The sequence below is a fragment of the Nocardia jiangxiensis NBRC 101359 genome (assembly GCF_000308615.1).
Lineage (GTDB): Bacteria > Actinomycetota > Actinomycetes > Mycobacteriales > Mycobacteriaceae > Nocardia > Nocardia jiangxiensis.
The window spans coordinates 1-229,492 of sequence record NZ_BAGB01000047.1 but is presented as its reverse complement, the minus strand read 5'-3'; the positions used below and the strand labels follow the sequence as shown (position 1 = coordinate 229,492).

Sequence of the window (229,492 nt, the reverse complement as noted above, 5' to 3'; positions counted from 1 at the left end):
CATGATCGACGAACTGGCCGGAAAGGTCGCCGTCGTCACCGGCGGAGCCTCCGGAATCGGCCGCGCGACGGTGACGAAACTGGTTGCCGAGGGCGCGAAGGTGGTCATGGGCGACCTGGACCCCGAGCGCGGTGCGGCCTCGGTCGCCGAACACGGTGACTCGGCGGTCTTCCTGCAGACCGACGTCTCCGATCCGGCGCAGGTCGAACGGCTGGTCGAGCATGCGGTGCAGACTTTCGGCGGACTGCACGTCATGTGCAACAACGCGGGCATTCCCGGCACGATGCATCCGAGCCTGCTGCTGGACGATCTCGCCGATTTCCACCGGGTGCTCGGGGTGAATCTGCTCGGCGTGATGGCGGGCACCAAGTTCGCCGCGCGGCATATGGCCGAGCACGGCGGTGGGTCGGTCATCAACGTCTCCTCGGTCGGTGGCCTGCAGGCGGGCGGGGGAGTGCAGACCTATCGCGCGTCCAAGGCCGCGGTCATCCACTTCACCAAATCGGCCGCGATCGAGTTGGCGCAGTACGACATTCGGGTGAACTGCCTCGCACCCGGCAATATCCCGACCGCGCTGCTGACCACCTCGGCCGCCGGCATGCCGCCGGACAAGGTGGAGCGGTTCGCCAAGGCGGTGCGCGCGTCGATGAACAACGACCGGCCGCTGCCGCGGGAGGGTGAGCCCGAACATGTCGCGGATGCGGTGGTTTATCTGGCTGGTGACCGGTCGCTGTACGTCACCGGCACGGTCCTGCCGATCGACGGTGGCACGACCGCGGGTAAGCCGCTCGAGCCCCGGAGGAAGCCCGAGGAACGCACGCCTGCCGAACCGAATTCGGCCGCTCGGCCGGTCGCGTCGAAAAACTGAGCCGCCGCGGATCTCTCATTTCTAAGTCAATCAGTTGACTTAAGACTCTTCGAGGCGTTGACTGGAGGTAATCCCATGATCGGATATGAGAACAGTATTCTCCGCTGTCCGATCGACCACGGTCGGCGTTCGGGCCGGACCGCATATCCGAAGGGGCACATGATGGGATCCGTTCGTTCCCAGCGCGTGGACAGCACGCGCGAAGCCATCCTCACCGCCGCGGAACGCCTGTTCGCCGAGCGGGGGATCGCGGCGGTGTCGAACCGTCAGGTGAGCGAGGCCGCGGGCCAGGGCAACAACACCGCGGTCGGCTACCACTTCGGCGGGAAGGCCGATCTGGTGCGCGCGATCGTGCGCAAACATCACGCGTCCACCGAACAGCTGTGCCGGGAGATGGTCTCGCGGCTGGACGCCGACGCCGGACTGCGGGACTTGGTGGGCTGTCTGGTCCGCCCGATCACCGAACATCTGGCGGCACTGGGCAATCCGACGTGGTACGCGCGCTTCAGCGCGCAGATCATGCCCGATCCGGTATTCCGTGATCTCATCTCGGACGAGTCGCTGGCCTCCCCGTCGGTGGTGCGCATCGTGGACGGTCTGCAGCGCTGTCTGCCGGAGTTGTCGCCGCAGCTGCACCGGGAGCGAAACGCTATGGCGCGCTTGCTGATCGTGCACAGCTGCGCCGAACGCGAGCGCGCGCTCGCGGACGACACCCTGGTTTACCGCACGAGCTGGGAACAGGCCGCGGTCGGCCTGATCGATGCGATCACCGGGCTGTATCTGGCCCCGGTCACTCGGTGAGCTGCATCGAACCCGGCACGCGCAGAGAGGAATTCGTGATATGACCACATCCACCCGGACTCGCCGCACGGGGGTGCTCGTCGTCGGCGCCTCGGTTTCGGGGCTGAACACGGTGGAAGCGTTGCGTCGCCGGGGTTTTCGCGATCGCATCACGGTTGTCGGCGACGAGCCGCATCTGCCCTACGATCGTCCGCCGCTGTCCAAGCAGATCCTCTCCGGCGCTTGGCGTCCGGAGCGCACGCTGCTGCGTGCGCCGCGCATGCTGGCCGATCTGGATATGGAGCTGCTGCTGGGGCATCGTGCACTGGCACTGGATCTGCCGACGCGCACGGTGCAGACCACCGCGGGTCCGATCACCGCCGACGCCATCGTGATCGCCACCGGCGCAACGCCTCGCACACTACCGGTGCCCGAGGGGGTGCGCGGGGTACACGTGCTGCGCACCCTGGACGACGCCCTCGCGCTGCGCGACGAATTCGCCGCGGGCCCGCGCGTGGTCGTCGTCGGCGAGGGTGTGCTGGGTGCCGAAATCTCGGCCACGGCACGACAATCCGGCCTGGACGTCACCATGACCGGACCGCTGCACGCACCGATGGCCGCGCAACTCGGCGATCTGGTCGCCGGACAGCTGGCGGACCTGCACACCCGGCACGGGGTCGCACTGCGGCTCGGAGTCGGGGTGCAGAGCATCCTCGGCGAGCACGGCCGGGTATCCGGTGTGCGCCTGGCGGATTCCCGAACGCTGCCCGCCGATCTGGTGGTCGTGGCCATCGGTGCGGTCCCCGCGACGGACTGGCTCGTCGGCAGCGGACTGACTCTCGATCGTGGCGTGGTTTGCGATGCGCGCTGCCGCGCGGCCGAGGGCGTCCACGCGGTCGGCGACGTCGCCCGCTGGCACGACCGTGGCACGAATACCGCTGTGCGCCTGGAGAATCGCACGCACGCGGCGGAACAGGCCGCGGTGGTCGCGGCCAACATCCTCGGCGCGGAGGATGTCTACCAGCCGATTCCGTACTTCTGGACCGATCAGTACGAGGTCAAGATCCAGGTGCACGGCACCGTCCCACCCGATGCGCGCGCCACCGTCGTGGAGGGTGATCCCGCACAGGGCCGCTTCCTGGTGCGGTACGAACGCGACGCCGTCCCGACCGCGGTGCTCGGCTGGAATATGCCCAAACAAGCCCGCATGCAACGCCAGATCCTGCTGGACGCGCAGTCCGCATCCGGTCCGGCGCTGACATCCGCGCACTCATCCTAGGAAGTAGGTCCCGATGAAAGTGACTGTCGATCAAGTCAAATGCATCGCGGCCGGGCACTGCGTCATGCACGCGGGCGCGGTGTTCGATCAGCGCGACGAGGACGGCATCGTCATCCTGCTCGACGAGAACCCGCCCGCCGAGTTCGCCGACGACGTTCGGCACGCGGCGGCGATGTGTCCCGCGATGGCCATCCAGATCGAGGAATGAACCGACATCCTGCGGTTCGTCCCGCAGCCAATCATCAGGAGTGAGAAGTGTCCGAAGCGTTGACCGACGAGACCACCGCGACGACGGAGGTTCCCGAGTACCCGATGTTGCGGTCGTCCGGATGCCCGTTCGCGCCCCCGCCCGAGGCGACCCGGCTGGGCCGGGACAAACCGCTGAACCGGGTGCGGATCTGGGACGGCAGCACGCCCTGGCTGGTGACCGGGCTTGCCGAATTCAAGGCACTGATGTCCGATCCGCGGGTCAGCGTGGACGACCACGTCGCCGGATTCCCGCACTGGAACGAGGGTATGGCCGCGATGGTCGAGACCCGGCCGAAATCCCTGTTCACCACCGACGGCGAGGAGCACAGCCGGTACCGCCGGATGCTCACCAAACCGTTCACCTTCAAGCGGGTCGAGGCGCTGCGCCCGGCGATCCAGCAGATCACCGACGATCACATCGATAAGCTGCTGGCCGGTCCGCAGCCCGCGGATCTGGTTGCGGGACTGGCGCTTCCGGTGCCGACGCTGATGATCAGCGAGATGCTCGGCGTGCCGTACGAGGATCACGAGTTCTTCCAGCAGCAAGCCGTCACCAGCGTCGACCGCTTCGCCACCAAGGAACAGGCCGAGAAGAGCCGAATGGGCCTGGCGCGCTACCTGATCGATCTGGTCAAGAAGAAGCTGGACGAGCCCGCCGAGGATCTGGTCTCCGATATCGCCGAGCGCGTGCGCGCCGGGGAGATCGATATGAAGGAGGCCTCGCAGCTGGGCACCGGCGTGCTCATCGCCGGACATGAGACCAGCTCGAACATGATCTCGCTGGGAGCCCTTGCGCTGCTGCAGAATCCGGACCAGTTCGCGCTGCTGCGCGATACCGACGATCCCAAGGTGGTCGCCAACGCGGTCGAGGAGCTGATGCGCTATCTGAGCGTCATCCAGAACGGTCAGCGGCGAGTTGCGTTGGCGGACATCGAGATCGCGGGGGAGACCGTGTACGCGGGTGACGGGTTGATCCTGGATCTGGCCCCGGCGAACTGGGACGAGAAAGCCTGGGAGCAGCCGGACAAGCTGGATCTGACCCGTCCCGCGGCGCAGCACGTGGGCTTCGGCTTCGGCCCGCACCAGTGCGTCGGGCAGCAGCTCGCGCGCGCGGAGTTGCAGATCGTCTTCCAGACGCTGGTGCGCCGGATTCCCACACTGCGCCTGGCGGTTCCGTTCGACCAGGTCGAATTCAAGCACGATCGGCTCGCCTACGGGATCTATGAGTTGCCCGTGGCCTGGTAGCGCCCGGTTCTCGGACCGTTCTACCGCTCATCCCGCCCCCGCCCTCGGTGCCAGCCCGGGGCGGGGGCGGGCTGAGTTCTGCCCGGATATCGCGGAGAATGAGACTCTCGAGATGTGAGAAGATCAGTTGCAACAATGTACTGTCACATTTACACTGAGTAGTACTTTTTCCGAAGACTCGGTCCCGGTGAAGCCCGCCCGCACCGAGCACGATGACTTTTCTGCGAGAGGTGAACCTCTGTGACCACCAGCGCGGCCAGTGACGTCTACTACGACCCCTACGATGTGCGGCTCAACGCGGACCCCTATCCGATGTTCAAGCGGCTGCGCGAGGAAGAGCCGCTCTACTACAACGAGCAGCACGACTTCTACGCGCTGAGCCGGTTCGAGGACGTCAACGCGGCGTTGCTGGACCACGGCACCTACAGCTCGGCCAAGGGTGCGATCATCGAGCTGATCAAGGCCGACATCCCGATCCCGCCGGGCGTGCTGATCTTCGAGGATCCGCCGATCCACGACATCCACCGGAAGTTGTTGTCGCGCATGTTCACTCCGCGCAAGATCCGGGAGCTCGAGGACATGATCCGCGAATTCTGCACGCACAGCCTGGATCCGCACGTGGGCACCGGCAAGCTGGATTTCATCGCCGATATCGGCGCGCAGATGCCGATGCGCGTGATCGGCATGCTGCTGGGCATTCCGGAGCAGGACCAGGAGGCCATCCGCGACTTCGCGAACGAGCAGATGCGCACCGAGGAGGGCAAGCCGATGAAGGCCGCCTCCGAGGGGATGGACGGCGGCGACATCTTCGGCGCGTACATCGACTGGCGGGTCGAGCACCCCTCCGACGACATCATGACCGAGCTGCTGAACGTCGAATTCGCCGACGAGACCGGCACCGTGCGACGGTTGACCCGCGAAGAGTTGCTGACCTACGTCAATGTCGTGTCCGGCGCGGGCAACGAGACCACCACGCGGCTGATCGGTTGGGCCGGAAAGGTTCTCGCCGAACATCCCGATCAGCGCCGGCAGTTGGTCCAGGATCCGAAACTGATTCCGAACGCCGTGGAGGAACTGCTGCGTTTCGAGACGCCCGCACCGCATGTCGCGCGGCACGTCACCCGCGACGTCGAGCTGTACGGTCGCACGGTCCCGCAGGGCAGCGCGATGATGCTGCTGATCGGTGCGGCCAACCGCGACCACCGCCACTTCGCCCCCGACGGCGACGTCTTCGACATCCACCGCGACACCCGCCAACATCTCACCTTCAGCGTCGGCACCCACTACTGCCTCGGCTCGGCCCTGGCCCGCCTCGAGGGCCGAATCGCGTTGGAGGAGATCCTGAAGCGCTTCCCGGAGTGGGAGGTCGATCTGTCCTCGGCCAAACTCTCGCCCACCTCGACCGTGCGCGGTTGGGAGACGTTGCCCGCGATCACGCGCTGAGCCGATCAGCCGCGGCGAGCGAACCGTTCGCCTCGCCGCGCAGCGCGCCACCATCGATGTCCGGTGTCGACGGCACGGCGGATCCGGCGCACCGCGGGTACCTGTGTGAGCAGGTGTCGCTGGTACTGCCACGGCATCTGCAACCCGTGCCGAACCGCCATCGCATAGGCGAACCGCACGGCGCTGCGGTCGAGATAACGATCGGCGTTCTCGTACCAGATCATGCTGGTGCGGGCGGCGGCCTGGATCGGACGCAGTGCTGCGCGCCGCTGCGCGTCGTAGTTCTCCAGCGCGTCGGCGACCTTGTCGTGCTGGTACAGGTTCTGCGCGAGCGCGACGGCGTCGATGATCGCCAACCGGGTGCCCGATCCGATCGTGAAGTGCGTCGTGTGCGCCGCATCGCCGAGCAGCACGACGTTGTCGTGATACCAGCTCTTGTTGGTTACCTCGGGAAAGCGGCTCCACCTTGCGAATTCGTCTCGCGTGTTGCTGATCAGCGAGTGACCGTCCAGACGGCGCGCGAAGATGTTCTCCAGAGCACGCAGGTTTTCCAGGTTGTCCAGCGAATCGAAACCCAGTCCCTGCCAGGTCCGTGGTTGACACTCGACGATGCAGGTGCTGATCTTCCCGGCGATCGACGGGTAGGCGTGGAACCAGATCCAGCCGGCCGAGGTGTGTTCGAAGGCGAAGGTGAACCGGGTGAAAACCTTGTTCGTACCGAGCCAGATGTATCGATTCTCGCCGAGCCTGACGGACGTGCCGAATCGGTGGTCACCGAGCTGTCGCACCCGGCTGTTCGCACCGTCGGCGGCGACGACGAGATCGAAGTCCTCGAAGCCGGACAGATCGTGGATCTCGCGGCCGTGCTGGACATCGACGCCCAGATCGCCCGCCCGCCGGGAAAGGACGTCCAGCAGCGCCGCGCGTCCCATGCTGAATCCGTAGCCCCCGAAATGCGCAATCTCGTTGTCGTGCACATGGATTTCCTGGTCACGCCACAGGACGGACCCGGCCCGCACCGCCTCGGCGCTGTCGGGGTCGTTCCGAAACAGAATGTCGAGCAGGTCGTCCCAGTACACGACGCCCCAGCCGTAGGTGGATCCGAGGGGATTGCGGTCGATCACCGTGATGTCATGAGCCGGGTCGCGCCGCTTCATCGAAATGGCGAAGTACAACCCGGCCGGCCCGCCACCGATACACACGATCTTCATCTCGCCACCAGTTGGTCGAATCTGGCTGCACAGGAACGGTATTCGATGCGACCGAGCCCGGCACGCGGTGCGTGCCGGGCTCGATCACCGGCGCTAGAAGCTGCCCCAGCCACCCCATCCGGGTAGGTTCCACCAGCCGGGATTCCATCCCCAGCCGCCGCCGTTACCCCAGCCACCCCCGTGACCCCAGCCGCCGCCACCCCAGCCGCCGCCGTGGCCCCAACCACCACCACCCCAACCCCCGCCGTGACCCCCGCCACCACCACCCCAGCCCCCGCCGTGCCCCCAACCGCCGCCGTGACCCCCGCCAACGTCGCCGGCGAGTTGGGTCGTGGACGTCGGTGTCGCCGCCTGCGCGCTGGACGCCTGCGCCGCGGTTGCGACGACCGGAACAGCGGCAAGTGCGGCAATACCGGCGGCGGCCGCGAACCTGATGAACTTCCTGTGCGAATTCTTTCTCTCGATCATGATGGGCTCCAGATACAGTCCCGACCTGCCCGAATTCTACGCGACTCCGCCGAACTGCAGGAATTTTCGCGTTAACCCCGCTATAATGCGCGCCGCCTCAGATGGGCTGCGGACGGCGGCGGCTCCGTCCCCGGCCACCGGCGCTCACGGGCGCGCCGGGGTCGATGCGCTGCCGGGTGCGCGGGCCGAATGCGGCGAGCACGATGGCGCCGACCATCCAGGTGGCGGCGATGAAGAAGAACACCGATCGGTAACCGCTCCAGGTGTAGAGGTGGGCGATGATCAGCGGACCGGCGGCGTTGGACAATCGGCCCAATCCGTAGGAGACGCCGGTGCCCAGCGAGCGGGTGCGCGTGTCGAACAGTTCCGGGGAGTAGGCGTAACCGAGTGCGGTGTAACCACGTTCGAACAGGTTCACCAGGAAGCCGAAGGTGACGATCATCAACGGGGTGAAGGTGAGCCCGTACAGCAGGCCGCAGACGGCGATGACGGTGCCGAAGGCCACCAGGCACCACTTGCGTTCGAACCGGTCGGTGACCAGCGCGGCCAGATACGACCCCAGCGGCGCGCCGACCGTGGACAGCGCCACGTACAACGTCGAACTCTGCACGCTGAACCCCTCCTTCGCCAGCAGCGAAGGCGCCCAGGTGGAATAGCCGAAGAAGCCGATCGACTGGGTCACCCACAGCATGGTCAGCAGCAGCGTGGGTAGCAGATACTTGCGCTGCAGCAGCAGCGAGAGCGGTGCCCGCGTCGCAGGCTCCGCATCGACGGGCGGCGCGGGTTCGGGGAGCGGGCCGCGTTCTGCGCTCACGCGGGCCTCGATCTCGCGCAGCACCGCGTCCGCGGCGGCGTGGTCGCCCCGATTCTCCTGCCACACCGGCGATTCGGTGAGATACCGGGCGAGGAACAGCACGACCAGTCCGAGCGCGCCCCACAAATACACCAGCCGCCACGACCAGGGCGCGAGGCCGACCACCCCGCTGGCGATGAAATTGGTGACCGGTGTGCCGCAGATGCCGATCACGATGGCGTACGCCTGGTACTTGCCGCGCACGGCCGCCGGGAAGATCTCGCTGACATAGATGACGGCGACCACCGTCATCGCCGAGAGTCCCGCCGAGGTCAGGACTCGAAATACCCCGAGCGACACGATATCCCACGAGAATACGGCGGCCAGGGAGAACACCGAGAACGCGAGCGTCGTCCACAGCAGCGCCTTCTTGCGGCCCCAGCGGTCGGCGATCCATCCGGCGGCCAGCGAACCGATGAACATGCCCACGAAGGACAGCGAGGTGACGTACGCGATCTCGTTGACGCTCACCTTCCACAGCTTGATCAGCCGCGGTGCGGTGATGGCGAAGCTGTTGATGTCCGCGAATTCGAAGAAGTAGGCGATCGCAACCGCGGCCAGGGTGAGGTAATGGAACCGGGAGATCGGAAGCCGGTCCAGCCGGTTGGACGCATTGCAGCGCTGCATTGGGCGATCCTTGTCGAGCAGGGAAGTGGAAATCGGTTGTGGTTCAGGACTTCTCGTCGGGCCAGTACAACCGCATCGGATTGCCGACGAGCAGCTTGCGCTGCAGTTCCGCCGTCGTGGCGATATGCGGGATGTGATCGACCAGCAGCCCGTCGTCGGGCATGTGATCGGTGAGGTTCGGGTGTGGCCAGTCGGTGCCCCACAGCACCTGGTCCGGGAATTCCTCGACGACCCGGCGCGCGAAGGGCACCACGTCGGTGTACGCGTTGCGCTCGCCGTCCAGGGCGACCGGGCCGGTCACCGAAAGTCGTTCGGGGCAGCTGACTTTCACCCACGCTCCGGTGCGCTCGGTGAAGCGCAGGAAGCGCGAGAACTCCGGCCCGTCCACCGGTCGGCCGACATCCGGGCGGCCCATGTGATCGACCACCAGCGTGGTGGGCAGAGTGGCGAAGAAGTCTTCCAGCTCGGGCAGATCCGCAGCCTCGAAGTAGATCACGATGTGCCAGCCGAGCGGGGCGATCTTCGCGGCGATCGCGGCCAGGTCGTCCTTCGGGGCCGCGTCGGCGAGGCGTTTGAGGAAGTTGAACCGCACCCCGCGCACACCGGCCTCGTCCAGCGCTCGCAGTTCGGTGTCGGTCACGTCGGGGCGCACGGTGGCGATGCCCCGCGCCCGGCCGCCGGCGGCCCGCACCGCATGGACCATGGCCCGGTTGTCGGCGCCGTGGCAGGTCGCCTGGACGATGACGTTGCGAGCCAGGCCGAGATGGTCGCGCAGCGCGAACAGCTGTTCCTCGGACGCGTCACACGGGGTGTATTTGCGTTCCGGGGCGTACGGGAACCGGTCGCCGGGCCCGAAGACGTGGCAGTGCGCGTCGACCGCGCCGGCGGGCAGCTGGAAGGCCGGTGTCGTGGGGTCCGCATACCAGTCCAGCCAGCCCGCGGACTTGGTGAATCGGGTGTGAGCGTCAGCGGTCATGAAGCAAACATAATCGTTGACAAGATTGTTGACAATAATTCCGGAAATCTTTGTTCCAGCCGTCGAGCATCAGCGGGCGCTGTCAGGCGGCTCGGGCTGCGACAATGTGGGTGGTGTGTCGAGTTTCCAGACGGTGCCGGTGTTCGCCGCGGTGGGGCGGTAGCTGACAGCGGTCAGAGCCGGTGCGAGGGCGGTGGATCACCCACGCCTGCTGTTCCTGTAACTGTCACAAGCCGACAACGGAGGTGGGAAACGATGGGTACGGTGGTGCATCACAGGTACGCGACGGTCCGCGGGCATCGGCTCTTCTACCGCGAAGCGGGGTCGGCGGACCTGCCGACAATCGTTCTGCTGCACGGCTTTCCGACCAGTTCTTTCATGTTCCGCAATCTGATTCCGCAACTCGCGGGCTACCGGGTCATCGCGCCGGACCATCTGGGGTTCGGGCTCTCGGATGCACCCACGGTCGAGGAGTTCGACTACAGTTTCGACGCGCTGGCGGAGCTGACCCACGGGCTGCTCGAACAGCTGGATGTGCAGCGATACGCCATGGTCGTGCACGATTACGGCGCGCCGATCGGCTGGCGGCTGGCGATCGCGAACCCCGAATCGGTGGTCGCGGTGATCAGTCAGAACGGGAACGGTTACGACGAAGGCTTCGTCCCGAGCGGCTGGGCGCCCATCTGGGCCTACCAACGCGATCCGAGCAGCGAGAACGAGGCGACGTTGCGCGGGGTGTTCACGCTGGCGGCGATTCGCGGTCAGTACGTGACCGGCGTCGCGGATGAGAGCGTCCTGAGCCCGGACACCTGGACACTGGACCACGCCTATCTGTCGCGTCCCGGCAACGCCGAGGTCCAGCTGAAGCTGTTCGCGGACTACGTCACGAACCCGCCGCTGTATCCCGCACTGCACCAATGGCTTCGAGACAATCAGGTGCCGGTGTTGGCGACGTGGGGCAAAGGCGACCCGTTCTTCGGCCCCGAGGGCGCTCGGGCCTTCGCCCGCGACACCGACAAGGCCGAAATCCACGTGATGGAGGGCGGCCACTTCCTCCTGGAGAGCGCGTGCGACGAGGTCGCGGCGCTGATCCGGGAATTCCTTGTGAAGTATCTGCCCGCGGCCTGAGCCGCGACTCATCGACCATCGGATCGGCGTCGTCGGGGGCACCCTCCACCTCGCCCGGACCGTGAGTTCTCGCGCGTCGACGGTGATCTCGGCGCGGACTGCCGACGTGGTGACCACGGCGGCAGGTCCGCGGTCGGATTTCGCGGGTGTCGTCCGACCGTGCCGCCACACCGGCCTACTTGGCCGCCAGCTCCCCGGCTCGTGCCGCCTGCTCCTGGGCCTGCGCCCGATACAGTCGGCGCAACCGCAAGACGCCCAGGTCGTGCTGATAGAGGTTCTCGGCCTGGTCGGCATCGGAAGCCATGTGCTCGAGCATGACGCGATCCTGTTCGAGCACATGCCAATGCCGCTCCTCGAGCTTGGTGCGATACAGGAACTGCCACACGTCCCGCTCCCAGCCGGTGACCCTGCGGTAGCGCCAGAAGAAGACCGCGGTACGCCGCTCGTCGATCGGCGTACCGATGCCGACGATGCCGAACTGACCACCCGGCCCCGCGGTCGGCGGGTAGGGGATCTCGAGGTCGACCCAGTCGATTCCGGTGCGGCAGAACTCGACCCAGTCGAAGTTGACGCCGCGCTGGTCCGTCTTCTCGAAGAAGAAGCCGCGGTCGGTCTCGCGGATGCGGAAACGTGCGGTGGTCCCGCCCGCGAACATGGTGTGCGAGTCGCGGTGCAGGAACGCGCCGTGCATCGGGTCGAGCAGATTCTCCATGGCCCAGCGCCACGGCGACTCCCATTCGGCGTAGCACAGGAACGCGGCGGTGTCCTCGTCCACGAGCGGGCCGGGCAGCTCGAGCGGGCCGGGTTCGGCGGCCGGGTCGATGCCGACCCAGGCCAGGATCGCGCCCGCGACCTCACGCACGGGCAGGCTGCGGACGAGCTGCTTACCCTCGAGGTTGCAGCCGGGCATACCGGGCACCGACACCACGGTTCCATCGCCGTCGACCTCGATGCCGTGGTAGCGGCAGGCGATCCGGTCGCCGAGGTGCTGGCCCAGCGACAGCGGCGCGCCGCGGTGCGGGCACCGGTCGGCGAGCATGCGCACGGTGCCGTCGGACTGCCGGTACAGCAGCCAGTTCTCGCCGAGGCGGGTGATGCGCTTCATGCCGCCGCGCTCGACGAAGTCCGACGGGCAGATGGCGTGCCACTGGTCGCGCATGCCGGTGGTGAAGATCCGGTCGGCGGTCAGTGTGGTGGTGGGGGATTCGTTCATCAGCGGGCTCCCAGCCGTGCGATTTCGGTGGTGAAGGATTCGGCGGTCCACGCCTGGCCGTCGGGCGCGTAGATGCTGCGGCCGTTGAGGCCGGCCACCAGGGCGTCGAGGGTGTGGCTGCCGCCGCCGAAGACTTCTTCGATGGCCCCGGCCAGCTTCATTTCGTACGGTGTGGGTTCGCCGGTGCGAGCCTGGTGGATGAGCAGGTACTGGTCGTTCATTCGATTCTCCTAGAGGTCGAGCACGAGCTCGTCGGTGAGCGCCCGGGAGACGCAGATCATCATGGTTTTCCCGGCCGCCTGTTCGGCGCTGGACAACACATCGTCGCGATGGTCCGGAATGCCTTGCAGCACAGTGGTTTCGCAGCTGCCGCAGATGCCCTCGCGGCAGGAACTGGGCACCTCGACACCGGCATCTTCGAGGGTGTCGAGGATGCTGCACCCCGGGGCGGCGGTGGCGGTGACGCCGGAACGTCGGCACACCACCCGCACCGGCTGCTCGCCCGCGGCGTCGTCCGGGGTGGACCGAGTAGTGGGTGCGAAACGCTCCAGGCGGACCGTACCCTCGGGCCAGGCCGAGCCGAACTGCTCGACGGCGGTCAGCATACCCTCCGGTCCGCAACTGTAAACCAGTGTGCTGGAACGTGATTCGCCGAGCAGCCCGGGTAGGTCGAGTCTGCCCTCGCGGTCCTCGCTGAGGATGTGCACGCGCTCGCCGTGCGGCCGGAGCTCGTCGAGGAAGGCGAGCGCGGCGCGGGTGCGTCCGCCGTAGTGCAGTTCCCAGTCCGCGCCGCGCCGCTGTGCCTCGCCGATCATGCCGAGCAGCGGCGTGATGCCGATACCGCCGGCGAGGAACAGGTAGTTCGGCGCGTCGAGCATCTCGAAGTTGTTGCGCGGCAAGCTGATTGTTATCGGCTGGCCGGGCCGCAGGTTCTCGTGCACATAGCGGGAGCCGCCTCGGGAGGCGGGGGCGAGATGTACGGCGATGCGGTATCCGGTTTTGTCGGCGGGGTCGCCGCAGAGGGAGTACTGCCTGATCAGACCGTTGGCCAGGTGCAGATCGATGTGTGCGCCCGGGGTCCAGCCGGGGAGGGTCTCGCCGTCGGCGTCTTCCAGCCGGACGGATACGACATCGCGCGCCTCCCAGCGCAGCTGGCGCACTACCAGCTCGAGGGTTTCGAGTCCCATACCGGTGACCTCTTCCCGCGTCCCCATCAGGACTCCGTCGGCACCGACACCGGCGGCGTGAACGCCGTCCGCATCGGCCCGTACGCCACCAGATCGACCTCGACGATCACGGGCGCTTGCAGGCTCGCGCCCTCCGCCAGCACTGCGACCGCCTGATCCGCGCTCTCGATGCGGCGGTACGGAACCCCGATCGACTCCGCGAGCAGCGCGAAGTCCGGATTCACCAGATCCACCGCGTACGTATGAGTCCCATTGGCCCGCTGCATATTTCGCAGCACCCCGTAACCGCCGTCGTTGCACACGAGCAGTACCAGCCACGGCTTCTCCTGCGCCATGGTCAGGATCTCGCCGAAGTGCACCGCCAGCCCGCCGTCGCCGCACAACGCCAATGTCGGGCGGGTCTCGTCGGCCAGCGCCGCGCCGAGCGCCATGCCCAGGCCCTGCCCGATACCGCCACCGCGCGGGAACACATTGGCGCGCGGGTCGTAGATCGGCAGCAGCCGGTTGCCCCACGAACTGGACGCGATGGTGACGTCCCGGGCGATCACCGCGTCCCGAGGGAGCGCGGCGCGCACGGCGTCGGACAGTAGGGCGTGGTCGCCGAGTCCGTGCCGCTGCGCTGCCCGTACTCGTTCGCGGGTCGTGCGAGCGCGTTCGGTCCATTCGGCGTCGGCGGGCGTGAGGCGGCCGGATTCGATGACAGCGTGCAGGAATTCGCCGATGTCGCCGGTCACCGGCACGGTCGCCGGGTACACCCGGCCGTTGGCCGCCGGATCGAGATCCACCTGCACGTGCACGGCGGGCACCGGCATGCTGTAGTCGCCGGTCTCGTTGGAACGGAAATGCGTTCCGAGGGAGAGCAACAGGTCGGCCTCGCCGAGCAACTCCCTGCCCGCGGGCGAGGTGCCGTAGTTGCCGATGCACAACGGGTGATCCTCGGGAACCGCGCCGCGGCCCGAGTTGCTGGTCAGCAGCGGCACGCCCCAGTGTTCGACCAGCGCAAGCAGTTCCGCGCCCGCGCGGGCGACACCGCCGCCGGCCCAGACCACCGGTCGTCGCGCGGCCGCCAGCGCCGCGAGCGCGGCCTCGAGGTGTCCGGCGTCCGGACCGGGGGCTTGCGGGACAACCAGTTCCTCGGCGGTGATCTCCTGCTCGGCGTATTGCAGGTCGATCGGCCATTCGACACTGACCGGACCGCCCGGCCGCGACAGCGCCCGCACGACCCCGTCCCGCAGCGTCTTACCTGCCGTTGCGGAGTCGAGAATCGTTGCGGCATAGGCCGACACGGCCTGCAACATGCCGAGCTGATCCTTGGTCTCGTGGATGAATCCCCGGCCCGATCCCAGGTATCGGCTCTCCACCTGACCGGTCACATGCAGCACCGATGTTCCCGCGGAAAGGGATTCGACCAGCGCCCCCGCCGCATTGCCCGCACCGGTGCCGGTGCTGGTGAGCGCGCAGCCCAATCCACCGCTCGCACGGGCGTATCCGTCCGCGGCGTTGACCGCCGTGGCCTCGTGGCGCACCGGCACGAACCGCAGTTCCCGCGCGACCGCCTCCACCAGCGGCTGATTGTGTACGGACACGATGCCGAAGACGGTGTCCACACCGGCCTCTCGCAACACCTGCACCAGCAGGTCTCCACCATTTCGGCGCACTGTTCGGGCTCCTCTCACATGTACCGGGCGACGCCGCCACAGACGTCGAGAACAGCGCCGGTCACATAGGACGAGCGCGGGGACAACAGGGTGACGATCATGGCCGCGACCTCCTCGGCGTGGCCGAACCGGCCCAGGCCGATGCCGCGGTCGGCGGCGATCTCCGCCTCCCATTCGGCGAAAGTCGCAGTGCCACCGGACTCTTCGTAACGTCGGCGCCACTGGCCGGTGTCCACCAACCCGAGCGCGACCGTGTTCACCCGGATACCTTCGGGCGCGAATTCGATCGACATCGATTTGGTGAGATTCAGCAGTCCGGCGCGGGCGGCGCCGGTGGTCACCAGCCGGGGTTCGGGCTGCCGGGCCAGAACGGCGTTGATGTTGACGATGGCGGGCACGGGGGAGCGGCGCAGCAGCGGCAGTGCGGCCTCCACGGTGTTGAGCACACTGGCGAACTTGAGGTCGAGTTCGTCGCGCCAATCATCGAGTCCCGCTCGGGCTCTCGGGACCATCCGCGATTTCCCGGCATTGTTGACCACACCGTCCAGCCCACCGAAACGTTCGGCTCCGGCCTCGACCAGGGCGTCGACCGCGGCGGTGTCCCGCACGTCGCAGGCGGCGGCGTACACGCGCTCGGCGCCGGGCAGCGCACCGACGACCGCACGCAGCCGCTCGACGTCACGGGCGCAGGTGACGACGTTCGCACCCTCCTCCAGCAGCAGCGCGACCGTGGCCGCGCCCACCCCGGAACTACCGCCGGTCACCAGATAGGTGCGGCCACCGATGTTCAGATCCATTGTGTCCGTATTCCTTCCGTGCCGTCAGTGCAGGACGAATCCGCCGTCGACGACCAGTTCCTGGCCGGTGATGTACCCGGCCTCCGGGCCGAGCAGGAAGGCGACCGCGCCGACCAGATCGGCGGGTTGCTGTGGCCGGTCCAACGCCCGGTTCAGCCGGTACAGTTCGTGCCGGTCCGCGGGCACGAACGCGGCGGACTCGCTCTCGGTCAGCCCCGGCGACACCGTGTTGACGGTGATGCCGTGTGGTCCGAGGTCGCGGGCCGCGGTGCGGGTCAGCGCGGCCACCCCGCCCTTGGCGGCGATGTAGTGGGTCAGGCGCGGCGATCCGTACCGGGCCGCATCCGAGCCGATCGATACGATCCGCCCGCCCGCACCGGCGGCGATGAGCGCCCGTGCCGCGCCACGCGTCACCAGGAAGGTGCCGCGCAGGTTGACCCCGACCACCCGGTCCCAGTCGGCGGCCGAGAGTTCGTGAATTGCCTTGCCGCCCACGCCATCCGCGAGCGCGGCGTTGTTGACCACGCCGTACAGCGGTCCGGCGGCGGCGATGGTCGCGAACATCGCGTCCACCGATTCCTCGTCGAGCAGATCGACCGGGACGAACCGCGCGTCCGCGCCCGCGGCGCGCAGTTCGGCGGCGGCATCCTCGCCCCAGTCCGTGCGCACATCCGCCAGCCACAGGGTGGCGTGGTCGGCGGAGAGCCGGGTCGCGATCGCCCGGCCCAGGCCGCGACCGGCCCCGGTGATCAGAATCGTCCTGCCCGCCAACATCAGTCGCGCGTGATTCCGTGCATCGCCGAGGTCTCCGGGTAGGTGGGGACCTGGGGCTTGCGGGTGCCGATGATGACGCAGAACAGCGCGGTGGCCTCGCCGTTGTTCTTCAGGCTGCGCGGCACGCCGGCGGGTACCACGATCATGTCGCGGTAACCGAGGGTGCGCGTCTCGACCTTGCCGTCGCGGTGCACGCCGACCTCGATCTCACCCTCGAGCACGAAGAACGCCTCCTCGGCGTCGTGATGGGTGTGCTCGGGACCTTCGGCGCCCGGGGGCAGCATCATATTGGAGAAGGTGAAGCCCTCCGAGGCGATGATGCGCTGGTCGTCGTCGTGGTTACCGGTCGCGCCGGAGCCGACGTAGCGGATCTGGGCGCGACGGAACCGGTCTCCGGCCTTGGCCTGGAAGCCCAGGGCGTCCCAGTCCTCGTGCCGGCTGGCGCGGGTCAGCACCAGCGAATCGGTGAACTCGGCCAGGTCCGATGTCGTGTAATCCATGATGAATCTCCTTGTTGTTCTAGCGGTTCCGCAACCGCTCGGTGATGTGGACGAAGGATTCGACCCAGGCGTCGAACGCCTCGGACCGCTCCTGATTGGCCAGATGTCCGGCCCCGCGCAGGGTGACGAACACCGCGTCCGGGATCCCGCCCGCCAGTACCTGACCGGCCGCGATCCCGGTGACGCCGTCCTGGTCGCCGCTCAGCACGAGGGTGGGCACATCGACGTCCGGCAGGTCGGCGGTGTGGTCGGTGGCGGCCATGGATTCGGCCGCGGCGCGATACCCGTCCGGGCGGACGGCGGCGGCCATGGCGGCGGCGACGGCGGCGACATCCTGCGGATCCGCCTGCGGTGACAGTAGTTTCGGTGCGCGCGCGGCGGCGAACCGCGTGGCGCCGACGGCATCGAGTTCGTCGGCTCGGGCGCGCATCGCCGTCGCGGCCGAGGGGTCGGCGCCCGAGCCGACGGTGGAGCTGCCCAGGATCAAGCTGCGCAGCAGTTCGGGGTGTCGCAACGCCAGGCGGGTCGCGATGACCCCGCCCCAGGACATGCCGAGCACATGGGCGGTGCCGCAGCGGTCGGCGATCAGCTCGGCCACGCGGTCGGCGTAATCGTCCAGGGTGCACGGTGTTTCGGGCGTGGCGCTGCGCGCGTAGCCTGGTGCGTCCCAGGCCAGGACGTGCAGGCGGTCGGCCCAGTCGGCGAACTGTGCGGCGAAAGTGTCGGCGCTGCCGCCGATTCCGTGCAGCAGCACGATGGGCGGGGCGTCGAGCGGCCCCAGTTCGGTGACATGCAGATCGGCCATGGCTCAGTACTTTCCGGCGGCGGCGACGCGGACGTCCGTGCCGATCTCGGTGGCCTCGACCGCGCCGGGAATCTGCTCGCGCAGTTCCGGAAAGCGTTCGAACGCACCGGGATCCGCGATCCCCGCCATGTGGGTGCGGGTCTGCTGCGAGGGCGGCCCGGCGGTTCCCCAGGTGTCGGAGAGTTCCGGAATGCGCCGCCACACCCGGCACAGCCAGCGGTCCTCGTCGACCTGCGCGATACCGCTGGTGTATTCACAGACCAGCCCGGCCGGATCGGCGAAGTAGGAGAAGGTGTTGTCGCCGGGACCGTGCCGCCCCGGACCCCACAGCGGGGTGATGCCGCTGTGCCGCAGCCGCCCGATGCCGCGCATGAAGTGGTCGACGCTGGGCATCTCGTAGGCGACATGGTTGACCGAGGTCCAGCCGGCCTGGTTGAAGGCGATGCTGTGGTGGTCGGAATTGCAACGCAGGAAAGCCATCTGGTGTTCGGACCAGTCCGAGACCCGCATGCCGAGCACCGAGGTGTAGAAGGCGACGGCGGCATCGATGTCGACGGTGTTGAGCACCACGTGGGTGACGCCGACCGGGACCGCGTCGTGGCGGCCGAGTTCGGCGACGGCGTAGGTGCCGGTGAGCAGTTCGATGACCCGGCCCTCGATATCGGCGAACCGGAGGCCGTAGCCGCCGCCGGCGTCCGCCACGGGGCCGGGGCCCTCGAGTATCGGGATGCCGAGCTGTTCGAGGCGGCGCGCGGCGGCGTCGACGTCGGCAGGGGTGGACACGGCGAAACTTATGCGGCCCAACCCGTTTCGCTCGGCCGCGGTGAGCTGCAGGACGTGATGCTGCGGGCCGCTGCCGCGCAGCCAGGCGACGTCGTTGCCCTGCTCGACAGTTCGCAGGCCCCAGATCTCGGTGTAGAAGTCCACGGATTCGGGGCAGGCGACGGTCCGCAGTTCCACCGAGCGTAGTGCCCGCAGCCGGGCGATCGGCTCGTTCATGGGAATGCCTCCAGATTGTTTTGGCGGTAAATAACTTAGCGCTAAGTTATATGGGCGGCAAGCCCCCGAAGCGAATTGGTTCCGGTTCGGCCGGACCCGGCTCGCGACGGGGAGGTCAGCTCTCCGCCCAGGCGATCGGCGCCTCGTCCATGCCCAGATAGATACTCTTCTGCCGGGAATAGGCGCGAATTCCCGTGCGGCCCTTCTCCACCGACAATCCGCTCTCCTTGACTCCGCCGAACGGCGTGGAAATGCTGAACTGCTTGTAGGTGTTGATCCACACCGTGCCGGTGTGCAGCGCGCGCGCCAGCCGCCAGGCCCGCCGGTAGTCCCGGGTCCAGATGCCCGCGGCCAGACCGTAGACGGTGTCGTTCGCCTGCGCGATGAGGTCCGCCTCGCCGTGAAACGGCAACGCCACCAGCACCGGGCCGAAGATCTCCTCCTGGCACACCCGCGCGTCGTTGGCCAGACCGTCGATGACGGTCGGCAGATAGTACGCACCCTCGGCCAGCCGGGGGTCGTCGGGAACCGATCCGCCGCAACGGATTCGGCCACCTTCGGCACGGGCCAGCTCGACGTGCCGGGCAACCGCGTCTCGATGCCGGTGATGCACCAGCGGGCCGACCTGCACGCCGGGCTCGCGGCCGGGGCCAACTCGAAGCGCCTGTGTCCTCGCGACCAACCGGTCCAGGAACTCCTCGTAGATTCCGGCGTCCACGAACAGCCGCGATCCGGCGATGCAACTCTGTCCCGACGAGGAGAAGATGCCGTACAGCACCCCGTTCACGGCCGCCTCGACATCCGCGTCGGCGAGCACGATGGTCGGCGACTTGCCGCCCAGCTCCAGCGATACCGGCATCAGCTTCTCGGCCGCCGCGTGCGCGAGCGTGCGACCGGTGGTGGTGCCGCCGGTGAAGCTCACCTTCCCGACCCCGGGATGTCTGACGATCGCATCGCCGACCACCGATCCTCGGCCGGGCAACACCGACAGCAGTCCCGGTGGTAGCCCGGTCTCGTCGATGATCCGGGCCAGGGCCAGCGACACCAGCGGCGTCCATTCGGCCGGTTTCAGCACCACGGCGTTACCGGCGGCGAGCGCCGGCGCCATCTTCTGCGCGTCACTGGCGATGGGGGAGTTCCACGGCGTGATCGCGCCGACCACGCCGATCGGCTCGTGCACGCTCATCGTCAGGTACGGGCCGCGCGGCGTGGTCAGATCCTCGTCGGAGGTCTCCAGCACGGCCGCGAAATAGCGAAAAGTGTTGGCGGCGCTGGTAACCAGGGCGCTGGTCTCGGTGAGCGTCTTGCCGGTGTTGTAGCTCTGCAACAGTGCCAGGCGCGGGGCCGCCCCCTCAATGGCGGCTCCGATCCGGTGCAGGTAGGTGGCCCGCTGGTGCGGCAGCAGCCCGCGCCAGGCCGGGTCGGCGGCCGCCGCAGCACCGGCGCGCACCGCCGCGTCGACGTCCTCGACGCCTGCGTGCCCGACCCGCTGCAACTCGGATCCGGTCGCCGGATCGATCACGCTGGTCGCGGGGCCCGCGCCGTGCTTCCAGTTGCCCGCGAGCAGGAATTCGTCGGGCACGGGCTCGAATGTCATGTCGGGCAACGTCTTCGGCACGCCGGTCATGCGGTGATCTCCTCCAATGTCTTCTCCTTCGTTTCCGTGGCGAACAGGCCGAAGATCAGGGCGCCGACCAGCGCGATCGCGCCGAAGATGGCGAACAGCGTGTGCAGCGCGCCGTGGTCCAGCAGCCAGCCCACGAGCAGCGGACCCAGTACCATGCCGAGCCGGCCGCAGGCGCCGCCGAACGAGACGCCCAGGGCGCGCATCGAGGTGGGGAAGACCTCGGTGGTGTACAGGTACAGCGCCAGGGTCACCGAGAACACGAAAAGCGATGAGCCCGAACACCACAGCATGACCTTGAAGGCGCTGCCCGTGGCGGTGGCGGCGGTGAGGAACAGCAGCGCGGACGCCAGACCCAGCGCGAAGGCGATGGACAGTCGGCGACCGAGTCCGTCGATGAGCAGCGCGACCAGCACGCAACCGATCACCCCGGCGAAGGTGGTGATGACGCTGTAGTGCAGGCCGGTGGCCAGTGAGACGTGGAATCGCCCGGTGTACAGGGTCGGCAGCCACGAGGTCAGGCCGTAGTTGACGAAAAACGTGGTGAGCCAAGTCGATCCGATGACGGTGGTGCGTCGCAGATACGGACCGCGGAACAGGTCGAGCATGCGCGCGGCCTGCGGTTGGGCGCCGGTCGGCATCGGCACGGGGGCGGGCAGGGTCTTTCCCGACGCCGTGATCTCCTGCTCGATGCGGGTCATGGCGGCATCGGCGTCGGCGATCCGGCCACGCGCGGTGAGCCAGCGCGGCGATTCGGGAAGCTTCAGCAGAATCGGCAGCAGCACGATCGGGAGCAGGCCGGTGACGAACAGCCAGCGGTATCCGGCGTGCGGCACCACCCACGAGGACGCGATCGAGGACAACAGCAGTCCGATCGGGAAGATCGTCTCGTAGAGCAGCACGAACCGGCCGCGGTGCCGGGCCTTGGAGATCTCGCCGATGTAGCAGGTGGCGACGGGAACTTCGGCGCCCAGGCCCAGACCCTGCACGAAGCGGAAGACGACGAACAGCGCGAGCGTACTGCTCAGTGCCATACCCAAGCTCATCAGGGAGTAGAGCAGCATCGCGCCGATGACGACGGGCAGGCGCCCGACCCGGTCGGCGAGCCGTCCGCCCAGGAGGGATCCGATGAGCATGCCGATTCCGCCCGCGGCGATGACCCATCCGCTCGCGGTGGTGGTCAGGTGCCATTGTTTGGCGATCTTCGGCATCGCGTAGGCGATCATGAGCTGGTCGAAGCCGTCGAAGAAGGTGACCGCGCCGACGGCGACGCGGGCCTTGATATGCCATCGACTGATCGGTAGCCGCTCCAGCCGGGCGGCGATGGCAGCGGCGTCTGTTGCGGTTGCGGTTGATGCCATGGAGGTATCTCTCCGATCCTCAGCGAGTCAATCGCTGAGCACTAAATCATTTGGCACAAAGATATAGCCGTACGTCACATCTGGGGTCAACCCTTGACTTTTGCCGAAACATGCTGTTTTTGCGGGGTTACCGTGTTGCAACACGTCCGGGGTGGGGCTTGACCGGCGCGGCATCGCAAATTAACTTAGCGCTAAAGGTTCTTGTCAGCCGGCTCTGCGACCGAGGAGATCACCCGATGTCAACTGCGGTTTCCGCCCAGCACCCCTACCGCCCGGCCGTGCGTGCGGGGCAGTTCGTATTCGTTTCCGGCGCACTGTCGGTGGACGGCGACTACGTGCCCGTACCCGGTCGCACCGAGGCTCTCGACGCGGCGGCGGACCGCATGCTGGAGCGGCTCGCCACCGCCGGCGGCAGCCTGGACGATGTCGTGAAGCTGACCTACTTCGTCACCGACCTGTCGTTGCGCGAGGAGGCCAACCGCCAGTTCGAGCGCCTGTTCGCCACCGCTCGACCGGCCCGCACCTTCGTGGAGGTCAGCGCGCTCCCGTACGGCGCGACGGTCGAGATCGACGCTATCGCGTGTGTGTCGGCCGAACCCGGTTCGCTCGCCGAGTAGCCTGGCCGATACCGTCATCCGAAATTCGTTCGAGCCCAACGGGAGGAAGCGTGGCGCGGTCGAACCCCGATCGGGATGCGGTCGACGACATCGTCGCGCAATGGCACCAGCAGCGACCCGAGCTGGATGTCTCGCCGCTGGAGGTGTTCGGCCGGCTGCACCGCAATTACGTCTACTACCAGTCCTCGCTGACCGCGCTGTTCGACCGGCACGGCATCAATATGGCTGCCTTCGATGTCCTTGCCGCGCTTCGTCGTTCGGGCCCGCCCTACCGGATGACGGCGGGGCAGCTGGCCGAGATGGCCCTGGTCACCACGGGCGGTATGACCCTGCGGGTGGATCGCCTCGAGAAGGCGGGCCTGGTGGAACGCGAACGCGACCCCGATGATCGGCGCATCGTCTACTCCCGCCTGACCGAGGCGGGACTGCGCGTACTCGAGGTGACGGCCACCGATCACTTCGCGAACGAATCCCGCATGCTCGCGGGGCTCACCCCCGCCGAACAGGCCGGGCTCGCCCATCTGTTGCGCAAACTCGAACGGTCCATCCTCGCCGCGGAATCCACCGAACCGGAACAGCCCCACGCGGATTCGGCCTGACGCGTCGAGTGGTACCCCGCCGAGAGCGGCGTGCGCCGCTGGTGGGAATCCCTACCCCTCGCAGGCGCGGGCGTCGAAGGACGCCTTGCGTTCGCGCTGCCCGGAAACCTCCAATGAGCCTTCCAGGCGCTCCAACAGCGCCGCGAGTCGTCGGCGTTCGGCTGGTACGAGCCCGGCGAGCATGTCGAGTTCGTTGGCGAAGTGGTCCTCGATGAGCCGATCCGTCAGCGCCAGTCCGGTATCGGTCAGGCGCAGGTAGACGATGCGTCGGTCGTCCTCGTCGCGTTCGCGCAGGATCAGTCCGGCCTCTTCCAGTTTGTCGGCCCGCAGCGTGATGCCGCCGGTGCTGACCAGGCTGGACGTGGCCAGGTCTCCGGCGGTGCGCCGGTAGGGCGCGCCGGCTCGGCGCAGGGCCGTGAGTACGTCGAGTGCGGCGAAACTGATGCCGTGCTGCTCTATGATCCGGCTGATCTGGGTCTGGTAGCGCAGGAAGCATCGGTGTAGCCGGCCGAAGACCGCCAGCGCCGAGACGTCGGTGTCGGGCAACTCGGCCTGCCACTCGGTCAGGATGCGCGCCACGGCGTTGGCGCCGCTGTCCTGTGCTTCGTCGGGGGTATCGGCGGGAGTCGGCATGTCCTGCAACGCGACCGCCAGCACGGCCGCGAGTGCGGGTTCGAGCTTCTCGGTCGGGACGGAGTGGGCGGGCTCGTGCGCGAACAGGTAGCGCTCCATGATCACGCCGAACAGGATGCTGCGCACCAGCCCCGCGCTCGCGTCGGCGGTGGCGGAACCGTCGAGCAGACGCGTCAGAGGGCCGCTGACCTGCTTCTCCAGCACCTCGCGGAGCATGGCCGCGCTCGGTGGATGGGTGAGTGCGGAGCGGATCAGGGCGGGCCAGGGATCGTCGGGCGTCAGCTGATCCCAGCGTTCCAGATAGGCGTGGGCCAGGGCTTGGGCGAGTCGCTCCGGTCCGCTGCCGGCGTGCGCGACGACGTCGGTGCCGATGCCCGCGCCACCGCCGACCACCTCGCGGAAGAGCGCGTCCTTGGTGCCGAAATACGACATCACCAGTCCCGCGGTCACCCCGGCCTCCGCGGCGATGGCCCGGATACTCACCGCGTCGTACCCCTGCGCGGCGAAGAGTCGTCGCGCCGCGGCCAGCACGGCTCGGCGGTTGCGCTCCGGATCGTATGCGCGGCGGCGGGCTGTCGACCGCTGCCCACTCGGGGAGGTCATGGCACTACTTTAACGAGCGTTCAAAACTGAGTGGAGGTATTGAACGGACGTTCAAAAGTCGGGCCGCTCAGCGGCATTTTACGGGCATGTTGGCTCCCGGATCGCCTCGAACTTCCTCTTGCTAAAGAGGAAAACCTCGGCTAATAATCTTAATAGCAAGATATTTCCCTGGTGTGTGGGACTCGACGCCGGCGCTGCCCAGCCCGGTATGCCGACCGGCCGCACCTCACCGGGATCACTCGAACATCACCCCGGAAGACGCGATTCGATGAGCGACAGCACCTACGACCGATGAGGAGCCACAGTGCTCAAAACCGCTGACAACGCCCAGATCTCCCAGGTCGGGCCCGGCACGCCGATGGGAACGTATCTACGGAAATTCTGGATGCCGGTGGCGCGCAGCGCCGCGGTCCGGCCGGGCGCGGATCCGGTGCGCGCGAAAGCGCTGGGCGTGCCGATGGTCATCTACCGGCTCGCCGACGGCTCACTCGGCTGCCTCGACGAGCAGTGCCCGCATCGCCGTGCCTCGCTGGCCCTGGGATTCAACTCCGGTTCCAGCCTGACCTGCATCTACCACGGCTGGGAGTTCGGCAGCGGCGGTCGCTGCCTCGCGGTGCCCACCGAGCCGGAACAGCGGCGGGACCGGTTCCGGCAGATCCTGCCGGTCAATGCGCATCCGGTGCGGGAGGCGGCCGGGATGATCTGGGTGTATCTGGGCGACGGCGATGAGCCGCCGTTCCCGGATATGGATTTCATGGGTCTGGACGAGGGACAGTGTCAGGCCGTGGTCGGGGTGACCCGGTGCGGCTGGATCCAGTGCCTGGAAGGTCTGGTCGACACCGCGCACCTGGGCCAGTTGCACAAGACCCAGTTCCCCGGACAGCATCAGGTGGCCTACGAAGCCGCGCCGTCGATCATCGTCCGGGACCGTCCCTACGGTATGCGGATCTACGCGGATCGCCCGCGGCCGGACGGCGGGCACTACTATCGCGTCACCGAATACATCGCGCCGTTCTGGTGTTTCGTGCCGCAGAACGACGAGCGTGCGGCATTCTGCATCGTGCCGATCGACGATACGCACTGCCTGCAGTGGGTCGTCTGGTACGACAAGAACGATCGGCTCGACCCGGCCAAGCCGCTGGGACGGCATGTCGCACCGCTGACCCTGCACCCCGACGACTTCACCGCCGGCATGCGCGGAAAGCAGCGTTGGGGGCAGGACCGCGACACCCTCGGCCGCGACCACTTCTCGGGCCTGGACAACCTCTTCTTCGAGGATCTCGCGGTTCAGGAGAGCCAGGGCGCGATCATGGACCGGGAGAACGAGCACCTCGGTTCCAGTGATGTCGGGGTCGTGCGGCTGCGCAAGATTCTGCGCGACGCGGCGACCCGGGCCGTTGCGGAGGTGCCGGTCATCTTCAATCGGCCCGGCGAGAACGACCTGAAGTCGGTGCGCGGCGCCGCATTCGAAAGTGAAGGCGACGATGCGGAAGAGGCGCTCGCGGTGGCCGGGGGCGGGGTGTGAGAGCCGCGATGGATTCCGAAAGCATCAGTGCGGCAGGCAGTTACGCCGCAGACGTCGCGATCGCGGAATACGACTCGATTCGGTTCTCCGATGTCGGCTGGATCGGAATTCGGCAGTTCCGCCGAGATCCGGAGGGGTCGTTCTTCGTCTCGGGATTCGATGTCGAGGGCACCTGGGTGGAGAATGTCCCACTGCCACACGGGATTCGGTTCCGCGTGCGGTGAGCGAACGCGCAGGCCGCTTCAGTCGGACTGCGCGGGTGTGCGGATGACGGCCGGGGAGCCGCCGATGATGCCGTCGGCCTCGAGTTCGCCGATCTCTGTTTCGGTGAGCCCGAGTGCCGCGAGCACTTCGGTGGTGTGTTCGCCCAGCAGCGGTGCGGGGGAGCGGTGGAACTGCTCGGGGCCGGCGGAGAAGCGGACGGGGACGGTGCTGTGCCGCGCGGTGCGGGCCACGGGGTGGGAGACCGGTTCGAAGAACTCGCGCGCGTCGAGTTGCGGGATCTCGAACTGGCGGTGTGGCTGCATCGCCTTGGCGACGGGAATGCCTGCGTCCCAGAGGATTCGGACTATCTCGTCGCTGTCGCGGGTCGCGCACCACTCGGCGAGGTGTGCGTCGATCGCATCGTGTTCGCGTCGTCGTCCGGCGGCCGAGGACAGGTCGGGGGATTGGGCCCAGGCCGGATCTCCGAGAGTCTTGGACAGGGCGCGCCACTGGTCGTCGGTGCCGACGGCGATGGCGACCCAGCAGTCCTGGCGGCCGAATTCGTCTGTGCCCGATGCTTTGTAGAGGTTCTGCGGGGCTGCTGCGGGGCCGCGGTTGCCGTCGCGTTCCAGGAGGGCGCCGTAGGCGGAGTGTTCGATGACCTGTTCGGCGGCCACGTTGAGGGCGGCGTCGACCATGGCTGCCTCGACGAGCATGCCGTTTCCCGTGCGGCGGCGGTGTTCCAGCGCCAGCAGTAGGGCGTTGAGGGCGTGCAGCCCGGCGTTGGGATCGCCGATCGAGTAGGGCTCCAGCGGATTTCGGTCCGGGTGGCCGGTGAGCCAGGTCAGGCCGGAGGTGTCCTCGATGACGTACGCGAAGGCGGGATTGTCGCGCCACGGCCCGTCCAGGCCGAAGCCGGGCATGCGGACCATGATCGTGTCCGGTCGAAGTTGTTGTACCGCAGCATAATCCAGTCCGATCTGGTCCAGCACGCGCGGTGTGTAGTTCTCCACGATGACATCGCAGGTGGCGGCCAGACGGGAGAGCAGCGCACGCCCGCGGTCGGAGCGGAAATCCAGGGTGATGCTCTTCTTGTTGGTGTTCAGCCCGGAGAAGATCGGCGAGTACTCCCACCATTGCTCCTGCGTCGCGGGCACTCCCGCGATGAGGCGGGTGCCGTCGGGGCGGGTGGCGGATTCGACGTGGATGACCTCCGCGCCGAGCATGGCCAGATAGTGGGTGCAGGACGGGCCCGCCCAGTAGGTGGTCAGGTCCAGTACTCGAAGTTCCTGGAAGGGAAGGGGATTCAGGGTCGCGGCGGGACGCGCGTCGTGACGTTCCGGGCGCGCCGCGCGATATCGGGCGGTGTGCTCACCCAGTCGCGGCGCGGGCAGCGGGTCGCCCAACCAGGTCGGCTGCGGGCGATACGGCGGACGCGGCTGAACGAATCCGTCGCGCGGATTCACCGTGAAACTCTCACGAGAAATGTGATGACCCATCGCGGTGGCATTGGCCCCGTTGACCACCGGCCCGTTCGGAATTCGGAACGCGGAGGCCAGATCTCGGATCACCTCGGTCGGCTGCTCGGCCAGCCAGGCGAAGATCTCCGGTGCGTTCTTCCCGGCCCGTTCGGTGATCGACAGGTCGGTGTCCTCGTCGATCCACTCCGGATGTCCGACCATCGCACACAGATCGAACCACTGCTGCGAGGTGCCGCATCCGAGGGCGACCATCCCGTCGGCGGCGGTCGCCACACCGGGCACGCTCAACCGTCGCTGCGTGCGGAACGGCCGGTTCAGGGCTTCGTAGAACGACACCGGGAAATAGGTGAGCCCGAGGATCTGCGTCTCCAGGACGGACAGATCGACCAGCTCACCCGTCCCGGATCCCAGTGTGCGCAGCCGTGAGGTCATGGTGGCCGCCGAGGCGTATGCCCCGGCGAACCATTCGCCCACCCGGCCGCCGATGTGCACCGGAGCCTGTTCGGGTGCGCCGCGTCCCAGCCCGACGATGCCTCCGGACCACGCCTGCAACGTGAATTCCGTTGCCGCACGGTCACTCCAGGGTCCCTCGAGCCCGAACGGGGTGATCGCGGTGACCACCAGATGCCGGTGCGCGCGACGTATCGCGGAGATGCTCAGCCGGGGATGCTCGGTCAGCCGCGAATCCCGCGACCAGACCACGACGTCGGCCGAATCCAGCAGCGTGTCGACCAGATCCAGATCCTCGGTACGATCCGGATCCGCGCGCACACTCTCCTTACCACCGGCCAGGAAACTGAACAGCGCTCCATCACAACCGTTTTCGATCGCCGCACCGGACGCCGACCAGGATCGCAGCGAATCACCCTCGGGCGCTTCGACCTTGATCACCTGCGCGCCGCCGTCGCGCAGCATTCTCGTGCAGTACCCGCCCGCGATACCGCTGGACAGATCGATCACGACACAGCCGCGCAGCGGCGGGGAGACCGACCGTTCCGAGGTGCGGGTGGTTTGCCTGGATGACATTCTCGCTCACCGACTTTCGCCGCACGCCGCAGTGCGGCTACACCTTCTTGTTCCGGCCCGACCTGCTGAGCCGGAAATCCGGCGGGAACTGCGCGTCGTTGTCCTTGACCGAGTTGTTCAGCCCGTTGTCGAACGCGTTGTCCAGCATGAGTTCGTCGTCGTCGGCGCGGATGTGCCCGCCCATCGATTCGAAGAACCCGCTCAGCAGACTGCCCATGTATTCGCCCTGATGCTGCTTCATCACCTCGAAGAACACCTTCTGCATGAAGACGGTGTCGGTGGGGCGATTACGCGAGCAGGCCAGCGCGTACTTCGCGGTCTCGGCCTCGAGCTCGTCGCGGGGGACCACCTTGTTCAGGAAATTGCACTCGTACATCTCCTGCGCGGTGAAGGCGCGTCCGGTGAACACCATCTCCTGAAAACGCCGCAGCCCCATGGTCTGCGCCCAGGTCCACATCCGCGGTCCCCAACCGTAGTAGCGGAACGAGGGATGCCCGAACAGCGTGTCGTCCGACGAGATCACCAGATCTGCGTCCGCGGCCTGGTAGAAGTGCCAGCCGTAGCAGTAGCCCTTGGTCTCCACGATACTGATCTTCTTGAATTCCTGCAGGCTGCGGCAGCCGGCCGAGGCGTTGGCGTACCACTGGCTGATGGTCGCGCCGTGCCGGAAGGAATCCTTCGGCGGATACTGCACCTCGTCCTCGCCGATCCGGTACTCGGCCAGTCGCCGCTTCTGGGACGGGTCGTTCTGGATATCCATGAACTCCGGCAGATCCGCACCGGTGCCGAAATCGTTGCCCGCGCCGCGGACGACGAGCACCTTGACCTCGTCGTCCACGCTGGCCCGGTGCAGCAGATCCGCATAGCGCAGCCGCGCGGCGACGGTGGGCGCGTTGAGCTGATCGGGCCGGTCGAAGGTGATCGTCGCGATCCTGGTCTTCGGATCCTTCTCGTAGCGGACGATCTCCTCGGCCGAGGGCTGATCCGGCTCTGTCGAGGACTGGTTGTTCGAGGGCTGCTCGGATTCGGACATGCTCGCCTCCTTTACTGAAAGTGGTTGGGGGACAAGAGATCCGAAGCTCGGAGCACTATGCGCCGAGCTTCGGACCGCTCAGTGCTCCCAGTGGGGCGCGGAGGTGAGCACCTCGAAGCCGTCGTCGGTGATCAGCACCGCGTCGCGGCCGAATACCGCGCCGACTCCGGACTCCCAGACGTATCCCGTCACCGCCAGTACCATGCCCGGCTCTAGCCGTTCGGCCTCGGCCGTGGCGCGTAGCTGCGGTGAGACGACGGGCGAATCGAAACCCATGCCCAGACCGCGTGCGACCGGCATCGCGGGCAAGGGTTCACCCGCGAGTTCATACGCGGTGAGCAGTCCCGCTGCCGTCTCGCCCGGACGGCAAGCCTCGAAAAGCCTGGCCTGCAACGCGTCCCAGCGCTGATACAGCTTGCGAGTGTCCTCGCTCGCCGAGCCGACCGGATACGTCCGGCCGACCTCGCCGATGTACCCGTCGCCGAGAACTCCGGCCGAGAACGCCACCAGATCACCCTCGCGCGCCCGCCGGTCCGTGCCCGCGCGCCGCCACGGATGTTCCTTGGAGGTCACCCACACCGAATCCTGCGAGGCCGGGGTGCTGATCCCGGCCGCGGTCATCGCCTCGAGCATCGCACCGATCAGCACCTGTTCACTACTGCCGGAAGCGAGTTCGGCCACGGTCGCGGCCAGGCCCGCCTCGGCGACCCGCAGGGTGCCGCGCAATACCTCGATCTCCTCGGCAGTCTTGATCCGCCGCGCCGTCCGCATCGCGAGTTCGCCGTCGACCAGTTCGGCATTCGGAAAGGCCAGCGGCAGCAGCTTCGCGAAATTCGGTGAGAGCGCGTCGGTGCCGACGCGTACCGCCGTCGACGCGCCCTGGATGTCGCGAAGTGCCGCAATGGTATTCATCGGATTCCACATCATCCCGTACAGGTGATCGTGCGGAATGTCCTCGGGAACGCCCTCGTCCCATGTGCTGAGCAGATGGACCGCACCGGTCTCGCGCACCACCGTGGCCACCGGCCCGAAGGGACGGGTTCCGGCGACCCACAGCTGGGGTGCGCCCGCGACGTAGCGGGCGTTGGCCTGCCTGCCGAGCACGAGGACGTCCAGGTCATGGGCTTTCATCTGTGCCAGTGCGCGATCGCGCCGCCCATGCCGCAGGGCGCGATCGTCCGGCATCACCTCAGTGCCCATAGGGCGCATACGGGTAGTCGGTCAGGGCGATCGAGCCCTCTTCGGTGATCACGATGATTTCCTCGCTTCGGTAGCCGCCGGTGCCGTCCTCCCAGACGACCGGCTCCAGGACCAGCACCATGTTCGGTTCGAAGATGAAGTTCTCGTCGAACTCCGCGCCGAGATCCGTTCCGATCATGGGTGTTTCGGCCGCGCTGACCCCGATCCCGTGACCGAGGTAGAAATGCGGCAGCCAGGGCTTGACCCCGTCGTTGGCGGCCGTGGCCGCGCGCGCGAGATCCGCGGCGCTCGCCCCGGCCCCGGTCACTTCCAGGACCGCGGACAGGATCTCGTGCCAGCGCTCGAACTGCTTGTGCTGCCGGGCATTCGGCTCCGCGCCCACGGTCCAGGTGCGGCCGAAATCGGAGCAGTACCCGCCGTAGGTGATGCTGACGTCGGTCCACAGCACGTCACCGGCGGCGAGTTCGCGTTCGGTGGTGAGCAGCGGCAGCGCCAGATCGCCGTGCGTGGTCCACACGCCCTCGGCCTTGGTGTCCGGCATGACCTGCCAGATCGCGTCCAGCATGGTGGCGGTAGCGCCCAGTTCGAAGGCCCGGCGCACGAAACGCGCGGACAGATCGATCTGGCGGCGTCCGGGGGCGAGCGCGGCCTGCACGTCGACCATGGCCTGATCGGTGATCCGGGCCGCGGTGCGGATGCAGGCGATCTCGTCGGGAGTCTTGATCAGCTTGGCCGGGCCGACGACCAGTGCGGCGTCGGTCGGCGCTGCGCCGGGGAACAGATCCGAGCGCGCCCGCAGCATCGCGCCGGTGCACTCGTCGACCGCGACGGCCGAGCCGGACGGGATCAGATCCGCGAGCACTTTCGCGAATTCGGTGACGCCCTCGTCGAATTCGAGATAGACGGGGCCGTGCAGGTGGTCCGCGGGCAGATCGGTCTCCGCCGAGGTGCCCTCGCGGAACGGCAGGAACAGATGCGGCCACGGATCACCCGCGACCACGACCGCGACCGGTCGTTCGACATGCGACAGACCCGCATCGCCGAGCGGCCAGTTGGCCCCGGTGGCGTAGACGACATTGCTGTTGTTCAGCAGGACCAGCGCGTCGACTCCCTGAGCGGCCATGGCCGAGCGCAGCCGCGCGCCGGTCTCGCGGCGCATGCGCGCACGGTCGGGTACCTCGGGAATGACGAGTGCCGGTGTGCCGGTGGTGGAGGAGGCCATCGCTACAGACTCAGGAAGTCGGTGATGTTGCCGCTGACGATCTTGGCGGCGTCCTGCGGCCCGACCGCCTCGACCACACCGGCCAGCGACTTTTCCGAATAGCCCCAGGTGCTCTCGTTGTGCGGGTAGTCCGAGGACCACATCACCCGGTCGCGCCCGATGCGATCGATCAGCGACAGGCCGAGCGGATCCACCATGAACGACGCGCGCATGTGGTTGTCCCAGTAGTACCGCACGTCGTGCTCGATCGGCCGGTTGTACATGTGCTTGTAGGAGGCGTTCATGTGCTCGGCGTCCTGGATGGCCGAGGGGACCCAGTTGATCCCGCCCTCGAACCAGCCGATGTTCAGGCCCGGATGCCGGTCGATGATGCCGCTGAACACATACTTGGAGAACAACTCCCGGAACGGCGCGACATTGTGCATCATGCCGACCACCACGCTGTTGACCTCGCACGGCGCGGACAGCGGGGATTCGCCGATGTGATGGGAGACCGGCACGCCGGATTCCTCGATCGCGTCCCACACCGGGATCATCGCGGTGCTGCCGTAATCGATGACCTTGCCGTCGTCGTCCTTACCGGCCGAGAGCGGCAGCAAAAATGTCTTGAGCCCCAACGATTTCAGTTCGTCCAGGGTGCGGCGGGCGCCGGCCGGGTCCCACCAGTTGATCAGCCCGACGCCGTAGAAGCTGCCGCCCGAGCGTTCCTGCAGATCCGCGATGTACTCGTTGTACACCCGGAACGCGAGCTCCCGGACCTCCTTGTCCGGGTAGAACAGCAAGGCCAGCAACGCATTCGGGAATGCGAGCTCCTTGGCGATGCCGTCCGCGCGCAGATCGGCGGCGCGCGCGTCGAAATTGGCGCTGCCCGACCCGTCCAGCGGGTCGTACTGCATCAGCACGCTGCTGAAATCACCGGGCAGGAAGGACTTGCCCTTGCGGCCGATCTGGAATGCGCCGTCCTCGTACCAGATCCGCGGCGCGCGGTCCTTCATGTTCTCCGGGAACCGCTCGTAGAAGATGTCGTCGGCCAGGGAGATGTGATTGTCGGCAGAGAAGACCTCGGTGCCCGCGGGCAGGCCCACCGAGCCCTGCGCGTGACCGCGACGATCCTTCGGTGGCCCGAATCCGCCGGGCGGGTACAACGAAGCGCTGCTGGTGGGAACCGACATCTTGACCCTCCAAGGGAGTTTTCCGTTTCGCGGGATCGGTGCCTGGTCGATGGGCGGCGGAGGCTGATCCGGGTGGAGTCCGGTGGGCCCGGCGTGGCCCCGTGGCGCCCGCGCGGCTCCCCGGCGCTGCGCCCGGAGACCGTGAATCCCGATGGGAATGAAGTTATCACATTAGGAGAGGGTGATACACCGGAGTTAGCCGAACAGACTCCTATTATGCCAGTTCAGCCTGCGAGAATGATGTTATCGTCTACATCTGCTGCCGGTCGTCCCTAGAGAGAATCGACGGAGTCGCGGTGGTAAGTCGGCAGGTCGCGGCGGGTGCGCACGAATCATTGGCCTGAGACCCTTGTCACAACACCCCCAACCAACCTACTGTGTGTTCACTAGGTTTGATCGAGGAGAGCTTCTCGTGACAGATCCACGTCCGTATGCCTCGCTACGCGCCAAGGGTGAAGACCGCAGGCAGCGCATCCTGGCAGTCGCTCAGCGGCTGCTCACCCGGAATGGCTGGCGCAGTACGACTTTGGCGCAGATCGCCGGTGAAGCCGGCGTGAGTCCGGCCGGGCTGCTGCACCACTTCCAGTCCAAGGACCAACTTCTGCACGCGGTTCTGGACGCCCGGGACGCCGACGACGCCGCGGATACCGACCTGAGCGGGGATCTGGTCGTGGAGATCCGCAAGGTCGCCGACCGCATGCAACGCTCGCCCGATCTCGTGGGCACCTTCGTGGTGCTGCTCGTGGAGAACCTGGTGCCCGAGGCTCCATTGCACGACCGCATGCTCGACCGATGGAAAGTGGCGGTCGGCATCGTTGCCGACATCATCCGTCGCAATCAGGAGACCGGACGGTATCGGGCCGACGTCGATCCCGACATCCGAGCTATGGAAATCGTCGCTTTCATCAATGGAATGGAGATGTCATGGCTGCTCGATCACTCGATCCCGCTGCCCGAGGTGTTCGCCGAGTACACGAAGTCACTGGCTCGCGATCTGGCTCCGGACGATCCGGTGAACTGACCGACGCCGATCGGTCCGGCGATCAGCGGGGCACGATGCGGTACCGGCTCGACGTCGTCGCGACCAGTGTCGCAGACGTCGTCGAACATGCCGGGGGCTGGCTGTTCGATCGCTCGATCGCGGGTTGGGAGGTCACCGTTCTGGTGGCCGATCCATCGGACCCGCGGCCGCTGCGCATACTCGGCGCGGACGCGATAGCCCTCGAGGAGGTGCTCGCCTCGCGCGGGCAGGGGCGTCGGCCGCATGCGCTGGCGGTGGCTTGTGATGTGTGCCAAGGGGATCCGCGTGCGCGACGCGGTCTGCTCAAGGCTCTGGGTGACGGCGGAATCGAGGTCGTGGTCTGGGGTGAGGGCTGGCCCACGCCGCCGGAGCACCGGGTCGATCCGGTACTGCACCGGTTGAGTGTCGCCGCGCAGGCGTTCAAGGCTCAGGCGCTGACCGCGGCCGCGCGCCCGGTGACCTCGGTCGGGACCACCGAGGTCTTCCGCAGCGGGCTGTCGGACATCCCGCCGGTCGGCGCGGATCTCAGTCCGGTCGGCTGAGCGAGGGCTCGTCGCATGTCGTGCCGCGTCCCCGGTCGGGACGCGGCGGTTCGACATGGACGCTGGTCAGTCCCACAGGCCCGCGCAGGGCAGGGAGGGTAGATCCGGCCGGACGTCGTCGTCCACCGTGACGGTGATACCGGCACTCGCGCGTAATTCCGCGACGATGTCCGCGATCTGTTCGGCACATGCCTGGTAGTCCGCCGAGACCGCACCGGCCTCGATCCGGATGTGCCTGATGCGGCGGGGCGGCAGCTGCACCGCCGTGCCGCCGAGGGGCCCTTGGTGCGTGACGCCATCGTCACGTGACAACACTTTCTTCCTCCGGGATTATGCGGCCTCAACCGGCCGAGCGATCCGATCGTCTGCGTCGCAACAGCGCGAATAGCAGTCCGGCGACCACCAGCAGAGCGATTCCGCCGTATCGTGCCATCGAACTCGCGCCCGCGGTGGCGAGTAGATCGATCGGCTCGGCGGGGGTGCGGGGCGGCGGGGTGGCCGCCGCGGCGGGTGCGGGCGCGGGAGTGTGCTCCGGTGCGTCCGGCGAGGTTGCCGCGGCGGACGGGGATAGGGCGTCCGCCGCGGGGGCCGGTGCCGCCGCGGTGATCTCCGCGGCGAGATTGGTGGCGAACTGGCCGATCAGGGTGCCCGCGACATCGGCGAGCGCGCCTCGCCCGAATTGGGCCGGCTTCCCGGTGATCGACAGCTCGGTGTCGACGAAAACATCTGTGGCGCCCTCGGATTCGACCAGGCGGCAGGTGATCGTCGCCTTGGCCGTGCCGTTGCCGCGCACCTCTCGCCCGCGGCCCTGCAACACGGCGATTCCGGCGGCCTCGTCCTGGGAGACCACGGTGATGATGCCGCTGTAGCTCAGTCCCACCGGGCCCAGCTTGACCTTGATCCGGCCGTGGAAGTCCTCGCCCTCACGCGAGGTGATGTCCGCGCCCGGAACACAGGGGGCGATCCGTTCCAGATCGAGCAGCACGTGCCAGGCCTGCGCGGCCGGAACCGGGATGCGGAAGGTGTTGTCGAGTTTCATCGCCAGATCCTTTGCGTGCTCACGCCTGCTGCGCGGTGGGCGCGGCGGCGGTGTGGTTCGAGTCGGCGGCGGCGCGGACCGCGCGGATGATGCCCTGATATCCCGTGCAGCGGCACAGGTTTCCGGATATCGCCTCGCGGATCTCGGCGTCGGTCGGGTGCGGGTTCTCGGCCAGGAAGGCGGTGACGGTGACGATGAATCCGGGAGTGCAGAATCCGCACTGCAGACCGTGTTCGTCCCGGAAGGCCGCCTGTACCGGGGACAGTTCGCCGTCCGGTTCGGCGATGCCCTCGACGGTGGTGACCTCCGAACCATCGGCCTGCACGGCGAACATCAGGCACGAGCGCACGGCCGCGCCGTCGACCAGGACCGTGCACGCACCACAGACGCCGTGTTCACAGCCCAGATGGGTGCCGGTCAGACCACACCGTTCGCGCAGGTAGTCGGCCAGGGTCAGTCGCGGCGGCACCCGATCCCGGTGTCGCGCACCGTTGATCCGGACCTCGATGTCCAGGTCAGTCATCAGGATTCCCCCTTGGGTATTTCGCCGTTCGTGGCGAAGAGGAAAGGCTGGACGTGTCGGATTACTCGCATGACAACATCTTTCGATAGTATGTTCGAATGGATGAGGTGGTGCGGTACACGTACCGGCTTCAGCCTGGGCGCACCGCCGAAAGGGCGCTGCTGGCAGAGTGGGGCCGCTGCCGCTGGCTCTGGAACGAAGCCGTGCACCAGCAGAGATCCGGGCAGAAGCCAACGTTCGCGCGGCTTGGGAAGCTGCTCACCGAAGCGCGAGCGAGATTGCTGTGGTTGCGTGAGGGGTCTCAGGTCGCGCAACAGCAGACGCTCCGCGACTACGCCCAAGCGCTGGACCACTCGTTCAAGGTGACCAGGCGGGGTCGCCCGAAGGTGAAGTCCCGCAAGATTTCCTTGCCGTCGTTGGAGTACACGACGCGCGGGTTCTCGATCCGTGACGGCCGCTTGGTGTTGCCGAAGGGCGTCATGGTCCCGGTGGTGTGGTCGCGAGAACTGCCGTCGCCGCCCAAGTCGGTTCGCGTTCACCGCGACAGCCTCGGCTACTGGTACGCCTCGTTCGTCGTGCGCCGAGAAGTCGAGTCCCGTCCGCGCGGTCGGGGTGGTATCGGCATCGACTGGGGTGTTTCCACCACGGCGACGACTACCGATCCTTCCTTCGATCTGCCGTATCTCGGGCACCGGAAACGATGCGCAGCCGAGCCGGCGAAGACACAGCGTACGATGGCCCGGCGTCATCGCAAGGGCCGACCGCAGTCCAGGGGCTACGGCGAGGCCAAGCGGCAGGCTGCCCGGTTGGCGAAGAAAGCCGCGCGCCAAACCATCCACGACTCCCGCGTCTGGGCGGCGCGGGTGGTCGACCGCTACAACGTGATCGCTGTCGAGGATTTCACACCGATGTTCCTGGCGAAATCTACGATGGCTCGCAAAGCGGCCGATGCTGCGATCGGTGCGGCCAAGCGTGAACTCGTCGAGCGTGCCGTGCGGGCTGGGCGGAGGGTGGTGATGGTCCGGCCCGCGTACACGACCATGACGTGCAGTCGGTGTTTCGCGAGAATCAAGCGACTCGAACTGCACGAGAGAGGCTTTCGGTGCGAGGGTTGCGGATTCGCGGACAGTCGCGATCGGAACGCTGCCAGAGTGGTTCTGGCCGTGGCAGAACGGGGCCACGTCAGTGTCGAGGATGTCGGACAATCGGATCACCTCCTCCGGGTGGGTGGTTCGGTTGCGGTCTGAGCTGGAAATCTCCCGCCTTCAGGCGGGAGAACCGTTAATGCATGCCTCCTGTACGGCGCGTCGCCACGCCCGCGCCACCATGGCCGTTCCGAGTCGACGGCGATACTCGGCCGAGCCGTGCGCATCGGCCGGAATCGCGTGCAGTCCCGCCGTCGCGCTCGCGCCGATATCCTCGGCCACGACCTCGGCGACCGGACGGCCGAGCAGTTCGGCCTCGGTCTCGCGCGCCCGGACCGGGGTCGGCGCCAGGCCGAACAATCCGATGGCGCAGTGCGAGATTCGGGAATCCGCGTCGAGCTGGACCGCCAGGGTGGCACCCGCCATCGCGAAATCGCCGGTACGGCGCGCGAATTCCTCGATGGCGAAGCCGGATCGACCGTGCCGCACCGGAAATCGGATCGCGGTCACGATCTCGTCCGGTTCCAGCGCCGTGCTCCACATACCGGTGAAGAACTCCGCGGCCGCGATCGTGCGCCGCCCGCGCGGGGACAGGGTCTGGATTTCGGCGTCGAGAGTCGCCGCGACAGCGGGATATTCGCCCGCGGCGTCGGCGTGTGCGATCGCCCCGCCGATCGTGCCGCGATTGCGGATCTGGAAATGCCCGATCAACGGGGTGGCCCGCGACAGCAGCGGCACCGCCCGGCGGATCTCGGGGGATGCGCCGACCGTCGCGTGCGTCGTGCCCGCGCCGATCCGCACCGAATCCGGGCCGACCTCGATCCCGCGGAGTTCGGCCGGACGCCGCAGATCCACGAGATGATCGAACACCGCCAGGCGCAGCGCCAGCATCGGCACCAGGCTCTGCCCGCCCGCGATGATCTTGGCCTCCTCGCCGAGTTCGGCCAGCAGGGTGACGGCTTCTTCGGCGGTGGTCGGCGAATGGTATTCGAAGGCAGCGGGTTTCATCGATCCCCCTCCTCACCGGGGCGCGCCCGATCGAGCAGTTCGACGATCCGGCTGGGGGACAGCGGCAGATCGCGGATCTCCACGCCGAACGGGGACAGCGCATCGGCGACCGCGTTGAGCACCGCCGGGGCCGAACCGATGGCGCCGCCCTCGCCGACCCCCTTGAAACTGCCGGGCCCCGGACTCGGCGTCTGCACATGTCCTATCTCGATCGCGGGCACCTCGGTCGCGGTCGGCAGCAGATAGTCCAGGAAGGTCGTGGCGACCGGGTTGCCGTCCTCGTCGTAGGGCAGATGTTCGTACAGCGCGCCGCCGATGCCCTGCACCGTTCCGCCGTAGATCTGCCCCTCCACGACATTGGGATTGATCATCGGGCCGCAGTCCTCGCTGACGATGTACCGCAGCAGCGTCACCTCGCCGGTCTCGATATCGACCTCGCAGGTGCACACGTGAGTCGCGTTGGCCCAGATCGCGATCTGCGGAGTCTTGTGCCGCCCGCTGGCCTCGAGTCCGGGCGTTGTGCCCGGCGGCAGGGTGTCCGGCTGGAAGTAGGCGATATTCGCGATCTCGCCCAGGCTCAGGCCGGTGTCGGGAGTTCCCCGCACGGTGGCGCGGCTGTCGGCGAGGTCGATCTCCTCGGTTGTGGCGTTCAGCCGATGCGCTGCGATCGCCCGGATCTTCTCCCGCAGTACGGCGGCGGTCTGTTCGATCGCGCCCGCGGTCATCGATCCCGAACGGCTGCCGCCGGTGCCGCCGCCGAAGGGGGTGATCGCGGTGTCGCCCTGGATGGTTCGCACATCGGCCAGCTTCGCGCCCAGGGCGTCGGCGGCGAGTTGGACCACGGTGGTCTCCAGGCTGTTGCCCGCCGAACCGCCCGCCACGTAGACGTTGACCTTGCCGGTGGGTTCGATCCGGATGGTCGCGCCCTCGGTGGCCAGGAACGGGGTGGCGCCGGTGGTCGGCTCCACATAGGTGCAGGTGCCGACGCCGAGGTACCGGCCCTGGGCGCGGGCGTTGCGCTGGTCGCGGCGGAAGCGGTCGTAGTCCAGCATCTCGATCGCCTGCTCGAGCGTTTCGAGTGGGGAGATGTTGTCGTAGGTCATCCCGTTCGGGTTCGCCCACGGTAATTCGTCGCGGCGCAACATGTTCCGGCGCCGCAGGTCGATCGGATCGATGCCGATCCGCCGCGCCGCGTGGTCGAGCAGCACCTCGCGCGCGACCGATTCGAACTGCCACGGACCGCGATAGGCCACCCGGCCGACGGTATTGGAGTACCGGAACTTCGCGCTGAAGGAGGTGTCGGTGATCCGATACGGTCCGGGAAACAGGATGCCGACGGGTATGCCGCCGGTGATCGGCGAGGGCGTCGGATACGCCCCGACGTTCTGCACGTGCGCGATGGACGCGGCCAGAATTCTGCCCTCGGCATCGAAAGCCATTGCGGCCTCGGCATGTTCGTGCCGGGCCATTCCGGAGGCCATCAGATTCTCCTGACGGTCCTCGATCCACTTCACCGCACAGCCCAGGGCACGTGCGGCCAGCAGCACACAGGTCTCCTCGCGCAGCGGCAGCTGTTTGAGTCCGAAGCCGCCGCCGGTGTCGCGGGCGATCACCCGGACCTGATGTTCGTCGACGCCGACCAGTCGCGCGCAGAAGGCGCGGACCTCATGCGGGGACTGGGTGGAGATCCACACCGTCATCTCCGCCATCGGCGCGGACCACTCCGCGACCAGACCGCGGGTCTCCATCGGCACCGGCAGATACGCCTGTTGGAAGATGTTCTGGCGCACCACATGTGCGGCCGAGTCGAAGATCGGCTCCAGGTCGGCGGCGGGCCGCCCGCCCATCTCCCCGGCGGAGTTGCCCGCGAATCCGGCGTGCACCAGATTCGGGGAGTCCTGCGCGGTGACGTAGTCGACCACCGGATCCAGCGGTTCGTAGTCGATGATCACCAGTTCGGCGGCGTCCTCGGCGATGTACCGGTCCGCGGCGATCACCAGGGCGACCGGGTCCCCGACGAACCGCACCTCCTCCTCGGCCAGCGGCGGGCGCGGCACCGGCGGCATACCGGCCATGTCCAGGTCGTAGGAGATCTCGTGGGCGGTGGGATTGAGGTCCGCGGCGGTGTAGACGGCCAGGACGCCGTCGAGTTCCAGTGCGCCGGTCAGGTCGATCTCGCCGATGCGCGCGCGGGCGAGCGGGCTGCGGACGAAGCAGGCGTGCACCAGACCGGGGCGGGTGACGTCGTCGACGAAGGTGCCTGCGCCGGTGACCAGACGCGCGTCCTCGATGCGCGGCACGCGTGCACCGACGGCCCCGGTGGTGCCGGTGGCGGTCCGCGCGCCGGTCATCGCGGGACTCGATCCGGGGTGTCAACCATCGCAGTTACCGTCTCTCCGATATCGTATATGCCAATTATGAGTATGACATTATAGTGCTACGAGAATCGCAGTCTCGTCTACTTGTGAAGCGCCACCGGTTCGGTGGCGGGGCGGCGGGTCGGTCCGGCCCGCGGCCGACGATCGCCGGAGGTCATCGTGCGCGAACTCGGCACGCAGCTACTGCGATGGCACGCCGCGGACACCGTCTATGCCCTCGCGACCGTGGTCGGCGTGCGGGGCAGCGCACCGTTCCCGGCGGGGACGAGCATGGCGGTGGACGAATCGGGCGCCGTGTGGGGAAGTGTGTCGGGCGGTTGCGTCGAGGGTGCGGTCTACGACCTGTGCCGGGAGGTGATCGCATCGGGCGCGCCGGTGCGCCGCCGCTTCGGCTTCAGCGATTCCGACGCCTTCGCGATCGGCCTGACCTGCGGCGGCGAACTGGACGTCTTCGTACAGCGGATCACCGCGGCCGAGCGTGTGGCGGTCGAGGCCGGGCTGGATTCGCGGGCGGCGGTCGCGGTGGTGCGGGATCTGGAATCGGGCGCGATCGCGACCGTCGGCCCGGAGGGGGCGGTGGGGGAGGATTTCGATCCGGCGATCGTGCGCCTGGCGCGGGCGATGCTCGATATCGGGGCCGGCGGTGTGCGCGTGGTCGGCTGCGCCGATCGCGAGCGGACGGTGTTCGTGACCTGTTTCGCCGCGCCGCCACGCATGATCATTTGCGGCGCAACGGATTTCGCCGTCGCGCTGGCACGGGTCGGCCGACTGCTGGGTTATCGGGTGACCGTCTGCGAGGCGCGTCCGGCGTTCGCGGATCCGGCCCGGATTCCGGACGCGCAGGAGGTGGTGCGGCAGTGGCCGGATCAGTACCTGCGCTCGACTCCGGTCGACGCTCGCACGGTGATCTGCGTGCTGACCCACGATCCGAAGTTCGATATCCCGGTGCTGGTGGCGGCGTTGCGGCTGCCGGTGGCCTATGTGGGCGCGATGGGTTCGCGGCGCGCGGACCGCGATCGGCGTCGCCGGTTGCGGGAGGCCGGCATCACCGATGACGAAATGCGTTGTCTGCGTTCGCCGATCGGCCTGGAACTGGGCGGGCAGACCCCGGAGGAGACGGCGGTGGCCATCGGTGCGGAGATCGTGGCCGTCCGGCGCGGCGGCTCCGCGCTCGCGCTCTCGGCGACCGACCGGCCGATCCACCCCGTCGCGACCGATCGGCGCGCCGCGGGGTGAGTCGCGCGGCCTGTGAATCTACCTGCCGCGGAACGTTATTCATCCCGGCCGACGAATCCGCGGGCACAGAAGTCCCACGCCTCGTCGGCGCTGATCGGCTGCTGGCCCTCGTCCCCGGAGGTCGCGGCGGCCTGCGCGATGAACATCAGGGTCTGCATGAGCATGGCCGCGGTCCGCCGCGAGGCGACCTCCGAACGCAGCTGCCCGGACTTCTGGGCCTGATCCATCAGTTCGGTGAACAGCGTGAGCATCGGTTCGTGTGCGGTTTTCACGTGACCGGGATGCGAGATCAGCAGCTGCGGCGCGAAATCGGTGAACAGCGGTCGCGCGGTGTCCGGATCGGGTCGGCACAGTTCGAACAGCAGCACCGCGGCGGTGCGCAACTTGTCCAGCGGCTGGGTGCGGCCGTCGGCGGCGGCGCGCAACTGATCGGCGGTGCGGGCCAGCGCATCCTCGAACAGCGCGAGCAGCAGTTCGTGCTTTCCGTCGAACTGCATGTAGAAGCTGCGCAGCGACTGACGGGAGCGGTCGACGACCTCCTGAACGGTGAAGTCCGTCGTGCCCTTCTCGGTGATGATCACTTGGGCGGCGTCCAGGAACCGCTGCACCCGTTGTTCGGCACGCAGTTTGGCGGTGTGCAGCGACCGTTCGACGGCTCGCTGCTTCCAGGCTGGTTTCTCGCTCGGGCTGGTCACCGGCGCCTCGTTCCCCGGTCATCTGATGAGAACATGGATGTACTATATAGGAGAATGGGATATTATTCTGACGATGACGGCATTCTCCTTTCATCTGACGAGGAATCGTCTCGCCGGTTGGGAGAATCTCATTCTCTGATCTGTCATGCGCAGCCCGCGAAGCTGAGCGACATCGGCCCGGTGTGAGCGCTCGGGGGCTGCCCCGCCCGGCGTTCCTGGGCTCGGAGGCGGGCGGGTAGACGCCCTGTTTCCCGATGATTCTGCCGGTTCACCGGACGTGGCGAGTCGGGTTCGACCTCTTGGAGAACCACATTCGCAAATATGAGTAACTGTGTTACCATCCGTATGTTGCCCAGCTCACTCAGGAGTTCTCCGGATGGTTGATTTCGATTCGGTCGATTACTTCACCGACCCGTCGCTAGTGCCCGACCCGCACCCGTACTTCGATCACATGCGGGCCAAATGCCCGGTGTCGCAGGAGTCGCACCACGGTGTGTACGCGGTCACCGGATATGAGGAAGCGGCCGAGGTGTTCAAGGATCCCGACCTGTTCTCGTCGGTGATCTCGGTGGGCGGTCCGTTCCCGCCGCTGCCGTTCGAGATCGAAGGCGATGACATCGGCGCGCTGATCGAACAGCACCGCACCCAGATGCCCATGTACGAGCATATGGTCACGATGGATCCGCCGGGGCACACCTACGCGCGATCCCTGCTGAACCGCCTGCTCACCCCGGCGCGGTTGAAGGAGAACGAGGACTTCATGTGGCGGCTGGCCGACCGCCAGCTGGACGAGTTCGTGAGTCAGGGCAGTTGCGAGTTCCTGGCCGAGTACTCCAAACCCTTTGCGCTGCTGGTGGTTGCCGACGTATTGGGTGTTCCGGAGGAGGATCACCAGCAGTTCCGCATCGTCCTGGGCGCCGAGCGTCCGGGCACCCGGGTCGGCGCGCTGGACGACGACATCGTCTCCAGCAACCCGCTGGAATGGTTGGACGAGAAGTTCAGCGCCTACATCAGCGATCGTCGCGAGAATCCGCGCGATGATGTGCTGACCCAGCTGGCGCAGGCGAAATATCCGGACGGGTCCACCCCCGAGGTGATCGACGTCGTCCGGTCGGCGACCTTCCTGTTCGGCGCGGGACAGGAGACCACGGCCAAAATGCTCGGATCCGCACTGCGGATTCTGGGCGATCGCCCCGACATCCAGGACGCGCTGCGCGCGGACCGCAGTCTGATCCCGGTCTTCATCGAGGAGTCGCTGCGGATGGACGCGCCGGTCAAGAGCGGATTCCGGCTCGCGAAGCGGGCCACCACCGTGGGCGGGGTCGAACTGCCGGTCGGATCCAAGGTCATGGTCTGCCCGGGTGCGGCGAACCGGGATCCGCGCCGATTCGACAATCCGCACGAATTCCGGTTGGACCGCAAGAACTTCCGCGAGCACATGGCGTTCGGGCGCGGTAATCACACCTGCCCCGGCTCTCCGTTGGCGCGGGCCGAGGGCCGCATCTCCATCGAGCGGATCCTGGACCGGATGCTCGACATCCGCATCGACTCCGAACACCACGGCCCCGAGGGCGATCGGCGCTTCGACTACGAGCCGACCTACATCCTGCGCGGGCTGTCCAACCTGCACATCACCTTCACTCCGAATCCCTGAAGCTCCGCATCCCGGAGCACGGATTCCCTTGCACATCAGGCCCTTCCACGAGACGGGCCACGTCGACAGCACAACGAATCGAGGAAGAAATGACCGGACGGGTCGAAGGCAAGGTCGCCTTCATCACGGGTGCGGCACGCGGTCAGGGCCGCAGCCATGCGGTGCGGCTGGCGCAGGAAGGCGCGGACATCATCGCGGTCGATGTCTGCAAGCCGGTGAGCGGCAGTGATGCCATCGCGGCGTCCACGCCGGCGGATCTGGCCGAGACCGCCGACCTGGTCAAGGGGTTGGGCCGCCGGGTCGTCACCGCCGAGGTCGACGTGCGTGACTTCGACGCGCTGAAGGCCGCGGTGGACAGCGGCGTCGAGCAGCTGGGCCGGTTGGACATCATCGTCGCCAACGCCGGTATCGGCAACGGCGGCGACACGCTGGACAAGACCAGCGAGCAGGACTGGGACACCATGATCGGGATCAACCTCTCGGGTGTCTGGAAGACGGCGAAAGCCGGTATCCCGCACGTACTCTCGGGTGGACGCGGTGGTTCGATCATCCTGACCAGCTCGGTGGGCGGGCTCAAGGCGTACCCGAACACCGGCCACTACATCGCGGCCAAGCACGGCGTGGTCGGTCTGATGCGGGCCTTCGCGGTGGAGCTGGGGCAGCATTCGATCCGCGTCAACTCGGTGCACCCGACGAACGTGAACACCCCGATGTTCATGAACGACGCCACCATGAAGTTGTTCCGTCCGGACCTGGAGAACCCGACCAAGGAGGATTTCGCTCCGGTCGCGCAGTTCATGCACGTTCTGCCGGTGGGCTGGGTCGAGCCGGTGGACATCAGCAACGCGGTGTTGTTCCTGGCCTCGGACGAGTCGCGGTACGTCACCGGTCTGCCGATGACGGTCGACGCGGGCAGCACCCTGAAGTAACTTCTCGTGAAACCCGTTGTCCGCGTGGGTGCCTACCTATCCGCCCACGCGGACAACGGGTGTTTTCTCATGTGCCGTTCGCGGGCTGGGTGTACACGTGGCCGTCGATGGTCGTGGTCATCGTGCCCGTGGCCTGGAAGTCGTTCTGCAACACCGCCGGTGAGAGGGTGAAGCCGTCGGGTTCGGAGGTCTTCTTCGTACCCTGATGCTGCCCGGACATTCGCAGATCCTCGTGCCAGGTGTACGCGCTGATCGCGGCGTCCGTGACGCGCTGCACGCTTTCCGTGCCGTTCAGCGTGCTGTCCGGGATGTCGCTGAAGTCGTTGTAGGACACCTGGATTCGCATGATGCGGGCCGCGGCGGCGTCCTCGGTGACAACTACCTGTGCCGTCCCGGATCGCTTGCCTGGCAGAGTGTATGTTCCCGCGGGCAGGTGCGGTCGGGTCGGCATGGGGTCGCCCGGGTGGTAGGCGATCCCCCAGGTGGCTTCCGGTGCGGGCGGCACCGCGATCGGCGCGGTCGGTGCGGTGTCGGTGAACCGTGCGATCATGACGCGGCTGTGCCGTCCGCCAGGTTCCCGGGATACCGGGCACGGCAGGGGATTACCTGCGCCGCAGGCGGGAGCGGTCACCAGATTCTCCGCCCAGACCGCGCCGGTGCTGTCGGCCAGCCAGGCCGGATCGGCGGCGGCATTCCAACCGGGATCGCCGCCGGGGTCCAGCTGCTGGCTGCGGCCCGAACCGAGATCGACGACGTAGGGCAGGAAGAATCGGCGCTGTCCGTTGTTGCGGATGCCCGAGATGTGGCCGGTGGTGCCCGCCTGATCGGTGAGCGGCGCGATGCCCTGCATACCCGAGATGAAGTCCAGGCGGCCCGAACCGAGCACCTGCTCGGAGAGCAGATAGCGGCCGTCGGGGGAGGGAGCCATGGGGTCGGTGTACTGTGCGTGCCGGGTCAGCAGGCGTGATCGTCCGGTCGCGTTGTCGGTGGCCCAGGCATCGATCCCGTCCGACTCGGCGCTCTGAATCCCCAGGGCCGCAGTGCCGTTCGCGGTCCAGCCGCGGAACTCGCCGATCATCCCGGCGGGCTGGAAGCGCAGCTGCCCGTTGTCCACGGCGTACGGCTGGAAGGACAGCGAGGGATTGAACAGCATGCGTACCTTGTCGATGTCGTATCTGCCATTCGCTCGGTCGAAGTTCAGTGTCCCCATGAAGGCGAACTCGTCGTAGGCGCCGCCGGCTGTCACCGCGTAGTTGAATCCGATGTGGGTGTCGTCCGGGTTCAGGCGCGGCTCACGCAGTGCGCCGGGTTTGCCGGTGCCGTCGTCCCAGTACAGCGGATAGGCGTGCAGCTGCGTCGGCGTGCAGCGCCGGTCGGCGAATTCGTATGCGCCGCAGTCGATCACCGATGCCCCCGCGAGGGCGCGGTGTCCGTCGTGGAAGCCGTTGATCGGATAGGTGAAATTCGCGTTCTCGCTGAATGCGGCCGGATTCGCGACACCGCAGGTCAGGCATTTCCAGCCGTCGCCATTGGGGAACGTCGCGCCGTCGGTGTGTGCCAGCAGTACCTGAGGTCCGGTGTAGATCGCGGCCGGTCCCGTCGTCGGGGCTCCGGTGAGTACCGCGCCGACGAGGACGTATCGGCTCGACGGCCAGTAGGTTCCCGCCGCGCCGAGGGCTCCCCAGGCCGGGCTCACGCAGCCCGTGCCGTGCGGATTGATTGCGGCGGTACATGATCCGGCGGCGGTGGACGGTGCGGTCGGCGGCACCGGCAATTCGTCGAGCGTGACCTTCCGGTGCGGCTGCTGGGACGGATCCACGGTGATCGCGCCGCCCGGCGATGCGGCAGACGCCGGTGGTCCGGCCCAGGTCAGTGCGATCGACAGCAGTACCGCCAGGACGCACCGCACTCGTGTGGACGAGCGGGTGCGGCGGGCTCGAATCACGTCGCCCATGGAACAACCTATCTTCGACGGAAAAATATCGGTACCGATGTATTTGGTCAATTGCATCGGTACCAATGTATTGGCTCTACTCTAACCTAGGGCGGTATGGACGGAAGACGGCTTCACCGACTGGGCAGGCATCTGATCGAGCTGGCCCGGCAGCTGAGTCTCGAATCCGGTGTGGAGCGTCCGCCGGAGGGGGAGATCGCGGTGCTGACCGACGTGCTGGACAATCCCGGCAGTTCCGTCCGGGAGATCACCCAGCGAACCGGTTTCTCCCAGCCGCACATCTCCGAATGCATCACCCGGCTGGTCGAGGATGCGATGCTGGCCACCGACGTCGATCCGCGAGACCGCCGCCGCACCCTCGTCTACCCGACCGACGCCCTGTTCCGCGCCATCGCCCGCCGCACCACCCCGCACCTGGACGACACTCTCACCACTGCCCTCGGCGACCCGGCCAAGGCCCAGCGCGCCCGGGAACTGCTCACCGAACTCGCGGATCTGCTGCTCCCGGACCAGTGAGCCATGAACCACCTTGTCGCCGTAGGGATTTCAGCTCATTCCGATGCGGATGTTCTTCACCTGGAGGAATTCGTACAGCCCGTCCAGGCCGCCGGTCCGGCCGAATCCGCTCTGCTTGTAGCCGCCGTACGGGCCCTGCGGTGAGATGTCGCTGATCTGGTTCACCCACACCGACCCGGCCTGCAACTGTCGCGAAACCCGATGTGCCCGAGTCAGATCCCGCGTCTGGACGAAGGCGTTCAGACCGTACTCGGTATCGTTCGCCAGGCTGATGGCGTGCGCCTCGTCGCTGAACGGAATCACCGAGACCACCGGGCCGAAGGTCTCGGTCCGCGCGAGTTCCGATCGGTTGTCCACGCCGCCGAATACCGTGGGCTGTAGGTAGTAGCCCTCGGCCAGCGCACCGCCGATGCGTCGACCGCCGGTGAGCAGTTCCCCGGAGCCCTCGGCGATCGTCCGCTCGATCACCCCGAGAATGCGTTCGGCAGCGTTCTCGCTGATCACCGGCCCGAAGACGACCGTCGGATCGAACGGATCACCCACGGTCGCGGCTTCGATCGCCGCGACGAACTTCTCCGTGAACGCGTCGTGGACCGACTCGTGCACCAGCACCCGGCTCGCACTCGCGCAACTCTGGCCGGACTGCATGATCGGTCCCTGGTGAGCGGCCAGTTGCGCCGCCGCGTCGAGATCGGCGTCGGGGAAGACCAGATTCGCCGATTTACCGCCCAATTCGGCGACCACCGGGGTGAGATTCACCGCCGCACTCGTCAGCACGTGGCGGGCGGTATCCGCGCCGCCGGTGAAGTGGATCTTGCGAACTCCCGGATGTCGCACCAGCGCCGCACTGCCGTCCGCGTCGGCCGGCACGACATTCACCAGTCCTGCGGGAAGCCCTGCCTCGGTGCACAATTCGCCGAGTCGCAGCGCCGCGAACGGCGCCAGCAGGGACGGTTTCAGCACGACGGCATTACCCGCCGCCAGCGCCGGGGCGACACAGGAACCGGCGACCACCATCGAACCGTTCCACGGCGCGATCACACCGGCCACGCCGTAGGGTTCGCGCTCGACCAGATTCACATCGGCCGATCCGGCGACCGGTGTGCTCAGACCGTGCGGCTTGTCGGCGTATCCCGCGAAGTATCGCAGAAAACGTTCCAGCAGAACGGCATTGACCGCGAGTGATACCGGCACCGCGTAGTCGTGCACATTGAGCCGGGTGAATTCGGGCATCGTCTCGTGCACCGCGTCGGCCAGGTCGATCAGCAGATCGCGGCGGCGATCGGCGGGGTAGGAGATCCACTCCCGCTGTGCGTCGCGGGCCGAGGCGACCGCCTGGTCGATCTCCGTCGCTCCGGCCACCTGGACCGTGCCGTTGACCCGGCCGGTCGCGGGATAGATGTGCTCGTACGTTCCCTCGGAGGTCCGAGTGAGGCGATCCCCGCCGATGAGCGGCCCGCCCCGCAGCGGCGGTGCGCTGTCGATGTTCGTGGACATGGGTGCTCCTACGACGTCTCTGCCTCGTCCGCGCGCCACTCGTCCAGGACGCGGACCTTCTGCTCGGCGATCACCCGGTCCAGGTACGAGGCTTTCGGCCAGCCGGAATACGCGGCGAAATGCAGTGCGAATTCATCCATTTCGGTGAAGGACAGATCGCGGCTCTTCAATGCCGCGTAGACGTGCGACATGATCGGATAGGGCGCGTCCTGGAACGCCACGCAGGCCACCGTGATCAACCGCCGTTCCTTCATGCCCAGGCCCGGTCGCGGCCACATCTCGCCGAAGACGAAATTGAGGATGCCCGCGCCCTGATACGGGTTGTCCCGGTCCGGGACGTAGGGCAGGCAGTTGACCTCCCGGAAGGCTTGCTCACCGCGGGCCAGCCGGGCCTGCGGATCGCTCGGCGTGACCAGCGGCAGCAGCGGTTCGGGCGGTGGAACCTGCTGCCCGCGTTCGTGATTGACGCGCTCCCACTGCTGATCGACGATCATGTTCAAGCGCGATGCCTTCGGCCAGCCCGCGTACACCGCGAAATGCAGTACCGCCTCGCGGATTTCGGTGACGGTGAGGTCACCGCTGTTGAGCGCCGCGTACACGTGCTCCACGATCGGGGCTTCGGCATCGGCGTCCGCGACGCAGGCCAGGGTGATGAATCGACGTTCCCGCCTGGTCAGTCCCGGCCGGGTCCAGATCTCGGCGAAGACGAAATCGATCAGGCCGCGGGCGATCGCGGGACTCGAATCGTCCGGGGCCGCAATGGTCATCACCTCCCCGAACGCGCGCCTGCCGCGTTCGGCACGCGCGGGATCGCTCGTCCCGGCGGTGTCGATCGTCGTCATGATTTGTGCCTTCCGTGTGGCTGATCCGTTGGCGCGTGCCGGGCTATCTGACGGTGACGCCCGCATCGACCTTGAACTCCATACCGGTGACGTACCGCGACTCGTCCGAGATCAGGTACAGCACGGCATTGCTGACATCGACGGCGTCGATCATCGGGACCGGCATCGCATTGCCGAACAGGGGCGCCAGATCCGGTCGTTTCTCGGACAGCAGCCCGAACAGGGACGTCGGATTCATCCCGGTCGCGACACCGGTGGGATGCACGGTATTGACCCGGATACTCTGTGCGGCAAGCTCATTGGCCAGAGCCTTGCTCGTTCCGACCACGGCGTGCTTCGACGCGGTGTAGGGGGTGTGCAGCGGAGTGCCCTTGATGCCGGCGGCCGAGCTGATGTTGACCAGGCTGCCGCCCCGCTCGACCAGATGCGGCAGGGCCGCGGCACAGGTGTTCCATGCTCCGATCAGGTTGACGTCGATCACCGTCCGCCAGTGCTCGGAGGTGGTCGCATCCCAGGTCGCCGCGGTCAGCACGCCCGCATTCGCCACCGCGGCGTCCAGGCCGCCCAGTTCGACGACGCCTTCGTCGACCGCCGACGCCAGGGCCTCGGCATCGCGCACATCCACCATCGCCGTCACGGCGCGACGACCGAATTTTCGGACCAGGCGGGCGGTTTCGGCCAGATCCTCCGGCGCGGACAGCGGGTACTCGATCTCCGGCAGCGATCGGCAGATGTCCACCAGGATCAGATCCGCGCCTTCCTCAGCGAGGCGCACCGCATGGCTGCGGCCCATACCGCGCGCCGCGCCGGTGACCAGGACCCGTTTACCGGCCACCCGGCCGGTCGAATTCGTCTGTGTCATAGTCGCCTCGCTCAGAGTTTGTTGGTGAAACCGGCGTCGACCGGGAGGGTCACGCCGGTGATGTACTTGGCCGCATCGGAGGCCAGGAATGCCACCGCATCGCTGATGTCCCGCGGTTCGAGCAGCGAAACCGGCATGGGGTTCATCAGATGCGGGCCGCCGTCGGGATTGTTCGCCGCCCACTCCATCATCTGCGGGTTGACCGCCATCATCGTGTTCACCGCGGTCGGATGCACCGTGTTCACCCGAATGCTATGGGCGGCAAGGTTGTTGGCCAGACACCGCATGATGCCGACGATGGCGTGCTTGGATGCGGCATAGCCCAGACCGCCGCCGTCGAGCCCGCCCATGCCGACCAGCCCCGCGGTGGAACTGGTCAGGATGATGCTGCCGCCGCGACCGCCGGCGACCAGGTGCGGGATCGCCGCGCGGACGGTGTGGAACGTGCCGGACAGATTCACCCCGATCACATCGGTCCACTGCGCGAGCTCGGTCTCGATCGGCACCTGTTCCAACGACAGCGGTGCGATCCCCGCATTGGCGCAGACGATGTCCAGACGGCCGAACTCGGCGACACCGGCGTCCAGAGTCGCACGCACCGTGGCGAATTCGCGCACATCGGCGATCGAGCCGATCATCCTGCGTCCGTGTTCCTGGACGAGGCCGATGGTCTCGTCGAGTTCCGCCCGGGTCGCGAGTGGATAGTTGTTGCTGGATATGTCGGCGCAGATGTCCACGCCGATGATGTCCGCCCCCTCCGCGGCCAGCCGGACCGCGTGACTGCGGCCCTGTCCTCGCGCCACGCCGGTGATGAAGGCGACTCTGCCATCCAATGAACCCATCGATCCTCGCTTCGGAGCCGAGTAGATCCCGCGCCGCCGGGCTGCGTCACGGCAGGAGCGCGGTTACTATCAAGCGCAAGTTATGCACCTGTACTGCGGTAATCTGATTACCATCGAGAGAGTAGCACGCTCTCGCGGGTGCGGGAAGGAGTCTGTGTTGGGCGCGGAACACGCTGAGGCCGAACGGGCCGAGGCCGACGGGCGGCCGGCCGAACAGGCGCGCGACCGGATCCATCGGGCCGTGGTGGAGTTGCTCGAGGCCGACGGATATGACGCGCTGCAGGTGCGCGAGGTCGCCCGGCACGCCCGGGTGTCCCTGACCAAGATCTACAAACTCTACGGCACACGTGACGAATTGATCTGTGCCGCACTGGAAGTGTGGATGCGGGAGAATCGTTATGCGGGGCTGTCGGCGCGTGCGGAGGGCGAGGAGTCGCTGTACGAGGGTCTGATGCGGGTGCTGCGCCGGATATTCGAACCGTGGGAGCAGCATCCGGCGCTGCTCGCGGCCTATTTCCGGGCGCGCTCGGCGCCCGGCGGGGATGTGCTGGTCCGTCGCGGATTCGAGGCGGTCGTTCCCGTCGCGATGGCCGTATTGGACGGTGTGGACGGCGATTTCGTCGACGACCTCGACACCATCGTGTCCAGTCTGGTCTACGGACTGCTCGGGCGTTTCGCGCGCGGAGAGATCGAGGTCGCGCAGATCGTGCCCGCGCTCGACCGGACCGTGTACTGGCTGACCAGGGGCTATCTCGCCGAGCGCGGACGTTGACCGTGCGGAATCATGTTGTGGGGAGCGCTATTTCAGGGTGCTGCCCGCATCGATGGTGACGGGCAGCCCGGTGATGTAGCGGGACTCGTCCGAGGCCAGGAACAGCACCGCGTTGCTGATGTCCACCGGCTCGACCCACCCGATCGGCAGCACGTGCATGAATTGCGCGACCGGAGCGAAATCCTCCTTGGTGGGGTTCTCCAGATCCGGTCGGAACAGCTTCATCGTGCCCTCGTTCATGAACATGGGGGTGTTCACGTTCGTGGGGCACACGGCGTTGACGCGGATCGAATGTTCGCCCAATTCCACGGCGAAGCTGCGCATCATGCCGATCACGCCGTGTTTGGCGGCGATGTAGTGGCCGGTGTTCGGGTATGCCTTGAGCCCGCCGACCGAGCTGGTCAGCACGATCGAGCCGCCGGAGCTGCCCGAGAGCAGATGGGGCACACCGGCTTTCACGGTTTTCCAGACGCCGGACAGGTTGATCCCGATCAGGGTGTCCCAGTCCTGCTCGCTCGTCTTGTCCAGCGTCGCACCGCCGTTGCCGATACCGGCGTTGGCGACGATGATGTCCAACCGGCCCAGCTGCTCGACGCCGCCGTCGACCGCCGCCTGTAGTGCGTCGAAGTCGCGCACGTCGACCTCGGCGGTGACGACGCGACGTCCCAGGCCCTTGATCAACTCGGCCGTTTCGGCCAGATCCTCCGGCGTGGACGCGGGAATGACGTCGCTGCCGCTCACCGGTTTGCAGACGTCGACCGCGATGATGTCCGCGCCCTCCTGTGCCAGTCGTACCGCGTGACTGCGGCCCTGACCGCGTGCTGCACCCGTGATGAAGGCGACCTTGCCTTCGACCCGCCCAGCCATGAAACCACCTCGTCGGTCTCGGGTCGAGCGGTCGACGCTCGACCTTGCGTCGATCGGGCTTTCCTGATCGATCGATCAAACTGTGACACCGGCGGGGTGGGCTGTCAACGGTTCCGGCGGAACTACGAGGCGGGCTCGGGTCGCGAATTGCGTACCGGCAGTGGACTGTCGAACCGATTCATGTAGCGCTCGACGAAGGCGCGCAGTTCGGCATGTCCCTGTTCGACGCCGACCGCGCCCTCGTTGCACAGGATCCGCGCCGCGCCGGTGAGCAGCATCGACATCACCACCGGCGGAAACTCCGCCAGGTCGACACCGTAGGCGCGCAGCACCAGGGTGACCGCGGCGGTCTCGATGTCCCGGACGCGCTCGGCGTAGATCCGCAGCTCGGTCCCGATGGCCTTGCGGTGGTTCGCCAGCGCCATGAATTCCATGTTGAGCTGCGTGAATCTGGTGTCGGTGTTGATCGTCCAGAGCGCGCGCAGCGGATCGTCCTCGGTGATCGCCTGACGCATCCGTTCCAGCGCGCCCTGCGCGCCGGTGCGCAATACCGCCAGGAACAGGTCGTCCATCGTGGGGAAGTAGTAGTAGACCAGGGCCGAACGCACCCCGGCCGCCGCGGCCACCCGGCGCGAGGTCGCCGCCGCATACCCCTCCTCGCGCATGATCTGGGCGGTCGCCTCCATCAGCCGCTCGCGCGCGCCCGCGTCCCCGCTCTTGCTCATGCGCGGGCCTGTCGCACGGTGGGATCGCCGAGAACTTCGGCAGTGCAGCGGTTTCGGATCGGAGGCGCTGTGCTTGACCACTCGCCACGCTTCGTGATAGGCATGGTCCATTCTAACAGTTTGATCGATCGATCAGCATTCGGCAGGCGCGGGCGCGGTGGGGGCGCGCGGCGGATGCGGGCGACGACTCCGATCCACGGCGGTGTGCAATGACCGATCCGGCTACTCTCGACTACTTCTCCGATCCACAGCTCGCGCAGGACCCGTACGACTATCTGGCCTTCCTGCGCAGCCGCCATCCGGTGTTCCGCGAACCGCACTACGGCGTCGTGGCCGTCACCGGATATCAGGAGGCGGTGCAGGCGTTCCGCGATACGGACTCCTTCTCGGCCTGCGTCTCGATCGGCGGGCCGTTCCCGCCGCTGCCGTTCGAACCCGCCGGGGACGACATCACCGGACAGATCAGCGAAAACCGCCATCTGTTCCCGATTTTCGAGCATATGGTCACCATGGATCCGCCGGACCACACCCGGGCACGCTCGCTGCTGAGCCGATTGCTGACACCCAAGCGGCTCGGGGAGAACGAGGAGTACATGTGGCGGCTGGCCGACCGCCAGTTCGACGAATTCCTCGCCGAGGGCCGCTGCGAATTCCTCGCCGATTACGCCAAACCCTTCGCCACGCTGGTCATCGCCGACCTGCTGGGCGTGCCCGAGTCCGATCGCGAGACATTCCGGGAAACCCTTGCCGGACACAAGACTCCGGGTAGTCGGGTGGGTGCGCTCGACCACGAACCGGTGGGGAGCAATCCGCTGGAATGGCTGGAGGAGACCTTCGGTGAGTACATCGCCGATCGTCGCCGCACGCCGCGCGGGGACATCCTGAGCGCATTGGCCGCCACGACCTATCCAGATGGCGTGATGCCCGAGATCATCGAGGTGGTCAGGCCCGCGACCTTCCTGTTCGCCGCCGGACAGGAGACGGTCACCAAACTGCTCAGCGCCGCGGTGCGGGTACTGGCGGAGCGACCCGAACTGCAGCGGGTCCTGCGCGAGGATCGTCGGCTGATCGGCCCCTTCATAGAGGAGTCGCTGCGCACCGAGAGCCCGACCAAGGTGGATTTCCGGTTGGCACGCAGGACGACTCGGCTCGGTGATCTCGACATCCCCGCCGGAACCGTCCTGATGCTGTGCATCGGCGCGGCCAACCGCGATCCGCGCAAGTTCGAGGATCCGGACGAATTCCGGCTCGATCGCCGCAATGCCCGTGAGCACATCGCCTTCGGGCGCGGCATCCACACCTGTGCGGGCGCGCCGCTGGCCCGTGCGGAAGGTCAGGTCACGTTGAATCGGATGCTGGATCGCCTGCGGGACATCACGATCGACGATGGCGTGCACGGTCCCGCCGAACAGCGCAGCTATCGGTACGAGCCGACCTTCCTGCTGCGCGGACTGCGTGAGTTGAACATCGAATTCGCACTCGCGGACGCACGCTGATTCGGTGTTATCACGGTATCCATACCGCATGGAGGCGTGGGATCGCGCTCGCGGCGGCGGTATCGGACTGCCGGCAGCTGGCGGCATTCGCCGCGCCGCCGGTTCCGGAAGAGTTTGAGTCCCGCTGGATCCGTTGCGGTACAGAGTGATTCACGAGGCGATGTGGTCCGGCGGATCGGGCGTTCGCATTGGGTGGATTGCGTCTTGAATTCATGCTCGAGGGTGTGTTGCTCCCTCTTGGTGGCCGTCTGTGGCGGAATCCGTTCCGAACCCCCGTCCGCCATGGAGGAAACTCGCCGAGCGGTCCGTGGGGGCTGCCGATTCCATCGACTCGCCGATAGCGTGACCGGCATGCGAAGCGATAGCGATGACTGGGACATCACTACGAGCGTGGGGTCGACGGCGCTGTTCGTGGCGGCCGCGCGGACGCTGGCCGCGCAGGACGAGGAGCCGCTCGCGGTCGATCCGCTGGCCGAGCTGTTCCTGCGGGCCGCGGGCGGGGAGTGGGCCCTGCTGGCCGACCCGGATCCCGAACTCACCCGTGACCATATCCTGCGGTCGCCGGACTTCGGGACCTCCTTCCGTGCCCATATCGCCGGGCGGACAAGGTATTTCGACGACTACCTGCGAGCCGCTCGGGAGGCCGGCATCGCTCAGGTGGTGATTCTGGCGGCGGGGCTGGACGCACGCGTCTATCGGCTGCCGTGCCTCGCGGACGCGGTGGTCTACGAACTCGACCGTTCGCACGTGCTGGACTTCAAACGCGAGACGCTGGCCGAGGCCGGAATCGAACCGCTCGCCGATCGCCGCGAGGTCGCGGTGGATCTGCGCGACGAATGGCTCGATGTCCTGCGGGACAACGGATTCGACCCGGGGGCCCCGACCGCCTGGCTGGTGGAGGGACTGCTGATCTACATCACCCCCGAGGCACAGGATCAGCTGTTCGCCACACTCGATGCGGCCAGCGCGGCGGGCAGTCGCGCCGCCATCGAGCAGATGACGCCGCTGCCACGGGAGGAGTACACCGAGATGGTCGAGTCCGAGCAGGCCGATGACGAGGCCAAGAGCGATTGGGCCCGGCTGATCTACAACGATCCGAGATCCGATGCGGCACAGTGGTTCTCCGAACGCGGCTGGGACGCCGAGCGCACCGGGCTCGCGGACTATCTGCGTGCGGCGGGTCGCCCGCTGCCGGTGGTCGAGGCGGGCGCGGGACACGTCGGCGCACCGCTGGTCAATCTGGTGACCGTCGTGCGCCGGTGATCGGGATGTGAACGATACCGACGTGAGCGTGCGGCATACTGGGATATCCCACCCGACAACCGACCAGCAGCATGGGAATCCCCTCGTGACCGTCGATGGAGTGCACGAATCCTCCGTGCTCGACCCGCTGGACCGGCAGATCGTGCACGGCCTGGTCACCGATCCGCGTATCCCGTTCGCGAAACTCGGTGCGGTGCTGGGCGTTTCCGAGCAGACCGTCGCGCGGCGCTATCGCTCCCTGCGCGGGCGCGGCATTCTGCACATCTCCGGTCTGGTGAACGCGGTGCCGCTGGGCAGCACCCGGTGGATGCTGCGGCTGGGCTCGACGCCCGACAAGGCGCTGCGACTGGCCGAATCGCTGGCGCGCCTGCCCGACGTCAGCTGGGTGGCATTGCTGGCGACCGGTTCGGAGGTGACGTGCGTGAGCCGGCCGCGCACGGCCGAACAGCGGGACGCGTTGCTGCTCAACATCCTTCCGCGGGCCAGTCAGGTGACGCGGTTGAACGCGTACGAGATCATCCACCGGTTCCCGCTCGAGGAGGAGTGGCCGCGTTTCGGTGGTCTGCTCACCGCCGAACAACGGGCGGCGCTGGGTTCCTCGACCCGGTCGATCGCCGATCCGGTGGGTCCGGACGAGCCGATGGATCTGTCGTCGGCCGACGAGGCGATGTTGGCGCTGCTGAGCCGTGACGGTCGCGCGTCGTACGCCCGGATCGCCGCCGAGACCGGATGGAGTCCGACCCGCGCCGCGCGGCGGATGGCCGAGTTGGTGGAGGCCGGTGTGCTGTATTTCGATCTGGACTTCGCGATCGAGCGGATGGGGTACGCGGTGCGCGCCTCGCTGTGGCTGCGGACTCGTCCGGCCGATCTGCACGCGGTGGGCACCGCCGTCGCCGCCTTCCCCGAGACGGCGTTCGCCGCCGCCACCACCGGAGCGACCAATCTGATCGCCTCGATCGTCTGCCGCGACACCGCGCATCTGTACCGGTACGTCACCGAGCGGCTCGGTTCGCTGGACGGCATCACTGATGTCGAGGTCACCCCGTCGCTGCGGGTGTTCAAGCAGGCCCAGGCGCTGATGGGCGCGGACCGGATCGCGCTGGTTCCCCCGGAACGCAGGTCCTGAGCCGGTCCGGCGGCGCTGCCCGAGGAGGTGGGGTTCGGTGTGGTCAGGTGCGTCCACGGGTGCTGTCCGAGGAGGTGGGTTCGGTGTGGTCAGGCGTCACGGGTGCTGTCCGAGGAGGTGGGTTCGGTGTGGTCAGGCGTCACGGGTGCTGTCCGAGGAGGTGGGTTCGGTGTGGTCAGGCGTGTCGCTTGCCTCGAACACGTGTTCGTCTAAGCTGGGCAGCAGAACTTGTCGGTGCCGCCCTCTACTGTGGGCGCCAACCACACAACGATCACCCGTGAGAAGGGGAACCAGACGATGGCACCACAGGCTTACGACCGCGACAAGGCTCTCGAGCTCGCCCTCGCTCAGGTGGAGAAGAGCTTCGGCAAGGGGGCGGTGATGCGCCTCGGGGAGGAGGCGCGCCAGCCCATCTCGGTCATTCCGACGGGTTCGATCGCGCTGGACGTCGCCCTGGGGCTGGGCGGCCTGCCGCGCGGCCGCATCATCGAGATCTACGGTCCGGAATCCTCCGGTAAGACCACGCTGGCCATGCACGCGATCGCCAACGCCCAGGCCAACGGCGGTGTCGCGGCCATGATCGACGCCGAGCACGCGATGGATCCGGACTACGCCCGCAAGCTGGGCGTGGACACCGACGCACTGCTGGTCTCCCAGCCCGACACCGGTGAGCAGGCGCTCGAGATCGCCGACATGCTCGTGCGTTCCGGCGCGCTGGACATCATCGTCATCGACTCGGTGGCCGCGCTGGTGCCCCGCGCCGAGATCGAGGGCGAGATGGGTGACAGCCACGTCGGTCTGCAGGCCCGCCTGATGAGCCAGGCGCTGCGCAAGATGACCAGTGCGCTCAACAACTCCGGCACCACCGCCATCTTCATCAACCAGCTGCGCGAGAAGATCGGCGTCATGTTCGGTTCCCCCGAGACCACCACCGGTGGTAAGGCGCTGAAGTTCTACGCCTCGGTGCGCCTGGACATCCGCCGCATCGAGACGCTCAAGGACGGCACCGACGCGGTCGGTAACCGCACCCGCGTCAAGGTCGTCAAGAACAAGGTGGCCCCGCCGTTCAAGCAGGCCGAGTTCGACATTCTCTACGGTGTGGGCATCTCCAAGGAGGGCTCGATCATCGATATGGGTGTCGAGCACGGATTCATCCGCAAGTCCGGGTCCTGGTACACCTACGAGGGCGATCAGCTCGGTCAGGGCAAGGAGAACGCGCGCAAGTTCCTGCTGGAGAACACCGACGTGCGCAACGAGATCGAGAAGAAGATCAAGGAGAAGCTCGGCATCGGCGCCGACGTCACCGCAGACGCGGGTGCCGAGGCGCCCGTCGACTTCTAGCCGATGCCGCACCGGGAACCGCCGGGGTCCGGGCCCGCCCGCGACCCCGGCGCGACTCGGCTCGATGCGGTGGAACGCCTCCGCCGCCAACTCGAACAACTCGAGTCCGGTGGGCGTGCGCGTGCGGACGATTCCGCCGAATCCGTTCGCCCGCATCGTCGTCCGGTCCGCAGGAAGTCGTCCGGAGCGGGGGAGGACAGCGCCGGTGGCCTGTGGCGTTCCGATGGTGGTCCGGTAGGTCCGGACGCTGCGGAACGTCATCCGGGCGGTTCCCGTACTGCTGACCCGGGCGACCGTACCTCTCGGGAACCTCGGCGCACCGGCCCCGAGTCCAGTGGGTACGAGCGCGACTTCGCCGGTGATCCCGCCGCTGCTGGGGGAGTGCCGCGCACTTCGATGCCCGCTGACGTGTCCGAGGCGACTTCGTCCTCCGCAGGTTCGGTGCGGCGGGCATTCGACCCGGGTGATGATCGTGAATACCGTTCCGGCCGAACGGATTCGGATGAGCGTTTCGAGGCGTCGGATACTCGGGCGCGGCGGCTGGACGCTGATTCGTCTGGAGCGGCGAGTCTGTCGGGTAGCAGTGCCGGAGGGGACGATGACTCCGGGCGTCGTTCCCGGCGCGGAGCGCGGCGACGAGGGGAGGGGGCCGAGCGGGAGACCCCGGCGGGCACCGAGGCGCAGGCCAAGGATCTGTGTCTGCGGTTGCTGACCGATCGGGCCCGCAGCCGGGCCGAACTGGCGAACAAGTTGGCGGACAAGGGCTTTGCGCCCGAGGTGGCCGAGCGGGCGCTGGATCGGCTCGCGGCCGTCGGCCTGATCGATGATGCGGCATTCGCCGAGCAGTGGGTCCATTCCAGGCACACCTACTCCGGCAAGGGTAAGAAGGTGCTCGCTCAGGAGTTGCGTCGCAAAGGCATCGCCCCCGACGTCGCGGCCCCGGCCCTGGAATCCATCAGCGTCGACGACGAACACACTCGTGCGACCGACCTGGTGCACCGCAAACTCCGTACCCTCCCCGCGGATCTGGACCGGGACAAGGCAACTCGCCGCCTCGTGGGAATGCTGGCCCGCAAAGGCTACGACCCGTCCACCGCCTATGCGGTGGTGCAGGCTGCCGTCGCCGAGGCCGACCTCCCGGCCCCGCCCCGCCCCGGACGCCCCGGCTCGACCCTGCGTCGCGCGGAACCACCCGGCCGCACGTCATCGGGAGACACCGCGCCCGACCGCGCCGCGCTGGCCGGTCACCGCTCCACCGCCGACGGTGACTACTCGGCAGACCACGACGCCCTGCCCGGCAACGCGGACGAGGGCGTCGCCATCGCCGACCAGTTCCCCGCCGAACACGACATTCCCGATGCCGACCCCGACGATGCCGCCATCGCCCTGATCCAACGCAAACTCCGCAGCACACCCCGAAACCTGGACCGCGACAAGCTGATCCGCCGCCTGGTAGGCATGCTCGCCCGCCGCGGCTACAACCAGTCCCGAGCCTATGCCCTCGTCAAAGCCGAACTGGCAGCCGCCGACATCGGGTGATCCGGCGCCTCCGGCCCGAATCATCCGCGCGGATGTAGACGATCCGGCCGTAGCCGAGGTGTTGTTCGCCGCGATCGGCGGTGATCGCTCCCGACTCACCGCCGCATGCGAGTTCTACCGGAATGATTGCGACGCAGTGCTTCTCACGCTGATCATGCACTGCGAGCCGATCGGTGTGGCGGGATACGAGCAGGGCCACACGGGAATCACCCTCCGGCACATCGCGACAATCGAGCCGCATCGGCACACCGGTGTCGGTCGGCGTCTGCTGGCCGAGATCCGTTCCCGTCATCCGGATTCGGATCTGGTGGCAGAGACGGACGCCGAATCCCTCGGCTTCTATCTCGCCACCGGATTCGCCGCCACCTCACTCGGTGAGAAGTATTCCGGTGTCGAACGATTCACGGCCCATCTGCCCAGGTTGTCGTCCCACTACTCACCTCCAAGGGGATCGGACGGGTGAAATCGCGAACTGATGGGGGCAGGCTATGCGATCGTTGGCACTGTCGAAACAACCTGTCGTGCTATCTGCTTGCGATCGGCGGCACAAGATGAATCCGATAGCCGCTCTCGGTATTTGCGGGATGCGCGGCGGACATCCGTTGTCAGGTGTGGTGTGAATATTTCTGGATTCATCTCGGGAAAGAGAGATTGTGGTGCCGAAGACTCATCAATACGAAGTTGATGTGACCTGGACCGGTAATACGGGGACGGGTACCAGTGGATATCGGGAGTACGAGCGTGCGCATGATGTTTCGGCGCTGGGCAAGCCGGTGATTCCCGGTACCGCCGACCCGGCTTTTCGTGGTGTTCCGGAGCGGTGGAATCCGGAGGAACTGCTGGTTGCCAGCCTGTCGCAGTGCCATATGCTCTGGTTTCTCGCGCTGTGTTCGCAGGAGCGGATAGTCGTCACGGATTACACCGATCGCCCGTCCGGGACCATGGTCGAAACGGCTGATGGGAGTGGTCATTTCTCGGAAGTGGTGTTGCGTCCGCAGGTGCGAATAGTCGAATCCGAGCACGTCGACCGGACTCGGATTCTGCACGAGCGCGCGCACGAGATGTGTTTCATCGCCAATTCGGTCAATTTCGAGGTGCGTTGCGAGCCGGTCGTATCGACCGCGGGCGAATGAACCGAGGAGTCTACTCGGGAGCGCCGGAGTTGTTCCGCCGGAACACGATTCCACACTGACGTCGCGATGATCAGGCGGGATACGTCTGAAGGTGGTCCACGACGACGAAGGCGCTGGACGGGCTGGCCGCGGTGACTGCTTTGCGGAGCGGGGCCAGTCCGCCGGTGTCCTTCGCGGGCCGACTCAGGGGGAGGTCGAAATCGTCCCAGTGCGTCGGGAGGATGTGGGGCGGGTTTCCCAGGGCGTGCAGGAGGCGCGGGACGTAGTCGTGCACATTCGAACCGCCGACGGGCAGGAGCAGGACGTCGGGACGCAGGGTGGTCAGTTCGGATTCGATGTAGTTCGAACCGCCCAGGTTCAGGACCGAACCGCCGGGGCTCTCGATCTGGTAGGCGAGCGTGCCGCCTTCGACGAGGTCCGCGATGGTGCGCGGGCGCGGCGGCGGGGCTGCCGGACGGGTGCCCGGGAACGGTATGCGGGCGCGGGGACCGAGCTGGGAATGCAGGGAGCGCAGCACCCGGATCCGGTGACTGCCGCAGTCGATGTACTCGCCGCCCGACGCCACCGACAGCTGATCCTGCGGGGCGCCGAGGGCGATCAGGAGATTCAGGTGGGACTCGGTGCCGATCACCGTGGCGCCGGTGCGCTGGGCCAGATACGGGACGTCGGTGATGTGGTCGTAGTGCCCGTGGGTGACCAGGATGTGGTCGGCGCGCAGTTCGCCGCTGTCGACGTAGTGGTCGATCAGGGCGGTGTCCACCGACAGCGGCGTCGTCGGGTCGGCGCCCGCGGGGGTGTAGGTGCCGGTCCGGAACCTGGTGAGCCACGGATCGATCAGCACCGTCCGGTCGCCGCCGGGAGCGGAGATCCGGATCTCCCAGCTGTTGTTGCCCCACCAGCGCAGCCGGATCCCGGTCAGCTGTCGTGCGGGGCGGGTGTTCTCCTCGGCGGTCCCGCAGGCCACGCCGCCTACCGCCGCCGCGACACCCGCGCCCACGCCGAACAGTCCTCGGCGCGTCAGTGGTGGAATATTTCCGTTCATCGGTCCTGATTCGATTCTGTTGTGTCCGTGCGGGATTGGGTTCATTTCAATGCCGTTACCGCGGCGTTCGCGGCCTGGGCGATGAGGGCGTTGTCGTAGGTGTCGTCGTGGCCGTGGCGGGTGGACATGACGGCCAGGACGATCGGTGCCCGATGGGGCGGCCAGAGGACGGCGATGTCGTTGCGGGTGCCGTAGTCGCCGTTGCCGGTCTTGTCGCCGACCACCCAGTCGGCCGGGACACCGGCGCGGATGAGTCCCGCGCCGGTCGTATTGGTGCGCAGCATCGTGGTCAGCAGGGTGCGGTTGTCCGTCGGCAGTGCGGTGCCCAGGACGTAGGTGCGCAGGTCGGTGGCGAAGGTGCGGGGCGTGCTGGTGTCTCGCGGATCGCCCGGGGTGGCCTCGCTGAGCGCGGGTTCGAGACGGTCGCTCCGGGTCACCTGATCGCCCAGATTCCGCAGGTCGTGTTGCAGACCGGCGGGGCCGCCCAGCAGTCCGAACAGCAGGTTCGCGGCGGTGTTGTCGCTGTAGCGCACCGCGGCGTCCAGCAGGTCCCGCACCGTCATTCCGTCGGTCACGTGCGGTCGGGTGATCGGTGCGTAGGCGGTGAGATCCGTTGCGGTGTAGGTGATTCGGCGATCCAGCTCGGCGGGGCCCGCGGTGGTCAGGATCGCGCCCGCTTCCAGGGCCTTGAACGTGGAGCAGAACGCGAACCGCTCGTCGGCGCGGTACTCGACGATGTGTCCGGACCCGGTGTCCAGCGCGAAAACCCCCAGGCGCGCACCGAATCGGCCTTCGAGCTCACCGAATCGGCCCGACAGCGCGGTGCCGCCGACCGGTGTCGGCGGCGAGACGACCGAGGTGGTGGTCGCGGAGGAACCCGAGTTGCCCGAGCCGCAGGCGCACAGCGACAGCAGCGCCGTGCCGACCGCGAGGGTGGCAGCGACCCGGCGGCTCCGGACGGAATGGGACATCGAGGTCACCTTCCTTGTCGACCGCCGCACCGGAACGGGCGGCGTGGTGACGACGAGCCTGGCACCGATCTTCGATGCCGTCCAAGACAGAAATCACCGCAACGATGCCGAATCGGCATAGACTGCCGCATCGTGGATATCGTCGCCGCCTGCCGAGCCTTCGTCTCGGTCAGCAGTCACGGCAGTTTCACCGCCGGTGCCGCCGCGGCGCGGATCCCGCAGTCGGTCGCCAGCCGTCGCATCGCCGCGCTCGAACAGCATTTCGGGGCCCGTTTGCTCGACCGGACCTCGCGGACCGCGACCCTCACCGCCTTCGGCCGCGACATGCTGCCCTCGGCGCGCCGTCTGGTCGAACTCGCCGAGGCGATGCAGGACGAGGCCGAACGCGCCCGCAGCCGGCCGTTCCGGATGGCGGTGCCCGCGGTCTGCGGCCCGCTCCCGCTCGCCCGGCTGGTCGCCGACGGCACGGCCTGCGGCCTCACCCTGGATCTGCATCCGGCCGACCCGCGCGAACGCGCCGAACTGGCTCGCACCCAGGAGGTGCGCGCGGCCCTGATCGCCGTGCCCGCCGATCGTGCGGTCTGGCGAATCCCGTTGGGACTGGCCGAAACCGGCGGCCCGCAGAGTACGCCGATCTACCTGGAGACGCTGCGCGCCGGACGCGCCGACCGCGACAATCGCCGCCGCCGAGTCTGGATTCAACCCGAGGACGATGTGCCCCACATCCGCGACCGCATCATCCGTCTGCGTGATTCGCTCGGCCTGCAACCCGTCCAGGTCGTCGTGGGCCCAGCTCTCGTCACCGCCGCGGCCGCGGTCCTCGCCTCCGACGACCTGCTGCTCTGCTCACCGACCCAAGCCACCGAATTGGGCCTGAACTGGCGGCCCATCGGCGAACTGGATCCCGCGCGCGGCTACGACATCACCGCGGCCCACCCCGAGGACGCCGACCGCATCGCAACCCTGCCCCACCGCGGCATCGCGCGCTGCCTCGGCCTGCGGGACGCCCGCGACGAAACGACCGGCAACGGCGATGCGCGGTCGTGACGGCAGGCGGTCGTGTGATCCCTCCGAAAGCACTGGTTGGTCCATGAGAAAGGCTGTGCGGCAATGGGTATGACCACGGCGGTGCGGGTGGCGCGGCAGGAGTTGGACGATGCCGGACTGCGCGGGTCGATTCTGGTGCGGGATCTGGACAGCGGGGATGAGCTCGGGATCGATGCGGAGCTGGAGTGGCCGATCGCCTCGCTGGTGAAGGTGCCGCTGGTGGTCGCCACGCTGGAGCGGATCGGGCGCGGGGAGCTGGATCCGGCCACGCCGATCACGGTGCGCCCGGGGGCGATCACCACACCGGGGCCGATCGGGGTGGCGAAGTTCCGCCATCCCGCGACGATCGCGCTGGATGACCTGCTGTATCTGAGCATCGCCATCAGCGACAGCGCCGCGGCCGATGCGCTGTTCGCGCTGACGCCGCCCGCCGCGGTGGCCGCCGAATTGCGCCGGCTCGGTTACGACGGGATCGCCGTGCGGCACCTCATGGACGATCTGACCCGTACCCCGGCCGAGGCGTTCGAGCAGGCCCAGGCGTATCTGGCCCATACCCTCGCCATCGAGGCGGCCACCGCCGGACACGGCCACGCGGTGCCGCAGCTGGACGTCGGGAGCGCGAATACCGGTTCGGCCCGCGCCTTCGCCGACCTGCTGCAAGGGCTGTGGCGACCCGCGAGCATCACCGAGCCGACCGCCGCCCGAATCCGGGAACTGATGGCGGACAACATGATCCGCCATCGGCTCGCCCCGGACTTCAGCTCCGATGCCTCGCGCTGGTCCTCCAAGACCGGCTCACTGCTGAACTTCCGTCACGAGGTGGGCGTCGTCGAACACGCCGACGGGCAGACCCTCGCGGTGGCGGTCCTGACCCAGTCCCGGGTCCCGGCGGTGGTGCAGCCGGGTGCGGAGGCGATCATGGCCAAGGCCGCCCGAATCATCCACAACGAGTTGCGAATTCGGCCCTGAGGCCCTGGTTCAGAGCTCGAAGCCGCCCGCATCGGAAGGTCCGATGACCCGGGCGATCCGCGCACACAGCTGAACCGGACGCTTGACGTCGGTCGATGCCTTACCGCTGGTCAGAATCGCCCCGGACAGCCCGCGAGCCGGATCGGCCCAGCCGTACTGCGTGGTCAAACCGCTACGGCCGAAATGCGATTCGGTGTTCGGGCCGAATTTCGACCGCCGCGCGCCGAGTTCGAATCCGGCCCGGCTGACCCGCCCAGCGACGCCGGGAATCCACTTCGCCGGTGCGGCCGCCATCCGGACGGTATCGGGCTTCATGATCCGCACACCATCCAATTCACCTCCGCGCGTGAGGATCTCGTAGAAGCGCGACAGCTCCGAAGCGGTGGTGACCAGATTGCCCGAGGGCAGTTCGGCGGTGAGGAAATCGCGATTCTTCTCCGCCGATATCGGTCCGTTCAACGCACCGCCGAGTGCCTTGTGCGCCAGGAACTTCATCATCGGGGACGGTTTCGGTCCCGTCTGGACACTGGGCACGACCAGCTCGACGTCCTGGGCCCGGACCCCGAAACTGGTCCACCGGAAACCCAGCGGGTCCAGGATCTGCTCGGCCAGATGATCGCGCATCCGCTTGCCCGTGACCCGCTGCACCAACAGCCGCTGGATCAGCCCGCCGGTCATCGCGTGATAGACCCGGAACCGCCGTCGCGGCCAGGCCGGGGTCAGATCGGCCAGCGCCCGCGCGGCCAGCTCGTCGTCCACCACCAGCTCGAAGCCCCGGTACGGCCCGGTCACGAACGGCACGCCCGCCGCATGGGACAGCACGTCGCCGATGGTGATCGACTCCTTGCCGTGCGCGGCGAACTCGGGAATGTGCTGGGCCACCGGATCGTCGTACGCGAAGAATCCCTGCTCGATGAGCATGGCCATGACCGCGGCGGCGACGCCCTTCGCGGTGGAGAATCCGCAGAACGGCATATCCGGGGTCAGCAGGACTTTCTCGGCGGCGGGATCGTCGCCGGGCGCGTTACCCCAGCCGTGCCCGACGGCGCGATTCAGCACGACGCGCCCGTTGCGGCGCAGGCAGACCTGGATCGCGGGAGTGGTACCCAGCCCGTACCACTCCCGGACCGCATCCCACACCGCCTCGACCTGCGCCTTGCTCAGCCCGGCGGCAGCCGGATCGTCCTCGTCTCCGATCGTGGTCACCGAATCCACATCCTCGGCTACGGTCACCAGCGTTGCGGGTGTGCTCATCCGGCCAGCATAGGTCGGTTGCGGCGACACATCACCCCGCGCACGTCGGGCTCCTGTGCGGAGCCCGACGCCTCGAAGCAAGATCAGACCGCGGCGAATCCGGTCCGCAGGTCGGCGAGGATGTCCTCGATCCCCTCGACGCCGACCGCCAGGCGCACCAGACCCGGGGTGACGCCCGCGGCGAGCTGCTCCTCCGGGGTCAGCTGCGAGTGGGTGGTCGAGGCCGGGTGGATCACCAGCGAACGGACGTCACCGATGTTGGCGACGTGGCTGTGCAGAGTCAGCGCCTCCACGAAACGCTTCCCGGCGTCCACGCCGCCGGCCAGCTCGAAGCCGATGATCGCGCTGGTTCCCCTGGGGGCCAACTGCTTTCCGCGCTCGTACCACGGAGAGGAGGGCAGACCGGCGTAGGCGACGGAGGTGACTTCCGCACGCTCGGAAAGGAATTCGGCGACCGCCTGCGCGTTCTGCACGTGCCGCTCGACCCGCAGGCTCAGCGTCTCGAGGCCCTGGCTGATCAGGAACGCGTTGAACGGCGCGATGGCCGAGCCCAGGTCACGCAGCAGCTGCACGCGCGCCTTGAGCGCGTACGCCGGAGCACCGAGATCCGCGTAGACCACACCGTGGTAGCTGGCATCCGCCTCGACGAAGCCCGGGAAACGCGGCTTGCCCTCGGCATCCTGCACGGTCCAGTCGAAAGCGCCGCCGTCGACGATCACACCGGCGATCGCCGCGCCGTGGCCGCCCAGATACTTCGTCGCCGAATGCACCACGATATCGGCGCCGTGCTTCAGCGGCTGGATCAAATACGGTGTGGGAACGGTGTTGTCGACGATCAGCGGCACACCCGCGGCGTGCGCGACCTCCGCGATGCCGGGGATGTCCAGGATGTGGTTCTGCGGGTTGGACACCGTTTCGCCGTAGAGCGCCTTGGTGTTCGGGCGGATCGCCGCACGCCACTGCTCGAGATCGTCCGGGTCCTCGACGAATTCGACGGTGATGCCGAGCTTGGGCAGCGTGTAGTGGAACAGGTTGTAGGTGCCGCCGTACAGCCGCGGGCTGGACACGATGTGGTCACCGGCCCCGGCGATGTTGAGCAGGGCGAAGGTCTCCGCGGCCTGTCCGGAGGACAGCAGCAGTGCGGCCACGCCGCCCTCGAGCGCGGCGATCCGCTGCTCCACCGCGTCCTGGGTGGGATTGGCGATGCGGGTGTAGATGTTGCCGGGCTCGGCCAGACCGAACAGCGCCGCCGCGTGCGCGGTGTCGCGGAAGGTGTAGGAGGTGGTCTGGTAGATCGGCAGCGCGCGGGCGTTGGTGGTGCCGTCGGGCACCTGCCCCACGTGGATCTGTTTGGTCTCGAAACTCCAAGCGGCGCTTGGGTCTTCGGGCGTGGTCGAATCGGGCTGCGAGGACTCGTTGGCGGTCATTCGGCAACGGTAGAAATGATGCTCCCGCCAGGAAATATTTTCACGCGGCGTGAGTCCAACGGCGGCCGCGAACTCCGGGCGTCGGGGCGCTGCGACGGGCCGTCAGTACCGGTCGACCGAGGGCGGTGCGGGGATCGGGAAGTCCGTGCCGAGGTTCTTGGTCAGCGCGGTCTGCCACGGCTTGGCCGGATCGGTGAGCATCGCGCTGATCGCGTCGCCGATTTTCGTGCGAGATTCGTTGTCGCCCTTGCGCAATCCGATGCCGTAGAGCTCCTGCACCGGCTTGCCGTCGAGGGTGATCGGCCCGAGCAGCTTCAGCAGCCGGGGCGAGCGCGCCTGATAGCCCGCCAGGATGATGTCGTCGGTGGTGACCGCGTCGACCATCTTGCTCTGCAGCGCCTCCACGCACAGCGAATAGGTGTCGTACTCGGTCAGTTTCACGCCCTGCGGGAATTCCCGCTTCACCTGATCGGCGGAGGTGGACCCCGCCACCGTGCACAGCCGGCTGCCCGCGGGCAGCGAGTTCGGATCGTGGATGGCGGTGTTGTCCGCCCGGACCAGCAGGCCCTGATGCGCGACGAAGTAGGGCCCGGCGAAATCGACCTTCTGCTTGCGCTGGTCGGTGATCGAATAGGAGGCCACGACCATGTCGACCTGCCCGCTCTGGATCAGCCGCTCGCGCTGGGCCGAGGGCGCCTCCTTGAACGTGATGTTCTGCGGCGCGACGCCCAGCTTGCCCGCGACATATGTCGCGACGTCCACATCGAACCCGGAGAACGAGCCGTCCCGGTCCTGCAGACCCATCCCGGGCTGATCGAATTTGATACCGACGGTGAGCTTTCCGGCCGCGGCATCCTGAACGGCGGTTCTGGGGCTGCCCGCGCCGCATCCGCTCGCCACGACCGTGAGCGCCAGAACGCCGATGCCGAGGCGCAGTGCCCGGGTGAACCTCATCGAATGCCCTCTCTGCCGAACAACGCAGCGATGGTGAGTGCGGACGGGTGGCATTCCCAGTGTGCGGCAATGCCGGTCGATGCCTCAGGATCTTGCCCGGAAAGCCCTCGGCGCGCCGGACCGGCCTCGCCGCCGCTCGCCCCGGGGAACGGGCCGATCCGGATTTGCGCACTACCGATACCCTGGACGGGTGAATTCGTCGATGCAGGTGGCAGCTGGTGCCGCGGAGGGAGCGGTGGCCGCCGCGGACGCGACCCGTACCTACGAGGTGCGCACGTACGGGTGCCAGATGAACGTGCACGACTCCGAACGGCTCTCGGGCCTGCTCGAGGACGCCGGATACCACCGGGCCGCCCCCGGCGCGACCGCGGATCTGGTGGTGTTCAACACCTGCGCGGTGCGCGAGAACGCGGACAACAAGCTCTACGGCACGCTCGGGCATCTGGCCCCGATCAAGGCCGATCGGCCCGGTATGCAGATCGCGGTCGGCGGCTGCCTGGCCCAGAAGGATCGCGACACCGTGCTGCGCCGCGCGCCGTGGGTCGACGTGGTGTTCGGCACGCACAACATCGGCTCGCTGCCGGTACTGCTGGAACGGGCCCGCCACAACGAGCAGGCGCAGGTCGAGATCCTCGAATCGCTCGAGGCGTTCCCTTCGACGCTGCCCGCCAAGCGCGAGTCGGCCTACGCGGGCTGGGTGTCCATCTCGGTCGGCTGCAACAACACCTGCACCTTCTGCATCGTGCCGTCGCTACGCGGCAAGGAGGTGGACCGGCGTCCCGGCGATGTGCTCGCCGAAGTGCAGGCGCTGGTCGATCAGGGGGTGCTCGAGGTGACCCTGCTCGGGCAGAACGTCAATTCCTACGGGGTGAACTTCGCGGATCCGGACGAGCAGCGCGATCGGGGTGCGTTCGCGCAGTTGCTGCGTGCCTGCGGAAGTATCGAGGGCCTCGAGCGGGTCCGGTTCACCTCACCGCATCCGGCCGAGTTCACCGACGACGTCATCGAGGCGATGGCGCAGACCCCGAACGTGTGCCCGCAGCTGCACATGCCGCTGCAGTCGGGTTCGGATCGGGTGCTCAAGGCGATGCGCCGGTCCTATCGGTCGGCGCGTTATCTGGGCATCATCGAGAAGGTGCGTGCCGCGATGCCACACGCTGCGATCACCACCGACATCATCGTGGGCTTCCCGGGAGAGACCGAAGAGGACTTCCAGCAGACCCTGGACGTGGTGCGGCAGGCGCGTTTCACCAGCGCGTTCACCTTCCAGTACTCGATCCGTCCGGGCACGCCCGCGGCCACCATGGCCGATCAGGTGCCCAAGGCGGTGGTGCAGGAGCGGTACGACCGGCTCATCGCATTGCAGGAGGAGATCTCCCTCGAGGCGAACCGGGCGTTGCTCGGCACCGAGGTGGAGCTGCTGGTCGCCGACGGTGCGGGCAAGAAGAACGCCGCCACCGCCCGGATGAGCGGGCGGGCCCGCGACGGCCGGCTCGTGCACTTCCGGCCGCCGGAGCACAACACCATCCGGCCCGGTGACATCGTCAGCGTCGTGCTCACCGAGGCCGCGCCGCACCACCTGATCGCCGACAGCGAGATCCGCGAGCATCGCCGCACCCGTGCGGGCGATTCGCACGAGCGGGGCATCACGCCCAAGACCGCCCCGATCGGCGTCGGTCTCGGCCTACCGCGAATCGGCGCACCGGAACCGCTGCCCGCCACCGCGGGCTGCGCGTCCGGGTGCGAGGTGTGATCTGCGGTCCTCCGGCGCGCTGGTACGACGTCGGGTCGTAGTGCCGTGACGTCGAGTCGTAGGGTGGGACCGTGACTCGGTGGCGACGGCCGGATGCCCGGCCCGAGGTGATGCGGAAACCGGATCACCTCATCGGAGAACCGCGACGAGTGGTGGAGAACTGATGCTCGAACGTCCCGAAGACGAATCCCGGCCCGGCGAGTCGGGCTCGGCTGGTGCGCACGGCGATCCCGGGGCGTCGGCCGATCGGGTGTCCGAGGCCGGCGCGCCGGTCGGTGACGCGGTCGAAAAGGGTGCCGAATCCGTTGCGCCGCAGGATGATTCGGGCGAAAACGGTGCCGCCTCGGACACTGCTGCCGCGTCCGGACCCGGTGCCACGTCCGGGGCCCAGAGCAGCGATTCCCAGTCGAACGAGGAGCAGATGAATCCCGAGCAGACTCAGGTCTTCGAGTCCTATCACGACGATCTGGAGGCGGTCGAGCGCAAGATCGCCGGTGAGATCGATCCCGGTTATCGCGCGATGGTGGTCGCGGCCGCGGTGTTCGTGCTGCTGCTGACCCTGGTGCTGCCGCATACCGGGCACACCCGCGGAATGGACATCCTGCTGTTCGACCACACGGCCGTCGCCGACCACATCGGGCTGCCGTCACGGGTGTTCCAGTGGTTCGTGCTGATCTTCGGCATCGGCTTCTCTTCGCTGGCCCTGCTGACCCGCCGCTGGACCCTGGCGTGGATCGCGGTCGCCGGTTCGGCTGTCGGCAGCGTCTTCGGCGTGCTGTCCATCTGGCACCGTCAGACCCCGGACCTGGGCAACTACCACGGCGCCGGACCGTCGATCGGCCTGATCCTCGGTGCGATCGCGATGGTCGTGCTGACCTTCCACTGGCTCAAGGTGGTCTGGAGCCGCACCGCCGTGCAGCTGGAGGCCGAGGAGCAGCGCCGCCTGGCCGCCGCCGAGGAAGAGGAGCGCAGCCGACGCTGGCTGCGAGGCGAGCCCGAGGACCAGTAGCGCACACCGGGCGTCTGCTCCGTGCAGGCCGCCCTCGTGGCGTCGACGGTGATCGGACGCGGCGTCGTTGCCGAGTCCGGTTACCGGGCAAGATGATTCAGTACTCGCAGGTCGGTGCCGGAGGACTCAGCGCCGGGTGACCGCACCCTCGGCGGCCTCGGCCCATTCGCGCCACTGCTGGGCCTGTTCGAGGGCCTTGTCCGCATCGCGGGTGCGACCGGCCGCCTGCGCCTTGGCCGCCTGCTCCTCGAACTGGGCGACCCGCTCGCGGAACTGCGCGGCGCGCGCCACGGCTTCGGGGTCGGTGCGCCGCCACTGTGTGTCGGCCGCGTCGCGGACCTGCTTCTCGATCCCGCGCAACCGGCCCTCGAGTTCCTGCATGCGCTCGCGCGGCACCTTGCCGATCTCGTCCCACTTCTCCTGCAGATGCCGCAGTTCGGTGCGCGCGCCGTCCAGATCCGATTCCAGATGGGCCGCGATCCGGTGCTCGAAGGAGGACAGCAGTTCCAGTTTGGCGGTCGCGTTCTCCTCGAATTCGGCGTCCCGCTCCGAGGCCGCGGAATTGCGCGCGCCGAAGAAGACGTCCTGGGCGTTCTTGAAACGCCGCCACAACTGATCGTCGGCCTCGCGCGGGGCCCGGCCCGCAGCCTTCCACTCGGTCAGCAGATCGCGGAACACCGAAGCGGTGCCGGCCCAGTCGGTCGAGGTGGACAGTTCCTCGGCGCGCACGCACAACTCTTCCTTGCGCGACTTGGCCGCGGCCCGTTCGCGATCGAGTTCGGCGAAATGCGCACCCCGGCGGCGGTTGAACGCCTCACGAGCCTTGGAGAACCGTCGCCACAGGGCGTCGTCGACCTTGCGGTCCACTCCGCGGATGGTCTTCCACTCGTCCAGGATCTCGCGCAGCCGATCGCCCGCGGCCTTCCACTGGGTGGAGTCGTTGGCGATCTGCTCGGCCTCCGCGCACAGGTTCTCCTTGCGCTCGGTCTGCTCGTGCCGGGAGCGCTCCTTCTCCTCCTTGGCCTGCGCGGCCGCCTCATCGGAGTGCTCGGCGATCGCCTGCAGGCGCCGGGCCAGGCCGTCGACGTCGCCGATCACCGCCGCCGTGGGCAACGACTCGGCGAGCGCGAGGGCCGCGGTCTTGGTCTTGCGGGCGTCGGTGCCGGCCGCCAGGCGCGCCTCGAGCAGCCCTACCTCGGTGGCCAGATCGTCGAAGCGGCGACCGAAGTGCGCCAGGCCCTCGGCGGCGTCACCGGCCTGCCAGGAGCCGATCTGCCGATCGCCCTCGGCGGTCTTGACCCAGGCGGTGCCGTCGTCGTCGACGCGGCCCCAGCGGCTCGGATCGCTGACCGTGGGCACCACCACCGGATGCGGATGTTCCTGCGACGCGCCCGGCGCGTGTTTGATCGCATGCGGTTTGGGCGCCTCGTGCGGTGTGGGCGCCTGGGGTTTGCGGGCACCCGGTGTCGGGGTACCCGGTTTCGGTGCGCCCGGCCGCGGTGCACCGGGTTTGGGGACCGGACCGGGCCGTGCCGCTACATCGGCGGGCGTGGCTCCTGGTGTGGCGGGGGTGCTGGACTGCTGCGCCGTGCCGGTGTCCGGATGGGTAGCCTTCTCGGTTCCGCTGTTCTCGGTCATCACTCCTCGTCCCTGCCGCGCGTCACGGCTGCCTGGTTACGCCCTAGCTTCATCCCATTCAACCAGCCGAACCGCAGATACGCCGCCTCTTATCGACGGTGGCGCAGCGCGAGCGGTGGCAGGGACCGCGATTACGTGGTAGGGCCCATCGCCGGAGGGTGCGCGCGAGGGCCGTCGACCTGCCCCCGCGACCGGTCCGAACGGGCCGGTGCGCACCCTGTCCGGACCGGCCGCGCCGCGCTACCGGGGCGGGCCGCTACCGTTGACGACGTGTTCGGTCTCGCCGCGTTGATCCCCTCACCGCCCGTGCTGGTCCCCGAATTGTGCGGCGGACGCCCCGCGGCCGATGACGCGCATCTCGCGGCCCGGGTGCCCGCGTTGCGCGAAGCGGTGCTGACCGCGGTGCGCGAACTCGCCGGGCAGGCGTCGCGGTGGACGGTTGTCGGGGTGGATGTGGCGGCCGACGGAGGTCCCGGTGAAGTGGGGACCTTCGTCACGGAGGCGACGGGCGTGTCGCCGGGGCCGAGCGCGACCCGAGGCGAGGTCCTGGTGTTCGACGCCGGGACGGTCGGCACGTTCCGGGGGTACGGGGCCGATGTTCGCGTCGCACTGTCGGACGACGCGCTGGAGGGGAACGCTCCCGCTGACCCCGATCTGCCGCTGCCGGTGCTGATCGGTGGATGGGTGCGCGGATGCGCGGGGGCCGAGGTGACGGCCACGGCGCGGCTGGTGGATCACGACGCTCCGGTCGCGCGCTGTGTCGAACTGGGCGAGCGGCTGCGTCGCGAGCTGGACGCGGAACCCGAGGCGCACGGTGTGCTGGTGATCGCCGACGGGGCGGCCACCTTGTCGACCAGTGCGCCCGGCTACCTGGATCCACGCGCGCAGGCGGTGCAGGACGAGATCGATGACGCCCTGTCCGCAGGCGACCGGACCGCCCTGACGACGCTGGACACCGATCTGTGCGCTGAGCTCGGAGTATCGGGCCGCGCGGCCTACCAGGTGCTGGCCGGATTGTTCTCTGCCGATGTCCCGAAGGTCGAAACCCTCTACCGGGCAGCGCCTTTCGGTGTCGGCTATCAGGTGAGCACCTGGCGTTCCGGGAATGCTTCGTGATCACCCCGATCGCGGTGGTCGGTCCCACTGCCACCGGAAAGTCCGATCTCGCACTGGAATTGGCGCAACGCCTGGATGGCGAGATCGTCAACATCGATGCCATGCAGTTGTATCGCGGGATGGATATCGGCACCGCCAAACTGCCGGTCGCACAACGTCGCGGCATCGTCCACCACCAGCTCGACGTGCTCGACGTCACCGAAACCGCCACCGTCGCGGCCTATCAGAGCGGCGCCTCGGCCGATGTCGAGGACATCATGGCGCGCGGGCGCACCCCGGTCATCGTGGGCGGATCGATGATGTACGTCCAGGCGTTGCTGGACCGGTGGGATTTTCCGGCCACCGATCCGCAGGTGCGTGCGAAATGGGAGGCGTTGCTCGCCGAGGAGGGGGTTGTCGCCGTGCATGCCGCGCTGCGGGAGGCCGATCCCGTTGCAGCGCAGACGATTCTGGCCACCGACGGCCGCCGCATGGTGCGCGCGCTCGAGGTGGTCGAACTCACCGGCCGCCCGTTCGCCGCCTCACAGCCACGGATCGGCGAGCCGCATTGGGGCACAATCATTCTCGGTGTCGACCGTGAGACCGCTCAGCTCGATGCGCGCATCGAGATCCGCACGGCTGCCATGTTCGACGAGGGGCTCGTGGACGAGGTGCGCACCCTGCTCGAACAGGGCTTGCGAGAAGGTCGAACCGCCTGCCGTGCGATCGGATACGCCCAGGTACTCGCCTACCTCGACGGCGAATACGACCTCGCGCACGCTCAGGAACGCACCTTCATCGGCACCCGCCGCTACGTTCGCCGTCAGCGCTCCTGGTTCCGCCGCGACCCTCGCGTGCATTGGCTGGACGGCGCTGCCCCTGACCTCCCCGACACCGCCCTCGAACACGTGCGCCCCCTCCTCGCCCCGGACACCCGAGAACGCTTGGAGCGTTGAGATACGGTTCCGCAGCCGAGCAGCCGGTGAGTTGTGCGGCGATCGATGTTCGGTTCGGAGCGGGTGAGGTTTTTCGGGAATGCCCCTTGACGGAATCCCCGCTTCGGACATGGTGTTGGACGAGATGCGGAGATCCGGGCGGACCCCGGTGACGAGTGGTGTGGTGCGGAACAGGGAGAATGCGGGAGTGTCCGATATCGAATTCACCAAAGGCCACGGCACGCAGAACGATTTCGTGATCCTGTTCGACCCGGAGGCCGAGCTGGATCTCACGGTGAGCCGGGTGGCGGCGCTGTGCGATCGGCAGCGCGGCCTGGGCGCTGACGGTGTGTTGCGGGTGGCGTGGGGTGAACCCCTGGTCGAAGCCGGTGTGCTGGACGCGCTGCCCGAGGGGATCGGTCCGGACGACTGGTTCATGGACTACCGCAACGCCGACGGTTCGATCGCGGAGATGTGCGGTAACGGGGTGCGGGTGTTCGCCCATCATCTGGCGGTGATCGGCGCGGAGACCAGCGGATCGTTCGTGGTCGGGACACGTGCGGGGGCACGGCCGGTGGTCGTGCACGCCGCGGATCGGGTGCACGGTGAGGTCACCGTGGAGATGGGCACGGTGCGGCAACTGGGCGAATCCTTCGCGACGCTCGGTGGTCGGGCGCTGCCGGGCATCGGCATCGACGTCGGCAATCCGCACCTGGCCTGCGTGGATCCGCAACTGACCGCCGAGGCCCTGACGAAACTCGATCTGACCGTGGCCCCCGGCTACGCACCCGAGATGTTCCCGCACGGTGTGAACGTCGAAATCCTCACCGCACTGGGTGATTCCGGCTCCACTGTGCGCGGGGTCGACATGCGCGTGTACGAACGCGGCGTCGGCGAAACGCGTTCCTGCGGAACGGGAACCGTGGCCGCGGCGGCCGCGGCACTGGTGCGCGAGGGCGTCGTGATCGAGCACGACTCCGGTGAGGTGGTCGTGCGGGTGCCCGGGGGAGCGGTCACCGTCACGATCGATCACGGCAGCGCGCGCCTGCGCGGGCCGTCCGAACTGGTCGCCTCCGGCCGCATCGCCGGGCAGTGGTGGGACGAGATCTGATCCTCGTATCGGTCGCGGACGACCGCACCACCCGGACGTGCAGGCCGTGCCGGAAATAACTCGAGTGCATCTTCGTGTTCTGTCGTGGGAGCATGGAGGTATATGAGGAAATCCGAAACGTATGAGTTCACTCCGGTCGACGAGTTGGCCCCGGAGGATACGACCGACCCGGACGAGGATCGTGCGGGCGGCGGCTGGGCTCCCGAACCGACCGTCGGCGAACTGCAGCTCGAGGAGCGCAGCTCGCTACGACGCGTCGCGGGTCTGTCCACCGAGCTCACCGACGTCACCGAGGTCGAATACCGGAAGCTGCGCCTGGAACGGGTCGTGCTGGTCGGAGTGTGGACCGAGGGCACCGCGACGCAGGCTGATGCGAGCATGGCCGAACTGGCCGCACTCGCCGAGACCGCGGGCTCGCAGGTGCTCGACGCGCTGATCCAGCGCCGCGACAAACCCGATCCGGCCACCTACATCGGCTCCGGCAAGGCCGACGAGCTGCGCGCGGTGGTACTCGACACCGGTGCGGACACCGTGGTCTGTGACGGCGAGCTGACTCCCGCGCAGCTGACCGCGCTGGAGAAGGTCGTCAAGGTCAAGGTGATCGACCGGACCGCGCTGATTCTGGACATCTTCGCCCAGCACGCGACCTCCCGAGAGGGTAAGGCGCAGGTCTCGCTGGCGCAGATGGAGTACATGCTGCCGCGGTTGCGCGGCTGGGGTGAGTCGATGTCCCGGCAGGCCGGTGGACGCGCGGGCGGTGCGGGCGGCGGTGTGGGTACCCGTGGTCCCGGTGAGACCAAGATCGAGACCGATCGTCGTCGGATCCGCGAGCGCATGGCGAAATTGCGCCGCGAGATCCGGGAGATGAAGACCGCCCGCGACACCAAGCGGTCGCGACGCACCTCCAGCGGCATTCCGTCGGTGGCGATCGTCGGCTACACCAACGCGGGTAAATCGAGTCTGATGAACTCGCTGACCGGTGCGGGCATCCTGGTGCAGGACGCGCTGTTCGCCACCCTGGATCCGACCACGCGTCGCGCCGCCCTCGAGGACGGTCGCGAGGTCGTGTTCACCGACACCGTCGGCTTCGTCCGGCATCTGCCGACGCAGTTGGTGGAAGCGTTCCGCTCGACGCTCGAGGAGGTCACCGGCGCGGATCTGCTGCTGCACGTCGTGGACGGCTCCGATCCGCTGCCCGGCGAGCAGATCAAGGCGGTGCGCGCGGTCGTCGTCGACGTGCTGCGCGAGACCGGGATCCCGGCTCCGCCGGAGTTGTTGGTGGTCAACAAGATCGACGCCCTGGACCCGATGGAGCTGACCCAGTTGCGCGGGCTGCTCCCGGACGCGGTGTTCGTCTCGGCGCGCAGCGGACAGGGCATCGAGGACCTCCGCGACCGCCTGGCCGATATTCTCGGCGGCCTGGATGTCGAGGTCAGCGTGCTGCTGCCGTACAGCCGCGGCGATCTGCTGTCCCGGATCCACGCGGACGGCAGCATCATCAGCTCCGACCATCAGGAGTCCGGCACCCGGGTCTGCGCGCGCGTTCCGCGTTCGCTGGCCGCGTCGCTGGCCGAATACGCTCACGCGGGATCCGCCGAATCCGAGGGTTTGGTCTCCCAGGACTGATCGCACAAGGCCGAGTCCCACTGAGTCGGTGACTTCTGGCGGAACCCGCATCGGTCTTGCCACGCTGGTCTGATATCGGCCGAAGTGGAGAGTGCTGGTGCGAGGTGTCTGTGCCGGGTGGTGAGGTTCCGCGGCTGTCGGCGTTGGGCGCGGATCCTTCCGCGGTGCTGCGCGTCGTCGGGTATTTCGACCGTTTCGACGAATCCGCCGCCAACGCCGACACCGTGGTCCGGGCCGCGGCGTTGCTGGCGGAATGCCCGGTCGGTGCGGTGTGGTCGTCCGGGACGACGATCCGGTACGACGCGTCCGGGCGGCTCGTGCCGGGTGCCTCCCCGCCGGATGCCTTCGGCGCGGATCCGGCGGTGTGGCTCGAACCGGTGGGTTCCGTGCACCCGCTGCATCCGGTGCTGCTGGATCGGTTGCGGCACTGCCTGCTGATGGTGGCCGTGCGGTTGTCGCTGTCGGGCCCGCTGCATCTGGACGATCCGGCCCTGCTCGAGGTCGTGCTGTCCGAGAAGGAGCGGCGCGAGGATCGGGTGCGGGCCCTGCGGCTGCTGGGTATCGATCCCGAACGCGCGGTGCGGGTGTTCGCGGTGACGGGTCCGGCTACCCAGGATGCGGTGCGGATCATCGCCGAACGGATGTCGGTGGTCAGATCCGCCGTCATCGGTGCGACGACCGCGGTGCTGGTGCTCGATTCCGGTCCGATTCGGCAGATCTCGGATGATCTGAATTCGGCTGTGGTGCAGTCGTTTCCGTCCTTCCGATCGGGGGCGGCCGGGCCGCGGGTCGGCATCGGGGAACGAGTGGCGCCGCTCGCGGCGGCGTCGTCCTGGGAGCAGGCGCGGCGGGCGCTGCGCTTCGCCTCCTCGACGTGGCAGGGCCGCCGGGTGGTCGCCTTCGAGCGACTGGGGTCGCTGGAGTTGCTGGCCGATCTGCCGGTGCAGCGCCTGCTGGGAACGGCAGATATGGTGCGTATCAACGGATTCGCCGAGACCGAGGCGGGTGCGTTGGCCGTCGACACGCTCGAGGCGTTCTGCGTCTTCGGTTCGCTGCGCCGCACGGCCGCGGAACTTCATCTGCATCACAGCACGGTCGCCGCGCGGATCGCGCACGTCGAATCGGTCATGGGCTGGAATGTGGACCAGGCGCTGGATCGGTTCTGCGCGACGCTGGTGCTGACCGTGCGCCGCCTCGCACTGTCCTCGGCCGAGCTGGCGTGCGGTGACCCGACGCGTGTCGGGTCCGGCGACGCATTCCGCCGACGTGCGGCGGATGATCCGGGCGCGGGTGATCGGCGATGATCTCCGAGCACACCCGATGACCCGAAAAGGAGTGTCGCACAATGGCTGTCATCGATCCGGACCGCACCTGGGCCCCGCTGGAGAAGCGGCTGGCCGAGACCACCGACGAACGGCATCGTCGCGTGCTGCGCATCGTCATCGAGCATATGAAGGCCGAGGCCGTGCCCGATCTGGACGGACTCATGCGCACGCTGACGCCCGAGCCGGACTATCACTTCTGGAACGACGGCCGGGACGTCGGCCCGAAGACGTATGCCGGGGTCCGGGACTACTATCAGGCGTTCGTCGAAAGTCGTTCCAACATACTGGAATTCGAGATCGATCGGCTGGTGGTCGACGACCACTGCGTGGTCACCGAGGGTTTCCTGCGACAGATCTATCCGGGCGCGTACGCCGCACAGCTGGGCTTCCCGGTGGACGACCCGGCCGCGGACTATCTGATCGTGTTCCGGCAGCTGCTGCTGTGGCCGATCGACGAGCACGGGGCGATCATCGGTGAGGATTCCTATCATTCGGGTCCGGCCGAGATCCGCAAGCTGTCGCGGGAGGAATTGCCGCAGACGTATATCGAACTCGTGCACGCGGATTCGTAACCGACCGGAGAACGGCTGAGGGAAAGCGAGGTCGAGATGACCGACCACCTGCGCACCGATATCGCGACGATGCTGCTGGATCGGCTGGGCGACGACCGGCCCGGCCTGCTGTCCCGCACCGCCACCTGGACCTGGGACGAGGTGGTGCTGGAATCGGCGGCGCGCGCGGCGCTGGCCCGGGACCTGCGCCGCGACGGCCCTTTCCACATCGGCGTGCTGCTGGAGAACGTGCCGGATTTCGTGTTCTGGCTCGGCGCGGCGGCATTGGCGGGCGCGACCGTGGTCGGCATCAATCCCACCCGCGGCACCGAACAGCTCGGCGCGGACATCCGGTACACCGACTGCCAGCTCATCGTCACCGATTCCGCCGGGCTGGCACGGCTGCGGGATCTGGATACCGGACTGTCGCTGGACCGGTTTCTGCTGGTCGACGATCCGGAGTACGGGCGCGCGGTGCGGGAGCATCGGTGCGAACCGGAGGCCGTCGGGGGACCGGACTCGCTGCTGCTGTTGCTGTTCACCTCCGGAACCACCGGGATGTCCAAGGCGGTCAAATGCTCCCAGGGCCGCCTGACCCGGGTGGCGTACGCGGCGGTCGAGAAATTCGGGCATATCCGCGAGGACGTCGAGTACTGCTGTATGCCGCTGTTCCACGGCAACGCCATCATGGCGCTGTGGTCCCCGGCCCTGGCGGTCGGGGCGACGGTCTGTCTGACGCCGAAATTCTCTGCGTCCCAATTCCTTCCGGATATCCGGTACTACGGCGCGACCTTCTTCACCTATGTGGGCAAGGCACTGGGCTACCTGATGGCCACGCCCGAGACGCCCGACGATGCCGACAACCGCCTGACCCGTGGGTTCGGCACCGAGGCGTCGACGGCGGACCAGGCCGAATTCCGCCGCCGCTTCGGCGCGGAACTGTTCGAGGGCTACGGCTCGAGCGAAGGTTCCGGCATGGTCGCGCTGGATCCGCACTCGCCGCCCGGTGCCCTGGGCCGTCCCGCACATGCCGGGGTCGCGGTCGTCCACCCGGACACGCTGACCGAATGCCTCCGCGCCGAACTGGACGAATACGGCCGGGTCCGCAATCCCGACGAGGCGATCGGCGAGATGGTCGACAAGGCGGGTGCGCTGTCCTTCGAGGGGTACTACAAGAACGACGTCGCCGACGCCGAACGCATCCGTAACGGCTGGTACTGGACCGGTGATCTGGGTTACATCGATACCGGCGGATTCCTGTACTTCGCCGGTCGCAAGGGCGACTGGATTCGGGTGGACGGGGAGAACACCTCGGCGCTGATGATCGAACGGGTGCTGCGCCGTCATCCCGCGGTGATCGCCGCGGCGGTCTACGGCGTGCCCGATCCGCGCTCGGGCGATCAGGTGATGGCGGCGGTCGAGGTCGCCGATCCGGCCTTGTTCGATCTGCGTGAATTCGCCGAATTCCTCTGTGCCCAAGACGATCTCGGGACCAAGGGGACCCCGCGCCTCTTGCGGGTCTCGGCGAATCTGCCGGTGACCGGTTCGAACAAGGTGCTCAAACGGCAGCTTCAGGAACAGGGCTGGCGTACCGACGAGGCGGTGTACCGCTGGTCCGGGCGCGGTGCACCCGAGTACGCCGCGCTGACCGAGCCGGGCAGATCCGCGCTCGAGGCCGAATTCGCCGCGCACGATCGGCAGCGTCTGCTCTGAGAATCCTCTCAGCCGGCGTCGTTACCATGGCGGCATTCGAACGGCCTGCAGGGAGGATTCTTGTCCGAAATCGAGCCGGTAGCGACGGCTACCGCCGACGGTACGTTGACGGATGGCGCGCCGCTACGAATGTCGTTGACCGAGAGCGATATTCGAAGACTCGAGGCGTTCGCGGCGCCGATGCGGGCATGGACCAGTCCGGTATTCCACGGATTGGACAACATTCCCGCGGACGGGCCGGTGCTCCTGGTGGGCAACCACAATTTCCTGGGCATCGATACCCCGGTGCTGTGGCCCGAACTCGCGCGCACGCGAGGGCGGCTGCTGCGCGGTCTCGCCGAGAACGTGCTGATCACGGTGCCGGGTGTGCGGCATCTGCTGCAAAGTATCGGGTGCGTGCGGGGCAATCGCGAGAATTGCCGCACGCTGCTCGAAGAGGGGGAGATGGTGCTGGTCTTCCCGGGCGGCGGGCGCGAGGCCGTGCGTCGCAAGGGGGAGAAGTACGTCCTCAAATGGGAGGGCCGCACCGGTTTCGCGCGGATGGCGATCGAGACCGGCGCGCCGATCGTGCCGTTGGCGATGATCGGCGCGGACGACGTCTACGACATCATCTTCGACGGCGACGATCTGGCCATGCGCCCGGTGCGGATGCTCGTGCAGGCGCTGGGCATGCGCGGCAATCTGACGCCGCCGCTGGTTCGTGGCCTGGGCCGGACGCTGCTGCCCAAACCCGAGCGGTTCTACTACGCGGCGGGCACACCCATCGAGACCACCCCGTGGGCCGACGCCCCGGATCTGGACAAGGCCGCCGAGGATCTGCAGGCGGTGGTGCGCAAGGCGCTCGAGGAGGAGTTGCGTTTCCTGTTCGCCGAGCGGGAGCGTGACCGCGGCAGGACCCTGTGGGGCCGGGTGCGCGGGTCGATCGGCCTGTAGCGCCCGCGCTACGGGAAGGTTTACCGCGGTTCGGATGGCCGCTCTCGTCGCCTGACCACCGTGTCACGCAGTTGGGACTACTTTTTCCAGGATCGAAGTAAACGGTGATTCGACTTCCATGTACCGTATGGGCAGAGGCGAGGTAGCCCATGTGGTCACAAGGAGGTTGGCGTGGAGCGCACCCTTTTCGAACCGGAGCACGACCTGTTCCGGGAGTCGTACGGCAAATTTCTCGAGCAGTACGTCGCACCGAACCATGCGCAGTGGGAGCAGGAGGGCGTCGTCGACCGGCAGGTCTGGCTCGAGGCCGGTAAGCAGGGATTCCTGGGCATGGCCGTGCCCGAGGAGTTCGGCGGCGGCGGTGTGAAGGACTTCCGCTACAACGCGATCATCACCGAGGAGACCGCCAAGGGGCAGTACTCGGGCCTGGGATTCACGCTGCACAACGACGTGATCGCCCCCTATCTGCTGGAACTGGCGAACGAGGAGCAGAAGCAGCGCTGGCTGCCCGGTTTCTGTTCCGGTGAGATCATCACCGCCATCGCCATGACCGAACCCGGCACCGGGTCGGATCTGCAGGGGATCAAGACCCGCGCGGTCAAGGACGGCGACGACTGGATCCTCAACGGCGCCAAGACATTCATCACCAACGGCATCAACTCCGACATAGTGATCGTGGTCGCCCAGACCGATCCGGAGAAGGGGTCGATGGGCTTCTCGCTGTTGGTCGTCGAGCGCGGTATGCCCGGTTTCGAGCGCGGTCGCAATCTGGACAAGATCGGCCTCAAGGCGCAGGACACCGCCGAGCTGAGCTTCACCGACGTCCGGGTTCCCGGCAAGAACCTGCTGGGCACCGAGGGGATGGGCTTCATCCACCTCATGCAGAACCTCCCGCAGGAGCGGCTGTCCATCGCCGTGATGGCCGCCGCGGCCATGGAGGGCTGCCTGGACATGACCATCCAGTACGTCCGCGACCGCAAGGCTTTCGGCAAGCCCATCGGCGCCCAGCAGAACACCCGCTTCGTCATGGCCGAACTCGCCACCAAGACCACCGCGGTCCGCGTCCTGGTCGACAAGTGCATCGAGGCCCTCAACGACGGCAAACTCACCGTCGAGGAGGCCGCCATGGCCAAGTGGTGGAGCACCGAGGAAGAACTCGACCTCATCACCAAGTGCCTGCAACTCCACGGCGGCTACGGCTACATGCGCGAATACCCCATCGCCAAGGCCTACATGGACGCCCGCGTCCAGACCATCTACGGCGGCACGACCGAGATCATGAAGGAGATCATCGGGCGTTCGCTGAAACTTGCCTGACAGGGGGGTTCCGGGGTCAGGAGGCGGCCTCCGTCCCCTTTTGGCCCCCTTCCAGATCTGAAAGAGCCCCGTTTCGAGGGGGTGCCCTACTGGGGTATCCCCCTCGGGGCGGGTGAAGACACTCTCGATTGCGTCCCTCGTGTGAGCATTCTGATCCGGCCACGGATGCGTGTAGACGTTCAACGTCAGGGAGTCCAGGAAACTCCTGGCACGCCCTACCGCGTTCGCCTGTATCGGTCGCATCCAGCGCCTCGTCGATGACAAGGACAGCGACCTGACTGACGTTGTTACCCAGGCACATTCGTACGGTGGCGTGGATGCCGGTCGAATCGCTGTGCAGGGACGGCTCGAGGTCGGCCCGCATCACCGCCTGCAGCTGCAAATGACCTGTGCCCCCAACAGCCACGGGCATGAACGTGCAGGTCGCGTGCGACCTGCACGGCAACCTGGTATGGATCTCCGACCCGATCGACGGCAACCACCACGACAGCTTCTGCCTGACCAGGTCCGGAGTCCTCGACGGACTCGAGTCGGGATTGTCGCCGGCGGACAAGGGATATCTCGGAAGCGGCATGATCACGCCATTCCGCAAGCCGCCCGGTGGAAAGCTTCTCGACTCGCAGAAGGAGTTCAACACCGCGATAAACAAGATCCGATGGACTTCCACAAAAGTGCTGCTGAATAAGCGTCCATGATATGGCAGTGTGGAAAGTGGAAATATCCGCCAGTCGGCGGATATTTATGAATCCGAGGGCGGTTTCGATGCGGCGTTGCCCCTATTTTCGGGGCTCTGGGCAATTCGCCCGCGCGGATGTACCATTTGCAATGTGAGGGAGAGGATTTCGGCACATCTGTCGATGGGGTCGGGGGCACGTGGGCGGGCATGGCTACGCAGGCGACGAAGCGTGAGGTGTGTTTCAGTGCTTGTTGTCGCCATTGTCAGGCGGGCCGAGACAGTGGGTCTTGCGCCCGGGTGACTTTTAATCTCCACGGGAGAAACTAAAACTCTATATTGAGGAACTCGTTCGATGGTAATGTCATTGTACGATGAGCTGGAGCCGCTGCTTACCAAGCTTGGGCAACTGGCCGACAGTACATTCGAGTATAATATGTCCCAACCATCCGCGTTGTCTCCAGAGCAGACTCAGCAGGTGGTGAGGGATTTCAATAGTGATCTATCATGCCTCATTGCTCGATTCCGCGGGTACTATTCGCTGGACGGACCCGATCTGGCTCAGGTTGCTGATCAGTTCACTGTTTCCTCGGATCAGTGGACGTCGCCGGTGAGTTTTTCCGCGTTCTGTTGTATCGCACGGGCCGTCGCGAATGTCAACGATGTGGGGAGAATGATCCACTATGGGCTGTGGCAAGGTCAGGGGGCGAAGGCATTCTGCGATAATTTCCTGAATCTGTTCCAGCCAACCGCTCAAGTCCACGGCCTGTGCGCTCGAGAATTGGCCATCAGCGCGAAGGCGCTCGCTGATGCGGTCGAGCAGGCCAAGGAATCCGTCCTGTGGATCTGCAAGGAAATGATTCGATTTCTCGGCGGAGGGGGTGACGCTGGGGTGCCGCCCGGTTCGTACGAACCAGATGGCAATACGACTATCGGATTCGCCGGGATCCTCATCGGCGCGGTCCAGGTATTCGCCGGAGTGTTCGAACCTGAAATTGACTTCGCCGATATACTGCTCAGCGCTACCGGGACTGCCTTCGGCATAATCACGGAATCGAAGTCTCCTTTCCCGAAGGAACCCATCGGCCTTGCGGACTCGGGCACAAACCCGCAAGTCGCATCGGAGCTCATCCATAACGCGTGGACGGCGTTGGACGGACTCGATAGGAACATCGCCGAGTTCGACCAGAAGATCGGACGGGGACTCGAGACCGACCTCGACAAGTCCGGGCCTTTCAGCAGCTCGTTCGCTCGGCTACAGGACCCGCACCTGCAGTCCTCGGCGTTTCAACTGAACGTCCAGGGATTCGATGACGCCGACGACCCGGTTGTCGTCGACCTCGTCCGGCTGTACAACGCCGGGTATCGCACCCTGCCGGCAGCCGCTGAGCAGTACCGCAACGCCGCGGGGGTCTGTTCGGCAGCGCGGATCGTCGGTGTGGATCACCAGTTCCCGAGTGCGGTGCAGAAGTTCAACGAGGCGGCGGACACACTCGACCGACTGTTGACCACAGTCGTCGGCGAACTCACCGAATCCGCACAAGCAATGGTGCACGCGGCCACGACATACCGCGAGGCCGACCAACACGAATCCGCTGAGGAATTCACTACGATCCAGGGGCTGGTGCGCGATATCCCGCCACCGGGCAGCTTCGCGGCCCAGGACCAGTACACACCGCCTGGATGGCTTGCAGACCTGTACCAACCACCTGGATGGCTTCCATGAGGCCGGACTTCGGATCGGCTGACAAGCGTTCGTGCTGACCCACAGTGCGGTCGGGTGACCGGGTGACGGCGATCGGCGTCACCGCCGCGTCGATCACCGGGCCCACGAACGCCGGGCCGTCCAGACCGCCCGCCGCGAATCCGAAATCTGCCACGCCATCGACGACGAGTACCGCAGCTTCCATGTCGTAAAGAGTGCGGAATCTGTCGGAAGCGACACCATGCAGCGGCGATCTTTCTCCCTATCGTTCATATATGACTCGTTTGCGACATCTCGCCACTGAGTCGACGGCCTACCCGGCACGAGCGCTCCATCATCCGATGGTGCGGATGCGCGCCGAGGTAGCTTCCGGAACGAGGGGACGAGAATGCGCATCAATTGCAGCCGCTGTCGCACAGTCGAATACACGGTCGCGCCGGCGGACGCGAGCCGTGGTGTGATCGATCTCGAGCCGATGGTGGTGAGCACGACGACGGGTTTCGCCGACTGCCTGCTGGTCCGGGTAGGTGTCGAGCGCGGGGATGCGGCGCTGGCCGATGTCGCCGCGAGGGTCGTGGACCGCATGGCCGTTCGGACGGACGCGGCGATCACGGTCATCGACGGCTTCGCGCGGCGCACGCTGGCGCGAGGAAGCGATCGGCACTACTGCCGAGGGCGGGGCGCCGGCACCGCCGAGGTGTTGCGGGAGCTGGCGGAGGGACTGGAGGAAAGTGGCCACGCCGTGCATCTCGTATCGGCAGGATGGAACAAGAGCTGGGATGCCGAGCTGCTCGAATCTGCGGGCGCCCAATGCGTGGTCGATCTGACCGAGGGCAATGAGCCGGTCGTCTGGAGTTCGGAGAACATCTGCGGGTGGAATTCGCGGTGTGGTCCGCTGTTTCGACCATAGTCGATTCCGGTTCGCCGCTCCCCTGAGAGCGGGATCACCCTGCGGTGTCGGCGATTTCGCCGACACCGGACGAGAGCCCCGCGAGCAGGCTCGCCGCCGTCGTCTGGAACATGTCGAGATCGCCGTACAACCGGGCCACCAACATCGAGCCTTCCAGGCAGCTGATGATCATGTGTGCCTTCTCGCGCGGAGATTCGGCGAAGGTGAGTGTTCGTTCCCGCTGTCCCTGCGTCAGTACCTCGGAGAGCCACTCCTTGTTTCGTTCGAAGAAGTGGACCACCGATTGCTGCATGGGCTCGGACAGCGTCGTGTGTTCCGCGGCGAGCATGCCGCACAAGCACATTCGCTCCTCGCGCAGGACGCCCGCGTACAGGCTCGCATAGTGCTCGAGCCGGGCGGGGGCGTCCCGATCATCGACCGCCGACAGCGCCTCGAAGAACCGTTGCTCGTACCGCTGCACGAGTGCCAGGCCCAGCTCAGCTTTGCTCGGAAAGTGGTAGTGCAGAGCGGGTTTGGAGATCGACAGAGTTGCGGCGATGTCGGCGTAGCTGAACCCGTTGAACCCGCGACTCTGCACGAGTCGCTCAGCGACGTCGAGGATGTGTGACGACGTGGGGCGTGGCGTCATTGTCCTGTGCCTCTTGACTAGCGGGCGGGTACTGGTGAGAATCTGACCTACTGGTAAATCAGTGTATGTCGAGCGATCCGATACGACGTCAGTCTGTTCTGCGAAGTTGTTGCAGCGTAACCGATGTCGGTTGCGCGCCGAGCATCCGCTCTCGCGGTCGGGGGTTTCACTGGATGTGCCGAGCAGCGAACTCGACCTGGGAGGAGGGCGAGTCTGGCCAACGCCGTGGGGCAACGGATCTCGCCCGTGCGACATCACTCGCCCCACTCGGCTTCCCAGGCGGCAGGAACAATGCGAGAACTCAGCGAAATCGAACCCACTGCTGCGCTGGTGGAGGAGTCCGGCGCGGGTGAGCCGCTCGAATATCTTCCGTTCGACGGTCCGGACAGCCGCTTGATCGGCCGGCGGGACGAACTCGATCGGATGGTGCAGCGGATCGACAGGGTGGTCGCGGGGGCGGGCGGGATCGTCCTGGTCGAGGGCGAATCGGGCATCGGCAAGACCGCGATGCTCACCGCGGCCGCGCGGCTCGCATCCGCGCGCGGCATGCGGGTGCTGTGGAGTGAGGCGAAAGAGCTCGAGCAGCGTGTGCCACTCGCGGCGATGAGGCCACTGCGGGTCGCGATCGACGCGGCGGCGTCCGCACCGGAGTTCCCGCCGATGCCGGAGGGGCGCAGTGCCGTCACCGCGATGGTGATCCGGCACGAGATGGGAATCATCGAGGACCTGCTCGTGAAGACCGAGAATCACTGTGCCGCAGGTCCGTTCGTACTGATCGTGGACGACGCGCACTGGGCGGATTCGTCGAGCCTGCTGGCGCTGCAACGACTGGGAGAACTCGTCCAGAGGCTGCCGCTGCTGATCCTGCTCGCCGTCCGGCCGCTGCCGCGTGCGCGCCACCTGTCGGTGCTGCTCGCCGAATTCGAGTCGGGGGGCGCCGAACTCGTGCGGCTCGGCCCGATGAGTGATTCGGAAGTTGCCGTGCTCGTGGAACTCTCACTCGGATCCGTTGCCGGGCCGCTGCTGTCGGCGGCTGTCTCCAGGGCGGGTGGTAATCCGCTGTACATCACCGAACTGGTGGCGGGACTGCTGCAGGCGGAGATGATCGAATCCGGGGAAATCACCTCGGACACGACGACTTTCGCGGTGAACGGACCGAAGGATATTCGCCTACCCGAATCGCTGACCGATGTGATCGTCCGGCGGCTGGATCATCTTCCGGCGCGATCGCGGCAGATCCTGTCGATGGCAGCCGCATTGGGGCAGGGCGTCGAGGCGATCGAGCTGTCCGAGGTCCTCGAGGCCCCACTCATCGACGTATGGAACGTGATCAGTGTGGCGGTCGCCTCGGGAATCCTGGTTCGTTCCGGCGCCGAGCTGAGCTTCCGGCACGACCTGATCCGTCAGGTGCTGGCCGACCAGCTTCCACCCGCCACGCGGGTGACGTTGCAGTTGCGAGCGGCGCGGGTGCTGATGTCGATCGAGGCGCCGGTAGAGCGCATCGCAATGTACCTGCTGACGGGTGACGGGCCGCTCGAGGCGACCGTGGTGGAGTGGCTGGTGGATGTCGCGGAGAGGTTGACCGGTCGTGCACCGGAATTGGCGGCCGGACTGCTCGCCCGGGGCCTCGAGACGCCGGGCCTCGATGCGAGGTGCTACGACGAGTTGCGGCTCTGGCAGGTCAGGGCGCTGTTGTGGAGCGGGAACCCGACCAGGGCCGAGGCGGTGGCGCGGGAGGCGTTGTCGCAGGGCGCCATCGCGGCCGGTCGACAGCAGGAGGTCGGCAACCCGCTGCGCTGGCTGCTGGCCCACGCGTGCTTTGCTCGCGGAAACCTACTCGACGCCGTCGCGGTCGTCGACTCGGTGCTTGCCCGCCCCGGCCTCACGGCACTGCAGGAGGGGCAATTCCACGGATTTCGTGCTCTGTGCTGTGTGCTGCTGGAACGGTTCGATATTGTCGAAGAGGCATCGGCACGGGCGATTTCAACCGGTGCAGCCTGCGAGGATCCGGTCGCATGGGGACTGGGTTCGTTCGCGCTGGGCTTGTTGCGATTCCATCAGGGATTTCTGGATGAGGCGCAGCAACTCGGTGATCGGCTGATGCGGAATTTCGAATCCAGTGGGCGCCCGCGACTGTCCCACATCCAGCCCTATTCGCTGAGCGGTCGTTGTCTGGCCGAGTCGGACCGGTACGTGGTCGCGGAAAAGACACTCGAGCGGGCGATTCGGTACAGCGAGCACAACTCTGGAGTGTTTCTCGGCTTGAACCGGTTGGCACTGGCGCAATTGCACTTTCTGCGAGGCCGCTGGGACGAATCCCTGATCGGACTGCGCGCCTGCCGGGAGATACCGGACGTGTCCGGCCATGCCGCACCCGCCAAGTGGTTGGAGGCTCTCGTCGCGGTGCACCGCGGCACGTTCGTCGGCGCCCCGGAATCGCTGGCCGCTCCCGATGATCGGGAGTGCCCCAGCTATCGGCACCTGCGCCCGTGGGTGCAGGCGCTGATATATGAGACGCAAGGTGATTCGAGCGCGGCATTCGACACGCTGTGGGGCCTCTGCGGGGAGTTCGAGGACGGACTGCTGTCGGCCATGGCGTATCACGTATTTCCGGATCTGGTGCGAGTGGCGTTCGTGGCCGGGCGGATGGACATTGCCGGCAAGGTCGCTGCCGTCGCGGATCTGGTGGATGCGCGTCATTCCACACCCAGCCGGCGCGCCACGGCGGCGCTGTGTCACGGGCTGGCCGAGGGCGACGCCGCGCTTGTCGCCCAGGCCGTCGAATCGTTCCGGGAGGCCGGTCGCCCCTGGTATCAGGCACAGGCGAACGAACTGCTAGCGCCCCTGCTCGTGGGCGAGGGGCGGGAGGCGCAGGCTCGGTCCGCATTGGACGACGCCGTCGAGTTGTACGCCGGGTTCGGCGCCGAATGGGATATCGCCCGGGCCGAGGCACACCTGCGGGAATTCGGGATCCGCCGTGGCCGGCGTGGTCGCCGCAACCGTCCGAAGAACGGTCTGCAGGCACTCACACCGACCGAGCAGAAGGTTGCCCTATTGATAGCGCACGGGCTCTCGAACCCCGAGATCGCCACCAGAATGTTCGTCTCGCCCCGCACCGTCCAATCGCACATCTCGAGCATCCTGACGAAACTGCGACTGCAATCGCGGATTCAAGTGGCTGTTGCCATAGCCACCCAGGGATGACGCCGGGCCTGCGTCTCGGCGGCGTGGCTGTAGAGCGACTCCACATCGGCGAAGTAGTGGAACGCAGGCCTCGTCGCCACCCCGGCGCGCTCGGCCACGGCCTTCGCGGTGGGTTGCAGGACTCTGCGATATAAATTGTTTACGGTGGTGTTCATGCAGGTCCTGCGCACGCCCGACGATCGCTTTGCGGAGTTGCCCGATTTCCCGTTCCGGCCGCGCTATGTCGACGTGGAGGGGGACGACTCCCGGCTGCGGGTGCACTATCTCGACGAGGGCCCGGACGGCGGCGAGGTCGTGCTGTTGCTGCACGGCGAGCCGTCCTGGTGCTTCCTCTACCGGCACATGATCCCGGTGCTCGTGGACGCGGGGCTGCGTTGTGTCGCACCCGATTTGGTGAGTTTCGGCCGCAGCGACAAACCCGGCGACCGCGCCGACTACACCTACGCCCGCCACGTCGAATGGATGCGCGAAGCGCTTTTCGACCGGCTGGATCTGTCGTCGATCACGCTCGTCTGCCAGGACTGGGGTGGCCTGATCGGGCTGCGACTGGTCGCCGAGCACCCGGATCGGTTCGCCAGGGTGGTGGTGGCCAACGCCGGACTGCCGACTGGGACCTCGAAACTGACCGACGCTTTCCTTGCCTGGCAACAGTTCTCGCAGGAGTCCGCGGACTTCCCGGTCGGCGGCATCGTCGCGGGCGGCTGCCGGACGGCGTTGTCCGCGGATGTGATCGCGGCCTACGACGCGCCGTTCCCGGACGAAACGTACAAGGCCGGCGCCAGGGCCTTTCCGCTGCTGGTCCCGACCAGGCCGGACGACCCCGCGGCCCCGGCCAACCGCCGGGCGTGGGAAGAATTGTCCCGCTTCGACAAACCGTTTCTCACCGCGTTCTCCGACGGTGACCCGATCACCCGCGGCGGCGACCGGCAATTCCGTCAGCAGATTCCCGGAGCGTCCGGGCGACCGCACACGATCATCGAGGGCGGCGGGCACTTTCTGCAGGAGGACAAAGGCCCCGAATTCGCTGCCGTGGTGGCGCAGTTCGTCGAAAACCCGGGACGGTGACCGACATGCTCACCCCGCGGGTGACGGCCTGGCAGCGCGCCGGAACGGTCGAACAGGTTGCGGGCCATAGCATTTTCGTGCGCGAGCGTGGCGGATCGGCCGATCGGGCTCCGCTGGTGTTCCTGCACGGATATCCGTCGAGCTCCTACGACTGGCGAGACGCCTTCGACCTGATCGACGGGCACCGGCTGATGGCGTTCGACTTCCTCGGCTTCGGGCTCTCCGACAAGCCGCGCGACCAGCTCTACACGCTGGCCACCCAGGCCGACATCGTCGAGGAATTGACGCGACGATTCGCGGATGAACCGGTGGTCCTGGTGGCACACGACATGGGCAGCTCGGTCGCGACCGAACTCCTCGCGCGCGACATCGACGGGCGGCTGTCGTTCCCGCTGCGCTCGGTGTTGCTGTTCAACGCCAGCCTGGTGCGCGAGCAGGCGAGCCTGCTGCGCGGACAGAAGCTGCTGCTGAGCCGGATCGGCCCGCTGTTCACACGGCTGACCACACAGTCCGGGTTCACCCGCCAGTTCGCGGGCATCTTCTCCGCCGAACACCCCCTCGACGCCGACGAGGCCGCCGACCAGTGGTCGCTGCTGGCCCGGTACGACGGCCACCACATGTTGGACAAGCTCATCCACTACAACCGCGAACGCGTCACGCCGCCGACCGCGGGCCGCTGGCACGACGCCCTGCGCTCCTGGCCAGGCAGACTCGAACTGGGATGGGCCGGAAAGGATCCCATCTGTACCGACGCCGTGCTCGAAGCCGTGCTCGCCCTTCGCCCGCACGCCGAACTGACGCGGTTGCCGGGGCTCGGGCACTACCCGCAGATCGAAGATCCCCGCACGGTCTGCCAACTCGTCCAACGACACGCATCACGGGACTGAGCGCCGCCAACAAGACCTCTGGGCTCTGCTGAGCCCGCACAGAACAGCTCGGCAATGGAGCCATCTGGCTCAATGATGCGGAGCACGACAGCTCGACGACCGGCAGCTCACCAAAAGCACCGCGCGGCATGAGTTTTCACTCCCGCGAATACCTCGGGGCGCTCGCCCGCGCTCGATGCGATCAACAAACGCCGCAATGGCATCAACGCTACAAGCTCCGCGCCCATGCTTCGACTCATCGATCTCGAAACCGACCGCCACCACCGGCCACCGGATGCCATACAGTCGGGTTATACAGCGTGCCAACATATCCGGTTCGGGACCGGCATGGGAGATGAGTACGCTGATTTCGTTCTCGCCGCCGCGGAGGCCGAACTCGGCGGGCAGCAGCAGCGATTCGACGAGCAGCCGGCGATGCTGCGCACCGAGCTGAGGCGCGCGCCGATCCCCGGCTCGACCCAGGACCCTCGGTGATCGTCAAGGCCGCGAAAGATTTGGTGTGTCGGCCTGCACGGAGGGTGGCAAACGCGGTTGAATGATAGTGATCGACGAGTTCTTCCTGCATGCTCCCGCCGCTTCTGAGTGCCATCCGGGCGGTTGGTCACGCCAGCATCATCTCAGCATCCGAGAGGACAACGAACGTGAGCATGGTTCTCGCCGCACATGAGATGTACACCACGGTGCTTGCCCAGATCGGCAACCCCACCCCGGAGACCCCGCCGGTGGCGGACAAGCTGCTCAAGATGGTCCATTACTTCACCTGGTTCACTCTGCTCTCCGGCGTCAGCGCCGTCACCTACGGCGGCGGCAGGTTCGCCTGGGAGAAGTGGAACGGCGGCAGCCTCGAGTCGCCGAAGATGGTGGCGGGAGCGATGATCGGCGGCGCCACCGTCACCAGCGCCGGAACCATCATGAACTCCGTCATCGGCAGCTGAGCCGATCCGCTCGTGCCCGGGTGATCGAGCGCGAGCGGCCTGCGCGCCGCCGCCCGGCCGACCAGCAGGATTTGCTACACCAAGGCGGTGCGCGTCTACGGGCGGTGCCCGGAATGCGGTGTCGAGCGTCCTCTGCCCGGCGAAGTTGCTCTGGTCAGTCCTGCCTCCCAGGCGTAGGACGATGAGATCGATCGGATGCCCGAGTCGGAAGAGAATCCTGGCTGAGGCACTCTGCAAGTAGCGGGCTGTGGTGAGTCACCGCAGTTGAGGGCGTAACGGGTTTCGCCTGTACGAATCAGGAAGCCGATAGTTGCACAGTGACCTATGGTTCCGGTCACAATCAGTCCGCTGCCCCGCCCCGGAATCCGTTCCTGTGTTCACGGTGTCCCTGGCGGGACGCAAATATGGGCAACCTGAAAACACCTGGTCATCGCAGGTTTGCATCCGGTCTGAGATCGCGATCTAACGTAGGTAGGCCGATCGCTGTGATGGCGACTGGTGGCCGTCGAGGTGCGTGCAGGCCACCGCCCTGATCAAGCCGGTGTGGCCGGGGCGCCTCTCATAGACGCTGGTCTTCGGCTTCCCAATCTGTACCGCGTCTGTACCGGGACCGGCATCGAGTCGATTGCGGCGCAGGCTCCTGCGCCTGATGGTCATGACCGGATGCGGGCACCCGGCCGTGAGGTGCATCAAGATCCCAAACCCGCACCGTGTCGTCGAGGCTGCCGGTGACGGCGACCGGGTGTTCGTCGAGGGTGGTGCAGGTCACCGCCCCAACCGAGCCGGTGTGGCCGGTGAGAACGGAGTGTTCGGTGCCAGTGGTCAGTATGGCGTGGGCCGCGCTGAGCACCGCCCACTGAACGAAATTCCCGCAACGCCACGCGAATTCACCCGGTCCGCAGTAGTGTCTGGCTCGGTGCTCGAAGTTGGCCCAGGCGATGCCGCCCATTCATCCGGTCGGCGCGTGGTGGCCATCACCCGACGTAGGAGTGATCCCCGGGACCTCCGGGGGAGAACGTTAGGAAGAAAATGGCTCGTCAAGCCCTGGTCAAGACGGCACGAGTGCTCGTCGTGGGCGCCCTGCCCGTTGCCGCGATGGCAGTGTTCGCCGGCGGAGCCTCCGCCGATGCGAGTGTGCCCACGGCGCCGGCTGTTACCCAGTCGATTGCGGCGGGTGTTCCGCTGGAGCCGGTTACCACCAACCCGCACGCCCAATACCCGGATCCGGTCCTCAACGGCGCCGCTGGCGGTGCGGCCATCGGTTCGGCCACCGGATCGTTCATCGATCCGCTGCCGACGCTGCTCGGCGCGGCGATCGGCGCTGGCGTGGGCGTCGCGCGTCCCGACCTGGTTCCGCAGATCCTGCCCTGATCCTGTCACCTGCCGGGCTGGAGGGCTCTGTCGCAGATTCCGTGAAATCTGTTGCTGTTCAGGCGATATGAGTGTCACTGTTGGTCAAGCCATTGTCGTTGTTTTCCGTGCGGTTACTACAGAACGCCAGTAGTCCGCGACGTGGTGCGCGACCAGATGCGTTCCGAGCGCCGTACCGAAAATCGCTGCCTGGTCGGTCATTCGGAGATTCTTCCGGTGTCGTGACTTTCGAGGTACCGCCACTGGATGCGGGTGATGGTGGACTCGGGGGTGCAGCCGGTATGGGAGCGACAGAAGAAGTCGACGAACTCGGCCGGGCTCATCTGCGGAAAGCCCTCGGCGGCGACCTCTTCCGAAGTGATGAGGTCGAGGCGCTCGCGCCGCACCGCGGTGACTTCGACGTCGACGATCCGTACCAGCGGCTCCCACTTGCGGCGGCCCATGACTTTGCGGCACAACGTCAGTCGCGTGCCGGGCTGGAGGATGAGCCACCCCATCCGGCGGGTGACGGTCTTGCTGCGGTCCCTGCGTTCGATGCGGTGTTCGCCGTCCGGGTACGGAACACGCCGCGCGTTGCTCAACCTGCAGGTTGTGCGGCCGAGTCGGTCTTGCGTGGGTACAGGAAGAGCATGATGACGGCTGCCACAATCCCGCCGACGAGCGACGCAACGATGAACAACCACAGCTGGCTCAGTGCGTCACCGCCGACGAAGCGAGCCAGCGCGCGCACGCCGCGGCCATCGCGGAGAGGATCACCATGCCGGAAGGCCACGAGACCGGTGGACGACTACCGACCACGATCGACACCACTACCCCGCACGAGGCACGCTTCTACGACTACTGGCTCGGCGGCGTCGACAACTATCCGGCCGATCGCAGGCTTGGTGACGAGATCGCCGCGCACATCCCAGGCATCCGCAGCATGGCGCAGGCGAACCGCGCTTTCCTGGGCCGCACCGTGCGGTACGCGATCACCGACCTGGGCATCACCCAATTCCTCGATATCGGCACCGGCCTGCCGACCGCGCGCAACACCCACCAGGTCGCGCAGGAGGTGAATCCCGCGGCGCGCATCGTGTACGTGGACAAAGATCCGCTCGTGCTGGCCCACGCCCGGGCCCTCATGAAGAGCACGCCCGAGGGCCGGACCACCTTCATCCATGCCGATCTGCGTGAGCCCGAGTCGATTCTGCGCGATCCCGAACTCACGCGGACTCTGGATATGGACCGGCCGATCGGGATCATGCTGATCTCGGTGCTGATGTACTTCCGCGACTCCGACGGGATACACGATATTGTCGCGCGGTTCCTGGACGCCGTCCCGCCGGGGAGTTCCCTGGCAGTCAGTCACGCCACCGCGGATTTCAATACCCGGGGCGCCCAGCGCGCCGCGGAAGCCGCGGAGCGCAGCGGCATAACCATGATCACCCGTAACCGCACGGAGACCGAAAAGTTTTTCGCCGGAACACATCTGCTGGCGCCCGGCGTCACGACGCTGGAGGAATGGCATCCCGAGCTGGCGGAGGTTCCGCTGTTCGACGTCGAGCCCCATACGGGTCCCGCCTGGGCCTGGTGCGGAATGGGGCGCAAACCCTGAAGCCACGGTTTACATTGCCGCCATCCACGCATTCACCCGATGGCTGGCCCGCTGTCGCGGGCCAGTCGCCGGGTGAGGGTGTGGATCTCGGCGAGGTAGACCATGGCCTCGTGGTGGTCGGGGCGGGTTTCGTAGTCGCGGACACAGCGGCGATGTTTGACCAGCCAGCCGAACGTTCGTTCTACCACCCAGCTACTAGTTACGTGGAATCTGTCCACAGGGAAGATGGTCCCCTGCGGAACGACCACGGACTAGGGAGAAACCTTGGGCAGCAAGGTGGTACCGGAGGAGAAGTGGCCGGTGCTCGGCCGGCACGAGCGGGCGGCCGAGTGGCTGCGGGTCTGGACTGATCTGCGGCGGGCGCCGATCACCGGTACAGGCCTCACCATATGGTCACCGACGCCGGAGATCGCACCCAGCACAGGAGCCAGGCGAAAGATTGAGGCTAGAGGGATAAGCATTTGTGGGAGGCCCCGGCTCGTCACCTGCTGAACCGAAACTCCTGGCGGACTTGATCGTTGAGCGTACGTGAGTGATGCGGACTTGTGGACCTCCTGACAACCGCTGCTGCCCAGCACGCCGATACCGATGGCGTGTCCTGGCCGCGGCCGCAGTATGGAGATCTACAGTCGATTTCGGATCGAAGCATTATCCGTGTTCGACGTGGAAGACGGGCTAATCGCATGGCTGCCAAGTTCGAGTTGTACAAGGACACCGCCGGCAAATTCCAGTTCAGGCTCAAGGCGGGCAACGGCGAGATCATCGCCCAGGGACATGCCTACGAGAGCAGGGGCGCTGCCCTCGACGGCATCGAGTCGGTCATGAAGTACGCGCCAGTGGCCGGGACCGACGACCAGACCTAACCCACTGTGCTGATAAGTGGGATCTGCGGCGATTCGGAAGCGTCTCTATCCACAGGCCGAGCGTAGGAGGACAGCGGGAACCGGGTGTAGAGCTGTTCGATCGGCGTCCAGACGCTGGACGGGTTGTCCCGACGGTGATTGCGTGGATTCACGACGGCGCATCAGCATGTGCGCGTGCTGTAGCAGTTCGTCCAAGAAGTTGCGGGCTTGGGCGAGTTCGTTGTTGCGCCGAGCACATTTCCGAGTTGCCGTCGAATGGACAACGCGGTTTGGCGCGCCTCATCTCATCGGCTATGGCGACCACTGGCCGTTTGAAACCAGGCCTTTCGCCGATCGTTTGCCGATTGGCCCACTGCGAGCGGTTACCCGACGATGTGAAGTTCACCCAGCACGTCGCCCGGATGCCGCGCTCCGCGATGACACTGGTACTCGACACCATTCGCGAACTTCGTTTCCGAGTAAGCCATCCGGCACTCTCGCCGCGAGTGCTGGAGGGCAGAGCCCCGGCGTCCAGAGACTCGAACTCTCGGACACCGGGGTTATTGGTTGCGGCAGCCCTGCCGGTTGACCCATGCCTGGGTGTCGCGGGTTCGAGTGGGGTATCGGGTCCTGGGGGATGTGGAGACCGGGCGGCGTGGCGTATCGGGAAGGACCACAGACATTCCAGGTCAGGCTCGGTATTCTGCCGGGCCTGTTGCCGCCGATCGGTTGACGCTCCTGGTGGAGTATCCGGTTATCCCCGCGAGGTCCGTGCGACAGCACGCACAATGGCTTCCTTGAATCGAGCCGCGATCCGGCCGGTCAGGACGAGCCGGGCAAGCGTGTCGTCGGCATGCACGAACTGGATCACACCATCGTGCCGGCCCAGGCTGACGCAGTGGAATTAGTACTTGAATCGCAGTGGCGCTGGTTCTTTACCACGCGACCGGGGCGAGCGCCGCACCGGCATACGTGCCGGCGGGGTTGGCGGTCGCGCATGCCATCCGCAACTCTCGTCCGTCGGGACCGGTGACTCCTTGTTCGAAGGGCCGATACTCTCCAGACCGAACGGCCGCGCGATCCCTGACAGCCGCGACCGGTGAGCTACGTCGGCCGCTGCGGCTACCACAGCTTCACCGCCGAGGGCACCCACGCCGTCGCGCTGATCACCGTCGGCGTCGCCGACACCCCGCACCAGGGCGGATCTGCGCGCGCTGGGAGGTCGAAGACGGCTTGGCGCGGTCTGTCCTGCGTGGAACGCTTTGCCGCTCACCCGAACTCGCGCGCTGAACAGAGCATGCTGGCTATGCCGGCCTGCATCAGTTGAGCTGCTGGCCTGCGAGATAGCGCTGCCAGATCCCGAAATCGGTTCGCGGCCCGCCGGTCGTGTCCGCACCGTAGCGGGCGATCTGCGCGGCGAGATCGAGCGGGCTGCTCGGCGCGGTCATGTCCCGCAACTCCTGTTCGACCGCCGAGTCCGGCACCAGCCAGGTCACCTCGAATTCGATTCCGTCGGGGTCGGCTCCGTACAGTGCTTTCGTACACGCGTGATCAGAGGCTCCGGTCAGCGCCCCGGCGGCCTGCAGCGCATCTCTGATCCGGCCCATCTCTCGCAACGTGTCCACCTCCCACGCCAGGTGGTACAGGCCCACCCGTCCGGTGCGATGCGCGGTGGCCGGTTCGGGAGACTGGAACAGCCCTAGGTCGTGATCATTGGCCGACCCTTCCGCCTGCAGAAATACCGCACCAGGCATGCCGCCGATCCGCCGGAACCCGAGAACCTCTCCGTAGAACGCGGCCGATCGCTCGACATCGGAGACGAACAAGACTGCATGGTTCAGTCGCTGAAGGGGCATGAAGACGGTTCCCTTTCGGTGGTGGACGGCATGTTCGAGCCGACCACGACCGTGGCGCTGGGGCAAGAGATCTTTCCGCTCAGTGGTTTTCGGGTCACGGCCGGTCGCGGCGCCGTTGGATTTCCAGTTGCCACCTGGTGACGGCCGGCTTCCGCCGGCCTGATCGTGTTGGACGCGCTTCGACTGCTTGTATCCGAGAACCGGCGGTACTGTGGCGCGCGGACTGACTGTCACCGTGCGCCTACCGTATAGATGACACTCAATCCACCTGGGAGTTCGAGAGTTTGCCCTAATATCGAGCGTCACAGATCTTCTGGCGGTGAAATTAAGTATCCTGTATCTTGCGGCGCTTCGGCCACGGTCATCTGTGGATGTGGGGCCGAACGAGGATTGGCTCCGGCACGCTGTGGTGCGCGGGCCACCATCGCCGCGTTCGAACGAGACAAGTGTCACGAAAGTTTGCGTACCTGTGTGTATGTATGGTCCGGGCAGCGCTCCTCGCCCTTCGCGCTGGTCGCTGAATCGGGTCTGCATCGGCGAGCAGCGACTCATCTAGGATGAAGACGTCGATCGGCACCGTCGCGTCCGGTCGGCTGTGGCTCGCGCAAGCCGGTCTCGTGGAGGTGAAGTGACGATCGAGGTCGTGACTCCGGACCGCCGGGTCTTTCAGCGGGTGGTCGAGTACGTCGAACGGGGTATCGCCAGCGGCGAGATCAAGCCTGGTGACCGGCTTCCCAGTGAACGGGAGCTCGGGGAGAAGTTCGGGATCGGTCGTGCCTCGGTCCGAGAGGGACTGCGCATCCTCGAGCATATGGAGATCATCCGCTCCCGGCCGCGCGACCCTCGAGGGCCTGTCGTCCTGCCCCCGTCGTTGGAACCGGTCCGTCGCTCGGTCGGGCTGCTGACCACCTACGGCTACCTCGACGTCGCAGAGCTGGTGGAACTCCGGATGATCGTCGACTCGTCGGCGTGCTTGCTCGCCGCGCTACGTCGCACGGACGACCAACTCGTGGCCATGGAACGCAATATGGCCCGCATGCGGGAGTCGATACCGCTGGGCCGCTCCGAGTTCAGCCTGGTCGACCTGGAGTTCCACGAACTCGTCGCCCGGGCGGGGGGAAATAAACTTGTGCGGCTCTACGGCAACCTCACCCGCGAGTCCGTTGTCAAACTGATCCAGCAGCCGATCATAAACGCCGCCGACGGGAACGCTCAGATGCTCCACACCCTTCGCCATCATCGCGCGGTGTTCGACGCGATTGCGGCCCGGGACGGTGCGCGGGCGTCCAGGTTGGTCCGTGAAAGCCTCTACGAGTACTACGGCGACTACGTCGGCGATGCGGATCGTGCAGTCTTGGCGGAGCTGGTCCGGCAGTGCGGCGGTACCGCAGGCGGACGGGTTTCCGAGTCGTCGGACGATCACGGGGCGAACTGACCGTTCGGGATCAGCCTTGCCGGGAACCCGTGCGCCGAGCTCGTCCGTGGATGCGTTCAACCTCGCGGACTGCACGGTGCACCGATCGCGCGTCGGAGTTTTCGCCGGTGCAACGTATTTGTCCGGCCGTCCATGATGTCCGTCCTTTCCCATCGTCTCCTCGGAAAGGCGGTGTCGGCACGAGGTTCGACCTTGATCCGACATCGAACAAGCTGGTATGACCAGCTTGCATTGATCGACTGGACTGACAGCTCGATGGCCTGTCGGTTCGTTTCTTCGCGGCCCAGTCAATATGGTCGACCACCAGGTGTTTTGCTCTCCGAGCGGTGGGTGAATGCTTGACAATGACGCAAGTGGATTGCATCATCGTCGATTGTATCCATTCTTCATAGATCGCTGGGAAGTGCTTGATGTCCTTCCGATGGCGATCGAAAGAGGTAACCGATGTCACCGAACGGAGCGGAGAGCTCTGCGCTGAGAGGGGTGCGCGTCGTCGGCGCCGCGTCTCTCGGGGCTGGGCGTCTGGTCGCGATGGGGCTCGCGTGAATCACCGAATCGACGAAGGAAGCCCGGAGGACGTCCCATGTCACGAGTAGCGATCATCGGCGCAGGAGCCATGGGGTCGGTGTACGCCGCGCTCATGGCCGACGCCGGCCACGAGGTTTACGCGGTCACGCTGTGGGCCGATCATGTTGCGGCGATGCAGGAGAAAGGATTACGGCTCAGTGGCTACAGCGGCGACCGCACGGTCAGGCTGCACGCCTCGACCTCCACCGATGGGATGGGGGTCTGTGATCTCGTGATCATCGCGTCCAAGGGCGGTGATGTGGAGGCGGCAGCCAGGGCGGCCCTCACGCTGTGCGGTGAGCACACTGTCGTCCAGACGATTCAGAACGGTCTCGGATCGGCTGATCGGGTCGCCCCGATCGTCGGCGCCGACCGGCTCGCGGTCGGGGTGGTCGGGGGATTCGGCGCCTCCCTGGTCGAGCCGGGGCACGTGCACCACAACGGCATGGCGATCGTGCGTTTCGGTGCGTACGCGGGGCTGCAGGAAGATCGTCTGGACTCCTCGGCCGAGGTCTGGCGGTCATCCGGGTTCACTGTTTCGCTGTTCGCCGATCTGAACCGCATGATCTGGGAGAAGCTGCTGGTGAACGTCGCCTTCTCGGCGACCTGCGCGCTCAGCGGGCGCACTATCGGCGAGGTTATCGACGATCCGGACCTCTGGTCGGTGGCCGGCGGCTGCGCTGCCGAAGCCGCGGCCGTCGCTGCCGCTCGCGGTATCGACCTACAGGTGGGCGATCCGGTCGAGCACGTGCGCAAGATCGGGTCCGGGATCCGGGATGCCCGCCCGTCACTGCTGCTCGATCACCTTGCCGGGCGACGCTCCGAGATCGACGTCATCAACGGTTCGATACCGCGCGAAGCGGCGAAGGTAGGCGCGCAGGCGCCGATCAACGCCACCGTCACGGCGCTCGTCCTGGCCGCGGAGAAGTCGTTTCAGCGGTGAGGCCCCGATGAGTCCGGCCGCGAGGGATACCGCGCCCGGAAGTCGGCGATGGTGTGCTGAATGTGCAGGCGGGCGAGCCGCTCCGCTTCTTCACCTGCCCCTGCGGCGATCGCCCCGGCGATCTCATCGTGCTCATGGACGGCACGCATGGCGGCGTCGAGCCCCATCAGTTCGTGGGGACGGGCGAACACCTGGGCGGTCAATCGCAGGATCGCCATCTGGCCTATTACGAAGTCGTTCCCCGACATGTACATGATCTGTTCGTGGAAGGCGACGTTGAGCTCCGTGTAGGTGCGCGGATCCCAGTGCTCGATGATGTCCTGCTGCTGCTCGATGAGGGTGCGCAGCGCACCGACGCTTCGAGTGGTCGGGGCGGCGCTGGCCAGCCGTGCCGCGAGTCCATCGACGACGGCTCGCAGTTCATAAGCCGCGATGAGGGTCTCGATATCACCGCTCACGACTCGGGCACCTTGACCTGCGACGACGTGCACCAGGCCGTCGCGTTCCAGCGAACGGAACGCTTCGCGCAGCGGGGTCCGGCTGACTTGTAACTCCTCCGAGAGCTGCTCCTGCCGGAGCCAGGTGCCCGGCGGATAGTGCTGGGAATAGATTCGCTCCCGAAGCGTGGACGCGATCTCATCGGTGAGCGACACGGCTCGTCGACGACGGACTTCCACCATCTGGAACGCCTTCCATAACAGAACGACCAGTCGAACCGGCATTCTCCGGGCCGGGCTATCGAGCATATGCGATGGCCCTGATGTCGGACCTCGCGCGGCCACCGACGTTCGCGCTGGACTACTCGGCGCGATACTGCCCGCCCAGCCCACTCGGCTCGCCGAGCGCCGCCGGAATCCCCACCCGCTGGGAGCACGGCACCATGCCCGAATCCAGCGAGGGCAGCAGCTTCGCCAGCGCGTCGGCCTTCACCTTCCTCGATCGTGAGGAGCCGGCCGAGCTCGAACTCGCCACACAGGAGCGTCGGTATGCCCGCGAGGCGCAGCGCCGGCCGGTGGCTCGTCGGGCCAGCGGGCGACGACGGGCGTGAGCTGTCCGAGGCAGGCGCGTGCATGCTGGAGAGGATGCGAAAAGTGCTGGCCTGCACGGTGATCGGGACTCTCGGGAGGACACCGAGCCTGAGCCTGACTCTTGACGTGATGTCGCCGTCAGGCCCGGGTCGACTGCCTGAAGGAGGCGGCGTCGGCTGTGCCCGATCGGCCGAGCCGACCGGTTCGTGTCAGATGATGTTGTCGCGGTGGAGTTGTTCGATCTCCTGCTCGTCCAGTCCCAGAACATCCCGGTAGACGAAGTCGTTGTCCTCGCCGAGCGCGCGTCCGGTGTGGTCGATGGCCGCGGGAGTCTTGCTCAGGCGTGGTACGGGTGCTTGTAGCCGCATCGGGCCGAGATCCGAATCCTGAACGGTCGCATAGGTATTGCGCGCTTGTAGGTGTGGATCGGCGAGGAGCCTCGGTGCGTCGTACACCGGGGCGGCGGCGACTTCTTCTCGTTCGAAAACGCTCATCGCTTCGTCGAGGCTGCGTTCGGCGACCCATTCGGCGACTGCGGCGTCGACGGCGTCGGCGTTCTTCAGACGTTGCTGCGGATCACCGAAATCGGGATGATCCGACAGGTCGGGGCGGCCGATGGCCTGGAAGATGCGTTTCGCGATGGTGGGGGCGCTGCCGGATATCGCGATCCACTGATCGTCCTTGGTGCGGTAGGTGTTTCGCGGTGCGCTGATATCCCACTTGTTCCCGAACCGGGTCTGCACGATGCCGAGCTGGTCGTAGGTGAGGACGGACTGTTCGATCAAGCGGGCCAGCGGTTCGATGAGGTTCAGGTCGATCAACTGTCCGGTCTCGTCGTGGGTGTCCCGATGGCGCAGGGCTGCGAGAACCGCATAGGTTCCGGTGAGGGCGGCCACTCCGTCGGCGAGCATGAACGACGGCAGCGTGGGCGGGCCGTCCTGCTGGCCGGTGGTGTGGGCGAAGCCGCTCATCGCTTCGCCGAGGGTGCCGAATCCGGGGCGATCGCTGTACGGTCCACCGGCGCCGAAGCCGGTGATGTGCAGCATGACCAATCCCGGATTGTCCTGGGAGAGCGTCTCGTAACTCAGTCCCCACCGCTCGAGCGTGGAGGGACGGGTATTGAGGATGATGACGTCGGCGGTCGCCGCGAGCTTGCGCAGCAGGTCCTGTCCGGCGGGCTGGCGCATATCGAGCGTGGCGGTTCGCTTGTTGCGCCCGACGCTCTTCCACATCAGTCCATGACCGTCCTTCTGCGCGCCCCATTTGCGGATGGCGTCGCCGGTGCCGGGTGGTTCGATCTTGATGACTTCGGCCCCGAGTTCGCCCAGGTAGGTCGCCACCAGGGGGCCGGCTGCAAGAGAAGCCGCGTCGATGACGCGGATTCCTTCGAGTGAACGAGTCATGTCGGGTACCTCGTTTCTATGTCCGGTTCACTGCTGGGCGGCCCGGAGGATCCGACGGGCGCGGTCGACGATGGGGTAGTCCACCAACCGGCCGTTGACGACGATGGCGGCGGCGCCCTCGGCCTCGGCCCTCGCGAACTGCTCGACGATGATCTGCGCGACGGCAACCTCCTGCTCGGTCGGCGCGAATCCGATGTGGCTCAGCGCGACCTGGTTGGGGTGGATCAGCATCTTGCCGCGGTAGCCCATACGCCTTGCCTGGCGGCACATTTCGACGAATTTCTCGTCCTCTTGGAAGGCGATGAACGGTCCGTCGAGCGGCGGCGAGACCCGGGCGGCGCGCGCGGCGATGACCAGCGCGGATCGCGCGTAGAGCAACTCCTCGGCGCCATCGGAGTGATCCAGGCCGTCGATGCCGAGATCGAGCATGAAGTCGTGCGCGCCGAAGACGGCGGTTTCGATCCGGGGGCTGGCCTGCAGGATCTCCCGGGCGTCGGCGATTCCGGTGGCGCTCTCGATCAGAACCAGCAGTCGTGTGCTGCCGGGGTCGACGCCGTGCAGTCGCTCCGCGGCGGTGATCCACTCGTCCGCGTCGCGAATGGTTTCGACATCCTCGACCTTCGGCAGCACGATGCCATCGAGATCGGGCTGCACGACGGCCTCGATATCTTCGCGGGTGCGCCCGGTGGACGGGTGGTTCACGCGCACATAGCTGCGGATCGCGGCGATATCCGCGATTCCGGCCCGAGCCTGCTCGCGCGCGGCGGTCTTGTTGTCGTCGGAGACGGCGTCCTCGAGGTCGAGAGCCGCAGCGTCAGGCGCGATTTCGAGCATCTTGCGCACCCGGCGCGGCGAGGTTGCGGGGCAGAAGAGCAACGAGCGCAGGGGAGCGATGGTGGTGGCGGGGGTTGTCCTTGTCATCTGGAATCTCTCGTTCGATGGATCTGGCCGAATTCGCCGATGGCAATGCGCTCGCGCAGTGATCGCGGCGAGGCTGGGCGCTCGGACGTTGCCTGACGCTGGTTTTTGGATACAATCGACAGTATCCATAGCGGGTAGATGTCGTCAAGGCCGCGCCGATGAGCGCCGCCGGCCACGTCCGACCGCAAATCTCGACAGAAAGCGAAGCTGCCGTGACATCCGTGCCCACCCCCCGCCCTCGCCGGTCGGCCCTGTATCTGCCCGGCAACAACGCCCGAGTGCTGGAGAAGGCGAGAACCCTGCCGGCGGATGCGCTGATCTTCGACCTGGAGGACGCGGTCGGTCCCGATGCCAAGGAGTCCGCTCGGGCGCGGGTCTGCGAGGTGGTCTCCTCGGGTGCCCACCGGCCTCGCGAACTCGTGGTGCGGGTCAACGGCCTGAGCACGCGGTGGCATGAGGACGACCTGGCCGCGGTGGCCCGCTCGGGCGCCGACGGGGTGCTGGTGCCGAAGGTGGAGTCCGCTCGGCAGGTCCGCGAATTGTCCGCGGCGCTGGACGCGCTCGGCGCACCGGAGAATCTGACATTGTGGGTGATGGTCGAAACGCCGGGCGCTTTTCTGCGGGCGGAGGAGATCGCTTCGGCCGGCGGTCGCCTCGAGGTGCTGGTGATCGGTACGAACGATCTGGTGAACGACCTGCACGGTCGGCATGTGCCGGGGCGCACCCCGATTCTGCCTGCGCTGACCCTCGCGGTGCTGGGAGCCCGGTCTGCCGGAAAGGTCATTCTGGATGGCGTTTTCAACGCGATCGCCGATGCCGCGGGCTTCGCCGACGAAGCCCGGCAAGGTCGGGAGATGGGGTTCGACGGCAAAACCGTCATTCATCCGTCGCAGATCGATCCGGCCAACGCCGGTTTCGGCCCTTCGCCGGAAGAGGTGGACCATGCGCGCACCGTGGTCTCGGCCTACGAGCGCGCGCAGGCGGCGGGGGAGAGTGTCATCGTCGTGGAGGGACGAATGATCGAGAGCCTGCATGTGCGAGACGCGCAGCGGATCCTCGCCCTCGACTCTCTGATCGCCGAGCTGACCTACGGCACGCCGCCTCTGGAGACGGTCACACCCTCTTGATCCGGTCCGGATAACCTGAATTCAGTCGATTGAATACTGGAAGTGGGCTATGTCGGTTTCCTTGAACCTGGATTCACGGACGTTGGTCACTCGTATCGCGGACCGCCTGCGCGAGCAGATCATCGCGGGCGAGCTCGAACCGGGGGCGCGTATTCGCCAGGACGAATACGCGGAAGCGTTCGGCGTCAGCAGGACTCCGCTGCGGGAGGCGTTCCGTCTGCTCGACGCGGAGGGCTGGATCACGACGCGCCCCCGCTCGGGCGTGGAGGTGAGCCGTTTCTCGCCCGCCGAGGTTCAGGACATCATCACGATGCGTCTACTGCTCGAGCCGCTGGCGATCCGGGTCTCGGCGGTGACCCACACTTCCGAGGAATCCGCGGCGCTGCGCACACTGCACGAGCGCTGGCAAGCCGATCGCTCCCGATGGCAGAGCCAGACCGAGGAATACAACGCGGTGAATCAGGAATTTCATTTCGCGCTGTACGGATTGAAGCCCGGCGCCGATCCGGACCCCGTATACGCCGGTCTCCGCGGCTACTGGGAGAGGTATACGCGGTATCGGCGCGTGTACTGGCATTCGGCCGACTCGATGAGCCGCTCGAGCGACGAACATGCGGCACTGCTGGACGCGTGGCTGGCGCGCGATGCCGATCGAGCCGAAGTCGTTCTGGCGCAGCATATTTTGCATGCGGGCCGGTCGCTCGTGCGCTCGCTCGCCGGTGATGAGCCGCCGGCCTTCTCGCCGCAGTTGATCGAGCTGGCCAAGCGGTACGACTGGCCGCTGAGCTGACCGAGCCGAACCGGCGAGCCGGTGTGTCGACCGTGAGCTGTGGAGCCTGTTACGCCTGGGCCTCCCACATCCGGAGGTCGAGTTCATGTCCCATACGGTCCCGTTTCGTGCGCAAATAGCGGAGATTGTCGGGCGTGACGACGACCTCGGTCTGCACGCGCCCCGACAGGCGCAGATCGAACCCGCTCAGCTCGGCGTATTTCTGCGGGTTGTTGGTGATCAACCGCAGATTTCGGACACCGAGATCGGCGAGAACGACTGCGGCGACACCGTATTCACGCGAATCTACCGGGAGCCCGAGTTCGGTATTGGCGTCGACCGTGTCGAACCCGTCCTCTTGCAGGGCGTAGGCCTGTAGCTTGTGGCTCAGGCCGATGCCTCGCCCCTCGTGACCGCGCAGGTAGATGATGATCCCCGCGCCTTCGGCCACGATCAATTCGATCGCCTGCTGTAACTGATCGCCACAATCGCAGCGGCGTGAACCGAACACATCCCCGGTGAGGCATTCGCTGTGGACGCGCACCAGCACACCCTCGTCGCGGGCATCGGCGGCGGCGATATCCCCGAGGACGAGCGCCATGTGGTCCACGCCGTCGAGCGCCGAGGTGTAGCACGCGGCCGTGAATCGGGCTCCCGCGAGCGGCAGCGTCGCCCGCGCGGTGCAGGTGATGGACCGACCGACATCATGTCTGCGAGCCCGCTTGATATCGTCGACGGTCACCGCCACGAGGCCGTGCGAATGCGCGAATTCGACAATCTGCCTGCCCTGCAAGGGAATTCCGTCATCACCGACCAGTTCGGTGATCACACCCACCGGTGTCTCACCGGCCAGATCGAGCAGATCGATCGTTGCCTCGGTATGCCCGGCGCGCGCCAGTACCCCGCCCACCTTGGCGCGCAACGGGAACACGTGCCCCGGCCGACGCAGTTCTCGTGGCGCTGTGCGGGGGTCGGCAAGTGCCTGAACCGTCTTGACGCGGTCGGCGGCCGAAATGCCGGTCCCCGTAGCCGAATGATCGGTACTGACCGTGAAGGCCGTCCCGTGCGAATCGGTGTTGTGCATGATCATCGGCTCGAGCTCGAGCGCATCGGCTCGCTCGTCCGACATCGGGACACAGACGATGCCACTGCCGTAACGCAGATAGAAGGCCATCTGCTCGGTCGTCATCCGACCGGCAGCCATGACGAGATCGCCTTCGTTCTCACGATCGCGATCGTCGGCTACGACGATCATTTCGCCGCGGGCCAGCGCCGCCAATGCCGCTGTCAGCGAGTCGGCCATTTTCCTACACTCCTTGGTCACCCAGTGCGGTCATCGCAGATGCCGTTCACTGTTCGTCGGTCAGCGCCGAGACCCGGCTGCTGAGTAGTTGAGCCGCGCTTGCGAGGTGTTTTTCGGTGATCTCGCGCGCCGCGGCGCCATCATGATCGGCGAGCGCGCGCACCAGGGCGTCGTGCTCCTCCAGACTGCACGGACTGTGTTCCGGGAAGGCTTCCAGAAAGCCCGCCGGAATCATCCGGCCTGCCATGCCCAGCATGCTGAGCAGGCGGGGCGATTTGCACGCCTTGTTGATTTCGCGATGGAACATCCAGTTCGGCGTGGCGACGTCGTCGCCGGACCGCACGGCGATCGCAACCTCGACCTTGAGCTCACGCACTCGCCGCAATTCATCCGGAGTGATGCGGTCGGCCGCCCAGCCCGCGGCGACTCCGGCCAGCGCGGCCATCACGGCGAAGTTCTCCAGAATCGCCTCCGGCGGCACACCCAGCACCACCACTCCGCTGCGTGGGGCAACACGGACGAGACCGTCGTGGGTCAATTCCAGGCACGCCTCACGCACGGGTGTGCGGCTGGTGTCGAACTCCGCGGCTACCGCGTTCAGGTCGATGCGTGAGCCGGGGGGTAGGGCTCCGGTGAGGATTCGCTCGCGCAGCAGCCGAGCGACCCGCTCGCGAATCGTTCCAGTTCCGGAATCCGGCGCGGGCACGCCGGCGACCGGCCATGCCTCCCTCATGTCGGCCATCCCGTCCCCTTCCTCAGCGATCGTCCTAGTGCGGTGTGTCAGTAAGTGTCTGATATATCACATCCTTCGATATTCGAATCGGACTCGGCCGCAAGTCTTTCGGTCGATCGGCGACCGATCGGTAGCTCGGGACGAGTGCTCCGGGTGCGGCCACCCCCGGGTCTTCGCAAGTTCCAAGCCGCTTGACCAAAGTGAACGCGCAGTTCAATATATCAATGAACATCTGATATGTCAGCTAGTAGCTGATACCTCGAAAGGAGCCCTGATGGCGGCGAAACGCGACGACCAGATGACCCTGGTCGCCTTCATGCAGGCATCGAATGTGACCGTCTACTCGGGTTCGTGGCGGTGTCCCAGTTCGGCGGCGGACTACCTCGATCTGCGCTACTACCAGCGCGTTGCGCGGGTGCTCGAAGAGGGCACTTTCGATCTGATGTTCTTCGACGACCGGTTGGCGATGCCGTCGATCTACGGAGGCTCCTCCGCGGACGCCGTGCGTTACGGCGCCCGCCCGATCAAGCTCGATCTCACCGCGGTGTTGGGCGCGGCCGCCGCCGCGACGACGCATCTGGGCCTCGGCGCGACGTATTCGACCACGTACTACCCGCCGTTCCACGTGGCTCGCTCGTTCGCGACGCTCGATCATCTCAGCGGCGGCCGCGCGGCGTGGAACGTCGTCACCTCGGTGAACGATGCCGAGGCGCGCAACTTCGGCGTAGAGCAGCACCTGGCGCACGACGAGCGGTACGACCGCGCCGAGGAGTTCATCGAAGTCGTTGCGAGACTGTGGGATTCGTGGGAGGACGACGCGATCGTGGGTGACCGTGAAGCGGGAATCTTCGCGGACCCGGACCGGGTGCACGAACTCGATCATCACGGGAGATACTTCAATGTGCAGGGCCCGCTGACCGTTCCGCGTCCGCCGCAGGGCCGCCTGCCGATCATCCAGGCCGGACAGTCCGGGCGCGGTCGTCAGTTCGCCGCCAAATGGGCCGACCTCATCTTCACCGGGGATCCGACCCGCGAGATCGCCGTGGACCACTACAACGATCAGAAGCAGTTGATCACCGCATCGGGCCGCGACGCGGACGCCGTGCGGATTCTGCCGATGGTCTACACCATCGTCGGCGAGACGGAATCCATCGCGAAGGAGAAGGAGGAGATCTTCCTCGATCAGCTCGTGGATCCGCGAGCCTCGCTGGCGCTGCTGTCGGAGGTGACCAACTACGACTTCTCCGGTCATTCGCTCGACGATGAGGTGACGGACGAGCTGATCGACTCGGTCTCGGGTATCCGGGGTCTTGTCCAGGGCGTCAAGAAGCACGTCGAGGGCAAGCTGACCCTGCGAACTCTGGCGAAACACCGTGCGACGCTGTTGCAGGGGCCGCGCTTCGTCGGCACCGGCGCGCAGGTGGCCGAACAGATGCAGGACTGGTTCGAAACCCGTTCGTGCGACGGATTCGTCATCGCGGCCACCCATCTGCCCGGTGCGTTCGAGGACTTCGTCCGGCTGGCCGTGCCGGAACTGCGCAAGCGGGGAATCTTCCGCTCCGAGTACCAGGGCAAGACATTGCGCGAGAACCTCGGACTCGAGCGGCCCGCCCGGATCGCCTAGCGCACACGTGCGTCGGCCTTGCCGAGACGGCGGGGCCGACGCACATGCGCGGTGGGCAGTGTGGCTCTCGACCCGATCATGACCGGATCGACTGTGACCGGATGTTCCGGAACCGTTCATTGCGGCGGCTGCGCGACGTGGTGGAGCGGATGTCTCGGCTAGGGGTGCCTCACGATTTCGTCGGCTCGGGTTCCGGTCAGGGCCCAGTGCGCGATCTCGGTCTGATCCGCGGCCGGTCCGAGGTCGGTGGCGGCCTGCGACCAGACCTGCACCGCCCGATCGCCGAGTGCCGCGCCGATTCCGAGTTCTGCGGCCAGGCCCGTGGCGATGCGAATATCTTTGAGCATCAGACGAAGTGCGAAACCCGAGTCATAGGTCTCCGGAAGGACGAAGCGCGGGAACTTTATCTCGCTCGCCGAACTGCGCCCGCTCGCCGCGTTGATGGTCGCGATCATGACCTCGGGATCGAGGCCGAAGCTGCGGCCGATGGCGACGCCCTCGGCGGTGGCCAACAGTTGCACCGCGGCGAGCAGGTTGTTGATCGATTTGAGGGCGTGCCCGGCGCCGGTGTCGCCCACCCGCAGCCAGGTGCCCAGCGTGGCCAAGGTTGAACTCACCTGTGCGACAACGTCTTCGGCGCCGCCCGCCATGATCGTCAGGGTGCCCGCGGCAGCCCCGCTGACCCCGCCGGACACCGGTCCGTCGACCAGCGTGACGCCGCGTTCGGCCAGCGCCACGGCGAGGCGGCGGGTCGAGGTGGGTTCGGAGGACCCCATATCGACGATGATCGTGCCGCTACCGAGCCCGCCGAGCACCTCGGCATCGCCGAGCACGGCCTCCACCGCCGTGGAATTGGGCAGCATCAGGATGACGATGCCCGCTCCGGCCACGGCTTGCGCCGCGGACGCGGCCACGGTGCCCCCGGCCTCGGTCAATGCCCGGCCGGCGGCCTCCTGTAGGTCGAAACCCACTACCTGGTAACCGGATTCGACCAGTCGACGCGACATGTGCGCGCCCATGTTGCCGAGGCCGACGAAGGCGATATGTCCGCTATTTGCTTCAGGCATCAGTGTTCTCCGTGAGAATTTCATCGGCGATACGGAAGGCTTCGATGGCGGCGGGGACACCGACGTAGACCGCGGTCTGCAACAGGACCTCACGGATTTCCTCGTGCGTCGCCCCGTTGGTCACCGCGCCGCGCACGTGGGTGGCGAACTCCTTGGGCCGGTTCAGCGCGGTGAGCGTCGCCAGATTGATCAGCGACCGGGTGCGACGGTCGAGGCCGGGGCGGGTCCAGATCGCTCCCCAGCAGTATTCGGTGACGAGATCCTGCATGGGCGAGGAGAATTCGCTGGCGCCTTCGAGAGCGCGGGTGACGTACTCCTCGCCGACGACCTCGCGGCGAACCTGCAATCCGGCCTCGTACAGTTCGCGGTGTGTGCCATCGGTGGGCATAGGTGGTCCTTCGACTTTCCTGTCCGAGTCGGCTGTCAGAGTTTGACGATCACGGTCTTGGTCTCGGTGAACGCGTCGAGCGCCTCGTAGCCCTTCTCGCGCCCGTAACCGGACTTCTTGAATCCGCCGAACGGCAGCTCCACTCCGCCGCCCGCGCCGTAGGTGTTGATGTACACCTGACCAGCCTGGATATCGGCGGCCAATCGGTGTGCCCGCGAAAGATCCTTGGTCCAGATCGCGCCCAGCAGTGCGTATTCGGTGCCGTTGGCCAGCGCGAGCGCCTCCTCCTCGGTGTCGAAGGTGTTGCACACCAGCACCGGTCCGAAGATCTCCTGCTGGGCGATATCGGCCTGCGGATCGACGCCGTCGACCAGGGTCGGGGAGAAATATGCGCCACCGGCGAGGGGCGGATCGTCGGGGATCGAGCCGCCGAGCAGCACTTCGCCCTTGGTCAGGTTGGTCAGGAACGCCTTGACCCGGCCCTGCTGTTTGAGCGAGACCAGAGGCCCGAGATCCTTGTCCGCCTTGCCGGGGCCGATGCTCACCGCGGCGAACCGCTGCGCCACCAACTCGACCAGCTGGTCGTGGACGCTGGTGTGCACCAGCAGACGCGAACCCGCAGAACAGGTCTGCCCGGCGTTCTGCAGGATCGCCTTGGCCACGAAGGTGGCCGTGGTCTCCAGATCGGCGTCGGGGAACACGATCTGGGCGGATTTACCGCCGAGCTCGAGAACCGCGGGCACGATGCGTTCGGCGGCCGCATGCGCGATCACCGAGCCGATCTGCGTGGAGCCGACGAATCCGATGTGGTCGACACCGTCGTGAGCGCTCAGCGCGGCGCCGGTCTCCGCGCCGATACCCGGCACGACGTTGAGCACACCCGCGGGGAATCCGGCCTCGATCGCCAGCTCGGCGATGGCGACCGCGGTGCGCGGAGTCTCGTCCGCGGGCTTGACCACACTGCAGTTACCGGTGGCGATCGCCGCGGCCACCGCGCGGGAGAACAGCTGCATCGGATAGTTCCAGGCCACGATGTGGCCGGTCACGCCGTAGGGTTCGCGGCGGGTGTAGGCGTGCAGATCGGGGCTGAGCGGAATGGTGATTCCGTAGTAGGAATCGATCGCGTGACCGTAGAAGCGGAAGTAGCGGGCGGCCACCGTCGCGTCGATTCGCGCCTGCCCCAGCGGTTTACCGGCATCCTCGCTCTCCAGCAGGGCCAGCGATTCCGCGTCGCGCTCGATCAGATCGGCCAGCCGGGTCAGGAGCTTGGCGCGGGTCTCCGGCGAAGTCAGCCGCCAGGATTTCTGGGCGGCGCGGGCCGCGCGGACCGCTCGATCGACCTCGTCGGCTCCGGACCTGACCACCTGGCCCAGCGACTGTCCCGTCGACGGATCGATGTTGTCGTAGGTGTCCGAGGTGAGTACCCGGCGTCCATCGATGTAGGCCGAAACTGTCTCTACCACTCCATGCTCCTTGCCCTCTATCGGCGTTCACGCAGCCGATCAGCCGGTATGCGCGCTCGGAGAAGACGTACTCCGGGCCGACGACCACGGGACGGCCTCGACGTCGGGCATGCGGCTTCCTCGATGCAGTGCACTCAATTCTGGACCATACCGAGCTCGATCGCGCCTACCGGACCAGAGTGTCCGCTCAGCGGAAAATTGGCAACCGAGGCGAAATTCGAACGGACGGGCCGAATCCGGACGCTGCCGCGGTCCGGATCGCTCGACGGAGTCCGCGCGCGTTCGCGGCAGGTCTCAGCAGGCGATACCGGTTCGCGAGCGGCGAGCGCCGGGGGTCGGTAAACGCCTGAGCCGCAAGATATTCGCTCGCTCATGCGCGATCGGGCCGAGGGCGCGCGGTCGTCCCGCTCAACGGAAACCGCCTGCCGCTCGCTGCTCCGCGCGTCCGAGTCCCTGGTCGAGCCCACGGATTTCCGCTCAGCGGAAGGAGCGGCGAGGCGACCGCCGCAGGCAGGCTGTGATGTGCGTTACGTCTCGCTGCGCGGCGGTCGGGACGGTCGATACCCGAAAGGACCCGACGATGGATACTCTCGTCAAAGAAGACGAATCGCCCGATGACACCAGAGGCTGGTCACCGCGGCTGATCCTGTCCCTGGTCTCGATGATGTTGCTGCTGGAACTCCTCGCGGTCAGCTACAGCATGGTCGCCTTGGCGGTTCCATCGGTCGTGGCGCACTACCACACGACGCAGGGCGCCTGGCTGCTCACCGCGTTCACGTTGGTCACCGCCGTCACCAGCCCGATTCTGGGCAAGTTGGCCGACATGTACGGCAAGCGCAAGATTCTGCTGGGCTGCGTGGTCGTCTCCGTGCTGGGCTCACTCATCTCCGCGATCGCGCCCACCTACGCGGTGATGATTCTCGGCCGCGCCCTGACGGGCTTCCTGGGCGTGTGCACATTCCTGAGCTATTCGCTGATCCGGGATATCTTCCCGCGCAGGACGGTTGCGCTGGCGGTCAGCGTCTGTACCAGCGGGCTGGGCCTGATCGCGACCGTCGCGCCGTTCCTGAGCGGCTGGCTCGTCGACGCTTACGGCTTCCGGGGCGTGTTCTGGTTCCTGACGATCGGTCTGGTGATATTCGGTGCCCTGATCTTGCTGAGTACCCCCGAGACGCCGGTCCGACTGCGGTCGCGAGTCGACATCCTGGGTGCGGTTCTGTTGGGCGCGGGCCTGGCCGGTGTCCTGATCGCGATCAGCTTCGGCGCGACCTGGGGGTGGACCAACGGCATCACGCTCATTTACCTGATCGGCGGCATCGTCCTGCTGTTGGGGTGGCTGGGTTCGGCCGCGATCGTTTCCGCGCCGCTGGTGAATCTGACCGTCCTGCGGCGTCGGCCGGTATTCCTGACCGCCATCGGAGCGGGTTTCTGCTACGGCTGCAGTGCGACGGTCACCATCGTGTTGCCGGTGATGGTCATGACGCCCGCCGCACTCGGACTCGGATACGGCTTCGGCCTCAGTGCCAAGGCCGTATCGATGTTCCAGTCGCCGAGTTGTGCCGCGAGTGTGGTCGCCGGCCTGGTGGCCGGTCTGCTGATCAGCCGCAAGGCCCGGCCCCGTCTGGTTCTGGCCGCCGGTCTGTTGATCTTCTCGGTGTCGTTCCTGCTGATGGCGGCGATGCACGACAACAAGGCGCTGCTGATCGTGTTCATGACCGCGGCCGGGGTCGGTACCGGCGTCGGTTATGCGGCGGTGCCGAACCTGTTGATCGAGGCGGTTCCGTCGCAACTGCAGGCCACCACCGCCAGCGTCGTCAACGTGACGCAGAGCATCATCTCCTCGGTGCTGCCGCTCGTCGTGTTCACCGTGCTGAACAATTCGTTCCGCGCGGCGATTCCGGCGGCGGTGACGCACGGCGCGGTGCTGTACACCAACAGCGGTTTCCGCACGGCGTTCCTGATCGGTGCGATTGCGGCGGCGATCGGCGTCGGTGCCGCACTGCTGATTCCGCGCCGGATCGAGCAGGTACGCTTCGCGGCGGCGAAGGCGGCCGATGACGAGGGACTCGGCGAGCCGTTGACGGCGTAGCGTCCGGTCGCCCGAGGATTGTATTTTCGGCTCCGCCAAGGGATTCGCTCTCTTGGCGGAGTTCGTCGTCTGTGTGTCGGTGTCCGGGCCGACCGGTGACCGGGCGGCGGCGATCGACCGTCCAGGCGGGTGCCGACTGCAAATTCGGTAGCCTCAACCGCAGTGCACGTAGTCGGCTCCACGCCGGATCATGCTCGGCTGCTCGCCGGTGCGGCGATGTGGCTAACTTCTGGCATGGCATCGTGGTTCGCCGTCTCGAAGGGTGCTATGTCATCCATCCGGATGGCGGTCGGCAAGTTCCCATGTCGATGGCAGACGGTGTCGCGGATATGCCTGAGACGGCGATTCATCGGAAAAACGTCCGACTTCACAGTACTGGTGGCAAATTTTCCGAAACCGACACAATTGAGGGTCCTCTTTAGCTACACTCGCGGCTGAAGTTCACGCTCTGGAGAAGGAGGCCGATGATGGCCTCAGTGTTGACCGACAATGCCGTCGTCGACGACGATCGGCACGAATTGCCACCCTCGATGGTGGATCGAATGACACTGATCATGGATACATTCGGCGGGCCGCAGACACGTCTGACGCTCGAAGACGTCGCCAGCCGCACCAACCTACCGCGTTCGACCACCCATCGCATCCTGGAAAAACTCGTCCGGTTGGGCTGGTTGGACCGCAACGGCCGCGAATACGCTCTGGGCCCGCGGGCGCTGGGGTTGGGCGGCCGGGAGGTCGGGCACAGTGCCTTGCGCACCGCGGCATTCCCCCTGTTACACGCCCTCGCGATGCGCACCGAACTGGTGGCGCATCTGGCCGTACTGGATGGCGGCGAGGTCTATTACCTCGACAAGGTCGGTGGTAAGGCCGCGATGCGGGTGCCCTCGATGGTGGGTGGGCGAGCTCCCGCGCACTGCACCGCGGTCGGCAAGGCCATGTTGGCGTGGTTGTCTCCGGAAGAGGTCGACGCTCGATACGAGCAGGGCCTCACCAGGCGCACGGTGCGGAGTATCGGCGACATCGGTGTTCTGCACCAGGAGTTGAATCGTATCCGCGCCCGCAACGGCCTGGCCTTCGAGTGCGGTGAGTGCGACCACGCCATCGCGTGTGTCGGCGCCGCGGTCCGGGGACCGGACGGGCCGATCGGCGGCATCTCGCTGGTCGGTGACGCACGCGTGGCGCTGGAGCGGCTGGCTCCGCTGGTAGTCAACACCGCGCATGTCATCTCCGAGAAGCTCAGCGGCGACTACGGGCAGCGGCCACGTCCGCACCCGGACTCGGTCGTGCTGCGCGATATGCCGCAGGCCCCGTCGCTGAGCGAGGCGCTGGGGCGTCTGGTCGCCATGGGTGAACGCGGCGAATGGTTCTGAGCCCAGAGAATTCCGATCCACAGTGCCGTTCGGCCGTTCGCAACCCGATGGGGTCGCGGACGGCCGAACGGGCGTTCATCGCGCGGAGGCGATATCCAGCACCGCGCGATAGGAGAACACGAGGCTCGACCCGATCGGCGTGCCCGCACCGGGATAGACCCGCCCCGACATGGCGGCCATCGTATTGCCCGAGGCGTACAGCCCCGGGATCGGCGCACCGTCCGGGCGCAGCACCCGGGAGTTCTCATCGGTCTTCAACCCGCCCTTGGTCCCGATATCGGACAGCACGACCGTCGCGACGTAGTACGGCGGGGTGTCCAGTGGCGGCAGCACCGGATTCACCGCCTCGGTGTTGGGGCCGATGGCGTAGTTCATCTGCGGGCCCGCGGGGAATCCGACGACCTGGGAATGCATTGCGTCCCAGGAGCTCTCGCCGCGATGGAACTTCTCGTCGACGCCCTTGTCCGCCGCGTCGTTGTATTCCTGCACGGTCTTGCGCAGGTTCTCGATCGGGACCGAGATCAGCGCGGCCAGCTCCTCGAGCGTTTCGGCCTTGCGCAGCGCACCCGAGGCGAACCACTCCGGGCGCGGCGGCGCAGCCGGGTCGCCGCCGAAACTGTCGCGGTCGAGCTGACGTTGATCGAACACCCAGTGCGCGGGAATATGCGGAACGCCGGTGCTCTTGTGCAGGCGCAGCATCTCGTGCCCGGCACGGTCGTACGGCTGGCACTCGTTCATGAAGCGCTCGCCCGCGCTGTTCACCCAGAAGCCGCCGCGGGTGCCGGTGTGGAAGACCGGAAGCCCGTCGGGCTGGATCAGGCCCGGGACGAACCACGCCTCGTCGAGCAACTCGGTGTCCGCGCCGATCGCGACCGCCGCTTGCAGCGCGTCACCGGTATTGGCCGGAGCGCCGTTGGACCAGTTGCCGTTGTAGGGGGCGACACCGTACTTCTCGCGCAGTTCACGATTGCGCTCGAAACCACCGGCGGCCAGGATCACCCCGTGGGTGGCGTGGATGCGCAGCCGCTCACCCTTGCGCACCGCCTCCACGCCGACCACCCGGTCGTTCTCGACGGTGAGGTTCTCCAGCGCGGTTTCCAGCAGATACGATCCATTTCCGGTCTCCAGGAACGCTTTCAGCGCCCGGCCGATCAGGGCGCGACCGCCGGTGAGTACCGGGTCCGGGGTGAGGCCGCGGCGCTCGACCGGAATCTGGTCGCGGATCAGCGGGGCGAGGTCGCCGAGTTCGGCGGCGGTGATGTCCGGCGGGAAGATGGTGCGGCCCGTCGGGGTCGCGCCCGGACGATCACCGAAATAGTCCGGCACCGGGCCGTAGGAGAATTCCTGGAACAACGGGTTCTGTTCGAGCTCGTCGATCAGTTGTGGAGCGGTGGCCAGGTAGGTGTCCTGCAGGACCTGCCTGGAGTCGTCGGCGACGATATCGCGCAGATAGGCGCGGGCGGCCTCGGGGTCGTCCTCGACACCGGCGCGCCGCAGCGGCGCGCTGCCCGGAAACCACAGGCCCGCACCGGAATACGCGGTCGTCCCGCCGAAACGGTCGGTTTTCTCGATGACGAGGGTGCGCAGTCCACGGGAGGCCGCGACATAGGCGCCGACCAAACCCCCTCCGGACCCGACGACCACGATGTCGTAGGTTTCTTCGGCAGCGGGCATCACCATCTCCTATTCCTCGCGAGTTCCTGTGCGGCGTAAAGGAATACGACCGCCGAGTGACATGTGTCACGGATATTCCGATTTTCCCGAGTGTTGCGGGCACGGACGTGTGGGCGCGGGCGCGTTTCCGCTGAGCGGGAGAAAGCGCAGGACCGCCACGGTGAGCCGGGGGAGCGGGCGATACGCGAAGGACGCTCCCGGTGTGTGGAAACTCTCGCGTGCGAGGTGCGGCCGGTGCCCAGACTTTCCGCCAGCACGTCATTTCGGATTCGAAGGAGAGCTCGCATGGCCAGTTCCCACGACTACAACCCGGGCCCGCAGATCGCGCACGCGGGCGGCATCAACCTCGGCACGCCCGACCTGGAGCGTTCGCTGTGGTTCTACCGCGACCTGCTCGGCATGGAGGTCGTCGCCCAGTCCGACGGGGTGGCCTACCTGCGCGGCTATCAGGAACTGGTGCACCACTCGCTGGTACTGACCCAGCAGGCCGAGGCCAAGGTCAACACCTACAGCTTCCGGGTCAAGCGGCCCGAGGACGTGGAGCTGTTCCACCAGCAGCTGACCGCCGCCGAGGTCGAGACCGTCGAGCTGCCCGCCGGGCACGAGACCGGTCGCGGCACCGCGATCCGCTTCCTGATTCCCGGCGGGGAGCACCCGATCGAGCTGTACTACGACATCGACAAGCCGCTCGCGCCGCCGGAGCTGCGCTCGAAGCTGCCCACCAACAGCTCGCGCCGGCGCGGCTGGGGCGTGCGCCGCCTGGACCACCTCAACGTGCAGACCAGCCCGAGCACGGTGAACCAGGCCGAGGGGTGGCTGCGCGAGGCGCTGGGCTTCAAGCGCCGCGAATTCGTCATGGTTCCGCAGGCCCCGCAGACCGTGATGGCCTCGTGGCTGTCGGTGACGCACCAATCGCACGACATCGCGATCGGCATCAGCCCCGACGAGACCAACGGCCGGTTCCACCACGTCGCGTTCAACATCGAGAACTACAGCGACATCCTGCGGATCACCGACGAGATCAAGGATCTGGACATCGAATTCGGCCACGGCCCCGGCAAGCACGGGATCGGCCAGGCGATGTACCTCTACATCCACGACCCGGGCTCGGGCCACCGCGTCGAGCTGTACTCCGGCGGGTACGACATCATGGATCCGGACTTCGCGGAGATCGAGTGGAAGCTTCCCGCGGTGGAGTGGGGTCAGACTTGGTACGGCAACCTGCTCGACGTCGGCCCGGGGGCGAAGTTCCTGGAGACCATGCCGTCGGCGGGCTTGAAGGCATGACCGCGGTCGAATCGGCGTCGGCCGAGCTCACCTACGAATCGACCCGTGCCACAGCACAAGTCGACGGTCTGACGTTCAACTATCACGAGGCGGGCACCGGCGAGCCGCTGCTGTTGCTGCACGGCTCCGGTCCCGGCGTCAGCGCCTGGTCCAACTTCCGGCACAACCTGCCGGTGTTCGCGCAGCGGTTCCGCACGATCATGCCGGATCTGCCCGGCTTCGGCGCGAGCGATCTGCCCGAACTCGCCGAGGTCTATCCGATCGCCGCGGCGCGACTGATCGCCCGGTTCATGGATGAGCTGGGCATCGAGTCCGTGTCGATCATCGGCAACTCCATGGGTGGTGCGGTCGCCGCGGAACTGTCGGCGCTGTATCCGGAACGGGTGCGCCGCATCGCCATCATGGGGTCGGGCGGACTGTCGGTCGGCATCTTCCAGGCCGAGCCCAGCGAGGGCTTCAAGCGGTTGTTCGAATTCCTCGAAGAGCCCAGCCGGGAGCGGATGATCGGCTGGATCAAGACCATGGTCTTCGATCAGACCCTGATCACCGACGAACTGGTCGACGAGCGGATGACCAACGCCACCGCCGACGGCGTGCTCGCGCGGACCGGCGCGATCTTCGCCTCGATGTTCAACCCGGCCAACCAGAAGAGTTACACCCCGCTGTGGACCCGCGCGTCCACCTTCACGACCCCGACGCTGATGCTCTGGGGCCGGGACGACCGGATGCTCCCGTACGACCAGGCGCACTTCGCGAACCGGTGGCTACCGGAGGTCGAACTGCACACCTTCGCCCGGTGCGGGCACTGGGTGCAGGTCGAGCGCAAGGCCGAGTTCGAGCGCGTGGCCATCGAGTTCCTCACCCGGGACGCGGCCGAGGGCGAGGCGTGAGCATTCCGATGAGTGGAAAGCGCGCGAGCGCGGATCGAACCGCGAAATGACAATCAGCGAATCCCGCCGACGCAGCGGCGATCTCGACCTTTCAGTATTGAGGAGGTGTGCGGCGTGGCACACGAAGTAGTAAACCGCATCGAGGAGCTCGGCCCCGAGCTCGCCGCGCTCGCCGAGGAGAACGAGGCGCTCGGCAAGCTCAGCAACAAGACCGTCGATCTGATGCGTTCGGCGGGGGTGATCCGCCTGCTGCAGCCGGTGGAGTACGGCGGATTCGCCGCGCACCCACGGGATTTCGCCGAGGCCGTGATGGCCCTGGCGCAGCGCGACGGCGCGGCGGGCTGGGTGGCCGGCGTGGTCGGCGTGCATCCGTGGGAGCTGGCCCAGATGGATCCTCGTGTCTCCCAGGAGATCTGGGGCGAGAATCCGGACACCTGGGTGGCCTCGCCCTATATGCCCAACGGGGTGGCCGATCCGGTCGAGGGTGGCTACACCCTGAGCGGTCGCTGGCCGTTCTCCTCCGGTTCGGACCACTGCGACTGGAACTTCCTGGGCGCGCTGGCCGGTAACGGCAAGGGCAAGCCCGCACAGCCGCCCGCCGTACTGCACGTGGTGGTGCCGCGCTCGGATGCTCCCATCCAGGAGGACACCTGGGACGTCATCGGCCTGTCGGGAACCGGCAGTAAGGACGTCGTCGTCGACAACGCCTTCATTCCGGCGCACCGGGTGGTCGACCAGACCGAGATCCAGACCGGTGTCGCCGCGGCCCGCGCCGGACGCACCGAGACACTGTACAAACTGCCTTTCACCTCGATGTTCCCGCTCGGGATCACCTCGGCGGTGATCGGCATCTGCGAGGGTGCGCTGGCATTGCACATGAGCCAGCAGCGCGACCGTGTCGCGGTGACCGGTGTGCAGGTCAAGGACGATCCGTACGTGCTCTACGCCGCCGGTGAGGCCGCCGCGGAGATCCAGGCATCGCGGGTGCATCTGATCGACGGCATCAGCCGCCTCTACGAGAAGGTCGAGGCCGGCGGCGAGGTCACCGTCGAGGACCGATCGGTGGTGCGGCGCAACCAGGTTCGCGCCGCGTGGCGGGCGGTCTCCGCGCTCGACGAGATCTTCGCCCGGTCCGGCGGCAACGCCCCGCGCCGCAGCAACCCGCTGCAGCGGTACTGGCGGGACGCGCATGTGGGCCTGTCGCACATGATCCACGTGCCCGGCGTCGCGTACCACGCGAACTCGCTCGCCACCATGGGCTTGGATCTGGCCGCCCCGATGGTCGGACTGACCTGATGGTCGAGGGTCCGCACTTCCGAAATGTGCTGGGGCACTTTCCCACCAGCGTCGTGGCGATCACGACGACGGGAGAGGATCAGCGGCCACAGGGTTTGGTCGTGGGAACCTTCGCCTCGGTCTCCCTGGACCCGCCGCTGGTGTCGTTCCTGGTTGACCGATCCTCGTCCACGCTGCCGCTCATCCGGGCCGCCGGGCGCTTCTGTGCCAATGCGCTCGCGGGCGATCAGGATCACGTCTCCCGGAGATTCGGGACCAAGGGCGCGGATCGGTTCGCCGAAGTGACCTGGCGCCCTTCGGCATTGGGCAATCCGGTACTGGACGGCGTGGTGGCGTGGGTGGACTGCACGGTGGAAAAAGAGGTGGAGCTCGGCGACCACTTCATGGTGGTCGGCCGGGTGCGCGAACTGCAGGTGGAGTCGGTCAAGACGCCGCTGCTGTTCTTCCGCGGCAGCTACGGGGACTATCTGTCCACCGCGACGCTCGTGGTGGACCGGCTGGTCGGCTGGTAGCGGCGATTCGGTCTTGCGGCACAGGGGCATTCGACAATACACCGAATGCCCCTGTGCCGCTGGATGATCGGGTGCGCCAGATGGCCGGGGCGGGTTGCTCGGCTCAGACCAGCATGTCGTCGATGGGGATGCCGAACGCGCCCTGACCGTACAGCGCCAGCGCCGCATTCACATCGTTCGCGGAATGCACCTTGGCGGCGTGCGCGTCGCGCCAGGCACGTTCGATCGGATTGCCCCGGCGCAGCGAAATGCCACCGGCCGCACCGAAAACCTCGTCGATCGCCCGGATCGCCTTCTCGGTGCCGCACGCTTGATCGCGCCGGGCGCGCAGGCGCAGCCGCATCGGGATCTCCTCCCGCCGACGAGCGCATTCGTACAATTCGCGCAGGTTCCGGTTGATCTGCAACAGGGCGGCGTCGATCTCCGATTCGGCGCGGCCCACGGCGATGTGCTGTTCGGTGGTGAGGGTGCGCCCGCCCAGGCTCAGCCGAGTGTGATCGCGCATATGCTCCAGGAACACCCGCAGCGATCCATCCGCGAAACCGAGAATCGGCGCGGTCACCGCGTGGCTGAACATCGTGCCGTAGGGCATGCGGTACAGCGGTCCGGGATTGAGCTTCTGACCCGGCCCGCGCCGCAGCGCGACGTCGAAATTGCGCAGGATGCGATATTCCGGGACGAATACTCGTTCGGCATGCAGATCCTCACCGCCGGTGCCGCGCAATCCCACTGTGTCCCAGACATTTTCGATGCGATAGTCCGAGCGCGGCACGAGCGCGGTGACGATATCCACCGACTGCCCGGTCTCGGAGACCACGGTGCCGCCGAGCAGCGCCCACGACGCGTGCGCGCATCCGGAGACGAAATGCCAGCGCCCGCTGAGCTCGTAACCGCCGGGCACCGGAACCAGCCGTCCGACCGGCGCGTAGGCCGAGCAGACCAGTGCGTCCGGGTGCTCGTCCCAGACATCGCGCTGGGCGCGCTCGTCGAACAGCGCGACATGCCAGGGGCTCACACCCAGGAACGAGGTCACCCAGCCGGTGGAACCGCACGCTCCGGCGATCGTCCGGACGAACTCGTAGAACAGGCTCGGATCGTTCTCCAGGCCGCCGCACCACTTCGGTTGCAGCATGCGGAACATCCCGGCGTCGACCAGTTCGGCGATCGACTCCTGCGGTATGCGCCCGGTCGCGTCGACTTCCTTCGCACGTGCTACGAGCTGCGGTAGGAGCTGCCGCACTGCCTCGGTCACATCAACGTCCACCATGCGGTAATCGTGCGCCCCGGCCGCCGGGCATTCAATCCGGGTCCCGGCGAACACCGCTGAACGGGAGAGCGCGGACGGGACTTCCGGGTGTTCGCCGCCAACTTTCCGTTGAGCGGAAACCCGTCGAGTACGCACGAGTGCGCTTGCTCACACTGATCTCGCTGTCGTCGAGGTGGACGACATTGCGCGCCGGCGACGGCACAGAGATCGAAGGAGATCCATCCGTGAACAGACAGACATACTTCAGATTGGAGCGCCTTTCCTCGTGGTTCGGCTTCGTGCTCCTGATCGGGATGGCAGCTGCCTTCGCCGCGGCGGGCCTGCTGAGCCCGATGGACCCGAACCTCTCTCAGGAACAGGTGCGGGACTTCCTCGTCGAGCACAGGACCGGAATTCTCGCCGCGACGGCCGTCATCGTGCTGGTCGTGCCGTTCGAGTATCCGTACGTGGTGGTCACCAGTCTGCAGATGCGTCGCATCGAGGGCGGCTGGGGCATTCTGTCCATGATCCAGATCCTCACCGGCGTGGTGGCCCCGATCGGGTTCTTCTTCCCGATGGCAGTGCTCTCGGCCGCGGTCTACCACGTGGAGCGGCACTCGCTCGAAATGCTCTCGACGTTGAACGACATGTTCTGGCTGATGTACGTGGGTGATGCTTGCATCTTCGTGCTGCAGGTCTGGGCGATCGGTTATGCCGCGCTGCTCGATCGGCGCGGACGTAACGGCAGTACCGCCAAGCCGGTGTTCCCGCGCTGGTACGGCTGGCTGAGCATCGTGCTGGGCATCCTGCTCATTCCGGGCGCGTTCGTGTTCCTGTTCAAGACCGGCCCGCTGGCGTGGAACGGAGTGCTGGCGAGCGGTATTCCGACGATCGTGTACTTCATCTGGAAGATCGCGACGCCGATTCTGCTGCTCAGGGGAGTCAAGACCGAGGAGCAGGAACTGGCCGAGGGCACCTCGACGGTCGAGCCGATCGCGCTGGTCGCGGCCTGAGTTCGGCACCTTCGGCGATTCCGGCGGCCGCGCCGGCGAGCAGATCTCGCCCGGCGCGGCCGCGTTGCCGGTGTGGTGGGCGTCTCGGGAAGGGGATCGACACGACCACCCCGTGAAGGTTGTGAATTTGCTCGCATTGTCCGCGGCACCCGTGTAGCGTGATACCGGACAGGGTGGTCCGGTTTGGAGGATGTGATGGTCGAATACTGGAAGCGGGAGCTGACGCTGCACCGCAAGGCCGTGGGAGTGGTCACCGGCGCAGGCTGTGCACTCGGTGCGGCATCCGCGCGGCAGCTCGTGGACCATGTGGACACGTTGCTGCTGACCGATCGCGATCCACGTGCCGCCGCGGCGCTGGCCCGGGAACTCGTGGAGGACGCGGGCGTGGACGCTCAGCCGTTCACCCTCGACCTGACCGACCGGCAGGGGCCGATCCGCCTGGCCGCGCGCATCGAGGAACTGGGCGCGCTGCGTGCGGTCGTGCACGCCGACCTGTGCTCGCCCACACTCTCGGACTGGCGGCAGATCCTGACCGTCGACCTGGTCGCGACGGCCCGGCTCGCCGATGTCCTGCGTCCGTTGGCGGACAACGGAACCGCGATGGCGGTGCTGGCGGCCATGTCGCCGATGCTCGATCCCCGAACCCCCGATACGGCCGCCCTGGCCATCCTGGACAACCCGTTGGATCCGCATTTTCTGGGCCGGATGCGGGAGGCGCTCGGACCCGGCCTCGAATCCCCGTCTGCGGCCTACACCTGGGCCAAACGTGGCCTGCATCGTTTCGTTCGACGGGAGTCGGTGCAGCTCGGTGCGGTGGGGGCGCGCATCTGCTCGGTGTCCCCGGGCGTCATCGATACCGCGCTGTCCCAGCTCGAGGCCGCCGAATTCCCCAGTATCGATCGGATCGTGCAGCGAACACCCCTGCGGCGCATGGGACATGCCGAGGAGGTCGCCGCCGTCGTGGCCTTCGTGCTGTCCGAACAGGCCAGCTTCCTCAACGGGATCGACCTGCTCGTGGACGGCGGGGCCTGCGCGGCGAACGACATCGATAGCGTCGTCGCGCCGCGCCAGGCCGCGCCGGTGCTGGCGAGTTAGCCGCGCGGGATCAGACCGACAGCGCGAAACCGCCTGTGACCCGGAGTGTTTCGCCGGTGACGAAGGACGCCTTGGGCGAGAGCAGATAGAGCAGGGCCTCGACGATATCCTCCTCGCGGCCCTCCTGCTCCAGGATCTGTTCTCCCAGAACGCGTTTCGCCTCGGCGGGGGAGAGTTGCTCGCGGACGGCGTCGGTGAAGATCAGGCCCGGGGCGATCGCGTTCACCCGGATGCCGTCGGCGGCGAACTCGCGCGCGAACGCCACGGTCAAACCGCGCACGGCCAGCTTGGAGACGCCGTAGACGGTGCGGTTGGCGTAGGCGGCCGAGGAGGAGATGTTCACGATGGCCGCGCCCTCGCGCCCGGCCATCAGCGGATGCGCGGCCAGCGTGCAGATGACCGTGCCCAGCACGTTGACATCGAACACCCGCCGGACATTGCCGACACCGAGTTCGGTGAACGGGCGGTTGAACGCGGCGTGCAGACCGGCATTGTTGACCAGGATGTCCAGTCCGCCATGCTGTTCGGCGACCGCGTCCAATGCCGCCGCCACCGCGGCCTCGTCGGCTACGTCGCAGGCCACCCCGGTCGCACCCGCGCCCCGTGCGATGAGTTCCGCGGCGGCGGATTCGGCGACCTCGTCATCGATATCCGCGAGCACCACGTGGGCTCCGCGTTCCGCGAGCGCGGTGCCGAACGCCTTGCCGAAGCCGCGCCCTCCGCCGGTGATGAACGCGATCTTGCCCGCGTATTCATTGTTCGTCATCGAACTACTCCGTGCTGTCGTGAGGTGAGGTGTTATCGGGATGTCATGGGGCAGTGGAGATATCGAGGATCACGGGTGCTGCCGGGATCCGGCGTGTCATCGAGGTATCGAGGTGCTGCCGGGTATCGCGTGTCGCCGGGGTATCGGGAGTTACAGCGACGCCGAGGTCTGCTGGAGCAGGGTGCACAGGCGGTCGCGGTGGATCTCGACATCGCCGTACAGCACCCGGTCGGCCTTGGCCCGGCGCAGGTACAGGTGCAGATCGTGCTCCCAGGTGAAGCCGATGCCGCCGTGCAGCTGTAGCGCCGTCTCCGCGACGTCACCGACGCTGCCGGAGGTGTACGAGGTCGCCACGCACGCCGCCCGAGCGGTGTCCTCGGCCGCGGCGTCGGCGGCCATGGCCGCGTAGTAGGTGGCCGCGCGCGAGCCGTGCACCAGCATCGCCATATCGGCGCAGGCGTGTTTGACGGCCTGGAAGCTGCCGATCGGCCGGTCGAACTGCATGCGAACCGCGGTGTATTCGACGGTGAGATCGAGCAGATACTGCATTACCCCGAGGGAGTCGGCGCAGCGCAGCACCGATGCGTAGTCCAGCAGCCGCTGGATCTCGGCCTGCCCGCCGTCGAGCCGGTGTCCGGCCGGGACGCGCACGCCGTCGAGGCGGACCTCGTAGAACGCGCGGGTCTGATCGAGGGTCCGGGTGTGCCGGACCGTGACGCCGGGCGAGTTGCGGTCCACCAGGAATGAGGCCGGGCCGTCCGGATGTTGCGCGGTGACCAGGAGCCAGCGCGCGCCACCGGCATCCTGCACGGCGGTCTTGGCGCCGTCGAGCACGATCGCCCGGCCGTCCGGGCGGGCGGTGGCGCGGATGCCCTCGATCGTCCAGGGGGCGTGTGGCTCCGCGAAAGCCCAAGTGGCCCAGGCGGATCCATCGGCCAGCGCGGGAAGTGTCGCGGCCTGCAACGATGCGGTGGCGCCGGTGGCGACGGCGTGGCCGACGATGGCGGTGGACAGGAACGGGCCGCGGGCCAGCGCCCGCCCCGCCTCCTCGGCGACCAGGACCAGTTCGGTCAGGCCCTGGCCTGCGCCACCGTACTGTTCGGGCAGTGCCAGGCCGGGCCAGCCGAGTTCGGCGGCCAGGCGCCACAGCTTCGGATCGACGTCTTCGTCGCGATCCAGCCAGGACCGGACAACCCCGATCGGCGCATGGTCGGACAGCAGCTCGCGCGAGATCTCGCGCAGCATCGCCTGCTCTTCGCTCAGTTCGAAATTCACCAGTCACCACCCAACGTCTCGACACCCACTGGCCTCTGGAAGGTATACCCATTTGGTGGCACAGTCGATGGATTCTGTTGACAATTACGGCGCGACACCGCATCTAATCAAAATAGAGTAGCAGGAATTAACGACTGATTGATCGGTCATGTTTCGGTAGCGAGCCGCCTGGCCCGAAGTTCCCACTGAGTGAAAATCGCCCCGGCCCGATGCCTCGCCGTGGACTGTGATGTGCGTTACGCATTCGCCGCATCCGACCAACGGCGCATGCGATCCTCACCCCCTGCACGGATCCGGCGCTCGAAGACCGCGGAAACCGAGAGCACGTGCAGATTCTCGAAAGGACTCGACGATGAGTGCTGTTGCTCATCCGAGCGAACCGTCCGGCGCCCCCGATAGGTGGACACCACGCCTGGTTCTCTCCCTCGCCTCGATCGTATTGCTGCTGGAGATGCTGACGGTCAGCTACATCATGGTGTCGGTGGCGCTGCCGCAGATCGAGGCGCATTTCCAGACCACTCAGGGCGCCTGGATGCTCACCTCGTACCTGCTGGTCGGCGCGGTCGCCACGCCGCTGCTGGGCAAGCTCGCCGACATGTACGGCAAGCGCAAGATCCTGCTGATCTGCATCGCGGTCTCGGCGGTGGGTTCGGCCATCACCGCGGCCGCGCCGACCTACGGGTTGATGGTGGCGGGCCGGGCGCTGGCCGGCACGTTGACCCCGTGTGTGTTCATCGCGTACTCGCTGATCCGGGATGTGTTCCCGGCCAAGACGATCGCGCTGTCGGTCAGCATCGTCACCACGGGTCTGGGGCTGGTCGCGATACCCGCGCCCTTCCTGACCGGCTGGTGCCTGGACCACTTCGGCTTCCGCGGCATCTTCTGGTTCTTCGCGATCGCGACCGCCGTGTTCGGCCTGCTGATCCTGTTCACCACCGACGAATCCAGCCTGCGACTGCGCTCGCGGATGGACTTCCTCGGTGCCGCACTGCTCGGGCTGGGCATCGCCGGGGTGCTGATCGCGGTGAGTTTCGGGCCCACCTGGGGGTGGGCGAGCGGGTCGACCCTGGTCTATCTGTTCGGCGGTATCGCCTTCATGATCGCCTGGCTGGTGTCGGTCCGGCTGCTACCCGAGCCGCTGCTGGATCCGCGGATCCTGCGGCAGCGTTCGATCGTGCTGATCACCGTATCCGCCTCCGCCGCATACGGTCTCAGCACGCTCTACACCGTGCTGATGCCGATGATGACCATGCCGCCGCGCTCGACCGGGCTCGGCTACGGATTCGGCGTCAGCGCCAAGGCGTACGCGATCTTCCAGGCCCCGCAGGGCGGCATGATCGTGGTCGGCGGTGCGATCGTCGGAATCCTGGTGGGCCGCAACGTCCGGCCGCGCACGCTGATGGCGACCGGTATGGCGCTCACCGTGGTGGGATTCCTGCTCACCTCGCTGCTGCACGACAACAAGGCGCTGCTGATCTGTTTCGCGGTGATCACCGGCACCGGTCTGGGATTCGCGTACGCGACGGTGCCGAACCTGCTGATCGAGGCGGTGTCACCGCAATTGCAGGCCACCACATCCAGTTTCGCCAACACGTTCCAGACCATATCGTCGGCGGCGATGCCGGTCGTGGTGTTCGCCGTGCTCAACAACTCGTATATCGCGCCGATCCCCAAATCCCTCACCGGCGGCGCGATCCTGTACACCAACAGCGGTTTTCAGGTCGCGTTCCAGATCGGCGCGGTGGTCGCGGCGGTCGGCGCGATCGCCGCGCTGTTGTTGCCGCGCAAGATAAAACAGCTCCAGGCCGAGGCCGCCACCGTTGCGGCGGGTGAGGACGAGTCCGGTGCGACATCGGTCGTTCTCGGTCACTGAGAGAGATTACCGAAAACCGTGGCCGGGCAGGATATTTCCTGCCCGGCCACGGTGGTTCGGTTCCCGGTGTCCGATCGGCCGGGAAGACCGGCGCGTGCGAATGCGTGCGCGGTCACTCGGTACCGTTCGGAACATGCCTTGAATTGTTGTGCCGGAGGGGAAATCGCCTGTACCCGAGCGGTGGTGGTTTCCCGCGGGAAAGTCAGCTCGTGGCGGGGATGACGTCGAGTAGGTCGAGGCTGGCGCGGGCGTATGCCGCGCGGCGTCGGCGGCTGACCAGGTAGGAGGGCGGGGCGAAGAAGCCGATGTCCTGGGGGAGCGAGCCGGCTCGGGAGGCCAGGGCCTTGCGTGCCTCGGAAGTCGTTCCGCAGACCGCGATTTCGGTGAGCATCTCGTCGGTGACCGCCGCGGTCATCGCCGCGGTGTCGCCGGATCGGAAGGCCGAGCGCAGCTGGGCGACCGGCTCCTGCCAGCCGTGATGGGCGACGTAGGGGTCGTAGGTCTTGACCGTGAGGTAGAAGGCGATCATGCGGCGGGCATCGGCGATGGCGCGTTCTGGCGCGTCGTCGTCGACCGCGGTGATGATCCAGCCGTACTCCAGCGGACGTTCGGTGTTCCCGGATTCCGCGGCTCCCCGTGCCACGGCCGGGCGTACCACCGCGTCCCACCAGGAGCGGGTGAACAGCCCGTGCCCGATCACCCCGTCCGCCACCCGGCCCGCGGTCGCCGCCATCCGGGTGTTGAATCCGGCCAGCAGCACCGGGATGTCGAGCCGTCCCAGAACCGGGGCCCGCACATCCGCGTCGATGCTGTAGTACTCGCCCGAATACTGAACTCGCTCACCGTTTTCCGCGTGCAGCCAGGCGCGGATCGCCCCGGCGGTCTCGGCGATCCGGTCCACCGGATGGTCGCCCGGCACGCCGAACCAGTCCCGATTGATCCGGAACGCGGCGCTGCCCAGGCCGAGGAACAGCCTGCCCGGGGCCTGCGCGTGCAGCTGCCGCAGCGCGGTGGCGTGGGCATAGGGGGTCCGGGCGAAGGCATAGGTGATGGCCGGCCCGGCCAGTGCGGTCTCGGTGCCCGAGACGATCTCGGCGAGGGTGAGATAGGCGTCGCGATCGACGAAATCCCCGGCGCAGAACGCGCCCACGCCGGCCTGTTCGGCCTCGGGGGCGACGTCACGACCGGGCCACGGCATACCGAACCGCATCGGGTCCTCCTTGAAAACGGATACTCTTTTACGGAACTTACCGGAGCTCAGCGCAGCGTCCAGTCGCGGCGGGGCACCGCGGAACGCTCGACCTCGGCCTTGCCGATCGGATTGCCGATCTGGGTGTAGGACAGCCCGGTGCGCAGCGCCTGCGTGCGGGTGGAATCCAGCGACTCCCAGATCGCCCGGACGGTGCCCTGGATGGCGGCGGCCGGTTTCGCGGCGATGATGCGGGCGATCTCCTCGGCCCGCTCCCACAGCTTCTCACGCGGCAGCACCTCGCTGACCAGGCCGATCTGCAATGCGCGTTCGGCCGAAACCCGCTCGTCCAGGCCGAGCAGCGCGATGCGCAGCGTCTCACCCAGCGGGATGCGCCGGGCCAGGCCGATCGGCTCGAGTGCGGCGGTGAGTCCGTAACTCACGTGCGGATCGAAGAAGGTGGCCTCTTCCGAGCAGATCAGGATGTCGGCCTCGTTGATCCAGTAGAACGCGCCACCGGCGGCCATCCCCTGCACTGCGCAGACCACCGGTTTCCACACCTGATTGAGCTTGGGCGACAACTTCTCCCCGGGATCGGTCTGCGACCACACGTTGGCGTGCCGATCGATGCCCTGCTTGACGTCCATTCCGGTGCTGAAGGCCCGGTCACCGGCCCCGCGCAGGACCACGACGTGCACCTCGTCGTCGTCCTTGATCGTCTGCCAGAGGTAGGCGAACTCCTCGAGCATGTCCTGGTTGAAGCTGTTCATGGCTTCGGGGCGGTTCAGCGTGATCGTCGCGATGTGCTCGTGCACTTCGTAGCGGACGGTAGTGAGCTCCATTCGCATCAGCGTACAGCGAGCGATTCGCGTCGATCCGCCTGTTTCGTACACTCTTCTCCGATTCGACGCCACATTGACCCAGGTGGCGATGACTGTGGCCGCCGGTTGAATCGGCCCGGATCGTGTGCTCAGTCAGCGAGATGGGCGAGTGCGGCGGTGAGCAGGATCGGGATCCCGTCGCGGATACGGCCGGTGCGTCCGCTGGTCCGGTGGCGGCGATCGGCGTTGTCGACCTGGAGTGCGGACAGTGCGGCGTGCTTGTATCGGGCGAGGGCGTCGAACCAGTCCTGCCGTGCCACCTCGTCGCCGCGGGCGTACTCGTAGACGGCCAGGAGTTCCAGGGGGTCGAGGGTGGGCGCGGCGGGAGCGATGGCGAAGGGGTGGGCGGGGTCGGACATCAGCCGCAGCCACGCCAGATCCAGTCGCGGATCGCCGATATGCCAAGTCTCCCAATCGGTTACGGCATGGATCTCCGGGCCGCCGCACTGCATCGCGCCCAATCGCCAGTCGCCGTGCAGGATTGCGGGCGGTAGTGGCTCCGGGATCGTGGCGGCGAGCAGCTCCCGGCATTCGCGTTCGGCCTGTGCGGCGGCCCGGTCGAGCGGGCGGGCGGTGAACGCCCGGTGCCAGCGTTCGATCTCGGCCGCGAGCGTGATGGGCGCTTCGTCGATGCCCAAGTCCCCGGGGGCGGGTGTGTGCAGGGCGGCGAGCATCTGGGCCGCGGCGATGGCCCGGGACCAGATATCGGCCGCGGCGGGGCGGATCCGGGGCCGGGTGTGGCGGGGTTCATAGCGTTCGCCGTCGGTGTGCGACATGACCACCAGCGGGGGAGCGTGCGGTGGCGTGCCCGCATCGGAGCCGAACAATTCCGGTACTGCCACGCCGGTCACCTCCCCGAGGGCATCGAGTAATCGGGCCTGCCGCAGGACATCTCGATTGCGGTTCGGCGGCAGTCCGGGCGGGGCCACCTTGATCATCAGGCGGACCCCGGTATGGGTGACGGCGGTGTAGGTGAGGCTGGAACCGTCCGCGGGCCGTTGTTCGAGTTCGCGTACCTCGCGCCCGATCGCCGCGCCCGCGCGCCGGGTCACATCGGCGGGATCGACGCGTGCGATCCGTGGCAGTACCGCCGTGCGCGGCCCCTCGGTCATACCTGCTCCCCAACACTGCGCGAGAACGCGAATCAACGAATTGATATAGAAAAGTACCCTGTATTGGGATCTCTGGGCGTCCAATCTTCCACTATGTGGACATAACGACTACTCTTTTGAGGACCTGTCGGATAGCGTCGGGTCCGGACCGACGCCGGAGGTTCCCGCGGCCCCGCCGCTGGACTCCGCCGATCGGGCGCATTCGGGTGAGCCTTACGCGGAACGATCCCGCCTTGCCGATCGGCCGCCTTCGACCACACCGCCGCTGAGAGGAGAGTTCGGATGCACAGACCGCGAAAGGGTGTGCGCGCGTGACTCTGGTATTCACCCCCGAGCAGGAAGAACTCCGCGCGACGATCCGGCGTTTCCTGGCCGAGCGCTCGCCGAGCGAGTCGGTGCGCCGATGGATGGAGTCCGAGCAGGGCTACGACCCCGAGCTGTGGCGGCGGATGGCCACCGAACTGGGCGTGCACGGCCTTGCCCTGCCGGAGGAGTTCGGCGGTTTCGGTGGCGGCCCGGTCGAACTCGGGATCGTGCTGGAGGAAATGGGCCGGGCGCTGCTTCCCTCGCCCTACTTCGCCACGGTCGCACTCGCCGGACAAGCTCTGCTCGCCTCGAATGACCAAGCGGCGCAGGCGCGTTGGCTGCCCTCGATCGCCGAGGGTGCGCTCACCGCGACGCTGGCCGTGGCCGAGGAGAGCGGATCGTGGCGGCTGGAGGATGTCGCGACCGTGGCCACGGCGCAGGGCGCGGACTGGGTTCTCTCTGGCACCAAGATGTTCGTCATCGACGGCCACTCGGCCGATCTGCTGCTGGTCGTCGCGCGGACCGAGGGGGGACCGGCACTGTTCGCGGTGCCGGGGGATGCGCGCGGACTCACCCGGACGCGCCTGGAAACCCTCGACGCGACAAGGCGATTGGCCCGGATCGATCTCGACGACGTCCCCGCGGAACCGGTCGGCCCGACCGGCTCGGATGCCTCCGGCTACCTGCGGACCGTACTGGACCTGGCCGTGGTGGCGCTGGCCGCCGAGCAGGTCGGCGGGACACAGGCATGTCTGGACGCCGCGGTCGAATACGCGAAGATCCGGGTGCAGTTCGACCGGCCGATCGGGTCGTTCCAGGCGATCAAGCACAAGTGCGCGGATCTGCTGCTCGAACTCGAGGCCGCGCGATCGGCGACCTATCACGCCGCGGCGGTGGCGGCGGGGGACCGGTCCGAACTCCCGGTCGCCGCGGCGCTGGCCGCCGCCTGCGGTTCGGCCGCCTTCACCCGCGCGGCCAAGGAGAACATCCAGATTCACGGCGGCATCGGGTACACCTGGGAGCACGACGCGCACCTGTATCTCAAGCGCGCGAAGTCCGCGGAGCAGCTGTTCGGCGGTCCCGCGCTGCATCGTTCCCGCCTGGCGGATCTGACCGGAATCTGACGGAGCGAGCCGAGCACATCGGCATGCCCGGACTGATCTCGCCGTGCCGTTGAGGCACGGCAACATGTGTCGGTACCGGACGGTCCGACAACCTCGAAATGCAGAAGGAAGGTGCAGCACATGAGTGCAGGCATCGTCGAAACGGCTACCGGAGCGGACCTGCGGGCCGGTGTGATCGGACTGGGCACCATCGGCGGCGGCGTCGCGATCAGCCTCGCGCGCAGCGGCCGGGTGCCGGTCGTCCAGGATGCCCGGACCGGGATCTCCGATCGGCTGCCGGGCGTTCCCACACAGGTCGCCACCCCGGCCGACGTCGCGCGGGCCAGCGATGTCGTATTGATCGCGGTGGTCGATGCCGAGCAGGCCGAATCCGTGCTGATCGGCCCGGACGGCATCCTCGGCGCGGCCCGGGACGGGTTGACCGTCGCGCTGCTGTCCACGATCTCGCTGGCGAGTTTTCACCGGCTGGCCGCCCTGTGTGCCGAGCGCGGCGTGACGCTGCTGGATGCGGCGGTGACCGGCGGTGGCGCGGCGGCGGACAACGGCCTGGTGGTGATGGTGGGCGGCCCGGACGACGCCGTGGCGCGGGCCCGGCCGGTGCTCGAGGATTTCGCCCGGGTGGTGGTGCACTGCGGTCCGGCGGGCGCGGGGATGGTGACCAAGCTGGCCCGCAACATGCTCACCTACGCGAGTTGGGCGGTGGTGCGCGAGGCGCACACGATCCTCGCGGCGGGCGGTGTCGCGCCGGACCGGTTGCTCGAGGTCCTCGAGCGCAGCACCGACGGTGGTACCGAGCCGTTCATGTGGTTCCGCAAGATCGTCGCCGGTGAACAACCGCCGGAAGGCCAGCCGGAGTACATCGACGCGCTCGCGCAGAAGGATCTCGCCGCCGCACAGGAATTCGCCGGCGCGACGGGAATTCACGTCCCGATCACCGATGTGGTGCGCCCGGTGATGGAAGACGTCTTCGCCTACCGGCTACCGGAGCCGCTGCCCACGGATACGACCGAGCGTGGCCGCGCCATGCTGGATCGCGTGTACGGCAAGGGTTTCGGCGAACTCGTCGACGCGGGCACCGACCGGCCCCTGACCGATGAGACCGTCGGGCACCTGTTCGCGGATATCTGGAGCCGGCCGCATCTGACCGTCCGCGATCGCCGGCTGCTGGTGCTGGGCGCGACGGCCATGCTCGGCCGCACGGATCTGCTCGAGATCCAGCTCCGCGGAGCCACGGAGAACGGTGAACTCACCACCGACCAACTCTACGAACTGAATCTGCTGCTGGCCTACTACACCGGTTGGGGGAACGGCACTTCCCTGCAATACGCCATCAAGCGACTCGCCGAGGAACCGTCGCTGCCGCTGGTCCGGGACACGCCCGCACAATAGGGCGCTGTGCCGGATCAGGCCATCAGTGTCGCCGGCGGACAGTGCGCGAAGGTGGACCCCGGCTCGGCCTCCTCGGAACAGCAACGGCGCCAACCGGGCTCACTGGGGCTGCCAGGACTCGGACGTCGTCGCCGGTGCTGCAATCGCGGGCCTCTGATCATCGGGGATACTCGGTCGCTCGCTCGGCGACCGGGATACCTCCGCACGTGCCCACCGGCTACCGTTTCCGGTCATTGATCGACGCGGTAGCGGGCAGCGAGTTCCTTGTATCCGGATGCCGAGGAGCGAGTTTCCGGCGTTCGCTGGATGCCTCGTTCGGACGCGCGCCGCCGCCGGTGTCGTGCGCGGCCCGATCCGGTGCACGGCACGTGAATCCGGTGCAGGCGGTCAGAGCCGCACACGTCAATTGTGTTCGCCCCACACGTTCGACGGGGTTTCAGCGTATTCGGGCGGTCACTCCCGGGTCTATCAAAAAGTGCCCTCAACTGTACGCTTTCAGGCCGACGAGGCGTCCTCTCGGCGGTTATGTTGGCATAATCACCGATTGTCTGACTTAAATCAGTGTACTCTATGTACTCATAGGTGCGGTGGTGGTACTCGGCGAGCTCGGAGCCGGACACCACGGCGAACGTTTCATGCCGGGCACTGCTCGGCTCTGGCGAAAGGCTGATCACGTGGGAATTCGCGACCGCCTGTCCCGGCTGCTGGCCGAGGCGCCCGCCGCTGCCGAGGCGATCGAGCATGAGGAAGTCTGGTGGACCTGGGGAAGTGTGCAGGCCACCGCGGCGGCCGTCGCGCGGGATTTGCAGGCCGCCGGTCTGGGCGAGGATGCGCGCGTGGGCGTCGTGCTGGAGAACCGGCCCGAGCATGTCGCGGCCGTGGCCGCGCTGATCGCATCCGGGCGTTGCGTGGTGATGCTGAGCCCGCTGCAGCCCGCCGCGCGGCTGGCCGCCGATATCGCCCGTTGTGAGCTGCCCGTCGTCATCTCCGGTGGCGAGGTGCTCTCGCGTGCGGGTGTGCTCGATGCCGTAACTGCCTCGGGCCTGGCGCTGCGACTGGATCTCGACGGATCGGTGCACACCGCGGGCGGCACGGTTCCGGCCGAGAGCTCGACCAATCCCGGTGTGGCCGTGGAGATGCTGACCTCCGGTACCACCGGTGCGCCCAAGCGGATACACCTGCGGGTCGAGCAACTCGATCAGGCGCTCGCCTCCGGTGGGCAGCTGCCGAAGGGTGATCGCCTGCTCTCGCGATCGGCGTCACTGGTCTCCGCGCCGATGGTGCACATCGGTGGCCTGTGGCGGGCGCTGGCCTGCCTGGCCACCGGACGCCGGATGATCCTGATGCCGAAATTCGTTCTGGAACAGTGGGTTCGCGTGGTGGAACGGCACCAGCTGCGGGCGGTGAGCCTGGTGCCCGCCGCCATCCGCACGGTGCTGGACGCCGAGGTGCCCGCCGAGCGCCTGGCGAGCCTGCAGGTCGTCACCTCCGGTACCGCGCCGTGCCCGAAGGAACTCGCGGATAGATTCTTCCGCAGTTACGGCATCCCGGTCCTGATGACCTACGGGGCAACCGAATTCGCGGGCGCGGTGGCCGGATGGACGCTGCCGCTGCACGAGAAGTGGTGGGATACCAAGGCCGGCAGCACCGGACGCGCGTTCGCGGGCGTGGAGTTGCGGGTCACCGGTGAGGACGGGGCCGAGCTGCCCATCGGGGAGAGCGGCCGGCTCGAGGTCCGCACCGCGCAGACCGCGCAGGGCGACACGATCTGGGTCCGGACCAGCGATCTGGCCCGGATCGATGCCGACGGTTTCGTCTGGATCGATGGACGTGCCGACGACACCATCATTCGCGGCGGTTTCAAGGTGCAACCCGATACCGTCAAACGGGTCCTGGAAACGCATGCGGCTGTGCGCGAGGCCGCGGTGGCCGGGCTGCCGGACACTCGGCTCGGACAGGTGCCCGTGGCGGCGGTCGAGGCCGAGCCGGGCAGCACCCCGCCCGCGGTGGCCGAGCTGATCGCGCTGTGCCGCGAGCACCTGCTGCCCTACGAGGTACCGGCGCACATTCTCGTGCTGGACGAGTTGCCGCGCACCCCGTCCAGCAAGGTGAGCCGGGTGGATCTGCTGGATATCGTGCGCGCCCGCCTCGCCGAACCCACCAAAGCCTGAGCGACCGAGGAGAATTCATCGATGACGAGCACCGAGAACAAGTCCGGCGAGCAGTTCGGCGTGCTGACCGACGAGGCGGTCGAGCGCTCCCGCCGCCGCCTCGGTATTCCCAAGCCGCAACGCAATCCGCCGCACAACTACGAGGTGACCTGGGATGGCGTGCGGCACTTCGCCTTCGGCTACGGTGACGACAATCCGCTGTACTGCGATTCGGAGTACGCGGCGAGCACTCGGTGGGGTTCGCTGATCGCGCCGCCGACATTCCTCTACACGATGGGCGAGGATGCCGCGCCCGCGCCCGACGCGCAGACCAAGGCGCTGTTCAAGGGCGACCCGTTCGCGGGCCTGGGCTCCTACCAGGCGGTCATGGAATACGAATGGTGGCAACCACTTCGGCTCGGTGACCGCTGCCGGGTGCTGCAGGCCCAGGTGGGTGTGCAGCTCAAGCCCAGCAGTTTCGGTGGACGCACCGCGCACGTCACCCAGGACTACCTGTACGCCAACGGCCGCGGTGAGATGCACGCGCTGCGGCGGGGCACCTGGATCAACGCCGAACGGCACACCTCGAAGAAGCGCGCCAAGGAGACCCTCGTCCAGGAGCCCTACACGCCCGAGCAGCTCGCCGAATTCGACGCCGCCTACGCCGCGGAGACCCGGCGCGGCGGCGAACCGCGGTACTGGGAGGACGTGGAAATCGGAGAAGTGTTGCAGCCCAAGGTGAAAGGCCCGCTGACCACCACCGACGTGGTGGTCTGGCATCTGGGCTGGGGTATGCAACTCACTCCGCCCGGCGCGTTCAAGATCGCCGCGAGTATTCGCCGCAAGGCGCCGGGCCTGTACCCGCCCAACCCGATGAACATCCCGGACACCGTGCAGCGCCTGCACTGGGAGCCCGAGCGGGCCCGCGAACTCGGCCTGCCGAATCCCTACGATTACGGCGGTATGCGCGAAACCTGGCTGGTGCACCTGCTCACCGACTGGGTCGGCGATCACGGCTGGCTGTGGAAACTGCGCTGCGAACACCGCAAGTTCAACTACCTGGGCGATGCGACCTGGGTGCGCGGCACCGTGGCGGACAAGCGAAAGGTGGACGGCCGCAACGAGATCCACCTCGAGGTGCGCTGCGAGAATCAGCGCGGCGAGGTCACCACCCCCGGCACCGCGGTCGTCCTGCTGCCGACCCGCGAGCGTGCGGTGGACCTGCCCGCGCCGCCCGCGCCGGATCTGGACGGCATGGTCGCGCACGAATTGGCGCAGTTCAGCGTGTGAGCCTGTCGTGGTGGCACCGGTTCGGTGCCACCACGGGTCTGCGTGGTGCATCCACGGTATGAGCGTGTCCGGTGCCGGGTGATGCCGTGCCGCCGGCACCGGATCCGGACGACGTGGTCGTGCGTGAACAGGCGTGGTTCAGCATGTGAGCTGGTTGCGGGGACGACGGTTCGGTCGCCCATGGGGTTTGCTCGGTATCGGCCTGGGGCGATTGCGTTCAGTGCCGGGCGATTTCGTGTCGTCGGCACCGGATCCGGGGGCATGGTGGGGTGGCGCGTGCGTTGGCGCGATTCGGCGTGTGACCCCTTGTGGGGGCACCGGTTCGGTGTCCCCGCGGGTTCGTTCAGTGCCACCACGGTATGAGCGCGTCGAGGTGACGGCGCATCCGGTGCCGGGCGATTCCGGTGTCGCCCTGCAGAATCGCGTCCAGGATCAGGCCGTGGACATGTTCGACGTCATCGGCGGCCTGCGCCCCGGGCAGCGGTTGATCATGGCCCGAGGCGTGCCTGCGGAACAGCTCGGTGATGATCGCGAGAAACAGTGACAGCACCGGATTTCCGGCGAGGGCCGCCAGTTCGGTGTGGAAGCGGTCGGCCTTGCGCGGATCGTCCTCGGGGCCCTCGGTGGGCCACCGCGCGGCCGTGTGGAGCCGCTCGGCGATCTCGGTCTCCCCGCGGGCGTACCGGGCGGTCACCTCCTCGACGATGCCGAGTTCGACGGTGCTGCGGGCGATGCGCAGATCCTCGGCCGTCACGCCCTGGAATTCGAGGAACAGCGCCATGGTGTCGACGGTGGCCTGGGGTTCGGGTTCGGCGACGATGAGCCCGCCGCCGGGGCCGCGGCGCATCCGGGCGACGGAGTGATATTCCAAGAGCCGCACGGCTTCTCGCAGTACCGCGCGGCTGACTCCGTAGCGGGCCAGCATATCGGCCTCCGAACCCAGGACCGTGCCCACCTGCCAGCCGCGCGAGGCGATGTCGTCGTGGATCCGCCCGGCCACCACCTCGGCGAGTTTGGCTCCCGGACCCTCCACGATCTCGGGCTCGATGACCGCGCCGGAGATCCGCGTGCGGTTCCGCACCCGATGCTTCTCGGTCCAATCGGCCACCGTTTCCAGATGGCCGATCAGCGCGGTCTGGGCGCGCGCGCCGTCGCCCGCGATCACCGCGTCGACGATCTCGGTGTGCGCCCGGTGCGAAACCTCTTTGGACTCGGCCACTTCCGCCTTGGAGATCCTGCGGGAGGTGTGCGCGTACCGGGTGGTCAGGCGGGTGAGCACGTCGATGAACAACTGCAGCACCGGATTTCCGGACAGCTCGCCGAGGATCGGATGCAGTGGGTCGTGTGACCAGCCGCCCGGATCGTCCCGATGCTCGATCTCGTCGTCGAGGATGGCGCGCAGTGTGCGGATGCCCTCCTCGGTGATCCGGTCCGCGGCCAGGCCCGCGGCGATCGGCTCGAGCAGCAGCCGGGCCTGGAGCAGATCGGTGACGCTGGTGCCGACGTATTCCAGGTAGATGACCATCGCGCGGGTGGCCGGACCCGCATCGGGTGCGCAGACGAACAGGCCCCCGTTGGGGCCGCGCCGCATTCGGGCGACCTGGTGATGTTCAACCAGGCGGACCGCCTCGCGCAGGACCGAGCGGCTCACGCCGAAGTGTTCGCGCAGGCCCACCTCCGAGCCGAGAGATTCACCGACCGGCCAGCCACGGCGGATCACCGTCTCCTCGATACGGTGCGCGATGCGCGCGGCCAGCTTGCCGACCGGGCTTCCGTTCTCGACAGTGGGGTCACTGTCGGCGGGCTCGATCTCGACGGCAGTCGCCATGGGCACACTCCTCGGGATGGATTTTCGGATCCTCAGTCTAGTCGGGAGCATGGGACGACGGCGTCACCACCTGTATTCCGGGTGCCATATCACCGTGTTCAGGCCACTGTTTTGTGGCTGCGCGGCGGCACGCTGCCCGATTGTTCTTCGCCGGAGGTGGTCCGGTGAAGAAAGTGTACTCTTTTCAACGTATTGATACTATCTATATGACTAACTGCGACGTCGATTCGATCGATATGCAGATAGAGTAGTCGAATATCGGGCAGCGGTGCCCACGACGAGAAGTAGGTGCCATGCGGTTGGAGTCGACACCGGAACTCGAGGCGTTCCGGCAGCGGGTGCGCGCGTTCATCGCCGAACATGCGCCCGGTATCAAGAAGCATGCCGGGGTGCGCGCGCCCGAACCCGGACTCATGCCGGTCATCCGGACCTGGACCGCGAAGCTGTACGAGGCGGGTTTCCTGGGCATCAACTGGCCCGCCGAATTCGGCGGGCGCCCCGACGCCCATCCCCTCGAATCGTTCATCGTCGCGGAGGAGATCGCCCGCGCCCGCACCTGGCCGCCGATCGGCGCGGCGTCGCTGGCCTCGGCCGCGATCATCGACTTCGGCACAGATGAGCAGCGCGAGCGGTTCCTGCCGCGCATCCGCGACTGCCGGGACGTGTGGTGTCAGCTGTTCAGCGAACCAGGTGCGGGCAGCGACCTGGCCGCGCTGCGCACCCGGGCCCGGCTCGAGGGCGAGGGCGCGGACGCGGTCTTCGTCGTCGACGGTCAGAAGGTCTGGACCACCAACGGCCAGCACGCCGATATGGGCTATCTACTCGCGCGCACCGATCCGGATGCGGCCAAACATCGCGGGATCACCGCGTTCGCACTGGATATGCGCAGTCCCGGGGTCGATATCCGGCCGCTGCGCGAGATCACCGGAACCACCGACTTCAACGAGGTCTTCCTGGACGGTGTGCGGATTCCGGCCGCCAACGTGATCGGCGAGGTGAACAACGGTTGGCGGGTGGCCATGAGCAGCCTCGGCCATGAGCGTTCGGGCGTGGCCGCGCGCGGCGCGGAACTGCTCACCACCCTCGACGACCTGCTGCGCCTGGCGGCCGACACCGAGGTGAACGGGGTTGCGGCCCTGGATGATTCGGCGACCCGCCAGAGCATCGGCGAGCTCGCCACCCGCGTGCACGTCAACGCCGCGATGATCAATCTCGCCCAATCGCGCATGCTCAACCACACCGAACAGCCCGCCGACGCCCCGCTGGGCAAGATCTTCTTCAGCGAATTGAACCACGACCTGGTTGATTTCGGCGTCCGCCTGCAAGGCGTCGAGGGCATGCTCACCGAGGCCGATCCCGACGCGGTGGACGGCGGCTGGTGGCAGGACGCGCACCTGTATTCGCGCGCCTACACGATCGCCGGTGGCGCCAACGAGATCCTGCGAACCCAGATCGCCGAACGCGGACTGGGCTTGCCGCGTTAGCCGCTTCGGATCGAAGACGGCAGGACGAAATTCAAGGAGCGCGAATGCGTTTGAAGGATAAGGTCGCGGTTGTCACGGGCGCCGGGTCGGGTATCGGCAAGGCCATCGCCCAGCGGTTCACCGAGGAGGGGGCCAAACTCGTAGGCGCGAGTATCAGCGACAGCGCGATCCGCGTCGCGGCCGAACTCGGTGGCGATGCGGTCGGGGTCCAAGCGGATGTCAGCGACGAGGCCGATGTGCAGCGCATCATCGCCACGGCCGAGGAGCGATTCGGCCGGATCGACATCCTGGTGAACAACGCCGGATTCGGTGGCGGATTGATGCCGTTGCACGAGCAGACCACCGAGAACTGGGATCGCGTGCACGGGGTGAATCTGCGCGGGGTGTTCTTCTGTATGAAGTACGGCATCCTGTCGATGCGTCGTACCGGCGGCGGCTCGATCGTCAACGTGTCCTCGGCGACCGGCCTGGTCGGCTGGAAGCATCACAGCGTCTACGGCGCGGCCAAGGCCGGGGTGAACCAGCTGACCAAGGCCGCCGCGCTCGATTACGCCGATGACAACATCCGGGTCAACGCGGTCTGCCCCGGCACGATCTGGACCGGCCTGGTGCCGATGTCCCAGGAGTCCCCGACCCCGCCCCCGGGGATCTTCCGCGTCGCCGGAATCCCGCTGGACCGCTGGGGCCTGTCGGACGAAATCGCCGCGGCCGCACTATTTTTCGCCAGTGACGAGGCGTCCTATACGACCGGTGTGGTGATGCCGGTGGACGGCGGCTACAGCGTCGGGTTCTCCGGGATGGGCGCGGAGAAGACCGGCCAGTCCACCAACTGAATCGCGCGGCTCGCCCGGCGCAGGATCCCGATCGAGGGCCTGTGCCGGGGGCGCGCCACCGAGATCTCCGCGACGTCCTGTCGAATCCCGTTCTCCCGCAATTGATCACCGGTAGAGTCCGGCAGGGTGCGGCTGCCACCCCGGGAACCACGCGAATCAGGCGCTGTGCCAACGCAATGCGGCCGCCAGGCCACCGTCCACGAGTAGATCCGTGCCGGAGATGAACGAGGCGCGGTCCGAGAGCAGGAAGTCGACCGCGTCACTGATTTCCAGCATCGTGCCCTCGCGGCTCAGCGGAGTCCGGTCGTACAGCGCCTTTTTCGCGGGTGTGCGCTCGAATTCGCGGGCGCCCTGCGGGGTGGCGATCAGGCCGGGGGACAGGGACACGATCCGTGCGCCGCGTTCTCCCCAGGCAGCGGCCTGCCGGCGGCAGAAACCGATCAGCGCGTATTTGGACAATTCGTAGGCCCGCGCCGGGGTCGCCTCCTCGCCCAGGACGTCTGCCAGCTTCTGCGGCAGCTGCTGGTCGCTCGGATCGGCGAGCAGCACGTCGAGTTCCTCGGTGGGCCGGGCGTTGTGCGCGGCCAGCGAGGCGATGAACACCGCCGCCGAGCCGATCGTGGCACGTCGGCGCAGTTCGTCGGCGACCAGCGCCGCGCCCACCAGATCCACGTTCACGATCGTGGTGAAGTCGGCCATGGACGGCGAGAGTCCGGCCACATGCGCCAACGCCCGGAGTCCGCCGAGTTCGCCGACCCGCGCACCCAGCGCCGCGATCGCGGCGGGATCGGTGATGTCACAGGGGATCGCGGTGGCGTCGGCGCCCTCGGCGCAGAGCGTGGCCGCGGCCTCGCGCACGCGCGCTGCATCCAGGTCCGCGATCAGGACCCGATACGACTGCGCCAGCCGCCGCGCCACGGCCATACCCATACCACCCGCGCCGATGACGACCGCGAGGTCGCGATCCGGTCGCCTACTGGTGCCGATCTCGTGTGTCATGGCTGGGAGCATGGCACGGGTGAATCCGCGGCCACGGGCGTCGTCTCACCAACCGGAAGAGCTTGTGGCGGTGGTGATCAGCTGACGCCCGCGGGTCGGCTACTGGTGCTGATCTCGTGTCATGGCAGGGAGCACGGTACGAGCGAATTCGTTGCCGCGGGCGTCGGCTCACCGACTGGAAGAGCTTGCGCCGGTGGTGATCAGCTGACGCCCTGGGGCGGTCCGGTCGGCTACCGGGGCCGGTCTCGTGTCATGGTGCGGAGCACGGCACCCGGGAATCCCCGGCCGTAGGCGTCGGCTCACCGACCGGAAGATTCTGCGGCACTGGCGATCAGCTCAGCAGTTCGATGATCGTGGCGTTGGCGGTGCCGCCGCCCTCGCACATCGTCTGCAGGCCGTAGCGCAGGTTCTTGCGGCGCATCTGGGCGATCAACCGGGTCATCAGGATGCCGCCGGAACCGCCCAGCGGGTGGCCCACGGCGATCGCGCCGCCGAGCGGGTTGAGCCGTTCCGGATCGGCGCCGGTGTCGGCCAGCCATGCCAGCGGCACCGGGGCGAACGCCTCGTTGACCTCGAACGCGCCGATATCGCCGATGGCCAATCCCGCTCGGCGCAGGACCTTTTCGGTGGCCGGGATGGGGCCCAGCAGCATGGTGATCGGGTCCGCACCGCTGACCGCGCCGCTGTGGTAGCGGGCGATCGGGGTCAGGCCCAGCTCGCGCGCCTTCTCCGGCGTGGTGATCAGCAGCGCCGACGCGCCGTCGGAGATCTGCGAGGAGTTCCCGGCGTGGATCACCCCGTCCGGCTTGAACGAGGGCTCGAGCTTGGCCAGCGTCTCGGGGCTGGTGCCGCGCCGCAGGCCCTCATCGGTGGTGAATTTCGTGCCGTCGACGTCGATCTGCACGATGTGGTCGTCGAAGACGCCCGCATCGATGGCCGCCGCCGCCTTGGCATGCGATTCCGAGGCGAATTCGTCCAGGCGCGTGCGGCTCAGGCCGTAACGCTCGGCGATGAGCTCCGCGCCGACGCCCTGGTTGAATTCGAAGTTGTCGTAGCGCGCCAGGGCGGCCGGGCCGTAGGGCTGACCGGTGGTGCGGTGCGAGCCGAGCGGCACCCGCGACATGGTCTCCACACCGCCCGCGACGACGATGTCGTACTGCCCGGCCATGACCGCGTGCGCGGCGGAGTCCACGGCCTGCTGACTCGAACCGCAGGCGCGGTTGATGGTCACGCCCGGAACATGTTCCGGCCACCCTGCCGCCAGCACCGCGAAACGGGCGATATTGCTGGACTGATCGCCGATCTGGGTGACGCAGCCCCACATCACGTCGTCGATGATGCCCGGATCGATCCCGGTGCGTTCGACGAGTGCGTTGAGCACGTGCGCGGACAGGTCGGCCGCGTGAATCTGGGCCAGTGAGCCGTTGCGCTTGCCCAGTGGCGTGCGCACGGCATCGACGATGACGGCCTCTGGCATGACGGATCCTCTCGCTGGTACTCCGGGCCGGAACCCGGTGTGCTGTCTGCTATTTCGCCGGAGTTCCGGCTTGTACGGCCGCGCCGGCGCGCAGCAGTTCGTCGGGGTCGCCGACCTGCCAGTCCGCGAGCACGGCCCGGGTGTCCGCACCCGCGGCGGGAGCGATATGCCCCGCCGCGGACGGTGTCTCGGAGAAGCGCGGCGCGGCGGCGGGCTGTGCGATGCCCTCGCGGACGATCACGCTCGACCGGGCCGCCAGATGCGGATGGGCCGCGGCCTCGGTGAGGCCCAGCACGGGTGCCACGCACGCGTCGGTTCCCTCGAACAGCCTCGCCCATTCGTCGCGGGTGCGTTCGGCGAATCGCTTTTCCAGCCGCCGCCGCAGATCGGGCCAGGCGGACCGGTCGTGCTGCCGGTCCGGGTCGACGCCCAGGTCGAGCAGTTCGATCAGCTGCCGATAGAACTTCGCCTCGAGCGCGCCGACCGCCACGTGTTTGCGATCCTTGGTCTCGTAGATCGCGTAGAAGGGCCAGCCGCCGTCGAGTTGGTTCACCCCGCGCTCGTCGGTCCACACCCCGCGTCCGAGTTTGGCGAAAGTGCTGGCGAGCAGGCTCGCGGTGCCGTCGACGATGGCCGCGTCGACCACCTGTCCGCGCCCGCTGCGCTGCGCGGCGTGCAACGCGGCCAGGACGCCGATCACCAGATAACAACCGCCGCCGCCGAAATCGCCGACCAGGTTGAGCGGGATCTGCGGCGGGCCGCCCGCGGTGCCCATCGCGTGCAGCGCACCGGTGAGGGCGATATAGGTGATGTCGTGTCCGGCGGCCGAGGCCAGCGGACCATCCTGACCCCACCCGGTCATCCGGCCGTACACCAGACGCGGATTGCGCGCGAGGCATTCGTGCGGCCCGATGCCGAGTCGCTCGGTGACCCCGGGCCGGAAGCCCTCGATCAGGATGTCCGCGCGGGCGGCCAGATCCAGGACCGTGCGCGGCCCGTCCGGATGTTTGAGATCGATGAGGACCGAACGCTTCCCGCGATTCGCCACATCCTCGGGTCCACCCGCGTCCGTGTCGTTCGTGCGTTCGGGCCGGTCGATGCGCACGACCTCGGCACCCAGATCGGCCAGCAGCATTCCCGCGAACGGACCCGGGCCGATACCGCCGAGTTCGATGACGCGGGTACCGGCCAACGGTCCGCTGTGCATTGTCTTCTCCTCGTTCCGGGCCCCGTTCAGCGGCCCTTCCAGACCGGCTTGCGCTTCTCGGCGAAGGCGGTCGCGCCCTCGGTGGCATCCTCGGAGGTGAAGACCGGCTGGGAGATCTCGACCTGGCGGTCCCATCCCTCGGCCAGCGTCCAGTCGGCGCTCGAGCGCGCGATTTCCTTGGTCGCCGCGACCGCGAGGGGGCCGTTGGCCGCGATCCGCTCGGCGAATTCGAGCGCGGCCGCGAGCGCGCCGCCCTCCTCGGTGACCCGGTTCACCAGACCGACCTCCGCGGCGCGTTCTGCGGTGATGGGCGCGCCGGTGAGCAGCAGTTCCAGCGCGATGGCCTGCGGAATCCGCCGGGTGAGCAGCAGCGCCGCGCCCGCGCGGGCGACCAGTGAGCGGGCTACCTCGGGTACACCGAATTTCGCGGTGCGCGCGGCGACGACCAGATCGGCGGCGAGGGTGAGCTCGAAGCCGCCGGCCAGCGCCCAGCCCTCGACCGCGGCGATCAGCGGTTTGCGCGGCGGGGTCTGGGTGATCCCGCACAGGCCGCGGCCCTCGATGGCGGGGCTCTCACCGCGCAGGAATGCCTTGAGATCCATTCCGGCGGAGAAGGTTCCGCCCGCACCGGTGATCACGCCGACCCGCAGCTCGTTCGATTCGTCGAGTTCGTCCACCGCGGCGGCGACCGCCTTGGCGACCGCTGCGTCCAGGGCGTTCTTCACCTGGGGGCGGTTGATGGTGATGACCTGCACCGCTCCACGGCGTTGGACCAGGACCACGTCGTCCGACACATCTCCTCCTTCTCCGCGACCCGATCGACCGAGTCGGCGTAATAGTATCCTTAATACTGTCAGGTGCTGACGCGTGTGGTCGATACTCCCGTAGGTTTCGTGATATATGCCTGTATCGGCTGTATAGACGGGGTGTTGTGTGATAGATACGTATACTCAATAGTGAATCGGGCCGGATGCTGTTCGGCCGGAATCGGCAGGAGTTCCAACTGCGCGTCCGAGTTCCGGGCGCGGGAACCGCCGAGGTCGAGCGCTGCACGCGCGCAGGGGAACCGCGCGCCCCGTCGATGGTAGGGAAGTGACGATGAAAGCCGCACGGCTGACGCAATACGGTCCACCCAGCGGGATCTCCGTTGTCGACCTGGACGACCCCGAGCCCGGTCCCGGTGAGGTGCTGGTCCGGGTGCACGCCGCGGCGGTCAACTATCCGGATGTGCTCATCGCGGCGAATCAGTACCAGGTGTCCGCGCCGCTGCCGTTCACGCCCGGCAGCGAATTCGCCGGTGTGATCGCCGCGCTCGGGCCCGGGGTGAGCGGACCGCCGGTGGGCTCGCCGGTGGCGGGCGCGGTGCTCTCGGGCGCGTTCGCGGAAAAGGTGGTGCTGCCCGCGACGGCGCTGCGGCCGGTCCCCGAGGGGCTGGACATGGTCCACGCCGCAGCCTTCCACGTGACCTACGCGACCGCCTATCACGCGCTGGTCACCATCGGGCGCGGTGAGCCGGGTGAATGGGTGACGGTGCTCGGTGCCGCGGGCGGGGTCGGCACCGCCACGGTCGATGTCGCGACCCGGCTGGGGATGCGCGTGCTGGCGGCGGCCTCCGGCCACGATCGGCTGGCCATTGCCCGAAAACTCGGCGCGGAGGCCGGAATCGATTATGCCGGTGAGGATCTCAAGTCCCGGATGCGCGAGCTGACCGGCGGGGAGGGTGCGCACCTGGTCATCGATCCCGTGGGCGGAAGCTATTCGGAGGCGGCGCTGCGCGGGCTGCGGCGCGGCGGCCGGTTCGTCACCGTGGGCTACGCCGATGGTGAGATCCCGCGCATCCCACTGAATCTCGTACTGCTCAAGGATGCGGTGGTGCGCGGCTTCGAGATTCGCATGCTGCGGCAGTATGCCCGGGACGCCGTCGCCGAGGGCGACCGCGTGCTTGCGGAACTGGTGCGAGAAGGTATGCGCCCGTTCGTTTCCCGAGTACATCCCCTCGCCGATATCGCGACTGTGCTGACCGATGTGGCCGAGCGTCGCGTGACCGGAAAAGTCGTACTCAGCATGACCGACGAGTGATCCCGCTGCCGGTGCCTCCGCTGCGATGATGTGCGGGTGGTGCGCGGGTTCGAGATTCGCATGTTGTGCCGGTGTGCTCGGGCGCTGTCGATGAGGGCGACCACGCGGGCGGTCGTCGGGTGCCCACGAATCGGGCTCGTCCGCTCGGCTGTTCGGAATCGATCGTCCCGTAGCGGTAGTCGGGCAACTGGAAACCCGGGCCGGATCTGTGTGCGTGCCTTCGTGATTCGGTCCGGGTTTCGAGTATTTCTCGCGTCGAGAGTGTCAGAACGTCGGCAGCTGCGGACGCTTGCGCAGGTAACCGCCGCTGTCCACGCGAAGCTGCGCACCGGTGACCCAGCGGGACTCGTCGGAGATCAGGAACAGTACCGCGTCGGCGACATCCTCCGGCTCCACATACGGGTTGCCCATGGCGGAGGTCGCGGGGAAGGACACCAGCGCGTCCTCGCGGGTCGGATCGGTCAGGTCGGGCCGGAACGCGCGATACATGGCGTCGCTGTTGAGCATATCGGTATTGCAATTGCCCGGATGTACCGCGTTGACCCGGATTCGCCTGGGCGCCAACACCGTTGCCAGGTCGTGCACGAACGAAGCCACGGTTCGCTTGGCGAAGGAGTAGCCCAGCCCGCCCGGTCCCAGGGCCGGATTGTCGGTGGTCGCGGACGCGAGTCCGGCCAGCGATCCGGTCGCCACGATCACGCCGCCGTCGGGCAGGTGCGGGAGCGCGGCGTCGACCGCGTGCACGACACCGTTGAAATCGACGGTCACCGCATCGAGGAATGCCTGGGCGCTCTGCTCGGGGCCCAGCGGAGATATCCCCGCCTGCGCCACGACCGCGTCGAGCCGGCCGAATTCGGCCACACCCTCGGCCACGGCGGCGCGCAGCGCGGCCGGATCGCGGACGTCGGCCTTGCGTGTGACGATCCGGCGGCCGAGTTTCTCGACCAGCTTCGCGGTTTCGGCCAGATCCTCCTGGCGTGCGAGCGGATAGCTGTTGCTGGCGATGTCCTCGCAGATGTCGACCGCGATGATGTCGGCACCCTCGCCGGCGAGCCGGAGCGCATGCGCGCGGCCCTGTCCTCTGGCGGCTCCGGTGATGAAGACGACCTTGTCCTGTACGCGACCCATCCTGATGTCCTTCCCTCGGCCCGAAGTCGGCCTCGCGAGTCTCGAGCGTAGCGACCCTCCCGCTAAATAGGTAGCCTTAATATCCTAATAGGGCGGTTGTGTAGCGGGATTAGCCAACTATACTGCTGTTCGATATATAAAGAAGTACCCTCAATAGGGATAGTGGGATCGCTGTGGCTCAGTGCGCAGCCGGATCCGGGCTGTTGCGCGCGAGGCGCGCGGGCACAGTCACCCGTTTCCCGGGACGGTCACCCGTGGTGCCGCGATCATGACAAGGGAGTAGGACAATGCCGTTACAGCCATGGATGAAGCTGCTGTCGACCGACGATCACCTGATCGAACCGCCGAAACTCTGGACCGATCGTCTGCCGGCGAAGTATCGGGAGGCCGGGCCGCGGATCGTGGAGCAGGACCGAGGGGAGGGGCAGGCCCCGGCGGAGGTGTGGACCTACGAGGGCCGGATCTATCCGTACATCGGCCTGAATGCGGTGGCGGGCAAGTCGCCCGAGGAGTTCGGCCTGGAGCCCACGCGCTACGATGAGATGATTCCGGGCTGCTACGACCCGAAGGCGCGGTTGCGCGATATGGACCTGGATGGGGTGTGGGGCGCGCTGTGCTTCCCGTCGTTCCCGCGGTTCGCGGGCACGATATTCCTCGAGGGCCAGGATCGTGAGCTGGCCCGGCTGTGCGTGGCGGCCTGGAACGACTTCGTGCTGGACGAGTGGTGCGCGGCCGGACCGGGCCGGTTGATTCCGCTGATCATCTTGCCGCTGTGGGACGTTCCGGCTTGTGTGGCCGAGATCCAGCGGACCGCGGCCAAGGGCGCGAAGGCGATCTCGTTCCCGGAGAATCCGTCGCCGCTGGGCCTGCCCTCGTTCCACACCGATCACTGGGATCCGGTCTTCTCCGCGGCCGAGGACGCCGATCTGCCGATCTGCCTGCACTTCGGCACCTCGGGTCAGCCGCCCAAGACCTCCCCGGAAGCGCCGTTCGCGGTGACCATCTCGCTGTTCGGCTGCAACTCCATGTTCGCGACCGCCGACCTGCTGTACTCCCCGGTGTTCTACCGCCACCCGAAGCTGAAGGTCGGGTTGTCCGAGGGCGGCATCGGCTGGATGCCGTATCTGCTCGAGCGCATCGACGGGACCTGGGAGCGGCATCGCTTCTACCAGAACGTCAATCAGGAGGCGCGGCCGTCGGAGCTGTTCCACAAGCACTTCCACGGTTGCTTCATCGATGACCGGTTCGGCGTCGAGGTGCGGCACCACATCGGCGTCGACAAGATCACCTGGGAGTGCGACTACCCGCACTCGGACTCGTACTGGCCCAAGAGCCGCGCCTACGCCGCGGAGGTCCTGGCCGACGTGCCCGACGACGAGGTGCACAAGATCGTCGAGCTGAACACCCGCCGCCTCTACAATCTCCCCGCATGAGCCGCCGGCCGGAGTCGGAACGATCCGACTGGACCGACCTGGACCTGCTGACCCGCGAGGAGGCCTCGGGCCGCCTGCGTGCGGAGATCGCCGAGACCGAGACGCGCCTGGCCGAACTCGGTGCGGGACAGGCAGATCGGGCCGAACGCGATCTGCTGGAAACGCGGCTGCGGGCGCTGATCGAGACGGTCGAAGCGCTACAGGACCCCTGATCGGAGTTGCATCTCCGGACGAATCCGTGCCCCACCCCCATTTCGAGAACGGTTCTGCCCCATGAAGATCACCATCGACACCACGAAATGCTCCGGTCACGCCCGCTGCTGGGCGACCACACCGGACGTATTCGACCTCGATGACAGCGGCTACGCCCTGCCGCTCGAGGGGCAGGTCCCGGCCGGGCTCGAAGAGGGGGCCCGCGCAGGCGCACTGGCCTGCCCGGAGCGGGCCATCACGGTGGAGTGATCCCGGCCGGGCGCTGCGAGGGCCGATGCGTCGGACCGCATGCGCACGTCGCCGGGTGTGCTGGGGATCGAGCCCCAACGACTGTGGCTATGCCCTGCCGTGCGAGGAGATCCCGCACAGTTCGGGGAAGGGGCCTGCATGGGCGGGCCAGCCTGCCCGGAGCGGGCCATCACGGTGGAGTGACCCCCGGGGCGCAAGCGGGGGCCGACGCTCGTCGCCCCCCCGCTTGCGGCCGCGGCTACATGTTGCGGGTGTCGGTGCTCATCAGGCCGCCGATGCGTTGGACAGTGAGGTTCATTTCGTAGGCGACCATGCCGAAGTTGGCGTCCTGGTCGGCTTGCAGTGCCAGGCAGGTGTTGCGGCCGGCCTCGGTCACGAACAGCACGGCCTGGTCGAGTTCGATGACGGCCTGCCGGACGCCGCCGCCCTCGAAACGGGCTCCCGCGGTGCAGGCCAGGCCGTACAGGGCGGCCGACAGGGCGGCGAGGTGTTCGGCATCCTCGCGGCTCATGCCCTGGGTGTGGCCCAGCGACAGGCCGTCGGTGGAGTGCACCACCGCGAATCGGACGCCGGTGAGGCGTTCGGCGAGATCGTCGAGCAGCCAGCCGAGATCACCGGCGTGGGCAGAGGTCGTCATAGTTCTCCTGGTTCATCGGCCGGTGAATCGGCGGATATCGTGCCCGGGTCCTGGGAATCCGGGCGGGCCCGGCGGCCCTGACGGGTCCCGTTCTCGATCGCGGACATCAGTGCGCGGGCATTCTCGGCCGTCCGGGGCCGTTGGGAAGGATCGGACTCCGTTGTGCCGGTGTCCTTTTCGATGTCGTGCGCCAACTGCGGCGCGAGGCTGGCCTTTCGTCGCCGGCGCGGCAGCGGAGGCCGCAGACTCGTCGGTGCGGGTGCGGGTGCGGGTGCGGGTGCGGGTGCGGGTGCGGGTGCGGGTGCGGGTGCGGGTGCGGGTGCGGGTGCGGGTGCGGGTGCGGGTGACGGCGGGCCGTTCACCTCCGCGGGTAGCGATTTCGGCAGATCCTGTTCGGCGGGCGGTCGGGGTGCCGCCAGAATCGCGGTCGCCGCGCCGTTCATTCGAACATGTTGTGCTGCACTAACTTCAGTGATCGAAGCGGGCGCGGCGCGGCCGGCGTGACGTCCGCTCGGCGGCTCGGGAGGCGCCGGATTCGCGACGAGCAGTGCCGAGGGAACCAGTACTATCGCCCCGATACCGCCGTAGTCGGATTCGCGCAGCCGCACCGAGATGTCGTTGCGCGCCGCCAGCCGGGCGACGACGAACAGCCCCAGCCGGGAGTCCTCCACAAGCTCCGTCAGGCTGAAATCCGGTGGCTCGGTGAGCATCTCGTTGAATCGGGCCAGATCCTCGGCGCTCATACCGATGCCCTGATCACTGACCCGCAGCACCAGCCCCCGCTCGACCATCGTGCCGGTCAGCTCCACCTGTGCGTGCGGGGGAGAGAACGAGGTGGCATTGTCCATCAGTTCGGCGAGCAGATGGATCAGGTCCGCCACGACGCCGCCGACCAGCAGCACCCCCGGCAGCCTGCGGGCGCGCACCCGCTGGTAGTCGATGGTTTCACTGACCGCACTGCGGACCACATCGGTCAGCTGGACCGGCTGCCGCCACTGCCGCGCCGGTCGCCCGCCGCCCAGAATGATGAGATTCTCGGCATTGCGGCGAGCCCGGGTCGCCAGGTGGTCGAGCCGGAAGAAGGTGTCCAGCAGCGCCGGGTCTTCCTGATGTGCCTCGGCATCATCGAGCACGCTGAGCTGCTTGTGCACCACCAGCTGGAAGCGATGCGCGATATTGAGGAATACCGCCCGCACGCCCTCGCGGGTGCGGGCCTCGGTGATCGCGGCATCCACGGCCGCGTTGTGCGCCCGATCGAATGCCTCCGCCACCTGGCCGACCTCGTCCCGGCCGAAATCCAGACGGGCGGAAGCCGTTGCGAGATCAACGGTTTCGCCGTTGCGGAGCTTGCGCATGATCTCGGGCAGGTCGTGGTCGGCGAGCCGGAGCATCCGCCTGCGCAGTCGCTGCAATCTACGGATCAGCCGGTTGGCCAGCGCGAGCGAGCCGAGGAAGACCAGCAGGGTGAGTGCCAGCAGCGCGCCGCCGGTCAGAAAGCCGTTCCGTTCGGTCTGTCCGGCCTTGGTGGCCAGGCTCTGTTCTCCCGCATGATATTCGGCCTCGAACAGATCCAGGAGCCGGCTGTCGACCTCGGTCGCGGCATTGCGCCATTGCAGCGGCGTCGCCGGCAACTTCGGCGCCGCACCGGATTTCGCCGGCGAGTCCAGGACCGCATCCTCCACGGCCGTAACGGTTTTCCAGGCCGGGCCGTTGGTGATCACCGATGCCCGCTGCGGATCGACATCCCCACTTGCGGCCAGTTTGGCGAATTCCAGCCGGTAGTAGCCGACGAGATCACGCAGTTCGGTCATCAGCTGCGGCGGAAGTTCGTGCCCGTTGACCGGCGCGGCGAGCAGGGCGCTGCCGCCGGACATCGCCTCGCTCAGCCGGTACAGCCGCAGCGGCCCCTGGAGCCGGATCGCGCTGGCGGCATCGGGCGAGCGATCCGCGAGGATCTGTTCCGCGCGACGGTCGGTGCCGCCGAGCATATTCGAGAAGAATTCGTAGACCTTCGCCACCGGGATCGTGCCGCTGTCGACCTGTGCGCGGATATCGGGCAGTTCCCGGAACGCATTCGAGAAATTGCCGATCTCGGCGTTCATCCCGGCACCGGCCCCCCGCGCGTCCTGCAGGGTCGAGGAGAATCCCCGCACGATCTCGTCGACCCCGGCCCGGGTCGTGGCCAATGCGCGGGGATCGGGATCGGGGGCGCTCAGCTGCCAGGCCGAGAGCAATCGCTCCTGATCCAGAGCCTTGTTCACGGCGATATTCGAACCGGTCGTACTGGACAGCGATTGCGCATAGTGCTTGGCGTGCTGGGCATCCCGGATCAGCGTCACCGCCTCGCCGACACCGACCGCGGTCAGCGCGATACTCGGAATCAGTGCGATCATCAGAATCCGGGCGCGGATTCCGAAGGTGAATCTCCACACCGCGGGACCCTCTCGTACGAACGTGGCGATCGCAGCCGAGCACTGATCGCCGGACCCGGAGCGTATGTGCGCGGGGGATTTGCTGATCGGCGTCTTCCGCTCAGTGAGATGAGCCCGCGGCGCGCCGGGATCGCGCGGGTGTTTTCTCATTCCAGCCGGGGCATGATCTCCTCGGCCAGCCAGTGCAGACGTTCGACATAGTGCTCGAGGCTGTCCAGCTTCGGTAGCGGCGGTGCGACCTCGGTGACGCCCAGGCTCTGCACCCAACCGATCTGATCGAGGAGTTTCTGCACGTTCCAGGTGTCGAAGTCGTGATCGTCGGCCCGGCTGCTGTGCGCTTGACCGAGCCGGAGATTGGCGAGGTTGAAGAACACATCGACGGTCTGCCCGCGATATTCGGGATGGGATTTGATCCGGTCGATGCCCTCGGAGATCCGTTCCGGCGGAGTCAGATACGGCGACCAGCCCACGCCCCACTCGGCCACGCGGCGGAAGGTCTGCGGTACGTCACCGGCGAACCAGAGGCCGACGCTGTGACCGCCGATCGGCTTCGGTTCCGCCGCGATATCGTCGAACTCGACGAATTCGCCTCGGTGGCTTGTGAATTCGCTCGACCAGATCTCCCGCATGGCCTCGATGTACTCGTCCAGGCGACGGCCTCGGGTGTGGAAATCCACGCCGAGTGCATCGAATTCCGCGCGCATCCACCCGGCCCCGACGATCAGGTCGGCGCGTCCGCCGCCCAGCCAGTCCAGCGTGGCCCACTGCTTGGCCTGCACGATCGGATGCTGAAGTGCAATCACACTGACGTTGGCGGCCAAGCGAATTCGCTCGGTGTGCCCGGCGAGGTAGGCCAGCGCGGTGGTGGCGTGCATGTAGTGCGCTCCGGATGCGGCCACATGCTCCCTGGGCACCGCGAAGTGCTCACCCACACTCAGGCGGCCGAAGCCGAGCCGGTCGGCCAGCGCCGCGATCCGCCCGATCTCGGCGCCGCCGACGCTGTCCTGCCAGGGTTGCAGCAGCGTCGTGACCCGGTGGTTGTTGGGAATCGTCAGGTTGAGTTGCACTGTGGACCTCGTTCGGTGGGAGCTCGATGCGCCGAGGCGGGTCGGGGGGTGTGGCCGATCGCGGTGCGCTGTGACGCCGGTGCGGACACGACGGCCGGGTGGGACCCGATTCGGTGGCTCGCCCGGATAGACGAGCGGTCGGCCTCCGCACCTTAGCCGAGGCGCGCACCGTGCGCGGTCATGCTGAACCGGCGCACGGTCCGGGTGTAAGCATCGGCGACGATCTCTTCGTCGTGGGGTCAGCCGGTGCTTGCCTGGCCCGTACTCGGCGATGGAACTGCCCGATTCGGTTGCTCGCCTGGATATGTGCGGTCGGCCTCCGCACCCTAGCCGAGGCGTGCACTCTGCGCTGTCATGCTGGACCGGTGCGCGGTCCGGGTGTGCGCATCGGCGACGATCTCTTCGCCGTGGGGGTCGGCTGGTGCTTCCCTGGTCCGTGCTCGGCGATGGGACTGTCCGATCCACCGGTCCGTGTCGTGCTGGACCGCACTGTCGAGACTCCGGTATCGAGTGAGATCGCCGGCCCGGTCCGGGTGCTCCGGGACGCGCGTTCCGTCGATCGGGAAGGATAACTGCCGGATAGCCTGATTGCGCGGCCACGCGTGAGAGGCGCGCCTGATGCCTGGTATCGGCCGATGGTGTAGCGGGCTACACCATCGGGCCGGGACTGTGCTCTCTCGTTGCCGAGGGCGCGGAGCGGGATCGTAGGAAGCGGTAATCCGCTGGAGAAAGTGGGCAGGACATGTCGTCGATGAAGCTCGTTCGAACCGGTGCCGTGGACCGGATCGAGGTGGTCGAGGTCGAACGGCCGGTGCCCGGTCCCGCCGACGCGCTCGTGCGGATCCGGGCCTGCGGTATCTGCGGAACCGACGCGACCTTCCTGCACATGGGCGGCACCCCGATCGACGCGGCCGGAAATCCGCTCGGCGACGGCAGGCTGCGGTCGCTGCCACTGGGACACGAACCCGCCGGTGAGGTCGTCGAGGTCGGCGCGGAGGTGACGGATCTGAAGGTCGGCGATCATGTCGTGGTGAATCCGCAGGGCGCGCCCTCGGGCATCATCGGGTGCGGCGGGGCGCTGGGCGGGATGAGTGAATATCTGCTCATTCAGGATGCGGTTGCCGGGAAAAGCGTTGCGGTACTGCCAGATTCGGTGCCGTTCGGAGTCGCCGCGCTGAACGAGCCGATGGCCGTCTCGCGGCACTGTGTGAATCGGTCGGAGGCGGGCCCCGGCGACAAGGTGATCGTTTTCGGTGCCGGTCCGATCGGTCTGGGCGCGGTGATCTGGTTGAAACTGCGCGGTGTGCAGCACGTCGCGGTCGCCGATGTGATCGCCTCGCGGCTGGAGACCGCGCTGGCGGTGGGCGCGGACGCCGTCATCGACTCCTCGCGAGAGGATGTGCCCGCGCGGCTACTGGAACTGCACGGTACGGGCCGTAACGCACTCGGCCAGCCGCGCCCCGGCACCGATATCTACATCGATGCCGCGGGCGCGGCCGTCGTGGTGAACACCGCCCTGCGGACCGGTAAGTGGGGCGCGAAACTGGTGATGGTCGCCGTGCACAGCAAGCCCGCGCCGATCGATATCGGCGCCATGCTGCGCAGCGAGATGACCATCGTCGCCTCGCAGGGCTACCCGACCGAGATCTTCGAGGTGACGCCCGAAATCGCCGAGCACGCCGAACGATTCGCGAAGCTGATCAGCCACCGCATCCCGTTCGACACGGTGGAGCGCGCCTTCGAGCTGACCCTCACACCGGGCGCGGCGGAGAAGGTCGTGGTCACCTTCGACTGATCCGAGCCGCCTACCCCGGGACCGGGATCCGCCGCTCGCGCGCTGCGCCCGGCCGGGATATCGCGCGGCGATCGGCGGTCCTCGGTGCGGCTCGGGTTCGCCGCTTCCGCTGAGTGAGAGGAGAATCACGGGAATTCGGGCAGGCTGCCTACGCTCCGGCCAGCAATATCAACTGATTTCGCACGACGCGCGCTGACCTGCGTTGTCACCGGCGCGGTGCGCAGTATTGGACGGGAGCAGCGGTGAGCCTCCAGGGACATGTCGCATTCATTACCGGTGCGGGCCGCGGACAGGGACGGGCGCACGCGGTGCGGCTCGCGCGTGAGGGCGTCGACATCATCGGTATCGATATTTGTGAAGACATTCCGTCGATGAATTATCCGAATGCGACGGCGGAAGATCTCGACGAGACGGTTCGCCTGGTCGAGGAGCAGGGGCGTCGCATGGTCGCCCGCCAGGCGGATGTGCGCGATTTCCACGGTTTGCAGAAGGCATTCGACGAGGGTCTGGCCGAATTCGGCCGGGTGGATATCATCCTGGCCAATGCCGGTATCGTGCGCCTGGGGCCCGAGTCGGATTTCCTGACCGAGTGGCAGGACGTCATCGATGTCAACCTCACCGGCGTCTTCCACACGATTCGCGCGGCCCTGCCCGCCTTGCGTGCCGGCGGCCGGGGCGGCTCGATCGTGCTGACCAGCTCGAGTGCCGGGCTCAAGGGCACCGCGTCGGTGCAGGCATCCGGAACCGCGTACACCGCGGCGAAGCGCGGCCTGGTCGGGCTCATGCAGTGCCTGGCCAACGAGCTGGCCCCGGAATGGATTCGAGTCAACACCATTCACCCGACCGGTGTCATCAGCGGTATGACGCAGAATCCCGTCACGCAGGCGATGATGGCCGAAGCCGCCGCCGGCGGCCAGAACGATATCTCGACGATGCAGAATGCGCTGCCGATCTCGATCCTCGAGGCTTCGGATATCGCCAATGCGGTCGCATTCCTGGTATCGGAACAGGCCAAATTCATCACCGGTGTCCAGTGGCCGCTCGACGCCGGTTTCTCGGTCCGCTGATTTTTCACAGGAGCATCCGATGTCCGATCCCGAATACTTCGGTAAATATAAGACGATCGCCTTCGAAAGGGATGACAAGGGCATCCTGATCGTGCGATTCCACAGCGACGGCGGACCGGTCGTCTATACGAAGGAACATCACACCGAAAGTGTGGATGCGTTCTACGAGATCGGTAAGGATGTCGACAACCGAGTCGTCATCCTGACCGGCACCGGGGACAGTTTCATCAATGACGCCCGCTGGGATGACCCGGTATCGGGCCCCGGCGATTGGGAGAAGGTCCACCGCGAGGGTAAGCGGATGCTGCGGAATCTGCTGGATATCGAGGTTCCGGTCATCGCGGCGATCAACGGCCCGGCGACGATCCATGCCGAATTGGCGGTCCTGTCCGATATCACTCTCGCCTCGTCCGATACGGTATTCGCCGATACGCCGCATTTTCCGGGCCACACCGTGCCGGGAGACGGGGTGCACGTCGTCTGGCAGGAACTCCTGGGTTCCAATCGGGGCAGGTACTTCCTGCTGACCGGTCAGCAGCTCAGCGCGAGCGAGGCGCTGGCGCTCGGGGTGGTGAACGAGGTGCTCGAGCCGGAGGCGCTGCTGGGCCGGGCTCGCGAGCTGGCCGAATACATCATCGCGCGGCCGCCGCTCGTCACGCGGTATACCCGCACTGCGATCACTGTGCGCTGGAAGCGATTGCTCGACGAGGCTCTCGGTTACGGTCTCGCGCTCGAGGGTCTGGGCGTGCTGAGCCTGCGGTGAGGCGGGCGCGGGCGGCGGGTCCGCGGGGGCGGATCTGCCGGCCGAGCGGGCACGGCCGTCGAATTCACCTACTGCGCCGACATTTTCGCGGGGATGGTCGCGAATGCGGTGTCGAAGATCTCCCGGGCCTGCCGCGCGACGTTCGGTCGTTCCGCGGGATCGGTTTTGGCCAGTGTGGTGGCGAGCATGGCTACCGCGAGCATCGCGTGATCGGCGGTGAGGTGAGTGCCCATCCGCCCGGCGGCCTGTTCGCGCTCGATGATCCGGGCGGCGCTGTCGCGGGTGCGCTCGCCCAGGCGGATCACCCGGGGATCGGTGCCGTTGGTGGTGAGCAGTTCGGTCAGCGCCGCGGAGGTCTGTGCTTGTTCGGCGATCCGGTCGAACAGGTCGTTGAGCATGTAATCATCCTGTGTCACAAGCGATTCCAGCTCCTGGATGCTGTCCTCGAAGACGGCGAGGCCGAGTGCGACCCGATCGCTGAAATGCCGGTACAGACTGCCCTGCCCGACCCCGGCGCGGCGGGCGATCTCGCGCAGGGGCGCGTTGTAGCCGAGTTCGGCGAAGACCTCGCCGGCCGCGTCGATGAGGGCCTGCCGGTTCGCCGGTCCGGCACTGGGTCCGCGATTGGCTTTCGGAGTCTCGCGTTTTGCTTTCGGAGTCTGGGGCACACGTGTAGCGTAGTACCGGACAGAGTGGTCCGGATGGAGGTTGCCATGGCAGCGTGTTGGTCCCGGGAGAATGCACCGCGCGATGTCACGGTGGGTGTGGTCACCGGAGTGGGGCGCGCACTCGGCGCGGCGTGCGCGCGCCAGCTCGTCGACCACGTGGATACGCTGCTGCTGACCGATCCGGATCCGCACGCGGCGATGGCCGCGGCGCGCGAACTCGTCGAGGACGCGGATGTCGCCGCCGAACCGTTCACCCTCGACCTGGCCGACGATGACGGCCTCGCGCGACTGACCGAGCGGATCACCGAGCTCGGCACACTGCGCGGGGTCGCGCACGCCGACTTCCGCTCGCCCAGCCTGGCCGACTCGCGTCAGATTCTCGGTGAGCTCGTCGCCGCCGCCCGGCTCACCGAGGCGCTGCGTCCCTTGGCGGACAACGGAACCGCCATGGTGGTCCTGGCCGCCATGGGCCCGCTGCTCGACCCGAACGCCCCCGATCCGGCGGCTCTGGCCATCCTGGACGACCCGTTGAACCCCGAGTTCCCGGACCGCATCCGCGAGTTGCTCGGACCCGTCCTGGACGAACCGGCGCGGGCGCACACGTGGATCAGCCGTGGTGTGCATCGCCTCGTGCGGCGGGAGTCGGTGCGGCTGGGGGCCGTCGGCGCGCGCATCTGTTCGGTCACCCCGGGCATCATCGATACCCCGCTGATTCAGCTCGAGGCCGCCGAATATCCGGGCATCGACCGAATCGTGCAGCGAACACCGTTGCGGCGCAAGGGATATGCCGAGGAGGTCGCGGCCGTGGTCGCCTTCGCGCTCTCGGAACAGGCGAGCTTCCTCAACGGCACCGACCTGCTGGTCGACGGCGGCGCCTGCGCCGCCGCCGCGGTCGGCGAACCGAACGGCGCGGGGCGGGCGCAGGTGCTGGCGAGCTGAAGCCCGTGTCCCGGCTCAGCGGGGACCGAAGCGCTGGCCCGCGTCCAGGCGTAGGCACTGGCCGTTCAACATTGGGTTCTCGATGACGGCGAGGGCGAGTTTGGCGTATTCCTCGGGGTGGCCCAGCCGGCGCGGGAAGGCGGCATCCTTCACCAGCGCGGCCCGGGTCTCCTCCGGAATCTTCGCTGTCGCACCGGTTTCGAACAGGCTGGGCGCGATGGCCACCACGCGGATGCCCAGTGAGCCCAGATCGCGGGCCATCGTCAGCGACATGCCGGCGATGGCGGCCTTGGCTGCGGAATAGGCAACCTGCCCGATCTGCCCCTCGAAGGCGGCGATCGAGGAGGTGTTGACGATGACGCCGCGTTCGCCGTCGGCGTCCTCGGGTTCGTTGCGGCTCATCCGCTCCGCGGCCAGTCGGCTGATGTTGAAGGTGGCCACGGCGTTGAGGTCGAGGATCCGGCGGAAGGCGTCCAGATCGTGCGGACCGGCCTTGCCGAGCGTCCGCGCCACGCTGCCGCCACCGGCGGTTGTCACCGAGACATGCAGTCCACCAAGGGATTCCACTGCATCATCCATGGCCCGCTCGGTGCCCTCGAAATCGGTCACGTCGACGGGGTGAAAGCTGCCGCCGAAGGCCGCGGCCACCTCCGCGCCCGCCGAGCCCGCGCGGTCGAGCACGGCCACCTGCGCGCCCCGCGCCGCGAGCAGTTCGGCGCTGGCCCGGCCCATACCGGAGGCCCCGCCGAACACCACGGCCTTCTTACCTTTGATCTCCATCGAATTCCTTTCGCGCTAGCGCATTGCCGATGCCCGCACAGCGGCGCGCCGAGACGGATGCGTTGACCGAAAACTCATCTGGTCCAGCGATATTCGTCTGTCGGGGAGTTGCCGACCCGGCTCGGCGCGGGATGACCCGCATCGCCGGCACAGGCTCGGATTCGCGGGTCGTAGCCCCGGCGCCCGATCGGGCGGTTACCTAAGAAAGTGCACTGTTTATCGTCTCGATATGTGTCATGTGTCGATCTTTTGCCGCGTGTGAGCCTTGCCTGATGGAAATAGAGTACAACAAACATTATGACTGAAGCTGTTTTGCTCTCCGCCTGCCGCACCCCTATCGGCACTGCTCGCAAGGGGACCCTGCGCGATACCAGCGCCTTCGACCTCGCCACCCTCGTCGTCCGGGAGGCGGCCGCGCGCAGCGGTGTGCCGCTCGCGGACATCGACGACGTCGTGCTGGGTGAATCCCTGGCCGGCGGCGGGGATATCGCCCGCTACGCGGCCATCGAGGCCGGGCTGACCCATGTTCCCGGACTCGCGCACAACCGGCATTGCGCGTCGGGCCTGGCCAGCGTGGCGAGCGCCGCGGCGAGCGTGCGAGCGGGGATGGACCGAGCGGTCATCGCCGGGGGAACCCAGTCCTCGTCCACCGCCCCGGTGCTGCGGCGGCGGATTCCGGGCAGCGACGACTGGCAGGATCCGTGGAGCTCGCCGTCCCATGTCTCCACACCCGATGCGCCGAACAACGATATGGCCGTGCTGGTCGGCTGGAACACCGCCGAGCTGGCCGGGATAACCCGGCCGGAGATGGACGCCTGGGCGCTGCGATCGCATCAGCGTGCGATCGGGGCGATCGATGCGGGTGTGTTCGCCGACGAGATCGTCCCGGTCGAGGTCACCGGAAGAGACTGGACGACAACGGTTTTCGAGGTCGACGAGCATCCCCGGCGCGATACCGGAATCGAGAAACTGGCCGCGCTGAAGCCGCTGCATCCCGAGATCGAGGGGTTCTCCATCACGGCGGGGAATTCCAGCGGCGTCAACGACGGTGCCGCCGCGGTCGTCGTGGCCGACGCCGGATTAGCTGCCGCGCAAGGGATTGCGCCCCTGGCGACGGTTCGCGCCTGGGCGAGTGTCGGCGTTGATCCGGTGCGGACGGGCCTGGCGCCGATCGAGGCCATTCGCAAGGCGCTCGATCGCGCCGGTATGGCGATCGGCGAGGTCGATCTGTTCGAGATCAACGAGGCGTTCGCTGCGGTGCCCATTGCCGCGGTGCGTGAGCTGGGGCTGGATCCCGATCGGGTGAATCCGTTCGGCAGTGGCTGCAGCCTGGGGCACCCGATCGCGACGACCGGCACGCGCATGGTCGCCACCCTGGCGCATGAACTGCGTCGTCGTGGCGGCGGGGTCGCGGTCGCGGCCATGTGTGCCGGTGGCGGCATGGGATCGGCGCTCGTGCTGAGCGCGTGAGCTGTTGTGATCGCGTCTCACGCATCTCCGGGCTGAATTAAGAGTGCTCTGATAATGGCCGTATCTCGCGCGAACATGGGAGATATCCACATACATATCGAGACAAAGTGCACTCAATATGTTGAACTGTATCCCTGACGCGCCTTCCGGCACCGTCGCCGGGAGGCGGGGGATGGAGGTTACAGATGCGGAGAGTCGGCGCGATCGCGGCCGCGGTATGTGCTGCGGCACTTGTTCTGTCCGCCTGCGGTCCGGGTGGTACGGGCGTCGCTACGAACGGGCCCGTCAATGTCGGTGTGCTGACCTCGCTCAGCGGTGTTGCGGCCGGTCAGTACGCCGATTCCGAACGCGGCGCACAGGCCCGGTTCGCGGCGTACAAGGATGCGGGAGGCAAGTGCGCGTCCCGTGGATTCGACGTGGTCGTGGGCGACGATCAATCCACGCCCCAGGGCGCGCTGACCGCGACGCAGCGGCTGGTGCAACAGGAACACGCGTACGCGGTCCTGCCGATCAGCACCTACTTCTATGGCGCGGGTCAGTACGCGGGCACCCAGGCCAAGCAGACGCCGTTCCTCGGCGGCGCGTTCGACGGCGGTGATCAGTGGCTGAATCCGAAGTACGGCAACCTGTTCGCGGCGATGTCGGGAACCGATTACGACAAAGCGGCCACGACCTACGGTGACTATTGGAAGCGGATCGGCGGCACCAAGGTGGCCGTCGTGGCCGCCAACACCCCGAGTGCCGCGAAGTCGGGCGAGGGCGCCGCGCTGTCGGCGGAACACGCTGGGCTGCAACGGGGTTACATCAACGAACGCGAACCCCTCGGTCCCATGGACGTCGGTCCGGCGGTCCTGGGTATCGAACAATCCGGTGCGGACGTGCTGTACGCGGTGCTGCTGCCCAATACCGCCTACGCGCTCGTCGCCGCCCTGCACCAGGCCGGCATCCAGATGAAATCGGTGCTGCTGGCCACCGGCTACGGTGCGGATCTGCTGAAATCGCCGCCCGCGGTCGCCTCGGCGCAGGGGATCGGCTTCCTGACCTCTTATGCGCCAGTGGAATTGAACACACCGGTCACCCAGGCGTGGAGTGCGGCATTGCGGAAGTACGCGGGCTCGCAGACCGGGCTGCCTTCGTTCTCCATGGCCGTCGGCTGGATCAGCGCCGACCTGCTCATCCACGGGCTGGAGCTGGCCGGATGTCATGCGACGCAGAGCCAGTTGATCAATGCCCTGCGCGCCGACAAGACGTTCACCGCCGGTGGCCTGTTCCCGCAGCCGGCCGAACTCCGGCAGCGTGGCACGTATTCCGTAGGCGGCCCGGGCAACTGCTCCTACGTCTCCATTCTTCGTGGTCAGGCGTTCGCGCCCGACCCGAACGGCTCGCCCGCGTGCGGTACCGAAATCCCCGGCGTGCGGGTCGAACCGAAGTAGGCGCACTTGTGGGCCGCTGCCGAATGTGATCGATTGTTCGGGGCGGCCCACACCGCGCAGAAGGAGGGAACCGTGCAGAACGGACGAGAATACGACGGGGCCCGGGGTCGGTCGCATACCGCACGCGTGGCGATCCGATGACCGCCGAACTGCATCGCAGTCGTCGGCGCGATCCGATGCTGGGGCTGAGTATTCCCGAGCCGCAACAGCTTCCGCACGTGAACTGGCGGACCGGGGAGAGCCCCGCGGCCCCGGACGGATATGCCGACATGGTCGCGGAACTGCGGTCGTTCCTGGACCATGTCGCGGCGGCACGGCCGGACACCGCGACCGTCGCCGCCCTGACTGCCGATCTGCGCGCCTGGCGCGAGCGCCTGGCCCCGGCCGCGGTATCGGAGACCGAACAGATCTTCGGCCACAGCTACGAGGTGCCGGGTCGCGGCCAGACCATGTCACCACTCCTGCGGGTGGAACGGGCGGATCGGTCGAGCGTGAGGGGCACAGTCTTCTTCGGGCGGCTGTACTTGGGTGGCAACGGCGCGGTGCACGGCGGCGCGATCCCGCTGATGTTCGACGAGGTCCTGGGCAGACTGGCGAACTCCGCGGATCGCCCCGTCGCGCGCACCGCCTACCTGCACACCGACTACCGGTCGATCACCCCGATCGGCGTGGAACTGTCCGTGCACGGCTGGTTCGTCAGCGAGCAGGGCCGCAAGCGGGTGGTCCGCGCCGAACTCCGCGACGGCGATGTGCTCTGCGCCGAGGCCGAGGGCCTGTTCATCGCGTTGAATCCCGGTCAACCCTGAGCGGAGATCCCCGGTGGCGCATAGCGTTTCAGTAATTCGCGGCGCAGGATCTTACCGCTCGGCAGCCGCGGAGCCGGTTCGAAGGAGACGGATTTCGGGCACTTGTAATGGCCCAGGTTCGCCCGGCAGTAGGCGATCAGCTCCTCGGCGGTGCCCGGCCCGGCCGCATCGGGGTCGGCGGGCTGGACGACCGCGTGCACCTGCTGCCCGAATTCCGGATCCGGGATGCCGATGACCGCGACATCCTCGACCGCGGGATGCAGGGCCAGAGCGTCCTCGATCTCCTGCGGGTAGATGTTCACCCCGCCGGACAGGATCAGATCGGTGCGCCGGCCGGACAGGTACAGATAGCCCTCGGCGTCCACATGCCCGAGGTCGCCGAAGGTATTCCACCCGCGATCATTGTGTGCGGCAGCGGTTTTGGCCGCATCGCGATGATAGGAGAAACTGCCCGCATCGCTGAACCAGACCGTGCCGATCCGATCGGGACCCAGCTCGGTGCCCTCGTCGTCGCAGATGTGCACCGCGCCGCGGATCGGGCGGCCGACCGAACCTCGGTGCGCGAGCCAGTCCGGGGTGTCGATCATGCAGAAGCCGGTGCCCTCGGTGCCTCCGTAGAACTCGGTCAGCACGGGGCCGAACCAGTCGATCATCTGCTCCTTGACCTCGACCGGACAGGGTGCGGCGGAATGGATTACGGTGCGCAGGCCCGAGACGTCGCAGCCCCGGCGCACCGGCTCGGGCAGCTTCAGCATGCGCACGAACATCGTCGGCACGAACTGGCCGTGCGTGATTCGATGCCGATCGATCAGGCACAGCGCGTGTTCGGCGTCGAATTTCTCCATCACCACGGCCGTGCCACCGTTGCGGATCGTGCCGAGGGTCCAGGCCAGGGGAGCGGCGTGATAGAGCGGACCGGGACTGAGATAGACGGTGTCCCTGCCGAATCCGAGGGCCGCGGCCATGCGGTGATCGATGGCCAGGCCGGCGCCGAACGGCGCGCCGGAGAGTTCGGGCAGGATGCCCTTGGGCCGTCCGGTCGTTCCGGACGAGTAGAACATGTAGTAACCCTCGGCCTCGTCGTCGAGCGGCGGCGCGGCGGAGGTAGTCGCGGCGAGGTCGTCCAGACTCGGCGCGCCAGGGGCCTCGCCGGCGCTCAGCCACCGTAGCCCGGGCAGGTCGGCAACGAGTTGCGCGGCCTGCCGGCCAGGGTGGGCGCGGAGATCAGCAGGCGCGCCCCGCAGTTCGCCACGATGTAGCGTGCCTCGGACTGCGCGAGATGCCAGTTCACCGGCGTGTACCGCAGACCGGCCCGCTGTGCCGCCCACACCGTGGGGAACACCTCGAGGGTGTTGTCGAACAGCAGCGCGATGTGATCACCTGTGCGCAGGCCGATCTCGCGGAATACGTGGGCGATCCGGTTCGAGCGTTCCTCCAGCTCACGGTAGGACAGGGTGGCTCCGGAACCGCCCATGACGATCGCGGGCTTGTCGCCCAGTTCCGCCGCCAGTGTGGTGAGCCGCAATGTCCTTCTCCTTGTCGTGCCGGTCCGGACTCCAGTTGACCATATTAAGTATCCTTTGTATGGAAAATTATGGCGAGATGCTTGGGAAATTTGCCGGTGATGTCTTGACGGGCTGCGATATTGAGCGCACTCTTACTGAACGTTCCACCAAGGGTGTGGACCTCTCCGGAGCCCTGCCACCGTCAGGAGCCTTCCCTTGCTCTCCTATGTCCTCGCCGGCCTGGCCCTGGGCGCGGTCTACGCGATCGCCGCGGCGTCGCTGGTCGTCACCTACGTCTCGTCCGGGGTGTTCAATTTCGCGTTCGGGGCCATGGCCTTCGCCGTCGCCCGCGTGTACTACTTCCTGCACGTCCAGCACGGGCTCTCGGTGCTGCCTGCCGCGATCCTTGCGATCGTGGTGTTCGGCCCGGTGCTGGGCGTCGTGCTCCACGCGCTGTTGTTCCGGTATCTGCGGCTGCGCTCGCCGCTGGTCAAGATCGTCGCCACCATCGGGTTGTCGGTTGCGTTGCCGCCCTTGGCGAATCTGGTGTTCGGGCAGCTGTCCGACACCACCGCGCCGGGGCTGGCGAGCGAACCGCTGCGGGTGTTCCACCTGTTCGGCGCGGTGGTGAACATGAATCAAGTGATCACCTACGTGGCGCTGGTGCTGGTGCTGCTGGTCGGCACGGCGCTGCTGCGGTTCACCGATATCGGCCTGCAGGTGCGGGCGCTGGTGGATTCCGAGGCGCTCACGGCCATGTCCGGCATCAGCCCCGCCCGGATATCGCTGGGCGTCTGGGCGCTGAGTGCGTTGCTGGCCGGCCTTGCCGGTGTGCTCATCGCGCCGACCGCGGGCCTGTCGGTGGACGGGATGACGCTGCTGATGGCCGCCGCGTTCACCGCGGTGGTCGCCGCGCGGCTGCGGAGTCTTCCTGTGGCCGTGGGTGTTTCGCTCGTCATGGGGATCACCACGAGTGTGATCCAGAAATACCTGAACCCGCAGGATCCGTTTTCCACCCAGATCGTGCCCAGTATCCCGTTCCTGTTCATGCTGGTCTTCCTGCTCTATTACGCGCTGCGCGGTAAGGCCGGTGATCCAGTGCTGGGCGGGGCGCTCGATCGCGCGATCCGGGTGGACAACGCTCCCGAAGGGGCCGCGATCCGGCTCGTCACCGGGCGGATCCGGCCGTCCGCGCAGTTCGCCGGTCCACTGATCACGCTGGTAGTCGTCGCGGTGCTGCCGTGGGTGCTCGACGACTTCTGGGCGGGGCTGATCGGCGCGGGAATCGCGCTCGGGATCGCGCTGCTGTCCTACACCCTGGTCATCGGCGAGGGCGGGATGACGTGGCTGTGCCAGATCACCTTCGCCGGATTCGGCGCGATCATCGCCGCGGAACTGGCCACCGACGCCGGCTGGCCCCCGCTGCTCGCGGTCCTGGTGGCCGCGGTGTGCGTGGTGCCGATCGGGGTGGTGCTCGGCCTGTTGACCATTCGCCTGGGAAATCTGTACGTCGCCCTGGTGACGCTGACCTTCGGGCTGCTGGCCCAGAACCTGATCTTCCTGCGGGACCGGTTCTACAACTCCGGTCAAGGTGTCTCCTCGCCGCGCCCCGACTGGGCCTCGCAGAATACGGTTTTCGCGCTGCTGGCACTCGCGGTGTTCGCGGTGCTGGCGGTGATCGTGCTGAATCTGCGGCGCTCGACCGCCGGACTGGCCGTGACGGCCGTGCGCTCGAGCGAATCGGGATCGCGCACCATGGGATTGAGCATCGTGCAGATGAAGGTGCTGGTCTCCGCGGTCGCCACCTTCGTCGCCGCGCTCGGCGGCGGGTTCCTGGCCCTGAATTATCAATCGGCACTACCGGATTCGTTCAATCCCTTCCAGGGCCTGGTATGGCTGGCGGTGCTGGTGACGCTGGGTTCCCGGTCGATCATCGGCGCGCTGGTCGCCGGGGTGGCGTTCGCCGTACTGCCCGCGGTCTTCCAGACCTACCTGCCCACCAGCTGGGCGCAGATCCCGGTCATCGCGTTCGGCCTCGGCGCGATCATGCTCGCGCGTAATCCGGACGGCCTGATCGCGTTGCACGCCAGGCAATTACGCGCGGTCGGCCGATGGCGGCGGCGCGGCGAGCGCACGGCCGAGGTGGTCGTGCAGGGGGAGTCGGCATGAGCACGACGGATTCTGCGCCCGCGCGCATCGAGGCCCGGGGCGTGAGCGTGCGATTCGGCGGCCTGGTCGCGCTGAACGAGGTCGATCTGCAGGTGCCACCGGCGTCGGTGGTGGGACTGGTAGGTCCGAACGGCGCGGGAAAGAGCACGCTGTTCGCCGTGCTGTCCGGACTGCTGCGGCCCAGTTCGGGGCGGGTGCTGATGAACGGTCGGGACGTCACCGGGGCGAGTGCGCAGGCGCGTGCGCGGCGCGGCCTGGCCCGCACCTTCCAGCATCCGGAACTCTTTGCCGGACTGAGCATTCGAGAACATGTGGTGCTCGCCTACCGGATGCGGCACGCCAGGCGGCGGATCTGGACCGATCTGGTCACCGCCGGAGCCTTCCGGCGTGCCCCCGCCGCGGAGGATCGCAGGGTCGAGGAGATTCTCGCCGCTCTGCACCTGGATACCCGGGCACACCAGCCGGTCGCCGGATTGCCTTTGGGCACAAGCCGTTTGGTGGAGATAGCCCGAGCGCTCGCACTCGATCCGACCGTTCTGCTGCTGGACGAGCCGTCCTCCGGACTCGACGCCCGCGAAACCGACGAGCTTGCCGCCACACTCACCCGCGTCGTGGCCGAGCACGGCGTCTCGCTGCTGTTGGTCGAGCACGACGTCGAGCTCGTGCTCGGGCTCAGCGATATCGTGCACGTGCTCGACTTCGGCGTAGGGATCAGCGCGGGCACCCCGGACGAGGTGCGGGTGGACCCGGCCGTGCGGGCCGCGTACCTGGGCACGGCCGAGGAGCTCGATGCCGCCGCCGAGAACAGCACCGACCCGGAAAGAGTCGTCACATGACCGCACCGTCCGCACTGCTCACCGTTCGCGACCTGCACGTCGATTACGGTGTGGCACAGGCTCTCAGAGCAGTCAGTTTCGAGGTCTCACCCAATTCCGCGCTGGCCGTCCTCGGGCCCAACGGCGCGGGCAAGAGCACGCTCGCGCGGGCCCTGTCCGGGTTGATCGCACCGACCGGTGGCAACATCGAATTGGACGGTCGTGACCTGACCGGCGTTGCGCCCGAACGGATCCGGCGGGCCGGGCTGATCCACCTGCCCGAGGGGCGCGGGGTATTCCCGGCGTTGACTGTCCTGGAGAACCTGCGCATGGCCACCGCCCGCGACCGGCGGGCCAGGGCCGCGGCCATCGAGCGGGCCTTCGATATCTTCCCGGTGCTGCGGCGGCGGCAGCGTCAGGCGGCGGGGACATTGTCCGGGGGAGAGCAACAGATGCTTTCTCTCGCACGGGCATTGATGGTCGAACCCCGGCTGGTGATCGCCGACGAGATGTCGCTGGGCCTGGCGCCCAAGATGGTCGATCTGGTCTTCGAGAGTCTGCAGCGGGCCCGCGCCGAGGGCGTGGCGGTGATCATGATCGAACAGTTCGCGAGCCGGGCGCTGGCCTTCGCCGATCGGTGCCTGATCCTGCAGCGCGGGCAGGTCGCCTGGGCGGGCGAGGCCGATCGCGCCGGAGATGAGCTGCTGCACCGGTATCTGGGCAGCGCCACCGCGGCCTGACACCGAGGCGGTCGCGGAATATCTGCAACCGCAATCGGTTTCGCTCAGCGCGCCGCCCAGCTGATCGTCTTGGTCTGCAGGAATTCGTCGAGACCGAATTCGCCCCACTCCCGGCCGATGCCGCTCTGCTTGTAGCCGCCGAACGCCGAACGCGGGTTGACCCCGGCGCTGCCGCCGTTGATCGCGACGCCCCCGGCTCGGATCCGCGTCGCCAGCTCGTACGCGGCGACCGTGTTCGCGCTCCAGACCCCGGCGGCCAGGCCGTACGGGCTGTCGTTGGCGATCCGGATCGCGTCCTCATCCGTGCGGTATGGAATGACCACGCCGACCGGGCCGAAGAATTCCTGCTGCGCGATCGCCATCGAATTGTCGACATCGGCGAACAGGGTCGGTTCCACGAACCAGCCGCGATCCAGCCCGGCCGGCCGTCGACCACCGGTGACGATCCGCGCGCCCTGCTGTTCGCCGAGCCCGATCAGCCGCTCGACCTTGTCCCGCTGCGCCCGGCTGATCAGCGGACCCATCGTGGTCGACTCCTCGGCCGGATCGCCGACCCTGACCTGCGTCAGCCGGGCGCGCAACCGCTCGACGAATTCGTCGTGTACTGATTCGTGCACGATCGTGCGGGTCAGCAGCGAACAGCCCTGGCCCGCGTGCGTGGTGATGCCGACGAACGCGGACCCGGCCGCGCCGTCCAGATCACCGTCCGCGCGAACGATATTGGCGGATTTGCCGCCCAATTCGAGCACGGCCTTCTTCATCGAGGCGGCGGCCTGGGTGTAGACCGCACGGCCGACGGTGTCGGAACCGGTGAAGCTGACCAGATCCACCATGGGGTTCGTGGTGAGCTCCCGTCCGGCCTCGATATCGCCGGTGACGATGTTGAGCACCCCGGGCGGCAGTCCGGCGACATCGGCGAAGTCGCCGATCAGCAACGATTCCAGCGGGGTCGCGGGCGCGGGTTTCAGCACGGCGGTACAGCCCGCGGCCAGGGCCGGGATGACCTTCATCATGCTGAGGAAGAACGGGAAGTTGTAGGCCGAGATCAGCGCACACACACCGTAACCCTCGCGCCGCAGCACGCCCTGCGAGATGCCGATTCCCGGCGCGACGGTGGGATCCATCGGCCGCTCCCACGCGAAGGCGGGCATCACGCGTTCGGCCATATCGCGCAGATGCGTGAGCGGGACCTGGGTCTGCAGGGTCTGTGCGAGCGCGCGGACGGATCCGGCCTCGGCGATATTGACCGCGACCAGTTCGGGCAGGCGGCGCTCGATCTCCTGCGCCATGCGCAGCAGTACCGCGGCCCGCTCGGCGGGTTTCATCCGTGGCCACGGGCCCTCGTCGAATGCCTTGCGCGCCGCGGTGATCGCGCGGATCACGTCGGCGGGCGAGGATTGCGGTACCTCGGCGATGGTCTCCTCGGTCGCGGGATTTCGTACCACGATGGGTTCGCCGGATTCGCCGTCGGTGCGGCGCCCGTCGATGTACAGCCCGGTCGAGAACGAGTACGCCGTCGTCATGCTCTGTCTCCTGAAAGCGTGCGGTGTGTCGTGGTGCCGGAGCTGACATCGAACTCTCCGAAAGCGGGCACTCTTTTCTGGAGCGTACGGCAGCGCCGTCGCCAGGTCCAGCCTCCCGTACGGCGGCATAATCAGCTCAGTATTCGGCCGGATCGGATCCCGATGCAAGGAACCATTCGTCGTGATCGGTTATTTCCGTATACTCTTCTACGGATCCATGACCCGACGAGATATCCGTGGAGGACGCTGCGATGAAGCCACGCGTGGGCCAGACACTCGCCAGCACGGTCGACGCGACGACGGTCGTGGTCGTCCGCTGGCCGGACGACGACCTGAAGATCACCTGCGGCGGAGCGGATATGGCCGATCCGCGCGAGGCGGCAGGTACCGGCGGCAGCGCCGACCCCGCCCAGCAGGACGGCACCCAGCTGGGCAAGCGCTACGCCGATGAGGAACTGGGCGTGGAATTGCTGTGCACCAAGGCCGGACAGGGCACCCTCGCGCTGAACGGTGCGCCGCTGCCGCTCAAGAACGCCAAGCCGCTGCCGGCGTCGGACTGAGGTCCCGATGAACATCTCGATGCTGCTGGAGATGGCCGCCGACGGATTCGGTAACCGCACCGTGGTCGGGCGCACCGAGGACGGTTTGACGCCCGTCCGGCTGCGTGCGCTGGCCGCGGGCGGGGCCGAACTGGTGCGGGCCGCCGATGCCGACGCCATCGTGTATCTCGCGGTGAACGGCCCGGCCTTCCCGGCCGCCTTGTTCGCCGCGGCTCACGCGGGGGTGCCGCTCGTCCCGGTCAACTACCGTCTGGGCGCGCAGCAACTGGACGCGCTGCTGTCGAATCATCCACGCGCGGTGAGTATCGCCGATCCGGAACAGCACGAGGCGCTGCGCCGCGCGGGTGTTCGGTCGGTGCGTTCGCCGGACGAATGGCTCACGGCCGCAAGCGATTCCGCGGACGAGGCGACCGACCCGATCGAGTCCGACGCCGCCGCGGTGCTGATCTACACCAGCGGCACCACCTCCGCGCCCAAAGGTGTGGTGCTGAGCCGTCACAACCTGGTGTCGTATGTGCTCGGCACGGTCGAGTTCGCCGGTGCGCAGGAGGACGAGGCGGCGCTGATGAGCGTGCCGCCGTATCACATCGCCGCGGTCTCCAATGTGCTGACCAATCTGTATTCGGGCCGCCGGGTGCTCACGCTCGAGCAGTTCACCCCGGAGCGCTGGCTGGAACTGGTGCGTGCGCAGCGGATCACCAATGCGATGGTGGTGCCGACGATGCTCGCCCGGATCATGGACACCGACGGGCTGGACCGGTCGGTGCCTTCGCTGCGGGCCCTGGCCTACGGCGGAGCCAAGATGCCGGTCCGGGTCATCGAGACCGCGCTGCGCGAATGGCCGCATGTGGACTTCGTGAACGCCTACGGGTTGACCGAGACCTCGTCCACGATTTCGGTTCTCGGCCCGCAGGATCACCGCGACGCGCTCGAGAGTGAGGATCCGCAGGTGCGCGCGCGCATCGGATCGGCCGGTCTGCCGGTGCCCGGAATCGAGCTGGAGGTGCGCGACGAGGAGGACGCGGTGCTCGGCGCGGGCGAGTCCGGGCAGATCTGGGTGCGCGGCGAACAGGTCTCCGGGCAGTACGCCGGGCAGGGCGCGACCGTGGACGAGCGCGGCTTCTTCCACACCCGCGACCAGGGCCGGATCGATGCCGCCGGATACCTCTACATCGAGGGCCGCGCCGATGACACCATCATCCGCGGCGCGGAGAATATCGCACCCGCCGAGATCGAGGACGTCCTGCTGCGGCAGCCCGACGTGCTCGACGCGGTCGTGGTAGGCGTGCCGGACGAGGAGTGGGGCCAGCGCATCGAGGCCGTCGTGGTGACCCGCCACGGCGTCCAACTCGACGCCGAGGCCCTGCGCACGACCGTGCGGCAGACCCTGCGCGGCTCCAAGACCCCGGACCGGATCACCTACTGGCCCGAATTGCCCCGCACCGCAACGGGAAAGCTGGTCCGCCGGGACATCGTCGCGGCACTGAGGACCGAAAACCCCTCGCCCACCCGCTGATCGAGTACCCACCGCGCCTGCCCGGTGATCGATATGTGACGACAGGAGTTCAGGAGTATGAGTATCGCGACCAGCAGTCCGGAGTTGTTGCGGGAGTTGACTTCTCGCACGGCGGTGGCGGTGCGCGAATGGGTGGCCGACGCCACGGTGGAGGGTGTGGAGCCGCTCACCGGTGGCACCTCCAGCCTGACCTTCGTGGCCGCGCTGTCGGGCGTTCCCGCGAGGTACGAGCGGGTGGTGCTCAAAGTCGCGCCGCCGGGGCTGGAGCCGGTGCGCAATCGAGATGTGTTGCGGCAGGCGCACATCATGCGGATCCTCACCGACCGGCCCGGACTGCGCGTGCCGAAGGTGCTGTTCGCCGATGCGGGCGCGGGTCTGCAGGCCCCGCCCTTCGTGGCCATGGAACTCGTGCCCGGACAATGCGTCGAACCGGTCCTGGTACCCCGTGGCACGGTGCCCGCCGATCATGTCCGGGCCCGCGCCTTCGAGGCCGCCCGGATGCTCGCCGCCCTGCACCGGGTGGACACCCGGGAAACCGCCCCGGACGAGCCCGTTGTCTCGCTCGGTGACGAAATCGACCGCTGGACGAGGGCTTTCGGCACGGTCCCGGACGATCTGCGCACCGGGCACGAGGCCGTGGCGCAGCGGCTGCACGAGACGATGCCCGCGCCGATGACCCCCGTGTTCACGCACGGTGACTACCGGCTCGGCAACACGCTGTGCGAGGCCGACCGGGTCACCTCGATCATCGACTGGGAGATCTGGTCCCTGGGCGACCCGCGAGTCGACCTGGCCTGGTTGACCTTCTTCACCGACGAGGCCGCCCACCCCGCATCCGTCTCGGACCTCCCGACCGGCATGCCGACCAAGGCCGAACTCCTGGCCGCCTACGAAGAGGCCGGCGATTCACATCTGGCGGATCTGCCCTGGTTCGAGGCACTGACCAAATACAAGGAGTCCGCCGCGACCGCCCTGCTGATCAAACGCGGCCGCAAGGCGGGCAAGCTCACCGACATGCACCGCCGCATGCAACCCGCCCTCCCGGTCCTGCTGGCCGAGGCGCTGGAACTGCTGCACTGAATTGCGTTGCTGCCCTGGAGGACTCACCGATCATTGCCGCGCGATGCGGGAGTTCTCCGGGGGAGGGTGTCGTCATGGCGCTCGCGTTCGACTCGAGCCGGTGTCGGTCTGAACTCGCACGGACCGAACGTGCGAGGGGGCCGTCGTTTCGACGGCCCCCTCGATTGCGCGGTCGGGATATCAGTACAGCCCGCCGTCGACTCGGATCAGCGCGCCCGTGGTGTAGCTGGAGGCGTCGCTGGCGAGGTAGAGCGCGGTGCTGACGATCTCCTCCGGATTTCCCGGACGACCCAGCGCGCTGCGGGTGCTCTGCCGGGCTTCCTCCGCCCATGCTTTGGAGATATCGGTGAGGAACGGGCCCGCGGAGATGGTGTTGACCCGGACCTTCGGGCCGAATTCCAGGGAGAAGACCGTGGTCAGGACGTTGAGCGCGGCCTTGGCTCCGGCGTAGGGGCCGAACCGGGGCTGGGGGAGCAGCGCACCGGAGGAGGAGATGTTGATGATCGAACCGCCCTCGCCCTCGCTCATGCGCTGACCGATGAGGGAGGCCAGGCGGAACGGGCCCTTGAAATTGACCCCGATCACCTTGTCGAACAACTCCTCCGAGGTCTCCGCGGAAGACGGCGCCAGCGGCGACATTCCGGCATTGTTGACCAGGATGTCGACGTGGCCGAATTCTGCGTAGGCGGCGTCGGCGAGCCGGCCCAGATCGTCCCAGTGCCCCACGTGCGCCGCGACCGGCAACGCCCGCCGCCCCAGGTCCCGGACCTGTTTCGCGGCCGCCTCACAGGCGTCGAGCTTGCGGCTGGCGATCACCACATCGGCCCCGGCGGCGGCGAAGGCGCGGACCATCTCCAGGCCCAGCCCACGGCTGCCGCCGGTGACCAGGGCGACCTTCCCGGTCAGATCGAACAGCTGCGCCGGGGTGACCGGCGGAGTGTCCTGCTCGTTCGTCACGCGTTCACCTCTCCGGACAGGTCGGCGTCATTGATGATGTGCGCGTACCGCTTTCGCGCCTGTTCCAGCTTAGGCGGGATGTGCTCGCTCGGGAACAGGCCCGGCGCCGGCTGATACTTTTTCAGCACCTGCTTGGCGATCGTGGTGCGGTGCACCTCGGTCGGCCCGTCGGCCAGGGCCAGGTTGGGTGCGGCCATCCACCACTTCGCCAGCGGGAGTTCGTTGGTGGTGCCGAGCGAGCCGTGCAGGTGCACCGCCCGCTGGATGATGTCGTGCAGCACCTTGGCCGTCATGACCTTGCACATCGCGATCTGCGTGCGCGCCGCGCCGTGCGGTTGCGTATCGATGATCCAGGCCGTGTGCAGGACCAGCAGCCGGAACTGCTGCAATTCGATCCAGGAGTCCGCGATGAACTGCTGCGCGGCCTGCTTCTCGGCCAGCAGCGTGCCCTGTGTGCGCCGCGACAACGCGCGTTCGGCCATCATGTCGAAGGCGCGGGTGCACTTGCCGACCGAGCGCATCGCATGATGCACTCGGCCGCCGCCGAGCCGGGCCTGGGCGACCTTGAAGCCCTCACCCGGTCCGCCGAGCATGGCGTCGAGCGGGACCCGGACCTGGTGATACCGGATGTAGGCGTGGATGCCCTCGTCCAGGGCGTCGCGTTCGTCCATGGTGGCGACGTTGCGCTTGATCTCGATACCGGGCGTCTCGGCCGGGACGATGAACATCGACATCCGCGCGTGCGGCGGCGCGACCGGGTCGGTGACGGCCATGACGATGAGGAATGTCGCGTACCGGGCGTTGGAGGAGAACCACTTCTCGCCGTCGATCACCCACTCGTCGCCGTCGCGCCAGGCGCGGCAGACGAATTCCTTCGGGTCGGCGCCGGCCTGGGGTTCGGTCATGGAGAAGGTGGACACGATATCGCCGTCCAGCAGGGGTTGCAGGTAGCGGGTCTGCTGCTCCTCGGTGCCGAACATCGCGAGGATCTCCGCGTTGCCGGTGTCCGGCGCGGCGGTGCCGAAAACCGTTGGCGCCCAGTAGGAGCGGCCTAGGATCTCATTGAGCAGGGCGAGCTTGACCTGGCCGTAGCCGGGGCCGCCGAGTTCGGGTCCGAGATGGCAGGCCCACAGCCCCTGGGCGCGTACCTGCTCCTGCAGCGGGCGCAGGATCGCCCGCGACTTCTCGTTGCGGGTGTCGTACGGGTCGCCGCCGTGCGGGAACAGCAGATCGAGCGGCTCGACCTCGGTGCGCACGAACTCCGCGGCCCAGTCCAGTTTGGCCTGGTACTCGGGTTCGACAGTGAAATCCAGCATGGGTCCTCCGGGTCGGTGGGTGTGATGGCTGCCCGCAGCGGCACAAATCAGTAGCCTAAAAGTACACTCTATTCCAACCAACATCTAGAATTGTCTGCTATGTACGCCAATTGCGCGTACTCTATTGGCAGTCACTTGCGAAGAGGAGCCATTCGATGCACAGGCCGATGGAAGGTGTGCGCGTCCTCGAGGTCGCCCAGTTCACCTTCGTGCCCTCCGCGGGCGCCGTACTCGCCGACTGGGGTGCGGACGTCATCAAGATCGAGCACGCCGAACGCGGCGATGCCCAGCGCGGGCTGGTCCGGGTGCTCGGCTACGAAGCGGTCAGCGCGGGCGCGTCGTTCTTCCCGATCATGGAGGGGCCGAACCGGGGCAAGCGCAGTGTCGGTCTCGCACTCGAGAAGCCTGGCGCGCGAAAGGTTCTCGACGAGCTGATCCGCAACAGCGATATCTTTCTCACCAACTTCCTGCCCGAGGCGCGGGCGAAGCTGCGGATCGATCTGGAGGATGTGCGCGCGGCCAATCCGAACATCATCTACGTCCGGGGCAGCGGTTTCGGCGCGCGAGGGCCCGAGGCAGACAAGGGCGGCTACGACAGCACGGCGTTCTGGGCGCGCGGCGGCAGCGCAGCGGGGGTCACGCCCGAGGATTCGGACCGGATGACGCGCATGCCCGCCGGCGCCTACGGCGATTCGATCGGCGGGATGACCATTGCGGGCGGTATCGCCGCGGCGCTGTATGCCCGCGCGACGACCGGCGAGCCGTCCGTCGTGGACGTCTCCCTGCTCGGCGTCGGAGCATGGGCCACCCAGTTCACCGCGAATATGGCCCTGCTCTCGGGCGGCCCGCTGCCGCCGAAGATCCAGCCCGAGCACGGTTCGGCGACCAACCCGCTGGTCGGGGCGTATCGGACCGCGGATGCGCGCTGGATCGAGCTGTCGATGCTGCAGCCGGGCCGGTACTGGCCGGAATTCTGCCGATTGGCCGGGCGCGAGGAACTGATCGAGGACGAGCGGTTCGACAGCACCGCCAAGCTGATGGCCAACGCGGCCGAGGCCGCGCAGATCGTCGCGGAGATCATCGCCGGACGGAACTTCGAGGACTGGGTCGAGATCCTGGGCCGCGGTGAGGGGCAGTGGGCGGCGGTGCAGAACTCGTGGGAGGTCGGTCAGGATCCCTCCCTGCGGGCCAACGGACTCATCGCCCCACTCGAGGACGTCGACGGCGTGCAGCGCGAAATGATCACCAACCCTGTGCAATTCGACGAGACTCCCGCGATGCTCACGCGCGGACCGCAATTCGCCGAGCACACCGACGAGGTGCTGCGCGAATTGGGCATCGACGACGAGGAACTCATCGCGCTGAAGATCGATGGCGCCGTGACCTGATCACCCTCGCGAACAGGCAGACATTCGATGAGAGGATCCGCGATGAGCACATCGCTCGAACCCCGGGGGACCCACGAGGGCGCTCCCGCATACCATTTCGACAATCGGGTGGTCGGCCCGCTGCTCAGTCACCAGGAACGCTGGGATGAGCTCGCCGGAACCCATTCCGGATTCAGAAGTACCGTCGCCCAAGGCTATTGGGTGGTGACCGACAGCGAGGCGGTGCAGGGCGCGCTGCAGGACTGGCGAACGTTCTCCAGCTCGTCGGTCGCGGCGCTGGACCCGGATCCGAAGTACATGTGGATCCCGGAGATGCTCGATCCGCCGCAGCACACCACCTGGCGGCGGCTGTTGGGCTACGAATTCGGGCCCAAGCACATCGCCACCCTGGAACCGGAGATCCGGCGGGTCGCGGCCGAGATCATCGACCGGCTGGCGCCCACCGGCGGTGCGGACGTGCTGGATGAGTTCACCCGGCAGTTCCCGACCCGGGTGTTCATGAATGTGGTCGGACTGCCCGAGGAGGATCTGGACCAGTTCCTGGCCTGGGTGCACGATCTGCTGCACCTGACCCATGCCGAGGACCCGGACGGCAGCCGTCAGATGGTCGCCATGCGGGCGGTGTCGTCCTACTTCGACGAGCAGATCGCGCTGCGCCGCGAGGCTCCCCGCGACGATCTGCTCTCGCGCGCGATGAGCTGGGAGATCGACGGCGCGCCCATCAGCGACGCGGATATGCACGCCTTCTGCATCCTGCTGTTCCAGGCCGGATTCGACACCGTGCCGGTCTCCATCGGCTGGGCGCTGTATCACTTCGCGTGCCATCCGGAGCAGCGCGCGGCCATTCTCGCCGACCCGTCGCTGGTGGCCAACAGCGTCGAGGAGATCCTGCGGGTCTACTCGTTCGTCGTCCCGGCGCGAAAGGCCGTGCAGGACACCGAGATCGGCGGTTGTCCGGTCAAGGCCGGCGAGATGGTGATGCTGCCGCTGGCGGTCTGCAACCGCGACGCCGAGCGGTACGAGGACCCCTTGCAGGTGGATCTGCACCGCACGACGAACAACCACATTGCGTTCGGTTCGGGCCCGCACCGCTGCCTCGGCTCGCATCTGGCCCGCCTCGAGCTGACCGTGGCGATCGAGGAGTGGCACAAGCGAATTCCCGACTACCGGATCGTGCCAGGTCAGGACCTGCAACAGACCGGCAACATCTACGGTCTCATTTCCCTGCGGATGGAGTGGTGACGCGCATGACCTCTCCCATCGATGCCACGGAGATGTATCACGTCGGGATCATGGTGCCCGATATCGAGGAGGCCAAGGCCCGGTTCGCGGCGGCCGGGGGATACCGCTGGAATGAGACCAAGACCGGGAACCTGCTGGTCCGCCTGGGCGACGGCACCGAGTACATGCAGCAGATGCAATACGTGTACTCCCAGGACGCCCCGCATGTCGAGCTCGTGCAGGAGGTGCCCGGCACGCCGTGGTCGGCGGCCCCGAACGTGGCCACCCACCACATCGGCTATCTCTGCGATGATGTCGCCACGACCATCAAGCGGCTCACCGAGACGGGATTCACGCTGGAGGTGTGTGCGGTGATCGACGGCGCCCCAGCCCTTTTCGCCTACCTGCTCGATCCGGTCGGCATCCGGATCGAGATAGTGGACCGGACCATCGTGCCGGAATATCTGCGCGCGGCGGTCGCCAGGTCACGATGAGCTACGCGCATCGAAGAACCTGATATGGGTGATTTCGCGGACCGCTACGGACCGGTGGCGGAGGTGACCGGCGCATCCTCCGGGCTGGGCGTGGGTCCGCTCGTCAGCAACGCGGTTGCCTCCCGTTGATGCTGCGCGCCGACGCTTCCCTGCCGGAGCGCGCAGCATCGGGAGCTGAGGTACCGGCCTGCGGTTCGGTCGAATGCTCTTCTACCTCTCCTGATTTCGTGTAGCCGTACATGCCCGCGTCATGATTCGAGCCCGAGTGCAGGTTGCCGAATGTGCGCGACGGCGGCAGGTTTCGAGGTGTCCGCAGCGGCCCGCACCGCGCTGAACCGGAGAATTGGCTCGATTGCGGTGCGGGACCGGACCGGCGGATTCAGTACGCCGCACGCAGGAGCATCGCGCCGCCCGGTCCGCCGCCGCCGGAGGTGACGGCGGCTACCCGGGCGTCGCGGACCTGGCGGCCGTGGGCGTCGCCGCGTAGTTGCAGCATGGCCTCGCGGACGAATCCGTAGCCGTGCAGGCGGCCCGCGGAGAGTTGGCCGCCGTGCGGATTCAGGGGGAGGGGGCCGTCCAGAGCGATGGTCTTGCCGCCAGCGAGGAAATCGGTCGCCTCACCCCGGCCGCAGAAGCCCAGGCCCTCGATCCAGGACAGCGCGTTGAAGGTGAAGCCGTCGTAGATCAGCGCGACGTCCACATCGTCGGGAGTCAGGTCGGTGCGGGTCCACACGTGTGCGGACGCGCCCAGCGTCTGCGGCAGGTGGGTGAGCGTGTCCTGATCCCAGCTGAGGCGTTCGAGCATGGCTGTGCCGACCGCTTCGATCAGGACCGGCGGGCGGGGGCGATCGGCGGCGGTCTCGATCGCGGAGACGATGACGGCCACCGCGCCGTCGCAGGGCACATCGCAGTCGTAGAGGCCGAACGGCGTGCTGACCATGCGCGCGTTGAAATAGTCATCCAGTGTGAGCGGATCGCGGTACAGCGCTTCGGGATTGCGTGCCGCACCAGCGCGCGCCGTTACGGCGATGGCGCCCAACGCCTCTCGGCCGACGCCGTAGCGGTGCATATAGTGCGAGGCGTTGCAGGCGATCCACTGCGCGGCCGACATCGCGCCGAACGGTGCGCGCCATTCCATCATGCCGGTCGCGCGACCGCCCTCGGGTTTCCACTCGCCGGACCGCAGCAGCGCGCTGTGTGAGGCTTCCCAGACGGTGCGGAAACACAGCACGTGCCGGCACAGCCCGGAGGCGACCGCGAGCATGGCGGCGGTGATGGACCCGATCTGCCCGGGAACCTCGCGTGCGCCGTTGAACCAGGTGGGGCGGAGTTGCAGGGCCTCGGTCAGGGCCGCGACACCGCCCTCGCCGAGGCCGCCGGACACGCCCGCGCCCGGATAGGTGGACAGTCCGTCGATATCGTCCAGCGCGAGCCCGGCGTCCTGGACCGCGGCCAGACAGGCATCGACGGTGAGCGAGACCGGGTCGACCATGAGCCGCCTGCCGACCTGTGATTGCCCGACGCCGGTCAGTGCGACCCGGTCCTCGTATTTCTGCGCGGAAGCCGTGGGCCGCAACGAGATCCGGACATCGCGTGGTTCGGGTAGCGGTCCGGGGCCCTCGGTGGCCTCGGTGTCCGGATCGGGTTCGAACAGCGGAATGTACAGATCCTCGTGCTGTTCGAAACGCACCCGTACCCGCATCCCGAGGTGCACCGAATCCGGTTCGCAGCCAACGATATTGGTGGTCAGCCGGGCGCGATCGTCCTCGTCGAGGGCGACCACCGCGACCACGTACGGCGGCGGGAACGCGGGCAGCCAGGTCTGATGGTTGACGCTGAATCCGACGACGGTCGCCTTCCCGGAGGTCGGCGTCGGCTCCACCGCTCGGCTGTGACACGTGGGGCAGACCGGCATCGGCGGATGGAACCATCGTTGACAGTCACCGCATCGGGAGATCCGCAGTATCCCGTCCGCACCGGAGCGCCAGAACTCGGCGCTGGCGAGGGTCGGTTGCGGTAGCGGGCGGACCGGGATCGGTTCATCCATCGTATTTCCTTCGTCCGTTCCATCCGGTCTGTCCCGGTGGACAGGTTCGCGGTGTGCGCTCCGAGACAGTGAGATGTCTTCTTTCCGGCCAGTGGGATCGACCGTGGTCAGCCTAATAGTATCCTTAATGATGGCAGAAGCTGCCGCGTGTGATCGAAGGTCTCACCTAATTTTCGTGGTATGCGTCGGCGCAGGCTGCACTACCTGGGCGTTATGTGATAAATACGTATACTTAATAGAGAAGGAGCTCGGATGCGTCGGACACTGTTCACTCAGGATCACGAGGATTTCCGCCTCCTGGTCCGGGACTACCTCGCTCGCGAGGTAGTCCCGGTCTACGAGCAGTGGCGCGAAGCCGGGCTGGTGCCGCGCGAATTGTTCACCGCCCTGGGCGAACTCGGCATCATCGGCACCTCGATTCCGGAGGAGTACGGCGGCGGAGGGCAGCACGACTACCGCTTCAATGTGGTCATCCAGGAGGAGACCGCACGGGCGAACGTCACGCTGGGTGGGCTGCGCACGCATCTGGACGTGGTCGTACCGTATTTCCTCGGCTTGGCCAACGAGGAGCAGCGCGGGCGCTGGTTCCCGGGACTCGCGTCGGGCGAGTTGTACTCCGCGATCGCGATGAGCGAGCCGGGCACCGGCTCGGATCTGGCGGGTATCGCGACCGCCGCGGCCCGCGACGGTGACCACTATGTGCTCAATGGCGCAAAGACTTTCATCACCGGCGGCTATCACGCCGATCTGGTGATCGTCGCCGCGCGCACCTCCACCGATCCGGACAACCGGCGCGCCGGGCTGACGCTGCTCGTGGTCGAGAAGGGCATGCCCGGTTTCACCGTCGGCCGCAAACTGGACAAATTGGGACTGACTGTCCAGGACACGGTCGAGCTGTCCTTCGTCGACGTGCGCGTCCCGGTGGCCAATATCCTGGGCGAGGAGGGCGTGGCCTTCTCCTACCTCGGCCGCAATCTGGCGCAGGAGCGCCTGGCCATCGCGGTGGGCGCGGTCGCGCAGACCCGGGCCGCGATCGACCAGACCATCGGCTACGTGCGTGACCGAAAGGTGTTCGGCCAGCCGGTATCTCAATTCCAGAACACCAAATTCGAACTGGCCGCGATGTCCGCGGATCTCGAGGCCGCGCAGGCCCTGCTCGATGCCGCGATCAGCGCCCTGGCCGAGGGCGAGCTGAGCCCGGTGGACGCGGCCAAGACCAAGCTGTTCTGCACCGAGACCCAGGGCCGGGTCGTGGATCGCTGCCTGCAGCTGCACGGCGGCTACGGCTACATCCTGGAATACCCGATCGCCCGGCTCTACGCCGATGCCCGGGTGTCGCGCATCTACGGCGGCACCAGCGAGGTGCTCAAGACCATCATCAGTAAATCCCTTGGCCTGTAAGGAGTTTCACCTATGAATATCGACGGATCCAGCGCTCTGGTCACCGGTGGCGCGTCCGGGCTCGGCCTGGCCACCGCGCGGCGCATCATCGAGCGCGGCGGCCGCGTCGTGATCGCCGACTTCTCCGAGGAACAGGGCGCCAAGGCGGTCGCCGAACTCGGTGACGCTGCCCATTTCGTCTACGCCGACATCACCGACGAGGCCGCGGTCTCCGCCGCCCTGGACGCCGCGCAGGAGCGTGGGCCGCTGCGTTTCGCCGTGCATTGCGCGGGCCGCGGCGGCGACCGGGTCCGGATCCTGGACCGCGAGCGCACCCCCGGCGCACTGGACACCTTCGCCGAGGTGGTGCGGGTGAATCTGGTCGGCACCTACAACGTGCTGCGCCTGGCCGCCTCGCGCATCGCCGAGAACGAGGTCGTGGACGGTGATCGCGGCGCGATCGTGCTGACCGCCTCGGTGGCGGCGTTCGACGGTCAGATCGGGCAGACCTCCTACACTGCGGCCAAGGCCGGCGTGCACGGCATCACCCTGGTCGCCGCCCGCGACCTGGCCAGCTGGCAGATCCGGGTCAACACCATCGCGCCCGGCGTGATGGACACCCCCATGCTCAGCCGCCTTCGCAAGGACATCCGCGAGAGCATCGCCGCCACCGTCCCGCACCCCAAGCGCCTGGGCACCGGCGAGGATTACGCGCGCCTGGCGGTCGAACTGCTCGAGAACCCCTACCTCAACGGCCAGACCATCCGCCTCGACGGCGCGGTCCGCATGGCCCCGCGCTGAACCGACATCGTGCCGCCCCTCGAGATGACGCTGCACCCGAGCCTGGCCTGTCCTCGGGCCGGGCTGTGTTCGGGATGGGGTTGTGTCGGGGGCCGGGGTGTGTTCGGGACTGGGCTGCTCTCGGGATGGGGTGTGTCGGGAACCGAGTTGCCTTGGGGCCGGGGTGTGTCCGGGACTGGGCTGGCCTCGGGCCGGGCTGTGTTCGGGATGGGGTGTGTCGGGAACCAAGTTGCCCTGGGGCCGGGCTGCGTCCCGGACTGGGCTGCCCTCGGGCCGAGCTGCGTTCGAGGCCGGGCTGCCCCGGGCTCGTGCTGTGTTTTTCCAGCCCACGCTGTCTTCGATACCGCGCTGTCTTCGAGAGAAGGAGAAACAGGTGACGTCAACTTCTATACAGGATGGCCACCCGGTCGAGACCGACGAGCAGTTCCGGGTGCGATTGCGGGCCTTCCTGGCCGACAATCGTCCAGGCCGCCGCCCGAAGGATCCCGCGGAGCGGTTGTCTTGGCAGAAGGCATGGCTGGCAACGCTTTTCGACGCCGGATTCGCCGGGCCGAGCTGGCCGCGCGAATACGGCGGGATGGATCTGAGCTTCGCCCAGCAGGTGATCTATCAGGAGGAGTACGCCCGCGCCCGGGTGCCGCGCCCGCTCGGGACCGGGCTCGGCATCGCCGCGCCGACGATCATCAAGTACGGTTCGCCGGAACAGAAGGAGCGGTTCCTGCGGCCGATGCTGCGCGGCGACAAGGTCTGGGCGCAGGGCTATTCCGAGCCCGGCGCGGGTTCGGATCTGCCCGCGTTGCGCACCACCGCGCGGCGCGAGGGCGGGGGGCCCGACGATCCGGACGCGGAGTACGTGGTCAACGGCCAGAAGGTGTGGAACAGCGCGGCCGATATCGCCGATATCCTGTTCACCCTGGTCCGCACCGGTCCGGCGGGCTCGCGCCAGGAGGGCATCAGCTATCTGCTGATCGATGCGAACACCCCGGGCGTGAGCGTGCGGCCGCTGCGCGATCTGACCGGTGACGCGCACTTCTGCGAGATCTTCTTCACCGATGTGCGTGTCCCCGTTGCCAATCGAATCGGGGAGGAGAACGGCGGCTGGCCGCTCGTGCGCACCAGCCTCGGCCACGAGCGCGCGGCCGGTGCGATGAATCAGGCGGCGCTGTACCGGCGGGTGCTGGACGAGTTGATCGAGCTGGCGCACGAACGCGGTGCGACCGCCGATCCGCTCGTGCGCGACCGGCTCGCGGATTTCGAGATGCGGGTCCGGATCATGCGCCTGACCGGGATGCGGACCATCGCCGACATCATGGCCAAGGGCGAGCCCGGCCCGGCGTCCTCGACGTCGCGACTGTTCATCGTCACCTTCGAACAGGAGTTGCACGAGTTCGCGCTGGATCTGCTCGGCGGCTACGGAATCCTGGACCGCAACGATCCACACGCGGTGCAGCGCGGTCGCTGGGTGTGGGGATTCCTGCGCACCCGGGCCTCCAGTATTGGCGCGGGAACCACTGAGATTCAACGTAATACGATTGCCGAGCAGGTGCTGGGGCTGCCTCGCGACCCGTCGATGCCGAGCGCGGGAAAGTCGCGCTGAGCGTGGCGCGATGCTGGGAGATGGGCGGGCATACCTTGCGCGATGCTCGGGGTGAGTGGGGTGCGCGGGTCGTGCGCGGTGAGCAGGGCGTGCGGGACGTGGTCCAGCCTCGGCGACGAACCACGCGACGGCACACACGTTTTCATGTACGCGCTGTCGATGCCGACTGTGGGAAAGTCGCGGTGAGCGTGGCGCGATGCTGGGAGATGGGCGGGCGTGCCTCGCACGAGGCTCGGGGCAGCGGGGCGCGCGGGCTGAGCGGGGCGTGCGGGGTGTGCGGGACGTGGTCCAGCCTCGGCGACGAACCACGCGACGGCACACACGTTTTCATGTACGCGCTGTCGATGCCGACTGTGGGAAGGTCGCGGTGAGCGTGGCGCGATGCTGGGGGATGAGCGGGCGTGCCTGGCGCGATGGCCGGGGTGAGCGGGGTGTGCGGGTCGTGCAGGGTGAGTGCGTCCTGCGGGGTGAGCAGGCCGCGCGGGGTGAGCAGGGTGTAGGGGGTGAGCAGGGTGCGGGGGTGAGCAGGGTGAGTAGGCCGCGCAGGGTGAGCAGGATGTGCGGTGTGAGCGGGGCACGCGTCGTATGGCACTGGGGTGGGCGGGGCCTGCGGAGCGTGGCGGTGTGAGTGGGGTGTGCGTGGTAACGCTGTCACTGTCGAGCGGGTTCCGGGATGCGTGTCGAGGAGGCTTCTGGTGAAACGAATTGTGGCCGTGTTGATCACGGGTCTGCTGGTGTGGGTCGCACCTGCCGGGTCGGCCACGCCGGTGGATTCGTCCGCGATCTACGAGGTCGATGTGACCAACACGCCGGCACTGAAGGAGGGCCAGCCCAGCCTGGCGGTGAATCCGGCCGATCCGGACAATCTCGTCTACACCACGACGATCTTCCCGGCCACTCCGGGCAAGGGCATTCCCGTGGGTCCGTGCTTCGTCGCGTATTCCACCGATGCCGGGCAGACCTGGCATAGGACCACGTGGCCGTTGCAGGCCGGGCATCAGTGCGGTGAACCGAATGTCGCCGTGGACTCGGCGGGCACGTTCTACCTGCTGGACAATCAGGTCAACGACACGCTGCTGCCGAACCTGGCGAATATGGGCGTGGTGTCCAGGTCCCGGGACGGCGGGCGCACGTGGTCCGCGCCGGTGGTCACGCCGCTGCACCTGAGCGGCGCGCCGAAACTGCGGGTGGATCAGTCGACCGGCAAGATCTACGCGGTCGGCGGCGCGCAATGGGAACAGCCCAGCGCGGTGACGGTCAGCGCGGACGGCGGATCGACTTGGACTGCGCCACAGACGATTCCGGGCGCGCATCCCTGCCCGACGACTCCGGCGCTGGCGCAGATCTGCGGATATCCGGGACGTCAGATCGCGGTGAATCACGGTGTCCTGGTGTCGGGTTCGCAGGATGGTTCCTCGGTCCTGGTGCATGTCAGCCGCGACGACGGCCGCACCTGGACGAGCTTGCCCGTGACCAACGGTAAGGGCGTGCCGGTCGTACCGGGCACGGGTTCGCTGGTGCCGTCGCTGCAAGTTGGCGCGTCGGGTGATCCGCTGCCCTGGCTGTCCGCGGACTCCTCGCGCGCTGGCCGATTCGCGGTCATGGTGCCGCGCGATGCGGCGTTCGAGGTCTATACCACCGGCGACAACGGGCGAACCTGGAGCGGCCCGGCCGTGATCGATGCGCCGAATGCCCAGCGCCCGTGGATGGAATACGGCCCGACCGGGGATCTCGGCGTGATGTGGCGTACCAATGCCGTGGACGCATTCTCCACGGTGTCCTTCGACGGCGGACATTCGTTCAGCGCACCGGTGCGGGTCAACCACGTCACGCAGCCGCGGGGCCAGTCCGGCCCGCCCGGTGACCGCTCGTCCTCGATCGCGCTCATCAATCGCTATGCGTTCGTCGCATGGTCCGATGCTCGCGCCGGTGAACTCGACGGCATTTTCGGACGCGTTCCGCTGAGCGCGTACCGGCACAACTTCCGTTAGGCGCGAACCATTCCGTTGTCGCGTCACGAACCATGACAAGGTGACATCGTGGCACTACGAATCGGACGCGCACAGATCGAAAGGGTTGCCGAGCAACACTTTTCGGTGCCGTTCACCCTCCTGACCGAGGACCGGGACTTCATTGCCCGCCGAATATCGCCGCTGCCCGGCGGATTTCTCGATCCGGCGGCGATGACCTTCGAATTCTCCTGTCACAGTTGGATAATCCGGGTCGACAGCCGAACGGTGCTGGTCGATCCGTGCAACGGCAACGGCCGCACCCGGGGCGTCCCACAGTTCGACGACAGCGATTTCCCGTACCTGGAACGCCTGGCCGAGATCGGCGTCCCCGCCGAATCCATCGATATCGTCTTCTGCACCCACCTGCACAACGATCACTGCGGCTGGAATACGATGTTGCGCAAGGGAAAATGGGTGCCCACCTTCCCGAACGCCACCTACCTGTTCGTGGACTCCGAATATCGGCGCTGGGACACCGCCCGCGCCGAACCACACCCGAACGATTTCAACGTCTCGGTATTCGACGAATGTGTCCGTCCCATAGTCGAATCCGGCCGCGCGGAGATAGTCGCCGCGACACATTCGATCTCCGCCAGTCTCTCGCTGGACCCGGCGACCGGCCACACCGAGGGCCACACGATGCTGTGCTTGACCTCCGAGGGTGAGCACGCATATTTCACCGGCGACGTCCTGCACCACCCCGCCCAAGTCTCCCGCCCCGAACTACACCTGGGTGGCTGCGACAATCTCGAGACCGCCATCGCCACCCGCCGTTCGGTATGCCAGCGGATATCCGAGGAGAACGCCCTGATCTTCCCGGCGCATTTCTCCGCACCGCACTACGGCCGCATCACCCACGAGGCCGACGAATACGTCTTCGTCCCCGCAGGCGCCCGCGGCTCCCTCGGCACGGGTGTGATCCGCGTGCTGTCGGGATAGGAGAACACTGCGGGCCTGCGGCGGTCGAACCATCAGCAGGGGTGAGTAGATCCTGGTGAGTCGGCCGAGTGCCCGGCGAGGATGATTCCTCCGCGGGGTTCACGCCGCGACGTCCCCGGATCTTGGCTCTCGCCACCACCGCCGACGTGCGGCACGTTCACGTTCCCGGCGAGCGTGGACCCAGCCCTGCGGTGATGCCCGACCGCCCCGCGCCGCCGGACTGGCGATCAAGGCATCGGGGCCACGCGAGAGTGCCCCGGCAGGGGTAGTCCCCTGCCGGGTTCACGCCGCGACATCACCGGGTCTTCGCTCCCGCATCCCACACTGCCGCGCAGCATGTTGACGCTCCCAGCGGGCATGGATCCCCGCCACGGTCTGCGCGAGTAACTCACCCGCGCGGTGGCGGTGGTTGACTCGCGGCGTGCCGGTGGGATCGATGTGTTCGGGTGCGATCCATGCGGTCCTGCCCGCGAACTGCGAATCATCGCCCAGCACAACAGTTTTCCAACCCGTGGCGCTGTCGTCGATCAACGAGTGGCAGTGATCGCAGGCCAGAACCAGGTTCTCGATATCGGTCCGGCCACCCTTGCGGTAATCCCGGACGTGATGCACCGCGCACAGGGATGCGGGTGCATCACAGCCCGGCCGGGAACACCCACCCAACGCCGCGATCAACGACAATCGTTGCGCGGGGGAAGCCAACCGGCGCATCCGCCCCAAATGCAGCGGCAGCCCGGCGGGGTCGAATACGGCCAGATACGGGCGTGACTTCTCCGCCAGCCGCAACGCTACGGGCATTGGGACCGTGCCACCGGTCGCGGTGGTCGCGACTCCGGATGCTCGTTCCACGTCCTCGAGGCACATGGTGAGCACGGTGGTGACCGGGAGCCCGCGGTGTGAACCCAACGCGTGAGTGTCCACCAACGATCCCAGCAGCAGGGTGAAGGCGTCATGCGTACGCTGCTCGACAGTACGCGTATCACGCTGTGCCGCAGCAGTAATCACCTCCGGATCGGTGCAGTCGACATCGGCACCGGGGCTGGCCGGATCCTCCGGGTTCCCTACACCCGGGCGCGCATACTTGGCCAGCACCGGATCCAACAGTGCGCGCAGGGTCGGGTCGATCTCCCCGCCGATCGGAGACATCCCATCCGGGCGCTGCCGCCCGATCCTGATCCCGCGCATGCGGGCACGATCGGTGTCGTCGGTGTTTTTCCCATCCGGGTCCAGATGCGCCAGAATGCTGTCGCCGATCTTGCCGATATCATCCGGTGATCCAGTGGTCGCGAAGTCGGCCAGGATCTGTTCCGCCGCTTCCCGATCCACCGCCTCGACCCCGCGTGAAACCCTGCCCATCACCGTCGCGATCCCGCGAGCGTGCTCGACCGAGATATCCCCGCACCGCAACGCCGCTGCCGTGCAGGGAAGTTCGGGTTCACGCTCATCACCAGCCAAGTTGTGAAACACCCCGACTCGCGCGGCCGCCCGTACGCGCGCCCCAGCCGCGGCATGCGACAGGCGCAGTGTTTCCATCAGGAACCATTTGATCGTTTTCGCTCCCGAATTAGCCGGAATCGACCGGGAGTCCACCTCGATCAACACCCGATGCTGCACCGCGGCCAGCATCCGCGCCGCCCGCTCCGCTCCGCGCAGCAATTCCACTACCGCATCATCGGACAGCGGGGTCAGTGATCGCTCGACCAGCTCACCGACGGCAGCCAGCAGCGCTGCCGCGTCCGGCCCCTCGCTCGACTTGCTGTTCGAAATCATGTTCGAATTCTATCCTGGGAACCGGTCTCACCAACACCCCGCAACCCATGTGAAATCCGAATCTTCACTCTGGACAAACGCCCAAACATGCCTGCACACACCACTTTTCGACAAACCCCAGCTCGCCGACGGCGTCCGGCCATGCTCCTCGCGACCGGACAGCAAAGATCCAGACTGCAACAGATCCGGGAGGCGCAGACTGCTGCGCACTTGTGGGATCCGATAGGTCACTCGATATGTGCACGGGCGGGCGGAATGGAGCCCGTCGAAGGGCTCCTCCAGCGGTTTGTCGACGCGATACGGCTCTTGGCAGAGGCCGCCTTCGCAAGCTGAAATGCCACGACCGCAACAGTTTCGGGCAGTGCTTCCGTCAGTGCCCGCGGCGCGAACGGCGTGTAATGGACCGTCCAACTCACGCCCTATGCCCTCGAGACGCCCTGCCATGCGGGCGGCGATCGCGTCGAGGGTCGAGTATTCGTCGGTCTCCTCGGACTCCCTGATGTCCGCTACCGCCTCGGTTTCGACAAGACGTCGAGCGTCTCCCGCACGGATTCGTACTCGGCCATGGAAAACCGCCGCAGGTCGGCCGTCGTGCGTGGTCGTATAGCTGTCGTGCGTGGTTCATGGCTGGTGTCCGCCGGGCCGATCACTCTCCGAACGCTTTTGCCGCTACTCCTCGACGATGGACAACGCACCCGACGGGCACATTCGCACTGCCGCCCGCGCGGACTCCGCCAGCGCGCCGTCGGGGCGTTCGAGCAGTACTCGCACCAGACCGTCCCCGGCGTCCTGGTCGAAAACCGCTGGCTCGTGGAATACGCACTGTCCCGAGCCGATGCAGACGTCGCGATCCCCTGCTATCCGCATTCGTCCCTGCCTTTTCGTTCGGTCTCAGCCCCGCGCGGCGCGAAGGACGTTGCGGGCGATGACGTTTCGCTGGATTTCGTTGGTGCCCTCGCCGATCTCCAGGACCTTGGCGTCGGCGTAGAGGCGGGAGATCTTGGATTCCCGGATGTAGCCGTAGCCGCCGTGGATCTGGACACTCGCGCTGGCGGCGCGGTTGGCGAGTTCGGAGGCGTAGAGCTTGGCCATGGCTGCGGCCTGGCCGAAGGGGCGGCCGTTGTCGGCCAGCCACGCGGCGCGGTAGACCAGGGCGCGGGCGGCGTCGACCTCGGTGGCCATGTCGGCGATCTTGTGTTGGACGGCCTGGAACGCGGACAGTGGACTGCCGAACTGTTCTCGTTGTGCCGCATGCTCGGTCGCCAGGCGCAGGGCTTCCTGGGCGAGGGATAGGGACAGGGCCGCGACGCTGATCCGGCCGCCGTCCAGGACGTCGAGGAACTGCCGCAGACCGTTGCCCTCCTCGCCGATCAGGTTCTCGCCGGGGATGCGGCAGTTCTCGAAGATCAGTTCGCGGCTGTCCATCGCGTGCCAGCCGAGCTTCTTCAGCGGTGCGCCGACGGTGTATCCCGGTGTGCCGGTGGGGATGAAGAAGGTGCCGTAGCGCTTGGCGCCGTCGGGGCTGGTTCCGGTGACCGCGAGGATGGTGACGCCGAGGCTGATCTCGGTGCCGGCGTTGGTGATGAACATCTTGGTGCCGTCGATGATCCAGTCGCCGCCGTCGGGGCGTGCGGTCGTGCGGATACCGCTCGCATCCGAACCCGCGGTCGGCTCGGTCAGGCCGAATGCGCCGATGTGCGTGCCCTGGGCCAGCGGGGCGAGCCAGCGCTGCTTCTGCTCGTCGGTGCCGTAGGCGGCCAGGGGTAGCGAGGCGATGGTGGAATGCGCGTTCCAGCAGGCGGCAAGGGATTGATCGGCCGCGCCGATCGCCTCCATGGCCGCGACGTACGCGAGGTAACCGGCGGCGGTGCCGCCGTACTGTTCGGGAATCAACAGGCCGGTCAGATCCAGTTCGCCCATCTTCAGGAATACGTCGGCGGGAAACCGCTCGGCCTCGGACCATTCCTGCGCGTACGGCTCGATCTCCGCCGCGGCGAAGTCCCGGCACAGCTTCTGCAGCTCGAGTGCCTCGGCGGGCAGGTCTAGATCCATGTCGAGTCCGTCCTGTCGTTGGCCGCGTCCGACCGGCCCTTGTTTTCTCGAACGACCGGTATAATATTTACCATCAGCACCTCGCGTCAACACGTGACGCCGGGGCGGCCCCGTGAACCGATCGGCAGAAGGCCAGTGACATTGACCGAATCAGTCTCGAATGCAACGGATTTGGCGAGCGCGGAGGTGGTGTGCGAGCTGTACCGGAGGATGTTCCTGATCCGGCGGTTCGAGGAGCGATCCGCCGAGCTCTACCGCGACGGCCGGATTCCGGGCTTCCTGCACCTGTCCATCGGCCAGGAGGCATCCGCGGTCGGGGCCTGCTGGCCCCTGGACGACCGGGACGTGGTGACCTCCACCCATCGCGGGCACGGCCACTGCATCGCCAAGGGCCTGGATGTGGAGGGCATGTTCGCGGAGTTGATGGGTAAGGAGACCGGCACCTGTAAGGGGCGCGGCGGTTCCATGCACATCGCCGACCCGCGCCGGGGCATCTTCGGCGCGAACGGCATCGTGGGCGCGGGCCTGCCGATCGCCGACGGTGCGGCCACCGCCGCCCAGCTGCGCGGCGACGGGGGAGTGGTGGTCGCCTTCTTCGGCGACGGCGCCGTGGCCCAGGGGGTATTCCACGAGGCGGTGAACCTGGCGGCGGTCTGGGATCTGCCGGTCGTGTTCTGGTGCGAGAACAACGGCTACTCCGAATTCTCGCCGGCGGCCGATCAGCACCGCGCGGGCCTGCGCGAGCGCGCGGCCGGTTACGGCGTCGGCTTCGAGGCCGTGGACGGCAACGATGTGCTGCGGGTGGCCGAGTTGCAGGCCCGGCTGGTGGCGGATCTGCGCGCCGGGGCGGGCCCGGTGATCGTCGAGGCCGCCACCTACCGCTGGCACGGGCACTACGAGGGCGATCCCGAAAACTACCGGGACACAGCTGAACTCGACGCCTGGAAGCAGCACGATCCGCTGCTGGTACTCGGTGCGGTGATGCGGTCGGGCGGTCTGGCCGAGCAACTCGCGAATATCGAACGCGAGGTCGAGGCCGTCATCGCCGCCGCCATCGAGAAGGCCGAGGCGGCCGCCTATCCCGCGCCCGAGACGGTCGCCGACCACGTCACCACGCCCCGGCCCGAGCTGGCCGAACCCGCGGAGCCGACCGAGGGCTCGCTCAAGATCATGCATGCGATCACCAACGCGCTCACCAAGGAACTCGAGGACGACCCGTCGGTCTTCCTGGCGGGCATCGATGTCGGCAAGGGCGGCAATGTCTTCGCCCTGACTCGCGGTCTGGCACAACGTTTCCCGGGCCGCGTGCGGGACACGCCGATCTCGGAGAGTGCGATCATGGGAACCGCGGTCGGCGCGGCCATGGCCGGATACAAGCCGGTCGTGGAGCTGATGTACTTCGATTTCATCGGCGTGTGCCTGGATCAACTGATGAATCAGGCGGCGAAACTGCGTTTCATGACCGGCGGCGCGGTGACCATGCCACTGGTGGTGCGCACCCAGTTCGCGGCCGGAAAGTCCTCGGGCAGTCAGCATTCGCAGAGTCTCGAGGCCCTGCTCGCGCATATTCCGGGCCTGACCGTGGTGATGCCGTCCACGCCAGCCGACACCTATGGGCTGCTGCGCGCGGCGATCCAGGATCCGAATCCGGTGGTATTCATCGAGAATCGCCTGTTGTACGGCCGGAAGGGCCCGCAGCCGCCCGCCGACCACATCGTGCCGCTGGGTAAGGCGATCGTGCGGCGGCCCGGCACCGATGTGACCGTGGTGTCCTATTCGAAGATGATGTACGACTGCCTGGCCGTGGCCGATCACCTTGCCGCCGAGGGGCTTTCGGTGGAGGTGATCGACCTGCGCACGATCAGCCCGCTGGATTTCGACACCGTGCTGACCTCGTTGCGCAAAACCAATCGCCTGGTGGTCGTCCACCAGGCGGTGGGCGAATTCGGGGTCGGCGCGGAATTGGCAGCGCGGGCCGTGCGGGAGGGTTTCTGGTATCTGGACGCACCGGTCATCCGGGTCACCGCCGGGCCGACGCCCGCGCCGTATTCCCCGGAGCTGGAACAACTCTGGCTGCCCGATGAGGCGCGGATCGAGGCGGCGATCCGGGAATCGTACGACATGCGGTCGTGACCAGGCACGATAGTTTCGACCGAGTGGTCGATCTTGCTTATACTGGCCGTTCGACGCAAAGTGCGACGACCGAGAGGACCACATGCCCCGCCCACCTGGACACGGACCCGGATACGAGGTCAAGCGGCAGGAGATCATCGATACTGCCGCTGCGCTGTTCGCGAAGAAGGGGTATGCCGCCACCGGAATCGTGGAACTCGGCGATACCGTCGGGCTGGCCAAAGGGGCGCTGTACTACTACATCGGCTCGAAGGAGAATCTGCTCGTAGAGATTCAGGAGCGGGTCCTGGATCCGCTGCTGGTCGCCGCCGCGCGGATTCAGGAATCCGAGGCGGCCCCGCTGGTGAAATTGCGGCTGCTGTCCGGGGAATTGCTGCAGATGATCTTCACCCGGCTCGACCACATCTGGGTGTACGAGCACGATTACCGGCAGCTGACCGGCAAGAATCGCACCCGGATGTTGCAGCGGCGGCAGGAATTCGAGGGCGTGGTGCGGTCACTGCTGACCGCCGCGATGGATGAGGGCGCGATCGGTGAAACCGATCCGACCCTGGCCACCCTGCAATTTCTCAACATGCACAACCACACCTACCAGTGGGTGAAACTGGGGCAGGACTGGGACGCGGAGTTCCTGTCCAAGACCTATTGCGCGACGCTGTTCAACGGATTCGCCCAGGGCGCTTGCGATCTCGCGGCACTGGAGGCGGACGTCGCCGCGTATCGGTCCACGCACGCGGCATAGGGGGACCGCAAGGGGTGGGCAAGCGATAGTTCCGGCCCTGTGCCGAGCCTTGACACGATTGCGCGCGTAGTTTCTTATACCGAGTGTTCGAAACTATTCACTCGCCGCAATCCGAAAGAGGGCGAATCATGGGATCCAGGCTCGAAGGTAAGACCGTCGTGGTGGCCGGTGCGGGCGGTGCGCTCGGTTCGGCCGTGGCGCGGCGCTGCGCCGAGGAGGGGGTGCGCGCGCTGGTCCTGGCTGATCTGAACGTCGAGGTCATCGCCGCATCGGCCGAGGAGCTGCGCGGTGCGGGGGTGACCGTGGAAGCGGAACATCTCGACGTCGCCGACGGTGACGAATTCGAGGCGCTCATCGCCTCGGCGGCCGAACGTCACGGGACGGTCGACGCGCTGGTGAACACCGCGGGCATCGTCTCCCCGAACGCGCGCATCCACCACCTGTCCACGCAGGACTTCGAGCGCACCATCTCGGTGAATCTGACCGGCACTTTCCACGGCATTCGCGCGGTGGCCCGCACGCTGCGCAAGCGTTCGCCGGTGTCCATCGTCAACATCGCTTCGGTCAGCGGCCTGACTGCCTGGGCATATGCGGCGCCCTACTGCGCCTCCAAGGCCGGTGTCATCCACCTGACCCGCGTTGCCGCGCTCGAATACGCGAAGGAGGGCATCCGGGTGAATGCGGTGTGTCCCGGCACCTTCCCGACGGCGCTGCACGAGACCCTGCCTGCCGAGGCGATGCGGGCGATCGAGGACAAACATCCGCTCGGCCTGGGCTCGCCCGAGGATCTCACCGGCGCGGTGGTGTATCTGGCGAGCGATGAATCCCGGTGGGTGACAGGGCATTCCCTGGTCGTGGACGGCGGGTATTCGCTGCCCTGACCGGGGCTGCGGCAAATGGCCGGAGGTGTTGGTTGTAAGCCGGGCCAGAGTTTATTAGTCTAGTCGGTACAGAAAATATTGAGGATCCTCTATCCGACAGCGAGGCCCGTGAATGTTGAACTTCGCCTCCGTGCTCGATCGCAACGCGCACCGTTGGGCCGACCGCATCGCCGTATCCGAGGGTGATCGGCAGCTCACCTACACGGAGTTGTCGACGCGGGTGAACGCCCTGTCGGCCGCGCTGCTCGAACTGGGCGTCGGTGCGGGTGACATCGTCGCGGTGCTGCTGTACAACCGCATCGAGTTCGTCGAGATCATGCTGGCGGCCAATCGAATCGGCGCAGCGATCCTGCCGCTGAACTACCGGCTCTCGCCCGAGGAGTGGCGCTACATCCTGACGCACTCCGAGGCCGTGGCGATCCTCACCGAGGCCGAATTCACCTCGGGCGTGGACGAATTGGCACCCGGGCTGCCTGCTCTACGGCACCGGGTGACCGTCGACGCCCCTGCCGGAACGTGGCTCGGATACGACGAACTCCTCGCGCGGCTGCACGGTCGGGCAGCGCCCCTGGCCGACGTGGAACCCGATGCGCTGCAACGGTTGATGTACACCTCCGGGACGACCTCGCGCCCGAAGGGTGTGATGATCTCGCACCAGAACCTGATCTGGAAGAACCTCGCGCACATCCTCGAGTTCGGTCTCACCGCCGCGGACAACACCCTGGTGTGCGGCCCGCTCTATCACGTCGGCGGGATGGATCTGCCGGGCCTGGCGACCTTCCATGCCGGTGGCCGCCTGAGCCTGGTGCGGCGTTTCGACGCCGCCGCGGTGGTGGACGCCGTCGAGCGGCTGCGTCCGACCAATGTCTGGCTGGCCCCCTCGATGATGAACGCCCTGCTGCAACTACCCGATATCGCCGAGCGCGATACCGCCTCGATCCGCTTCATCACCGGGGGCGGGGAGAAGATGCCGATCCCGCTGCTGGACCGGATCGCGCAGACGTTCCCCAATGCCTGGTTCGCCGACTCGTACGGACTCACCGAGACCGTGTCGGGCGATACCGCGAACGATCCGGCGCATATGCGCTCCAAGGTCGGTTCGGTCGGCCGCGCGGTCGCGCATGTGCAGATCGCGATCCTGGACGAGGAAGACCGGCCGGTCCCGGCGGGGCAGCTGGGCGAGGTCTCGATCCGCGGGCCCAAGGTGATGTCCGGATACTGGCGTGATCCCGAGGCGACCCGAAAAGCTCTGCGCGGGGGCTGGTTCCATACCGGCGATATCGGCAGGCTCGATGCCGAGGGCTACCTCTACATCGAGGATCGCAAGAAGGACATGATCGTCTCGGGCGGTGAGAACATCGCCACACCCGAGGTGGAGCGGGTGCTGTACGAGCATCCGGATGTGGTGGAGGCGGCTGTGGTCGGCATGGCTCATCCGCGCTGGGGTGAGGTGCCCAAGGCGTTCGTGGTGTCGCGTCCGGGAAGTTCCCTCGACGAGGCCGCGCTCGCGGAGTTCTGTCGCGCTCGGCTGGCGAAGTACAAGGTGCCCGCGCGGATCGAGTTCATCGACACGCTGCCCCGGACGCCGTCGGGCAAGGTGCTCAAACGCGTGCTGCGCGACGGCTGAGTGGCAGTGGCCGCCTGGCGGCCGGACATTTCCTGAGGTCGGACACGCTATATTGATTGTACCGACCGATAGGTCTAAAGTATCTCTGTGGCGCACCGGCACTACAGAGCGGAGACAGGAGTCACGCATGGGTTCTACCGACTGTGCGCACGTACTTGTGGTCGGTGCGTCGGCCGCCGGACTATCCACCGTGGAGTCCTTGCGGCGCAAGGGTTATCAGGGTGCCATCACGGTCCTCGGTGACGAGCCGCACGCGCCGTACGATCGCCCGCCGCTGTCCAAACAGGTGCTCTCGGGCGCCTGGGAGCCCGAGCGGGCGCAGCTGCGTCCGCCCGCGCATCTGGAATCGCTGAACGCGGAGTTCGTGCTGGGCGACCCGGCGACCTCGCTGGACGTGGCCAACCGGACCGTGCACACCGCCTCGGGGCGCAGCCTGCGGGCCGACGCGATCGTCATCGCCACCGGCGTGCGCCCGCGGACGCTGCCCGGCCAGGACGGCCTGGCCGGCGTGCACGTGCTGCGCACCCTGGAGGATTCGCTCGCGCTGCGCGCCGATCTGCTCACCGCATCCCAGCTCGTGGTTGTCGGCGAGGGCGTGCTCGGCGCCGAAATCACCGCCACCGCAAGCGCTCTCGGCCTGGACGTCACCATGACCGGACCCCAGCCCGCGCCGATGGCATTGCAGGTCGGCCCGCTGGTCTCGGGAGTGCTCGCCGATCTGCACACCGAACGCGGAGTCAAGCTGCGCCTCGGCACCGGAGTGAGCGAGCTGCTCAGTGCCGACGGCCGGGTGACCGGGGTTCGCCTCGCGACCGGAGAGGAGCTGCCCGCCGATCTGGTGGCGGTCGCCATCGGTGCGGTACCGACCACACAGTGGTTGGCGGACAGCGGAATTCGGCTCGAGAACGGCGTGGTGTGCGATTCGCGCTGCCGTGCGGCCGAGGGCGTCTACGCCGTCGGTGACGTGGCCCGCTGGGAGCACGAGAAGTTCGGGCTGATCCGGTTGGAGAACCGGACCAACGCCACCGAACAGGCCGCGGCCGTCGCGGACGCGATTCTCGGACAGGACCGGCCGTACGCGCCGGTGCCGTATTTCTGGACCGACCAATTCGACGCGAAACTCCAGGTACACGGCGTGCTTCGGCCGGAGACCGAGGTGGAGGTCGTGGAGGGGGACATCGCCGCGCGACGTTTCGTCGCGGAGTATCGCAGCGGGGGCGTCGTCACCGGCGTTCTGGGCTGGAATATGCCCAAACAGGCGCGGCAGCGTCGCCAGCACATCGTCGATGCGCTGGTCGAGGCAAGTCCCGTCAGCTGATCGCGCCGATCACAGCAGACCATCGCAACAGCCCAACCGATCAGGAGAATGTCATGAAAGTTGTCATCGACGAGGACAAGTGCGTCGCCGCCGGACAGTGTGTCGCTGCTGCCGCGGAGGTTTTCGATCAGCGCGAGGAGGACGGCATCGTGGTCCTGCTCAACGCGAACCCGTCCGCCGATCTGGCCGACGACGTCCGCAATGCGGCCGCGGTCTGTCCGGCGTTGGCGATCACCATCGAGGAATGAGGATGCGGTCGTCATGATCGGCAGCAGGGGGTGCGGACGGCCGTGATCAAGATGATCGTGCTGATCGCCCGTCGTCCCGGCCTCACACTCGAAGAGTTCTGCAGATACTACGAATTCGAGCACGCACCGTTGGCCGCGCGAGTGATTCCCGCGGACGTGTCGGCGGTGATCAAGCACTACCAGCAGGATCACGCGCTGCGGATCGGCCGCTCCCCGGCTGATCCGGCATACGACTGCGTCACCGAGTTCGAATTCGAAGACCTTGCGGGCCTGCGTATCTGGACTGAATGGTATCGGGGGCCGGGCGGCAAGGTGTTGCGCGACGACGAGGAGAATTTCATGGATATCGGCAGACGGGTCATCGTCGTGACCGATGTGCGCCCGGCGACCCTGGATGCCGCATGCTAGCGGCCACGATCGCCGGAGTGAACGCGGATGACCCGATCGCGGGTCTGCGCGTCGGGGAACATCGCGAACCGGTTCTGCCGGATACGGATTGGACCGTCGTGCAGGTGCGCGCGGCCTCGCTCAACCACCATGACATCTGGTCGCTGCGCGGTGTGGGCACGCCGAAGAACGCGCCACTGCCGCGCGTACTCGGTTGTGACGCAGCGGGAGTCGACGAGAGTGGGCGCGAGGTCATCATCCACGCGCTGATCAACGATCCGGAGTGGGCGGGCGAGGAGATCCTCGATCCGCGCGTGACGATCCTGTCGGACATGTACGACGGGACCTTCGCCGAACGGGTCGCGGTACCCAAGCGCAATCTCGTGATCAAGCCCACCGCACTGTCCTTCGAACAGGCTGCCTGTCTGCCGACCGCGTGGGTGACCGCATTCCGGATGCTGTTCGTGCTGGCCGGTGTGCAACCGGGTAGCACGGTGCTCGTCCAGGGGGCGGGTGGCGGCGTGGCGACCGCGGCCATCATGTTGGGCAGGGCCGCCGGTGTGCGGGTCTGGGTGACCAGCCGTACGGCCGAAAAGCGTGCTCGCGCACTGGAACTGGGTGCCGATCAGGCATTCGAGACCGGCACCCGGCTACCCGATCGGGTCGACGCGGTCCTGGAGACCGTCGGCGCGGCGACCTGGGCGCACTCCACCAAGGCCGTGCGCCCCGGCGGGGTGATCGTGGTGGCGGGCATGACCTCCGGCACCAATCCGCCGCTGGATCTCGAGCGCATCTACATGGCGAAGCTCCGGATCGTCGGCACCACCATGGGCACCCGCGACGACCTCGAACAACTCGTCCAGTTCTGCGGCGAACACGATATTCGCCCGCCCGTGCACTCGGTGCTACCCCTCGCCGAGGCCCGCACAGGGTTCGAGTCGATGCTCACGGGTGATTTGTTCGGCAAGGTCCTGCTGCGCCCATAAGACTCGAATCCGCTTCGGCGGAACATATTTCGGCATCCGCGGTGAGTCCCGCGGTATGCACCTCCTTGCGGAAGCGGGTGCATACCGCAGGGTTCATCGCGGATCTGTCTTTCCCGGCGCAGGAGTGAGTGAGCGCAGGGGACCAGCCGGGCGCAGGGACAACCCGGCGACCATGTCGGCCGAGTGCGGGATGAGCCAGGTGCGTGAGCGAGTGTGGGGCGCGATCGGTCCGGCGGCCCACGGCTTTCGCAGGTGGCCGCCGGATGTGCAGCCGCGGAGTTCAGAGCAGGTAGCGGCCGCCGTTTACGCTCAGAGTCGTCCCGGTGATGTATCCCGCCTCCTCCGAGGCGAGGTAGGCCACGGCGTGGGCGATGTCCTCGGGTTGGCCGGCGTGGCGCATGGGGATGGTGGCTCCGATGGTTTCGACCTTGAGACTCGCGCGGGTGAGCGGTGTGTCGATGAGGCCGGGGGGTACGTGGTTGACGGTGATGCCCTTGGCGGCGTACTCGACCGCGAGGGCCTTGGTGAGTCCGATGACGCCGCTCTTGGACGCGACGTAGTGGGCCATGGCGGGCGCGCCGGTCTGGGCGCAGGCGGAGGAGATGTTGATGATCCGGCCCCAGCCGTCGTCGAGCATGTCGGCGATGAATTCCCGGCTGACCAGGAACGGGCCCTTGAGGTTGACCTGGATCATCCGGTCCCAGGACTCCTCGCGCATGATGGCGAAGGGTTCGGTCTCGTTGATTCCGGCGTTGTTGACCAGGATGGTGACCGGGCCGAATTCGCTCTGGGTCTGCGAGGCCGCGGCGGCCACGGATTCGACCTCGGCGGCATCGCATTCGACGGCGATGGCCGTGCCGCCGTCGGCCTGGATGGCGGCGGTGGTCTTCTCGGCGCCCTCGGGATCGATGTCCCACACCGCCACGGCGGCGCCTCGGCGCGCGAGTTCGGCCGCGATCGCGGCTCCGATACCGCGCCCGCCGCCGGTGACGACGGCATTCCTACCGTGCAGTGACATGAATCGCTCCTTTGCTATTCGCCGTGATATTGATTGTACCTATCGGTCGGTATAACGAAAGCGGGCGTGGCCGAGGAATCTGCTCCCGTACTGGTAGGGGCCCCGCCGGAAGGGATTCCGGCGAGTCCCTCGGTCAGGTGCGAGTCGGACTCACATCACCAGTGAGAGCTTGCGGCTCTGAAACAGCCAGGTATCGCCGTCGCGGCGCAGTGTGTCCTCGTACTTGCCGACCAGCTGTACGGCCCAACCGTTCTCGCCGCGCAGGACGAAGACCAGATCGCTACTCGCCGTCGCCTCGTCCGCGGTCCAGGACGTGAGGACGATATTGCCGACCATGTGCCGCTGCGGCTGCGTCGGCACCATCCCGGCATACGCGGCGCGCAGCGCGTCGTGGCCCTCGAAGGTGCCCACGCCCATGATCTCGCTGCTGCCGTCCTTGCTGAACAGGGTCACGATGTCGTCCGTGCGGCCGGTGTCCAGCGCCTGGGTGTACGAGTTGATCGCGTTGTGCACGCCGAAGGTGACGTCGGCCTCGGTGAGGGTGCTCATTATCTGCTCCTGGTTCGGATTAGGTGAGGAAGCTGGTGTCGCGGTGCGAGAATCGCCACGTGTCGCCGTCGCGGCGCAGAGTGTCCTTGTAGTGGCCGACAAGCTGTACGCCCCAACCGTTTTCGCCGCGCAGGACCAGCAGCGCATCGCTTTCGGCGGTGGCCTCGTCCTGGCTCCACGAGGTGATCACGGTGTTGGCGATCAGGTGCCGCGCGGGCGCGGTCAGCTGCGCGGCGAATCCGGTGAAGGCCGCGCGGATGGCCTCGCGGCCGACGAACGGGTCCGCCCCGGGCATCTCGAGCACCGCGTTCTCGGTGTACAGCGCCGCGACGTCGTCGTTGCGGCCCGAATCCTGTGCCTGGGTGTGTGCGCCGATGGTGGCGCGGACCCCGGCCGCCACCGACGCTTGCGTAGCTTGGCTCATCAATCTCTCCAAGGTGGAAAAGGGCTGCCAGGAGACTCGCGGGCAGGCCCGAAGGGTTCTTTCGAACGGTCAGTTTAGAGCAAATAGTTTGTTTCGTTGACCGATCGGTACAACGCATTTAGCATGAATATCGCAGTCGACGAGGACTGTGACGACTTCATGAGGAGCAGGCGTGACGAAGCGATGGCAGCAACGCCCACCGGGATCGACCTGGGGCGACTGGGGTGAGGACGATCAGCTCGGCCGGATCAACCTGCTGACCCCGGAGAAGGTTCTGCAGGGCGTGCGCGAGGTCGAGCACGGGATCAGCTTCAGCCTGAGCCTGCCGCTGGACTATCCCGGCGGCAGCGCCATGAATCAGCGCCGCTATCCGCCGATCCTGCGCCCGACCGAGGATCTGCAGCACAACCAGGACACGTTCTACAACGTCGTCGCCAAGGACTCGATCGACCCGACCTTCATCGATCTGTGGAGCGATGACGTCGTGACGCTGTGGCTGCAGTATTCGACGCAGTGGGACGGGCTGGCCCATCAGGGCGCGCTGTTCGACGCCGACGGTGACGGTGTCGCGGAACCGGTGTACTACAACGGATTCCGGCCCGGCGTCGAGATCATCGGCCCGCAGGAGGATGCCAAGGGCGACGGCAGCGGCAGCCTGGCCTACGCCAAGAACCTCGGTCTGGAGCACATGGCCGCCCACGGCGTCCAGGGCCGTGGCGTCCTCGTGGACGTCTCCAGTCTGGGCAAGGACTGGCGGCCGGTGAGCCTGAAGATGCTGCAGGGCTTCATGGCCGAGCAGAACGTCGTGGTGGAGCCGGGCGATATGTTCATCTTCCACACCGGCTTCTGCGACCAGATCATGGCCTGGGAGAAGAACCCGGGGCCCGAGATTCAGGCGATGTACCCGTACCTGGACGCCGAGGACGAGGACCTGCTCCAGTGGATCGACGAATCGCAGATCTCGGCGCTCATCTCGGACAACTACGCCGTGGAGGGCTGGACCGGCCCGAACGCGGAGCCGCACACCCTGATTCCGATCCACCACCTGTGCCTGTTCAAGCTGGGCATTCCGCTCGGTGAGCTGTGGTATACGTCGGAGCTGGCGAAGTGGCTGCGCGAGCACAATCGCAACCGCTTCCTGCTCACCGCTCCGCCGCTGCGCCTGCCGGGCACCATGGGCAGTCCGCTGACGCCGGTGGCGACCGTGTGAGGACAGCGGGTATCCGTGGGGTCGGGAGCCGGTTCGGTGTGGGTGCGGCAGATCGCCGAATCCGCATCGAACCGCTTGTACACGGTGAGTGATCGTGTGGGTGTCTGTCGCGCAACGCTTTTCGTGACAGTCGGAGCGGGGGAGAACTGGGTGGAGGGTGTGGGAGATGCCGACGACGCGAACCGAGCGGGGTAAGACCGCGCGTTATTACCGTAAGCGCGAACAGGTGGTGGACGTGGCGGTCGGGCTGTTCTCGAAGAACGGCTACGCGAGTACGGGTGTCGCGGATATCGGCGAGGCGGCCGGACTGGCCCGCGGCGCGCTCTATTACTACATCGGATCCAAGGAAGCGCTGCTGGCGGACATCCACGATCGGGTGATCGATCCGCTGCTGTCCGAGGCGTCGACAATCGTGCACTCGGACATAGGTTTTCAGGCCAAGTTGCGGCTGCTGTCGGAATCGCTGCTGCGTCAGATCGTGCACCGGCAGGATCACGTGCGGGTGTTCCTGCACGAATTCCATCAGCTCCAGGGCGATTACCGGATCGTGTTCCGGATGAAACGGCGACGGTTCGAATCGCAGATCCTCGAGGTACTCGCCGACGGGAAACGCGAAGACGCACTGCGCGTTCAGGATCTGGAACTGACCATGCTGGCTTTCCTGAACCTGCACAACCACACCTATCAGTGGCTGTCCCGCCGCAAGGATCTGACGGTGGCGGATCTCGCCCGCGTCTACTGCGAGCTGTTCCTGAACGGAATCCTCACCGAGCGCGTGGACCAGGACGCGCTCGAGGCCGAATTGCGGCACGGGCGTTCGATTCTCGGGCTGCTCGCCGAAAAAGGGCTCGACCACTGACCGGAATCCGGCGAAACACGTCGCCCGTCGCCACCCACCAGCGTGGGTAGCGACGGGTGATGTCGATTCGATGGAAATCGATTGGTACTACGACAATTTGAATGCGTGGCCGGCGGTGGCGCGGGCCTCGCTGGCGACGACCCGCTCGGCGCGCTCGACCAGTTCACGCACCCGCGCGGCCGATACCGTGACTCCCGGGGTGTCGAAGAACCAGCGCGCCGCGCTGTCCGGGCTCAACCCTTCGGGCCGCTCGGCGAGATAGGGCTGGACGTAGACCAGGGTGCCCGGTTCGCTGCGCCAGCTCTCGGCCAGCGTGCCGGTATCCACCGCGTCGTAGCCGAGCGTGTCCAGCAGGCGCGTCACCATCGCCTTGGCCGGTGCCTCATCACCCGCTATGGGCAGGGCGCTGCGATCGGCGGCACCGGTGGGGCGGGCCGAGGTGAACAGGTGCCGGTAATCGATGTTGTTGAACGCCTTGACTACTCGGGATTCGGCCAGATGTCGCTGCACCAGGGCACTGGAAGTCAGCCCGCCCGAGTCCAGCTCGGTGATGCGGCCGTCCCGGTCCGGGTAGTAGTTCATCGTATCGATGACCACCTTGCCCGCCAGGGCCGCGCTGGGCAGCCGGTCGTAGGACTTCAGCGGGACGGTGGCCACCACCAGGTCCCCGGCCTGGGCTGCCTCGGTCGCGGTGCCCGCGCGGGCGTGTTCGCCGAGTTCGGCGACCAGCTCGGTGAGGGTTTCGGGGCCGCGCGAATTGCTCACCACGACATCCCATCCCGCGGCGACGGCGAGGCGGGCCACCGCGGTGCCGATATTGCCGCTGCCGATGAGTCCGAGCGTCTCGGTCATGATGTATCTCCGTTCCCGGTGAAGGACTTTCGTGGTGATCAACGTCCGAGGAAGTTCGGCGAGCGTTTCTCCTTGAACGCCGCGACTCCTTCGGTGAGGTCGGCGGTGCGGAACAGTTCGGCCTGGCCCGCGCGCTCGATTCCGAGCGCCTGCTCGAGCTGGGCCAGGGCCGTGGCATTGAACGCGCGCTTGATCCGGGTGTACGACGCGGTCGGTCCCTTGGCGAGATGCGCTGTGAGCCGGTCTATTTCGGCATCGAACTCGTCATCCGGCACCGCTTTGGTGATCAGTCCCCAGTCCGCCGCCCGCGTCGCGGGAATCCGCTCGGCGAGCATGGCCATGCGGGTGGCCCGTGCGTATCCGACCAGGCTCGGCACCAGCGCCGTGGCGCCGCCGTCGGGCATGAGGCCGATATTCGCGAAAGCCAGCAGGAAATAGGCCGACTCGCGGGCGACGGTCAGATCCGCGGCGAGGGCGAACGAACATCCGACCCCGACCGCGGGCCCGTTGACCGCCGCCAGAACCGGCTGCGGCACGGCGCGCAGTGCTCTGGTCAGCCGATTGGCCGCATCGATGGTGGAGGTGCGCGGACCACCCTCACCCGAGGATTTGGCCAGATCGGCGCCTGAACTGAACGCGCGCCCCGCGCCGGTCAGCACGAAGACACGCACTCCCGGATCGTCCGCGAGTTCCTCGAGGTTGGCAGCGGCATAGTTCATCATGTCGCCGGTGAGGGCGTTGAGCCGCTCGGGACGATTGAACTCCAGTCGCACGACCGTGTCGGTGCGATCGAGCAGGACAGCGGGTGAGGTGGTCATATCGATCGGTACCCGATCGCGACGTGCAGTGCCGAGCCGGTATCGCCTGCCTTCTCGATGGCCTCCACGATCCGGTCGATGCCGTAGACGTGGGTGATGATGGAGCCGAGATCGAAAGAGCCGCTTTCCATGATCTTCATGACGTCGCGTACGTCTTCGGGGCGATAGCCGCCCGGTCCGATCAGTTCCTGCTCGCCGTAGGTGAGTTGGAGCATGTTCACCGGAACGGGTCGCGAATGCACGGCCACCGCGGCGATGCGCGAGCCAGGCTTCGCCATCGACTGAATCGTGCCGATCAGTGCGTCGGGCCCCGCGGCCTCGACATAGATGTCGACATCGGGTGCGCTGCCCATCAGCGAGTGCACCTCGCCGAAGACCTCCGCCGCACGCTGCGCGGGATCCTGCCGCTCCGGATTGCAGGTGTGGAAACCGAGTCCGGCTGCCTTCTCCAGGCGGAAGTCCGAGACGTCGGCGACCAGCACCTCCGATACCCCGAAGCTCTTCAGCGCCACGGCGGCGCCGATCCCGATGGTGCCCGCACCGAACACGAATGCCTTCTCACCGGCCTGCGGGCGGGTGCGGCGCACGGCGCGGTGCGCCACCGTGAACGGCTCGATCATCGCCGCCACCGGAGTGGAGATCTTGTCGCTGACCTTGAAAACCTGTTCCCCGACTTGGCAATTCGGTACGAGGATGAACTCCGAGAAGCCGCCGAAGCAGCCTGCGCGGCCCGGATCGCCCTTGACCGACAGGGGATACGGGTAGACCCGCTCACCCACTCGCAGGCCGGTCACCTCGCTGCCGACCTCGGCCACCTCGGCCACCACTTCGTGCCCGAATTCCGATCCCCGCAGGATCTGATGTCCCTCCGGACCGTGCCGGTAGACCTTCACATCCGAGCCGCAGATTCCCGCGTGCAGGGTTCGCAGCAGAACGTCACGGGGTCCGCATTCGGGTGTATCCAGTTCGGCTACCACGATGTCGAGCTGTCCGTTGTATATCGCGGCTTTCATTCGCTGATCCCTTCCGGTTCGCCGACGGCGTCACGGCGCAAGTGGCCGGTGATGACATCGCCTGCAAGTGACTACGTTCGGGAAGTTATCCGGGCGCTCGATGGTGGCGGACGCGTAGTTTCCACTCAGCGGAAGTGGCCGCAGGGCCCGAACGTGGGTATGGGTGACAACTCAACGATCGGCTCGCTCCGCACATCCTGGCGCAGAAGATGCTTCGCCGACCGCTCCACGCGCTCGCCGATGCATTCGACCCTAGTCATCTCACCCGGACACCACTGAGCGGGACAAGATCGCGCGAGAATGCGCCTTGGAAGGGGGTCTCCCGTTCAGCGGGAATGTCTATCACAGCGAATGTGTGTGGGCGGTCACACTCTGGTCCATCCCGTCCGAATATCTGATGAGGGATTCACACGATGTACATCACCCCATCCGCGGTCGCCCGCGGGGTCGTTAGGACAGTCCGATGAACAATATCTCTCGAGCTACGACGCTTGCGACCGCTGTGGCCGCGACGGCCGTCGCGGTCGCGACGGTGGCCGCAGGGCCCGCGTCCGCCGAGGCCCCTGCCGCCCCGGCTGCGCCTGCCGGACCCGCCGCTCCCGTCGATCCGGGCGCGGAGTATCTGAAGGCATTCGACACGCTTGCCGGGGCGTATGGCAACGACAGCAACTCCGGTCGCACCGCCGGTGCGGTCATCGGTTCGGTGGTCGGATGTGGTGTCGGTGCAGTGACCGGGGGATCGATCACCATTCTCGTCTCCGCGGGCACGCTGACCCCGATTGGTGTGCTGGGCGGCTGCGTCCTCGGCGCGGGCACGCTGGGCTTCTTCGGCGGTGCCATTGGTGGTGCGGCCACCGGCCTTCCGGCCGTCGCCGCGGCCTGGCCGCAGGCATATGACCAGCTGCACTCGAAGGGGCTGATCGCGGCCCCGATGCCCGGTGCACCCTCCTAGAAACGAGTAACCATGAACAACAAGACTCAGGCAGTTGCGCTGGCCGCCCTGACCGCTGCCGCACTCGCTGTCACGACCGGTCCGGCGATCGCCGAATCGGCCGCCGAACCGGCGGCCGCGGCGGTTCCGGCCGCGCCCGTCGACCAGGCACCGAACGTCGCGGCACCCGTCAGTGACGATTTCGATGCGGATCTGCATGCGGCATGGGAGGCCGGCAATATGCAGGCGGGTATCGCCACCGCTCCCGGCGTCGCGGCGGGTACCGCAATCGGTATACCCATTGGCTGCGTCCTCGGTGCGGTGACGGGCGGCACGATGACCGCGATCGCGACCGCCGGGACGTTGACCATCCCGGTCGGGATCGCGGGTTGTCTGGTCGGGGCCGCAGCCGTCGGTGGTGTGGGTGCGGTACTCGGCGGTGCAGCGGCGGCAATTCCGGCTGGACTGTACGGCGGGGTTACCACCTTCAACCAGTTGCGTGCGCAGCACTCCGCGGGTGGTGCGACCGCACCGGCTCCGGCGCAGGGCTGATCCCCTCCGTCGCACTGTTCGAAAAGCCCCGCCCGTTCTGTGCATCCGGGCGGGGCTCAGGCGTTGGCGCATCGGGATCGAAGGTAGTGACGCGTTCGGGAACGGACCTGCGGTACGCACCGGCGAACTGTAATAAGTATACTAAATAGCGTGGAAGAAGAATCCTTCGCGGTGCGGGTGGATTCTCGGTCAACGACCAAGGCGATGGAGGTGGGCTGCCGATGGCCCTGACACGTGAGCAGCGGGACGAAGACCTGAAGTGGCTGCGCGAGCGCTGGTATCGCGAAGGGCACTACTCGTCGCATACCCTCCCCGCGACGCTGGACAAGGCATGTGTCGAATTCGCCGACGCGCAATTCGTCTTCGCCTCGGAGGCCGAGCGAGTGGTGCTCTCGCTCGCGGAGATCGTCGACCAGGGTCGACGGGTTGCCGGCGGGCTGCGCCGGTTGGGTGTGCGCCCCGGCGATGTAGTCGCGGTCCAGGTGCCGAACCGGCCCGAGCTGATGGCGTCCATTTTCGGGACGTGGCTGGCCGGCGCGGTCCTGATCCCCATCACACATATCTACGGTCCGGCCGAACTGAGTGCGATCATCCGCGACGCTGGCGCGAAAGTGCTTGTTGTTCCGGATGCCTGGCGTTCGATCGACTTCCTGGACCGGCTCGCCCGCTTGGACGTGGGCCCCTCGCTCGAACATACCGTCGTCATCGGTTCTCGATCCGTCCCGGGCAGCGTGCCCTGGTCCGAGCTGATCGCCGAGGACGACGGGGACGAGTCACCGGTGTCGGTGAACGCCGACGACGTGTGCGCGGTGATCTACACCTCCGGCACCACCGGCGTGCCGAAAGGCGTTCAGCACACGCATAATTCACTGCTGTGCGAGCTGCGCAAGGGTGACCGGATGAACGAGTTGGAGCGCGAGGACAGCAGACTCATCCCCTGGCCGTCTGGGCATGTCGCGGGCCTGCTGGCGGTGTGCGGCGCGATTACCAGCGGTGTCGGCACCGTGCTGATGGATCGCTGGCAGGACGCTCTGGCTGTCGAGTTGATCGAGCAGTACCGGTGTACGATCACCAGCGGCACCCCGCTGCACGTCGGCGCGATCCTGGACGTCGCTGCCGCCACCGGACGCGATATCTCGAGTCTGCGATTCGTCCAGGTGGGTGGCACCAATGTCGCGCCCGCACTGGTCGAGCGGGCCGACAATGCGGGAATCGTGGTCGCCCGCGCGTACGGCAGCACCGAGCATCCCCGTTGTGCCACATCGCCTTTGGATGCCTCGGTGGCCAAGCGGACCCGCACCGACGGCATGGTCCGCTTCGGTGACGAGGTGCAGATCGTGGGCGGCGACTTCAATCCAGTCCCGGTCGGTTCCGAGGGCGAGATCGTCACGCGCGGTCCGAGCCGATTCCTCGGCTACCGCGATCCGAGCCACGACGAGAGCGCATTCCTGCCCGGCGGCTGGTTCCGCACCGGGGATATCGGCCGGTTGGACGCCGAGGGTTATCTGACGGTTACCGACCGGCTCAAGGACATCATCATCCGCGGCGGTGAGAACATCGCGTCCAAGGAGGTCGAGGACATCCTGGCCACCCACCCGCGGGTGCAGATGGTGGCAGTGGTCGCCGAGCCGGACGCGAAATACGGTGAGCGCGTAGCGGCATTCCTGGTGCTGCACGACGACGGCACGCTGGAATTGCCCGAGGTCCGGGAATTGTTCGCCCGCGCCGGAGCCGCGCCGCAGAAGGCCCCCGAACGCCTCGAGGTGGTCACCGAGCTGCCCTTGGCGCCCTCGGGCAAGATTCGCAAGTTCGAACTGCGTGACCGGCTGCACGCCGAGGCCCGGATCCGTTCATCCGTGCCCGACTGAGGTTGGCGCGGTTCGGTATTCGATGACGACCCCCAAGGCGGTACCGGGATCGCTCGCGGTCTCGGTACCGCCTTGGCCGATGGCTACCGGATAGCCACCGGGTTGACCATGCCGCCGGTGCTGAACAGGAACGGCTCTGGTGTGGCGTTGAGCAGGAAGGTGTAGCGGCGGTCTCGGGCGCATGCGGTGGCGAGGTCCTCCAGAACCCAGTTCTGTCCCTGCAGCATTCCCATCATCACCAGGCACAGCACGTGCACCGGCAGGACGATCTCGCCGATATTCGACGGCAGCAGCTCCATCGGCATATTGTCGATCGCCGCGGCTGCGGCTCGGCGATCGTGGAAGAACAGGGGAGCGTCGTAGTCCAGGGCCGGGACCGGGCGCTGGCGGTAACCGGCGAGGTCACCGTCCAGGAAATAGCCGATCTGTCCGGTCCGGACCAGGACGATATCGCCCTCTTCGATCTTCACGCCCTGCGCCTTCTCCGTGGACTCGAGGACCGCGCGGGTCACGGCGAATCCGGTCGGCAGCCGGTCGACGCCCTGATGCCGGGCCACATCGAGCAGCACACCGCGCGAGACGATCGTGCCCGCGGCCTCGATGCCGAGTTCGGCCGCACCGGCGGCGTCCACGGTGTCTGCGGGTATGCCGTTGTACATGACACCGCGATGGCTGCAGTGCGACAACGCATCCCAGTGGGTGGCCGCCTGGGTGGGCGTCACCACGATGTCGTCGCTGTAGGCGCATGCGTCGGGAGAGTCGGTCATCGGTGCGTTCACCGCGAGCATGGTCCGGACCGGGTTGATCCGCCCGGGTACGCCGACGCCGTTCTGCGGTCCCTGCAGCGACAGCGGCAGTGCGAGTGAGAATGCCTCGCCGGTGACTACCGCGGCGATTCCCCGCCGGATCGCCTGGGGCGTAATGAAATTGAGGGTCCCGCGTTGATCGGACTCACCCCAGCGTCCCCAGTTGCTCACCTGTGACGCCAGGACTTCGAACTCGGCGACTGATACCACGATTCACACTCTCTTTCGGCGACGACTTGACAAGTTGACTGATTGAACGGCGAGAGCAAGCGGCGGGTGAGTCGACCTGGGCCCGCGGCAGCGGTGGCCCGCCGCGTAATTGCGACGGGCCATCACTCAGCTACAAACCCAGGGTCGGATAGGAAAGATCCGTCCGATCTCGCGTGCCACTCGGCGCGGAGTGCTTGGTGTCCGGGATCGCGGCGTGCCGGCCTTGGTACAGAATGTCGGCTACATAGGTCCGGTGATCGATCGCCCACCGGCCCTCGCGCAGCGACCATCGGTCGAGATACCGGCCGCGGTGCTGCTGGTCGGTGACCGTCCCGTCCACCGGGATGGTCTGCAGCCACACCGCGACATACGTCTCACTGACCGCGGTGCCTGATTCGAGGTCCACATCGATTAGGGCGTTGCTCACCAGATGTGAATGGGCACGGAAGCCCGCGTGGTATTCCCAGACGAAGTCCAGGAATCCGGATCCGCTGCCGCGATAACCGGGACCGTAGTCGGCGGTGCCATCGGCATGCCACACCCGTTCGGCCAGCGTGCGATCCATCCGGTCGAGCCCGCGGCTGTAGGAGTGCAGTTGTTCGGTGATCGCCTGTTTGGCCGCCAGTGCGGCGATCACGTCGCGGTCCGCGGACATGGCGCTGGTGCACTGTGTCGCGTGGGATTTCGGCACGGGTTTCACTCGCCCCCGCCGACGATGTCGAGCACCGCGAGATAGGCGAAGGCCAGGGAGGACCCGATCGGCGTGCCGGCGCCGGGGTACACCCTGCCCGACATCGCGGCCATCGTGTTGCCGGTCGCGTACAGCCCCTCGATCGGCCGGCCGTCCTCGCGCAGGACACGGGCGTTCTCGTCGGTGCTCAGCCCGCCCTTGGTGCCGATATCGGACAGTACGATGGTCGCGGCATAGAACGGACCCTGCCCGATCGGCTGCACGAGTGCATTCGGCCAGTCGCCGGTGATCGGCACCACGTAGTTCAGGGTCGTTCCCGATTCGGGTGTTCCCGGTACATAGGAGAAGCCGACCACATGCTGGTACATCTGGTCCCATGGCGTCTCGCCGCGATGGAACTGCTCATCCACGCCGCTCGGTGCGAAACTGTTGAATTCCCGGACGGTTTCACGCAGATTCTCCACCGGCACTCCGATGATCTCGGCCAGTTCCTCGAGCGTATCGGCCGTGCGCAGGGCGCCGGAGTCGAACCATTCCGGCCGCACCGGGGCGGCCGGGTCGCCGCCGAAGCTGTCGCGGTCCAGCTGTCGCTGATCGAAAACCCAGTGAACCCGCGAATGATCGACATCGGTGCTGGTGTGCTGGCGGCGCATCTCGTGTCCGGCCCGGTCGTAGGGCTGGATCTCGTTCATGAAGCGGCGGCCTTCGCCGTTGACCCAGATGCCGCCGCGTAGACCGGCGAAGAAGATCGGCCGTCCGTCGGGCTGGACCAGGGCGGGCACATGCCATGCCTCCTCGAGCAGGTCCGTGGCCGCGCCGATCGCGATTCCGGCCAGCAGCGCGTCACCGGTGTTCTCCGGTGCGCCGTGCGACCATTCGTCGGCCGGGGGCACCACGCCGTATTTCTCGCGCAGTTCAGCGTTGTGCTCGAAACCACCTGCGGCCAGCAGCACTCCGCGGCGGGCGCGAATCGTGACCGGTTCGCCCTTGCTCACCGCCTGTACGCCGACGACGCGGTCGTGCTCGACCAGCAGGCCGGTCAGCCCGGTGTCGAGGCGGTAGATGCCGTTGCCGGTCTCCACGAAAGCCTTTGCGGCGCGGCCGATCAGGGCACGACCGCCATTGAGCACCGGGCCCTCCGGCTCGCCCCAGCGCTCCTCGGGGATGGAGCGCCGCACGAGCGGGGCGATCTCGCCGAGGGCCTCGATCGTGACGTCGGGCGGGAAAATTGAATGTCCGGCAGGGGAGAAGCCGGGACGACCGGCGAAATATTCCGGTACGGGCGCGTAGAAGAACGATTGGAACCACGGGTTCTGTTCGAGTTCGTCGATCAGTTGCGCACCCGCCCGCAGGTAGGCGTCCTGGCGCGAGATCCGCGAATCGTCCGCGATGATGCTGCGCAGGTATTCCCGGGATCCCTCGACGCCGTCGGTGATTTCGGCGCGTTGCACAGGGGCACTGCCCGGAAACCAGATTCCGGCGCCGGAATAGGCGGTCGTGCCGCCCAACAAGCCTGTTTTCTCGATGACGAGAGTCCGGAGGCCGCGGGACGCGGCCACATAGGCCCCGATCAGACCACCGCCTCCGGATCCGACGACCACGACGTCGAAGGTTTCCTCGTCAGTGGACATAGCTATCTCCTTGCTGTCTTGTCTCGGAGCCATTCGACGCCGGTCCGGTCGCTGGGATGGCCTTCGATGGCGCCTCGGCCTCGAGCGCTGCGGCTCGCCCACGCCGCGCGCTGAGTGACCTGAGTCACGGTCGGGTGGTGGACCACAGTGTGAGGGGTGGGCCCGCTCGATCGGCGTGGGATTTCCGCTGAGCGAGATGGAGGCGCGGTCGATGTGGGGCCCGGCCGGAATTGTGCGACCAGTGCGACAGTCGGGTGCCGGTTCGCAGCGGCGGAGTTACTGTGCGGATTCATTGTCATGAATAACGAAAGGAGGATGTCCTAGCTGCCGGGTGTCAGCGTCGAAGAATATGTGGGTCGCGGCGTCGATATCTGTCGCTCCCGTGGCTTCGAGCCTGGTGATCATGCTTGTCCTTCAGCTTGATATGTGTGGTGGCAGTGGTGAATTTGCTGCGTGGACCGCTCGTCCCGGTTCGCGTGCGGTCGCTGCCGCATCTGGTGGTGGTGCCGGATTGCGCCAACGGCATCGGTCCTCCCGCGGTTCGGAGGTACATCCGGGTCGGCCATATAAGTATACTTAATTGGTCTCAATGTCAGAGATCGGCTGCTCGCCGTCTGTGCGGGCATCGCCGGAGAAAGGAGTCCTATGACCTCCGAGGACAGCGCCGTCTCGACCGTACGGCAGGAGGTGGACGAGGCGTTCGTCAACCGTGCGCTGGACGATGCGGACCTGAATGCCCTGCGTCTGGCGCTCTATCAGGCCACGGGCGACGAAGAGCTGCTCGCGCTGAAGTTGAAGACGGTGACGATCTACGGCGGCGCGACCACCCACACCCTGGTCGATGAATCGGACCGGGGCGTGCTGCGGGCGAAGGCGACCGAATTTCTGCTGAACAAGCCGGTCGACTTCGTCGAGCGCATACCCGACGATGTCGAACTGCGTGGCCTGATGGAGGCGTTCCGCAAGGAGAAGCTCACCGACAAGGATTGGCGGTATCGCCGCGATCTGGCCGCCTTCGACGATCCGCCGCGGCAGGCCAAGTGGAGCGGTGCCAAGCCGGAGATCCCCGCGGGATTCGAGGTGGCGATCATCGGTTCGGGCTTCGGCGGTATCGCCATCGCGGTTCAGCTCGAACGCCTCGGCATACCGTACGTCGTCTACGAGAAGCGCTCCGAACTCGGCGGAACCTGGAGCAGCAGCGCCTATCCCGATGTGCGCGTCGATACGACGAACTTCCTGTACCAGTACTTCTTCGAGAAGAACTACCCCTGGACCGAATACTTCGCCCGCGCGGACGAGGTGCGCAACTACCTCGAGCATGTGGCCAAGAAGCATGGCGTTTACGAGCACATCAGCTTCGATACCGAGGTCAAAGCGGCGGTCTTCGACGAGAAGTCGGGGACCTGGGCCGTCGATCTCGTGGTCGAGGGGCAGGCCCGCCGGGTCAGCGCGAACGCGGTCGTCAGTGCGACAGGAACTTTCGCCACCCCCAAGCGATTCGACGCGCCCGGCGTGGGGGACTTCCAGGGTCACCTCGTGCACACCGCCGAGTGGACGGGTGCCGAGGAACTCGACGGACGCGACGTCGCCATCATCGGAAATGGTTCCAGCGGTGTGCAAATGCTGAACTACATCCGCCAGCGAGCCAAGAGCGTCACGGTGTACCAGCGCACCCCGCAGTACATCACCGGACGCGAGCGCTACGGTGAGCCGATCCCGGCGGAGACGCGCTGGTTGCTGGATTCCATGCCTTATTACTGGAATTGGTACTGCTATTCGATCGCGACCATGCGTCTGGGGGGCCAGCGTATGCAGGAGCCGGACCCGGAGTGGAAGGCCAAGGGCGGTCTGGTCAGCGAGGCGAGCGATGCGTTCCGGGCCGATCTGCTGCGCTATATGGAAACCAAGGTGGGCGGCCGACCCGACCTGGTGGCGAAGTTGACTCCGAAGCACGCGCCGATGGCGCGTCGGCAGATCGTCGACAACAACTGGTACGCCTCGCTGCTGGAGGACAACGTCGAGCTGGTGACCGACGGTATCGAGCGGATCACCCCGACGGGTATCCGCGCCGCCGACGGTACCGAGCGCAAGACCGATCTGATCATCACCGCAACGGGTTACGCGGTGCAGAAGTACCTGTGGCCGACCGCCTACCGCGGTCTGGGCGGCGCGGATCTCGAGCAGCGGTGGAACGATCCGGAGAAGGGCGGTCCACGCGCCTACCTGAGCATCACCGTGCCCGACTTCCCGAATTTCTTCATCCTCTACGGGCCGAACTCGCAGAACCGCGCCGGTTCGCTGATCGTGTGGATGGAGATCTGGTCGCGCTATATCGGTGAGGCGCTGGTGTCGTTGATCGAGAGCGGGAACCGTTACGTGACGGTTCGGCGCGAGGTCTTCGAGGACTACAACAAGCGTCTGGACGAGGCCATGCTCTCGCTGATCTGGTACGACGAGGGCTCGCGCGATCGCAACTACTACGTCAACGAGTTCGGCCGGCAGCAGGTGAACGTGCCGTGGCGACTCGAGGACTATCACGAGCTGCTGGAGAAGTTCCGGCCGGACGAGTACCACTTCGGCTGATCCGTTCATCCGCCGACTATCCGATAAATGAGTGCACTGATAAATCCAATTTTCTGTTCCACAAACTCAGTCCAGCGCTCCGGGCGGGAGCGCGCCAGTGAGGAGAAACCATGACAATCGAGACCACCGAGGTTCGAACGGTGATCGAGGTCGTCGATCCGACGGCCGACAAGATCAATGCGGGCGCGAATTCGCTTGCGCCGCGGTTGGATACGCTGAACGGCAAGGTGTTAGGCCTACTGTCCAACAGCAAGCCCAATGCCGAGGTCGCCCTGCAGGCCGTCGCGGCCGAGATCGCCGCGACCTATCCCGGGGTCGAGATCCGGCTATACCAGGGTTCCATCCGGTTCGAGAAAGAGCTGCTCGATCGTGCCATCGAGGAGAGCGACGCACTGCTGGGCGCGACTGCCGACTGTGGTGCGTGCACCTCGTGGCTGATCCACGACGGCGCGCGTGCGGAGAAGGCAGGCGTCCCGCAGGTCACCATCGTCGCGCGCGGCTTCGAAACCGATACCGACACCAGCGCAAAGGTTTTCGGTGTTCCGGATTTGCAGTACGTCGTGGTGCCGCGGGTCTTCACCGCGTTGACCGCCGAGCAGGCCGCCGAGCAGACCATCGGCACCGCCGATGAGATCATCCGCCTGCTGACCACGAGTCCGGTCGGCGCAGAGGCCGCCGAGCTCGCCGAGGGCAAGCAGGACACCTACACCTTCACCGGTGCCGGTCCGGTGGAGGCTCTCCAGGCCTTCAACGAGTACTTCCTGGACCACGACTTCGGTGACGGGCTGCCGCTGGTCCCGCCGACGCGCGAGCGGGTGGAGGCGATCATCGCGGCGCAGAGTCAGGCGCGTGACGAGCTGATCCTGACCGTCCCCCCGGTGCACGGTCACGCGACACTGGAGAAGATCGCGGTGAACGCCGCCATGGCGGGAGTTCTGCCGCAGGAACTTCCGGTGGTCATCGCCGCACTGAAGGCCATCGCCGACTGCCCGCCGCCGATGAACCTGTCGGTGCTGATGTCGACCGGTGCGTTCGCACCGGTGGTGATGGTGAACGGGCCGATCGTCGAGCGGTTGGGCATCAACAGCGTGCGCAGCGTGCTCGGTCCGGGCAGCAAGAACCGGGTGGGTATCCGCATCGGTCGCGCGATCGGGCTGGTGTTGCGCAACCTCGGGCTGTGGATTCCGGGCCGGATGGATCTGGACACCATCGGCACGGTCCGCAAGAACATCCAGGTGTTCGGCGAGAACGAGGCCGAAAGTCCTTGGGAGCCTTATAACGTCACCCAGGGCTTCCGTCCCGACGAGGACACCGTGACGGTGCTGCACTCGGTCGGTGAATGGGATCTGGGCTCCAACCACGGCGGGGTGGATGTGCGCCTGCGCTCGCTGGCCGCGCGCACGCCCACCCTCACACAGGTGGGCTTCATGACCAAGACGCTCGGCGGCCTCACCGGTGCGGAGGACGGCGTCTTCTATCTGATCCCGCCGGAGACCGCGAAGCGGTTCTCCGATGCCGGACTGTCCAAGGACGCGGTGAAACGCTACTTCCTGCACAACGTCCGCCGGCCGATCGCCGACATCATCGCGCCGTTCGAGGACTTCCACGCCCGCGGCCTGATCAAGCCGGAGTGGGAATGGCTGTTCCAGCTCAGCCGCGAGGAGCAGCGGTCCCAGACCATCCAGGCCTTCCTGGATCCGTCCACGATCCAGATCGCGGTCGCGGGTCACGGGACGCCGAAGGAATTCGTCTTCGGCACGATGACCACGCCGATCACCCGGAAGATCGCCGCACTCGGCTGATCGCACGGAAGGAGAGTGTTCATGGGCAAGGTGCGTACGGTCACCGACCAGGATTTCGACGAGATCGTGCTGGACAGCGATCGTGCTGTGCTGGTGGACTTCTGGGCACCGTGGTGCGGGCCGTGCCGCATGATGGGGCCGATCCTGGACACCATGGCTCAGCAGCACGACGGCAAGATCGACATCGTGAAGGTCAATGTGGACGAGAGTCCGGTGACGGCCAAGCGATACAGCGTGCTGTCGATGCCGACGCTGCTCGTCTTCGATCACGGTGAGGTCGTCACCACGCTCGTCGGGGCCAAGCCGCGCACGATGATCGAGAAAGCTCTTGGCAGCTATCTCGCGTGACCGGAAGGGAAATGCCTCTCGCCCCATATTATCCAGGGGCGGAAGGCATTCCGGTGTCATCTCGGGTGCTGGATCACAGCTTCCCGTATGGGAACTTGCGTCCGGTGCCGCCGTCGACCACCAGCGTCTGGCCGGTGATCCATTGCGACAGATCACTCAGGAAGAATGCAATGGCCGAGGCGATGTCGTGTGGCTCGCCGACTCGGCCCAGCGGGACCAGCTTGCCGACCTGGTCGTAGTAGTCGGGCTCGGGATGCCGGGCGGCGACCCGGGGTGTGCGGATCTGCCCCGGGGCAACGACATTCACGCGGATGCCGGGTCCCAGCTCGAGTGCCGCGCTGCGGGCGAGGTTCACCACACCGGCCTTGGCCGCGCCGTACACCCCGTGGTTGGGCGCGGAGCGAGTTCCCGAGATCGAGCCGACGAAGACCATGGAGCCGCCCTCGGTCATCGCCTTGGACCCGACCTGCACGGCGAGGAAGACATGGCGAAGGTTGAGATCCAGTGTGCGCTGCCAGGTTTCGTCGTCGGTCTGGGCGAGCGGGCCCGAATCGGAGATGCCGATGATATCGGCCAACCCGTGCAGCGGGCCGAACGCCGCGATCGCCTCGGCGAAGATGCGCTCGACGTCGGCGCGGTCAGTCGCATCGCCGGTGATGGCCAGGCCACCGACCTCCTCGGCGACTGCCGCAGCGCGTTCGGGATCTGTGTCGACCACCGAGACCTTGGCGCCGAGGCTCGCGGCGGCGTGACTGGTCTGGCGGCCGATGCCCAGCCCGCCGCCCAGGACGAGCACATGTCTGCCCGCGAGGCTGAGCAGGCTCGAATAGTCAGGTGTCGTGTCGATGAATGTGGACATGGGTTTCCTCTACGAGAGATCGGGTGGAATCAGATAATCCATTCATACTACTGAATCGGGTCCTTGTTCACATTATTCGGTGATATAGGTAATAGTCTTCGGAAATGTTGGTGAAAGGGATAAGTATGGAGTCGATCGCCCCGGAACCATTCGTTCGCGGTGTTTTGCCGACGCTGTCGTGGACCGACGGGAGCAGGCTACCGGAAAATGCCGTACGGAAATTGCCGGCGGATACCGTGCGGGCCGCGCGTGTGCCCGCGGGCGTGCATTTTGCGTTCACTGGTTCGGCTTCGGCGATCCGGCTCGACTTGCGGGTGGGGAGGCGAACCTCGGTGCCCGCGCCCACCATGGCCGAGGCATTCGTGGTGCGCACCGCGGGCTCGGTCACCCGTGTTCGGTTGCCCAACGACTTCGGCACGGTGGAGATCCCGCTGCCGCCGCGAGAACCCCCGCAAACCGTGCAGATCTATCTGCCCGAGCATGTCGAACTCGTCATCGACGCGATCACCCCGGTGGGCGGCGATATCGCACCGGCACCGCGTGGTCCGCGCTGGGTCGTCTACGGCGACTCGATCTCGCAGGGCTGGTCGGTGACCGAGGCGGGGCTGGCCTGGCCGTCCCTGGTCGCGGAGTCGCTCGGGCTGGATCTGGTGAATCTCGGATTCGCGGGCTCGGCCCGGGGCGAGCTGCTGACCGCCGATGCCATCGGGGGCTCGGACGCGGCGGCGGTCGCGGTGGTCTGGGGTACCAATGCCTGGTCCTCGCTGCCGACCGACGTAGGTCAGATCGCCGAGACGATGCGGGTGTTCCTCACCGCCGTGCGCCAGGGTCTGCCCGAGGTGTCAGTCGTGGTGGTCAGCCCGATCGTGCGGCCAGACGCCGAGGACGCCCGAAATCGCTTCGGCGCCACGCTGTCCGATCTTCGCGGCGCACTCGAATCGGCGGTGCGCCGATTCGCCGAGAGCGCCGCCGACACCCGCATAACGCTTGTTCCGGGACTGGATCTGGTCCCGGCCGAAGAACTGGTCGACGGCATACACCCCGGCGACGCCGGCCACAGGAGCCTGGCTGCCGGTGTCGCACCGCACGTGGCCGCCGGATTGGAGCTGCTCGCCGAGAACCGGCGGCAGTGAGCGAAGAGTAAGGACGCACATGGACATGACGAAGGCATTCGAACTGCCGGACAAGGTCGCGATCGTCACCGGCGCGGGCAGCGGCATCGGCGAGGCCAGCGCGCAGGTGCTGGCCGGGGCCGGCGCGCGGGTCGTGGTCGCCGATCTCGATCTGGACAATGCCACCCGGGTTGCCGAACAGATCGACAAGGACGGCGGCCGGGCGCTGGCGCGCTGGGTGGACGTCGCGGATCCGGCCTCGGTGACCGAGCTGGTGACCGGCACGGTGACCGAGTTCGGGCGGCTGGACATCCAGGTCAACAACGCTGGCATCATGTTGCGCCGTCCGGTGCTGGAGATCTCGCCCGAGGAGTTCGATCAGGTGCTGTCGGTGAACCTCAAGGGGCAGCTGTACGGCAGTCAGGCCGCGGCGCGGGTGATGGAGCCGGGGTCGAGCATCGTCAACACGCTGTCCACGATCATCGACTTCAGTACCGCGGGAACGGGATCGTATGCCGCGTCCAAGAAGGGCGGCGAGGCGCTGATCCGCACCTTCGCCGTCGAACTGGGCCCGCGCGGCATCCGGGTCAACGGCGTCGCGCCGGGTTGGACCGAGAGCGGGATCACTCGCGGTCGGCACGTGAACGAGAGGGGCGAGTTCCAGCAGGAGAGCTTCGATCAGCTCGCCGCCAAGATGACCACCGTGTCACCGCTGGGGACCGTGGCTGAGCCGATCGATTCGGCGTACGCGGTGCTGTATCTGGCCTCGCCCGCCGGGCGGCTGCTGACCGGGCACGTCATCCGGGTCAACGGCGGCGCGTCGATGACCTGACAGCCTTCGGGTCACCCTGGTCGGGACGGCCCGAAGGACTGCGGGCCGCTCGGCCCGGGCAAGGTCAGGCGGGCGTGGACTCGCTGACGATGACCTCGGTGAGCTGAATGCCTCGAGTCTGCAGGCCCTCCTCGATGAATGCCTTGAGCGATTCGCCGTCCAGTACGCACGTCGAGCAGGCGTCATTGCTGCCGCGCAAATAGTCGACGGTCAGTCGGGATTTCTCGGCCGCGAATTCGGCGAGACGGATGGATCCGCCGTCGGGCGCGACCATCGGTTCGAGGAGTCCGATCACCTCGCGAATAACGTCGACAGTGTCAGCCATGATCCAACCTCCGATTGTAGTAATGCCTCGCCCGATCAGCTGAAATAATTTCAGATCGCGGATTCGACTCGGTAATGAATATAGACACTATTTACCCATTTTCATAGTTTTCTCAAGAGAGTGATGGAGCAACGCCATGACCGAAACCCCCGGCAAAGCCGCCGATCTCGAGTGGGCACGGGCGAAATACCGAGCGGAGCGGGACAAGCGCGTCGATCCGGACCGCGCCAAGATCTTGGACCCGAACGCTCATGCCGAACTGCTGCACGACCCGTACAGTCCGGTCGTCCCGCGTGAGCCCGATAACGACGAGGTCGACGCGGTGGTCGTGGGTGGGGGCTTCGGCGGCCTGATCTCCGCCGCCGAGCTGCGCAAGCAGGGCGTGGAGCGGGTCCGGATCATCGAGAAGGCCGGCGACGTCGGCGGCGTCTGGTACTGGAACCGGTACCCGGGCGCGATGTGCGACGTCGAGTCCTATGTGTATCTGCCGATGCTCGAGGAACTGAATTACATTCCCCGGCACCGGTATTCGTTCGCGCCGGAGATCTACGCCTACACCCGGAAGCTGGCCCGGCACTTCGGCCTGTACGACCTGGCGCTGTTCCACACCGCGGTCACCGGCGCGAGCTGGGATGCCGAGGCCGGGCGCTGGACGATCAGCACCGATCGTGGCGACCGGATCACCGCCCGGTACTTCGTCGTCGCGCACGGATCGTTCAGCAGCCTGAAACTGCCCGCCATCGAGGGCATCGAGGACTTCGGTGGCAAACTGTTCCACACCTCGCGGTGGGAATACGACTACACCGGTGGCGGACCGGCGGAGAAGCTGGCGAGACTCGGCGACAAGCGCGTCGGCGTGATCGGCACCGGCGCGACCGCCGTGCAGATCGTGGCCCCGCTCGCCGAATCGGCGCAGCAGCTGCTGGTCTTCCAGCGCACGCCCTCGACCATCGGCGTGCGCAACAATGCCGAGACCGACCTGGAATGGGCCAAGACGCTCGAGCCCGGCTGGCAGCGGCGGCGGCGGGACAACTTCACCGCGATCACCAACGGGGACAAGGTCACCGAGGATCTGGTGCGGGACGGCTGGACGATCTTCTACAACACGATCCTGGAACGGCCGGACCTCGCGGACATGAGCCCGGAGGAGGTGGCCCGCGAACGCGAGCTGATCGACTTCGAGCACATGGAGAACATCCGCGAGCGCATCGATGACGTCGTGCGGGATCCCGCCGTGGCCGAGGCGCTCAAGCCCTACTACCGCTACTGGTGCAAGCGCCCGTGCTTCCACGACGAATACCTCGCCTCGTTCAACCGCCCGAACGTCCGGCTCGTCGATTCCGAGGGCAAGGGCGTCGAGCGGATCACCAGCACCGGTGTCGTGGTCGGCGGCGTCGAATATCCGGTCGACTGCCTCATCCTGGCCACCGGGTTCGATCAGGACTCCGCATATGTCGGCCGCATCGGATTCGACATCATCGGTGTCGACGGCCTGCGGCTGTCGGACAAGTGGGCGGACGGCCCGGAAACCTTCCACGGCGTGATGACCAGCGGGTTCCCCAACCTGTTCATCTTGCCGCCCAACAACACTCAGGGCACCGCGAGTGTGAACTTCGTGCACGGACTGCAGGACACCGGCGAACATATCGCGCAGGTCATCGCCGAACTCGACCGCCGGGGCGTGGTGGCCGATCCGACGAAACAGGCCGAGGACGCGTATGTCGACCATGTCGTGCACGGGTCGGGTCTGGCGATGCTGGGCAGCGGTGACTTCCTGAAGAACTGCACCCCGGGCCGCTGGAACAACGAGGGCGATCCGGAGGCCCGCCCGTCCAAGAACGTCAACTTCCCGGGCACCTCGGACATGTACTACGGGATGCTCGAAAAGTGGCGTCGCGCAGGCGAACTCGAGGGGCTGGAACTCACGCCGGCCCCGGCTCGGGCGGCGCGCGATTCGTGAGGGCCGTGCGGGGCACGCCGTCGGGGGTCCGGGTCGTCGACCAGGACGACCCCGACGGCGCGGGTGAGCTCATCACGGTGACGGCGGTCAGCATCTGCGCCTCGGATCTGCGCTATCTGAGCCGGGGCAGCAGGCAGATCGTCGGGCACGAGATCGCGGGCGTGACCCGCGACGGCACCCCCGTGGTGGTCGAGGGCGTATCGCGCTGCGATGCCTGCGCATGGTGTGCCGAGGGCCGATACAACCTGTGCCACAAGGCCGGAACCGACGTTATCGGCATGACGGTGCCCGGCGGTATGGCGGAGTTCTACCTCGCGCCGCGCTCGGCGCTGGTGCCGTTACCCGACGGCCTGCGTCCAGAGGACGCCTCCATCGTCGAACCCGGCGCGATCGCCTGGCATGCCTGCCGCAAGGGCCGGATCGGGCCCGGTGTCCGCGTCGCGGTCGTCGGCGCGGGTGCGATCGGGATTCTGGCGGTGCTGGCCGCCACCGAACTGGGTGCGGCCGAGATCGCGCTCGAGGCGCGCTATCCGCATCAGCGCGAGCTCGGCGAGCAGTTCGGCGCCTCGACACCGGGCGGGGTGTACGACGTCGTGATCGAGGCGACCGGTGCGCAGAGTGGCCTGGCCCGCTCGGTGGAGCTGGCCCGCCCGCTCGGCACGGTGGTGACCGTCGGTGTCTACGGCCCGGAGGTCCGCTGGCCCTATCGCGAGGCATTCGTCAAGGAGGTCTGCGTCGTGCCCTCGATCGCGTACTGCCACGACGAGACCGGTACCAGCGAACTGGCCCGTGTCGCAACATTATTGGTGTCCCGGCCCGATATCGCCGATACGGTGATAACGCACCGGTTCGGCATCGATGAGGCCGAGCGTGCCTTCGAGGTTGCGGCCGCGCGGCGTCCGGGCACCTGCAAGGTCGTCGTGCATCCCTGAACAGTGGCGATATATGGCAGCGGGCCCGGAGCGGGACGCTCCGTGCCCGCTGCCTGTCTCTGCCCGAGAGGTGATCCGGACGCAGAATGAGCTGTGTTGTAACACTATTCGCGTTCCGGCCCGATGCGGCACGTGAAAACGGGCCCGGAGCAATGCGCTCCGGGCCCGTCGCGGATCGCCGGCCGGCGGTGGGAGGGGCCGGCCTGCGATCCCGTTCTAGTGGACCGATTCCCGGTCCAGTGCGCGCACGATGTCCTGCACGCGTTCCTTGGCGTCGCCGAAGAGCATCTGGGTGTTCTCCCGGAAGAACAGCGGATTCTGTACGCCCGCATAGCCCGCGGCCATCGATCGCTTGAACACGATGACGTTCTCCGCCTCCCAGACCCGTAGCACCGGCATCCCGGCGATCGGGCTGCCGGGATCCTTGGCGGCGGGATTCACCGTGTCGTTCGCGCCGATCACCAGGACCACCGAGGTGTCGGCGAAATCGTCGTTGATCTCGTCCATCTCCAGCACGATGTCGTAGGGCACCTTTGCCTCGGCGAGCAGCACGTTCATGTGGCCGGGCAGGCGACCGGCGACCGGATGGATGCCGAAGCGGACCTGCACGCCGCGTGCGCGCAGCGTGGAAACCAATGCGGCGACCGGATATTGGGCCTGCGCGACGGCCATGCCGTAGCCGGGGGTGATGACCACCGAGGAGGCGTTCTCCAGCAGTTCGGCGGTTTCGGCCGCGCTGATCTCGCGGTGCTCGCCGTCCTGCGTGTCTGCGCCCGCCACGGCCTCGATGCCGAAGCCGCCCGCGATGACGGACAGGAACGAGCGGTTCATCGCCTTGCACATGATGTAGGACAGATACGCACCCGACGAGCCGACCAGCGCACCGGTGACGATCAGCAGATCGTTGTTCAGCAGGAATCCGGAAGCCGCTGCGGCCCAACCGGAATAGCTGTTGAGCATGGATACCACCACCGGCATGTCACCGCCGCCGATGGATGCCACCAGATGCCAGCCCAGCGCGAGCGCCAGCACCGTGACAGCGACCAGCAGCCAGATGTTCGGGCTAGCCA

211 protein-coding genes and 1 pseudogene are annotated in these 229,492 nt (G+C 67.1%); 119 read left to right on the top strand and 93 right to left on the bottom strand.

What is annotated here, in order from left to right:
- Position 1 precedes the first annotated feature (1 nt).
- From ON40_RS21485 to ON40_RS21460, 6 genes are all read left to right on the top strand, one after another.
- Positions 2-868, top strand: a complete 867-nt coding sequence (locus tag ON40_RS21485; protein WP_040825446.1) for an SDR family NAD(P)-dependent oxidoreductase — start codon at positions 2-4, stop codon at positions 866-868.
- A 162-nt stretch (positions 869-1,030) separates the two neighbouring features.
- The gene (locus tag ON40_RS21480; protein WP_245567919.1) at positions 1,031-1,669 is read left to right on the top strand and encodes a TetR/AcrR family transcriptional regulator; all 639 of its coding nucleotides are present in this window, start codon (positions 1,031-1,033) and stop codon (positions 1,667-1,669) included.
- 40 nt (positions 1,670-1,709) lie between these two features.
- The gene (locus ON40_RS21475; protein WP_040825444.1) at positions 1,710-2,927 is read left to right on the top strand and encodes an NAD(P)/FAD-dependent oxidoreductase; all 1,218 of its coding nucleotides are present in this window, start codon (positions 1,710-1,712) and stop codon (positions 2,925-2,927) included.
- Between the two features lie 13 nt (positions 2,928-2,940).
- The gene (locus ON40_RS21470; protein WP_040825442.1) at positions 2,941-3,135 is read left to right on the top strand and encodes a ferredoxin; all 195 of its coding nucleotides are present in this window, start codon (positions 2,941-2,943) and stop codon (positions 3,133-3,135) included.
- A 47-nt stretch (positions 3,136-3,182) separates the two neighbouring features.
- Positions 3,183-4,421, top strand: coding sequence for a cytochrome P450 (locus ON40_RS21465; RefSeq protein ID WP_040825441.1), 1,239 nt, complete (start codon positions 3,183-3,185; stop codon positions 4,419-4,421).
- A gap of 240 nt (positions 4,422-4,661) precedes the next feature.
- Entirely contained in the window at positions 4,662-5,864 is a 1,203-nt protein-coding gene (locus ON40_RS21460; RefSeq protein WP_040825439.1) for a cytochrome P450, read from the top strand.
- Positions 5,865-5,869: 5 nt separating this feature from the next.
- Here ON40_RS21460 and ON40_RS21455 read toward each other — a convergent pair whose 3' ends face one another.
- The 4 genes from ON40_RS21455 to ON40_RS21440 form a co-directional block, all read right to left on the bottom strand.
- On the bottom strand, positions 5,870-7,075 hold the full coding sequence (locus ON40_RS21455; protein WP_040825438.1) for an FAD-dependent monooxygenase: 1,206 nt from the start codon (positions 7,073-7,075) through the stop codon (positions 5,870-5,872).
- Positions 7,076-7,168: 93 nt separating this feature from the next.
- Complete coding sequence (locus tag ON40_RS51980; protein WP_157186363.1) at positions 7,169-7,543, bottom strand: hypothetical protein; 375 nt, start codon at positions 7,541-7,543, stop codon at positions 7,169-7,171.
- Between the two features lie 97 nt (positions 7,544-7,640).
- Positions 7,641-9,023 carry an MFS transporter gene (locus ON40_RS21445; protein WP_083895820.1) on the bottom strand — a complete coding sequence of 461 codons (1,383 nt, stop codon included), beginning with the start codon at positions 9,021-9,023 and terminating at the stop codon, positions 7,641-7,643.
- Between the two features lie 43 nt (positions 9,024-9,066).
- Positions 9,067-9,999 (bottom strand): amidohydrolase family protein, encoded by a 933-nt coding sequence (locus tag ON40_RS21440; RefSeq protein ID WP_040825434.1) that lies wholly within the window; start codon positions 9,997-9,999, stop codon positions 9,067-9,069.
- Between the two features lie 255 nt (positions 10,000-10,254).
- On the opposite strand from ON40_RS21440, the gene ON40_RS21435 reads away from it, so the two are divergent.
- Positions 10,255-11,127 carry an alpha/beta fold hydrolase gene (locus ON40_RS21435; protein ID WP_040825433.1) on the top strand — a complete coding sequence of 291 codons (873 nt, stop codon included), beginning with the start codon at positions 10,255-10,257 and terminating at the stop codon, positions 11,125-11,127.
- Between the two features lie 175 nt (positions 11,128-11,302).
- Here ON40_RS21435 and ON40_RS21430 read toward each other — a convergent pair whose 3' ends face one another.
- The 11 genes from ON40_RS21430 to ON40_RS21380 all read right to left on the bottom strand — a co-directional run bounded on the left by ON40_RS21430 (position 11,303) and on the right by ON40_RS21380 (position 22,045).
- Positions 11,303-12,340 carry a Rieske 2Fe-2S domain-containing protein gene (locus ON40_RS21430; protein WP_040825431.1) on the bottom strand — a complete coding sequence of 346 codons (1,038 nt, stop codon included), beginning with the start codon at positions 12,338-12,340 and terminating at the stop codon, positions 11,303-11,305.
- Positions 12,340-12,561 (bottom strand): recombinase-like helix-turn-helix domain-containing protein, encoded by a 222-nt coding sequence (locus ON40_RS21425; RefSeq protein WP_040825429.1) that lies wholly within the window; start codon positions 12,559-12,561, stop codon positions 12,340-12,342. The genes ON40_RS21430 and ON40_RS21425 overlap by 1 nt, the downstream gene beginning before the upstream one ends.
- Positions 12,562-12,570: 9 nt before the next feature.
- Positions 12,571-13,554, bottom strand: coding sequence for a PDR/VanB family oxidoreductase (locus tag ON40_RS21420; protein WP_245567918.1), 984 nt, complete (start codon positions 13,552-13,554; stop codon positions 12,571-12,573).
- A complete protein-coding gene (locus ON40_RS21415) occupies positions 13,554-15,185 on the bottom strand; it encodes a thiamine pyrophosphate-binding protein (RefSeq protein WP_051193377.1) in 1,632 nt (543 codons plus the stop codon). Before ON40_RS21415 ends, ON40_RS21420 begins: the two co-directional genes overlap by 1 nt.
- Positions 15,186-15,199: 14 nt before the next feature.
- Entirely contained in the window at positions 15,200-15,982 is a 783-nt protein-coding gene (locus tag ON40_RS21410) for an SDR family oxidoreductase (protein WP_040825427.1), read from the bottom strand.
- Between the two features lie 24 nt (positions 15,983-16,006).
- A complete protein-coding gene (locus tag ON40_RS21405) occupies positions 16,007-16,759 on the bottom strand; it encodes an SDR family oxidoreductase (protein ID WP_083895819.1) in 753 nt (250 codons plus the stop codon).
- Positions 16,756-17,256, bottom strand: a complete 501-nt coding sequence (locus ON40_RS21400; protein ID WP_040825425.1) for a cupin domain-containing protein — start codon at positions 17,254-17,256, stop codon at positions 16,756-16,758. Before ON40_RS21400 ends, ON40_RS21405 begins: the two co-directional genes overlap by 4 nt.
- Before the next feature lie 19 nt (positions 17,257-17,275).
- Entirely contained in the window at positions 17,276-18,061 is a 786-nt protein-coding gene (locus ON40_RS21395; protein ID WP_040825423.1) for an alpha/beta fold hydrolase, read from the bottom strand.
- Between the two features lie 3 nt (positions 18,062-18,064).
- Complete coding sequence (locus tag ON40_RS21390) at positions 18,065-19,060, bottom strand: VOC family protein (RefSeq protein ID WP_083895818.1); 996 nt, start codon at positions 19,058-19,060, stop codon at positions 18,065-18,067.
- 115 nt (positions 19,061-19,175) lie between these two features.
- Positions 19,176-20,687 carry an aldehyde dehydrogenase gene (locus tag ON40_RS21385; RefSeq protein ID WP_083895817.1) on the bottom strand — a complete coding sequence of 504 codons (1,512 nt, stop codon included), beginning with the start codon at positions 20,685-20,687 and terminating at the stop codon, positions 19,176-19,178.
- Positions 20,684-22,045 (bottom strand): MFS transporter, encoded by a 1,362-nt coding sequence (locus ON40_RS21380; protein WP_040825421.1) that lies wholly within the window; start codon positions 22,043-22,045, stop codon positions 20,684-20,686. The genes ON40_RS21385 and ON40_RS21380 overlap by 4 nt, the downstream gene beginning before the upstream one ends.
- A gap of 236 nt (positions 22,046-22,281) precedes the next feature.
- On the opposite strand from ON40_RS21380, the gene ON40_RS21375 reads away from it, so the two are divergent.
- Both ON40_RS21375 and ON40_RS21370 read left to right on the top strand, forming a co-directional pair.
- Positions 22,282-22,662, top strand: coding sequence for a RidA family protein (locus ON40_RS21375; RefSeq protein WP_040825420.1), 381 nt, complete (start codon positions 22,282-22,284; stop codon positions 22,660-22,662).
- A 50-nt stretch (positions 22,663-22,712) separates the two neighbouring features.
- Positions 22,713-23,261, top strand: coding sequence for a MarR family winged helix-turn-helix transcriptional regulator (locus ON40_RS21370; protein ID WP_040825418.1), 549 nt, complete (start codon positions 22,713-22,715; stop codon positions 23,259-23,261).
- Between the two features lie 51 nt (positions 23,262-23,312).
- Here the strand turns inward: ON40_RS21370 and ON40_RS50025 are convergent, their stop codons facing one another.
- A complete protein-coding gene (locus ON40_RS50025; RefSeq protein ID WP_083895816.1) occupies positions 23,313-24,497 on the bottom strand; it encodes a TetR/AcrR family transcriptional regulator in 1,185 nt (394 codons plus the stop codon).
- Positions 24,498-24,801: 304 nt separating this feature from the next.
- Between ON40_RS50025 and ON40_RS21360 the strand changes: the two genes are divergently transcribed.
- Together ON40_RS21360 and ON40_RS21355 are read left to right on the top strand one after the other, a co-directional pair.
- A complete protein-coding gene (locus ON40_RS21360) occupies positions 24,802-26,022 on the top strand; it encodes a Rieske 2Fe-2S domain-containing protein (RefSeq protein WP_040825417.1) in 1,221 nt (406 codons plus the stop codon).
- A gap of 8 nt (positions 26,023-26,030) precedes the next feature.
- On the top strand, positions 26,031-26,246 hold the full coding sequence (locus ON40_RS21355) for a hypothetical protein (protein WP_040825416.1): 216 nt from the start codon (positions 26,031-26,033) through the stop codon (positions 26,244-26,246).
- Positions 26,247-26,264: 18 nt separating this feature from the next.
- Here the strand turns inward: ON40_RS21355 and ON40_RS21350 are convergent, their stop codons facing one another.
- The 5 genes from ON40_RS21350 to ON40_RS21330 all read right to left on the bottom strand — a co-directional run bounded on the left by ON40_RS21350 (position 26,265) and on the right by ON40_RS21330 (position 33,360).
- A complete protein-coding gene (locus ON40_RS21350) occupies positions 26,265-28,733 on the bottom strand; it encodes a CaiB/BaiF CoA-transferase family protein (protein ID WP_051193376.1) in 2,469 nt (822 codons plus the stop codon).
- 37 nt (positions 28,734-28,770) lie between these two features.
- Positions 28,771-29,766: an enoyl-CoA hydratase/isomerase family protein gene (locus tag ON40_RS21345; RefSeq protein ID WP_051193375.1), complete on the bottom strand. Its 996-nt coding sequence runs from the start codon at positions 29,764-29,766 to the stop codon at positions 28,771-28,773.
- 78 nt (positions 29,767-29,844) lie between these two features.
- A complete protein-coding gene (locus ON40_RS21340; protein WP_040825414.1) occupies positions 29,845-30,966 on the bottom strand; it encodes a M24 family metallopeptidase in 1,122 nt (373 codons plus the stop codon).
- On the bottom strand, positions 30,956-32,188 hold the full coding sequence (locus tag ON40_RS21335) for a M24 family metallopeptidase (RefSeq protein WP_040825412.1): 1,233 nt from the start codon (positions 32,186-32,188) through the stop codon (positions 30,956-30,958). The genes ON40_RS21340 and ON40_RS21335 overlap by 11 nt, the downstream gene beginning before the upstream one ends.
- 2 nt (positions 32,189-32,190) lie before the next feature.
- The gene (locus ON40_RS21330) at positions 32,191-33,360 is read right to left on the bottom strand and encodes an amidohydrolase family protein (protein ID WP_040825410.1); all 1,170 of its coding nucleotides are present in this window, start codon (positions 33,358-33,360) and stop codon (positions 32,191-32,193) included.
- Positions 33,361-33,772: 412 nt separating this feature from the next.
- Here ON40_RS21330 and ON40_RS21325 point away from each other — a divergent pair, with 412 nt between their 5' ends.
- Positions 33,773-34,381, top strand: coding sequence for a TetR/AcrR family transcriptional regulator (locus ON40_RS21325; protein ID WP_040825408.1), 609 nt, complete (start codon positions 33,773-33,775; stop codon positions 34,379-34,381).
- A gap of 35 nt (positions 34,382-34,416) precedes the next feature.
- Positions 34,417-34,923: a hypothetical protein gene (locus ON40_RS21320; RefSeq protein WP_040825407.1), complete on the top strand. Its 507-nt coding sequence runs from the start codon at positions 34,417-34,419 to the stop codon at positions 34,921-34,923.
- A 66-nt stretch (positions 34,924-34,989) separates the two neighbouring features.
- On the opposite strand, the gene ON40_RS21315 is transcribed toward ON40_RS21320, so the two are convergent.
- The 3 genes from ON40_RS21315 to ON40_RS21305 are packed head-to-tail and all read right to left on the bottom strand — an operon-like array spanning position 34,990 to position 36,485.
- Positions 34,990-35,235: a hypothetical protein gene (locus tag ON40_RS21315; RefSeq protein WP_157186362.1), complete on the bottom strand. Its 246-nt coding sequence runs from the start codon at positions 35,233-35,235 to the stop codon at positions 34,990-34,992.
- Positions 35,236-35,263: 28 nt separating this feature from the next.
- Positions 35,264-35,962: an SRPBCC family protein gene (locus ON40_RS21310; RefSeq protein WP_040825403.1), complete on the bottom strand. Its 699-nt coding sequence runs from the start codon at positions 35,960-35,962 to the stop codon at positions 35,264-35,266.
- 19 nt (positions 35,963-35,981) lie between these two features.
- A complete protein-coding gene (locus tag ON40_RS21305) occupies positions 35,982-36,485 on the bottom strand; it encodes a (2Fe-2S)-binding protein (protein WP_040825402.1) in 504 nt (167 codons plus the stop codon).
- 98 nt (positions 36,486-36,583) lie between these two features.
- On the opposite strand from ON40_RS21305, the gene ON40_RS21300 reads away from it, so the two are divergent.
- A complete protein-coding gene (locus ON40_RS21300) occupies positions 36,584-37,732 on the top strand; it encodes an RNA-guided endonuclease InsQ/TnpB family protein (RefSeq protein WP_040825400.1) in 1,149 nt (382 codons plus the stop codon).
- Positions 37,733-37,750: 18 nt separating this feature from the next.
- Here ON40_RS21300 and ON40_RS21295 read toward each other — a convergent pair whose 3' ends face one another.
- The gene (locus ON40_RS21295) at positions 37,751-38,638 is read right to left on the bottom strand and encodes an FAD binding domain-containing protein (protein ID WP_040825398.1); all 888 of its coding nucleotides are present in this window, start codon (positions 38,636-38,638) and stop codon (positions 37,751-37,753) included.
- The gene (locus ON40_RS21290) at positions 38,635-40,989 is read right to left on the bottom strand and encodes a xanthine dehydrogenase family protein molybdopterin-binding subunit (RefSeq protein ID WP_040825396.1); all 2,355 of its coding nucleotides are present in this window, start codon (positions 40,987-40,989) and stop codon (positions 38,635-38,637) included. Before ON40_RS21290 ends, ON40_RS21295 begins: the two co-directional genes overlap by 4 nt.
- Positions 40,990-41,175: 186 nt before the next feature.
- On the opposite strand from ON40_RS21290, the gene ON40_RS21285 reads away from it, so the two are divergent.
- Positions 41,176-42,252, top strand: coding sequence for an XdhC family protein (locus ON40_RS21285; RefSeq protein WP_040825956.1), 1,077 nt, complete (start codon positions 41,176-41,178; stop codon positions 42,250-42,252).
- Positions 42,253-42,287: 35 nt separating this feature from the next.
- On the opposite strand, the gene ON40_RS21280 is transcribed toward ON40_RS21285, so the two are convergent.
- Positions 42,288-42,947 carry a TetR/AcrR family transcriptional regulator gene (locus ON40_RS21280; RefSeq protein WP_040825394.1) on the bottom strand — a complete coding sequence of 220 codons (660 nt, stop codon included), beginning with the start codon at positions 42,945-42,947 and terminating at the stop codon, positions 42,288-42,290.
- 376 nt (positions 42,948-43,323) lie between these two features.
- On the opposite strand from ON40_RS21280, the gene ON40_RS21275 reads away from it, so the two are divergent.
- Positions 43,324-44,601 (top strand): cytochrome P450, encoded by a 1,278-nt coding sequence (locus ON40_RS21275; RefSeq protein WP_040825392.1) that lies wholly within the window; start codon positions 43,324-43,326, stop codon positions 44,599-44,601.
- 89 nt (positions 44,602-44,690) lie between these two features.
- Complete coding sequence (locus ON40_RS21270; RefSeq protein ID WP_040825390.1) at positions 44,691-45,530, top strand: mycofactocin-coupled SDR family oxidoreductase; 840 nt, start codon at positions 44,691-44,693, stop codon at positions 45,528-45,530.
- A gap of 67 nt (positions 45,531-45,597) precedes the next feature.
- Here the strand turns inward: ON40_RS21270 and ON40_RS21265 are convergent, their stop codons facing one another.
- A complete protein-coding gene (locus ON40_RS21265) occupies positions 45,598-47,484 on the bottom strand; it encodes a hypothetical protein (protein ID WP_051193374.1) in 1,887 nt (628 codons plus the stop codon).
- A 96-nt stretch (positions 47,485-47,580) separates the two neighbouring features.
- On the opposite strand from ON40_RS21265, the gene ON40_RS21260 reads away from it, so the two are divergent.
- Positions 47,581-48,000, top strand: a complete 420-nt coding sequence (locus tag ON40_RS21260; RefSeq protein WP_040825389.1) for a winged helix DNA-binding protein — start codon at positions 47,581-47,583, stop codon at positions 47,998-48,000.
- Positions 48,001-48,030: 30 nt separating this feature from the next.
- Here the strand turns inward: ON40_RS21260 and ON40_RS21255 are convergent, their stop codons facing one another.
- From ON40_RS21255 to ON40_RS21240, 4 genes are read right to left on the bottom strand one after another with little or no spacing between them, the layout of a single operon-like run.
- Positions 48,031-49,497 (bottom strand): aldehyde dehydrogenase family protein, encoded by a 1,467-nt coding sequence (locus ON40_RS21255; protein WP_040825387.1) that lies wholly within the window; start codon positions 49,495-49,497, stop codon positions 48,031-48,033.
- 8 nt (positions 49,498-49,505) lie between these two features.
- Positions 49,506-50,339 carry a carboxymuconolactone decarboxylase family protein gene (locus ON40_RS21250; RefSeq protein WP_040825386.1) on the bottom strand — a complete coding sequence of 278 codons (834 nt, stop codon included), beginning with the start codon at positions 50,337-50,339 and terminating at the stop codon, positions 49,506-49,508.
- A 43-nt stretch (positions 50,340-50,382) separates the two neighbouring features.
- Positions 50,383-51,201 carry a mycofactocin-coupled SDR family oxidoreductase gene (locus tag ON40_RS21245; protein ID WP_040825384.1) on the bottom strand — a complete coding sequence of 273 codons (819 nt, stop codon included), beginning with the start codon at positions 51,199-51,201 and terminating at the stop codon, positions 50,383-50,385.
- A gap of 11 nt (positions 51,202-51,212) precedes the next feature.
- Entirely contained in the window at positions 51,213-52,043 is an 831-nt protein-coding gene (locus ON40_RS21240) for a mycofactocin-coupled SDR family oxidoreductase (protein WP_040825383.1), read from the bottom strand.
- 157 nt (positions 52,044-52,200) lie between these two features.
- Here ON40_RS21240 and ON40_RS21235 point away from each other — a divergent pair, with 157 nt between their 5' ends.
- Complete coding sequence (locus tag ON40_RS21235; protein WP_051193428.1) at positions 52,201-52,815, top strand: TetR family transcriptional regulator; 615 nt, start codon at positions 52,201-52,203, stop codon at positions 52,813-52,815.
- Between the two features lie 27 nt (positions 52,816-52,842).
- Here the strand turns inward: ON40_RS21235 and ON40_RS21230 are convergent, their stop codons facing one another.
- Together ON40_RS21230 and ON40_RS21225 are read right to left on the bottom strand one after the other, a co-directional pair.
- Positions 52,843-53,682, bottom strand: a complete 840-nt coding sequence (locus ON40_RS21230) for a mycofactocin-coupled SDR family oxidoreductase (RefSeq protein WP_040825381.1) — start codon at positions 53,680-53,682, stop codon at positions 52,843-52,845.
- A 122-nt stretch (positions 53,683-53,804) separates the two neighbouring features.
- Positions 53,805-54,407, bottom strand: a complete 603-nt coding sequence (locus tag ON40_RS21225; protein ID WP_051193427.1) for a TetR/AcrR family transcriptional regulator — start codon at positions 54,405-54,407, stop codon at positions 53,805-53,807.
- Positions 54,408-54,616: 209 nt separating this feature from the next.
- On the opposite strand from ON40_RS21225, the gene ON40_RS21220 reads away from it, so the two are divergent.
- From ON40_RS21220 to ON40_RS21190, 8 genes and pseudogenes are all read left to right on the top strand, one after another.
- Positions 54,617-55,903, top strand: a complete 1,287-nt coding sequence (locus ON40_RS21220; protein ID WP_040825379.1) for a cytochrome P450 — start codon at positions 54,617-54,619, stop codon at positions 55,901-55,903.
- A gap of 351 nt (positions 55,904-56,254) precedes the next feature.
- Positions 56,255-57,166, top strand: coding sequence for an SAM-dependent methyltransferase (locus ON40_RS21215; RefSeq protein ID WP_040825948.1), 912 nt, complete (start codon positions 56,255-56,257; stop codon positions 57,164-57,166).
- Between the two features lie 85 nt (positions 57,167-57,251).
- A complete protein-coding gene (locus ON40_RS21210) occupies positions 57,252-58,292 on the top strand; it encodes an Lrp/AsnC family transcriptional regulator (RefSeq protein WP_040825377.1) in 1,041 nt (346 codons plus the stop codon).
- Between the two features lie 297 nt (positions 58,293-58,589).
- The gene (gene recA / locus ON40_RS21205; RefSeq protein WP_040825946.1) at positions 58,590-59,633 is read left to right on the top strand and encodes a recombinase RecA; all 1,044 of its coding nucleotides are present in this window, start codon (positions 58,590-58,592) and stop codon (positions 59,631-59,633) included.
- A 570-nt stretch (positions 59,634-60,203) separates the two neighbouring features.
- Positions 60,204-60,758 (top strand): annotated as a pseudogene (gene recX / locus ON40_RS51975) (recombination regulator RecX); the annotation flags it as partial.
- The gene (locus ON40_RS56110) at positions 60,738-61,172 is read left to right on the top strand and encodes a hypothetical protein (RefSeq protein WP_373281959.1); all 435 of its coding nucleotides are present in this window, start codon (positions 60,738-60,740) and stop codon (positions 61,170-61,172) included. The pseudogene recX and the gene ON40_RS56110, both read left to right, overlap by 21 nt.
- Complete coding sequence (locus ON40_RS21195; RefSeq protein WP_157186361.1) at positions 61,129-61,635, top strand: N-acetyltransferase; 507 nt, start codon at positions 61,129-61,131, stop codon at positions 61,633-61,635. Before ON40_RS56110 ends, ON40_RS21195 begins: the two co-directional genes overlap by 44 nt.
- 193 nt (positions 61,636-61,828) lie before the next feature.
- Entirely contained in the window at positions 61,829-62,305 is a 477-nt protein-coding gene (locus ON40_RS21190; protein WP_040825940.1) for an OsmC family protein, read from the top strand.
- 70 nt (positions 62,306-62,375) lie between these two features.
- Here the strand turns inward: ON40_RS21190 and ON40_RS21185 are convergent, their stop codons facing one another.
- Positions 62,376-63,347 carry an MBL fold metallo-hydrolase gene (locus tag ON40_RS21185; protein WP_040825376.1) on the bottom strand — a complete coding sequence of 324 codons (972 nt, stop codon included), beginning with the start codon at positions 63,345-63,347 and terminating at the stop codon, positions 62,376-62,378.
- 41 nt (positions 63,348-63,388) lie between these two features.
- The gene (bla, locus tag ON40_RS21180; RefSeq protein ID WP_040825374.1) at positions 63,389-64,318 is read right to left on the bottom strand and encodes a class A beta-lactamase; all 930 of its coding nucleotides are present in this window, start codon (positions 64,316-64,318) and stop codon (positions 63,389-63,391) included.
- A 132-nt stretch (positions 64,319-64,450) separates the two neighbouring features.
- On the opposite strand from bla, the gene ON40_RS21175 reads away from it, so the two are divergent.
- Together ON40_RS21175 and ON40_RS21170 are read left to right on the top strand one after the other, a co-directional pair.
- Complete coding sequence (locus ON40_RS21175) at positions 64,451-65,365, top strand: LysR family transcriptional regulator (protein ID WP_040825372.1); 915 nt, start codon at positions 64,451-64,453, stop codon at positions 65,363-65,365.
- 63 nt (positions 65,366-65,428) lie between these two features.
- Positions 65,429-66,334 carry a serine hydrolase gene (locus ON40_RS21170; RefSeq protein WP_040825370.1) on the top strand — a complete coding sequence of 302 codons (906 nt, stop codon included), beginning with the start codon at positions 65,429-65,431 and terminating at the stop codon, positions 66,332-66,334.
- A 9-nt stretch (positions 66,335-66,343) separates the two neighbouring features.
- Here the strand turns inward: ON40_RS21170 and ON40_RS21165 are convergent, their stop codons facing one another.
- From ON40_RS21165 to ON40_RS21155, 3 genes are all read right to left on the bottom strand, one after another.
- Entirely contained in the window at positions 66,344-67,588 is a 1,245-nt protein-coding gene (locus tag ON40_RS21165; protein WP_051193372.1) for a serine hydrolase, read from the bottom strand.
- A gap of 83 nt (positions 67,589-67,671) precedes the next feature.
- Positions 67,672-69,015, bottom strand: coding sequence for a bifunctional o-acetylhomoserine/o-acetylserine sulfhydrylase (locus ON40_RS21160; RefSeq protein ID WP_051193371.1), 1,344 nt, complete (start codon positions 69,013-69,015; stop codon positions 67,672-67,674).
- A gap of 102 nt (positions 69,016-69,117) precedes the next feature.
- Entirely contained in the window at positions 69,118-69,969 is an 852-nt protein-coding gene (locus ON40_RS21155; protein ID WP_040825369.1) for a glutamate ABC transporter substrate-binding protein, read from the bottom strand.
- 202 nt (positions 69,970-70,171) lie between these two features.
- Between ON40_RS21155 and miaB the strand changes: the two genes are divergently transcribed.
- Positions 70,172-71,722, top strand: coding sequence for a tRNA (N6-isopentenyl adenosine(37)-C2)-methylthiotransferase MiaB (gene miaB, locus ON40_RS21150; protein ID WP_051193426.1), 1,551 nt, complete (start codon positions 70,172-70,174; stop codon positions 71,720-71,722).
- A gap of 421 nt (positions 71,723-72,143) precedes the next feature.
- Entirely contained in the window at positions 72,144-72,731 is a 588-nt protein-coding gene (locus tag ON40_RS21145; RefSeq protein WP_040825933.1) for an Rv2732c family membrane protein, read from the top strand.
- A 126-nt stretch (positions 72,732-72,857) separates the two neighbouring features.
- On the opposite strand, the gene ON40_RS21140 is transcribed toward ON40_RS21145, so the two are convergent.
- A complete protein-coding gene (locus ON40_RS21140) occupies positions 72,858-74,369 on the bottom strand; it encodes a DUF349 domain-containing protein (protein WP_040825368.1) in 1,512 nt (503 codons plus the stop codon).
- A 270-nt stretch (positions 74,370-74,639) separates the two neighbouring features.
- Here ON40_RS21140 and ON40_RS21135 point away from each other — a divergent pair, with 270 nt between their 5' ends.
- The 12 genes from ON40_RS21135 (at position 74,640) to ON40_RS21080 (ending at position 88,263) form a co-directional block, all read left to right on the top strand.
- The gene (locus ON40_RS21135; protein ID WP_040825367.1) at positions 74,640-75,485 is read left to right on the top strand and encodes a class III extradiol ring-cleavage dioxygenase family protein; all 846 of its coding nucleotides are present in this window, start codon (positions 74,640-74,642) and stop codon (positions 75,483-75,485) included.
- Entirely contained in the window at positions 75,482-76,420 is a 939-nt protein-coding gene (miaA, locus tag ON40_RS21130; protein WP_085997761.1) for a tRNA (adenosine(37)-N6)-dimethylallyltransferase MiaA, read from the top strand. Before ON40_RS21135 ends, miaA begins: the two co-directional genes overlap by 4 nt.
- Before the next feature lie 196 nt (positions 76,421-76,616).
- Positions 76,617-77,510 (top strand): diaminopimelate epimerase, encoded by an 894-nt coding sequence (gene dapF / locus ON40_RS21125; RefSeq protein ID WP_040825929.1) that lies wholly within the window; start codon positions 76,617-76,619, stop codon positions 77,508-77,510.
- Positions 77,511-77,612: 102 nt separating this feature from the next.
- The gene (gene hflX / locus ON40_RS21120) at positions 77,613-79,136 is read left to right on the top strand and encodes a GTPase HflX (protein ID WP_040825366.1); all 1,524 of its coding nucleotides are present in this window, start codon (positions 77,613-77,615) and stop codon (positions 79,134-79,136) included.
- A 104-nt stretch (positions 79,137-79,240) separates the two neighbouring features.
- On the top strand, positions 79,241-80,440 hold the full coding sequence (locus ON40_RS21115) for a PucR family transcriptional regulator (RefSeq protein WP_373281951.1): 1,200 nt from the start codon (positions 79,241-79,243) through the stop codon (positions 80,438-80,440).
- A gap of 41 nt (positions 80,441-80,481) precedes the next feature.
- The gene (locus tag ON40_RS21110) at positions 80,482-81,033 is read left to right on the top strand and encodes a hypothetical protein (protein WP_040825364.1); all 552 of its coding nucleotides are present in this window, start codon (positions 80,482-80,484) and stop codon (positions 81,031-81,033) included.
- Positions 81,034-81,069: 36 nt separating this feature from the next.
- The gene (casI, locus tag ON40_RS21105; protein ID WP_040825363.1) at positions 81,070-82,725 is read left to right on the top strand and encodes a steroid-22-oyl-CoA synthetase; all 1,656 of its coding nucleotides are present in this window, start codon (positions 81,070-81,072) and stop codon (positions 82,723-82,725) included.
- 60 nt (positions 82,726-82,785) lie between these two features.
- The gene (locus ON40_RS21100) at positions 82,786-83,658 is read left to right on the top strand and encodes a lysophospholipid acyltransferase family protein (protein WP_245567917.1); all 873 of its coding nucleotides are present in this window, start codon (positions 82,786-82,788) and stop codon (positions 83,656-83,658) included.
- 171 nt (positions 83,659-83,829) lie between these two features.
- Entirely contained in the window at positions 83,830-84,975 is a 1,146-nt protein-coding gene (locus tag ON40_RS21095; RefSeq protein WP_040825361.1) for an acyl-CoA dehydrogenase family protein, read from the top strand.
- A gap of 410 nt (positions 84,976-85,385) precedes the next feature.
- On the top strand, positions 85,386-85,670 hold the full coding sequence (locus tag ON40_RS21090; protein WP_051193369.1) for a transposase family protein: 285 nt from the start codon (positions 85,386-85,388) through the stop codon (positions 85,668-85,670).
- Between the two features lie 333 nt (positions 85,671-86,003).
- Positions 86,004-87,374, top strand: coding sequence for a hypothetical protein (locus ON40_RS21085; protein ID WP_157186360.1), 1,371 nt, complete (start codon positions 86,004-86,006; stop codon positions 87,372-87,374).
- Positions 87,375-87,810: 436 nt separating this feature from the next.
- Positions 87,811-88,263, top strand: coding sequence for a hypothetical protein (locus ON40_RS21080; protein ID WP_157186359.1), 453 nt, complete (start codon positions 87,811-87,813; stop codon positions 88,261-88,263).
- 34 nt (positions 88,264-88,297) lie between these two features.
- Here the strand turns inward: ON40_RS21080 and ON40_RS21075 are convergent, their stop codons facing one another.
- Positions 88,298-88,891, bottom strand: coding sequence for a TetR/AcrR family transcriptional regulator (locus ON40_RS21075; protein WP_063713057.1), 594 nt, complete (start codon positions 88,889-88,891; stop codon positions 88,298-88,300).
- A 291-nt stretch (positions 88,892-89,182) separates the two neighbouring features.
- Here ON40_RS21075 and ON40_RS21070 point away from each other — a divergent pair, with 291 nt between their 5' ends.
- Complete coding sequence (locus tag ON40_RS21070; RefSeq protein ID WP_040825356.1) at positions 89,183-92,095, top strand: helix-turn-helix transcriptional regulator; 2,913 nt, start codon at positions 89,183-89,185, stop codon at positions 92,093-92,095.
- Here ON40_RS21070 and ON40_RS51965 read toward each other — a convergent pair.
- On the bottom strand, positions 92,062-92,250 hold the full coding sequence (locus ON40_RS51965) for a hypothetical protein (RefSeq protein WP_157186358.1): 189 nt from the start codon (positions 92,248-92,250) through the stop codon (positions 92,062-92,064). The two genes, ON40_RS21070 and ON40_RS51965, sit on opposite strands and share 34 nt — an antisense overlap.
- Here ON40_RS51965 and ON40_RS21065 point away from each other — a divergent pair.
- The 5 genes from ON40_RS21065 to ON40_RS21040 all read left to right on the top strand — a co-directional run bounded on the left by ON40_RS21065 (position 92,249) and on the right by ON40_RS21040 (position 96,353).
- Positions 92,249-93,160, top strand: a complete 912-nt coding sequence (locus tag ON40_RS21065; RefSeq protein WP_040825915.1) for a haloalkane dehalogenase — start codon at positions 92,249-92,251, stop codon at positions 93,158-93,160. The genes ON40_RS51965 and ON40_RS21065 overlap by 2 nt on opposite strands.
- A gap of 5 nt (positions 93,161-93,165) precedes the next feature.
- Positions 93,166-94,047: an alpha/beta fold hydrolase gene (locus ON40_RS21060; RefSeq protein WP_051193425.1), complete on the top strand. Its 882-nt coding sequence runs from the start codon at positions 93,166-93,168 to the stop codon at positions 94,045-94,047.
- A gap of 327 nt (positions 94,048-94,374) precedes the next feature.
- Positions 94,375-94,521: a hypothetical protein gene (locus ON40_RS51960; RefSeq protein ID WP_157186357.1), complete on the top strand. Its 147-nt coding sequence runs from the start codon at positions 94,375-94,377 to the stop codon at positions 94,519-94,521.
- 173 nt (positions 94,522-94,694) lie between these two features.
- Entirely contained in the window at positions 94,695-94,982 is a 288-nt protein-coding gene (locus tag ON40_RS21050) for a hypothetical protein (protein WP_040825353.1), read from the top strand.
- Between the two features lie 1,029 nt (positions 94,983-96,011).
- Complete coding sequence (locus ON40_RS21040; protein ID WP_040825350.1) at positions 96,012-96,353, top strand: hypothetical protein; 342 nt, start codon at positions 96,012-96,014, stop codon at positions 96,351-96,353.
- Between the two features lie 197 nt (positions 96,354-96,550).
- Here ON40_RS21040 and ON40_RS54715 read toward each other — a convergent pair whose 3' ends face one another.
- Both ON40_RS54715 and ON40_RS51955 read right to left on the bottom strand, forming a co-directional pair.
- Complete coding sequence (locus ON40_RS54715; protein WP_245567916.1) at positions 96,551-96,934, bottom strand: ASCH domain-containing protein; 384 nt, start codon at positions 96,932-96,934, stop codon at positions 96,551-96,553.
- Entirely contained in the window at positions 96,931-97,083 is a 153-nt protein-coding gene (locus tag ON40_RS51955; protein ID WP_218008828.1) for a hypothetical protein, read from the bottom strand. Before ON40_RS51955 ends, ON40_RS54715 begins: the two co-directional genes overlap by 4 nt.
- 27 nt (positions 97,084-97,110) lie before the next feature.
- Here ON40_RS51955 and ON40_RS21030 point away from each other — a divergent pair, with 27 nt between their 5' ends.
- The gene (locus tag ON40_RS21030) at positions 97,111-97,950 is read left to right on the top strand and encodes an SAM-dependent methyltransferase (protein ID WP_040825910.1); all 840 of its coding nucleotides are present in this window, start codon (positions 97,111-97,113) and stop codon (positions 97,948-97,950) included.
- 32 nt (positions 97,951-97,982) lie between these two features.
- Here the strand turns inward: ON40_RS21030 and ON40_RS21025 are convergent, their stop codons facing one another.
- Positions 97,983-98,138: a hypothetical protein gene (locus tag ON40_RS21025; protein ID WP_373281949.1), complete on the bottom strand. Its 156-nt coding sequence runs from the start codon at positions 98,136-98,138 to the stop codon at positions 97,983-97,985.
- Between the two features lie 495 nt (positions 98,139-98,633).
- Here ON40_RS21025 and ON40_RS21020 point away from each other — a divergent pair, with 495 nt between their 5' ends.
- Positions 98,634-98,813: a YegP family protein gene (locus ON40_RS21020; protein WP_040825347.1), complete on the top strand. Its 180-nt coding sequence runs from the start codon at positions 98,634-98,636 to the stop codon at positions 98,811-98,813.
- 1,078 nt (positions 98,814-99,891) lie between these two features.
- On the top strand, positions 99,892-100,119 hold the full coding sequence (locus tag ON40_RS21015; protein WP_040825345.1) for a hypothetical protein: 228 nt from the start codon (positions 99,892-99,894) through the stop codon (positions 100,117-100,119).
- Here the strand turns inward: ON40_RS21015 and ON40_RS21010 are convergent.
- A complete protein-coding gene (locus tag ON40_RS21010) occupies positions 100,112-100,648 on the bottom strand; it encodes a VOC family protein (protein ID WP_040825344.1) in 537 nt (178 codons plus the stop codon). The two genes, ON40_RS21015 and ON40_RS21010, sit on opposite strands and share 8 nt — an antisense overlap.
- Here ON40_RS21010 and ON40_RS53275 point away from each other — a divergent pair.
- From ON40_RS53275 to ON40_RS21000, 3 genes are all read left to right on the top strand, one after another.
- Entirely contained in the window at positions 100,625-100,789 is a 165-nt protein-coding gene (locus ON40_RS53275) for a hypothetical protein (protein ID WP_169541890.1), read from the top strand. The genes ON40_RS21010 and ON40_RS53275 overlap by 24 nt on opposite strands.
- A gap of 487 nt (positions 100,790-101,276) precedes the next feature.
- The gene (locus ON40_RS21005) at positions 101,277-102,083 is read left to right on the top strand and encodes a FadR/GntR family transcriptional regulator (protein ID WP_051193367.1); all 807 of its coding nucleotides are present in this window, start codon (positions 101,277-101,279) and stop codon (positions 102,081-102,083) included.
- A 583-nt stretch (positions 102,084-102,666) separates the two neighbouring features.
- Positions 102,667-103,593, top strand: a complete 927-nt coding sequence (locus tag ON40_RS21000) for a ketopantoate reductase family protein (protein WP_083895810.1) — start codon at positions 102,667-102,669, stop codon at positions 103,591-103,593.
- Here ON40_RS21000 and ON40_RS20995 read toward each other — a convergent pair.
- Positions 103,584-104,273 carry a GntR family transcriptional regulator gene (locus tag ON40_RS20995; protein WP_040825906.1) on the bottom strand — a complete coding sequence of 230 codons (690 nt, stop codon included), beginning with the start codon at positions 104,271-104,273 and terminating at the stop codon, positions 103,584-103,586. The genes ON40_RS21000 and ON40_RS20995 overlap by 10 nt on opposite strands.
- A 71-nt stretch (positions 104,274-104,344) precedes the next feature.
- Here ON40_RS20995 and ON40_RS20990 point away from each other — a divergent pair, with 71 nt between their 5' ends.
- A complete protein-coding gene (locus tag ON40_RS20990; protein ID WP_040825340.1) occupies positions 104,345-104,641 on the top strand; it encodes a hypothetical protein in 297 nt (98 codons plus the stop codon).
- A 189-nt stretch (positions 104,642-104,830) separates the two neighbouring features.
- On the opposite strand, the gene ON40_RS20985 is transcribed toward ON40_RS20990, so the two are convergent.
- The gene (locus ON40_RS20985) at positions 104,831-106,024 is read right to left on the bottom strand and encodes a CaiB/BaiF CoA transferase family protein (RefSeq protein WP_040825338.1); all 1,194 of its coding nucleotides are present in this window, start codon (positions 106,022-106,024) and stop codon (positions 104,831-104,833) included.
- Between the two features lie 27 nt (positions 106,025-106,051).
- Positions 106,052-106,945: an HpcH/HpaI aldolase/citrate lyase family protein gene (locus ON40_RS20980; protein ID WP_040825337.1), complete on the bottom strand. Its 894-nt coding sequence runs from the start codon at positions 106,943-106,945 to the stop codon at positions 106,052-106,054.
- Positions 106,946-107,166: 221 nt separating this feature from the next.
- On the opposite strand from ON40_RS20980, the gene ON40_RS20975 reads away from it, so the two are divergent.
- Both ON40_RS20975 and ON40_RS48255 read left to right on the top strand, forming a co-directional pair.
- Entirely contained in the window at positions 107,167-108,072 is a 906-nt protein-coding gene (locus ON40_RS20975) for an HpcH/HpaI aldolase/citrate lyase family protein (protein ID WP_051193424.1), read from the top strand.
- Positions 108,073-108,121: 49 nt separating this feature from the next.
- Positions 108,122-108,862: a GntR family transcriptional regulator gene (locus tag ON40_RS48255; RefSeq protein ID WP_051193366.1), complete on the top strand. Its 741-nt coding sequence runs from the start codon at positions 108,122-108,124 to the stop codon at positions 108,860-108,862.
- A gap of 49 nt (positions 108,863-108,911) precedes the next feature.
- On the opposite strand, the gene ON40_RS20965 is transcribed toward ON40_RS48255, so the two are convergent.
- Complete coding sequence (locus ON40_RS20965) at positions 108,912-110,144, bottom strand: bifunctional 3,4-dihydroxy-2-butanone-4-phosphate synthase/GTP cyclohydrolase II (protein WP_040825336.1); 1,233 nt, start codon at positions 110,142-110,144, stop codon at positions 108,912-108,914.
- Positions 110,145-110,190: 46 nt separating this feature from the next.
- Positions 110,191-110,886, bottom strand: coding sequence for a GntR family transcriptional regulator (locus tag ON40_RS20960; protein ID WP_083895807.1), 696 nt, complete (start codon positions 110,884-110,886; stop codon positions 110,191-110,193).
- 265 nt (positions 110,887-111,151) lie between these two features.
- Here ON40_RS20960 and ON40_RS20955 point away from each other — a divergent pair, with 265 nt between their 5' ends.
- The gene (locus tag ON40_RS20955) at positions 111,152-112,501 is read left to right on the top strand and encodes an LLM class flavin-dependent oxidoreductase (RefSeq protein ID WP_040825334.1); all 1,350 of its coding nucleotides are present in this window, start codon (positions 111,152-111,154) and stop codon (positions 112,499-112,501) included.
- A gap of 158 nt (positions 112,502-112,659) precedes the next feature.
- Here the strand turns inward: ON40_RS20955 and ON40_RS20950 are convergent, their stop codons facing one another.
- From ON40_RS20950 to ON40_RS20940, 3 genes are read right to left on the bottom strand one after another with little or no spacing between them, the layout of a single operon-like run.
- Positions 112,660-113,568, bottom strand: a complete 909-nt coding sequence (locus ON40_RS20950; RefSeq protein WP_051193365.1) for an NAD(P)-dependent oxidoreductase — start codon at positions 113,566-113,568, stop codon at positions 112,660-112,662.
- On the bottom strand, positions 113,561-113,956 hold the full coding sequence (locus tag ON40_RS20945) for a carboxymuconolactone decarboxylase family protein (RefSeq protein ID WP_040825333.1): 396 nt from the start codon (positions 113,954-113,956) through the stop codon (positions 113,561-113,563). The genes ON40_RS20950 and ON40_RS20945 overlap by 8 nt, the downstream gene beginning before the upstream one ends.
- A gap of 35 nt (positions 113,957-113,991) precedes the next feature.
- Positions 113,992-115,419 carry an aldehyde dehydrogenase family protein gene (locus ON40_RS20940; RefSeq protein ID WP_040825331.1) on the bottom strand — a complete coding sequence of 476 codons (1,428 nt, stop codon included), beginning with the start codon at positions 115,417-115,419 and terminating at the stop codon, positions 113,992-113,994.
- A 580-nt stretch (positions 115,420-115,999) separates the two neighbouring features.
- Between ON40_RS20940 and ON40_RS20935 the strand changes: the two genes are divergently transcribed.
- Positions 116,000-117,508: an MFS transporter gene (locus ON40_RS20935; RefSeq protein ID WP_040825330.1), complete on the top strand. Its 1,509-nt coding sequence runs from the start codon at positions 116,000-116,002 to the stop codon at positions 117,506-117,508.
- 467 nt (positions 117,509-117,975) lie between these two features.
- Entirely contained in the window at positions 117,976-118,878 is a 903-nt protein-coding gene (locus tag ON40_RS20930) for an IclR family transcriptional regulator (protein WP_040825329.1), read from the top strand.
- A gap of 75 nt (positions 118,879-118,953) precedes the next feature.
- Here the strand turns inward: ON40_RS20930 and ON40_RS20925 are convergent, their stop codons facing one another.
- Positions 118,954-120,552 carry an FAD-dependent oxidoreductase gene (locus tag ON40_RS20925; protein ID WP_040825897.1) on the bottom strand — a complete coding sequence of 533 codons (1,599 nt, stop codon included), beginning with the start codon at positions 120,550-120,552 and terminating at the stop codon, positions 118,954-118,956.
- A 285-nt stretch (positions 120,553-120,837) separates the two neighbouring features.
- On the opposite strand from ON40_RS20925, the gene ON40_RS20920 reads away from it, so the two are divergent.
- The 4 genes from ON40_RS20920 (at position 120,838) to ON40_RS20905 (ending at position 124,537) form a co-directional block, all read left to right on the top strand.
- Positions 120,838-121,839 carry a VOC family protein gene (locus ON40_RS20920; protein WP_040825328.1) on the top strand — a complete coding sequence of 334 codons (1,002 nt, stop codon included), beginning with the start codon at positions 120,838-120,840 and terminating at the stop codon, positions 121,837-121,839.
- Positions 121,836-122,729 (top strand): alpha/beta fold hydrolase, encoded by an 894-nt coding sequence (locus tag ON40_RS20915; protein ID WP_040825327.1) that lies wholly within the window; start codon positions 121,836-121,838, stop codon positions 122,727-122,729. Before ON40_RS20920 ends, ON40_RS20915 begins: the two co-directional genes overlap by 4 nt.
- Before the next feature lie 114 nt (positions 122,730-122,843).
- Complete coding sequence (locus ON40_RS20910; protein WP_040825325.1) at positions 122,844-124,025, top strand: acyl-CoA dehydrogenase family protein; 1,182 nt, start codon at positions 122,844-122,846, stop codon at positions 124,023-124,025.
- Positions 124,025-124,537, top strand: a complete 513-nt coding sequence (locus tag ON40_RS20905) for a flavin reductase family protein (protein WP_040825323.1) — start codon at positions 124,025-124,027, stop codon at positions 124,535-124,537. The genes ON40_RS20910 and ON40_RS20905 overlap by 1 nt, the downstream gene beginning before the upstream one ends.
- Positions 124,538-124,640: 103 nt before the next feature.
- On the opposite strand, the gene hsaA is transcribed toward ON40_RS20905, so the two are convergent.
- Positions 124,641-125,801 carry a 3-hydroxy-9,10-secoandrosta-1,3,5(10)-triene-9,17-dione monooxygenase oxygenase subunit gene (gene hsaA / locus ON40_RS20900; protein WP_085997771.1) on the bottom strand — a complete coding sequence of 387 codons (1,161 nt, stop codon included), beginning with the start codon at positions 125,799-125,801 and terminating at the stop codon, positions 124,641-124,643.
- A 227-nt stretch (positions 125,802-126,028) separates the two neighbouring features.
- Here hsaA and ON40_RS20895 point away from each other — a divergent pair, with 227 nt between their 5' ends.
- Complete coding sequence (locus ON40_RS20895) at positions 126,029-126,796, top strand: hypothetical protein (protein WP_040825895.1); 768 nt, start codon at positions 126,029-126,031, stop codon at positions 126,794-126,796.
- 195 nt (positions 126,797-126,991) lie between these two features.
- On the top strand, positions 126,992-127,891 hold the full coding sequence (locus ON40_RS20890) for an SDR family oxidoreductase (RefSeq protein ID WP_051193421.1): 900 nt from the start codon (positions 126,992-126,994) through the stop codon (positions 127,889-127,891).
- 10 nt (positions 127,892-127,901) lie between these two features.
- Here the strand turns inward: ON40_RS20890 and ON40_RS20885 are convergent, their stop codons facing one another.
- Positions 127,902-128,657 carry an SDR family NAD(P)-dependent oxidoreductase gene (locus tag ON40_RS20885; RefSeq protein WP_040825320.1) on the bottom strand — a complete coding sequence of 252 codons (756 nt, stop codon included), beginning with the start codon at positions 128,655-128,657 and terminating at the stop codon, positions 127,902-127,904.
- A gap of 150 nt (positions 128,658-128,807) precedes the next feature.
- A complete protein-coding gene (locus ON40_RS20880) occupies positions 128,808-129,932 on the bottom strand; it encodes an acyl-CoA dehydrogenase family protein (protein ID WP_040825318.1) in 1,125 nt (374 codons plus the stop codon).
- A gap of 352 nt (positions 129,933-130,284) precedes the next feature.
- On the opposite strand from ON40_RS20880, the gene ON40_RS20875 reads away from it, so the two are divergent.
- Entirely contained in the window at positions 130,285-131,805 is a 1,521-nt protein-coding gene (locus tag ON40_RS20875) for an MFS transporter (RefSeq protein WP_051193364.1), read from the top strand.
- A 202-nt stretch (positions 131,806-132,007) separates the two neighbouring features.
- Here the strand turns inward: ON40_RS20875 and ON40_RS20870 are convergent, their stop codons facing one another.
- From ON40_RS20870 to ON40_RS20860, 3 genes are all read right to left on the bottom strand, one after another.
- On the bottom strand, positions 132,008-133,015 hold the full coding sequence (locus ON40_RS20870) for an LLM class flavin-dependent oxidoreductase (protein ID WP_040825317.1): 1,008 nt from the start codon (positions 133,013-133,015) through the stop codon (positions 132,008-132,010).
- 47 nt (positions 133,016-133,062) lie between these two features.
- Positions 133,063-133,842: an enoyl-CoA hydratase/isomerase family protein gene (locus ON40_RS20865; RefSeq protein WP_373281948.1), complete on the bottom strand. Its 780-nt coding sequence runs from the start codon at positions 133,840-133,842 to the stop codon at positions 133,063-133,065.
- A 122-nt stretch (positions 133,843-133,964) separates the two neighbouring features.
- Positions 133,965-134,987, bottom strand: coding sequence for a phosphotransferase (locus ON40_RS20860; protein ID WP_040825313.1), 1,023 nt, complete (start codon positions 134,985-134,987; stop codon positions 133,965-133,967).
- Positions 134,988-135,298: 311 nt separating this feature from the next.
- Between ON40_RS20860 and ON40_RS20855 the strand changes: the two genes are divergently transcribed.
- The 4 genes from ON40_RS20855 to ON40_RS20835 all read left to right on the top strand — a co-directional run bounded on the left by ON40_RS20855 (position 135,299) and on the right by ON40_RS20835 (position 141,246).
- On the top strand, positions 135,299-136,417 hold the full coding sequence (locus tag ON40_RS20855; protein WP_040825312.1) for an acyl-CoA dehydrogenase family protein: 1,119 nt from the start codon (positions 135,299-135,301) through the stop codon (positions 136,415-136,417).
- Between the two features lie 120 nt (positions 136,418-136,537).
- Complete coding sequence (locus ON40_RS20850; RefSeq protein ID WP_051193363.1) at positions 136,538-137,806, top strand: NAD(P)-binding domain-containing protein; 1,269 nt, start codon at positions 136,538-136,540, stop codon at positions 137,804-137,806.
- A gap of 674 nt (positions 137,807-138,480) precedes the next feature.
- The gene (locus ON40_RS20840) at positions 138,481-139,977 is read left to right on the top strand and encodes a class I adenylate-forming enzyme family protein (protein ID WP_040825886.1); all 1,497 of its coding nucleotides are present in this window, start codon (positions 138,481-138,483) and stop codon (positions 139,975-139,977) included.
- Positions 139,978-139,998: 21 nt separating this feature from the next.
- Positions 139,999-141,246, top strand: a complete 1,248-nt coding sequence (locus ON40_RS20835; protein WP_040825308.1) for a MaoC family dehydratase — start codon at positions 139,999-140,001, stop codon at positions 141,244-141,246.
- 343 nt (positions 141,247-141,589) lie between these two features.
- Here ON40_RS20835 and ON40_RS20830 read toward each other — a convergent pair whose 3' ends face one another.
- Positions 141,590-143,074, bottom strand: coding sequence for a FadR/GntR family transcriptional regulator (locus ON40_RS20830; protein ID WP_040825306.1), 1,485 nt, complete (start codon positions 143,072-143,074; stop codon positions 141,590-141,592).
- Between the two features lie 293 nt (positions 143,075-143,367).
- Here ON40_RS20830 and ON40_RS20825 point away from each other — a divergent pair, with 293 nt between their 5' ends.
- A complete protein-coding gene (locus ON40_RS20825) occupies positions 143,368-144,558 on the top strand; it encodes an acyl-CoA dehydrogenase family protein (protein ID WP_040825305.1) in 1,191 nt (396 codons plus the stop codon).
- A gap of 44 nt (positions 144,559-144,602) precedes the next feature.
- Positions 144,603-145,391: an SDR family NAD(P)-dependent oxidoreductase gene (locus ON40_RS20820; RefSeq protein ID WP_040825304.1), complete on the top strand. Its 789-nt coding sequence runs from the start codon at positions 144,603-144,605 to the stop codon at positions 145,389-145,391.
- A 156-nt stretch (positions 145,392-145,547) separates the two neighbouring features.
- On the opposite strand, the gene ON40_RS20815 is transcribed toward ON40_RS20820, so the two are convergent.
- From ON40_RS20815 to ON40_RS20800, 4 genes are all read right to left on the bottom strand, one after another.
- Positions 145,548-146,390 (bottom strand): SDR family oxidoreductase, encoded by an 843-nt coding sequence (locus tag ON40_RS20815; protein WP_063713066.1) that lies wholly within the window; start codon positions 146,388-146,390, stop codon positions 145,548-145,550.
- Positions 146,391-146,721: 331 nt separating this feature from the next.
- Complete coding sequence (locus tag ON40_RS20810; protein WP_040825302.1) at positions 146,722-147,867, bottom strand: thiolase family protein; 1,146 nt, start codon at positions 147,865-147,867, stop codon at positions 146,722-146,724.
- A 49-nt stretch (positions 147,868-147,916) separates the two neighbouring features.
- Positions 147,917-149,074, bottom strand: coding sequence for a CaiB/BaiF CoA transferase family protein (locus ON40_RS20805; RefSeq protein WP_040825301.1), 1,158 nt, complete (start codon positions 149,072-149,074; stop codon positions 147,917-147,919).
- Positions 149,075-149,100: 26 nt separating this feature from the next.
- Entirely contained in the window at positions 149,101-149,868 is a 768-nt protein-coding gene (locus tag ON40_RS20800; RefSeq protein WP_040825299.1) for a crotonase/enoyl-CoA hydratase family protein, read from the bottom strand.
- 304 nt (positions 149,869-150,172) lie between these two features.
- Here ON40_RS20800 and ON40_RS20795 point away from each other — a divergent pair, with 304 nt between their 5' ends.
- Complete coding sequence (locus ON40_RS20795; RefSeq protein ID WP_040825297.1) at positions 150,173-151,153, top strand: NADPH:quinone oxidoreductase family protein; 981 nt, start codon at positions 150,173-150,175, stop codon at positions 151,151-151,153.
- A 264-nt stretch (positions 151,154-151,417) separates the two neighbouring features.
- Here ON40_RS20795 and ON40_RS20790 read toward each other — a convergent pair whose 3' ends face one another.
- Entirely contained in the window at positions 151,418-152,281 is an 864-nt protein-coding gene (locus tag ON40_RS20790; RefSeq protein ID WP_040825295.1) for a mycofactocin-coupled SDR family oxidoreductase, read from the bottom strand.
- A 287-nt stretch (positions 152,282-152,568) separates the two neighbouring features.
- Between ON40_RS20790 and ON40_RS20785 the strand changes: the two genes are divergently transcribed.
- The 3 genes from ON40_RS20785 to ON40_RS20775 all read left to right on the top strand — a co-directional run bounded on the left by ON40_RS20785 (position 152,569) and on the right by ON40_RS20775 (position 154,176).
- Positions 152,569-153,714: an amidohydrolase family protein gene (locus ON40_RS20785; protein ID WP_085997760.1), complete on the top strand. Its 1,146-nt coding sequence runs from the start codon at positions 152,569-152,571 to the stop codon at positions 153,712-153,714.
- Entirely contained in the window at positions 153,711-153,926 is a 216-nt protein-coding gene (locus ON40_RS20780) for a hypothetical protein (protein WP_040825292.1), read from the top strand. Before ON40_RS20785 ends, ON40_RS20780 begins: the two co-directional genes overlap by 4 nt.
- Before the next feature lie 61 nt (positions 153,927-153,987).
- The gene (locus ON40_RS20775; RefSeq protein WP_040825290.1) at positions 153,988-154,176 is read left to right on the top strand and encodes a ferredoxin; all 189 of its coding nucleotides are present in this window, start codon (positions 153,988-153,990) and stop codon (positions 154,174-154,176) included.
- Positions 154,177-154,414: 238 nt separating this feature from the next.
- Here ON40_RS20775 and ON40_RS20770 read toward each other — a convergent pair whose 3' ends face one another.
- The 3 genes from ON40_RS20770 to ON40_RS51945 form a co-directional block, all read right to left on the bottom strand.
- Complete coding sequence (locus ON40_RS20770) at positions 154,415-154,813, bottom strand: roadblock/LC7 domain-containing protein (protein ID WP_040825289.1); 399 nt, start codon at positions 154,811-154,813, stop codon at positions 154,415-154,417.
- Positions 154,810-157,245: a sensor histidine kinase gene (locus ON40_RS20765; RefSeq protein ID WP_063713065.1), complete on the bottom strand. Its 2,436-nt coding sequence runs from the start codon at positions 157,243-157,245 to the stop codon at positions 154,810-154,812. Before ON40_RS20765 ends, ON40_RS20770 begins: the two co-directional genes overlap by 4 nt.
- A 146-nt stretch (positions 157,246-157,391) precedes the next feature.
- Positions 157,392-158,312 carry a TIGR03619 family F420-dependent LLM class oxidoreductase gene (locus ON40_RS51945; RefSeq protein WP_040825287.1) on the bottom strand — a complete coding sequence of 307 codons (921 nt, stop codon included), beginning with the start codon at positions 158,310-158,312 and terminating at the stop codon, positions 157,392-157,394.
- Between the two features lie 751 nt (positions 158,313-159,063).
- Between ON40_RS51945 and ON40_RS20750 the strand changes: the two genes are divergently transcribed.
- The 3 genes from ON40_RS20750 (at position 159,064) to ON40_RS20740 (ending at position 161,937) form a co-directional block, all read left to right on the top strand.
- On the top strand, positions 159,064-160,107 hold the full coding sequence (locus ON40_RS20750; protein WP_218008827.1) for a zinc-dependent alcohol dehydrogenase: 1,044 nt from the start codon (positions 159,064-159,066) through the stop codon (positions 160,105-160,107).
- A 242-nt stretch (positions 160,108-160,349) separates the two neighbouring features.
- Entirely contained in the window at positions 160,350-161,174 is an 825-nt protein-coding gene (locus ON40_RS20745) for a mycofactocin-coupled SDR family oxidoreductase (RefSeq protein WP_040825282.1), read from the top strand.
- 19 nt (positions 161,175-161,193) lie between these two features.
- On the top strand, positions 161,194-161,937 hold the full coding sequence (locus ON40_RS20740) for an enoyl-CoA hydratase/isomerase family protein (protein WP_040825280.1): 744 nt from the start codon (positions 161,194-161,196) through the stop codon (positions 161,935-161,937).
- 68 nt (positions 161,938-162,005) lie between these two features.
- Here ON40_RS20740 and ON40_RS20735 read toward each other — a convergent pair whose 3' ends face one another.
- Positions 162,006-162,605: a TetR/AcrR family transcriptional regulator gene (locus ON40_RS20735; protein ID WP_040825278.1), complete on the bottom strand. Its 600-nt coding sequence runs from the start codon at positions 162,603-162,605 to the stop codon at positions 162,006-162,008.
- Between the two features lie 45 nt (positions 162,606-162,650).
- On the opposite strand from ON40_RS20735, the gene ON40_RS20730 reads away from it, so the two are divergent.
- The gene (locus tag ON40_RS20730) at positions 162,651-163,544 is read left to right on the top strand and encodes an SDR family oxidoreductase (protein WP_051193420.1); all 894 of its coding nucleotides are present in this window, start codon (positions 162,651-162,653) and stop codon (positions 163,542-163,544) included.
- A gap of 15 nt (positions 163,545-163,559) precedes the next feature.
- Here the strand turns inward: ON40_RS20730 and ON40_RS20725 are convergent, their stop codons facing one another.
- The gene (locus ON40_RS20725) at positions 163,560-164,324 is read right to left on the bottom strand and encodes an SDR family NAD(P)-dependent oxidoreductase (protein ID WP_040825276.1); all 765 of its coding nucleotides are present in this window, start codon (positions 164,322-164,324) and stop codon (positions 163,560-163,562) included.
- A gap of 297 nt (positions 164,325-164,621) precedes the next feature.
- Here ON40_RS20725 and ON40_RS20720 point away from each other — a divergent pair, with 297 nt between their 5' ends.
- The 3 genes from ON40_RS20720 to ON40_RS20710 all read left to right on the top strand — a co-directional run bounded on the left by ON40_RS20720 (position 164,622) and on the right by ON40_RS20710 (position 168,033).
- On the top strand, positions 164,622-165,794 hold the full coding sequence (locus ON40_RS20720; RefSeq protein ID WP_040825275.1) for a thiolase family protein: 1,173 nt from the start codon (positions 164,622-164,624) through the stop codon (positions 165,792-165,794).
- Between the two features lie 185 nt (positions 165,795-165,979).
- On the top strand, positions 165,980-167,227 hold the full coding sequence (locus ON40_RS20715) for an ABC transporter substrate-binding protein (protein ID WP_040825273.1): 1,248 nt from the start codon (positions 165,980-165,982) through the stop codon (positions 167,225-167,227).
- 137 nt (positions 167,228-167,364) lie between these two features.
- Positions 167,365-168,033: a PaaI family thioesterase gene (locus tag ON40_RS20710; RefSeq protein WP_245567915.1), complete on the top strand. Its 669-nt coding sequence runs from the start codon at positions 167,365-167,367 to the stop codon at positions 168,031-168,033.
- Here ON40_RS20710 and ON40_RS20705 read toward each other — a convergent pair.
- Both ON40_RS20705 and ON40_RS55785 read right to left on the bottom strand, forming a co-directional pair.
- On the bottom strand, positions 168,024-169,094 hold the full coding sequence (locus tag ON40_RS20705; protein ID WP_306305394.1) for an AMP-binding protein: 1,071 nt from the start codon (positions 169,092-169,094) through the stop codon (positions 168,024-168,026). The two genes, ON40_RS20710 and ON40_RS20705, sit on opposite strands and share 10 nt — an antisense overlap.
- Before the next feature lie 95 nt (positions 169,095-169,189).
- Positions 169,190-169,558, bottom strand: coding sequence for an AMP-binding protein (locus ON40_RS55785; protein WP_306305393.1), 369 nt, complete (start codon positions 169,556-169,558; stop codon positions 169,190-169,192).
- Positions 169,559-169,754: 196 nt separating this feature from the next.
- On the opposite strand from ON40_RS55785, the gene ON40_RS20700 reads away from it, so the two are divergent.
- Genes ON40_RS20700 through ON40_RS20690 form a run of 3 tightly spaced genes read left to right on the top strand, consistent with a single transcriptional unit; the run spans position 169,755 to position 173,262 of the window.
- On the top strand, positions 169,755-171,707 hold the full coding sequence (locus tag ON40_RS20700) for an ABC transporter permease (protein WP_051193359.1): 1,953 nt from the start codon (positions 169,755-169,757) through the stop codon (positions 171,705-171,707).
- Positions 171,704-172,543, top strand: a complete 840-nt coding sequence (locus ON40_RS20695) for an ABC transporter ATP-binding protein (protein ID WP_051193358.1) — start codon at positions 171,704-171,706, stop codon at positions 172,541-172,543. Before ON40_RS20700 ends, ON40_RS20695 begins: the two co-directional genes overlap by 4 nt.
- Positions 172,540-173,262, top strand: coding sequence for an ABC transporter ATP-binding protein (locus ON40_RS20690; RefSeq protein ID WP_040825271.1), 723 nt, complete (start codon positions 172,540-172,542; stop codon positions 173,260-173,262). Before ON40_RS20695 ends, ON40_RS20690 begins: the two co-directional genes overlap by 4 nt.
- Before the next feature lie 44 nt (positions 173,263-173,306).
- On the opposite strand, the gene ON40_RS20685 is transcribed toward ON40_RS20690, so the two are convergent.
- Positions 173,307-174,785 carry an aldehyde dehydrogenase family protein gene (locus ON40_RS20685; protein ID WP_040825270.1) on the bottom strand — a complete coding sequence of 493 codons (1,479 nt, stop codon included), beginning with the start codon at positions 174,783-174,785 and terminating at the stop codon, positions 173,307-173,309.
- A gap of 251 nt (positions 174,786-175,036) precedes the next feature.
- Between ON40_RS20685 and ON40_RS20680 the strand changes: the two genes are divergently transcribed.
- From ON40_RS20680 to ON40_RS20670, 3 genes are read left to right on the top strand one after another with little or no spacing between them, the layout of a single operon-like run.
- A complete protein-coding gene (locus tag ON40_RS20680; RefSeq protein ID WP_040825873.1) occupies positions 175,037-175,345 on the top strand; it encodes a hypothetical protein in 309 nt (102 codons plus the stop codon).
- 7 nt (positions 175,346-175,352) lie between these two features.
- Entirely contained in the window at positions 175,353-176,861 is a 1,509-nt protein-coding gene (locus ON40_RS20675; protein ID WP_040825268.1) for an ANL family adenylate-forming protein, read from the top strand.
- Between the two features lie 57 nt (positions 176,862-176,918).
- Positions 176,919-177,941 (top strand): phosphotransferase family protein, encoded by a 1,023-nt coding sequence (locus ON40_RS20670; protein WP_040825267.1) that lies wholly within the window; start codon positions 176,919-176,921, stop codon positions 177,939-177,941.
- A 180-nt stretch (positions 177,942-178,121) separates the two neighbouring features.
- Here the strand turns inward: ON40_RS20670 and ON40_RS20665 are convergent, their stop codons facing one another.
- Both ON40_RS20665 and ON40_RS20660 read right to left on the bottom strand, forming a co-directional pair.
- Positions 178,122-178,898, bottom strand: coding sequence for an SDR family NAD(P)-dependent oxidoreductase (locus tag ON40_RS20665; RefSeq protein WP_174435055.1), 777 nt, complete (start codon positions 178,896-178,898; stop codon positions 178,122-178,124).
- Complete coding sequence (locus ON40_RS20660; RefSeq protein ID WP_040825265.1) at positions 178,895-180,214, bottom strand: acyl-CoA dehydrogenase family protein; 1,320 nt, start codon at positions 180,212-180,214, stop codon at positions 178,895-178,897. The genes ON40_RS20665 and ON40_RS20660 overlap by 4 nt, the downstream gene beginning before the upstream one ends.
- Positions 180,215-180,369: 155 nt before the next feature.
- Here ON40_RS20660 and ON40_RS20655 point away from each other — a divergent pair, with 155 nt between their 5' ends.
- Genes ON40_RS20655 through ON40_RS20645 form a run of 3 tightly spaced genes read left to right on the top strand, consistent with a single transcriptional unit; the run spans position 180,370 to position 183,317 of the window.
- Positions 180,370-181,602, top strand: a complete 1,233-nt coding sequence (locus ON40_RS20655) for a CaiB/BaiF CoA transferase family protein (protein WP_040825263.1) — start codon at positions 180,370-180,372, stop codon at positions 181,600-181,602.
- Positions 181,603-181,644: 42 nt separating this feature from the next.
- On the top strand, positions 181,645-182,844 hold the full coding sequence (locus tag ON40_RS20650) for a cytochrome P450 (protein WP_040825261.1): 1,200 nt from the start codon (positions 181,645-181,647) through the stop codon (positions 182,842-182,844).
- 5 nt (positions 182,845-182,849) lie between these two features.
- Positions 182,850-183,317 carry a VOC family protein gene (locus tag ON40_RS20645; RefSeq protein WP_040825869.1) on the top strand — a complete coding sequence of 156 codons (468 nt, stop codon included), beginning with the start codon at positions 182,850-182,852 and terminating at the stop codon, positions 183,315-183,317.
- 379 nt (positions 183,318-183,696) lie between these two features.
- Here the strand turns inward: ON40_RS20645 and ON40_RS20640 are convergent, their stop codons facing one another.
- Entirely contained in the window at positions 183,697-185,364 is a 1,668-nt protein-coding gene (locus tag ON40_RS20640; RefSeq protein ID WP_040825260.1) for a thiolase C-terminal domain-containing protein, read from the bottom strand.
- 252 nt (positions 185,365-185,616) lie between these two features.
- Between ON40_RS20640 and ON40_RS20635 the strand changes: the two genes are divergently transcribed.
- The 5 genes from ON40_RS20635 to ON40_RS20615 all read left to right on the top strand — a co-directional run bounded on the left by ON40_RS20635 (position 185,617) and on the right by ON40_RS20615 (position 192,093).
- Positions 185,617-186,765 (top strand): acyl-CoA dehydrogenase family protein, encoded by a 1,149-nt coding sequence (locus tag ON40_RS20635; RefSeq protein WP_040825259.1) that lies wholly within the window; start codon positions 185,617-185,619, stop codon positions 186,763-186,765.
- Between the two features lie 12 nt (positions 186,766-186,777).
- Entirely contained in the window at positions 186,778-187,545 is a 768-nt protein-coding gene (locus ON40_RS20630; protein ID WP_040825258.1) for an SDR family NAD(P)-dependent oxidoreductase, read from the top strand.
- Between the two features lie 373 nt (positions 187,546-187,918).
- A complete protein-coding gene (locus ON40_RS20625; protein WP_174435054.1) occupies positions 187,919-189,142 on the top strand; it encodes an acyl-CoA dehydrogenase family protein in 1,224 nt (407 codons plus the stop codon).
- 695 nt (positions 189,143-189,837) lie between these two features.
- The gene (locus tag ON40_RS20620; RefSeq protein WP_218008826.1) at positions 189,838-191,133 is read left to right on the top strand and encodes a sialidase family protein; all 1,296 of its coding nucleotides are present in this window, start codon (positions 189,838-189,840) and stop codon (positions 191,131-191,133) included.
- 48 nt (positions 191,134-191,181) lie between these two features.
- Positions 191,182-192,093, top strand: coding sequence for an MBL fold metallo-hydrolase (locus ON40_RS20615; protein ID WP_083895804.1), 912 nt, complete (start codon positions 191,182-191,184; stop codon positions 192,091-192,093).
- A 282-nt stretch (positions 192,094-192,375) separates the two neighbouring features.
- Here the strand turns inward: ON40_RS20615 and ON40_RS20610 are convergent, their stop codons facing one another.
- The 3 genes from ON40_RS20610 to ON40_RS20595 all read right to left on the bottom strand — a co-directional run bounded on the left by ON40_RS20610 (position 192,376) and on the right by ON40_RS20595 (position 195,915).
- Entirely contained in the window at positions 192,376-193,863 is a 1,488-nt protein-coding gene (locus ON40_RS20610; RefSeq protein WP_063713056.1) for an HNH endonuclease signature motif containing protein, read from the bottom strand.
- 669 nt (positions 193,864-194,532) lie between these two features.
- Entirely contained in the window at positions 194,533-194,730 is a 198-nt protein-coding gene (locus ON40_RS20600) for a ferredoxin (RefSeq protein ID WP_040825255.1), read from the bottom strand.
- 24 nt (positions 194,731-194,754) lie between these two features.
- The gene (locus ON40_RS20595) at positions 194,755-195,915 is read right to left on the bottom strand and encodes an acyl-CoA dehydrogenase family protein (RefSeq protein ID WP_040825253.1); all 1,161 of its coding nucleotides are present in this window, start codon (positions 195,913-195,915) and stop codon (positions 194,755-194,757) included.
- A 171-nt stretch (positions 195,916-196,086) separates the two neighbouring features.
- Between ON40_RS20595 and ON40_RS20590 the strand changes: the two genes are divergently transcribed.
- The 8 genes from ON40_RS20590 to ON40_RS20555 all read left to right on the top strand — a co-directional run bounded on the left by ON40_RS20590 (position 196,087) and on the right by ON40_RS20555 (position 204,237).
- Entirely contained in the window at positions 196,087-198,048 is a 1,962-nt protein-coding gene (locus tag ON40_RS20590) for an alpha-ketoacid dehydrogenase subunit alpha/beta (RefSeq protein ID WP_218008825.1), read from the top strand.
- A gap of 82 nt (positions 198,049-198,130) precedes the next feature.
- On the top strand, positions 198,131-198,790 hold the full coding sequence (locus tag ON40_RS20585; protein ID WP_040825252.1) for a TetR/AcrR family transcriptional regulator: 660 nt from the start codon (positions 198,131-198,133) through the stop codon (positions 198,788-198,790).
- A gap of 128 nt (positions 198,791-198,918) precedes the next feature.
- Positions 198,919-199,671, top strand: coding sequence for an SDR family NAD(P)-dependent oxidoreductase (locus ON40_RS20580; protein ID WP_040825251.1), 753 nt, complete (start codon positions 198,919-198,921; stop codon positions 199,669-199,671).
- Between the two features lie 112 nt (positions 199,672-199,783).
- Positions 199,784-201,298 (top strand): acyl-CoA synthetase, encoded by a 1,515-nt coding sequence (locus ON40_RS20575; protein WP_040825250.1) that lies wholly within the window; start codon positions 199,784-199,786, stop codon positions 201,296-201,298.
- 127 nt (positions 201,299-201,425) lie between these two features.
- Positions 201,426-202,616, top strand: a complete 1,191-nt coding sequence (locus tag ON40_RS20570; protein ID WP_040825249.1) for an NAD(P)/FAD-dependent oxidoreductase — start codon at positions 201,426-201,428, stop codon at positions 202,614-202,616.
- A gap of 53 nt (positions 202,617-202,669) precedes the next feature.
- Entirely contained in the window at positions 202,670-202,864 is a 195-nt protein-coding gene (locus ON40_RS20565; protein ID WP_040825248.1) for a ferredoxin, read from the top strand.
- Positions 202,865-202,915: 51 nt separating this feature from the next.
- Positions 202,916-203,272 (top strand): EthD domain-containing protein, encoded by a 357-nt coding sequence (locus ON40_RS20560; protein WP_245567944.1) that lies wholly within the window; start codon positions 202,916-202,918, stop codon positions 203,270-203,272.
- A complete protein-coding gene (locus ON40_RS20555) occupies positions 203,266-204,237 on the top strand; it encodes a zinc-binding dehydrogenase (protein ID WP_040825247.1) in 972 nt (323 codons plus the stop codon). The genes ON40_RS20560 and ON40_RS20555 overlap by 7 nt, the downstream gene beginning before the upstream one ends.
- A 280-nt stretch (positions 204,238-204,517) precedes the next feature.
- On the opposite strand, the gene ON40_RS20550 is transcribed toward ON40_RS20555, so the two are convergent.
- The 3 genes from ON40_RS20550 to ON40_RS20540 form a co-directional block, all read right to left on the bottom strand.
- Positions 204,518-205,255: an SDR family oxidoreductase gene (locus tag ON40_RS20550; RefSeq protein WP_040825246.1), complete on the bottom strand. Its 738-nt coding sequence runs from the start codon at positions 205,253-205,255 to the stop codon at positions 204,518-204,520.
- 150 nt (positions 205,256-205,405) lie between these two features.
- Positions 205,406-205,804, bottom strand: coding sequence for a nuclear transport factor 2 family protein (locus ON40_RS20545; protein WP_040825245.1), 399 nt, complete (start codon positions 205,802-205,804; stop codon positions 205,406-205,408).
- A 19-nt stretch (positions 205,805-205,823) separates the two neighbouring features.
- Complete coding sequence (locus tag ON40_RS20540; RefSeq protein ID WP_040825244.1) at positions 205,824-206,228, bottom strand: nuclear transport factor 2 family protein; 405 nt, start codon at positions 206,226-206,228, stop codon at positions 205,824-205,826.
- A gap of 172 nt (positions 206,229-206,400) precedes the next feature.
- Between ON40_RS20540 and ON40_RS20535 the strand changes: the two genes are divergently transcribed.
- Positions 206,401-207,438, top strand: coding sequence for a cyclase family protein (locus tag ON40_RS20535; RefSeq protein WP_040825243.1), 1,038 nt, complete (start codon positions 206,401-206,403; stop codon positions 207,436-207,438).
- A 166-nt stretch (positions 207,439-207,604) separates the two neighbouring features.
- Positions 207,605-208,297: a TetR/AcrR family transcriptional regulator gene (locus tag ON40_RS20530; RefSeq protein WP_051193355.1), complete on the top strand. Its 693-nt coding sequence runs from the start codon at positions 207,605-207,607 to the stop codon at positions 208,295-208,297.
- A gap of 87 nt (positions 208,298-208,384) precedes the next feature.
- Here the strand turns inward: ON40_RS20530 and ON40_RS20525 are convergent, their stop codons facing one another.
- Genes ON40_RS20525 through ON40_RS20515 form a run of 3 tightly spaced genes read right to left on the bottom strand, consistent with a single transcriptional unit; the run spans position 208,385 to position 210,980 of the window.
- Entirely contained in the window at positions 208,385-209,149 is a 765-nt protein-coding gene (locus tag ON40_RS20525; RefSeq protein WP_040825854.1) for an NADPH-dependent F420 reductase, read from the bottom strand.
- Between the two features lie 38 nt (positions 209,150-209,187).
- On the bottom strand, positions 209,188-209,967 hold the full coding sequence (locus ON40_RS20520; protein ID WP_040825242.1) for an enoyl-CoA hydratase: 780 nt from the start codon (positions 209,965-209,967) through the stop codon (positions 209,188-209,190).
- On the bottom strand, positions 209,964-210,980 hold the full coding sequence (locus ON40_RS20515) for a zinc-dependent alcohol dehydrogenase (protein WP_040825241.1): 1,017 nt from the start codon (positions 210,978-210,980) through the stop codon (positions 209,964-209,966). The genes ON40_RS20520 and ON40_RS20515 overlap by 4 nt, the downstream gene beginning before the upstream one ends.
- A 463-nt stretch (positions 210,981-211,443) precedes the next feature.
- Between ON40_RS20515 and ON40_RS20510 the strand changes: the two genes are divergently transcribed.
- From ON40_RS20510 to ON40_RS20500, 3 genes are all read left to right on the top strand, one after another.
- A complete protein-coding gene (locus tag ON40_RS20510; RefSeq protein ID WP_157186356.1) occupies positions 211,444-211,932 on the top strand; it encodes a hypothetical protein in 489 nt (162 codons plus the stop codon).
- Between the two features lie 12 nt (positions 211,933-211,944).
- Positions 211,945-212,463, top strand: coding sequence for a hypothetical protein (locus tag ON40_RS48250; protein ID WP_051193354.1), 519 nt, complete (start codon positions 211,945-211,947; stop codon positions 212,461-212,463).
- 221 nt (positions 212,464-212,684) lie between these two features.
- Positions 212,685-214,331 (top strand): AMP-binding protein, encoded by a 1,647-nt coding sequence (locus ON40_RS20500; RefSeq protein ID WP_051193353.1) that lies wholly within the window; start codon positions 212,685-212,687, stop codon positions 214,329-214,331.
- Between the two features lie 83 nt (positions 214,332-214,414).
- On the opposite strand, the gene ON40_RS20495 is transcribed toward ON40_RS20500, so the two are convergent.
- The 3 genes from ON40_RS20495 to ON40_RS20485 form a co-directional block, all read right to left on the bottom strand.
- Entirely contained in the window at positions 214,415-215,347 is a 933-nt protein-coding gene (locus tag ON40_RS20495; RefSeq protein WP_040825239.1) for a cyclase family protein, read from the bottom strand.
- A 130-nt stretch (positions 215,348-215,477) separates the two neighbouring features.
- Positions 215,478-216,038, bottom strand: a complete 561-nt coding sequence (locus tag ON40_RS20490) for a nuclear transport factor 2 family protein (protein ID WP_218008824.1) — start codon at positions 216,036-216,038, stop codon at positions 215,478-215,480.
- 5 nt (positions 216,039-216,043) lie between these two features.
- Positions 216,044-217,669, bottom strand: coding sequence for an FAD-dependent oxidoreductase (locus ON40_RS20485; RefSeq protein WP_040825238.1), 1,626 nt, complete (start codon positions 217,667-217,669; stop codon positions 216,044-216,046).
- A 645-nt stretch (positions 217,670-218,314) separates the two neighbouring features.
- Between ON40_RS20485 and ON40_RS20480 the strand changes: the two genes are divergently transcribed.
- The 3 genes from ON40_RS20480 to trxA all read left to right on the top strand — a co-directional run bounded on the left by ON40_RS20480 (position 218,315) and on the right by trxA (position 222,402).
- A complete protein-coding gene (locus ON40_RS20480) occupies positions 218,315-220,252 on the top strand; it encodes a flavin-containing monooxygenase (RefSeq protein WP_040825237.1) in 1,938 nt (645 codons plus the stop codon).
- 110 nt (positions 220,253-220,362) lie between these two features.
- Positions 220,363-222,054: a UGSC family (seleno)protein gene (locus ON40_RS48245; protein WP_051193351.1), complete on the top strand. Its 1,692-nt coding sequence runs from the start codon at positions 220,363-220,365 to the stop codon at positions 222,052-222,054.
- 21 nt (positions 222,055-222,075) lie between these two features.
- Positions 222,076-222,402: a thioredoxin gene (gene trxA / locus ON40_RS20470; protein ID WP_040825236.1), complete on the top strand. Its 327-nt coding sequence runs from the start codon at positions 222,076-222,078 to the stop codon at positions 222,400-222,402.
- A 73-nt stretch (positions 222,403-222,475) separates the two neighbouring features.
- Here trxA and ON40_RS20465 read toward each other — a convergent pair whose 3' ends face one another.
- Positions 222,476-223,261 (bottom strand): SDR family NAD(P)-dependent oxidoreductase, encoded by a 786-nt coding sequence (locus ON40_RS20465; RefSeq protein ID WP_040825235.1) that lies wholly within the window; start codon positions 223,259-223,261, stop codon positions 222,476-222,478.
- A 332-nt stretch (positions 223,262-223,593) separates the two neighbouring features.
- Here ON40_RS20465 and ON40_RS20460 point away from each other — a divergent pair, with 332 nt between their 5' ends.
- Both ON40_RS20460 and ON40_RS20455 read left to right on the top strand, forming a co-directional pair.
- Entirely contained in the window at positions 223,594-224,394 is an 801-nt protein-coding gene (locus ON40_RS20460; RefSeq protein WP_157186355.1) for a GDSL-type esterase/lipase family protein, read from the top strand.
- 25 nt (positions 224,395-224,419) lie between these two features.
- Entirely contained in the window at positions 224,420-225,205 is a 786-nt protein-coding gene (locus tag ON40_RS20455; RefSeq protein WP_157186354.1) for an SDR family NAD(P)-dependent oxidoreductase, read from the top strand.
- Positions 225,206-225,269: 64 nt separating this feature from the next.
- On the opposite strand, the gene ON40_RS20450 is transcribed toward ON40_RS20455, so the two are convergent.
- A complete protein-coding gene (locus ON40_RS20450) occupies positions 225,270-225,530 on the bottom strand; it encodes a NifU family protein (protein WP_040825232.1) in 261 nt (86 codons plus the stop codon).
- 136 nt (positions 225,531-225,666) lie between these two features.
- Here ON40_RS20450 and ON40_RS20445 point away from each other — a divergent pair, with 136 nt between their 5' ends.
- Both ON40_RS20445 and ON40_RS20440 read left to right on the top strand, forming a co-directional pair.
- Positions 225,667-227,490, top strand: a complete 1,824-nt coding sequence (locus tag ON40_RS20445) for a flavin-containing monooxygenase (RefSeq protein WP_040825231.1) — start codon at positions 225,667-225,669, stop codon at positions 227,488-227,490.
- On the top strand, positions 227,487-228,422 hold the full coding sequence (locus tag ON40_RS20440; protein WP_040825230.1) for a zinc-dependent alcohol dehydrogenase: 936 nt from the start codon (positions 227,487-227,489) through the stop codon (positions 228,420-228,422). Before ON40_RS20445 ends, ON40_RS20440 begins: the two co-directional genes overlap by 4 nt.
- Positions 228,423-228,638: 216 nt before the next feature.
- Here the strand turns inward: ON40_RS20440 and ON40_RS20435 are convergent.
- The coding region (locus ON40_RS20435; RefSeq protein WP_040825229.1) for an NAD(P)(+) transhydrogenase (Re/Si-specific) subunit beta at positions 228,639-229,492 on the bottom strand (854 nt) is incomplete at its 5' end.

Coding starts and splice junctions, on each gene's coding strand:
- ON40_RS20980 (WP_040825337.1), bottom strand. CDS start 106,945: ATGACAAGGACAACCCCCGCCACCACCATCGCTCCCCTGCGCTCGTTG.
- ON40_RS50025 (WP_083895816.1), bottom strand. CDS start 24,497: ATGACCTCCCCGAGTGGGCAGCGGTCGACAGCCCGCCGCCGCGCATAC.
- ON40_RS21230 (WP_040825381.1), bottom strand. CDS start 53,682: ATGGCTGGGCGGGTCGAAGGCAAGGTCGCCTTCATCACGGGTGCAGCA.
- ON40_RS21445 (WP_083895820.1), bottom strand. CDS start 9,023: ATGCAGCGCTGCAATGCGTCCAACCGGCTGGACCGGCTTCCGATCTCC.
- ON40_RS20915 (WP_040825327.1), top strand. CDS start 121,836: ATGACCGCGGTCGAATCGGCGTCGGCCGAGCTCACCTACGAATCGACC.
- ON40_RS20660 (WP_040825265.1), bottom strand. CDS start 180,214: ATGCTGGATTTCACTGTCGAACCCGAGTACCAGGCCAAACTGGACTGG.
- ON40_RS20695 (WP_051193358.1), top strand. CDS start 171,704: ATGAGCACGACGGATTCTGCGCCCGCGCGCATCGAGGCCCGGGGCGTG.
- ON40_RS21385 (WP_083895817.1), bottom strand. CDS start 20,687: ATGACCGGCGTGCCGAAGACGTTGCCCGACATGACATTCGAGCCCGTG.
- ON40_RS20730 (WP_051193420.1), top strand. CDS start 162,651: ATGGCAGCGTGTTGGTCCCGGGAGAATGCACCGCGCGATGTCACGGTG.
- ON40_RS20960 (WP_083895807.1), bottom strand. CDS start 110,886: ATGGCCGACATGAGGGAGGCATGGCCGGTCGCCGGCGTGCCCGCGCCG.
- ON40_RS20795 (WP_040825297.1), top strand. CDS start 150,173: ATGAAAGCCGCACGGCTGACGCAATACGGTCCACCCAGCGGGATCTCC.
- ON40_RS21435 (WP_040825433.1), top strand. CDS start 10,255: ATGGGTACGGTGGTGCATCACAGGTACGCGACGGTCCGCGGGCATCGG.
- ON40_RS21030 (WP_040825910.1), top strand. CDS start 97,111: ATGCCGGAAGGCCACGAGACCGGTGGACGACTACCGACCACGATCGAC.
- ON40_RS21090 (WP_051193369.1), top strand. CDS start 85,386: ATGAACGTGCAGGTCGCGTGCGACCTGCACGGCAACCTGGTATGGATC.
- ON40_RS20905 (WP_040825323.1), top strand. CDS start 124,025: ATGGTCGAGGGTCCGCACTTCCGAAATGTGCTGGGGCACTTTCCCACC.
- ON40_RS21060 (WP_051193425.1), top strand. CDS start 93,166: ATGCTCACCCCGCGGGTGACGGCCTGGCAGCGCGCCGGAACGGTCGAA.
- ON40_RS21245 (WP_040825384.1), bottom strand. CDS start 51,201: ATGACACAGACGAATTCGACCGGCCGGGTGGCCGGTAAACGGGTCCTG.
- bla (WP_040825374.1), bottom strand. CDS start 64,318: ATGTCCCATTCCGTCCGGAGCCGCCGGGTCGCTGCCACCCTCGCGGTC.
- ON40_RS20545 (WP_040825245.1), bottom strand. CDS start 205,804: ATGAGCACCCTCACCGAGGCCGACGTCACCTTCGGCGTGCACAACGCG.
- ON40_RS21140 (WP_040825368.1), bottom strand. CDS start 74,369: ATGACCGAGAACAGCGGAACCGAGAAGGCTACCCATCCGGACACCGGC.
- ON40_RS21145 (WP_040825933.1), top strand. CDS start 72,144: ATGAATCCCGAGCAGACTCAGGTCTTCGAGTCCTATCACGACGATCTG.
- ON40_RS21305 (WP_040825402.1), bottom strand. CDS start 36,485: ATGACTGACCTGGACATCGAGGTCCGGATCAACGGTGCGCGACACCGG.
- ON40_RS20485 (WP_040825238.1), bottom strand. CDS start 217,669: ATGTCCACTGACGAGGAAACCTTCGACGTCGTGGTCGTCGGATCCGGA.
- ON40_RS20885 (WP_040825320.1), bottom strand. CDS start 128,657: ATGACGAACAATGAATACGCGGGCAAGATCGCGTTCATCACCGGCGGA.
- ON40_RS21240 (WP_040825383.1), bottom strand. CDS start 52,043: ATGGGTTCATTGGATGGCAGAGTCGCCTTCATCACCGGCGTGGCGCGA.
- ON40_RS21160 (WP_051193371.1), bottom strand. CDS start 69,015: ATGACCGCCAACGAGTCCTCGCAGCCCGATTCGACCACGCCCGAAGAC.
- ON40_RS21250 (WP_040825386.1), bottom strand. CDS start 50,339: ATGACGACGATCGACACCGCCGGGACGAGCGATCCCGCGCGTGCCGAA.
- ON40_RS20580 (WP_040825251.1), top strand. CDS start 198,919: ATGGGATCCAGGCTCGAAGGTAAGACCGTCGTGGTGGCCGGTGCGGGC.
- ON40_RS20525 (WP_040825854.1), bottom strand. CDS start 209,149: ATGACCGAGACGCTCGGACTCATCGGCAGCGGCAATATCGGCACCGCG.
- ON40_RS20930 (WP_040825329.1), top strand. CDS start 117,976: ATGGCCTCAGTGTTGACCGACAATGCCGTCGTCGACGACGATCGGCAC.
- ON40_RS20710 (WP_245567915.1), top strand. CDS start 167,365: ATGACCGCCGAACTGCATCGCAGTCGTCGGCGCGATCCGATGCTGGGG.
- ON40_RS21165 (WP_051193372.1), bottom strand. CDS start 67,588: ATGAGCACACCCGCAACGCTGGTGACCGTAGCCGAGGATGTGGATTCG.
- ON40_RS20540 (WP_040825244.1), bottom strand. CDS start 206,228: ATGAGCCAAGCTACGCAAGCGTCGGTGGCGGCCGGGGTCCGCGCCACC.
- ON40_RS21320 (WP_040825407.1), top strand. CDS start 34,417: ATGCGGTACCGGCTCGACGTCGTCGCGACCAGTGTCGCAGACGTCGTC.
- ON40_RS20825 (WP_040825305.1), top strand. CDS start 143,368: ATGCGGTTGGAGTCGACACCGGAACTCGAGGCGTTCCGGCAGCGGGTG.
- ON40_RS21335 (WP_040825412.1), bottom strand. CDS start 32,188: ATGGCCTCCTCCACCACCGGCACACCGGCACTCGTCATTCCCGAGGTA.
- ON40_RS21070 (WP_040825356.1), top strand. CDS start 89,183: ATGCGAGAACTCAGCGAAATCGAACCCACTGCTGCGCTGGTGGAGGAG.
- ON40_RS20530 (WP_051193355.1), top strand. CDS start 207,605: ATGCCGACGACGCGAACCGAGCGGGGTAAGACCGCGCGTTATTACCGT.
- ON40_RS20500 (WP_051193353.1), top strand. CDS start 212,685: ATGGCCCTGACACGTGAGCAGCGGGACGAAGACCTGAAGTGGCTGCGC.
- ON40_RS21390 (WP_083895818.1), bottom strand. CDS start 19,060: ATGAACGAGCCGATCGCCCGGCTGCGGGCACTACGCTCGGTGGAACTG.
- ON40_RS20685 (WP_040825270.1), bottom strand. CDS start 174,785: ATGACGACGGCGTACTCGTTCTCGACCGGGCTGTACATCGACGGGCGC.
- ON40_RS21480 (WP_245567919.1), top strand. CDS start 1,031: ATGGGATCCGTTCGTTCCCAGCGCGTGGACAGCACGCGCGAAGCCATC.
- ON40_RS20990 (WP_040825340.1), top strand. CDS start 104,345: ATGGCCCTGATGTCGGACCTCGCGCGGCCACCGACGTTCGCGCTGGAC.
- miaB (WP_051193426.1), top strand. CDS start 70,172: ATGCAGGTGGCAGCTGGTGCCGCGGAGGGAGCGGTGGCCGCCGCGGAC.
- trxA (WP_040825236.1), top strand. CDS start 222,076: ATGGGCAAGGTGCGTACGGTCACCGACCAGGATTTCGACGAGATCGTG.
- ON40_RS20965 (WP_040825336.1), bottom strand. CDS start 110,144: ATGGCCGACTCGCTGACAGCGGCATTGGCGGCGCTGGCCCGCGGCGAA.
- ON40_RS20770 (WP_040825289.1), bottom strand. CDS start 154,813: ATGACGACCTCTGCCCACGCCGGTGATCTCGGCTGGCTGCTCGACGAT.
- ON40_RS21215 (WP_040825948.1), top strand. CDS start 56,255: ATGCGAAGCGATAGCGATGACTGGGACATCACTACGAGCGTGGGGTCG.
- ON40_RS20810 (WP_040825302.1), bottom strand. CDS start 147,867: ATGCCAGAGGCCGTCATCGTCGATGCCGTGCGCACGCCACTGGGCAAG.
- ON40_RS20655 (WP_040825263.1), top strand. CDS start 180,370: ATGCACAGGCCGATGGAAGGTGTGCGCGTCCTCGAGGTCGCCCAGTTC.
- ON40_RS21295 (WP_040825398.1), bottom strand. CDS start 38,638: ATGAAACCCGCTGCCTTCGAATACCATTCGCCGACCACCGCCGAAGAA.
- ON40_RS20635 (WP_040825259.1), top strand. CDS start 185,617: ATGCGTCGGACACTGTTCACTCAGGATCACGAGGATTTCCGCCTCCTG.
- ON40_RS20570 (WP_040825249.1), top strand. CDS start 201,426: ATGGGTTCTACCGACTGTGCGCACGTACTTGTGGTCGGTGCGTCGGCC.
- ON40_RS20860 (WP_040825313.1), bottom strand. CDS start 134,987: ATGACCGAGGGGCCGCGCACGGCGGTACTGCCACGGATCGCACGCGTC.
- ON40_RS20550 (WP_040825246.1), bottom strand. CDS start 205,255: ATGTCACTGCACGGTAGGAATGCCGTCGTCACCGGCGGCGGGCGCGGT.
- ON40_RS21185 (WP_040825376.1), bottom strand. CDS start 63,347: ATGAACGGAAATATTCCACCACTGACGCGCCGAGGACTGTTCGGCGTG.
- ON40_RS21010 (WP_040825344.1), bottom strand. CDS start 100,648: ATGCCCCTTCAGCGACTGAACCATGCAGTCTTGTTCGTCTCCGATGTC.
- hflX (WP_040825366.1), top strand. CDS start 77,613: ATGAGGAAATCCGAAACGTATGAGTTCACTCCGGTCGACGAGTTGGCC.
- ON40_RS20520 (WP_040825242.1), bottom strand. CDS start 209,967: ATGACCACCTCACCCGCTGTCCTGCTCGATCGCACCGACACGGTCGTG.
- ON40_RS21340 (WP_040825414.1), bottom strand. CDS start 30,966: ATGGGCACTGAGGTGATGCCGGACGATCGCGCCCTGCGGCATGGGCGG.
- ON40_RS20750 (WP_218008827.1), top strand. CDS start 159,064: ATGAAGCTCGTTCGAACCGGTGCCGTGGACCGGATCGAGGTGGTCGAG.
- ON40_RS20630 (WP_040825258.1), top strand. CDS start 186,778: ATGAATATCGACGGATCCAGCGCTCTGGTCACCGGTGGCGCGTCCGGG.
- ON40_RS20600 (WP_040825255.1), bottom strand. CDS start 194,730: ATGCGGATAGCAGGGGATCGCGACGTCTGCATCGGCTCGGGACAGTGC.
- ON40_RS21265 (WP_051193374.1), bottom strand. CDS start 47,484: ATGGGCGACGTGATTCGAGCCCGCCGCACCCGCTCGTCCACACGAGTG.
- ON40_RS20805 (WP_040825301.1), bottom strand. CDS start 149,074: ATGCACAGCGGACCGTTGGCCGGTACCCGCGTCATCGAACTCGGCGGT.
- ON40_RS21270 (WP_040825390.1), top strand. CDS start 44,691: ATGACCGGACGGGTCGAAGGCAAGGTCGCCTTCATCACGGGTGCGGCA.
- ON40_RS20595 (WP_040825253.1), bottom strand. CDS start 195,915: ATGGATCTAGACCTGCCCGCCGAGGCACTCGAGCTGCAGAAGCTGTGC.
- ON40_RS21220 (WP_040825379.1), top strand. CDS start 54,617: ATGACCGATCCGGCTACTCTCGACTACTTCTCCGATCCACAGCTCGCG.
- ON40_RS20815 (WP_063713066.1), bottom strand. CDS start 146,390: ATGACACACGAGATCGGCACCAGTAGGCGACCGGATCGCGACCTCGCG.
- casI (WP_040825363.1), top strand. CDS start 81,070: ATGACCGACCACCTGCGCACCGATATCGCGACGATGCTGCTGGATCGG.
- ON40_RS20575 (WP_040825250.1), top strand. CDS start 199,784: ATGTTGAACTTCGCCTCCGTGCTCGATCGCAACGCGCACCGTTGGGCC.
- ON40_RS20565 (WP_040825248.1), top strand. CDS start 202,670: ATGAAAGTTGTCATCGACGAGGACAAGTGCGTCGCCGCCGGACAGTGT.
- ON40_RS21470 (WP_040825442.1), top strand. CDS start 2,941: ATGAAAGTGACTGTCGATCAAGTCAAATGCATCGCGGCCGGGCACTGC.
- ON40_RS20645 (WP_040825869.1), top strand. CDS start 182,850: ATGACCTCTCCCATCGATGCCACGGAGATGTATCACGTCGGGATCATG.
- ON40_RS20450 (WP_040825232.1), bottom strand. CDS start 225,530: ATGGCTGACACTGTCGACGTTATTCGCGAGGTGATCGGACTCCTCGAA.
- ON40_RS20445 (WP_040825231.1), top strand. CDS start 225,667: ATGACCGAAACCCCCGGCAAAGCCGCCGATCTCGAGTGGGCACGGGCG.
- ON40_RS20510 (WP_157186356.1), top strand. CDS start 211,444: ATGAACAATATCTCTCGAGCTACGACGCTTGCGACCGCTGTGGCCGCG.
- ON40_RS48250 (WP_051193354.1), top strand. CDS start 211,945: ATGAACAACAAGACTCAGGCAGTTGCGCTGGCCGCCCTGACCGCTGCC.
- ON40_RS53275 (WP_169541890.1), top strand. CDS start 100,625: ATGGTTCAGTCGCTGAAGGGGCATGAAGACGGTTCCCTTTCGGTGGTG.
- ON40_RS21380 (WP_040825421.1), bottom strand. CDS start 22,045: ATGGCATCAACCGCAACCGCAACAGACGCCGCTGCCATCGCCGCCCGG.
- ON40_RS21410 (WP_040825427.1), bottom strand. CDS start 15,982: ATGGATCTGAACATCGGTGGCCGCACCTATCTGGTGACCGGCGGTAGT.
- ON40_RS20555 (WP_040825247.1), top strand. CDS start 203,266: ATGCTAGCGGCCACGATCGCCGGAGTGAACGCGGATGACCCGATCGCG.
- ON40_RS21475 (WP_040825444.1), top strand. CDS start 1,710: ATGACCACATCCACCCGGACTCGCCGCACGGGGGTGCTCGTCGTCGGC.
- ON40_RS21050 (WP_040825353.1), top strand. CDS start 94,695: ATGGTTCTCGCCGCACATGAGATGTACACCACGGTGCTTGCCCAGATC.
- ON40_RS20995 (WP_040825906.1), bottom strand. CDS start 104,273: ATGGTGGAAGTCCGTCGTCGACGAGCCGTGTCGCTCACCGATGAGATC.
- ON40_RS20920 (WP_040825328.1), top strand. CDS start 120,838: ATGGCCAGTTCCCACGACTACAACCCGGGCCCGCAGATCGCGCACGCG.
- ON40_RS20985 (WP_040825338.1), bottom strand. CDS start 106,024: ATGACTCGTTCACTCGAAGGAATCCGCGTCATCGACGCGGCTTCTCTT.
- ON40_RS20950 (WP_051193365.1), bottom strand. CDS start 113,568: ATGCCTGAAGCAAATAGCGGACATATCGCCTTCGTCGGCCTCGGCAAC.
- ON40_RS20830 (WP_040825306.1), bottom strand. CDS start 143,074: ATGGCGACTGCCGTCGAGATCGAGCCCGCCGACAGTGACCCCACTGTC.
- ON40_RS51960 (WP_157186357.1), top strand. CDS start 94,375: ATGGGAGATGAGTACGCTGATTTCGTTCTCGCCGCCGCGGAGGCCGAA.
- ON40_RS21020 (WP_040825347.1), top strand. CDS start 98,634: ATGGCTGCCAAGTTCGAGTTGTACAAGGACACCGCCGGCAAATTCCAG.
- ON40_RS21085 (WP_157186360.1), top strand. CDS start 86,004: ATGGTAATGTCATTGTACGATGAGCTGGAGCCGCTGCTTACCAAGCTT.
- ON40_RS21395 (WP_040825423.1), bottom strand. CDS start 18,061: ATGGCCGATCTGCATGTCACCGAACTGGGGCCGCTCGACGCCCCGCCC.
- ON40_RS20680 (WP_040825873.1), top strand. CDS start 175,037: ATGAAGCCACGCGTGGGCCAGACACTCGCCAGCACGGTCGACGCGACG.
- ON40_RS21040 (WP_040825350.1), top strand. CDS start 96,012: ATGGCTCGTCAAGCCCTGGTCAAGACGGCACGAGTGCTCGTCGTGGGC.
- ON40_RS21075 (WP_063713057.1), bottom strand. CDS start 88,891: ATGACGCCACGCCCCACGTCGTCACACATCCTCGACGTCGCTGAGCGA.
- ON40_RS21290 (WP_040825396.1), bottom strand. CDS start 40,989: ATGACCGGCGCGCGGACCGCCACCGGCACCACCGGGGCCGTCGGTGCA.
- ON40_RS21330 (WP_040825410.1), bottom strand. CDS start 33,360: ATGTCGGTTCCCACCAGCAGCGCTTCGTTGTACCCGCCCGGCGGATTC.
- ON40_RS20875 (WP_051193364.1), top strand. CDS start 130,285: ATGAGTGCTGTTGCTCATCCGAGCGAACCGTCCGGCGCCCCCGATAGG.
- ON40_RS21310 (WP_040825403.1), bottom strand. CDS start 35,962: ATGAAACTCGACAACACCTTCCGCATCCCGGTTCCGGCCGCGCAGGCC.
- ON40_RS21110 (WP_040825364.1), top strand. CDS start 80,482: ATGGCTGTCATCGATCCGGACCGCACCTGGGCCCCGCTGGAGAAGCGG.
- ON40_RS20670 (WP_040825267.1), top strand. CDS start 176,919: ATGAGTATCGCGACCAGCAGTCCGGAGTTGTTGCGGGAGTTGACTTCT.
- ON40_RS20640 (WP_040825260.1), bottom strand. CDS start 185,364: ATGGATGAACCGATCCCGGTCCGCCCGCTACCGCAACCGACCCTCGCC.
- ON40_RS21195 (WP_157186361.1), top strand. CDS start 61,129: ATGCCCTCGTCAAAGCCGAACTGGCAGCCGCCGACATCGGGTGATCCG.
- ON40_RS21170 (WP_040825370.1), top strand. CDS start 65,429: ATGGGTATGACCACGGCGGTGCGGGTGGCGCGGCAGGAGTTGGACGAT.
- ON40_RS20935 (WP_040825330.1), top strand. CDS start 116,000: ATGGATACTCTCGTCAAAGAAGACGAATCGCCCGATGACACCAGAGGC.
- ON40_RS21440 (WP_040825434.1), bottom strand. CDS start 9,999: ATGACCGCTGACGCTCACACCCGATTCACCAAGTCCGCGGGCTGGCTG.
- ON40_RS21375 (WP_040825420.1), top strand. CDS start 22,282: ATGTCAACTGCGGTTTCCGCCCAGCACCCCTACCGCCCGGCCGTGCGT.
- ON40_RS21275 (WP_040825392.1), top strand. CDS start 43,324: ATGGTTGATTTCGATTCGGTCGATTACTTCACCGACCCGTCGCTAGTG.
- ON40_RS51965 (WP_157186358.1), bottom strand. CDS start 92,250: ATGAACACCACCGTAAACAATTTATATCGCAGAGTCCTGCAACCCACC.
- ON40_RS20865 (WP_373281948.1), bottom strand. CDS start 133,842: ATGCGAATGGAGCTCACTACCGTCCGCTACGAAGTGCACGAGCACATC.
- ON40_RS21155 (WP_040825369.1), bottom strand. CDS start 69,969: ATGAGGTTCACCCGGGCACTGCGCCTCGGCATCGGCGTTCTGGCGCTC.
- ON40_RS20480 (WP_040825237.1), top strand. CDS start 218,315: ATGACCTCCGAGGACAGCGCCGTCTCGACCGTACGGCAGGAGGTGGAC.
- ON40_RS48255 (WP_051193366.1), top strand. CDS start 108,122: ATGTCGGTTTCCTTGAACCTGGATTCACGGACGTTGGTCACTCGTATC.
- ON40_RS21000 (WP_083895810.1), top strand. CDS start 102,667: ATGTCACGAGTAGCGATCATCGGCGCAGGAGCCATGGGGTCGGTGTAC.
- ON40_RS21355 (WP_040825416.1), top strand. CDS start 26,031: ATGGATTCCGAAAGCATCAGTGCGGCAGGCAGTTACGCCGCAGACGTC.
- ON40_RS20705 (WP_306305394.1), bottom strand. CDS start 169,094: ATGTTCTACTCGTCCGGAACGACCGGACGGCCCAAGGGCATCCTGCCC.
- ON40_RS20610 (WP_063713056.1), bottom strand. CDS start 193,863: ATGATTTCGAACAGCAAGTCGAGCGAGGGGCCGGACGCGGCAGCGCTG.
- ON40_RS21345 (WP_051193375.1), bottom strand. CDS start 29,766: ATGTCCGAATCCGAGCAGCCCTCGAACAACCAGTCCTCGACAGAGCCG.
- ON40_RS20780 (WP_040825292.1), top strand. CDS start 153,711: ATGAGCCGCCGGCCGGAGTCGGAACGATCCGACTGGACCGACCTGGAC.
- ON40_RS21455 (WP_040825438.1), bottom strand. CDS start 7,075: ATGAAGATCGTGTGTATCGGTGGCGGGCCGGCCGGGTTGTACTTCGCC.
- ON40_RS20850 (WP_051193363.1), top strand. CDS start 136,538: ATGAGTGCAGGCATCGTCGAAACGGCTACCGGAGCGGACCTGCGGGCC.
- recA (WP_040825946.1), top strand. CDS start 58,590: ATGGCACCACAGGCTTACGACCGCGACAAGGCTCTCGAGCTCGCCCTC.
- ON40_RS20715 (WP_040825273.1), top strand. CDS start 165,980: ATGCGGAGAGTCGGCGCGATCGCGGCCGCGGTATGTGCTGCGGCACTT.
- ON40_RS21255 (WP_040825387.1), bottom strand. CDS start 49,497: ATGTCCACGAACATCGACAGCGCACCGCCGCTGCGGGGCGGGCCGCTC.
- ON40_RS21430 (WP_040825431.1), bottom strand. CDS start 12,340: ATGAACGAATCCCCCACCACCACACTGACCGCCGACCGGATCTTCACC.
- ON40_RS21420 (WP_245567918.1), bottom strand. CDS start 13,554: ATGGGGACGCGGGAAGAGGTCACCGGTATGGGACTCGAAACCCTCGAG.
- ON40_RS20515 (WP_040825241.1), bottom strand. CDS start 210,980: ATGAAAGCCGCGATATACAACGGACAGCTCGACATCGTGGTAGCCGAA.
- ON40_RS21400 (WP_040825425.1), bottom strand. CDS start 17,256: ATGGATTACACGACATCGGACCTGGCCGAGTTCACCGATTCGCTGGTG.
- ON40_RS20945 (WP_040825333.1), bottom strand. CDS start 113,956: ATGCCCACCGATGGCACACACCGCGAACTGTACGAGGCCGGATTGCAG.
- ON40_RS21260 (WP_040825389.1), top strand. CDS start 47,581: ATGGACGGAAGACGGCTTCACCGACTGGGCAGGCATCTGATCGAGCTG.
- ON40_RS20720 (WP_040825275.1), top strand. CDS start 164,622: ATGACTGAAGCTGTTTTGCTCTCCGCCTGCCGCACCCCTATCGGCACT.
- ON40_RS20650 (WP_040825261.1), top strand. CDS start 181,645: ATGAGCACATCGCTCGAACCCCGGGGGACCCACGAGGGCGCTCCCGCA.
- ON40_RS20560 (WP_245567944.1), top strand. CDS start 202,916: ATGATCGTGCTGATCGCCCGTCGTCCCGGCCTCACACTCGAAGAGTTC.
- ON40_RS20790 (WP_040825295.1), bottom strand. CDS start 152,281: ATGGGTCGCGTACAGGACAAGGTCGTCTTCATCACCGGAGCCGCCAGA.
- ON40_RS20785 (WP_085997760.1), top strand. CDS start 152,569: ATGCCGTTACAGCCATGGATGAAGCTGCTGTCGACCGACGATCACCTG.
- ON40_RS20870 (WP_040825317.1), bottom strand. CDS start 133,015: ATGCGGTTCGGTATGCCGTGGCCCGGTCGTGACGTCGCCCCCGAGGCC.
- ON40_RS20925 (WP_040825897.1), bottom strand. CDS start 120,552: ATGCCCGCTGCCGAAGAAACCTACGACATCGTGGTCGTCGGGTCCGGA.
- ON40_RS20820 (WP_040825304.1), top strand. CDS start 144,603: ATGCGTTTGAAGGATAAGGTCGCGGTTGTCACGGGCGCCGGGTCGGGT.
- ON40_RS20835 (WP_040825308.1), top strand. CDS start 139,999: ATGACGAGCACCGAGAACAAGTCCGGCGAGCAGTTCGGCGTGCTGACC.
- ON40_RS20455 (WP_157186354.1), top strand. CDS start 224,420: ATGACGAAGGCATTCGAACTGCCGGACAAGGTCGCGATCGTCACCGGC.
- ON40_RS20890 (WP_051193421.1), top strand. CDS start 126,992: ATGGTCGAATACTGGAAGCGGGAGCTGACGCTGCACCGCAAGGCCGTG.
- ON40_RS20725 (WP_040825276.1), bottom strand. CDS start 164,324: ATGGAGATCAAAGGTAAGAAGGCCGTGGTGTTCGGCGGGGCCTCCGGT.
- ON40_RS20740 (WP_040825280.1), top strand. CDS start 161,194: ATGTCCGATCCCGAATACTTCGGTAAATATAAGACGATCGCCTTCGAA.
- ON40_RS21350 (WP_051193376.1), bottom strand. CDS start 28,733: ATGTCATCCAGGCAAACCACCCGCACCTCGGAACGGTCGGTCTCCCCG.
- ON40_RS20585 (WP_040825252.1), top strand. CDS start 198,131: ATGCCCCGCCCACCTGGACACGGACCCGGATACGAGGTCAAGCGGCAG.
- ON40_RS20775 (WP_040825290.1), top strand. CDS start 153,988: ATGAAGATCACCATCGACACCACGAAATGCTCCGGTCACGCCCGCTGC.
- ON40_RS21425 (WP_040825429.1), bottom strand. CDS start 12,561: ATGAACGACCAGTACCTGCTCATCCACCAGGCTCGCACCGGCGAACCC.
- ON40_RS21300 (WP_040825400.1), top strand. CDS start 36,584: ATGGATGAGGTGGTGCGGTACACGTACCGGCTTCAGCCTGGGCGCACC.
- ON40_RS21485 (WP_040825446.1), top strand. CDS start 2: ATGATCGACGAACTGGCCGGAAAGGTCGCCGTCGTCACCGGCGGAGCC.
- ON40_RS21225 (WP_051193427.1), bottom strand. CDS start 54,407: ATGAGCAAGAGCGGGGACGCGGGCGCGCGCGAGCGGCTGATGGAGGCG.
- ON40_RS20690 (WP_040825271.1), top strand. CDS start 172,540: ATGACCGCACCGTCCGCACTGCTCACCGTTCGCGACCTGCACGTCGAT.
- ON40_RS21065 (WP_040825915.1), top strand. CDS start 92,249: ATGCAGGTCCTGCGCACGCCCGACGATCGCTTTGCGGAGTTGCCCGAT.
- ON40_RS20955 (WP_040825334.1), top strand. CDS start 111,152: ATGGCGGCGAAACGCGACGACCAGATGACCCTGGTCGCCTTCATGCAG.
- ON40_RS20465 (WP_040825235.1), bottom strand. CDS start 223,261: ATGTCCACATTCATCGACACGACACCTGACTATTCGAGCCTGCTCAGC.
- ON40_RS48245 (WP_051193351.1), top strand. CDS start 220,363: ATGACAATCGAGACCACCGAGGTTCGAACGGTGATCGAGGTCGTCGAT.
- ON40_RS51980 (WP_157186363.1), bottom strand. CDS start 7,543: ATGATCGAGAGAAAGAATTCGCACAGGAAGTTCATCAGGTTCGCGGCC.
- ON40_RS20675 (WP_040825268.1), top strand. CDS start 175,353: ATGAACATCTCGATGCTGCTGGAGATGGCCGCCGACGGATTCGGTAAC.